This window comes from Actinoplanes lutulentus (assembly GCF_003259845.1).
Lineage (GTDB): Bacteria > Actinomycetota > Actinomycetes > Mycobacteriales > Micromonosporaceae > Actinoplanes > Actinoplanes lutulentus.
The window spans coordinates 1-229864 of the sequence record NZ_QLMJ01000019.1 but is presented as its reverse complement, the minus strand read 5'-3'; the positions used below and the strand labels follow the sequence as shown (position 1 = coordinate 229864).

The window sequence follows — 229864 nt, the reverse complement described above, 5'->3', positions numbered from 1 at the left end:
GGTCGACACTTCGGAGAAGTCACTTCCCGGACCCGCCGAAGACCAGCTTAGAGCACCGCTTCTCACCGCCTCTTGACACAGAGGGGTGCCAGTTGAGCGCGTTGGTCCTTCAGCATCGACCTTAAGAGATGATCTCCCGGTGGCACACCTATCCGAGGACGTCAGGTCCGCGATTCGCTTCTTCGCCTTTTATCTGGCGAACGGCACGCTCGTCATGGACCTGCTGGAGGATTTCGACTATCGCCCCATCTTGATGTCGCACGGGTCAGGCCTCGAGCAGGCGTTCGCCATCTTCGCCAACGTCCTCGATGTCGATGAAACAGGCGAGGTGACTAACTATGACGACGCGGAGTATCGCGCTGCCCAATGGATTCGACGAGTCTGTGACAACACGTACCGAGCGGAGCCACCTTTCGCCCCGTGGGAACTTGAGTTGCCACTATAGAACTAGTTGCAATACGAGCCGCCATTCACTGGACGCCCTTTCATCGGCAGTTCGGAACTCCTGCACAATTTCTCGAGCTTCGATCTTGAGCCGGAGATGGCGCAGCTCGACCACTGATCACGGCGACTGTTCAGTTGCGATGTCCAGATCTAGGCGAGGCAGCGTTGGCCAGCGCTCGCTCGCCCAGTGTTGCCAGTTCTCTGATCCTGACGGTGGTGCCGGAAGCGGTGTAAGAGCAAGCTCGTCCGCTGTTGGGGGCTGAAATTGAGCCAGAGATTGGTCATGATCGGAGTCGACCATCAAGAACGTTGACTCGGGACTCTCGCGCCAGCGGCGCTGCGCTCGCGTCCGACGTTCCGATTCGTCGACGGCAACGTATCGCAGCTCAAAACCAGCGCCCGTGGACTCTGCGATCGCCCGGATCGCGTACCGCTCGTCACTTGCCCAGCATCCGAAGTCCAGGATGACAGGGGCGCCGCTTTGCAGCACTTGGTGCGCGGTCCAGATCATCCGCCCTTCAAGGATGTCCCGCCGGCCGTCAGCTTCACCGTCCCCAAAGAGAGGGGCCATCCATTCGTCTGGGGTAAGTCGAAGCGCGCATCGCTCTTCTGCGAGCCGCCTCGCCAGCGTCGTCTTTCCAGCGCCGGGCAGACCAACCGTCAGGTACAGCGTGGGCTTCACGATCACGTATCTACCGTGCCATGCGCTTCGGATCGGGCAAACTGAGTTGGACGCCCTCTCATCGGCAGTTGAACGTTGTGCGTGGGCCGACGCGCTCCTTTTCTGGTGCGCTCGTGGCCTTGAAGCTCCTCGTCAGTGAGTCTGGGCATCGCAAGAGGATGTCACCGGCGTTCGTTGCACCTTGCGTCGCGGTTGAAGGCGTGTTGCTCGGCGTGGTGGGCGGCGATCGGGATGGACACCGGGCCACGTTGGGGGTCACCGGCCCGGATTAGAGTGCGATCATGACCGACGCATCCGTGCACCTCGCCGCCCAGCCTCGTTTTGACACGCTTGTGACGGAGTTCCGCTCCGACGCTCAGCGGCTGCGCACCGACTTCGCGGGGGTGGCGTGGATCGGTGACGTCCCCGACCCGGCATCCGGGATGATGGGGCCGAACTACCAGCGGCGCGTTGTCGACTCGCAGTTGTTTCTTCCTGACACGCACTGGTACACCGTCGGCGAGCTTGACGACGCCGAGATTCAGATTGCCGTCGGCCTGCTTCAGGTGGCGGGCACGAAGCAGGGCACACAAGGGCTGGTCGGCGCCATCGCGGACCCCAGTGCGGATTTCTTCGAGCACCCGGAGCACGAGGACCGGGTCGGCATCTGCCTCACGCTGCGGGGCCAGATCTGGTCCAACGTCGGCCTGTCGTATCGAATCACCGTACTGTGCCGGCCGGAGGCCTTCATCAGTAGCGCGCCCGTGTGATGCAGGATCAGTGCGCAGGCATGCCGCGCGATGACGTTCTGTAGATCTTGAGCGAGTGTCCACCTGGAAGGGTGGAGAGTCGCTCAAGATTGCCGGTAGCGGGCGAACTACTGCGAAACGTGGTTACACCCGTTGTGGATGTGACCACATCTGCAGTGGGTGTAGAGCCAAATTTTGCATGTGCTCTGGGCCGAGTGAGGCCCCGGGCCGCGCCGAACTGGCGGGACGACTGGCTCAGGCGTTGAGTACGGCGAGGGTGGTCAGGAGCAGCTCGTCCACGACGGCGGTGGCCTCGGACTCGGTGAAATCCGGGTCGTCGAGGCGTTGTTCGAGGTCGGCCAGCACGATCACGGTGTGCAGGTTGGTGGTGCGCAGGCGTTCCTCGGTGAGGTTCGGCAGGCGGCGTGCGAGCAGGCCGAACACCTCGATCATCGGGGCGAAGTAATCGCCGGAGAACGGCATCTCCTGATAGCTGCCGGAGAGTACGAACCGGCTGATGAACCGGACATACCAGCTGTGACCGCGACGGCTGACGACGTGGTCGGCGAGCGGGGTCAGCCAGACCCGCACGATGGACGGCAGATCGCCGCTCGATCCGGTGGCGTGCAGGTCGTCGAGCAGCGTGCGGCGGTGCGCGTTGAGCGGGACCATCCGGTACTCGTAGAGGGCCTTGACCAGCCCGGCCTTGTCGCCGAAGTGGTACTGCACGGCGGAGTGGTTGCGCTGGCCGGCGGCGGCGCCGATCTCGCGCAGCGACACCTCGAACCCCTGCCCCGCGAACATCCGCTCCGCCGCGAGAAGGATCTCCTCCTTCGTCCTGCCCATGTCAGACCGCGGCCAGTTTCTCCGGGTTCATCATCCACAGCACCTGATCGATGCCGTCGTCGGTGCCGCTGACCGTGAGGACCGCCTGCACGGCCCCGTCCTTCTCCAGAACGGCCGCGGTCCGGCCGTTCGTCTCGGCCCAGCGGATGGTGAGACCCTCCCAGTACCAGGACGAGATGGTGGTGAGAAAACGAGCGATCTTCGAAGCGCCGTCGACCGGGTACCGCGACACCTGGTGGGCGCCGTTGCCGTCGGAGAGGCTGGTCACGTCGACCGTGAACATCTTCTCCAGCGCCGCCATGTCACCGGACCGGGCCGCCGCCAGGAAGTTCGTCAGCAGTTCCCGCTGCGCCTCCGCGTTCACCGGTGCCTTGCGTTCACCGGTCACATGCTTCTTCGCCCGGCTCACCAGCTGCCGCACCGCCGGCTCGGTGGAGTGCAGGATGTCGGCGATCTGGGCGTACGGATAGTCGAACGCCTCCCGCAGCACATAGGCGGCGCGTTCGTTCGGCGTCAGCTTCTCCATCAGCAGCAGCGCGGCGAACTCCAGCGCCTCACCGCGCTCGGCACCCAGGTACGGGTCGGCGGACGTGTCCACCGGCTCCGGAAGCCACGGCCCGATGTAGGTCTCCCGCCGCGCCCGCGCCGACTGCAACGCGTTGATCGCGAGCCGGGTGGTGGTCGTCGCCAGAAATGCGCCCGGGTTCTCCACGACCGACCGGTCGTAGGCCTGCCACCGCAGCCACACGTCCTGGACCAGATCCTCGGCCTCCGAGGCAGAGCTCAACATTCGGTACGCGATACCGAACAGCCGCGGCCGCACACTCGTGAAAACCGCCGCAGCCTCGTCGAGATCCGTCATGTCCCTTATCGTGGGCCGCCGTCGCCGTGAAAACCAGCGGCCCAGCTCACAACACGCCGGTCAGCAGCGGTCGACGGTCGCGTTCGTCAGGGTGACGCCGGTCAGGGTGAAGCCGTCAGCGCACGGGGTCTCGCGGATGGTGTTGTTCTTCAGGGTGAAGCCGCGCAAAGTGATGTCCTTGTTGTTCGGGAACTCGGCGCGGGCGGCCAGCCGGACCTCGCCGCCGCCGGTGACGGTGCCGCCCTTGGTCCCGATCGTCATGTTGTAGCAGTTCTCGATCAGGATGGCGTTGTTGCCGGTGCCCGCGATGTCGACCCGGCCGATCGTGGCACCGCCGCTCTCCGAGACGCAGAAGATGCCCCGCGCACCGCCGCGGGCCTTGACCAGGCCGACAGTGATGTTGGACGGGTACGCGTCACCGACCCGGCCGTTGCGGTTCGCCATCCGGAAAGCGGCGTACCCGGTTCCGTTGCCGGCGTCGACCGCGTCCACCGTGCCGATCGTCGCGTTGATCGTCTTGTTGAGCAGCAGGCCGGACTCGCCGACATTACGGGCCGTCACCGTGCCGATCGTCAGGCCGTCCACGCCGAACGTCTCCACGGCGTGCGAGCCTGCTCCGGACACGTACACATCGTCGATCTTGACGTTCTTGGTGTAGTCGCCGGTGTTGCCGTTGTCGATGCGGACGCCCAGACCGCCGGAGAGCCGCATGGTGATCTGGCCGAGTTTCACGTTCGCCACGTCGCGCATGAAGATGCCGTACAAAGGTGCGCCGGTGACCGTGACGTGTTGCACCTCGATGTCGGTGACGCCGCGCGCGAAGATCGGGCCGCGGTCGGTGGCCGTCGCGCCGGTCGCGTTGATCGTGCCGCAGACGTCGAGCGTGGTGAAGCTGCGCATGGTGATCCGGCCGGCCGCCGGGATGTCGCCGGAGCCGCGGACGACGACGCGTTCCTTCGTGGTGCGGTTCGGGGTGAGGCTGTCGATGGCGGCTTGAACGGCGGTGTTCATGTCCGGTGTGGTGATGAGCGTGGATTCGCCGTTTCGTACGGTCCAGGTGGTGCCGTTCTTCACGGCTTCGGCCTGGAAGGCGCCGGTGCCGCAGTCGCTGGTTGTTGTCGTCGAGGGCGCCTTCGATGGATTCGCGGCGGCGGCGCTCGCGCTGACCGAGGCGCCGGGACTCTCGCTCGGGCCGGGGCTTGTCGAGGCCGAGGCGTCGGTGCTGTTGCTGGCTGTGGTGCTGACGTCAGGGCTGGCATTTGTGCCGGCTGCGGGGCTGCCGGCCTGGCTGATCGCGGCGGGCGGTGGCTCGGGCAGGGCCGTGGACACGCCCGTGGTTGCGGGGCGGGCCACCGCGATTCCCGTACCGATCAATGCGATGCCGGCGGCGGTCGCCGCCGCGCTGAGCCACAGCCGGGTTTTCACGTGCCGCACTCCCTGAGACATAGAGGTGCCGCGCTTTTTCGGCATTGCGGAAAGCGCGGCGTCGCGGCCGAGAATAGGTACGGTTTTAGCGCTCGGTCAATGCCGGTCATTTCCGGTGTATTCGCATATCACTTTTACGCGGTGGCGTGGAATCTGGTGAGGCAGCGGGCCACGGTGTTGCGGGCGGCCAGGCCGGTACGGGTGGCCGGGACCAGCAGGGCCGAGGTGCGGCGGAGGGTGCGCTGTTTCGGGGTGACCAGGGTGCGGTGCCGGGACTCGTATCGCTGGAACGCGGCCTGCGGCGGCAGCTCGGTGAGTGCCTCGGCGAGGGTGTGCGCGCCGGCCATCGCCAGGGTCGAGCCGTCGCCGAACAGGGAGACGCAGGACGCGGCGTCGCCGAGCAGGGTGATGCGGCCGTTGCTCCAGGACGGGAGGCGGACCCGGCTGACCGCGTCCGACCAGACGTCGTCGGACTCTTTCAGGCGTTCCAGCAGCTCGGGGACTCGCCAGCCGGCGCCCGCGTACGCGTCGATGACCAGCTGCTTCGAACTGTCCGCGCTGGTCGGCGTACGAAAGATGAAGGCGGCGATGGCTTCGCCACGGGCCGGGTGGATCGAGACCAGACGGCCCGGAGTGTTGTAGAGGAGCACCTCGTCGGGGTCCTCGGCCGGGCCGCCCAGGCGCATCGTCGCCACGTGCAGGCCCAGCTTCTCGACGAAGGCGAACTCCGGGCCGAAGGCGAGCCGGCGGGTTGTCGAGTGCAGGCCGTCGGCGCCGATCACCACGTCGAGACGACGGGGTTGGGCGTGCGCGAACGTCACGTCGACGCCGGCCGGGTCCTGGGTCAGCGTTGTGATCGTGTCGTCGAGGAGGAGTTCGACGTCGTCGCGGGTCGCGTCCAGGAGAACGGACGCAAGGTCGCTGCGACCGATTTCGACCTCCTGGCCCTTTGCTGCTGGCATCGGGATGCGGGCGATCCGGCGGCCGTTGCCGTCGATCACGCGCATGGCGGTGGCGTGGGTGGCCCGGTCGCGTAGGCGGGACGTCAAGCCCATCTTTGCTGCCACGGTGAAGGCCGGTCCGCGTACATCAACGGGGTTTCCGCTGGAACGCTCGGCCGCGGCGCGCTCGACCAGGGTGACCCGCCACCCGGCTCGCGCCAGCCAGAAGGCGAGGGTCGGACCGGCGACGCCGGCGCCGGAGATCAGTGCGGTGGGTGAAGTCATGGCCGAAGGCTAATCGCACTCAGTGCAATATTGCAACGAGTGCTGTTTTGCAGTGGGTGCTTATACTGCCGTGGTGTCCCTTCGTGATCGCAAGCGTGCGCGGACCCGGTCAGCGCTGGTCGCCGCCGCGGCCGAGTTGTTCGAACGGCAGGGTTATGAGGCGACGACGGTCGCTCAGATCGCCGCGGCGGCTGAGATCGGTACGCGGACGTTCTTCAGCTATTTCGCCGCCAAGGAAGACCTGCTGTTTCCCGAGAGTGACCTGCGCGTGCGGGCTGCCGCCGACGCGATCGCCGCGCGTGGGCCGGATGATCAGCCGCCGGCTGTGCTGCTGCGCGCGCTGCGGGCGGTGGGTGAGGACAGCGACGATCTGAGTGGGCGGCTTGCGGCGCTGCGACTGAAATTGATCCGTACGGTGCCGGTTGTGCGCGGTCGTGCCCTGCAGATCCAGATGGACGCGCAGAGGGAGATCGCCCGGCATCTGGCGGCGGCGTTCCCGGAGCTGGGGGAGATGGGGGCGGCGGCGTTGACGGGTGCTTTCGTGGGGGCGGTGACCGGGGCGCTGCAGGTGCTGCTGGAGGACTCGCCGGATGCGGATGATCCGGCGGCGGTCCAGCGGGCGGTGCAGGCGGCGACGGATGAGGCTTTGGCACCGTGGTTCCGGTGACCGAGCGGCTGACGGCTTCGGAAACCCGGTAGCCCGCGAAACTTGTGAGTTTGTGCCGCGCCGGCAGCCGCAAACTCACAAGATCGGCCCAGGGCGGCCGGCGAGCGGGCGGGGCGGCGAGCGGACGGACGGGCCGGCGGCCGGCGAGCGGACCGGGCGGGCGGTTGCGCGTACCCAAGAAGGGGTTAGACGGTGACCGGCTCGCGGTGGTCTTGGTGGGTGGGGGTTTTGGTGCGGAAGCTGATCACGGCAAGGACCAGGCCGGCGACCGTGAGGGCTACGCCCAGCCAGGCTGAGGAGAGGTATCCCCAGCCCGCTGCGATGGCCGCGCCGCCCAGGGCCGCGCCGATGCTGTTGGCGATGTTGAGGGAGGACTGGTTGACCGCGGCGCCCATCAGCTGAGCGTCGGGGGCGGCCGCGATGAGCAGGGCCTGCAGCGCCGGGACGATGAAGAGGCTGGCCGCGCCCGTGAGGAAAGCGCCGATGAAGAGGCCTGCCGGGTGGGCTGCGGTCAGTGCGAAAACGATCACCGAGATGAGCATCGCGACGAAGCCGATCAGGACGGTGGTGCGCAGGTTCCAGTCGGCGGCGATGCCACCGATCGCGATGCCGGCGGTCATGCCGAGGCCCATCACGGCCATCACCCACGGGACCATGCCGGAGGAGAGTCCGGTGATCTGGGTGGTGACCGGGGCTACGTAGCTGTTCACCGCGAAGAATCCGCTGGTGCCGACCGCGACCGTCGCCGCGACCAGCCAGACCTGCGGGGAGCGGAAAGCGCGCAGCTCGGCGGCGGGTGAGCCGCCCGGGGCGGCGGCGACCGCGGGTACGGTGACCGCCACCGCGACCAGGGTCAGCGCGAAGACGGCGGCGACCGCGAGGTAACCGGCGCGCCAGCCCTGCGCCTGGCCGAGGGCGGTGATCAGGGGTACGCCGAGCAGGTTCGCCGCGGTCAGGCCGCCGATCACCATGGCGACGCCTTTGCCCTGGTTGCCCGGGCCGAGAATGCTGGCGGCGAGGATGCCGGCGGCGCCGAAGTACGCGCCGTGGGCGAGAGCCGCCACGAAACGGCCGGCCAGCACCAGCTCGAACGTCGGCGCCAGCGCGGACGCCGCGGTGCCGACGACCATCAGCGCGAGCAGGCTGATCACCAGTCGGCGCCGGGCGATCCGGGCGGTGAGCGCGGCGATCGTGGGCGCGCCGATGACCACGCCGAGCGCGTAGATGGTGATCATCCAGCCGGCGGACGCCACCGCGGCCTCGTGCGAGCGGGCGTATTCGGCGGGAAGCAGGTCGCTCGCGATCTCCGGGAGCAGTCCCATGGCGACGAATTCGGTCAGGCCGAGTCCGAAACCGCCCAGGGCGAGGGCGAGCAGGGCGGCCCAGCGGCGGCCGGCTGTCAGGTTGTCCACGGGAGGAAACTCTAGAACGTTCTAGTGGGATGGCGGTATAGAACGTTCTAGTCGTCACAACGTACGATGGCGGCTATGCAGTCAGGGGAGCGGCGCACTACCCTTGCCGACGTCGCGGCCGAGGCGGGTGTTTCGGTGGCGCTCGCGTCGATCGTGATGCGGGGTGCATCCGGGGCCGGCGCCGCGACTCGGGCGCGTGTTCTCGAGGTCGCGCAGCGTCTGGGTTATCAGCCGGACAGTCGTGCGCGTCTGTTGCGTAGTGGGCGCAGCCGCCTGATCGGGGTCGTCTTCGACGTGCGGCATCCGTTTCACACCGATCTGCTGACCGGGCTCTATGACGCGGCGGGTGCGGTGGGTTATGAGCTGACGCTCAGCGCCGTGACACCCCGCCGGGACGAGCGGACGGCGATCGACGGGTTGTTGCAGGACCGGTGCGAGGCGCTGGTGTTGTTCAGTCCGCGTACCAAAGTTGCTGATCTTGGGGTGTTGGCCGCGAGGATGCCGGTCGTGGCGATGATGCGTCCGGTGCGGCAGCGCGATGTCGACGTGGTGCGCACTGATGACGCCCGCGGGTCGGAGCTGGCTGTCGATCATCTGGTTTCGCTGGGGCATCGCCGGATCGTGCATGTCGACGGCGGGACGATGCCGGGGTCTTCGGAGCGTCGTCAGGGGTATGTCACGGCGATGACCCGGCACGATTTAAACGAATATATTCGGATTTATCCGGGTGGTCCCGGTGAAGGCGACGGGGCACGCGCGGCTGAGGAAATGCGCAACGACCCGCCCAGCGCCGTCGCCATGTTCAACGACCTCAGCGCCACCGGCCTGCTCGACGTCCTGCGCGGGCACGGCCACCGGGTGCCTGGCGACATCAGCGTCGTCGGTTATGACGACAGCAGCTTCAGCCGGCTGGCGCATATTGATCTGACCACCGTCGCACAGGACGTGGACGCTCTGGCCGGGGGCGCGGTGCGTCGCGCGGTCGCGCGCATCGAGGGTACGGACGTCGAGCACCGCGAAGTCGTCATCGAACCGAGACTGGTGGTCCGGGGGACGAGCGCGTCACCAACCGGCGAGAGTGGTCCGGCCTAGATCGGCCAGCGCGCCGGTGTCGTGGATGTCGGAGGCGATCACCGCGGCGTGCCGGAAGGCGACCGTCGCACCGTCCATGCAGGTCAGCGGCGGGTGGTGCGGGTTGGCGTCGTCGTCGATCAGGATCACGCGGGCCGGGTGGTGCTGGTCCGGGCGTACCTCCGAGGGGCCGTCGCCGGTGAAGGAGAGGGCGCCTCGCCAGCGCAGGCCACCGCTCGCCGCACCCGCCGCGCCGAAGGTCAGAGCCGTGCCGGAGACGTTCGTCAGCGTGTTCTCGAAGAGGAGCACCCAGCTGTCGTCGCCGGTCAAATGGGCCGTGAGCGACCGCCACTCGGACAGCACCGGCGCGCCGTCGTGTCCGGTCCAGATCAGACGGTGGGCGGCCGCCGCGGTCACCCCGGTATCGGTCAGCTCGCTCAGCATGTCGTCGGAGGCGGGGCGCAGGCGCGGGTGCTCGTCGACGTGCGGCGGGAGCCAGGAGACCGCCGGGAGCTGGTCACCGGCGAGAGTGCGGATCGGGTGGAGGGCCGGCGCGGAGGTATAGGTGTAGGTCAGGAGCGTGACGTCGCCGGCGATGACGGTGACCGAGCGGCCCGGGATGTGGTCGACGCGAAGGTCCGCTGTGGTGGTCGTCCGCATGTCGTCCCCTCGGAAGCGATCCCAATCAAACACATCCAGACGGAATTCAACGCCGAGTGGGCGGCTGCGTCAACTTTCGGCGCACAGGAACGCACATGTGAACAAAGCAACCATCGTGATTGCTCGAATTAAGGTATGCCTATCCTTAGGCCATGCGCGCGCTGCTCAGCCTCGATGGGATCTCGGTCCGTCACGAGATCCACGACGTGGGCTGGGGGCCGGCCCGGCCGCGGCAGGTCACCGCGGCGCTGCACGCCGGTGAGGTGGTCCTGCTGCTCGGCCCGTCCGGCTGCGGCAAATCCACCCTGACGCTGACCGTCAACGGCCTGATTCCGCAGGTCATCGGCTCGCACATGGACGGAACGGTCACCGTCGGCGGCCACGACACCCGGACCACGCCGGTGCCGCGCCTGGCCGCCGAGGTCGCCATGGTCTTCCAGGACCCGGACGCGCAGATCGTCACCGGGACCGTCCTCGACGAAGTCTGCTTCGGCCCCGAGAACCTTTTGCGGCCCGCCAGCGACGTTATAAGCATGGCTGAGCAAGCACTGCGTCAGGTCGGTCTCTGGGACCGCCGCCACGACGCGCCCGAGCACCTCTCCGGCGGCGGCCGGCAGCGTCTCGCGATCGCCTGCGCCCTCGCCCTGCGCACCCCGGTGCTGGTCCTCGACGAGCCCACGGCAAACCTCGATCCGGCCGGCGTCGACGAGGTCTTCCGCACCCTGCGTGAGGTCACCGCCGGTCGCGACCGTGCGGTGCTGCTCGTCGAGCACAATCTGGACGCCGCGATCGACCTGGTCGACCGGGTGATCGTTCTCGACGCCGACGGCCGGGTCGTGCTCGACGGCCCGGCCCGCTCCACCCTCGCGGACAACGCTGACAAGCTCGTCGAGCTGGGCGTCTGGCTTCCGGCGGCCGCGCTCGCCGCGCTGCGTCTGCGCACCGCCGGCATCGTTCTCGACCCCCTGCCACTCACCCCGCGCGAGCTGGCTGCGGCTCTCGACGCGACCCCCGCGCTCCCCGCGCCCCTGCAGCGCGCCTCCCGCGCGCCGGTGTCACAGACCGCCATTTCGGTACGCGGATTGAGCGTGCTCCGAGGCCCGGCAAAGGTTCTCGACATCGCTGATCTCGACATCGGCGCCGGGGAGTTCGTGGCGGTCGTCGGCTCCAACGGCGCCGGCAAGACCACCCTGGCCCAGGCCCTGGCCGGCGTCATCACGGCGAGACGCGGCGCGGTCACCGTCGACGGCCTCGACCCGGCCACCGCCGACCCGCGGCTGCTCGCCGAGCGGGTCGGTTTCGTCTTCCAGAACCCGGAGCACCAGTTCATCACCAGCCGGGTGGACGACGAGCTGGCATACGGTCTGCGGGTCCGTGGCGTCCCGGCCGAGGAGATCGAGGCCCGGGTCGGTGAGCTGCTCGACCGCCTCGGTCTGCGCGAGCTGAGCGCCGTGCACCCGTTCCTGCTCTCCGGCGGCCAGAAACGGCGGCTCTCGGTCGGCACGGCGCTGGTCACCCGGCCCCGGGTGCTGGTGCTCGACGAGCCGACGTTCGGCCAGGACCGGGAGCGCGCCGCCGAGCTGCTCACCCTGCTCGACGCCCTGCACGCCGACGGCACCACTGTCGTCGTGGTCAGCCACGACATGACCCTGGTCGCCGAGCACGCCACCCGGGTCGTGGTCCTCGGCGGCGGCCGGGTGATCGCCGACGGGCCGCCGGAGGAGATCTACGCCGACGCGGAGCTGCTCGCCACCGCCGACCTGCGCCCGCCGCCGATCGCTCAGGCCGTCCGGGCGCTGACCCACCATCCCGGGTGGCACGGGCTGACCCGGCTGGCCGACCTGCCCGCCGTGGAGACGTCGTCGTGAGCCTGTTCTCGCTGCGGAGCTACAACCCGGTGGTCAAGGTGCTGGCGCCGGTGCCGGCTATGGTCGTGTCGATCGGCTCCCGCGACCTGCTGACCCCGGCGATTTTCGCCGCGGTCGCCCTGGTCATGCTGCTCGCGTTCGGGCGCTTGTCCGGCCGGCCGCTGCTCGGGGTGCTGCTCGGCCCGATCGCGCTGGTCGCCGTGATGACCGTGTCGTTCGGCGTGTGGACCGACCCGGCCAAGGTGGACGACACCAGCGCGCTGTTCACCCTCGGGCCGTTCACCCTCTGGTCCGGCGCGCTGGAGACCGGGCTCGCGACCGGGCTGCGGGTGACGTCGGTGATGCTGCTGGCACTGCTCGCCGGGCTCACCACGGACGGCCCCGACCTGGTCCGATCGATGATCACCCACCTGCGGATGCCGTACCGGATCGGGTACGCCGGGTTCGCCGCGATCCGCTTCGTGCCCCGGTTCCGCAGCGATCTCGAGGTGATCCGGCTGGCGCATCGGGTGCGTGGTGTCGACGGCGGGCGCGGGGTGGTTCCGGCCGGGCGGCGGTGGGCGGGTTATGCCGTACCCCTGCTGGCCGGTGCGATCCGGCACGGTGACCGGGTCTCGCTCGCGATGGAAGCGCGGGGTTTCGGGGCTCATCGCACCCGCACCGAGCGGCGGCAGGTGCCGCTGCGCGCTCGCGACGCGGTACTCGCCGCCTGGTTGATCTCCCTGTGTTACCTGGTTCCGTACCTTTCTGGAGTAATTCGATGAAGAGATTGACCACCCGGTTCCTGATGGCGTGCGCGGCGATCGGCGCGGCCACCGGCGTGCTGCTGCTGCCGGCCAACTTCGTCGCCGCGGCCATCTCCGCGGCGGTGCCGCTCGTCTACGCGGCGATGGTCGGCATCTGGCTGATCGGCCCGGTCGTGGCGCTCGCCGTGCTCCGGCGTCCCGGCGCGGCCCTGCTCACCATGCTGATCGCCGGCATCATCAACATCCCGACGCCGGCCGGCCCGTCCGCGATCATCACAAACCTGATGGTCGGCGTCGCGATGGAGCTCGGTTTCCTGCTGACGCTGTACCGGATCTGGAAGCCGTGGCTGTTCTACGTGACCGCCCTGGTCTTCGAGACCTTCTACGCGATCAGCGCCTACACCTTCTTCAACATCGACGACATGACCCCGGCCGTGCAGGGCGTGTTCTTCGTGCTGATGGGCGTGAGCGCGATCGTCTTCACCTGGCTCGGCCTGGTGATCGCGGGCCGGCTGGAGGCGACCGGCGTGGCACGGGGAATCACCCCCGGCCGCCGGCCGGTCGCTCCTCCCGCTCTCTAATCCCCGTTACCCACAGCGATCCGGATCGCCGCCGGCTTGCCGGCGGCATCAAGATCCAGCTGTACGGGGAAGACGCCGTCACCCACCGACGTCATCGCCATCATGACCTCGGCGTTGCCGACGGTGACCGCGGCGGCGTCGTGGGCGGACGCGCGGACGCCGGCCATCACCTGCCAGTGATGCGAGTGCGGCCGGAAATCGAACGCGAACTTCACCTCCGGCTCGGCGTGTTGCCGGTGCTGCAACCGGACCGCCTGCTGGTACGCCTTCTCGTCCGGCAGGTTCAGCCAGCCGAAGTTGTCGTCACCCGGCGTGCCGGTGCGCTTCGCGTGGAACTCCGCCGCCACCTGCTCCTCGTCGCGCCCCCAGAACACCAGGTCGGCCAGCCCGTCCAGGGTCTCCTCGTGCACCCACTGCCCGAGCGCGTCCACGTCGGCGAACACGAACCGCGCATGGTCCACGAAGATGCTGCCCAGTTGCCGGGTCTTCACCGGGGCGCCGCCGCCGAACAGGACCTGGATCTCGCGCCAGCTGTTCGCGCCGCGGATCGCGATCACCGGAAGCGGGCGGTCGGACGGCACCTTGCCGACCGGCACCACCGGAACCCCGGTGATCAGGAAGTCCGGGTCGCCGCCCTTGATCGCCCGCCGGAACCGGTCGCGGTGCGGCACCCGGCGCGGGAACAGTCGCAGCTGAGCCTGGAAGTTTCGCTCCCGGCAGTGCTCGGCGAACGACGCGTGGATCTTCGCGACGCCGTGCTGCGGGATGTCGTAGAGGTACAGCCCCGACTGCCGGGCGAACGAGCGGGCCGCCGCCGCGGCGTGCAGACCAGCGATCTCGAAGTCGGCGGCCGCCACGGTGCCTGGCTCGGCGGTGTCGTCCGGGGACCGGTCGCCGGACCACAGATCGAGATAGCCGCCATCCATCAGCACGAGCTCACCGGACGGGCAGGTGATCTCGCCGAGCAGCACACGTTCCTCCATGGGCGCGGAGTCTACGACGGAATCCGGGCAGGTAGGGAGGCCGGAGCCCCCTTGGGTCCCGACCTTCCGGTTTGCCGGATTCGTTAAGCGCCGGGGTGCCGCACCATCAGCCGGGTGCCGGTTGGCCCGGTGTTGAGCTCCATGTCCGGATAAAGGGTGTTGATGAGCCAGAGGCCGCGACCCTGTTCGAGGCTGTCGACCGGTGTTGGCAGGGCCACCCGATAATCGGCCGGCAGTCCGGCGCCCTGGTCGCTGATCTCGGCGTAGAAGGTGCCGGCGCGCAGCCAGAGCAACAGCTGCCCGGCGCCGCCGCCGTGCTCGACCGCGTTGGCGGCCGCCTCGTGCACGGCCAGCACGAATCCGGCCCGCTTCTCCCCGGCGAGACCGTGCCCGGCGACGACGGCGTCCACCTTGTGGCGCAGCCCGGCCAGGGAGGTGATGTCGAACCGGCGGACCACCAGGATCCTCGTCCGGTTCTCCAGCGGGCCGTAATCGGCCGTGGTGACGGCGGTGGCGATGTCACCGAGGCGGTCACCGGTGCGGGCCGCGTAGCGTCGCAGCTCGGTGAAGGCCGCTTCCATGTCCATGTCGAGGCGTTCGGCGAGGACGCCTTTCGCCTGCTCGATGGTGACCCTGCTGTTCATCGCGTGCTGCACCTGTTCAGCAAGGATCTGCCGGTATTCGACAGCGCGATGTTGCAGCAGCCCGAGTGCCGTGACGTTGGCGAGAGCCTTGGCGGCGTGCGTCACCGTGTCGTCGAGCGGGCCACGTGCTGTCGAGAAGAGGTTGAGAACCCCGATGGTTTCGCCCCGCAAACGGACCGGGACGGCATGAACCGCGCGGAAACCGTCGGCCCGGGCCCGCCCGGCGAACTCCCGCCAGCGGCTGTCGGGCTCGTCCAGATCGATATCCGCCACCGGCGTCCCGCGCCGGTAGCAGTCGACGCACGGCCCGGACGACGTCTCCACCTCGAAAAGCTCCAGCAGACGGGCCTTCTCCGAGGAGGAGGCCATCACCCGCAGCGCACCGCGCTGGTCGCCGATCATGATGCCGGCGGCCTGGACGGCGAGCAGCTCCACGCAGCGTCCGGCCAGCACGTGCAGGAAATCGACCACGTCGAAGTCCGCCACCAGGGTGTCGGACAGCTCGACGAAGGCCTGCGCGAAATCGTATTCGCGTGACGTGCTCACGGCCGCCTCCTGCTCCCGGTCGTCGTGTTCACTGTGATGCATCATTGCGTCCGGTAACGGTGAACCTCAGCCGCCGTGCCACCACGTCGGCTGCCACTTCGTCGAGGGGCAGCCCGCCGACGAAGGCGTGGGCACGCAGACGCAGGAACGCCTCCGCTATCGGTACGTCCAACTGGGCGCTGATCATGCCGGTGGCCTGATGGACCACGGTCCGGTTGGCTGCCGCCAGCTCGGTCCCGGGCAGCCGTCCGCCGGGCAGCGACTCGGCGAGCAACAGCTCGGTGGCCGCGTCGGCGAACGCCAGCGCCTCGGTGAGATCGTCACCGACCAGCGCGCCCGGGCTCCGCCGGTACAGGTCGATCACGCCGAGGCAGATCGCGCCGACCAGCAGCGGCAGCGCGAACACGGCGCGGGCGCCGGCGCTCACCGCGGCCGGGGCGAACATCGGCCACTGCCGGGTCCAGAAGGCGTCGTCAAGGTCGGAGACCAGCACCGGGCGCCGCGATGAATAGGCGTCCTTGCACGGGCCTTCGCCGAGCGTCAACTGCAGCTCCTCGACCCGGGCGCTCACCAGGTCACTGGTGAACCTGACCTGCTGCGCCGGAAGCGAGCTCATCAGGGCAAGCCCGGCGCCGCCCACACCCGGCAGCCCGGCCACGCAGGCCTCGCACAGCTGAGCGACATCAGGACCGTGACTTGCCACCATCTGCGCCACCCGCGTGCGATGGCCGGCACTAGGCAAAACGGCCACGGCCGGATGAATCATCTGCGAAGCCAGTCATGACGGTGCCCTCCGGCCTGTTGGCCGCACCGTGCCGGCAGCTTGACCACAGACTACGCCTCCCCGGGTGCAGGCCGTTGACATGACCCACGAAGGATGAGATTGAGCTGTTTCACCGGGTAGTAAGCTCAGTCGTGGGTGGAGCGCCCGCCCGAGCCCGTCATCGGCCAAGAGTCTCCGACTCAGCGCGTTCCTTGAATCACTGCGCTGATGAGGGACGTGATGGCATGTTCGAGCGGTTCACCGATCGGGCGCGGCGAGTCGTCGTGCTGGCGCAAGAAGAAGCGCGGTTGCTCAACCACAACTACATCGGCACCGAGCACCTGCTGCTCGGGCTGGTCCGCGAGGGCGAGGGCGTCGCCGCCCGCGCTCTGGAAAGTCTCGGCCTTTCCCTCGACCGGGTGCGGACGCAGGTCGAGGAGATCATCGGGCAGGGCCAGCAGGTGCCGAGCGGGCACATCCCGTTCACCCCGCGGGCCAAGAAGATCCTGGAGATGTCTCTGCGCGAGGCGCTCCAGCTCGGCCACAACTACATCGGTACGGAACACATCCTGCTCGGCCTCATCCGTGAGGGCGAGGGTGTCGCCGCGCAGGTGCTGCTCCGCCTGGACTCCGACCTCAACAAGATCCGGCAGCGGGTGATCCAGCTGCTCAGCGGTTACCCGGAGAAAGATCCCACCGGCACCGTGACCGGCACGGCGACGGCGCCGGTCCCGTCGGCCTCACCGGTGCTGGACCAGTTCGGCCGCAACCTGACGCAGGCCGCCCGGGAGGGCCGGCTCGACCCGGTCATCGGCCGGGAGAAAGAGATCGAGCGGGTCATGCAGGTGATGTCCCGCCGGTTGAAGAACAATCCGGTCCTGATCGGCGAGCCCGGTGTCGGCAAGACCGCCGTGGTCGAGGGCCTGTCCCAGGCGATCGTCAAGGGCGACGTGCCCGAGACGCTGAAAGACAAGCAGCTGTACACCTTGGACCTCGGCGCCCTGGTGGCCGGCTCGCGCTATCGCGGTGACTTCGAGGAGCGCCTGAAAAAGGTGCTCAAGGAGATCCGCACCCGCGGCGACATCATCCTGTTCATCGACGAGATCCACACCCTGGTCGGCGCAGGGGCGGCCGAGGGTGCGATCGACGCGTCGTCGATCCTCAAGCCGGTGCTGGCCCGCGGCGAGGTGCAGGCGATCGGCGCCACGACGGGGGATGAGTACCGCAAGAGCATCGAGAAGGACGGCGCTCTGGAACGCCGGTTCCAGCCGGTCCGGGTCGAGGAACCCACCGTCGTGATGACCATCGAAATTCTCAAAGGCTTGCGTACGCGTTACGAGGAGCACCACGGGATCACCATCAACGACGCGGCCCTCGTGGCGGCCGCGACGCTGGCGGATCGCTACATCTCGGCGAGGTTCCTGCCGGACAAGGCGATCGACCTGATCGACGAGGCCGGCGCACGGATGCGCATCCAGCGGATGACGAGTGCCGAGGTCGGCAGCGATGTCGGCGAGGAGCAGATCGCCGAGGTCCTGGGCAACTGGACCGGCATCCCGGTGCACAAGCTGACCGAGGAGGAGACCACCCGTCTGCTGCGGATGGAGGACGAGTTGCATCAGCGGGTCATCGGTCAGGACGATGCTGTGCAGTCGGTGGCGAAGGCGATTCGGCGTACCCGAGCGGGGTTGAAAGATCCGAAGCGGCCGTCCGGGTCGTTCATTTTCGCGGGCCCGTCCGGTGTCGGTAAGACCGAGTTGTCCAAAGCGCTGGCCGAGTTCCTCTTCGGGTCCGAGGACGCGTTGATCCAGCTGGACATGTCCGAGTTCCACGACCGGTCGACGGTGTCCCGGCTGGTCGGCGCGCCACCGGGCTACGTGGGTTACGACGAGGGCGGCCAGCTGACCGAAAAGGTTCGTCGCAAGCCGTTCTCGGTGGTCCTCTTCGACGAGATCGAGAAAGCGCATCCGGACGTCTTCAACACGCTGCTGCAGATCTTGGAGGAGGGCCGCCTGACCGACGGGCAGGGCCGGATCGTCGACTTCAAGAACACGGTCATCATCCTGACGACCAACCTCGGTACGCGTGACGCGACGAAAGCGGTGTCGATCGGTTTCCAGGCGTCCGAGGCGTCAGCGAGCTCCTACGAGCGGATGAAGCTGAAGGTCAACGACGAGCTGAAGCAGAACTTCCGCCCCGAGTTCCTGAACCGCATCGACGACACCATCGTCTTCCACCAGCTGACCGAGGACGAGATCCTGCGGATCGTGGACATCTTCATCGCCCGCATCGTGGGCCAGCTGAAGAACAAGGACATGGGTCTGGTCCTGACCGACGAGGCGAAAAAGTACCTGGCGGCGAAAGGCTTCGACCCGGTTTTCGGTGCTCGCCCGCTGCGGCGGACCATCCAGCGGGACCTGGAGGACACGCTGTCGGAGCAGATCCTTTTCAACGAGCTGCGCCCGGGGCAGACGGTGGTGGTCGACCGCGAGGACGACCACCTGACCTTCCGCGCCGCCACCGACAGCGTGCCGGTCAGCCTCTGACCGTTCCGCCTTTGTTCTCAGCCGGGCAGGGACTCCTGCCCGGCCAGGACGATCAGCTCGCCGGCGGCCATGCCGAGGGTCCCGGCCGAGCCGTCGAGCTGGATGCGGTACGCGATCGGCGGCCCCAGCACACCCCAGACCGCGCCGACGATCGTGGCCGGTCGGCCCGATTCTGGCCCGGCCAGGACCCGGACGCGAGTGCCGGGCGCGTGGCCGTCCTCGGCGACCATCAGCAGAGCGTCGAGGATCTGGCGGACACCGTCGTACGGAGGAGTTGTGACGAACGGCAGCGCGACGTCCGCACGCTCCCACGCGGGCTGGGTGGTCGTCAGGCGCTCCGCGACCAGGCGGAGGTGATGGTCTGAGCCGGAGGCCGCCGAGCTCAGAGCCGCCGCGAGCCGCGGCCACAGGGCGGTGCTGCTGTTCTCCAGCGGCGGGCGAGCGGCCCGGTCCAGCTCGGCGATGTTGTTCTCCAGTAGCGCGCGAGCGGCTCGGTCCAGCTCGGCGCACTCCAGGTCGAGGGCGGTGTCCTCGCCCAGCTCGGCGGCCCACGCCAGGCCGGCGGCGTCCGGCACGAGCGGCGGCGACTCGACCGCGACCGTCAAATAGAGCATCGTGAGCAGCTCGGCGCGGCCCTCACCGTGGTAGAGCTGGCAGACACCGCTGCCGGTCAGGCCGCGCCCCGGCGGGAACCGGTCGACCAGATGCTGGGCGCGCCCCGCGGGCAGCACCGCCGCCCGGCGGGTGTCGGCCTGCCGCTCGGCGAACGTGCGCCGCTCGCGCTGCTCGACGACGCTCTGCCGGAACGAGTCGCAGGGATAGATGGTGCGCCCGTGCGAAGCGATCGACTCACCGGGCTGCAGCCCGAGCTCAGCGATCGCGCGGGCGGCAACCGAGTAGGGAACGCCGGTCCGCGCGGCCTGCTCACGGATGGCTCGTTTGCGTGCGCGGCCGGGCCGTGGGTTACGGCGCCGGGGATGGGTGTCGTTCATGATCGCCTCCGTGGCAGCCCCACGCCCTGCACACCGACGGCAGCAAGGATCAGCACGCTGAGTCGGCGACTCTTGGCCCGAACGGGCAGCCAGACGTGGGCGGCCGACCAAAGGCTCCGGCGGGCGTACCGCCTGGAGTCGACTATAACGCTCGGCGTCGCCTTCGACGGATCGGTCAAGGGCTGGGATCGCGTACCCCGGGCCGGCGCTTGATCGCTTAATCTGCGGCCATGTTGTTCCGGGTGCGATGGTTCCGTTTCTGGCTGACCCACGTGTTGCTGCTGGCCGGTTCTCTGCTGATCGCGCTGAACGTGGCGCTGCTGCTCAGTGGTGGCCGGCCGGCGCTCCTGGTGCCGTTGCTCCTGGCGCTGAGCGTCAGCTCCGGATACGCCCTCCTGATCTAGCCGTCGCTCGCCTGGATTCGGGTGACCGAGGCCGGGATCGAGTTCAAAGGCACCTTCCGTACGCCCGGATCCCTGCCGTGGTCCGCGATCGAATCCGTCGACCGGCGCGGCGCCGGCCCGCTCACCAGGCTGAGCATCAAGCCGGTCGGGGCGAAGCCGTACCTCGTCGACATCGGCCTGATGACCCCGGGACCGTCAGCGCTGCTGGCCGAACTGCGGCGGCATCACCACGCGCCGGTCGGTTAGCAGGTCGGTGTTGTCGGCGTACTGGTCGATGGCGCCGGTCAGCGGCAGCGCCCGGATCGCCGGATCATCGATGGCGGCGATCAGCGCCTGCGTGTAACGCTCGGCGCCCAGCACCCGGAACGGCCGATCGTGGAAGAACCGCACCCGCGGATCCAGCCCCAGATCGTCGTGCAGCCCGGCCACCGCCTCATAAACGATCACCAGATGCCGCTCGCGCTCCCGCCAGTCGGTAGCCGCCAGCGCCGCGACCATCGGCCCGATGAGCTCAGCCGCGACCGGCAGCCGGGCGAATGCGCTGCCCAGCCATTTGCTGTACGGCGGATAGCGCCGATGGATCAGCAGACACAACCGCATCAGATCGCGTACCAGCCTCGCCGCCACGACAGCCGACCCCAATTCGTCGCCGACCTCACCGCAGCGCCCGACGAACGCCTCCTCCTGCCCGACGCGCTGCCACTGACAAGCAACGATATAGCGCGATATGTCGTCGGGATACCACGCCAGCGCCCGCCTGACCTCATGCACCTGCCCCAGCCCGTCGTGATGCACCGCGCCACCGGTCACCTCCGCCAGACGCTGAGTGGGCGTGGACAGCCAGTGGTGCGTACTCACCCCGGCCCGCGGATCGAAACCGAGGTGCTCGCCCAGCCACGCATCCAGCGACGTGACCTCAACCCCATGCTGAACAGGCCCACCGTCACCGGCCACCATGTGCCGCGTCCCGCGTTCCCCGACCGGCACCAGATTGGTCGGATAACCGGCGATCTCCCCAGGCAACCCCGCCGCCAGCAACTCCCGAACCCGCTCACCCGACGCCACCAGATCCGCCGGCGTCAGAAAGAGCTGAAGTCGCGGCCCCCAGTCGTGATCCGTGGACCGCGCCGTGTCAAACCCCAGAACCTCAGACCCACCCCCGATCAAACAGGCTGAGTGCACCACCGCCGGCATCTGCCGCGACAACAGCGGGCGTACGCCCTCCGCGTACAGCCGCCCCGACAACTCCGCCCCGCCCACAAACGTCGGCTCCACCCCCGAAGCCTGCCCCACAACCCAAAGCCAGTCACCCGAATACCCGCCCCGCCCGCCCCCCGCCCCGCCGCCTCGCCGGCCCGCGCTGGCCGCCCCGCCGCCTCGCCGGCCCGCGCTGGCCGCCCCGCCGGGATCTTGAGCGATTACTGCCCCCAGGGGGTGGGGGCGATCGTTGCGGGTGCGGTGTCACTCGGTGCCGAGGGGCGAGCCGTAGCTCAGCCATGTCATGAGGCCGCGATGACATGGCTGAGCTACGGCTTGCGGACCTCGGCCGTCGTTCAGGCACCTTATGAGGGCCCGATTCCATGTCTGAGCTACGGCTCGGCTCGCTCAGCGGCTCGGCTCGGCTCGCTCAGCGGCGCGGCTCGGCTCGCTCAGCGGCGCGGCTCGGCTCGCTCAGCGGCTCGGTCCGCTCAGCGGCGCGGCTCGGCTCGCTCGGCGGCTCGGCTCGCTCACGGGCTCGGCTTGCTCAGTGGTCGGGCCCGGTTCTCGGCCGGCGGAGGCGAAGTCGACAGGCCGCAAACGCTCCCGCCGGTGCGTGTCGACTTTGGGCGCGCAGCACACCTGAACTCGACACAGTCATCGTTGCCCCAGCTTTGGGTGGGGTGGGGGTCACTTGGGGTGGTGGGTTGGGTGGGGGATGGGGGTGGATGTGTTCTGCTACCTGCTCGGGCAGGGGTGGGAACGTGGCGGGGTTCGGGGATTATCTGCGGGCGGCTCGGGTGGGGGCTGGGCTGACCATGGAGCAGCTTGCTGAGCTGTCGGGGGTCAGTGCCCGGGCTATCAGTGACATGGAGCGGGGGCACAGCCGGGCGCCTCAGACGCGCACTCTTAACGCTCTTGCCGGTGGGCTCGGGGTTGACGCGGGAATGCTGCGGGAGGTCGCTCAGGGGCAGCGGAACAGTGGGGCGGGGCGGCCACGGACCTGCGAGCTTCCGAGGCTGGTGGGGGACTTCGTCGGGCGTACCCAGGAATTGGAATTTTTGCGGCAGATGGCCGGCGGCGAGCCGGATGGGCCTGCGCCCGTCGTGGTGGTGCATGGGCAGGCGGGGCTTGGCAAGACGTCGCTGGCCGTGCGGATCGCTGACGAGTTGGCGGGGGAGTTTCCGGACGGGCGCTTCTATCTCGATCTGCGCGGCACGGATCCGGAGCCGATGGCGGTGGGGGAGGCGCTGTTGCGGCTGCTCAAGGCCATGGAGGTCAGTCCTCGGCGGATCGCGGAGAGTGATGAGGAACGGTCCAGTCAGCTGCGGGCGGTGCTGCGGGATCGGCGGTGTCTGCTGGTGCTGGACAACGCGGGTAATGAGGCGCAGTTGCGGCCGATTCTGCCGGGGGACGGTTCCGGGTTCACGGTGATCACCAGCCGGCGGGTGCTCGGTGGGCTGGAAGGCGTGCAGCGGATCGCTCTGGAACCGCTGGCGCCGGGGGAGTCGGCTGCCTTGTTGCGTGGCATCGCCGAGCAGGCCGCGTTGCCTGAGGCCGGGCAGGCTGTTGATGCCGTCGCGCGGTTGTGCGGGCACCTTCCGCTGGCGTTGCGGATCGCCGGAACCCGGCTCGCCACCCGGCCGAACTGGTCGGCTGAGCATTTGAAGGAACGGCTTGCCGACGCTGATCGGCGCCTCGCTGTTCTGGAGGCCGGGGATCTCGGGGTGGCGGCGGCGTTCGCGTTGTCGCACGCTCAGCTGTCGAATGGCGCCCGGGCGTTGTTCCGGCGGCTCGCGCATGTGCCGGGGGTGGACTTCGCGCCGCCGATCGCAGCGGTGCTCACCGGAGAAAGCGACGTTGTCGACGGGCTGGATGAGCTTGTCGAGCTGGGGCTTCTGCAGACGGAAGGGTTCGACCGGTACCGTTTTCACGACCTCATCCGGCTCTTCGCCGAGCAGCGGCTGCGCACCGAGGAAGCGGCCGGGATCCGGGTGGCCACCGCGAAGAGCATGGTCGACTGGTTGCTGGAGACGGCGATCGTGGCGGGGCGGTGGTTCGAGCCGGCGTACGGAAGTCTGCCCGAAGGCTGGACCGGTCTGATCCCGCTCGCCACCCTGGACGAGGCCGGTGACTGGCTGCGCGACGAGACCGGCAACTGGATCGGCGCGCTGCGGATCGTCGCCGCTGACGGCCGGCACCAGCTGGTCGTCGACGTGGCCGAGGCGATGCACTGGTACTCCGACCGGACCGTGCGGCACGCGCACTGGTTCGAGGTGTACAGCCTGTCCCGGGCCGCCGCGGCGCACCTGCCGGACCGGCATCAGGAGGTCACCCACATCAACTATCTGTCCTGGGCGGCCACCCACTGCCTGCGCCGGCCCGACCTCGGCGGCGACATCGCGATGGAGGGCCACCGGATCGCCGGCGATCTCGGCGACGTGAAGGAGCAGGGCTGGGCTCTGCGGTACGCCGGGGACGCCTGGCGCAACGACGGTCAGTATCCCCGGGCTCTGGACGCGTACCGGGAGGCGTGCCGGCTTGCCGATTCGATCGACGACCATGATGCGTACGTTCAGCTGCGTCCCGGGATAGCGATGCTGCTCAGCGTGATGGGGCGGCACGACGAGGCGATCGCCGAGGCGGCGGCCGCGCTGCGCGAGATCGAGGCGCGGCCGGTCGCGCCACGGCCCGCTCTGAGTGCCCGGACCTGTGCGTACGCGATCGGCGCCCGCGCCCTGGCCGATGCCGGCCGCTGGGCGGAGGCGCTGCGCGAGGCCGAGCAGGCGCTGCCGATGGCCGCCGAGTTCGGGTACGCCGGGTACCTGGGTGAACTGCACCTCACGATGGGCCGGGCGCGGGCCGCACTCGGCCCGGCCGAGCTGGCCCGGCCGGACCTGACGCGGGCCGTCGAGCTGCTCGCCGCGGGGTCGTTCCGGAACAACGAGGAGCTGGCCCGGCGGACCTTGGCCGAGCTCGACGCGGCAGCCTAGGCCTGTATCGACCGGGCAGGACTACAGCAGCTTCGGCAGCTCGGCCATGCTGGTGAAGATGTGGGTGGCGCCGACGGCGATCAGCGCCTGCGGCTCGTGGTGGGCGAGGCTGTCGGGCGGGCAGTACCCGTACACGGTCGCGCCGGCGGCTACCCCGGCGCGGACGCCCGCGGGGGTGTCCTCGATGACGGCCGTGCGTGCCGGGTCGACGCCGAGGGCGGCCGCGGCAGCCAGGTAGACGTCGGGGGCCGGCTTGCTGCGCGGCATCTCCATGCCACTGAAGATCTTGCCGGCGAACGCGTCGGCCAGGCCCACCTTGGTCAGCTGAAGGTCGATCTTGGGGCGGTCGGCGCCGCTCGCGCAGGCCACCTTGCCGTCGAAGATCCGGCTGATCTCGTGGACGGCGGACACCGCACCGGGGATCGCCTCCAGGTCGAGGGCGAGGGCCTCGTTGCGGCGGCGGCGGAACTCGCCGATCCACTCGTCGGTCACGACGAACCCGGTGTTGGCGGCGATCACACCCGCTTCGTCGATGAGGGAGCGGCCGACGAAAAGCGTGAAGCCCTCCGCTTCGGTGAGCTCCCAGCCCAGGTCGCGGAGCATCGCGCGGAGCACACGGTTGGTGATCCGCTCGGAGTCGACGAGGACACCGTCACAGTCGAAGAGCACAGCTTGGAACATGACCATGACCCTCACACACCGTCCTGGTCCTGAGAGCGGCGGGTGCTCGCAGCGCCGGCGACGACGACGGCGAGGTCTTCGCCGGCTTGATGAGGTGAGGGGGCGGAAGGGGAGGTCTCCGGTGGGGGCCATTCTCCGTCGAACGGGCCTACCGCTGACGCCATGAGCTGCGAGTTCGGGATGTTCAGCGGCCCGTCGTCGGTGTCCAGCACGGTGTAGAGCAGCCCCGCCGAGACGATCACGCCGACGTGCGGGCCGTTCAGCGCGCCCGACATCACCCGGATCCGGCGGCCGGGCACATAGGGGCGGGCGAAGAGCAGGACCAGTCCGGCGAAGAGGTTGCCGAGCACCGGCTGGGCGGCCAGGCCGACGATGATGCCGGTGACCGCGCCGCCGACCAGCAGATGTTCCAGGCCGACACCGAGCATGTCGCAGACCGTGCTGATCACCAGGACGTATCCGGCCAGCTGCACCAGCAGTCGCAGCGGTGTGCCGGCCTCGTTGCCGGCCCGGGCCACCGCGATGCGGTGCACCTCACGGGCGGCCGAACGGGTCGCGAGCACCCCGAAAAGTGCCACCAGCAGCGCGCATCCGTATCGGATCGTCAGCGTGCCGGTCTGCGTACCGAAGATGAGCGCGACCAGCGCGCCCAGGCCGAATATCACCGCCCGGCGGAAATCGGGACGAATGTGCTCGTCGATCAGCCGCTTGCGCCACATCGTGCCGGCTCCTCCACAGCATTGGATCTTGCGGAAGAGAGAGTAACGAGCAGTCGACTGACGGACGACGGCGCGGTCGCGGCGGAGCAGGATCAGAAGCACAGGAACGATAAACCGGAGGAAAATCCCATGTCGACCACTCCCACCGTCGTGCTCGTGCACGGCGCGTTCGCCGACGCGTCCAGCTACGCGAAGCTCATCCCGGAACTGCTCGACAGCGGCGTCAAGGTCGTCGCCCCGGCCGTGCCGAACCGCAGCCTGACCGGTGACGCCGCCTACATCTCCTCGGTGGTCCGGCAGATCGACGGCCCGGTCCTGCTCGTCGGACACTCCTACGGCGGCGCGGTGATCACCGTGGCCGGTGCCGAGGAGAACGTGGCCGGCCTCGTCTACCTGTCCGGTTATGCCCTCGCCCAGGGTGAGAGCCTCGGTGAGCTGCAGGGCGGCTTCCCCGACTCGGACCTGGCGGCGGCGCTGGTCTACACGAAGTTCCCGGTACCGGGCGAGGAAGACGGCACTGACGTGTCGGTCGACATCGCGAAGTTCCCGTCCGTTTTCGCCCACGACGTCGACCCGGAGCTGGCCCGCGTGCTCGCGGTGTCGCAGCGTCCGCTCGCCGCGTTCGCCTTCGGTGAGCCGGCTCCGTTCGCGGCCTGGAAGACCAAGCCGTCCTGGGGCGTCGTGTCCAGTTCGGATCACACCATCAACCCGGACGTCGAGCGCTTCGGTTACCAGCGCGCCGGCGCGAAGGTCACCGAGATCGACTCCTCGCACCTGGTGATGCTCTCGCACCCGAAGGAGGTCGCGGACATCATCCGTGAGGCGCTTTCGGTCACGACAGGTTTCCGAGCTGGTGCCGACGACTGATTCCGGTCTTGCGGTAGACCCGGGACAGGTGGGTGCCGACGGTCCGCGCCGAGATGAACAGCTGCTCGGCGATCGCGCGGTTGCTCAACCCCTGCGCGGCCAGCGCGGCCACCTGCTTCTCCTGCGGCGTCAGCGCCGCCGGGCCGTCGTTCATCGAGGTCGCGCCCACCGCGATCTCCCGGGCGGCAAGCTCGGCGGCGCCTCTCGCGCCTAGTTCGGCAAAGACCTTTCCCGCGTACGCGAGAACGACCCGAGCCTCCCGCGGGCTTCGGTGCCGGCGGAGCCAGAAGCCGTAGTGCAGATGTGCGAGCGCGTGCTCGTAGGGATATTCGCTGTTGGCGGTGGCTTTTTTGAACAGTTCCTCACTGTCATTTTCGGACAGCACTGCTTCGCTGAGATCGAGCAGGATCGTCATCCGGGCGCTCGGCTCGGCGCCGGCCGCCTCACGGACCCGCGCCACCACCGTGCGGGCGTCGGCCTGCTGCCCGCAACGGACCGCGGTGACGGCCAGCTCGGCCACACCGCGCGACGACAGATACGGGTGCAGCGGCCGCCCGTCCACATCGAACATCGACCGCAGGTATCGGTAGCCGTTCTCCTGGTCGCCGCCGTCCGCCGAGGCCAATCCGGCGGCGCGCAGCAGCCGCACGTGCGAGGCCCGGTTGGCCTGGATGTCGAGCCGTTCCCAGGTCTCCCGGGCCATCGTCAGCGCCGCCTCACTGTCGCCGCGCAGAGCGTGCAGCAGAGCCCGCAGCGCGGCCAGGGTGACCCGCATGGCCGGCAGTCCGACGGCCTGGCGGGGTTCGGCGTACCAGTCGGCCGCCTCCCACTCGCCGGCGTCGATCATCGCGCTGATCAGCGACGGCAGCGTCCCGAAGCCCGGCGACGCGGCCGGATCGTCGGCGAACGAACTGCGCAGCAACCCGGCCGCCAGCGTGACCTGATCCTCCAGCACGGCGATCGCGCCGAGCAGAGCGAGCCGCTGCCGGTCGGCCGAGGTCAGCGTGGTGCCCGGCGCCGGCACGACGGCCGTGCCGAGCAGATCCCGCGCGGTGTGCCCGGCCGGGTCGATCACCTGCTGGGCGTACGCGGCGATGGCCCGATCCGGCTCGTCTCCGGCCACCGCCAGCAGCTGGACGAGGCCACGCCGATGCTCCTCGTCACAGGTGACCCACGCGATCTGAGCGGCGATCACGGCGAGACGCGCGACATCGGCCGGGTTCGCCGGCGGGCCCGCACGCAGCGCGGCCATGATGATTCCGTACGCCTCGTGTGGCCGGCCGGCCCAGTGCATCGCCATGGCAGCCGGCCGGGCCGCGGCGGCGAGCACGTCCGGATCGTCGGTGAGCCGCCAGACCTGGGCGTGCAGTTCGGCCGTCCATGCGGTGTCGCGCAGGTCGCGGGCGTCGGCGACGGCCTGGGTGAGGCGCCGGGCCGCGGCCTGTGGTGACGGGGAACGGTCGGCGGACTGCTGCATCGCGGCGGTGGCCTCGTAGCGCTGCCCGTGCCGGCGGAAGATCGCGGCGGCCTCTTCGAGGGCGGTGGCGACCTGTTCGTCCGGGCCGGAGCCGGTGGCGGCGAGCTGGATCGCCTGGTGTTCGGGGCGGTCGGTGAAGGCCGCGGCGAGATCGTGGTGGACGCGGCGTCGCAGGTGCGCGGAGGCGTAGCGGTAGGCGGCTTCGGCGGCCAGCGGGTGAGTGAAACGGATCAGCGTGCCGGAGCGGGTGATGAGACCGGCATGCTCGGCGGGTGCCCAGTCGGTCTGCGCGGCGTCACCGTCCCCGGCAGCGTGACTCGCGGGACTCGGCTGTGGCGAGGTGCTGTTCGCGGCTGCCCGGGCCAGACGGGGAGCGTCGGTGGGGAAGCCGGCCGCGGCGGCGTAGAGGAGCAGGGTGCGTACCGGGGTCGGTAGCCCGGCCAGGGCATCGGTGAACTCGGCGAGCAGGCCGCCCGCCGGGGACGCGGTGCTGCCGAACTCGATGAGCGCGGCCGGATTGCCGGCGGACCGGTGCAGGATCGTGGCCCGGTCGCGGGCCGAGGGGGAGCGGTCGCGTTCGTCGAGCAGCCGGGCCGCGTCCTCCGGGCCGAGTGGGGGCAGGGTGAGCAGCGGCAGCGCGGCCAGGGCGTCCGGCGGCGGGGTTCGGCCGGCGGCCAGGACGGCGACGTTCGAGCCTTCCGGCTGGGCGGCCAGGGCCGCGAGGGTGGCCAGGGCGTCCTCGCCGAGGTCGTGCACGTCGTCGGCGACGATCAGGATCGGCGTCTTCGCGGCTACCGCGGTCAACGCCGCGCGGACCACGGCCGGCAGATCGCCGGGGTCCGGTGGTGACAGGTCCTTTTCCAGGTCCGTGTTCGGGCCTGTTTCCAGGCCGAGGAAGGCGAGCGCCGGACCGCTCGTCCGGGCCGGCAGGCCGGCGAGGTCGTGGCGGATGCCGAGCAGCAGCTGCCGCAGCGGCCACGGACCGGGACCGCCGCGCAGCACGAGGACCCGCCGGCCGGCGTCACGCGCGGCGGCGGCCGCCGCGGCGAGCAGCGCGGACTTACCCGCACCGCGAGGGCCGGAGAGGAAGAGCGAGCCCGTGAGGTGGCTGATCCGGGACAGCTCGGCATCCCGGCCGATCAGCAGTGAGAACGGCATCCGTCAACTTTCGATCAGGGTGCGGAGCTGATGGCGGCTGCCGACGCCCAGTTCCGCGTAGATCCGGTACAGGTGGGAGCCGACCGTGCGGGGTGAGAGGAACAGCTTCTCGGCGATCTGCCGGTTGCTCATCCCGGCGGCGGCCATCCGGGCGATCATCTGCTTCTGTGCGGTGAGGGCGGCGAACGCGTCCGCCTCGGGTTCCGGCTCGCCGGCGGCGCGCAGGCCGACCGGCAGACCGCGGCGGGCCTGCTCGGCGTGGCCCTCGGCGCCGAGCCGCAGGAACGTGTCCCGGGCCGAGAGCAGATGCGGGCGGGCGTCGTGCAGGCGCCGCCGGCCGCGCAGCCAGAGACCGAGGTTGAGCTGGGCTTCGGCGTACTCAAGAGGCCATTGCAAGGCGCGCTGCGGGTCGGCGAGGGCGCGCTGGAAGTGGTCCTCGGCGCCGTCGGTCTCGTCGAGCAGGGCTTCGGCGTGGGCCAGGAGCATGGTCATCCGGCTGGTGGTGGTCCCCGCGGACGATTCGGCGAGCCGCAGGACTGTCACGGCGTCGGCGCGGTTGCCGGTGATCGCGGCGGTCAGGGCGAGCTGCGGCAGGCTGCGGGGGGCGAGGACGTAGTGCCGGGGCGTGCCGTCGGTGTCCCACAGGGCGCGGAAACGCTGGTAGGCCAGCGGGTAGTCGCCGGCGGACAGGGCGGTGAGTGCGGACGCCCGCTGCTGGATGTTGCCGAGCAGTGTGGTGTTCGGCGGATCGTTCGGGGCCTCGGTGGGCGTACCCACGTGGCGCAGTGAGTGAAGGACGGACCGGAGGGCCGGCAGGACCGAACCCAGGACCGGGACGCGGATCTCGGCGGACTGCTCGGCGTCGGTCATCAGGCGGTCGGCCTCGGCCCATTTTCCGGCGTCGATCAGCGCGATGATCAGCAGGGGGAACGAACCGAGGACGGCGCCGTGAGCGCCGTACTGCGTACCCATGTCCCAGAGTGAGCGGAGCTCGGCGGCCGCTTTCGCGGAGTCGTCGATCAGGAACGCGATCGTGCCGGTGAGCAGCGTGCGGGTGATCCCCGGTGTGGTGCTCCGATCGGTGATCGGGCGGGCCGTGAAGGTGGCCGGGTCGGCGATCGCGAGGATGGCGTCCCGGGTGAGCTGGTCCTCGGGCCTGGTGTCGGCCGGCAGCAGGCTCGGCAGCTGCTCGCGGTGAGCGGGATCGCCGGAGTGCAGAGCCGCCGCGGCCGCGGCCAGGGCGATCTGGTTCGTGCGGGCGCTGCCGCGGGCGGCCTGGGCGGCTATGTCGAAGGCCTGCCACGGCCGGCACAGGTGGACCAGCGCGAAACCGGCGCCGGTGGCGGCCATGCCGGTCACGTCCGGATCGGTGGTCAGGGCGACGGATTTCTCGTAGAGCCGGATCGTCCACTCCGGATCGCCGCTGCGGTGGGCGGCGAAGACGGCTCGGGCATATCGCCGGGCGGCCGCCTCGTCGTCGCCGCTGCGCTCGGCAGCGGACTGCAACGCCCCGGCGGCGGCCAGGTAATCGCTGCGGGCCAGGGAGCCGGCGGCGGCCGTTTCCAGGGCGGCGGCCACTTCCTCGTCGCGGCCCGGGTTGCCCTCGGCCAGGTGCCGGGCCCGGTGGTACGGGTCGTCGGTCGCGGCCGCCAGGTTGCGGTGCGCCCGTGCCACGTCGCCCGGGGTCTCGACGACGGTGCAGGCGGCCCGGTACAGCGGGTGCCGGAAGTGGGATTGCCCGTCGCGTACGGCGATCAGCCCGGCCTGCTCGGCCGGCGCCCAGTGACGCAGGTCCAGGGACATGCCGGCGGCCCGGGTCAGGGTGCCGATGTGCTCGGGGTCGCCGGCCAGAGCCGCGTGCAGCAACAGCCAGCGGGTGGCCGGAGGCAGTGCGCGGATCGCGTCCGGGAACTCCGGGGGCAGCTGTTCGCCGGTCAATATCCGGAGTGAGAGCGGGTTGCCCTCTGCCCTGCGCAGGATCTCGGCACGGTTCTGGCGCCCGGCTGGCCGCGTCAGGGTGTCGAGCAGGCGGGCCGCTGCTTCCTCGGGGAGCGGGCCGATGTCGTATCGCGGTATGCCCGGGATCGGCGGGGTGTTGTCGCGGGCCGCGAGCAGGATGGCGATCCGCTCGGTGGAGGTGTTGCTCAGCGCGGTGGCGAGGGCTCGGGTCGACGCCTCGTCGCAGCGGTGGATGTCGTCGGCCACGATCAAGGCTGGACCGTCCCTGGTCAGCAGGTCGAAGGTGAGAAGCAACGCGGTTACCAGCGCTGGTTCGTCGAGCTGTGACGGGTGCTGGCGTAGGTGAAACGGCAAGTCGGATTTATCGTCTTTTAGGATCTGGCACAGCAGTGCGTACGGCTGTGGTGCGGACGTCGTGACGTGCCGGACCAGGTAACCGCGGTGGCGCGCGTCGTCCGCTGCCGCCTCCAGCAGTGCGGTCTTTCCCACGCCGGCCGCGCCGCGGAGCAGCAACGACGCCGGCCCGTGCCCGGCGGCGCCGACGGCCGCGGTGAGGTCGGCCAGCTCCCGTGCCCGGCCGATCAGTTCCACGCCGCCCATTTTCTGCCTGCTCCCTGTGTGAAGGAACAGTCCACTACCCGAATGTGAGATACGCCAGGCAGAAAGCATGAAGTCTCAAGGTTCTGCGTGACGCCCGTCGCTGTTCGTACGTGAGCAGTCATTCGACGGATGGCATCACCCGGCCGGGCGGGCAGTTTGGTATTCGAGCGATGCGGGACGGCCGCAGCGACATCCGGCGAGGAGCCAGCCATGCCTTTCATCACCACTGACGACGGCACCGAGATCTTCTACAAGGACTGGGGCAACAAGGACGCCCAGCCGATCATCTTCAGCCACGGCTGGCCGCTGAGCAGTGACGCGTGGGACGTCGAGATGAAGCTCGCCGCCGACAACGGGTTCCGGGCCATCGCCCACGACCGCCGTGGACACGGCCGGTCGACGCAGACCTACTTCGGCAACGACATGGACACGTACGCCGCGGACCTGGACGCCCTGGTGCGTGCCCTGGACCTGCGCGACATCATCCTGGTCGGCCACTCGACCGGTGGTGGCGAGGTGGTCCGGTTCGCCGCGACGCACGGCGTCGGACGGGTTGTGAAGATCGCCACGGCCGGCGCGGTTCCGCCGATCATGGTGAAGTCGGAGAGCAACCCGGAAGGAACGCCGATCGAGGCGTTCGACGGGATCCGCGCCGGCGTCCTCGCCGACCGCTCGCAGTTCTTCAAGGACCTTTCCGAGCCCTTCTTCGGTACGAACCGGCCCGGCTCGACGATCTCCCAGGGTCAGCGTGACCAGTTCTGGCGGCTCGGCATGCAGGCCGGCTTCGCCGCGGTCTACGACTGCGTGAAGCAGTTCTCCGAGACCGACTTCACCGCCGACCTGCAGAAGCTCGACGTCCCGATCTTCATCGCGCAGGGCGACGACGACCAGATCGTGCCGCCGGCCGCCGCCTCGGAGAAAGCCATCAAGCTGGTCAAGAACGGCACCCTGAAGCTGTACCCGGGTGGCCCGCACGGCATCGCGGGCGCGTACCAGCAGGAGCTGGACAAGGACCTGCTCGAGTTCTGGAAGAGCTGAACCTCTTGTCAGGGGTAACGAGAGACGACGTCCCGTAGCCGTCGGCCGTCTTCGCGGACGAACAGACCGCGAATCTCGGTGAACGGGTTGCTACCCGGCGGGACGTCGTCCTCGTACCCCGCCTCGGGGTCCTCGGGGAGCTGGACGAACGGGGTCTTCGGCTGGTCCGGGTGGGTGGGCACGACCGGGTTGCGGTACCACGACGTGCCGCAGTTCCGGTTCTGCACCTCGCCGAGGTACCAGGCCGGGACGGTCACCACCGGCTCGTCCTCGGCGGCGAGCAACTCGTCCCAGCCGGCAAAGCGCTCCCGGAGCAGCTGTTCGAGGCGGTCCAGCGAGTCGACCGAGAAGTCCCACTGCTGCCCGGTCTCACTGGACCAGGCCGGGAAAGCAGCCTCCTGGCTCGCCAGCCAGGTGTTCAGCCTGGGGTTGTCTGCCCAGTTCATGTCGTGCCCCGGTTCTTCTCGGTAACGAAATGATATCCATAGAAGTCGATTGACCGTATCGGGCTGCGCCGATACGGTCCCGTTCCATATGGTGCCACAGGCGCCGGGAACCAGACGACTACAAACGGGGAGGCATCCGGCGTTTCGCTCGCCTTTCGAAGTCTTCTGGGCCTCCCTGGACGGGGATCCTCATGAGCAACCCCAGACCCGCGATGCGCGCGCGCCTGCTGATGCGCAGCCTGGCCGCCGCCGTCTGCGCGGCCGTGCTGGCGTTCGGCGCCGTGCCGGTCGCCGCAGCTCCCGCGCCTCTGCCGTTCACCGGGCAGCGATGCGACAAGAAATTCGACCTCTCCGGGCCGCCGTCGAAGCCGAACACGATTCCGGTCGGTGACGCGAGCCGGGTCAAGGCGGACTGGGACACGTACGACTACACGAACCAGCGGCAGGCGATGGACAACCTGCCCGCGCCCACGGCCAAGGACATCGCGGACGCCGGTGAAGACCCCGGCATCTGGCAAGAGGGCGACAAGCGCAAGGTCTACGCCAGCTACAACCGGCGGCAGAGCAGCACGAACCCGTACACCGGCACGTTCAAGGACTGGCTCAACGACGCCTACATCGAGAACGCCGCCCGCAACTCCCGCGGCGCCGCGTTCGGCGAGAAGGTCGCCCGCGACTTCAACATGGTCGGCGACCACTGGCTCTGCGAAGTCCAGATCAAAGACACCAACGGCAAGGTCATTCGTACGTACGACGCGGTGAACACGAAGACCAAGGAGTTCATCGAGTTCAAGTCCGGTGGGGCGCACTCGGGTGGACAGATCCCCGGTGACCGCACGGTGCTCAAGGACAGCCGGTTCGCCGAGTACAAGCTGCGGTACGTCTTCGGCCAGGAGCAGGAGAAGAAGACGACAACGGCGCTGCGGAACCTCGGCAAGGCCGTCGGCAACACTCCGGAAGGGCTGTCCCGGGTTACGGCGTACGAGCACCGGTCCACCCCGGTCGCACGGTTCACGCCCGGGCAGTACACCAAGTTCGACCCGCTCCTGAACCCGACCTCGTCGGCCGGCCAGGGCGCCCGCGGCGGCCTGAACGACATGCTCAACCAGTCGAAGCCGACGCCCGAGACGATGCGCCAGCAGATGGAGCGCATCCGGCAGGGTGACCCGACCGGCCAGCGGCTGCGCGGCCCCGGCGGCGTCGACTTCTCCACCCTGGAACTGCGGTTCGTCGGCGCGCCCGCCAAGGGCGAAGGCCTGAACTACTCGTTCTCCGCCAAGAAGATGCCCGACCCCGACGAGAACCCGGGTTACGGCGGCGAGGAGAAAGCTCAGCTGATCTCCGACTCGTTCTTCACCTGGCTCGCGCTCACCCCGGAGAAGTTCTGGGTGAACCTCAACCCGGACGAGCCCAACCGGATCATGGACACCAAGTTCGGCAAGACCGACGCCGGACGGGTGCTGCTCGAAGCCGACCTGAAGATGAAGCAGGACTTCGCGCAGGCGATGAACCCGGCGAAGCCGCTCGGCAAGAAGTTCTGGAACGCCACCCAGCTGACCGACGGGCTGCCCTGCCTGCACAGCATCCGCAACTGGATCGAGCCGGCGCCCGCGCAGGTCCGTGAGCAGGACGGCGGCATCTACATCCTGGACGCGCCGCTGAAGCTCAGCTCGGTGCCGCAGGAGTTCACCGTGCAGCCGCCCGGTGACGTCTGCAAGCCGACCGAGGCGCAGATCAAGAAGAACCAGGAAGTGGTCGAGGAACTCATCGTTCCCGAGGTCGAGCGCCTCATCAACAACGATCCGGCGTACGCCGACCTGCGCCGCGTCTACACGTCCCGGGTCGCGGCCGAGTGGATCCGCCTGCAGGACGCGAAGAAGGCCACCGACTACCGGTCGATCATCAACAGCGACAACGTGGCGAAGTGGCCGATCCGCGGCGAGAAGTGGGACTTCAACGAGACCTGGCAGCGGTACCTGAAGTCGTACAAGGAGGGTGACTACGAGTTCGAGTGGGAGGCCGGCGGCAAGGTCTACATCTACACGATGGGCGGCGTCGACTTCTCCAAGGCACCGAAGAAGAACGTCACCAAGCAGGTGTTCACGGCGAAGCACCAGTACCTGCCGCGCGGCACGGAGACGTCGGTGAAGACGATGACCGACGACGCCGAGAGCGACGAGATCCTGCTGCTCGGCGGCAACACGGACGCGAAGCCGACGGTCCCGCCGTCCTCCGCCCCCGGGTCCGGTTCCGGTGACGACGACGGTTCCGGTTCGGGTTCCGGTGACGGTGACGGCGACGACGATGGCGACGCGACCGCGACGCCGACTCCCGGCGGCGACAACAACGCCGGCGGCCTGCCGATCACCGGCTCCAGCGTGCCGGTGCCGGTGCTGATCTCGGTGGCGATCCTGCTGATCGCGATGGGCGCGGGCCTGCTCTTCTGGACCCGCCGCCGCAGGCGCACGTTCGTGAGCTGACCAGCACCAACGAGCGGCGGCACCAGCCCGGTGCCGCCGCTCACCCATTCGTGTGTGTCGCTACTCGGTGACGCTTCGCTAACCTGGGCCGCATGGACGAGGAAGCCCTCATCGAGCCGCATCCCGAAGTTGTGCGCCTGGCCGAGGCACTCGGTCTCCCCAAACCAGGCCCATGGACGAGGGAACAGGTGGCCGAGTTCCGTGAGAAGCAGGCCCGCGCCGCCCGAGACCTCGCGGAGATCATCGCTCACCGTTCGCAGCGATCCGCGTGACCGGACCACAGCCGCCGCATATTCTCGATGCGTCGGCCGTCGTCGAGTTCTTCGCCGGAGATCCAACGCTGACCATGTTGCTGGAGGTGGCGGCAGCCGGTGAGGTGATGCTGACCCTGCCGGCTCTCGCGGTCGCCGAGGCGCAGGCCGCATTGCGCCTTCCGCTCAGCACCTGGTATCACCTGTTCGGCTTCCCTGGTATCCACGAGCAGCAGTTGACCTGGAACGGGGCGGTCGAAGCCGGCGAGATCGCCGCACCACGCCTGGAACACCATCCGATGCAGCCCGCGCTGATCGGCCCACTGATGGTGGGCCAGATGGTCGCCGAGGCGACCGCCATGAGCGCCGTGATCGTTACTCGTATCCCCGAAGCTTATGGCGCCTACAGAGTGTCTCTCCTGGCACTCTAGGCGAGATGCCCTTCTCGCCACTCGTGCGTTGATCTGGTGAGGGGAAGGGGCTGCGTGTGCGGGTTGGGGTGGCGGACGGGCGGGTGGTGGGGTGGGATTCGGCGACCGGGGCTTGGGTGGTTGTCGGGAAGGATCTGCTGGGCTTTCTCGGGGGCGGGAGCGCGGCCGTCCGGGAGGCTGAGGGTGCCTTTGCTGACCCGTACCGAAGAGAGAGCGTGAGCGGACCCGCCGGGCTGCCGATGGAAGCAGCTTCGCTGCGGTGTTTTGGTCTTTGGGAATCGCACATGGTCAATGGGGCTCGGGGGCTGGTCGCCGCTTTCGGGTCGCCCGGGGTGCGACGGGTCGCCAAGGTCTTCGAATCGGTTACCGGCAATGTGCTGCCGGCCATGCGGCCGAAGGCGAACTATTACCGGGATCCGCAGTTCTACATGGGAAATCACCGGTCGGTGATCCCGGACGGCGCGACGCTGGAGTGGCCTTCGTTCGCGAGGGTTCTTGATTTCGAGCTGGAGCTCGGGATCGTCATCGCGAAGCCGGTCAAGGACTGCGACGCCGCGCAGGGGCGGGCGGCGATCGGTGGGTTCGTGGTTCTCAACGATTGGACCGCGCGGGATACGCAGTGGGACGACACGCGGCGCGGGACGTTCGGCGGGGTGGTCAAGGCGAAGACGTTCGCCAATGCGATGTCGGCCGTGGTGGTGACCGCGGACGAGGTGTTGCCGCGCTGGCGTGAACTCACCGGAAGGGTCGTCGTGAACGGCGAGACCTGGGGAGAAGGCACGACGAAAGGTCCGATGTTCGATCTGGGCGCGGTGGTCAAATACGCGGCCAGCGGTGAGCAGCTGTTGCCCGGTGATGTGCTCGGCAGCGGGACCATTCCGGGGCTCTGCGGTCTGGAGATGGGCCGTTTTCCGCGGCCGGGTGACGAGGTCCGGCTCGAACTCGATCTGGCCGCCGGCGCTCCGGTCACCCTCACCAATCGGATCGGCGGTGGCCCCGCTGGCGCGGCCTGTCCAGAATGAGGCCGTGGAAGGGATCCGGAAGACCGTCGCGGGCCTGCTGATCGCGGTGCTGGCGCTCGCCGCCAACCTCACGCTCTTCGTGGCGAGCCTCGTGTCGGTGCTGCTCATCCCGGTGCTCGGCATCGGGATTGTGGTGATGCCCCACGTTGTCGTCGCGGTGCGGTTCCGGGCCGATCTGGAGCGGCGGTTCAGTGCCCGGTTCGGTGTGCCGATCGCCGTGCCGTACCGATCAATTCCGGTCGACGCGCCGCTCGGTTCGTGGCGGCGGTTCCGGATGGTGATCGCCGATCCGGCGACCTGGCGGGACTTCTCGTGGCTGCTGCCCGGGGCGATCATCACGGGCGTCCTGGGGATCGTCGGGCTGGCCGCTGGGCCGTACCCGATAAGAATCGCCTTCCGTTTCTCGCGGCTGCTGCTCGGACCGACCGCCGCGGCCGCGTTGCGGCGGCGGGTGGAGACGCTGACCGTGAGTCGCGCCGACACCGTCGACGCGCAGGCTGCCGAGCTGCGCCGGATCGAACGCGACCTGCACGACGGCGCGCAGGCCCGGCTCGTCGCGCTCGGCATGAACATCGGCCTGGCCGAGGCGCTGATCCACCGTGATCCGGTCGCCGCGCATCGGCTGCTCGTGGAGGCCAGGGAGGCGAGCGGGCAGGCCCTCGGCGAGCTGCGCCAGGTGGTACGCGGCATCCTGCCGCCCGTGCTGTCCGAACGCGGCCTCGAAGGCGCGGTGTCGGCGCTGGCGCTGACCCTCCCGATGCCGGTCGACGTGGAGGCGGACCTGCCCTGCCGGATGCCCGCGCCGGTCGAGTCGGCCGCCTATTTCTCGGTCGCCGAGATGCTGGCCAACGTGGTCAAACACAGCGGCGCCCGGCATGTCGGCGTCGGGATGCGTTTTGAGAACGACCTGATCAGCATGGTCGTCCGCGACGACGGCGACGGCGGCGCCGACCCGGAAGGCGGCTCGGGGATGCGCGGCGTGCAACGAAGGCTGGCCGCCTTCGATGGAACAATGTCGGTCACCAGCCCGCCGGGCGGACCAACCGTCGTGAACATGGAGCTGCCGTGCGTGTTGTCCTCGCCGAAGACCTCGCGCTCCTCCGCGACGGACTGACCCGGCTGCTCACCGCGTTCGGCTGCGAGGTGGTGGCCGCGGTCGACAACGGGCCCGCGTTGCTCCCGGCTCTGCTCGCGAACCGCCCCGACGTCGCCATCGTCGACGTGCGGCTGCCGCCCACCTTCACCGACGAGGGCCTGCGCGCGGCGATCGCGGCCCGCGCCGAACTGCCCGGACTGCCGGTTCTGGTGCTCTCTCAATATGTCGAGCAGCTCTATGCCCGTGAACTGCTCGGCGATCGCAGCGGCGGCGTCGGATATCTGCTCAAGGACCGGATCGCGGACGTCGAGCAGTTCGTCGACGCGGTACGCCGAGTCGCCGCCGGCGGCACCGTGATGGACCCCGAGGTCGTGGCCCAGCTCCTGGCCCGGCAGCCACTCAATGGTTTGACGGCGCGGGAGCAGGAAGTGCTCGGACTGATGGCCGAGGGCCGGTCGAACGCGGCGATCGCGAGCCGCATCTTCATCACCGAGAAAGCGGTCAGCAAGCACATCAACAGCATTTTCACGAAGCTCGGAATGCCGCCGTCGGACGATGACAACCGGCGGGTCCTGGCGGTGCTGACATACCTCGGCTGATCGGTCAGTTTCGGAGAAGCGCCGGTCACGCTGGTTCTCATAGCGTGACCGGCATGAACAAATGGATTCGGCAGGCTCACCGCTGGCTCGCGATCGCCTTCACGGTGACGGTCGTCATCACTTCGGTCGCTCTGGCGCAGGAGGATCCGATCCTCTGGATCTCCTATGTGCCGTTGCTGCCGCTGGCCCTGCTCTTCTTCTCGGGGTTGTATCTGTTCGTGCTGCCTTACCGGCGTGCTACGCGTTCTTATAAGCACCCGCAATGATGTCCTCGACCAGCGTCGGCCCGGTCGGCTCCCAGCCGAACGCCGCCCGGGTGATCTCACTCGACGCGCTCATGTCCAGGGCGAAGAACCGCCCGAGGAACCCGAAGTGCTCCACCGCGTCGTCAGGCGCGACCGATTTCACCGGCAGATCCAGTGACCGCCCGATCGCCTCGGCGATCTGCCGGCTCGGCACCGCCTCCTCGGCGACCGCGTGCAGACGGGTGCCGGCCGGTGCCTGCTCCAGACCGATTCTGACCAGCCGCGCCGCGTCGTCGACGTGCACCGCGGACCACGCCGACGACCCGTCGCCGACGTAACCGGCGAACCCGGTGCGCTTGGCGGCGGCCACCAGAATGGCGATGAACCCGTGGTCGCCGGTGCCGTGCACGGTCGGCGCGAAGCGTGCCGCGATCGCGTGCACACCCAGCTCGAACGCCCGGTTCTCGGCACCGCCGCGCGGCGAGTCCAGCCCGCTGAACGGCGACGGGTCGTTCTCGGTGGACGGCCGTCCCTGAGCGAGCGCGGCCAGCCCGGACGCGAAAACGAACGGCTTGTCCGTGCCGGCGAGAGCTTCGGCGATGGCTTCGACCGAGGCACGCTCGGCCCGGTTCGACTCGGCCGGGTTGGCCCAGTCGTGCTTGTTGGCGAGGTTGACGACGGCGTCGGCCTCGGTGGCGCCGCGCCGCAGGGCGTCCAGATCGTCGAGGTCGCCGCGCAGCACGGCGGCGCCCTTGCCCCGCAGAGCCGCCGCGGCGGCATCCGACCGCGCCAGGCCGGTCACGTCGTGGCCTGCCCTCAGCAACTCGTCGACGGTGTGCGAGCCGATCCAACCGCTTGCTCCGGTGACGAACACGCGCATGGCGTGCCTCCCTTACCCATGATGTCAGTGACTGACATGACGCTACACCCTGATGTCAGCTTCTGACATCACTATGATGCGCATCATGGCGAGATGGCAGGGCGGCGCGGCGGAACGCCTCAAGGAGGCGGCACTCACCCTTTTTCAGAGCCATGGGTACGACGGAACGACGGTCGCTGAGATCGCGGCAGCGGCCGGGGTCACCGAGCGCACGTTCTTCCGCCACTTCGCGGACAAGCGTGAGGTGCTGTTCTTCGACCAGAACGCGTTCGAAGGGGTGTTCCTGGCCGCCCTGCCGGCGTCCGGCGCCCCGATGGAGCTGGTCACGGCGGTGCTCGCCGGTGCCGCGTCGCTCTTTCCCGACGAACGCCGCCCGTGGTCCCGCGCCCGGCAAGCGGTGATCGTCGGCAACGTGGCCCTGCAGGAGCGCGAGCTGCTCAAGATGTCGCTGCTCGCGGTGGCGCTGACCCGCGCGCTGACCGAACGCGGCATCGACCCCGTCGACGCGGCGCTGGCAGCCGAGGCGGGGGTGGCGGTGTTCCGTACGGCGTTCGCGGCCTGGATCGCCGACGGCGAGGAGCGCCCCTTCCCCGAGATCCAGACCGAGATCCTGAATCGCCTGCGCGCCCTGCTCTGAACAGGGGGCGACCTGGAAGCCGGGGGGTGATAGCGGTCGATGCTGGAAGCATGAGCAGAACGCACGATGCGCTGCGCCGGATGTACCGCAACGTCGACCGAGTTGGCCGTGTTGGCCGAGCCGTAGCACAGATAGGTCATCCGGCCCGATGACCTATCTGAGCTACGGCTCGGCCCGGGACAACGGGGTCTCGGCGACGGCGTGGGCCCTTACTCGACACGCGTGCCGGACGTCGTCCTTGCGTGTCGAATTGGGGTCCGATCCGCGCCCGAACTCGACACAGGCCGCTGGGCCCCGCCGGATCTTGAGCGACTTTCTACCCTCCGCGGTGGAGAATCGCTCAAGATCGCGGCCGGTGCGGCCGGGCGTGGGCGGTTCGGTTACTCGTAGCAGTTTTGGTTGTCGTGTTCTAGGAACAGCTCGGCGACCTTGCTGTCGGTGAAGTGGAAGCGGTAGTGGACCTTGTCGCCATCGTCCCCGGTGGCCCAGGCGCGGCCGTTGCCGCTGTCCAGTGTGTCGTCGACGCCGCCTGCGAGGAGGTCGTCGTAGGCGCTCTTCACCTGCTTCAGCGTGCTGCCGATGCGGATGCCCTCCGGGGTGGCGAGCCGGCCGTAGGCAGGGATCGAGATGACACCGAGGTCCGGCGAGTGCACGACGGAACCCGCGTCCGGCGAAGCCTTGAGCACCGACGCGCCGCAACCGGGCGATGATCCACCTTCGTAATTCGTGATCAGCCCGGTCGCCTTCGCCTGAGCGACCGTCATCCCGATCGTGAGCTTGCCCAGCCCGGCCGGCCCGAACACGAGCCGCGAAGACGAGGACGAAGACGAAGGAGACGGAGACGGAGACGAAGGAGACGGAGACGAAGACGAAGACGACGACGGGGACGGGGACGACGGCGCAGAAGTGGGGGAGGAGGCAGGGGAGGAACCACCCGCTCCGACCGGCGCGGCCTGGCCGTCCAGCCGCTCCGGGGAAGAGGTGCACCCGGACGCGAGGAGAACCGCCGCCGCCATACCGAAAACCGAGATCGTACGTCGCATCGCATTGCCTTTCGTTCACCGAGGGTCAGTCCTCAGTTGTGATGCGACGCGAGTGCTCTCGGTTCGCGGGAAAACGGCAGCTGGCACGAAACCGGTAGACGTGCGCCATCTGAACAAGGACAGCATGCCCTGGGCCCGCACGACCCTCCACAACAAGCCCGGGGCCGGTCGAGTGGCTACCTCGCGGTAACGATTCTCGGTACCGTGGCCGGAGACGAAGGGGTCAGGAGGGCACATCATGTCCACGACGCACGTCTCCGAGAAGCAGGCGCGGCAGACCGCTGAAGCCGCCCGCGAGTCCGAGTGGCGCCAGCCCAGTTTCGGCAAAGAGCTGTTTCTGGGCCGGTTGCGGCTCGACCTGATCGATCCCCGGCCGGATGCGCCACCCAGTCCGGAAGCCGAGGAGTTCCTGGCGAGACTTGGGGAGTTCGTGCGTACCCAAGTGGATGGACAACAAATAGAGCGCGACGCGCGCATCCCGGATGAGGTTTTTCACGGGCTCGCGCGTCTTGGTGCTTTCGGCATGAAAATCGACAAGGAGTACGGCGGGCTCGGGCTGTCGAATCTGCATTACTGCAAGGCGCTCACGCTGATCGGATCGGTCAACGCGTCGCTGGCCGCGCTGCTTTCCGCGCATCAGTCGATCGGTGTGCCGCAGCCGTTGAAGATGTTCGGCAGTGCCGAGCAGAAAAAGGCCTTCCTGCCGCGGCTCGCGGCCGGCGAGGTATCGGCGTTCCTGCTCACCGAGCCGGACGTGGGTTCCGACCCGGCGCGCCTCGGTACCGTTGCCGAGCCGGTCGACGGCGGTTTCCGCCTCAACGGCCTGAAACTGTGGGCGACAAACGGCACCCTCGCGACGCTTCTCGTGGTGATGGCCCGGGTGCCGGAGAAAGGCATCACCGCTTTCGTCGTCGAAGGTGACGCGCCGGGCATCACGGTCGAGCGCCGCAACGAATTCCTCGGCCTGCGCGGTCTGGAGAACAGCGTCACCCGGTTCCACGACGTCTTCGTCCCGTCGGAGAACGTGATCGGCGGGCCCGGAAAAGGTCTGAAAATCGCGCTCACCACGCTGAACACCGGTCGCCTGTCGCTGCCGGCGATATGCGTCGGCGCCGGGAAACGCGCGCTCACCATCGCCCGCGAATGGTCGGCGGAAAGGGTGCAATGGGGCCGGCCGGTCGGGCAGCACGAGGCGGTCGCCAAGAAGATCGCCTTCATCGCGGCGACGACATACGCCATGGAGTCCATGCTGGATCTCTCCTGCGTGATCGCCGATGACGCCCGCAACGACATCCGGATCGAGGCCGCGCTCGTCAAACTCTTCGCCAGCGAGATGGCCTGGCAGGTCGCCGACGAGCTGATCCAGATCCGCGGCGGCCGCGGTTACGAGACCAACGACTCCCTCGCGGCCCGCGGCGAACGCACCGCCGAAGCCGAACAGATCCTCCGTGACCTGCGCATCAACCGCATCTTCGAAGGCTCCACCGAGATCATGCACCTGCTGATCGCTCGCGAGGCCGTCGACGCGCATCTCGCCGTCGCGGGCGACATCATCGACGCCGAAGCCGGCCTCGGCCGCAAGGCCCGCGCCGGGGCGCGAGCAGGCGCGTTCTACGCACGCTGGTTGCCGACACTCACGGTCGGTCAGGGCCAGAACCCCCATGGGTACGCGCAATTCGGCCCTCTTGCGGCCCATCTTCGGTACGCGGAACGTGCCTCGCGCAAACTCGCCCGGTCCACCTTCTACGCGATGTCCCGGTGGCAGGGCAGGCTGGAGCGCAAGCAGGCGTTCCTCGGGCGGATCGTGGACATCGGCGCCGAGCTCTACGCGATGTCGGCGGTGTGTGCCCGCGCGCGTGCCGAGGGGCGCCCGGAGGGCCGTGAGCTGGCGGACCTGTTCTGCCGGCAGTCGCGGTTGCGGGCGGACGCGTTGTTCGCGGCGCTGTGGGACAACACGGATCGCCTTGATGCGGAGGCGGCTTCGCGGGTCATCGGCGGGCGGTACGCCTTCGTCGAGGAGGGTGTGGTCTCTCCGCCGTCGTCTGACGCGTGGGTGGCGGCGTGGCAGGCCGGCCCGGCCGAGGTTCCGGACGTCCGTCGCCGGATCCCGCCGGCGCCGTGACGTGTGCGGTTGTTGTCACGAACGAACGTTCGCTTTATATTTGGCGCATGCCCCGAGTCACCGAGGAGTACCTGGCCGGTCGCCGTGCCGAGATTCTGGCCGCCTCCGCGCGGCGGTTCGCTGCCGACGGCTTCCACGCCACCTCGATGGCCGGGATCATCAGTGAGTCCGGGCTGTCCGCCGGAGCGGTCTATCGGTACTTCCGCAGCAAGGAAGAGCTGATCTCGGCAGTTGCCGAGATCGCGTTGTCGAAGGCCAAGGAGGTCTTCGACGGCCTTCTTGTCGACGGGGCGTCGCCGTCGCCCGCCGAGGCGGTCAGTGCGATGGTGCGCGGGGTCGTCGCCCGAGCCGCCGACGACACGATCACGAAGACCGATCTGACCAGGCTGGCGGTTCAGGTCTGGGGTGAGGCGCTGAGTAATCCCGAGGTGCATCAGCGGGTCGGCGATGTCTATCGCAGCCTGCGGGGGCACTGTGCCGAGGTGGCCCGGCGCTGGCAGGCCGCCGGTCACCTGCCGCCCGACGTGTTGCCGGAGCAGGTGGGCACGGCGATGCTCGGCCTGGTGCAGGGTTTCGTGTTGCAGCGGCTCCTGCTTGAGGAGACGAGTGCCGATGCTTATCTCGCGGGCGCGACAGCCCTGCTGCCGGGCAGTGACTGAGCCGCGGCGGTATGGTGGCCGTTTGTTCAGGAAGGACTCGTCATGACGACCGAAGCGGTGCCGGCTGTTTCTGGTCCGCAGCGGCGTGGCCAGCGCCGGGACGCTGCGGAGAACCGGGACCGCATCCTGCTTGCGGCTCGGAACCTGCTGGTCACGAACCCGAACGCGAGCATGGACGACGTCGCGCACGCGGCAGGTGTCGTGCGCCGCACGGTCTACGCGCACTTCCCCAATCGGGACGAGCTGCTGACCGGCCTCGGCGATCGGGCAGCGACGGACATGCTGGACGCGTTGCGGCGTACCGATAGATCTGCTCTTGATCCTGCCGTCGCGATGGCGGATTTTTCGCTGACGATCTGGACCGCGGGCGACCAGTACCGCCTGCTGATCTCCCTCGCGGAGAGCGAGTTCGGCAGCGCCCGGCTGCGTGACCTGCTCGCGCCGATCCGCGAGCAGGGCCTCGAACTGCTGATCCGGGGCCGCGACGAGGGCCGGTTCGCCACCCATCTGCCGCTGCCGGTGCTCAGTGCCGCACTCCAGGCGGTCACGTTGTCGCTGCTCCAGGCGGTCAATGACGAACTCTGGACCGACGACGGCGACCGGGCCGCCCGAGCCGTGCTGATCGCCGCGGGCGTGCCGGCGACCGAGGCCGACGGTGTGATCCAGCAGGCACGCGCATTGTGATCGCTGTCCGTCACAGCTAACGTGCACGCAGCTGTGCAGGTTAGTGGTGATGGGGGTGGTCGCATGATGGTCACGTTCGCGGTACTCACGATGGGCGCGTTCGGCGTGTCCGGAACGGCCAAGGTCACCTCGGTACCCGACACCCGCAGCACCGCGGTCCGCCTGGGATTCTCGCCGGGGGAGTTCCGCGCCATCGGGGCGCTGGAGCTGCTCGGGGTGCTGGGCGTGCTGGCCGGGCTGTTCGTCACGGGAATCGGCGTGGCGTCGGCCATCGTGCTGCTGCTCCTGATGACCGGCGCGACTGCGATGCACCTGCTCTCCGGCGACGGCCTCCTCGGCACGATCCTGCCGGTGCTGGCGGCGGCTCTGCTCTCCGCCTACCTGATAACCCTCACCTGATCAGGCCCGCCCTCTCCAGGATCTACTCCAGTCGGGCGTGTCGCCAGGGCTGCCTCGGCGGTTCGCGACTTCACCGGCCACCGCCACAAGCGCGAGTCCTCCAGGCCGGCTGTACACCGTGGTGGCCATAAGCGACAGCCGGCAGCCGTGGGGTGCAGCCGGTGCCCGGCTGAACGCCACGGATTTTTCGGCTGGTGCTCGTGGTCGTGTTTGAGTCCTGTCAGCGACAGTAAGCGCTGGCCGGCCCCGCCCTGGCAACTCCAAGGTCCACGACCGCGCCACTCACCCATGTCAGCATTTTCCCGGCACACCGCGAACCGCCCGCCCGCCCGTTTCGATTTTGGTTCGGCACGCGTGCGGCTTGAGCCATGCCCGGCCGTTCTCCCTGTAATCAGCAGCCGTTTGGGTGACCTGGGGTGGGTCCACATTGCTCATAGACTCGGCACCCGGATTTCTGGCCGGCGCAAGGGGCTGTGGTGGCGGACAAATCAGCGAAGAAGTGGACGGCCGGGGCGATCGTGGTCCTGCTCGCGGGGGTCATCGGGTTCACCGCGGACGTCACCAGCCTGCACGCCTACGCGAACGAGCACGGCTGGTGGCCCAGCAGCCAGGACCCGTCGGCCGACCCCGATGACCGGGATGAAGCCGGAAATCAGGGAGAATCCGGAAACCAGGGCGAAGCCGACGAGCCCCGAGAAAACGCCGAACCGACGGCCACCTCGACGAAGAAGCCGCGTAAGAGCCCGACCCCGAAAGCGCCCGAGGAAACAGAGGCCGAGGACGAGCCTGCGGCCGCCCCGACCACCAAGAAGGCGACAAAAGCCACCCCGCGACCCGTCGCGCTCTCCGGCTCCAGCCGGGACACCGACATCGTCGCCAGCCCGGACGCCTGCTCGATGGGCCGCTGCACGTTCCTCGCCGAGAAGGTCGCGATCGGCGACAAGACGTTCACCACCGGCTGGAAGATCGAGTGCACGATCGGCTGCGCGGCCGACGAATGGGTCGGGGTGAACCTCGTGCTCAACGGTCAGTACTCCCGGCTCGACGCCACCCTCGGCATCGAGAACTCGACCAGCCCGGACCACCCGCTCACCCTTGAGCTGATCAACGTGGCGACCGACGAGACGCTGGTGGAGAAGGAGCTGGTGTTCGGTGAGGCGTACACGCTGAAGGATTTCGACATCTCCGGGATCGTGAAGCTGCAGATCCGCTTCACCGGGGCGCTTGGCCGAACCTGCGGCGCGGTCGGCAAGCCGGTCATCTGGAAATGATGGTTCAGGCCGTCGCCCTGCGCCGGCGATGTGCCTGTGCCAGCTTCCACGATGCCATGGGTACGCCCACCGCCCCGAAAATCGTCGCGCCCAGCGTGAACCAAGCGACCCGGTGGCGGTCAATCCACGGGGAATGTGACGGTGATGCTGAGGCCACCGTCCGGGCGGGGACGAGCGGTTGTCTTCGCTTCGTGGGCGGTGGCGATCGCGCGTACGATCGAAAGCCCTAAGCCCTGGTGGCCGTCGTCCGCGACCCGATGCAACCGGTGGAACGGCTCGAAGAGCCGGTCCACCTGCTCGGCCGGAACGGACGGGCCGGTGTTGGCGATGGCGAGCGAGCCGCGGCGGGTTTCGGCCTCGATCGCGCCGCCCGGCACGTTGTAATGGATGGCGTTGTCGCACAGGTTGGCGACCAGACGCTCGATCAGCGCGGGATCGCCGATGATCCAGGCCGGCGCGATCTTGGTGGTGACCCGCAATCCTGAGGTGTCGCGGTCGTTGAGAACCGTCGTGAGGACAGTGCCGAGATCGATCGGTGTGCCCGCGATCCGGCCGTTCTCGCTGCTCGCGAGCGTGAGCAGCGACTCCAGCAGGCGGGCACGCTGGTCGCTGATGGCGAGGAGCCGTTCGAAGTTCTCCCGGTAAGACTCCACTGTCGCATTGGCGTCGATCAGTGGCTCTTCCAGCAGGGCGTGCTCGACCGTGAGCGGGGTGCGCAGCTCGTGCGCGGCGTTGGCGACGAACCGTTTCTGTGAGTCGAAGGCCCGGTCCAGCCGGCCGAGCAGGCCGTCGACGGTGTCCGCGAGGTCCTTGAGTTCGTCGCGCGGGCCGGTGACCGAGAGGCGTTCGTGCACGTTGCGTTCGGAGATGTGCCGCAGCCGGTCGGTCATGGTCCGGACCGGGTGCAGCAGCCGCCCGGCGACGGCCCAGCCGAGGGCGAGCGTGATCACCGCGAGCAGCGCGAGAGCGACGGCGGGCAGGGTCAGATCGGGATCCGGGTCGCCGATCGGGACCGCCATCTCAGGATGGAATTCGCCCACGACCGTCGTCTGCCGGCCGATCGACGAGGTGCGGGGCAGCGCCCACATGAGGACCAGCAGAACCGTGCCGGAGAACACCGACATGAGGCAGAGCAGCAGGGCCAGGCGCAGGCGGAGCCGGTGCGAGACCACGTCAGATCCGGTATCCGGCGCGGGGGACCGTCTCGATCAGCGGGGGATCGCCGAGTTTCGCCCGGAGCCGGTTCACCGTCGCCTTCACCGTGGTGGTGAACGGGTCGGCAGCCTCGTCCCAGACCCGTTCCAGCAGCTCCTCGGCGGAGACGACCCGGCCGTGGCCGGCCAGCAGATGCTCCAGCACGGCGAACTCCTTGGGCGTCAGCGCGAGCCGCTCACCGGCCCGGGTGGCGATCCGCAGCGCCGGGTCGAGCCGCAGGTCACGGTGGATCAAAATCGGGGGAGTCGTCGGTCCCGCTCGGCGGGACACCGCGCGGATGCGGGCGACCAGTTCCGCGTACGCGAAAGGCTTGGGCAGGTAATCGTCGGCGCCGAGACCGAGGCCCTCGACCCGCTCGGCGATCGTGCCGGACGCGGTGAGCATCAGGATCCGTGCGGTCGCGTCCCCGGCGACCAGCGTGCGGCAGACGTCGTCACCGTGTGTCCCGGGCAGGTCCCGGTCGAGGACGATGACGTCGTAATCGGTGACCGTGGTGCGTTCCAGCGCTGACGTGCCGTCGTAGGCCACGTCGACCGCCATGCCTTCGCGGCGCAGCACCCGTGCCACCGAGTCGGCGAGTTCGCGTTGATCCTCGGCCACCAGCACCCTCATGCGTCCGACCGTATCGGCACAGCGGTCACACGGCGGTCACAGATTCGCGGACCGTGCCGTGACCGTCCGATCTCTAGAACTGCGGCATGACATCGGTAATCCACGCCGAGGGACTCGGCAAACGGTACGGGCGCCATCCGGCGCTGGAGGACTGCAGCATCGACATCCCGGCCGGCCGGGTCGCCGGGCTGGTCGGCCCGAACGGCGCCGGCAAGTCGACGTTGCTGGGCCTGACCTGCGGGTTGATCGCACCGACGAGCGGCAGCATCGAGGTACTGGGCAAGCGTCCGGGGTCGCAACTCCCGCGGGTTGGTTTCGTCGCCCAGGACGCGCCGGTCTACCGAACACTGTCCGTTGCGGATCATCTGCGTCTCGGTGCCCGGCTGAATCGGAGCTGGGACGCTCAGCTGGCGCAGAACCGGATCCGCAAACTCGGGCTCGACCCGGATCAGAAAGCCGGCCGGCTCTCCGGCGGCCAGCGGGCCCAGCTCGCGCTGACCATCGCGGCCGCCAAACGCGCCGAACTGATCATCCTGGACGAGCCGGTCGCCGCCCTGGATCCGCTGGCCCGGCACACGTTCCTGCTGGATCTGTCGGAGCTGGTCGCCGAGGTCGACGTCAGCGTGGTGCTCTCCTCGCACCTGCTCGGTGACCTGGAACAGGTCTGCGACCACCTGATCGTGCTGGTCGACGGGCGGGTACGACTGGCCGGCGACGTCGACGACCTGCTGGCCGCGCATCACGAGACCAGCCTGGAGAAGCTCGTCCTCGATTACCTGATGCGGGCGGAGGTGCGGTCGTGATCTGGCTGACCTGGCGGCAGTTCCGTGGCTCGGCTCTGACGGCGCTGATCGGGCTGACGGTGCTGGCGATCTACTTCGTGGTGCTCGGCCTGAGCATCCGCAGCTCCTACCAGAACGATCTCGTCGGCTGCCAGCCGGCCGTTTGTGATCAGGCGAGGCGGCTCTTCCTCAACACCTATGCCGAGCAGGTCGGGCTGTCCGGGGCGTTGCTGATCGCCGTGCCGGCGTTGGCCGGGGTGTTCTGGGGTGCGCCGCTGATCGCCCGTGAACTGGAGGAAAACACCCACCGGCTGGTCTGGAACCAGAGTGTCACCCGTACCCACTGGCTGGCGGTCAAGCTGGGCCTGGTCACCCTGTTCGCGGTGGTTGTCACGGGCCTGTTCAGCGTCCTGCTGACCTGGTCGGCGAGCCGGTTCGACCAGGTGAACGGCGACCGGTTCGGCGCGCTGCTGTTCGCCTCGCGCAACGTGGCGCCGCTCGGATACGCGCTGTTCGCCGTGCTGCTCGGCGCGGTCGTCGGGCTGCTGCTGAGGCGTACGGTCCTGGCGATGGCCGTCACCCTCGCTGTTTTCGCCGTGGTTCAGGTCCTGATGGGCACCGTGATCCGGTCGCACTTCATGCCGCCGGTCACCGCCACCGTGATCCTGGACCAGGAGGCGATGCGCAACATCCAGGGCATGGGGATGAACGACGTCCGGGGCCGGATCTTCGGATACACGATCCCCGGTTCCTGGTCGATGTCCGAGGAGAACGATCTGTACAAGCCGGACGGGTCACCGTTCACGGTTGCGGACGCGAAGACGTGCATGGGCGAGGACGACATGCGAGCCGAGCAGGACTGCCAGGCGAAGAAGAAGCTGTACTTCACCCACAGCTACCACCCGGCCGACCGGTACTGGTCGTTCCAGTGGATCGAGCTGGGCATTTTCGTCGGACTCAGCCTGCTGTTGGCCGCCCTCGCATTCCGCCGGATCCGTCAGTCGGCGGGGTAAGCCCGGGTCTCGGTGGCCTTCACGGCCACCCAGATCTGCATCCCCGGTTCGAGGTGCAGCTGGGCCGCGGCCGCCGGTGTGATGTCGGCGGCCACGGTGATCGGCCCGTCCAGGGTGACCCGCAGGCTGTCGCCGTGCCGCTGGATGTCGCTCAGCACGGCCTGCCACGTGTTGCGGGGGCTCCCGTCCGGCGCCGACAGGTGCAGGGCCACCGCGGACGGCGGGAACGCCACGAACGCGTCACCGTTGACGACATCCGTGGTGGACAGCGCGAACCCACCCCCGAGAACCACCGTGTGCCCGTCACCCCGCCCCTGATACAGGTTCAGTCCGACGAGCCGCGCCACGTAATCAGTCCGCGGCTGCGAGGTGATCGTGGCGGCGTCGCCCTCCTGCACGACCCGGCCGTTCTCGATCACGACAAGCCGGTCGGCGAGGACCAGCGCGTCCAGCGGATCGTGCGTGACCAGCAGCGTGGCACCGGGGTGTGCCGCCAGGTGTCGCCGCAGCTCACCCCGGGTCTCCAGGCGGGTCCGAGCATCCAGCGCGGCGAGCGGCTCGTCGAGCAGGAGCAGCAGCGGGTCGACGGCGAGCGCCCGCGCCAGGGCCACCCGCTGCGCCTGCCCGCCGGAGAGCTGCCGCGGTTTGCGCCGGGAGAAGGAGGCGAGTCCGACCCGGTCCAGCCAGCGGTCGGCGATCTCGTGCGCGGGCCGGCGATCAACACCATGCCGCCGCGGGCCGAAAGCCACGTTGTCCCGGGCGCTGAGGTGCGGAAACAGCAGGTAGTCCTGGAAGACGACGCCGATCGGCCGGTTCTCGGGTGGGGCGGAGGTCAGATCCCTGCCGTCCAGTCGCACAAACCCACCCGACAAATCGGATAAACCCGCCAGGGCGCGCAAAGTCGTGGTTTTTCCGGCGCCGTTCGGCCCCAGTAGCGCCACGGTCTCGCCGGCTGCAATCGTCAGCCGGATGTCGAGCTCGAACGAACCCCGCGAGGCCACCACATGGGCGTCGACAAGGCTCACGGCGCCGTCAGCCACTTGTCACGCAACGCCGCCAGGATCGTCACCGACACCGTGAGCAGGATCAGGCTCAGCACCACAGCTCCCTCCAGATCACCGCTCTCCATCGTCTGATAAACGGCGAGCGGCATCGTCTGCGTGATCCCCGGATAGTTCCCGGCGAACGTGATCGTCGCCCCGAACTCACCGAGCGCCCGCGCCCAGCAGAGCACCGCCCCCGCCGCGATCCCCGGCGCGACCAGCGGCAACGTCACATGCGTGAACCTCACCCAGGGCGTCGCGCCGAGCGTAGCGGCGGCTTCTTCATAGCGGGAGTCAGCTCCGCGCAGCGCGCCCTCCACCGAGATCACCAGGAACGGCAGCGCCACGAACGCCTCGGCGATCACCACCCCGGCCGTCGTGAACGGCAGCGTGATCCCGAACGTCTCATCCAGCCACGATCCGACCAGCCCGCGCCGCCCGAGAGCGAGCAGCAGCGCGATGCCACCGACCACCGGCGGCAGCACCAGCGGCACGGTGATCAGCGCGCGCACCACGCGCCGCCCGGGAAACTCGACGCGTGCCAGCAACCACGCGAGCGGCACGCCGAGCACGAGACACACCAGGGTCGCGACACTCGCGGTCAACAGCGAAAGGCGCAAGGCCATCAGCACTCCGGGCTCTGCGAGCCGTTCCACGAGCGACGACCATGGGGTACGCGCTAACAACCCCACCAGTGGCAGCACCAGGAAGACGAGTCCCAGTGCTGCCGGCAGGAGCAACGGCAGGGGTACGCCGAGACGCCGGTTTCTCACGATGATCAGGGTGCCTGGAAACCGGCTTCGGTGAGAACCTTCGTGCCCTCGGCGGACAACACGTAGTCGACGAACGCCTGCCCACCGGCCGCGTTCTCAGCGCTTTTCAGCACGGTGATCGGGTAGTCGTTGATCGCCTTGGCCGACTCCGGGAACTCGACCGCGTCGACGTCGGTGGCCGAGGCCTTCGCGTCGGTGCGGTAGACCAGCGCGGCGTCGACCTCACCGAGCTTCACCTTGGAGAGGGCCGCTTTCACGTCCTGCTCCAGGGTCACCGGGGTGACCTTCACGCCGGCCGCCTCGATGGCGGTCTTCGCAGCGGCGCCGCACGGAACCGTCTCGGCGCAGAGCGCCACCTTCAGGTCGGCCTTGGTCAGGTCGGCCAGCCCGGTGATGCCTTTCGTGTTGCCCTTGCTGACCGCGATGACCAGCTGGTTCTTCACGAACGTGGTGGGGGTGCCGGCGTCCGTGACGACCTGCATGTTCTTCGGCGAGGCCGAGGCGAAGACGTCGGCCGGCGCGCCCTCGTTGATCTGGGTGGCGAGCGCCGAGCTGCCGCCGAAGTTGAACGTCACCGTGCTGCCCGGGTTCGCCGACTCGAACTGCTTGCCGAGTGTGGTGAACGACTCGGTCAGTGAGGCGGCCGCGAAGACGATGACCGCCCCGCCTTTGGACGGCGTTGCCGCTGAGCCGGCCGAGTTGTCGGTCTTACCGCCGCAGGCGGCCAGGCTCGCGGTGAGAAGCACAGCGAGCCCGGCCACGGCGAAACGAAGCGTTTTCACGGCGATCACTGTAACGGCTCCGCAGATGCGGCCGTAAGTGCGTCACCGTGATCGCAGACACCAGTTCGGTGTCGGCTTCCGCTATTGCATCTGCATGCTGGCGGTCAATTGTTCGACCTGACCCCGGATCTCCGGAACGGCCGTGGCCTCCCACCGCCGGCCACGCCGCAGCGGCCCGACCAGCCACAAGCCCTGCTCGACCTCGCCGTCGGCGCCGATGGTCCGGCCGTCGTCATCGGTGTCGATGCCGAGGCCGTGCGGGCCGGGACGCAGCAGGCCGTCGCGCAGCAGTCCGGCGGCCAGCGGTCCGGCCGCGCCCGGCAGCGATCCCGGGCCGGTGCAGTTGACGACCGCGCCGTACCGTCGTGGCTCCTCGCCCTCGACCTGGACGGTCAGACCGCCGTCCGGGTGCGGGACGACCGAAGTGAGCCGGCCGGCGCGGGCCTGCAGGGTGCCCTCCTGGCGCAGCTCGGCGATGCGCGCCGCGACCGGCGGGGCCATGCGGTGCCGGTGGACCTCCCAGAACCGGTGACAATGGCGCAGGAACCGCTCCTGAGCGGCCGTGTCCAGGGCGGCCCAGAGCTCGTCAGCTTTCGTGCGTACGAAATCCATCACGGCGACCCAGTCGGAGCCGGCGGCGATCTCCTGGCGCACCCGGCGCAGCAGCGGCCGCAAGGTCGCTGAAGCCGGCAGATCAAAAGCGGTCGCCGTGGGCGGAAGCTCGGGGTGCTCGCGAGGCACCAGGCCGCGCCGGGACAGGGCCTCGACGGGGGTGCGGCGGCCGTTCGCGGTGAGCGTGAGGGCCACGTCGATCGCGGTCAGACCGGTTCCGATCAGCAGCACCGGCTGGTCGGCGGGCACCGCGTCGAGGGCGCCGAACGCCCAGGGGTCGTTGATGTACTCGAAGCTGCGGAACGCCTCGTCGCCGATGGCCGCGGGCCTGGTCAGCGTGGGGTTGCCGACCGCGAGGATCACCTGGTCGGCATAGGTGTGGCAGCCCGAGTCGTCGGAGACCAGGAAGCCGCCCTCGTGCCGCCGGATCGACGTGGCGGTGGCGAGGTGGTGCTGGAATCGGTCACCGGCTGCCTTCGTGGCCTCGACGAACTGGTCGGCGAGATAGTCGCCGAAGTCAGCCCGGGGCAGGAAGTCGGTGGGCTCGGCGGCCATGCCGCGCTCGTGTCGCCAGCGGACAAGGTGCAGCGGGTCGGCGGAGTCGACGCTCATCGCGGCGGCCCGGGAGTTGAGCACGTGCCACGGCTCGGCGGCGCCGTAGGCGACACCCCGGCCGGGCTGCGCCTCAGGCGCGACGAGGACTGCCCGCCATGTGGTATTTGTCAGGACGGAGCGGACGGCAAGCGCTCCACTCGCGCCGCCGCCGACGATCGCGACCACCTCCGTGCGGGTCCCGGGATGGGGCTCGGTCACCCTCCCGCGGACAACGGTGCTGGTCACCGTGCATCCACCCGGTTCGATGGCCGCTTGGTACAGACGCTTGGCATGTTGTCCTCCCATGGTCCGGCGCCACTCTGCGCTGCTCTCAGCAAACCATAAAGCCTATAGTTTTTGTAGGCTATGCGAGCATGAGACGAGAAGGTTAACAGAGCAGCATCCGCAGCTGACCGACCAGTTTTTCGCCGGGCGTGGCGTCCGTTTCCGGCCGGTTACCATGGCGAGTCGGCACAATCGGATGGTTCGCGGGGAGAGATCTTGGTCGCGTCCCCGCAGCACGGCCGGCACGAGCCCGACACGACCGCCCGGTCCACTGACCCGATGATGCCGTGGCCGCACGCACACGCCCTCGCTCGCGAGATCGCCCGCCCGCTGCCCGGCCGGAAAACCCCGGTGGTCCAGGCAGGCGGCCAGGTCCTGGCCTCGCCCATTGCTTGCGTACGCCCAGTGCCCGCCTTCGACAACGCAGCGATGGACGGGTTCGCGGTGTCCGGCGAGCCCCCGTGGTCGATCACCGGCCTGCTGCTGGCCGGGGGGTTTGACACCTTGCCGTCGCTCTCCCCGGGCGAGGCGATGGAGATCGCGACAGGCGCTCCGGTCCCGCCGGGCACAACAGCCGTCCTCCCTTACGAGGAGTCGGCGGTCGAGGGCCGGCCGATTTCTCGGTCTGATAGTTCGCAGGTAGACGGGCCGCTTTCTCGGTCTGATAGTTCGCAGCTAGGGCGGCCGCTCTCTCGGTCTGATCGTTTTCAGCCGGGCCGGACGGTTTCCGGGGTGGTCCGGGGGCGCACGCACATCCGGCGCACCGGGGAGACCCTGGCCGTCGGCGCTCTCGTGTCGCCTCCCGGCCGCATCGTCACCGCGACCCTGGCCGCGGCCGCCGTCCAGGCCGGCGTCGACGACGTGATCACCCACCGCCCGCCGACCGTCACCCTGCTGGTCACCGGCGACGAGGTCATCTCCGAGGGCACACCCGGACCGGGCCAGGTCCGCGACTCGTTCACCGGCCTGGTCACCGCGATCACCACCCGAGCCGGGGGAGTCCTGACCGCGAGCCACCACCAACCGGACGACCCGTCAACCCTGGCCGCCGCGCTGGACCGTACCGCCACCGACGTGATCGTGGTGAGCGGCTCTTCTTCAGCGGGCGCCGCCGACCACCTGCACACCCTGCTGACCGAACGCTCCGCGACCTGGCACGTGCGAGGCGTAGCCTGCCGCCCGGGCCACCCCCAGGCCCTGGCCGAATTACCGGACGGCCGCTGGGTGGTAAGCCTGCCCGGCAACCCGTTCGCCGGCCTGGTAGCAGCCCTGACCCTGCTAGAGCCGCTCCTGGAGACGCTGGCAGGCCGCCCCACCAAGCCGTCCCTGACAGCCCCGGTCACCGGAACCGCGAAGCTGACCCCAGAAACCGCCCGAATAGTCCCGGTGACCTGGGCCGGCGTGTCAGCCCACATCATCCAGGGCTCCACCCCGGCCGGCCTGCACGCCGCAGCCACCGCCGACGCCCTGGCAGTCCTCCCCGCCACCTGGACCCCCAACACCCCAGCCCACCTACTGCCCCTCCCGTAAGAAACCCCACCCCGGCTCGTCCTCGTGGCAGTCGCGGCGCCACAAATGCAGCCGCAAGCGCAAGCCGCGGACGCTAGGTCTTGATCGGTTCTCTGCTGGGGCTCTCCCGTGGCGATAGTGGTCCCCCAACCACACCCAGACGGGAACAGCGGCCCAAGATCGCACAGCCCAGGGCGGGTGTGTCGACTTCGGGTTCACTACGCCCCCAAACTCGACACGCACCCGGCGGTTCGCGTGTTCCGTGTCGATTTGGGGTTCGGTTTGCGCCGCAACTCGACACGCACCGGGCAGGGCGCTCGCGGCGTGATGCCGTTGGCTTCGCCGGGCGGACCGGCCCTGTTTGCTGGAGCGAGGCGGCCGCTGGAGTGAGCCGGCTGCTGAGGCGAGCCGTAACTCAGATAGGTCATCGGACTTCTATGAGGCTGGCCGAAGAGGTCACCGAGACGGCCGAGGTGAGCCGATCGGCACCGGGCGATCCGGTCAGCGGCCGCCGCCGGTTACTCGCTGGCCGCCGCACTCGTGGACGACCGCAGAACTCTCGGCCACCGTGATCGTCGACGTCGCCCTGATGATCCTCGGCGGCCGCAGCCGGCACAACGCGGCGCCGCGAGCATCCCGGCCCGGTGCGTGTCGAGTTGAGGCGCGTATCGAACCCAAAGCCGACACGGGCAGGCGGTTCGCAGGGTGCGTGTCGAGTTGGGGTGCGTATCGGGCCCGAAATCGACACGGAACACGCGAGCCGCCGCGTGCGTGTCGAGTTGGGGGGCGTAGTGAACCTGAAGTCGACACACTCGCCCCTGGGCTGCGTGTTCTTGGGTCGCTGTTCCTGGTGGGCTGTTGTTCGGGGGTGCGGCTTGTGCTGGTTGGGGCTGGCGATTTTGCCGATGTGTTTCGAGTTTGTTGCACTGACGATGCAGAGACCCCGAACTACCTGGAGGTTTCATGCGTCGTCTCGTCGTCCTCCTCACCGCCGTGCTGGCCGCGCTCGCGCTCAGCCCGGCCCTGCCCGCGACCGCCGCCCCCGGCACTCCGGTGGTCTTCGTGCACGGTTACACCGGTAGCGCCTCGAACTGGACCACCGCCATCTCGGTGTTCCGGGCCGGCGGGTACGCGAGCAGCGAGCTGTTCGCGTACGAGTACAACTCGTACGGCAACAACATCACCAACGCTCAGGGCCTGGCCACGTACGTCAGCCAGGTTCGGGCGCGCACCGGCGCGGCACAGGTCGACATCGTCAACCACTCGATGGGTGGCCTGGTCAGCCAGTGGTACCTCAAGCAGCTGGGCGGCAACCAGTACGTCCGGCACCTCGCGTCGATCGCCGGCGCCAACCACGGCACCACGGCTGCGGGCGCCTGCCTGATCTACGTCACGTGCCAGCAGATGTACCCCGGCTCGTCGTTCATCAACACGCTGAGCAGCGGCGACGAAACCCCGGGCAGCACCAGGTACGGAACCTGGTACTCACCGTGTGACGGCGTCATCGTTCCGTACACCAGCACCACGCTCAGCGGCGCCACGAACAATTACGTGGTCTGCCAGACGCACCTCGGGTTCCTGACCGACACCGGAACGCTCACCCAGATCAGGTCCTTCCTGGCGACCTGATCCACTTCGGTACGGCCGCGTGCCCGGCGGGCGCGCGGCCGTGCTGCCATGTGCCTGATCCACCCACTACAGTCCAGGAGGTCGCCCCCGGCCTCGCGTTGTGGAGATCCACATGAGCATCCTGCACAGCCTCGTCTCCGGAATCAGCGGCGGTTCGATCGAGGTCGTCGACCTCACCGCGCCGCTCTCGTCCGGTACGCCGATCCTTCAGTTGCCGCCGCCGTTCGCCAACACGATTCCGTTCCGGCTGGAGGAGATCAGCCGTTACGACGACCGGGGGCCCGGCTGGTACTGGAACGACATCCACACCGGCGAGCACACCGGCACCCACTTCGACGCGCCGGTGCACTGGGCGACCGGCCGCGACGGCGAGGACGTCTCGCAGGTTCCGGCGCAGCGGCTGATCGCTCCTGCCGCGGTGATCGACGTTTCACAAGAAGCCACGAAAAATCCGGATTTTTTGCTGGAAGTCGAGCATGTTCGGGCCTGGGAAGGGGAGCACGGTCCGCTTCCCGTCGGCGGCTGGCTGCTGCTGCGTACCGGCTGGGACGCGCGTTCAGGCGACCAGGAGGCGTTCCTCAACGCGAACGAGACCGGCCCGCACACCCCCGGCGTCTCGGTGGAGTGCGCGAAATGGCTGGCCGAGGAAGCCCCGATCATCGGCATCGGCGTGGAGACGGTCGGCACCGACGCCGGGGCCGCGCACTCGTTCGACCCGGCGTTCCCGTGTCATGCGTACCTTCTCGGCGCCGGTAAATACGGCCTCACCCAGCTGCGCAACCTCGACCGGCTGCCCCCGACCGGCGCCGTCGTGATCGCCCCGCCGCTGCCAATCGTCGGCGGCTCCGGCAGCCCGGTCCGAGTCCTGGCCCTCATCGAAAAATGACCACCAGCAACGTCGGAACAAGCGCCGGCGAGATCCCCGACAGCGCCGCCGGGATCAAAGGCGACACCGTTGCGGACGTCGTCGGTGCGACTCTTGCGGGGCTCGGCGCCGATCACGTCTTCGGGGTGGTCGGCAGCGGGAACTTCCACGTGACGAACGCCCTGGTGGCGAACGGTGCCCGCTTCGTCGCTACCCGGCATGAGGGCGGTGCCGCGACGGCCGCCGACGCGTACACCCGGCTCACCGGGCGCCCGGCGATCGTCTCGGTGCACCAGGGCTGCGGCCTCACCAATGCCATGACCGGGATCGCGGAGGCGGCGAAGAGCCGTACCCCGATGATCGTCCTCGCCGCCGAGCCGGCGGCGAGCGCACCGCTCTCGAATTTCCGCGTCGATCAGGACGCGCTCGCGCACGCGGTGGGCGCGGCGAGCGCGCGCGTGCACAGCCCGGCGACAGCGGTCGCCGACACGGTCCGCGCGTGGCACCTCGCCGTGACCGAACGCCGGACCGTGGTCCTCAACCTCCCCCTGGACGTCCAGGCCGCACCCGTTGCATCCATTACATTCGATATATCCGCGCCCGCGACCCTGCCGCCGCGGGCTTCCGATGAGGCGATCGCGGCCCTGGCGGACCTGCTCACCACCGCGCAACGACCGATTTTCATCGCCGGCAGGGGAGCGCTGCACGCCCGCGCCGCGATCGAGGATCTGGCCGAGCGGTGCGGTGCGCTGCTGGCTACGTCGGCGGTGGCGAAAGGGCTGTTCGCCGGCAACCCCTGGAACCTGGACGTATCCGGAGGTTTCGCCACACCCCTGGCCGCCGAACTGATCTCCTCCGCCGACGTGATCGTCGCCTGGGGCGCCACCCTGAACATGTGGACCACCCGCCACAACAAGCTGATCAGCGCCGCCACCACCGTCGCCCAGATCGACATCGACCCCTCCGCTCTGGGTGCCCATCGCCCTGTCGACCTGGGCATTGTCGGCGACGCGAGGCTCAGCGCCGTTGCGCTCACCGCCGCGCTCCCGCGCGCCACTTCCGGTTTCCGGACCCCTTCGGTACGCACGAAGCTCAGCGAAACCGGCCGATGGCGCGACGTACCGTTCACCGACGACGGCGATGAGACGCACATCGATCCGCGAACCCTCAGCATCGCCCTCGACGACCTGCTCCCCGCCGAGCGCGTGGTGGCCGTCGACTCGGGCAACTTCATGGGGTACCCGTCGATGTTCCTGTCCGTTCCGGATCACCGCGGGTTCTGCTTCACCCAAGCATTTCAGTCGATCGGTCTCGGCCTGGCGACGGCGCTGGGCGCGGCCCTGGCCCGCCCGGACCGGCTGCCCGTGGCGGCGTGCGGCGACGGCGGCTTCCTGATGGGCATCGCCGAACTCGACACGATCCGCCGGCTCGGCCTGGGCATGCTGATCGTGGTCTACAACGACGAGGCGTACGGCGCTGAGGTCCACCACTTCGGCCCGGGCGGCCACCCCCTCGACACGGTGGTCTTCCCGGAGACGGATCTGGCCGCGATCGCCCGGGGCCATGGGTGCCAGGCGGTCACCGTACACAAGGCCTCTGATCTTGATCTTGTTCGTGATTGGTTGTCCGGTCCCCGGGAGGTGCCCATGGTCGTGGACGCCAAGATCGCCGCCGGCCGCCCGTCCTGGTGGCTGGAGGAAGCCTTCCGAGGTCACTGACCCGGGTGTCCGCCGCGGGCTCCACGATCGCGCGGGTCGAGTCGTCCGGACGTTGGGCAGGCGCGCTGATGTGGGGCTGGGCTCGCGGATAGGGTTCTGGGTGTGGTGGAGCCTCTTGCACTGGGGACGTTTCCGACGCCGCTGGAGAGTGCGCCTCGTCTGGCTGACGCGCTCGGGCTCGGGCAGTTGTGGATCAAGCGGGACGATCTGATCGGGCTCGGCGGTGGTGGTAACAAGGCGCGCAAGCTGCGGTTCACCTGTGCGGAAGCGCTGGCGGCCGGTGCGACGGCGCTGGTCACCACGGGTGCGCCGCAGTCCAATCACGCGCGAGCCACCGCTGCTGCCGCCGCGCGTCTCGGGTTGCCGTGCGTGCTCGTCCTGGCGGGGTCGGCACCGGCTCGGACAGCCGGGAACCTTCTTCTCGACGAACTCGTCGGCGCGGAAGTCGTCTGGTCCGGTGACCGCACGCCCGGCGAGGTCGCCGCCGAGCAGGTCGCGGCGCGGCCGGGGGCGTTCCTGATTCCGTTCGGCGGCTCGTCGCGGACGGCGGTCCGGGCCTATGTCGAATGCGCCCGCGAACTCACCGAGCAGGCCTCCTTCGATCACGTGGTCGTCGCCGTCGGGTCCGGCGCGACGATGGCCGGGCTGGTCGCGGGACTCGGGGCGGCCCGGGTACGTGGTGTCGACGTGGGTGCGGTCGCGGATCCGGACGCCACCGTACGGGCGCTGCTGCCGGACGACACCGGCGAGCTGTTGATCGACCGTGGGCAGGTGGGCGCCGGGTACGCCACCGTCACTGATCAGGTGCGGGCCGCGCTGAGGCTGGCCGCCGCGAAGGAGGGGTTGTTCCTCGACCCGACCTACACCGGCCGGGCGATGGCCGGCCTGGCAGCTGCCGCCGAACCGGGAAGCCGCGTGGTCTTCCTGCACACCGGAGGCCTGCCCGGCCTGTTCGCGGCCGACCCGGCGGTGATCGTCGGATGACGGCGTCCGGGGATCTGCCGGTGGGGGCGATTTGACGTCAGGCCACGCCGGCCTCGCCAGGGCTGACTACGATGCTTGTCGATGAGATCGGACGCTGCTGAGCGGATGGGATGGGACACCAACGCGGTGTTCCGGTTACGCGCGGGCGAGTTGCTCGCGGACGCCGCCGACCTGGACCGCTTCTGTGCGGAAGCCGGCGTCACCGTGGCGGACGTGCGCCGCTGGGCCGACGGGCTCGACCTTCCGGACGCGAGTCGGCTTCCCAGCATTTTGCGGATCATGATTCGGGACGAGCAGCCCCCACCACCAGCGCCGGCGGCCCCGCTGCCGGTGCCGCCCTGGGCCCCGCCGTACCAAGCCCCGACGGGTGCCATCCCGCCGGAGACCGTGGAGTGGGTCGCTCTCACGCTGGCCTCGGGAATCGTCGGGAACGCCGGTTACGACGGGCTGAAACGTGTTCTGAGCTGGTTCCGGCAGCCGCCCCCGCGGCCGGTGACGCAGGACGTCGCCATGGATCTCGCCGTGCGGGCGGTCCAGGAGCGCTGCCGGCAGTCCGGAATGCCGGTGCCCGTGCCGGAGGCGCTGACCGGATACGCCGACCAGAGTTCCGACGGCCGCTGGATGTTGACGCTGCGTGAGGGCCAGGCGCGGAGCTTCTTCGTGCGAGTGCCGGCCCGCAAACCCGAGCTGAAGGATGTCGTCGTGGAGGTCTCGATCCGCCTAAGGTGAGCTTTTCGCGCGAGGGGGCGTTCCATGGAGGGTGCTGGGCGGCGGCGGCAGAACGCGATCTATCGGGCCGGTGTGCTCGGGCGGCGGCCGGCGGTTCCTACCGATTTCGCAGAGCTGGAGCGCCGGGCGAAAAAGGCCAGCAGCACCACCGGGTGGGCCTATGTCGCGGGCGGGGCCGGTGAGGGGCGCACGATGCGCGCCAACCGGGCGGCGTTCGACCGGTGGGCGATCGTGCCGCGGATGCTGCGCGACGTGGCGGAACGCGACCTGGGGCAGGACCTGCTCGGCACGCGTCTGACCGCTCCGGTGCTGCTCGCGCCGGTGGGTGCCGGGCAGCTCATCGCCGCGGACGCCGACCTGCACACGGCACGGGCCGCTGCCGCGGCCGGCGTGCCCTACATCTTCACCAACCAGGGCGGCACGGCCATGGAGGAGACCGCGGCCGCGATGGGCGCGGCGCCGCGGTGGGTCCAGCTTTACTGGAGTACGGACGAAGCGCTGGTGGACAGCCTGATCCACCGTGCCGAGGCGATCGACGCCGGTGCGTTGGTGGTCACGCTGGACACGACAGTGCTGGGGTGGCGGCCGCAGGATCTGAACCTGGGTTCGCTGCCGTTCGCGAAAGGTCTGGGGATCGCGCAGTACACGTCGGATCCGCGCTTCCAGGAGCTGGTCGCCTCCCGCAAGCCGAACAAATCCGGCAAAACTGAAGTGACGATAAAAGCTATCCAGGCACTGATCGAAATCACCCGGAACCACCCCGGCCGATTCTGGGCCAACCTCCGATCGCCGAAGCCCCGCGCGTCCGTCGAGACGTTCCTCGACATCTACTCCAACCCGCGGCTGAGCTGGGATCACATCGCCACGCTCCGGGAACGGACCCGCCTGCCGATCGTGCTGAAGGGCATTCTGCACCCCGACGACGCCAAGCGGGCCTTCGACGAGGGCATCGACGCGATCGTCGTCTCCAACCACGGCGGCCGCCAGGTCGACAACGCCATCGCCTCTCTGGACGCGCTGGTTCGGATTCGGGACGCGGTTGGTCCCGTACCCAAGATTTTGATGGACAGTGGGATTCGCACCGGCGCTGACGTGTTCGTGGCGGTCGCGCTCGGCGCGGACGCGGTGCTGCTGGGGAGGCCGTACATGTACGGGCTGGCGATCGCCGGTCAGCGAGGCATCGAGGAGGTCATCGCGAACGTCATCGCCGAGCTGGATCTGACGATGGCGCTGACGGGCGTAAAAAATCTGTCCGAGGTGAGCCGGGAGCTGCTGGTGCCGAATCCGGCGTGAGATGGTCCTGCAGCAGCGGGTGGACGAAGGTGTATCCATCGCCGGTGAATCTGAGCAGGTTGGCGGTCGCGCAGGCCTCCAGGAACGCTTCCAGGCGGAACGGGAGGGCCTGGCGCCGGGCCAGGAGCGCCCTGAGCAGGTAGTGCTGGACCACGGGATAGCCGACGAACATCGCGAGCAGCGGAACCATCGTGATGCTGAACAGCAGACCGCTCGCGGGACCCGACAGCAGGCCCATGCTGCCGCCGCCGAGGACCGCGACCAGCACCGACGTCGGGACGATCCGTCGCGCCGTCCTGATGATGCCCTCGTTGAACCGTGGCCGGTGGGCCAGGAGTGCCGGGGTCCGGCCGACGCCGTTGATCAACGTCAGAGCCGGAAGCGCCATCGCCGCGACCTGACGCCCGGCGGGCAGGTCGGCGAGGAGCACGAGGGGGACCTGTAAGGCGAAGAGGGAGCCGAACAGCGGCGCCCGAGCGCGAGCGGTGATCCATGACCATCGCCACGACTCGACCGGAAGGATCACCCAGTGCAGTCCGCGTCGCGGCGCGCTGTCCAGGATCCGGTGATAGGAGCGGCGGATGACCCGGTCATGCCGCATCAGCAGGCCCAGCAGCATCGTCCAGATCCCGGCCGAGGCGGCCAGGATCAGCCCGGTGCTGATCCAGTTTCCGCCGACAGCCACGCCGAGCGCGAGCACCGGGATGAACGGGACGAAACCGATGAGGAACCAGGTCACGGCCATGAGTGACGTCCAGAGCGCGGGAGCGCCGAGGATCGCGGGCTGCAGACGGTCGGCCTGGAAGACGGTGAGCGTGTTGTCCGTCATCCATCGCGCGATCGTGGACAACGACGCGAGGGTGTCCCGCCGTCCGCCGAGCCGGTTCAGTGCCTGAGCCAGGTACGCGTCGAAGAGAACCCGGCGCTGAGCCTCTTGCCCGGAGGCACCGAGAGCCTGTTCGACAGCACCGGGTCCCACCCGCAGCGAGAGCTGAAGCATCAACGGTGTGGCGAGCAGGGGCTCGTCGCGCCACACCGGCAGGAACCGGTTCACCTCCGGACGCTTCATGCCGGCGGCCCGGAGATAGGCGCGGACCTGAGGCTCATCCGGGCAGGCGATCTCCAGTTGCTCGGCGACCAGCAGCTGTTCGCGGCAGCGCCGGTAGTCCTCGATCCGGCTGGTCACCGCCAGCCGGGTGAAGCCGCTGACCAGGTATTCGTTGATGGCCCGGACCAACTCGCCCCGATGCCGGTCCGGCACGGTGTCCAGACCGTCGAGCAGGGGCAGCACCCGGGCTTCCTCGATCCACGCGGTGGCCATGGCGGTAGGCATCCGGTACGAGCGGGCCAGTTCGCCGGCGAGCCATTCCGGGAACGGCGGGCGTTTCGTGGCCCACGATGACAGCGAGAGCAGGACCGGCACCGGCTCCTCCCGATCACGTTCCGCGTCGCGGATGAGGTCGCGGGCCAGTTCCAGCAGGGCCACCGTCTTCCCGGCGCCGGCCGGTCCGAGGATCAGGACGGTACGCGCCTCCGCGAAGACCCGGGTGATCGTCCGAGAGTCGATCGAGCCGCCGGAGTGGACCGAGCTGCTGGAGTGGACCGAGACGGCCGGAGTGATCCGCGGGGAAGTCGCATAGATCGCGGCGAGATCCTGCTGAACGAGGCGGTACTTGACCTGGGCGAGGAACTCGCGGCGCTGCCGTTCCGGCGCGGCGCGCACCTGGACGTCGGCCGCCCGGCCGATCCGGACGGCGGTGGCGATCAGGACCGGGACCAGAACGATCAGAAACGGCCACAGCACCCACGGTCTGTCGAGTGGTGCGGGGATGTGGGTGCTTGCCGCGTTGGCGACGAGGCCGGCCACAGCGGTGACGACGACGTCGACGGCGACGAGCTTCGCTCGGCTCGACATGGGTGTCTGAATGTAGCGGCCTTCGCTCATGATCGGCGGGCCGCACACCCGGAAGAGGGAGCGAATGCCTCGCCTGGAGCGGCTCGGTGGGCGAGGCTGAGGGCATGACCAACCACGTGTACCGGCTCAGTGAAATCGTCGGCAGCAGCCCGGACAGTGTCGAGGACGCCATCCGTACCGCCATCTCGAAGGCGTCCCGCACGGTGCGCAACATCGAGTGGTTCGAGACGAAGGAGATCCGCGGCCAGGTCGTCGACGGGGACGTCGCCCACTTCCAGGTGCGCCTGAAGATCGGCTTCCGGGTAGAGGACTGACAGAGTCGACGGCTGAGAAATCAGCTCAGGACGGCCAGGAAGCGCTGAGCGAGCTCCGGCGCCGGCACCGGGCGGGCGAAGTGGTATCCCTGCGCGGTGTCGCAGCTCAGCTTGTTCAGCGCGTCCGCCGTGGCCGCGTCCTCGACGCCCTCGGCGACCACGGTCAGGCCCAGGTTGTGCGCCAGGTCGACGGCGGCCGCGACCAGGGCGTGACTGCTCGGGTCGGTGACCATGTCGGCCACGAACGAGCGGTCGATCTTCAGCTCGTCGACGGGGAGCAGCTTCAGGTACGTCATCGACGAGTACCCGGTGCCGAAGTCGTCGATCGAGGTCTTCACGCCGAGGGCGCGTACCTGGTTGAGCGCTTCGATGGTGGTGCTGGGGTCGGCCAGCACGGTGTGCTCGGTGATCTCGATGCAGAGCAGGTCGCCGGGCACGCCGGTGGCGTCGAGCAGCGTGGCCAGCCGGTCCGGGAAGGTCTCGTCGAGCAGGCTGCGGGTGGAGAGGTTCACCGCGACCGGCACCCGGTGGCCGCTGTTCAGCCAGCCCCGGGCCTGCTGCAGGGCGATGGTGAGCACCCGCTCAGTGAACGGGTGGATCAGGCTGGTGGTCTCCAGCACCGGGATGAACTGGCCGGGCGGGATCGGGCCCTTCGTGGGGTGCGACCAGCGGGCGAGGGCCTCGACGCCGACGAGTTCGCCGGTGTCGAGGCGGATCTTCGCCTGGTAGTGCAAGGTGAACTGCTCGGTGTCGGTGAGCGCGCGGCGCAGGTCACCGAGCAGGGTGAGCCGGTCGGCGCTCTCCATGGCGGTGTCCGGGCTGAACCGGCGGAACCCGTGGTGCTGCTGTTTCGCCTCGTGCATGGCGCTGTCGGCGTGCCCGAGCAGCGTGCTCACGTCGTCGTCGGCCGCCGCTGTCGCCGCGCCGATGCTGACCTCCAGGTCGACGGTCAGCTCGTCGAGCTGGAACGGCTGGTCGAATGCTTCGAGGAGCCGGACCGCCACGGCTTCGGCGTGGTCCGGACCGGTGTCGCGCAGCAGGATCGCGAACTCGTCGCCGCCGACCCGGGCGACCAGGTCGGTGTCGCGGACCACCCCGGACATCCGCCATCCGGCCTCGGCGAGCAGCCGGTCGCCGATGTGCGGGCCGAGCTGGTCGTTGACGTGCCGGAAGCCGTTGATGTTGACGGTCAGGATGGTGAGCGCCGGTGCGGTCCCGGTCAGGGCCTGCTGGGTGTGCGCGGTGAACGCGGCCCGGTTGGGCAGGCCGGTGAGCGTGTCGGTGGCGGCCAGCGACTCCACCTGTTTGCGGTGCGCCCGGGTGTTCAGCACGAAGAGCGCGAGGACGATGAAACTCATCCCGGCGCTGATCAGGCTGCCCCAGACCAGCCGGTCCGAGTCCTTCCGGGCCGCCGCCTCGTACTCGTCGTAGCGCTGCTGGTGGACGTCGCGCAGTTGCAGGAGACGGGTCATGTTGCGCCGGTACGCCGGCTCGATGATCGTCTCCAGGGTGCTCTTGGCCTTTGCCTCTTCGCCGCGGTCGAGTGTCGACAGGAACCAGATGATCTGCTGGCGCAGGTTCAGCTGGCGCTGCGCGATCGTGCCGGCCTCCTGGACGTCGTCGTCCTCGTGGTCGGTGTCCGCGATCGCGATGGTCGCCCTGTACGCCTGCTCGTCCACCGCCAGCAGCTGCTGACGTTCCGGCCCCTGCGGGTTGTTCATCGTGGCCTCGATCAGCGTCATCTCCCACGCCGACAGGTACGCCGCCTGCTGATAGATCGACACCTGGTCGCCGATGTCGATGATCTGTTCGACGATCTGGGCGTGCCGGCGGCTGTCCAGCAGCGAGTACCCGGCGAGCAGGGCCAGCAGCAGGACCAGCAGCGCGATGGTCCAGCGCCGGGCCCGTGATGTCGCCGCGCCGAGGTTCATCCGCTCACGACCCGGTTGCGGCCGCCGCGCTTCGCCTCGTAGAGCGCCTCGTCGGCGAGTTTCGTGAGCTGCTCCGCGTCACCGGCGGTCGACGGCGAGCCGGATGTGACGCCGACGCTGATCGTGACGATGCCGTTGTCGGCGAGCGCGTGCGGCTGACGCAACCTGCTCACCGCCTTGCAGGCCCGGTCGGCGACGAGCAGCGCGTGCTCCGCGCTGGTGCCCGGCATCACGACGCAGAACTCCTCGCCGCCGTACCGGGCGACGAGGTCGGTGACGCGTACGCTGTCCCGGATCGCGGCGGCGACCAGCCGCAGGCATTCGTCGCCGCCCTGGTGGCCGTAGTGGTCGTTGTACTTCTTGAAGTTGTCGATGTCGATCATCGCGACGCCGATCGGCACGTCGGTGCGCTGCGAGCGCAGCCACTCGTCGTCGAGGAACGTGGTGAGCTTGCGCCGGTTCGGCAGCCCGGTCAGCGGGTCGGTGACGGTGAGCAGCTCCAGGCGCAGGTTCGCCTCGGCCAGCTCTTCGGTGCGCTCGGCGACCTTGCGTTCCAGGGACGCGTAGATCTGGGCGTTCTCCAGGGAGACGGCGAGCTGCCCGGCGATCAGCTGCACGGCGTCGAGCCGGCCGATCGAGAACGCGCGCCGGTTCAGCCGGTTCTCCAGCACCAGCATGGCCCGCGGCTGACCCTGGCTGAGCACCGGGACCACCAGCAGCGAGCAGTGGTCCAGCCCGGTCAGGTACGGGTCCCGGCCCACCCGGCCGTCCAGGGTCACGTCGTCGACGAGCATCGGCTCGCGGGTGCGTTCGGCGTACCGGATCGCGGTGAGCGGCAGCAGGCCCTGGCCGCCGGCTTCGGCGAGGCTGAGCATCGGCCGGTCGCCGTCGGCGGGCAGGAACCAGCCGGGTGTGTGCAGCAGCGGGAGCGAGTCCCAGAGCAGCACGTGCACGGCGGTGGCGCCGGTCATGGCGCGCAGCACGTCCTGCACCCGGATGCGCAGCCGTTCCAACTCGGTCTCCGAGCTGAGCACCCGGGCCGCTTCGAGGACCGCCATCAGGTCGATGACCTCGGTGGAGAGGTTGATGCTGTGTGTGCTGCTGAGCGTGGTGGCCCGGGGTACGGCGCCGCCGGCGAGCGCTGATCCGAGCGACGGGTAGGCCCGCTTCAGCTCGTGCACCTTGCCGGGGGCGCCCCAGCGGGCGTACGCCTGGACCGACTCGGCGAGCAGCCGCTCACCGACGTGGTCGAGGCCGTTGTCGAGATAGAACAGGGCGGCCCGCTCGGTGATCACGGCGGAGTGCCAGGACCGGCCGGCGGTCGCGGCGTCGGTCATCGCGGCGTCGAACGCGGCAGCGGCCTCGCGGAATGCACCGAGCGCGGCGGCGCGGACCGCTTCGACGAACCGCTGCAGGTGCCGGAAGTTGCCGGGCTGGTCGGCGGCGCGAGCGGTCAGGAAGGCGAGGCTGGTATCAAGATCGCCGAGAGCGTCGTCATGCCCGCGACGAAGCCGGACGGCCGCGCCCAGGGCGTGGAAGATGTGCGACGGGATGTGGATGTAGGTGCCGGGGATCGACGGGAGAAGCGCCACCGCGACCTTGCTGTGCCGGATCAGGGCGTCGTCGTCGCGGAAGACCATGGCGGTGAGCGACCGGCACGCCGTGTAGAAGGCCAGCGCCGCGTCGTTGCCGGCCAGGCTTTCCAGATAGGTGTCCTCGTCGAAGCCGAGCGCCCCCGGCGGCGACGTCTCGCCGCGCATCGCCCGGACCAGTCCGCCGGCCACCACGAACATGGCGATGTCCGCGCCGGCGCCGATCCGCTCGCCGAACTCCCACGCGTCCTGCGCCTCCCGGCTGAACGTGTCCAGGTTGGCGGCGCTGCCGAGCATCTGCGGCACCGACGTGTAATAGGTGTAGAGCGCGTTGCGCAGGTCACCGCCCCGCAGCAGGCCGTCGCGGGCCTCATGGGCCATCCGCACGCCGTTCTCCAGCGGCTCGAACCACGGCAGCGTCGCCAGGGCGTGCAGGAACTTGGCCTGTGAGGTCTCCGGCTCGTACCCATGGTGTTCGCCGGTCGCCAGGATGTGCAGCAGTGCCTGGTACGCGGCCCGGTGCTCGCCGCCGCCGGCGATGGTGACCACGCCGATGTTGCCGAGCACGCCGGTGAGCGACGCGCACGGCCCGTGCCCGGCCCACAGCTGGCCGGCCTCGGCGACCAGCCACGCCATCGTGTGCTGGTCGGCGAAGAACGCCGCCGGGACCAGCTTGTTGATCAGATGGGAGACGGCGAGCAAGCGCGGATCGGTCATCTCCGGCCGGCTGCCGGGGTCACCGGCGGTGGGCAGCCAGCCGTAGAAGGCGGCCATCCCGGCGCCGATCCGCTGACCCAGCTGCTCCGGTCCCGGCACGTCCACGCCGAGGTCGGCGAGCAGGCCCAGCCCCAGCGGCAGCGCGTCGCCGAGCATGCGGCGGTTGGTCAGCGCGCCGAGCTGCTCGGCCACCGGACCGGTCATCCACACCGGATCGCGGCCCATCGCGGCGAGCTCGGCGAAGACCTGGTCCGCCTCGTCGAACCGGGCCAGGCCGCACAGCGCGGAGTGCCACTCGGCGCGCACATCGGCGTACCCAAGATCGGTTTTGTCCAACAGGCGCAGCGCGGCCGCGAGATAAACCTCGCGCGCCGCGTGGTTGGCGACCATTTTGGCCGCTGAGGCGGCCTTGACCAGCTGCGCCGCCGCCGCCGGCTTCTCACCGGGCAGGGCCATCTTGGGTACGAGAAGAGCGTCGACCCCGGCGAGGTACAGCGGAGCCGCCGCTGGTGCGCCGAGCGGGTCGTCCGTGAGCCGGCGAGCGAGGGTCAGGCTCAGCCGCCCGCGGCCGGCGGGGTCGAGCTTGCCGAACGCGGCCTGCTGGACCCGGTCGTGGCGGAAGCGAACGGCTGTCTCGTCGATCACCACGAGGCCGTCCTGCGCGGCCGGGCGCAGCTCGCCGACGATGTGCCCGGCGGTGTGCCCGGACGCGAGGCTCAGCATCTCCAGGCCCACCTCGCCGCCGAGGCAGGCCATCACCTCGATCAGCCCGCGGGTCGGTTCGGGCAGGGCCTCGATCCGGCTGCCGAGCAGGTCGACGACGTCACCGTGGCCGACGAAACGGCGGACCGTGTCCTCGTCCCACCGCCAGCCGTCACCGTCCGGGACCAGCACACCCTCCCGGCGCAGCGCGTTGAGCAGCTCGACCGTGTCGAACGGGTTCCCGCCGGTGCGTTCGGCCAGCACCACGGCCAGCGGCGCGGCGGCGGCCTCGGGCAGCCGCAGCATCTCGGCGATCATCACGACCAGGTCGTGCGGCGCCAGGTTCTCCAGGCGTACCTCGGCGGCGTCCTCGCGTTCGCGCCGCAGCCGGGACCGGACCGCGGCCAGGGGGTGGGTCTCGTCGACCTCCTCCTCCCGGTACGCGCCCAGCACCAGCAGTCCCGGCAGGTCCTGCTGGTCCAGCACGTCGTCGAGGAACCGGAACGCCGCGCCCGCCGCCCACTGCAGGTCGTCGAGGAAGAACACCACCGGGTTCGTCCCGCTCGCCACGGTCCGCAGCACGGCGAGGACCGCTGCCCGCAGCCGGGCGAACAGCTGCCTCGGGTCGGCGTCGCCGGGTTCCTCCGGTTCGACGCCGAGCAGTGTCCGGAACGGCGGCATCATCATCGAGGCCAGGCCGCTGTTCGAGCCGAGTGCCTCACGCAGGCGTACCCGCAGCTCGGCCACCACCTCGTCGGGTTCGGTCAGCAGCTGGCTGCCGAGCACGTCGAACGCCTCCCGGACCGCGTCGCCGCCGAGGTCGTGCCGGTACTGGTCGAACTTCCCGGCGACGAACCTGCCCCCGGCCGCCGCGATCGCCGGTCGCAGGGCGGCGACCAGCGCGGTCTTGCCCACCCCTGGCGGCCCGGTGATCAGGGTGAACGTGCTGTGCCCGGCCACCGTCTCGTCGAGCAGGCTCCGCAGCGCGGCCAGCTGGCTTTCGCGGCCGATCAACCGGCTCGGCGGGGCCAGCCGCATCGGGAAGTCCCGGGCGCCGAGCTCGATCTCGGCGGGCAGCCCGGCCGCGAACTTCGCCCGCAGCAGCGCCAGGTCGTAAGCGAGGCCCTCACCGCTCTGATAGCGCAGGTCAGGCTCCTTGCGCAGCAGCCGAAGGATGATGCCGGACAGCGCCGCCGGCACCTCCGGATTGACCTCGGCCGGCGGCACCGGCAGACCGGCCAGGTGGTCGTGGATCAGCTTCAGCGGTTCCCGGTCACGGCCGAACGGCGGCGCGCCGGTCGCCAGTTCGTACAGCGTGGCGCCGAGCGCGTACAGATCACTGCGATGATCGACCGGCCGTCCGGTGCGCCCGGTCTGCTCCGGCGCGAGATAGGGCAGCGTCCCCGCCAGCCCGTCCTCCGGCACCGGATTCAGATCCTGCGCCGCGAGCGTCGACAGCTCATAGTCGATCAGCGTCGGCGTCTGACCCGGAGTGTGGGAGATCAGGATGTTCGCTGGGCTCACGTCACGGTGGATCACACCGTGCCGGTGCACGTCGGCGAGGAGCAACGCGAGGCCGTGCGCGAGATCGATCAGCGCGGCGGACGCCCAGGGGGCGTCCATCTCCGAGAGGGTACGCGCATTCGCGTCCAGCAACGTCAAGGACCCGTTCACCTGCTCGTTCGCAAGCTGAGGCGTCCCCTCGACGCCGCCGAGACGGCGGAGCACCTCGAGTTCGTTGCTCAGGCGCTCCGCGGCACCGGGGCCGAGCGGCTGCTTGCGCACCAGCCGCGTTCCGTCCGCCGTGCTTATCCGGACGACCCGGGTGCGGTCGCTGTCATACAGCAGTTCCTCGGCACGGTCAGACCTCACGTCGTGCCTTTCGGCACATTTCCGGTCAGCACTGAGCATCTGTGCGGCGCTCATCTTCCGGGGATGAGGCGCCCGTGTCCGCCCATCGGCACCCTCGTCGTATGCCCATCGATACTTTTCTGGTCTACGTGGGGGTCTATCCCACGGTGGCCGCCGCGAAGGCCGACTACGACCTGGTCAAGGACCTGTACCGGAACGCGAACCTGATCGACGCCTACGACGCGGCCGTGCTGGAACGCCGGCCCCACGGCAAGACGGAGATCGTCAAGAAGCACGAGACACCGACCCGGGCCGGCGCCCTCGCCGGTGGCGGCCTCGGTCTGGCGGCCGGTGTGGTGGTCGCCCTGTTCCCGTTCGCGGCGCTCGGTGGCGGACTGCTGGCGGCCACCACCGGCGGCGGAGCAGCCCTCGGCGCTCTCGCCGGCCACGCCGCGGCCGGGCTGAGCCGCCACGACCTCAAGGAACTCGGCGAGTACCTCGACGAGGGCCAGGCCGGCCTGGTGGTCGTGGCGGTGTCGGACATCGGTGCGAAGGTGGAGAAGGCGATGGCCCGGGCCGAGAAGACCGCCGTCCGCGAACTGAACGCCGACCCGGCCGAGGTGGAGAAGGACGTCGCCGCCGTGGCGACCGCCTGAGGTCGTGCGGCCTCTCCCCGGCTGGCGGCAGCTGCGCGTGGAGGTACAGGGACGGCCGGTCTTCGTCCGTCGCGGCCCGGCGGTACCCGGCGCGACGCCGATCGTCCACGTGCACGGCTTCGCGGTCTCCGGCAGTTACCTGCTGCCGACCGCACGGGCACTGGCCCACCGCGCCACGACATACGTCCCGGACCTGCCCGGATATGGTCGCAGCCCGGACTGGGGTCATCCGCTGGGCATCTCGTCGCTGGCCTGGGCGCTGCTCGGCGTCCTGGACGGGCTCGGCATCGATCGCGCGGTGCTGGTCGGCAACTCGATGGGCGGACCGGTGTGCCTGGAGGTGGCGCACAGCGAGCCGCAGCGGGTGGCCGGCATCGTGCTCGCCTCCCCGGCCGGCGGGGTGCACAACCAGCCGCTGCTGCGCGCTGTCACCCAGCTGGCCCGGGACGTGCCCCGGGAGAGCCCGCGGCTGGCCCGGACCGTGCTGCCTGACTATCTGCGCTTCGGCCCGCTCAAGGCGGTGCAGCTGTTCAGCGAGCTGACCCGTTTCCCGTCGCTGGAACGCATGCTGCGCACACCGGTGCCGACCCTCGCGGTGCTGGGCGGCCGCGACCCGCTGATGCCGCCACCATGGCGCCGCGAGGAGGTCGCCCGCCTCGCGCCACCGCACCTGGAGGTGGCCGTGATCGAGAGCGCGGCGCACGCCATGAACTTCAGCCACCCCGGTGAGCTGGCAGCCTTGATCGGTGCCTGGCTCGACCGGGTTGTCACGACCTGACGCGGTGCTCGGCGGCGACGGGCACGGTGTGGTTGCACTCCGCCCGCCGGGCCTGGACGGCCGCGCGCAGCGCCGGCAGCAGGCGTAGCCGGCGGGAGCTGTCGGCGGCGGCGAGGAGGCGGGCGAGCCCGTCCCGCTCGTGCGGCGGGACCATGGTGATGATGACGATCACGGGGAGAGCGGCCGCGATCAGTTCGGTGATGACGATGGCCGCCAGCACTACCACGGCGACGATCACGAGATAGCCGGTCATGAGAGTCCTTCCCGTCTTGTGGTTTCAGTGCGCTGTCGTGACCGCTGCGAGAACGAGCATCGCGAGGGCGATGACGGCGGTGAAGGCGACGACGGCCGCTGCTGCGACGGCCTGGATCAGGGCGCCGATCGGGGCGAGAGCCTGCTTCAAAAAGCGCAGAGCGATCAGCAGGCAGATCGCGGCGACGGCGAGGTAGACGAGCGGCTCATGCATCCAGCGAGCATCGAGAGCGTCCACGGTCGCGGGGGAAGTGGTGGGGAAGAGGAAGGTCATGATGCCTCCGATCCGCCGGTTGCGCGGGATCGCCGCGCATATGCGCCGGTAAGGGTCGCGACCACAGTGTCTGGAGCAAAACCTCACCATCGGTGACCCGAGCGATGGGTTTCGTTGCGTCTCCGTAACCCTCACCTAAGAATATGCACTGCTATGCGCCGCAGGGCAATCCTCATTCTCATGAATGAATCCCAGAGTTCACGGTGGTCACGGAAGGTATAAGTCTGACCGTTGATTCTGTGCCGTTGAGTCACTTCTGGCCGTCCGTGGGGCTTGTGCGCCACGCCAACTGTGGTTAGGTGATGCGGGATGCCGAATATTCGGTGTAGGTTGGTCCCTCGTGAACCACGACAATATGGGCGTCGCAGATGCCGCCCACGGCGCTGGCGCCCCCCGGCTGACTCTCCTCACCTCGCTCTGCGGCACTGGAAGTTGCCCGACGGTCTATCGGACCGACCGCGGCACGGTGGTCGTTCAGGGATACTCGATCGCTCCCGAGAGTGCGGGGATCAACGTTCCGGCGGGTGAGCAACTGGTGGAGATCCCGGCCGATCTCCTTGCGGCGGCTATGCGGGCGGCCGAATAGACTGGACCTCAGGCGGACGGAAGGGGGGCGGGAAGTCGTTGACGAACTCGCCCGACCCTGACGACGGTTCAATGGAGCCGGTGGGCGCGATCCTGTTCCGCTGGCGCAAGCGCCAGAAACTGACCGGGTTGCAGCTGGGCAAGCGCGTCGGGATGAGCCAAGCCAAGATCTCCCGCCTGGAGACCGGCGCGGTGGCGGCCGAGCCTGGCGACGTCAGGCTGCTGGCCGAGGCTCTCGGGGTCCCGCCCGGTGAAGCGGAGTTGGCCATCGAGTTGGCCGAGCACGCTGGTGAGCGGCTCATCGAGTGGGTCCCGGCTGGCCGCGACCAGGCCGAACGCCAGCGCGAGATCGGGCGGGCGGAAGCCGCCGCGAAAGAGATCCGGATCCTGCAACCTGCGGTGGTTCCCGGTCTGCTCCAGACGAGCGAGTACGCCCGCGCCGTTCTGTCCGCTCATGAAGGCCGGGCCGCCACCGGGAGCAACGATGCAGCGGTCACCGAGGCGGTCATCGCCCGGCAGGAGCGGAATCGGATCCTGCACAGCCCGGCGCGCGAGTTCCACTTTCTGATCACCGAGCAGGTTCTCCGTGTCGGGGTGGGCGGGCCGGCCGTGATGATCTCGCAGATCGATCGGATGCGTGAGGTAGCCGGTTTTCCGAACGTCCGCCTCAGCGTGATCACCGACGAAGCCGAGCTGCCGATCCCGATCTATCACGGGTTCTTCGTCGCCGACGATCGCTGGGTCAGCGTCGACCTGTTCACCGCCCTGCTCCGGGCGACCGGCCGAACGATCGTGCGCGATTACCGTGAATTATTCGATCAACTTGAATCAGCCGCCCGGTCCGATATCGATGATCTTCTTGATCATTATCAGGCGAGGTATGTGGGGGCGCTGCAGCCGAAGTCGGTCGCGCGGTAATACCTCGTACACTTGTCGGAAGTCGTCAATGTTTCCTACCTTGGGGTAATGACGACGAACCAGGACGCCGCATCGCACGGACCACCGGTCACCCCGGAGTCCGTCCCGCGCGTGGTCGCCTCGCTGTGCGGGTCGGGCACCTGCCCCACGGTCTACCGTACCGACGACGACACCGACCACGTGCTGGTACAGGGCTACGCTGCCACCGGCGTCGCCGTTCCCAAAGGTGAGCTGCTCGTGAAGATCCCACGCGAACTGCTGCTCGAGGCGGCCCGCCGGATCCAGGAGCAGGACGCCTGACTCACTGTCCTCGTTAGTTCACTTCCGCTCGACGACGTGCGCCTACCCACTGTGGCACCGCACCCCGCGACGTGCCGCCAGTCCGGCGCGTGCCCGCGCCCTGGTCCGCGATCGATCCGATCGCGTACCTCGTCCGGTCACGATGGCCCTTCCCGGCCGTGCCATCCGGGCAGCGATGCAGTAGGGCGAATAAGCCGGTTATCTTCGGACGAGGGAGGTCGATCTCAGATGACCAGTCTCCCGCTTGGAGAACGGCGCGGTCGCCGCCGAGCCTGTCGATGTGCGGGCGATCGCGGAGGCGCTCGACCTGCGCTTCGGCGGTGTCCGAGGCGGTCAATGCGCGGATGCAACGGAACCAGATCCTGCACGAGCCGGGCCGCGAGTTCCATTTCCTGATCACCGAGCAGGTGTTGCGCAACCAGGTCTGCCGGCCGGCCGAGATGATTTCGCAGATCAGCCGGATGCGCGAGGTGGCGACCCAGCCGAACGTCCGGCTGAGGATTGTCGCCGACGACGTCATGCTGCCCATCGCGCCTTACCACGGCTTCGTTGTGGCCGACGATCGCTGGGTCAGCGTCGACCTCTTCAGCGCCAGCCTCCGGTCGGGTGGTCGCCAGGGGGTCCGCACCTACCGTCGTGTCTTCGAGGCCTTGGAGCAGGTTGCACGGGCCGATGTCGGCGACCTACTCGATCGCTATCAGGAGCGGTACGTGAAAATGTTGCTGCCCAACTCCGCTGCGGGCTGAACCAACCGGTGAGCGGCTTGCTCGTCAGTCCGGCTGGGTGAAGCGGTCCCCGTGTGGGCCGAAGAGGTGCAGGATCTCGGCGGGGCGGTCGTTGGCGGGGCCGAACCAGTGGGGCTCGCCCGCGTCGAAGTCGGCGGTGTCGCCCGGCTGCAGCAGGCGCTCGGTGTCGCCCAGCAGCAGGCGGACCCGGCCGGCCAGCACGTAGAACCAGGCGTGGCCGTGGTGGGTGACCAGCACCGGCGGCTCGGACGTCGGGCCGAGGATCTGCTTGAAGACCTGCAGGCGGCCGGGATAGGTGGTCAGCGGGACCACGACCGCGTCCAATCGGGTACGCGTATCCGCCCGGTGCGGTGTCAGATGTGCCCGTGGATCGCCGGTCGGTGGGGCTCCGATCAGGTGGTCCAGCGCGAGACGATAAACGCCGGCCAGGGGGAGCAGCAGGTCCAGGGTGGGCCGGCGCTTGCCGGACTCCAGGCGGGACAGTGTGCTGACCGACAGGCCGGTCGCCTCCGCCACGTCCTCCAGGCGCAGCCGGCGGTCCTGGCGGATCCGGCGCAGCCGCGGGCCGATGCCGTCGAGCAACTCCTGAAGTGTCGGATCCACGCGATCAGTTTGCGGTCTTCGCAAATCTCCTGGTCCGGCGGGGCGCGAGCGCGTGACGATCCCGGCCATGGAGAGAACACGTCCCTGGCTGGTGCTCGCGATCTGCTGCACCAGCATCTTCCTGGTCGGGATGGACACGACCGTCGTCAACATCGCACTGCCGTCGATCGGGCACGACCTGGGCCTCGCCACGAGCGGACTGCAGTGGGTCGTTGACGCGTACACACTGGTCCTCGCGAGCTTGCTGATCACTTCGGGTGCGCTGGCCGACAAGGTCGGCCGGCGCAGGGTTTTCCGGATCGGGCTGGTGCTGTTCGCGATCGGCTCGGCCGCGTGCGCGCTGGCGCCGACCGCCGGTGCGCTGGTGGCCGCGAGGGTGGTGCAGGGTGCCGGCGGATCGATGCTGAGCCCGGTCGCGCTTGCCATCGTGGTCAGCGCGATCACCGATCCGCGGCGGCGGGCGCAGGCGATCGGGGTGTGGGCGTCGGTCTTTGGGCTGAGCATGGCGGCCGGGCCGGTGGTCGGCGGGCTGCTGACCGGTGGGCCGGGGTGGCGGACGGTGTTCTGGGTGAACCTGCCGATCATCGCGGTGGTGCTGGTGCTGACGGTGTTCTTCGTGCCGGAGTCGCGGTCGCCGGCGCCGCGTGGGCTGGACCTTTTCGGTCAGCTGCTGTTGATCGTGATGGTGGGGTCGGCGGTGGCGGCGTTGATCGAGCATCCGGTGTTCGGGGTTGGCACGGTGGTGTCCGTGGCGGTTTTCGTGCGCTATTCGTTGATGGCTGCGGATCCATTGATGGATTTGTCGCTGTTCCGGCGGCCGGCGTTTGTCGCCGCTATCGGTAGTGCGGTGCTGGTATTTGTCGCTTTCAGTGTGACGTTGCTGGTCAGTAGTCTGTATTTGCAGCAGGAGCGGGGTCTCAGCCCTCTGGACGCGGGGCTGGTGACGCTGCCGATGGCGGTGGGCGCGACGATCTGCCCGACTATTTCCGGATTTATCACTGGACGTATCGGTCCGCGAATGCCCCTGCGGATCGCCGGGCTGTGCACCGCCGCCGGTGGCATCCTGATGATCGTTTCCGGTAACTGGTTCGCCTATCTGCTGCTGGGCGCGGGCCTCGGCTTCGCGAACGCGCCGATCACCAACACCGCGGTCAGCGGTCTGCCGCCCGCGCGTTCCGGGATGGCCGGTGGGCTCGCGTCGACAGCCCGGCAGATCGGTACGGCACTCGGCATCGCCCTCGCCGGTGGCATCGCCGGCAGCGGCGATCCGGTGGCGGGATGGGTGCTGGTCGCGGGGTGCGGTGTCGTGGTGGCAGGGGTTGCCGGAGTGGTGGGCTCTAGCGGCCGGACGCGTCGAGAAATCGCAGCCCGCGCTTGAGGAACGTCCGCGGGTTGGTGTCGAGATATGTCGCCCATGCCGGGCTGCGCTCGCCGCGCATCCAGGCGTAGCGGGCCAGGGCGTACCCGAACATCGGCTCGGTCATATATCCCAGCCGCGACGTGCGATAACTGGTCGTGTCCCGGGAGAAGTCGAACGCCGAGTTCGCCGCGAAGACACCCATCCCGAAGAAGACGGTGAGCAGGTCGGTCAGCGGCTCATGATCCGCACGGTCCGCCGTGATCCGGCCGTCGGCGAGCAACAGGACGTGACCCAGCTCGTGCGCGACCGTCGCGACCAGGGCCATCGGCGCCGCGGCCTGCTCATCCTTGATCCCGATGACCGACCGGCCGTCGCGGATCCGGTGGTGGCCGGCCGCGCCGGACGACTGCCAGTTCAGCGGGATGAGCGCGGCGAGCCCGGGATCGTGGTCGTCGCCGAAGTGCTCCAGCTCGATCCGCGCCGGGTCGACACCCATGTGGGCGCAGAGGCGCATGGTGGTGGTGCGGATGTCGTCGCGGGTGCCGTGGTAGTCACCGGGGAAGAACTCGTCGGTCGGCAGCCAGACGGGTTTTGTCAGGGTGGCGTGGCCGAACTGGGCGAGCAGCCAGGTCAGTGAGGTGTCGATCCAGTTTTGCTCGGCCGGGCGTACCGGGCACTGTGGAGGTCCCCAGAGTCGCATGGTTCCGATTGTGGGATGGGGGTTCAAGGAGTCTGGGTGGGGTGGGGGAGTGCGGGCTGCTGTTAGGGCTGATCCTGAGGTAGCCGCATACCCGGGGGATGCGTGACGTCTGACTGTGGTCGGGCGTGTTCTGTTTGCCGTAGGCCTCGTTATCACGGGGCGAGCCGTAGCTCAGATAGGTCATGTAGTCCGATGACCTATCTGAGCTACGGCTCGTCTCGGTTGTCGGCGCGTCCTGGTTGTCGGCTCGTCGCCGGCGGCCCGGGCCGGATTTCCGCTCGGCGGGGCCGAAGGCAACGTGCCGCGAGTGCCCCCCCCGCGCCCGGTGTGTGTCGAGTTGAGGTGCGTGGCGAACCCGAAATCGACACACCCGCTCTGGCCTGCGCGATCTTGGGCCGCCGTTCCCGTTGGGGGGCTGTGGTTCGGGGACCAAGAGTGCCGCGGGAGGACCGGGGCGGAAAGGCGATCAAGACTTGGGGTCCGCTGCTTGCGGGATTTCGATTAACCAGCGGGGTCAGTGTTGTTTCGGGGCCGGCGTGACAACGCTGAGCGCTGGCTGGACCAGCTGGTGCCCAGCGCAGGGCTCCCGCTGACCGCCCACGAGCGAGATCTTGTGAGTTTGTGGCCCGGCATGGCGGGGCGAATTCACGGGTTTCGGTGAGCGGCTGTGGCCCGCCTTCGCAGATCTCGGGTGCTTGCGGTCGCTGGCGTGGCGGGCAGGGCCGCCTCCGCGAGCCTTTGCGTGTGTACGCCGCCCGGAGTTGGCCGATCGAGGTGCCGGGTTCTGGAAGTCGGGCACCGTCAACGGGAACGAAGTCACACGCAAGCACCGATCAGCGTGGATGAAGGCGCACCTAACGGGCGGCTGGCGTGGATGAGGCCGCACGCAATGACACGGTGCGATTTCATCCACGCCAGGGCCGAGACAGGAGCTCACACAGGTACTCGGTGCGGCCTGATCACTGCTGCTGGCCTCTTACGTGTGCTCGCATCTCGGCCGGCCCGAGCCGGTAGCCCGCGCCGCCGACCGGGGCCGGTAGCCCGCACCGGTAGCCCACCGGATTCGGCGGGACTTTGTTGAGGGCGCGCCAGCGATGATGAAAGCACACGGTGGGCGCTGGAAATCGTGGCGATCACCCCGGCCGGCAGCACACTGTGGGCCCCCGTCCGGGCTGGCGAGCGTCGTGAACCACCTAGTCGGAAGCACACGGTGGGCTCGTGGCAACGACGAGCAGCGAGCAGAGTGGCGAGCGGCGGGCAGAGCATGGAGCGGCGAGAAGGGAACGGTGACCTGTGACCATCTCCTGCGCGCTGAATGTGCGCCGTCCCCTCGCGCGGAACGATGCTCCCTCTCGGGGCGACAATCCTGGCGATCCTGCCGCCTGGGACTCGGCGGATACCTACAGTGGGGCGGTGCTGACCCGTCGTCTGATCGTCCCGCTTGTGGCCGCCGCGTTTCTGGGTGGCACCGCTGGCCCGGCGGCGGCCGTTCCCGGACCGCCGCCGTTGCTGCAGGGCTGGATCGTCACTGAGCGTAACCCGGCCCGCTGCCTGACCGGCGGCCCGGTCGGTACGGTGCTCACCACCGCAGCGTGCAAGTCCGGCAATGACGCGCAGGAGTTCTACCAGACCAGCGAAGGCCACTTCACCAACGACGGCAACTGCGTGCAGCCGGAGAGTGACGAGTCCGGCGCGCGGGTCCGGGTGGCGGCCTGCACCTACACCGCGGACCAGGAGTGGTGGTTCACCGGCACCCTGCGGGCCGGGGAGAACGGGCGCTGTGCCACCGAGATCGCCATCGACCGGACCGGCGTCGGTACGGTACGCCTGCGCAACTGCAGTGAGAAAGCGAACCGCAAGTGGCGCAACCACACCCCGTGGTGATCAGACCCGCCGTCCGGTGACCATGAACTGCATCTGCACCTCGTGGCCGGGGGACACTCCGTACCGGTTGTCCAGTTCGAAGATCGTGGTCAGCGGGGTGACGGAGACGTCCTCCAGCCCGCCGTTCGCGAGCGCCAGCGCGGTCTCGTCGATCGACTTGGCGGCGGCCAGCGGCAGCAGCGACTGGACCTCGGCGTCGTAGAAACCGGCGGCGTCCAGCCCGTCCGCGAACCAGGTGCTGTCGACCATGGCGACCAGCCCGCCCGGTCGCAGCAGACGGATCCAGTTGGCGACGGCTTCCCCGGGCGTCCGCAGCGTCCATGCCACATAACGGCCGACGATCGCGTCGAAGCTACCGTCCGGGAACTCCGGAGCCACAGCATCACCCAGGCGAAAGACCGGGCCGGATGAAAGCTCAGCCCCGTGCCTCCGGGCCTCGGTGAGCATCCCCTCGGACAGGTCGATACCGGTCACCCGGTGACCGAGCCCGGCCAGCGTCAGCGCGACATATCCACTCCCGGTGCCGACGTCGAGAACGTCCAGTGGCGCGGGCGGCAGCGCCTTCTCCCAGATTTCCGACCAGGCCGCACGATCGGCGTCGAGCCGTTCGGGGCGCTGCTGGTACGCGTCATAGGCGGGGGCACGGCCGGTCCAGTACTCGTTGATGCGGTCCTGCGCGGTCACGCCGGGTTCTCCTCCGATAGTGGTTCGAACAACAGGTGTAAGGAATCCTCTATATCCAGACGGCGGATTCCAATGCCATATATCGGTTGGAGGATCTGCGGATCGAGCACTTCCGGGGTCTCACCGGCGGCCACTACCCCGCCGGAACCGAGCAGCACCAGATCGTCGCAGTACCGGGCGGCCAGGTTCAGATCGTGCAGCACCACCACCGAGCAGGTGCTCAACGACCGGACCAGGCGCAGGATCTCATGCTGATACCGGATGTCCAGGTGGTTGGTCGGCTCGTCGAGCAGCAGGTGGGTGGCTTCCTGGGCGAGGGCCCGGGCGATCAGCACCCGCTGCCGTTCACCGCCGGAGAGCCCGGCGAACGACCGCGCGGCCAGATGGGTCGCGCCGACCCTTGCCAGGCAGCGGGCCGCGACCTCATGATCGGATGCTCCGGCCCGCTGGAACGTCGACAGGTGCGGGCCACGGCCGAGCAGCACCATCTCGGCCACGGTCAGCGCGGTCTCACCGCCGGACTCCTGCACCACGACGGCCATCCGCCGGGCGGCGTCGCGCGGGCTCAGCGAGGACAGCCGGTCACCGTCCACACGCACGCTTCCCGCGCTGCTGCGCAGCGCTCCGTACAGAAGACGCAAGAGGGTGGTCTTTCCACTGCCATTGGGACCGATCAGCCCGAGTACGCGTCCCGGCCGCGCCGTCACGGCGACACCATCGATGACCGGGGTGCCGCCGTACCGCCACGAGACGCCGGACGCCTCGATCACGAGAAGCGCTGCACGATCTTCTCGAGGCCGTCGATGGAGAGCGGCGACGGCGGCTCGGTGAAGTTGAACAGCTGCGGCAGCACGTCGCCGTTTGCCACGGCCTTGAGCTTCTCCGCCCCGGGCAGACTGGTGACGGCCTGCTCGACGGCCTTCGGGTCGCCGTCGCCGTAGAGCAGGATCAGCACGTCCGGGTTGCGGCCGAGCAGCTCCTCCAAGGTTACCTCGAAGACGCGCTCCTTGTTGTCACCGAAGACGTTGGTGAACCCGGCCGCCTCCAGCTGCGGATGCGCCATGCTGGCCGACCCGTACGCATAGGTGACCCCGCCTCCGACGGTCGGGTACAGGACCGCTGCGGTGCGCTTTTCTGTCGGCGCCGGGATCTTTGCCATCCGCTCCTTGAGTGAGGTGACGGCGGCGAGGGCCTCGGGTCGTTGGTCGAAGACCTCGCCGTAGGCGTCCATCTGCCGGTAGATGTCGTCGAAGGACGGCACAGCCGTGGCGCCCTGGCACAGAGCCGGCTCCTCCAGCAGCGGGATGTCCACCGCGGACAGCGTGTCCCGGGACAGGTTGTCCACCTCGCCGAGCACCAGGTCCGGCTGCTGGCTGATCACGACCTCCTTGGAGATCTGCAGGTGGCCGCTCGTGTCGGTCTTATCGGTGAGCAGCGGGATCTTGGCGATCTCGGCCTGGGTGGCGGCGTCGTAGTACTCCTTCGGGTACTGGCCGGCGCGTGCCGTGACCCGGTCCATCACGCCGAGCGCATGCAGGTACGGCACGGCTGCGCTCTTGAGCAGCACGACCCGTTCGGGCGCCTGGTCGAAGGTGACCTCGGCGCCGCAGTTGGTGAGCGTCACCGGATAGTTGCCGTGGCCCGCCGCTGAGTTGCTGGTGTCTGCTTCGGGAGCGCCGCAGCCGGCGACGAGGAGCAGCGAGGCGGTCGCGATTCTCATTTTCACTGGGACACTCCGTGCAGGCGTTTGATCAGGACCAGGAGGAACGGGGTGCCGACGAGGGCCGTGATGATGCCGATCGGAATCTCCTGCGGCGCCAGCAGCACCCGTGCGATCACATCGGCGCCGACCAGCAGGATCGCGCCGAGCAGCGCGGCCACCGGGACCACCCGGACGTGCGGGGCGCCGACGATGCGGCGCGCCAGATGGGGTACGACCAATCCGACGAACCCGATGCTCCCGGACGCGGAGACCAGCACGCCGACGCAGAGCGAGACCACTACGAGCAGCCGCAGTCGCAGCCGGTCCGGTGCGATGCCCAGCGTGTGCGCGGTCTCGTCACCGACGGCGAGGGCGTCCAGGCTGCGGCCGATGACCGTGAGGTACGCGATCGTGCCGCCGATGACGACAGCGGCGACCGCGAGCAGGGCGTCCCAGCGGGCCAGGCCGAGCGAGCCGAGCAGCCAGAACATCACCGACCGGGCGCCTTCGGCAGATCCGGACGCGAAGATCAGGAAGCTCGTCGTGGCGTACAGCGCGTAACCGACCGCGACGCCGGCCAGCAGCAGCCGGATCGACGTGACGCGGCCGCCGGAGCGGGCGATCAGGAAGACCAGCAACGATGCGGCGAGCGCGCCGAGGAACGCGCTGGTGGAGAGGGCGTACTGCCCGAACCCGGCGCCCGCTCCGAACAGGATCGCCGCCGCCGCGCCACTGGACGCGCCCGAGTTGATCCCGAGCAGGTAGGGGTCGGCCAGCACGTTGCGGACCATCGCCTGCAGCGCCACGCCGCAGACCGCGAGGCCGGCGCCGACCAGGATGCCGAGCAGGACGCGGGGCAGGCGTACCTGCCAGACGATCGCCTCTTCGGGCGGCGTCCAGGTGACGTCGCCGATGTGCAGCAGCTGGTGACCGATGATCCGGGCGACGGTGACCGGACTGATGCCGACCGCCCCCGTGCCGACGGCGATCAGCCCGGTCACGACCAGCGCGGCGGTCAGCACCACCAGCCAGGTCGTGGTCCGGCGCCGCTGCACGCCGAGCACCTCGGTGACCACCAATGCCCCCATCCTGGCTATTGCAAAAGATGGGCAACAACCTAACATCAAGATCGCGAATGAATGAAGGGGGTCATCTTGCGCATCGAAAGATCCAATTCGGTACGCACAGCGGCCACGATCTGGGCCGCCGCCACGGCCCGTAGAGACGGGGCGCCTGCGGGTGGTGCCGGTGCTACGGGTTCTGCGAGTGCTGCGGCTTTTGCGGCTTCTGTGGAGGCGCGGCTTCCCGGCGTGCAGCGTCGGATGGACCAGGGCGGTGTCCTGCACATCGCTTACCGCGGTTCGGAGGCGGTCGGTTTCACCGTCGTGGTCGGCGCCGAACTGGTCTATCTCGCCGTCGACCCTCATTCGTGGGGAAGCGGCGTGGGCAGCGCGTTGCTGGCGCATGTGGACGCCGAGGCTCGCGTCGCCGGGTTCAGCGAGCTGGAGCTATGGGTGATCGCCGGCAACGAGCGGGCGATAGCGGTCTACGAACGAGCCGGCTGGACCCGCACGTCAAACGTAAAAAACGGCGAACGCCGCCTCGTCAGACAACTCACCGACGATTAGCCCGTCGTTGGCCCGCTCTCCCGGGCCGAGCCGTAGCTCAGACGGGTATCGGCACATCCATGAGGTGTCTGGGCTACGGCTCAGGGACGCGAGCCGTCGGTCAGACATGGAATCGGGCCCGCATTCCACGTCTGGACTACGGCTCCGCTGCGACCCTGCTCCCGGAGCGCGGCTCAGCGGGGGACCCCGGCCCAAGACCGCGCAACCAGGGGCGTGCGTGTCGAGTTCGGGTCCGCTCCGCGCCCAAACTCGACACGCACGTGGGGGGTCGCTCGTGTGTGTCGAGTTCGGGTTTGCTTTGCGCCCAAAGTCGGCACGGGCCGGGTTGGTGGGGTTACGCGTACCCGATGAAGGTTGCTGTGCGGGAGGCCAGCGCCATGATGGAGATCATCGGGTTGGTGCCTGAGGGGGTGGGGAAGGCGGAGGCGTCGCCGATCCAGACGCCGGGGGTGTCGTGGAGTTCGCCGTGCGGGTTGGCGACGCTGGTGGCGGGGTCGGTGCCCATGCGGCAGCTGCCCATCTGGTGGGCGGAGAAGATCGTTGCGCCGCCGGCTCCCAGGTGCAGTTGCTGGGCCTGGGCGATGTAGGCGTCCAGGTTGTCGCCTGCCTGCCACGCCGGCAGGCCCTGGGCCAGGACCTGGATGCGGCCGGCTCCGGCGGCGTGGTGCAGGCGGATCTCGGCTTCCAGGGCGCGCTGGGTGTTGCGGACGTCCAGTTCGTCGGTCAGTTCGTAGGAAGCCACGCTATTTCCGGCGGGATCCAGACTTATCCGGCCGTGACCTCGATCTCGGATCAGGCCGATGAACGAGCCGGTGTTGCGGAAATCGGCCATCGTCTGCTTGTGCTCGGCCGGCGTCGTGAACGGCACCGCGGAAGCGCCGAGCGCGGGTGCGTACTGAATGCTCTCCATGAGGAAGCCGTGACCGTTTTCGATCGTGGCGAACTCGTCGATCAGCGCGGCCTGCGGTGCGCCCCACCAGCCGCGCATGTCGGTGCCGTAATCACCCATCGTGACCGTGCACGGGTGCAGGCGCAGGTATTGCCCGACGGCCGGGCCGCCGATGCCGGAGCGCAGGAGCACGCCGGGGGATTCGAGGGCACCGGCCGCGAGCACCACGATCGGCGCGCGGACGTTGACGCGATATTCACCGACTTTTCCGGTCACTCCTGCCGCCCGGCCGCCGGCGACCAGGATCTTCTCCACCTGGCAGCCGTCCACGACCCGGGCGTTGTGGTCCAGGACCGCCGGCTCCAGGTAGACCTTGAGCGAGGACTGCTTCGCCCCGGAGACGTCGCCGAAGCCCAGGTGGCCGGCGATTGCGGCGTCGTGGCGTTTCTCGTCCCAGTTCCGGTTCACGGTCTTGAAGGACCAGCCGAGCGTCTCCGATCCGCGCCGCATCGCCTCGTGGATGCGGTTGAACTCGGAGCAGCGGTCGTTCACCGAGAGTTCCCGCCAGACCGCGTCCAGGTGCCGATCGAATTCGGGCGTCGCCACGTCGGTAAGGCCGTGTTCGGCCCACTGCCGGCGTACGTCGTCGCGGGTGCGGATGCAGTTCGTCCAGTTGATCACGGTGCCGCCGCCGAGGCCCGCGCCCGCCATCAGCGTGATGTTGCCGTCGACGGTCGGCGTCGGGCCGCCACGCCAGTAGGAGCCCTGGTAGGCGGCGATTTCGTGCTGATCGAAGTCGGACTCGGTGCGGTACCGGCCGGCCTCCAGCACGATCACGTCGGCGCCACCGGCGGCGAGCCGGCCGGCGATCAGGCCGCCGCCCGCGCCGGATCCGATGACCACGACGTCGGCTTCCAGGTCGAGGTCGCCGGTGACGGGCAGCGGTGTGATCTTCCGGTCGTCGGCGGGCGGCTCGGTGGCGACCGGGCCCGGATATCCGAATCTCGTCCAGAACGGATTGTGACCGCTCTCGTCGGTGATCCCGTAGGTCACCAGCAGGGTCAGGCTGGTGAGTGCGCCGATGCCGGCGGCGGCTTCCGGGGAAGCCTGCCGCACGGCGGCGAGCACCGCCTCGGGCGCGTCGTGGAACCCGTTGGCGGCGAGCGCGTCGAGCAGCGAACCGAGACCGGCCTGCTGCTCGGCCGGCATCGCCGTGATCATGGCGAGCACAGCGTGGTCGGTGCCGACGTCGGAGGCGCGGCGCGCCCAGAATCCGTCGGTGTCATCGGGGCGGTCGAGGGACGGTACGACGGTGTCGCAGAGTAGGTGAAGTGTCCGAATCTGTTCAGGGGTCACGATGCTGGCCTCCTGCTTCGGCGAAGAAAGCTCGAAGGGCCAATATAAAATATATTCATCGGTACGTGTGACCGCCGTCACGATCAACATCCAGGGTTCAGGAAGTCAGCACCGGGAGTGCGGCCGGGTACGGCTTGGCGATCACCGCGTCCACCGCGTCGTTGAACCGGTCCATCGGCGCCGGCGTGGTCGGCCCGAGCAGGTAATGCCGCAGTCGCTCCCGGCGCTCGGCCATCGGATCGTCCGGCACCGGCTGCCGCAACGCCCGCACCAGATCGGCCAGCCCGGCGGCGCCGGACCCGAGCAGGTACGCCCCACCGGCCACCGTCTGCGCGGCCCGGAACTCGTCCTCGTCCTGATCCCGCACGTTCGTGACGACGTACGGCTTTCCGCTGGCCACGAAGTCGGAGACGACCGCGGAGATGTCGGCGATCATCAGGTCCGCCTGGTTGAAACAGGAGTAGAGGTCGGGCCGAGGCCCGGTGACCGTCCGATGTGCCGTTCCCTCCCAGCTGAGGCGCTGCCACTCCCGCTCGGCCTCGACCAGCCGGGCGTGCCGCTCCGGAGAGGGTGTGCCGTGGTCCCGGGTCGCCTGGGCGTCGTCGGGGGACTCCGGCCCGGCCAGCTCGGCGATGAGCCGGTCCAGCTCGGCGAGTCGCTCCGAAGTATGGCCGGCGTCGCCCAACAGATCGATGATCTTCTGGTTGATCCGTTTGGTGACCGGGTCCTGATAGCCGGTCAGCGGGTGCGGCTTGTAGATGATCCGGATGTCCGGCGAGAGCGCCAGCAGCGTCTTCACGATGGCCAGCCCCATGATCGGCACCGAGCTGACCGCCAGATCCGTGCTCCAGCCCTCCCACGTCGGCGCGTAGAGCACGGTGAACACCCGCCGATCCGTGCGCGCCGGCTCCACCGCCGCGAGCTGCGGCCGGCCGACCTCCACGATCGACGAGTCGGCCACCGCCGAGCCGGCCCGGCGATACCGGTCGCGGCCCGCCCTCCCGGCCACCCACACCTCGTCGTAGACCCGGCTGAAGGGGTTCGTGCTGGCCACCTTGTCACTGTCGCCATGGCCGACGAAGACGTGCCGGACCCCGTTCGTACGCAGCATCTGGATGTTGTTGCCGGTGTTGCCGACGTACAGAACGGCTTTGAGATCGGGCAGGTCGAGGTCCATGACGTCGGGGCCGCGCGGCACGCAGATGATCGGCAGTGTGGTCGGGGCGATCCGGGTGAGGTGCTTGCGCTCGCGGACCAGGATCGCCGCCCGGTGCCGCAGCCCGGCGAGGACCTCCAACCAGGAGTCCACCTGGTACGTCGTACCGCTGGCCTCGCTGAGGCTGAAGTAGAGCAGCACCTCCGGCCGGTACTCGCGCAGTTGTGTGAGTGCCGCGGCCTGCAGTGCCTCCTTGTCGGCGAGCACCAGGTTCCGGTGATGGTGGATCGCCGCGGCCCCGAGCACGGTGAGCACACACACCGCCGAGACGACGAGCCCGGCGGTGGCAGCGGAGTCGCTGATCGCCGCGCCCACGGCGACCGGCAGGGCCAGGTGCAGCAGCCAAGCCGGCGCCCGGGCGGTCAGCCAGGTCGGCGGCGCGTCCGGGATGCCCAGCCCGGAGAGGTCCAGGTTGCGCGTCGGGTGGGGGAGTTGGCGCAGCTCGGTCACCCGGCGTAGTTCCACGTTGATGAGGGCGCGTAGGGCGTACAAAAGAATGAGAGCGAGAGCGAGGGAGCTGTGCGCGACCATCGTCAGGATCGCGCCGTCGCGCAGGAGCGACCGTGTCACGCCGCTGAGCTGGGCGCGGCGCATCAGGCTGGCGAGGGCGGTGCGTTTGACGCCCCAGCGTTCGACGACCACGACGGCGGCCAGGGCGATCAGAAAGAGCGCGGTGTGGGGGAGGAGCGCGCCCGCGTAAAGGGCGAGCAGTGACAGTGCGTAAAGGGCGAGGATCACGAGGCCCGCCGGACGTCGACGATGTGACCGGTCCAGTCGGAGATAATCACATCGACCGAGGTGCCGGCCACCTCTTCGGCGGTCAGCATCGACGCGGCGGGCTCGTCGCCGAACGCCTGCCGCCGCATCGGGGTGCCGGTGCGTTCCGGGTTGATGCAGTTGACCCGGATGCCGCGTTCCGACCACTCGTCGGCGAGGGCTTGGGTCAGGTTGACGGTGGCCGCCTTGGTCGAGGAGTAGAGGCTGTAACCGGCGCGGCCCCGGGTGTACGAGCTGGAGGTGTAGAGCAGCAGTGCGCCGCGGGTCTCGGCGAGGTAGTCGGCGGCGGCCCGGGCGATGTAGACCGGCGCGAGGTAGTTGACCCGCAGAGCCTCTTCGATGTCGGTGTCCTCTGCGTCGGCCAGTTTGCCGACCCGCAGCACGCCGGCGGTGTTGACGACGTAGTCGATCCGGCCGGTCCGGGCGTATGCCTGCCGGAGCGCGTCGGCGACCTGTTCCGGGTTCTCCACATGGGTGCCGGTGGTGGAGCGGCTGAACGGCAGCACGGTGGCGCCGGCCGCGGCGGCCAGGTCGCCGGTGGCCTTGCCGATGCCGTAACTGCCGCCGAAGACGACGACCGTCTTGCCGGTGAGCAGCCTGGTCCGGTCCGCGGCCGAGGTCTCCAGCACCCGCGGGTTGGAGTTGAGCTGGAACAGCTTGTCGGCGAGGTGGATGTCGATCGGGTGCGTGATCTTCAGGTTGTTCTCGTCGCCGGGGACCACGTAGATCGGCACGTCGGGCAGGTAACGCCGGACCACACCGCAGTCGTCGGTGGCGGTGAACTCGGGGTCGGCCGCGGCCAGTTCGTACGCCTTGCGCAGGATCGACAGGTGGAAGCCCTGTGGCGTCTGCCCGCGGCGTAACCGGCTGCGCTGCGGGATGTCGGTGATGATCTCCTCGCCGTCGACCTCGTCCACCGCGATGATCGTGTCGGCCGACGGGGTCGCCACGTCGATCGCTTCGTACCGGTCGAGGGCGTGCACGCTGTCCGCGATGATCCGCTGCGATACGAGCGGGCGTACCGCGTCGTGAATGATCATCTTGCATTCGGTTCCGTGCATCGCCGCGATGGCCCGCTGGGTCGTCTCGCTGCGGGTCCGGCCGCCGGCGATCACGCCGAGCACCTTGGTGAACCCGCCGCGCGCGACGATCGCCTCGACCTCGGCCACGTGGTCCGGAGTCATCAGGACCAGCACGCTGTCGATGACGGGGGACTGCTCGAAGGTGGCCAGGGTGTGCTCGATGACCGGCCGGCCGGCGATCTTGACGAGTTGTTTGGGCATCTGGAGCCCGAGTCGCTCACCGACACCGCCGGCGAGAACGATGGCGACGGCCGGCAACACACTCGATTTATTGTTCATCCGGGCCTTCTGCAGAGAGCGGGATACCGTTGATGCCGGGCGACGTTAACAGCAGGGAAAGGGGAATTCAACAATTTGATATCTCTGTCAGACGCCTGGGCGGAGGCTATGTTTTTGAATTGCCTGTCAGGTGGCAATGAATGTCCTGTGAAGCGAAAACAATGATTTCCCGTTAATGTGTCGCCGATGAAGGTCAGCGTGGTCATTCCGGTCTACAACCCGGGCCCTTATGTCGAGGACTGCATCAATTCGCTCGTTCATCAGAGCCTGCCGGCCGACGAGTACGAGATCTGCTTCGTCGACGACGGCTCGACCGACGAGACGCCGGCGCGGCTCGACAAGCTGGCCGGCGAGCACGCCAACGTGCGGGTGATCCACCAGGAGCCGTCCGGCTGGTCCGGCCGGCCGCGCAACGTCGGCATCGAGGCCACCACCGGCGAATACATCATGTTCGTCGACAACGACGACTACCTCGGGCCGGAGGCCCTGGAGCGGATGTACGAGTACGGCGTCGCCCACCACGCCGACGTGATCGTCGGCAAGATGGCGGGCAAGGGCCGGCCGGTCCCGCTGGAGCTCTTCCGGGAGAACCGCCCGTACGCCTCGGTGCGCAACGCGCCGCTCATCGACAGTCTCACCCCGCACAAAATGGTGCGACGCGAGTTCCTGGACCGGATCGGCCTGCGTTTCCGCGAAGGCCGGCGCCGGCTGGAGGACCACGTCTTCGTCGCTGAGGCGTACCTGCGTGCCGAGAACGTCGCGGTGCTCAGCGATTACGTCTGCTACTACCACGTGAAACGCGATGACGCCTCGAATGCCGGTTTCCGGCCGATCGAACCGGCCGGCTATTTCGGCAATCTTCGCGAAGCCCTCGACGTGGTCGAGAAATACACCGAACCCGGCCCGCTACGCGACGGCCTTTTCCGTCGCTGGCTGCGCAACGAGATCGTCGAGCGGCTGCGCGGGCGCCGGCTGCTGGCGATGGACCCGGAGTACCGGCAGGAGATGTTCCGCGAGATGCGCGCGGTCACCGAGCGGTTCGGCCCCGGTGTCGCCGCCGGCCTCGCGCCGCTGCAGCGGGTCGTCGCCGGGCTGCTGAGCGAGGGCCGGCTCACCGACCTGGAGACGCTGGCCGCCTGGGAGGTCACCGTCACGCCCAGCGGTGACCTGCGCAAACTCGCCTGGAGGGACGGCGTCCTGCAGGTGACCTTCACCGTCGAGTACCGCGGTGTCACGGCCCTCGACGACGGCACTCTGCGACTGCCGATCCCGGAGAGTGTCCCGGCTCGCTTCGAGGCGTCCAAGGTCGACCTCGTCATCCGCGAGCGCGCCACCGCCGCGGAGTTCTACCAGCCGATCACCTTCGAGCGTGAGCGTGTGCCGGCCACCGACCCCGCGATGGTCCGGCTTCGGCTCCGGGCCACGGCGTTGATCACCCCGGGTCCGGCCGTCGGCGACGGCATCTGGGATGTCTACATCCGGTACGCGCTGGCCGGCTGGAACAAGGAGACCCGCCTCGGTGCGCTCCGTGGACCCGACGCCGACGCCGGCCGCCGTCTCGGGGTCATCGGCGGGCGATCCGTGCTGCCGTACTGGACCGACCCGCACCAGAACCTGTCGCTCGACGTGCGGGAGAGCACCAACCGGCTGCGGTACGACCTGCTTCCGGTACGCCCCGAGCAGGTGTCCGTCTCGGGCGACCGGATCGCCGTGTCGCTGCCGGTCCACGTGGACGCCGTCACGACCGGGCGGATCCGGCTGACCAGGGCGAAGACCCACGAGGTCGAGGTCGACGCGGTGCTCACGCCCGTGCCCGGTGGCTGCGTCCTGGAGGCCGCGCTCACGAGGCTGCCGGCGGGCCGGTACCGGATCGCTGTCGGCCTGGGCAGGAGCGACCGGGCTCCCACCGACCTGCGGCTCACGCTGATCGTCGGCGAGCGCGGCGCCCGGGAGGTGCGCGCCGCCGAGGACACATCCCCGGCGGCTCGCCCTGTGCCCTGGGCACTCAGGAAATACCTGATCAGGCTGCTGCGGCCAGCGCGTCGGCCTTGATGTCGGCGGCCTTGCGCAGATCCGCCGAGTCCACCGACGCGAGCGAACCGAACAGCGAAACGGCCTGGTAGTACGTCCACGCCAGGCTGGTGCAGGCCGGCCGGACCACCGAGTTGTACGTGGCGCACTTGCGCTTCAAGTCCTCGTAGAACGCCGAGTCCACCCGGCTCTTGTTCGCCGGGAACGTGCCGATCGCCTTGTGGTTGCGGTACCCGAAGTCGTGCCGGTGACAGGCGAGCTTGAAGTCGAATCCGAGGGGGTTGTCCGGGCTGGACGAGCAGTAATCGGTGCTCCAGTCGAATCCGTACGCGGACCAGGAACCCTGGTTCTGCCGTGCGGAATTCCAGCTGTTGTAGCTGCTCGCGCTGGTCTGGGTGAACGAGGCGAGTACTGCGGCCTTCTGGGCGGCGGTCACGGCGTACGCCGGGGCGGCCAGACCGAACACGGTGAGTATCGCGGCGAGGGAGGTGGCGAGGAGGATGCGGACCGATGAGCTCATGCGGGGCTCCTGTCGGACGGCCCGCCGGTGGCGACGGGCGCGAACGGTGAACGCCGAGGTGACCGGCAAGTTACTTGCCGGTCACCTGAACGAGCCCTCAGTCTCGGTGGTCCTCCTGGCCGACAGAACATCGGCGCATGACGATTTGTTGATCGGCGCGGAAACGGGCGGCCCTAACCGGTACGCCCGATGATCGTCGAGCCGTACGTGTTGGTGCCGGAACCGAAATGTGGCTGGTACGTCGGCACGAGGGTCTTCATGAAGTATCCGTAGATGCAGCCGCTCGCGACGTCGCAGAGGATCTTGACGAGGGCGTCGAGCAGGTTGCCGCTGAGGATGCTGCTCACCCCGCCGAGCAGACCGCCGAGCAGCCCGGAGAAGCCGGTGATCTGGAACGGCGCGAACCCGACGATGTGGTACTGCGGGGCAATGCTGAGCAGCTGTTGCTTGATCGTGTCGTAGATCGGCACGAGAACCGGTTGCTTCGACGCGACCAGCGCTTGGATCCGAGCCGCGCAGCGGTTGGTGCTGCCGACGGTGAGCCCACCGAGCAGGAACGACCGGGGGTAGTCGCCGATCTTCAGCTCCATCTCGCAGTTGGCGTCCGGCATGATCGGGTTCCAGATGTCCTCGCCCTGCAGCCAGGTGTATCCGCGCGGAGACCCGTCGACCAACGTGCAGGTCGGAATCGGGATGCCGAGGAGCTGGACCGGCAGCACGGCGGCGATCGCGCCGTCCTGGCCGGGCTTCGGAGGGTCGAGGCCGAGCATCGGGAGCAGGCCGAGCGCGCCGACCAGGTTGTCCAGCGGGCCGTAGAACGTCGAGCCGTTGCCGGTCATCCGCTTCCAGTCGCAGAGCGAGATGCCCAGCGCCAGGACCTTCTTCACCACCGGCGGACCCCACGCCACCCGGGCGCACGCACCCACCGACTTGCCGGTGTACTGGCCGCCGGTCGCTGCCTTGGCGAACGCCGGGGGCAGGAACGTCGTGCCGGAGGCGGTGACGGTGGTGGTGCGTACCTCGACCCAGGTGCCCACGGTCTCGCCGGCCGCTGGTGTCGGCACCGGTGGGCAGCTCTTCGCGGTCTTCCACGCCGGGCAACTCGCCTCGAAGCTGAAGCAGATCTGGGCGTCGGCCGCGTTGTCCTTCGCGTTCTTCTTGGCGTAGGTGACCGCCACCGGTGCCTGCAGCGTGCGGGTGCATTTGGTCGGGTCGGCCACGCAGTTCAGGGCGATCTTCATCGAGGCCGCGTCGGCGCCGCTGATCAGCTGCTCGCGCTCCTGCCAGGCGAGCCCGACGTCGATCACGATGGCGGCCATCCCGATGATCACCGCGTTGCTGAGGAACAGCGCAACGATGATCATGATGGCGCCGTGCTCCGAGTCGCGCGCCTGCCGCTTACGACGCCAGCGTTTTAACCGCCCGAACACTGTCGAACCCCCCGTTTACCTGACCAAGAGTCAGATTAGCGAGAGATATTCGCAAATCAGGCGTCTTCCCGGAACTCCCGATCGCGGGGACCGGCCTCCTCGCGGGCCCGCAGCTCCACCCGGCGGATCTTGCCGGAGATGGTCTTCGGCAGCTCGGTGAACTCGATGCGCCGGATCCGCTTGTACGGCGCCAGATTCTCCCGGCAGTGCGCCAGGATCGCCCGGGCCGTCTCCGCCGTCGGCGCCCAGCCCTCGGCGAGCACCACGTACGCCTTCGGCACGGCCAGCCGCACCGGGTCGGGCGCCGGGACCACAGCGGCCTCGGCCACCGCCTCGTGCTCGATCAGCACACTCTCCAGCTCGAACGGCGAGATCCGGTAATCGGAGGCCTTGAACACGTCGTCGGTCCGGCCCACATAGGTGATGTAGCCGTCCGCGTCCCGGGATCCGATGTCGCCGGTGTGGTAGTAACCGCCGGCCATCGCCTCGGCGTTGCGCTCCGCGTCGCCGTGATAGCCGACCATCAACCCGAGCGGCCGTTCCGAGAGGTCCAGGCAGATCTCCCCATCGCCGTTGACCGGGTCCAGCAGAACCACCGTGTAACCCGGCGTCGGCCGCCCCATCGAACCCGGCTTCACGTGCTGACCGGGTGTGTTGGCGATCTGCACGGTCGTCTCGGTCTGGCCGAACCCGTCCCGGATCGTCACACCCCAGGCGCGCTGCACCTGCTCGATGACCTCCGGGTTCAGCGGCTCGCCGGCGCCGACCACGATCTCCGGCGGGTTCTTCAGCTGGGTCAGGTCGGCCTGCACCAGCATCCGCCACACCGTCGGCGGCGCGCAGAAACTGGTGACACCGCACCGGTCCATCTGCGCCAGCAGGGCGGACGCGTCGAAGCGCCGGTAGTTGTAGATGAACACGCAGGCCAGAGCGTTCCACGGCGCGAAGACGTTGCTCCACGCGTGTTTCGCCCAGCCCGGGGACGAGATGTTGAGGTGCACGTCGCCGGGGCGCAGCCCGATCCAGTACATGGTCGACAGGTGCCCGACCGGGTACGACGCGTGGGTGTGCTCGACCAGTTTCGGCAACGCGGTGGTGCCCGAGGTGAAGTAGAGAAGGAGAGAGTCGCTCGCCCGGGTCACGCCGTCGGGTTCAAAACCGGCGTCCGCGGCATAGGCCTCGCTGAACACGTGCCAGTCGTCCACCGGCCGGCCCACCGCGATCCGGGTGTAATCGCCGTCGATCGCCGCGAACTTGCCGGTGTCGTTCGAGCCGATGATGACGTGCGCCGCGTTGCCCCGGTCCAGGCGATCGCGCAGGTCAGCCGGGCCCAGCAGCGGCGTCGCCGGGATCACCACGGCGCCCAGCTTCATCGTGGCGAGCAGGCACTCCCAGAGCTCGACCTGGTTGCCGAGCATCAGGATCACCCGGTCGCCGCGGCCGACCCCGCGCTGCCGCAGCCAGTTCGCCACCCGGCTGGATCGCTCGGACAGCTCGGCGAACGTGAACCGCTGCTCCGAGCCGTCCTCCTCGACGATCCAGAGCGCGGTCCGCGGTCCGGCCTCACCGGCCGCCTCGGCGTCGAACCAGTCGATCGCCCAGTTGAACGTGTCCAGGTCAGGCCATCGGAAGTCCCGGTAGGCGGTGTCGTAGTCGTCGCGGTGCGCGAGGAGGAACTCACGGGCCTGCCGGAACGTGCTCATGACCTCACCTTATTCCGCGGGCCTTATTCGCCGGTGAAGACCGGCGTGCGGCGCTCCAGACTGGCTCGGATCCCCTCGGCGCTGTCCTTGGTCGCCCAGTGCACCTTCTGCTCGGCCAGCTCGTGGTCCAGCGCTTCTCGCACCCGGGCCGCCAGGCCGGCACGCAGCGTCGACCGGATCGAGCGCACCGCCAGCGGCGCGGCTCCGGCGATCTGCAGGGCGAGCTCCATGGCGGTTTCGCGTACCCGTCCCGGCTCGGCCAGGCGATCGGCGAGCCGCAGGCGAACCGCTTCCTCGCCCCCGATCCGGCGTCCGGTCAGCAGCATGTCGGTGGCGGCCTGCTTCCCGACGATCTCCGGCAGCGTCACGCTGATCCCGAACCCCTGGTGAAACCCGAGCCGGGCGAAGTTCGCCACGAACCGGCTGGACGCCTCCGCGACCCGAAAATCAGCGGCGCACGCCAGCCCCAAACCTCCACCCACCGCCGTGCCCTGCACGGCCGCGATCAGTGGGGTACGGAGATCGAACAGCTCAGCGGCCCGCCGATAGAGCCGTTCAGCCGCCGCCACGTGGTCCGCGGCGAAGTCACCACTGCCGAAGTCCGCGCCACCGCAGAAGTGCTTGCCCTGCGACGCCAGGATGATCGCCCGGATGTCGCGATCATTGTCGAACTCCCGGGCGGCCTCCACGACCTGGCCGATCAGCGCTTCGTCGAAGTGGTTGGCGGGCGGGCGGCGGATTTCCAGGACGGCTACCGCGTCACCGGCGGTGACGGAAAGATCAGAGCTCACGCTTGATCCTAACGGTCGTTCAGCGGCGTGGTTCCCAGCGGAACATCCGCATGGCCAGGGCCACCGCGACCACCACCCAGCTCAGCGTCGGCGCCAGCAACAGCAGCGACTCGGACACCGCGACGCCGCCGTTCCAGGCGTTCAGGACCAGCTCGGTCGCTGAGCCGCCGGGGAGCAGGCGCTTCAGCAGGGTGAGTTCCTCGGTGCCGCTCAGCCCCACCCAGCTCGTCACCGCGATCACGCCGAGGCTGATCGGCAGGGTGGTGACCTGAGCGTGTTCCGGTGAGTTCGTCATGCCGGCGGTGGCCAAGCCGAGGCCGACCATCATGGCGACCGTCGCGAGGACCGCCACGACCAGCAGGAACACGTTCGACGGGCCGCCGGCCACTGTCGCCAGGGCGGTGAGCACGACGGTCAGCTGGACGACGGCCAGCAGGGTGACCGGCAGCAGCAGGCCGGCGAGGATGCCGCGGTCCGAGACGGCCGTGGAACGCAGGCGTTTCAGGAAGAGGTTCTGCCGCCGGGCCGCGAGGGTGGTCACCGCCGTGGTGTACAGCCCGAACGCGCCGATGGTGAACATCACGACGGCGGCGATGTAACCGAGGCTGCCGAGCGTCGCGAACGCGTCGTGCCGGTAGATGAAGAACCCGCTGACCACGGCCGGCATGATCAGGCTGGTGACGAGCAGGAGCCGGTTGCGGAAGAGCTGGATCAGCTCGGTGTAAGCGATGGCGAACATGGTCAGCCTCCGTTGAAGGTGCGGTCGATGGCGCGGAACACGTCGTCGAGCCGGGTCGGACCGGCCGACAGGTCGCTGAGCTCGACACCGTGGTCGTGCGCCCAGCCGAGCAGCTGGAACATGTCCTTCTGCAGGTCGAAGGTCTCGATGTGCAGCGCCCCGTCGTGATTGATGACGGTCAGCGGCACCGCCGGCGCGTCCGGTGGCAGCGAGAACCGGATCACCGCCGGCAGCGTCCGGGTCAGCTCGGCGACAGTGCCCTCCCGATGGAAGACGCCCTGGTGCATCAGGCCGATCCGGTCGGCGCGCTCCTGCGCCTCCTCCAGGTAGTGGGTGGTCAGCACGACCGTCGAGCCGTTCTCCCGGAGCCGGTCCACCGACTCCCACAGGGCGTCGCGGGACTGGATGTCCAGGCCGGTCGTCGGCTCGTCCAGGAAGATCAGTTCCGGGGTGCCGTAGACGGCCGTGGCGAAGTCCAGCCGCCGCTTCTCGCCACCGGAGAGCTGGCCGACGAGGGTGCCGGCCTTGCGGGTCAGCCCGACCACGTCCAGCACCCGGTCTGCGTCGTCGGTACGCCGGGTCAGGCCCCCGATCAGACGTACCGACTCACGGACGGTCAGGTCGGGGGAGAAGCCGCTCTCCTGCAGCATGATGCCCATCCGGGGCCGGACGGCTTGGCGATCCCCGGGACTGGTGCCGAATACGCGTACCCTCCCTGAAGTGGCCTGGCGGTGGCCCTCGATGGTCTCCAAAGTCGAGGTTTTCCCTGCTCCGTTCGTGCCCAGCAGGGCGTAGAGCTCGCCGCGCCGGACCTGGAACGACAGGTCCTTGACCGCGTGGAAGTCGCCGTATCGGACATTCAAGTTTTCGACTTCGATGACTGGCGTGGTGGTCATGCCACTTACTGAACCGTGCTCGGCGGTTAACGATCAGTGCTGCCGTGTCACCGGCATCTTGTGACGTGGTGTCACTGCCGGGTGTGGCCGCCGCGTCGAATACTGGGTGGATGACCGCGAGATCGCTGCGCATCACCGCCACCACACAGGGGAGGCTGCGCCGGCTCAACCTGCTGACGGCGACGCCGCCGCTGGTCGTCACGGCGGCGCTCCTGTCGGTCAAGGACACCGACGGCTGGTGGCAGATCGCCATCCTCGCCTCCGGCATGGTCGCGGCGTTGGTGGCCTTCGAGCGCTGGACCGCCAACGACCTCGGCCGCGTCTTCTGGCCCTGCCTGGCCGTCGCGATCATCGTGTGGCCGCTTTCGGTCATGCTTACCGACAGCGGGAACGGTTACTGGGGCATCTGCGTCGTCGGATCACTCGGCATCCCCCGGCTGCGGCGGCACACGCGCACGGTGATCGCCGGGCTGCTCGTCTACATCGCGGCAGTGGGTCTGCTCGGCGACGGCCTGGTCAAATACCTCCTGATCCCGGTCGGGATCACCGCGATCGCCATCGGCTCCTCGTTCCTCGGCGAACGGTTCTACGCCGTCGTCGAAGAACTCGAACAATCCAAGGCCCGCGAGGCCGAACTCGCCGTCATCCGCGAGCGCGTCCGCTTCGCCGGCGACCTGCACGACATCCAGGGCCACACGCTGCACGTCGTGAAACTGAAAACCACCCTCGCGCGCAAGCTCGTGCGCAGCGACCCGGCCCGCGCCGAGGAAGAGCTCCGCGAGATCCACGCTCTGGTCAGCGACACCATCACACAGACCAAAGAGCTTGCGTACGCCCAGCGCAGGCTGAATCTCAACGCCGAACTGGAGAACGCGAAGAACCTGTTCGAAGCGGCCGGCATCCGGGTCCGGATCAGCCGCGACGGTGATCCCGGTCGTGGGGAGTTGTTCGGTCAGGTCCTGCGCGAGACGACCACGAACATCCTGCGCCACGCCCAAGCCAGTCAGGTACGGATAACCCTGAGCGCCCAGGGCATCACCATCGTCAACGACGGCGCGACCGGCGACACCGTGCCTGAGCTGCGCGGCCTCTCCGCGCTGCGGCAGAAGGTAGCGGGCGACGGGGGAGAGCTGCTGGTGTCGGTCTCGAACGGTGAGTTCACGACGGCGGCGAGGTTCGGCGTCTTTTCAGCAGCGGCGGAGTCCGGCCGATGACCAGCGTGGTGCTTGCCGACGACGAGGCACTGCTCCGCAAAGCCCTCGCGGCGCTGCTGCCGCTGGAGGGCGACATCACCGTGCTGGCCGAAGCCTCCGACGGCGCCACGGCGATCGACGCGACGCTGCGCCACAGGCCGGACGTCCTGGTCATCGACCTGGAGATGCCCGGCGTCGACGGCCTCGGCGCGGTCGCCGAGATCCGCCGCACGCTGCCCGGCCAGGTGATCCTCATGCTGACCCGGCACGCGCGGCCCGGTGTGCTGCGCAAGGCGCTGAAGCTCGGCGTCCAGGGCTTCGTCACCAAGTCCGCCGAACCCTCACACATCGCCGACGTCGTCGCGAAACTGCACGAGGGCCGCCGCTGGATCGACCCGGACGTCTCCGCCCTCGCCGTCATCGACGACTGCCCACTCACCGACCGCGAACTCGACGTGCTGCGCGTGGCCAGCGACGGCTATTCCGTAGCGGACATCGCCGCACGACTGCACCTCGCACAGGGAACCGTCCGCAACTACCTCTCCAACGCCATGCAGAAAACACAGACCCAGACCAGGCACGACGCCGCCCGATACGCCCGCGAACACGATTGGCTGTGACCATGCTGCTCGTCGAAGACCTGCTACTGCTCCTGCTGGACGACGAAACCGGGATTCCGGCAGGTGCCGGCACTCTGTACTACCCGCTGGGCGGCGCCGTCCTGGTGGAGCTGGCGCTGCTAGGCCGGGTCGAACACGCGGACGGCAAAGTCATCGCCGTGGGTGAGGGTGCTTTGCCGGACCCGATCCTCCAGGAGGCCTGGGACAAAGCGGCCGCGAAACCCCGCCGAGCGCAGACCCTGATCATCGAGGTCGGCACCCGTCTCTGGGATCCACTGATCGAGCGCCTGATCGAAAAGGGTCAGATCCGCAGGGAGACGAAGCGGCTGCTGCGCGTCTTCAAGACGACCCGCCTCCCGTCCGCGGACCCGGCCTATGAGCAGGGTTTGCGCGACAAGGTGCGTGCCGTGCTGGTGGACGGCGCCGAGCCGGACCCCCGCACCGCCGCCGTGATCGCCCTGCTGTCCGCGAGCGGCTCCCTGCCGGCCGTGCGTCCGCCGATCGCCTGGTCCTCCGAGGTCATCAAACGCGCGAAGCGCCTGGAAGAAGGCCACTGGGGCGCCGCCGAGGTGAACACAGCGGTGATCACCGCGGCCGCAGCGATAGCCGTCGCCAGCGCCACAACAGCCGCGACGGTAGCCATCACCACGTCGAACTAGCCGGAGTTCCGCGCCGCCGGGTTCCGCGCCGGCTGCTCCTGTCGTGGCTGGTCAGCCGCTCTGCCCGCTGCCCACGTCTGCCGCGCCCGGCGTTTCCGCGACCCGGTCGACCAGCACGATCGCCAAGGCGCCCGCGGCGACGATTGCCGCCACCGCGGCGATCACCATGAGCACAAACGCCAAACCCCGGCCTTTCCCTTGCGCTGGTTGCCGGGTCAGGCTCATTGAGGGGTACGCCTCAAGCATGCCCGCCGCCGACCGCAGAAGCTCAGCCCTGTCGTCCGTGGCGGGGCCTGCTTTTCGGGGAGGTGTGCCGAGGCCGTCCATGCCCGAGTTCCAGGCGGGCTGGATCGGGGCTTGCCGGCCGATGGAACCAAGTCCCGACGGGGGAGGGCCGTGCACTCGCCGACCCGGACCTGGTGCCGGCTGTGGTTCCTCGGGTGATCGGGGGGCTTTCACGCGTACCGAAGGAAGGTTTTGATCTTGCGCCAGATAAGCCCGCGCGCGGGCGACTGCCTGGTGCTGCGCGCCGAGAGCCGCCGGGCCATGGAGGGTGAGCTGGGCGAACGCCTTGCGGGCCTCGTGGCGGTTGCCCAGCTCCTCGGCGACCTGGCCCAGGTCGTAGCAGATCCGCAAGATCAGCAGACTCGCGTCACCGTGACGGCGCTGGCCGGCGGCGTAGGCTTGCTCAAGCACCCGGCGAGCCGCGCCCGGATCATCGACGCGGCGGCAGATCGCGGCCAGGTGAAGCTGCGTGGTGAGCACCTCAGGATGATCGTCACCAAGCCTGACCCGCCCCAGCTCACTGGCACGCTCCAGCAGCAGGCGCGCCGCACCCAGATCGCCGGCGGCGACGAGGAGACGGGCCCGCTCCACAGCGTGCGACAGCGGGGGCACGACCTCCATGCTGCCCGGTTCGTGGCGCGGCGGCCACCCCTGATTTGGGCGGGTGCCGGGACCGTGTAAAGTTCTGACCTGTGCCGCTGCGGGGGAAACCCCGGGGCGGAGATGCATTACACCTGGTCCGGGTGGCGGAATGGCAGACGCGCTAGCTTGAGGTGCTAGTGTCCTTTATCGGACGTGGGGGTTCAAGTCCCCCCTCGGACACGTAAACCCCCACAGGGATTATTAATCGTTTAGTGAATGAGCCTCGCCGTTATTCGGCGAGGCTTTCTTTTTGCCTCGAGAAATGCACGTCGCCTTTGCGGAACGTTTTTGCTTGTTCTTGGATGACTTCACCGAAACTGTCATAGCCGATCCCGGGAATGGCTAGAGTCAGCTGCTTCGAAATCTCCCCCAGTAGCTGGACGCGCTCGCGAGTACAGCGCAGCGTGAAGTTCTGTGAACGGAGATGTTCCGCCACGAGCGCGGGGCTCCACAGCGTCTGCCCGCCGCCGGTTCGTGCGTGCAACTCGTTAGCGGCCGCAGCCAGCAGCGTGTCTTCCCGGGCGTAGAACGGTAACGCCGATTCGGCGGGCCGCTTCCGGGGTTGCCCGTGCCGGCACCGGTAGGCGGCCCGGCCGTGCACCCATTCCGATTCCGGGCGACGTTCACAGATGCCGCAGATCACCAGCCCGCGTAGCAGATAGCTGCGTGGCTGCCCATCCGCTGGTCGCGCAAGTGACGATATCTGCTGCACGGCCACGAACGTCGCTTCGCTGATCAACGGCGGATGCGCGAGGGTATTGGAGACAACCCACTGGTCACGGGCAACCGCGCGCCGTGTGGCGGGTCGACCGGTGGTCGGAGCATCAGCGCTGGTCTCGTCGTGCACGCTGCTGCTCCGGCCGTAGACCTGGCGGCCGGTGTAACGCGGATTACTCAAGATCGCGTCGACAGCCCTGGTGCTCCAGGCGATGCCACGACGGTGCCGATTGCGGTCGGGATTGGCTGCGGACGGGCACGGGATACTTCGCTGGGTCAGCATGTCGGCGATGGTGGCTGCGCTGAGGCCAGCGAGACGCTGGGCGAAGATCCAGCGGGCGTGACCGGCGGTGGCCGGGTCCAGATCGAGGCGGTTGAGACGCCGGCCCCACTGACCGTGCACCGGGTTGGGGTGTGGGCCAGCGTCGACGAGTCGGTAGCCATAGGGCGGCCGGCCGCCGAGGAGCCTGCCCTCACGGGCGAGCACGCGCATGGCGGTGAGGGTGCGGTGCCGGGCGCGCAGGACCTCGCGGCGGGCGTCATGGCCGAGCATGAGGACGAGGGCCTGGTGGATGGTGTTGTGCGGGTTGAGAGGTCCCTCGAGTTCAGGGAGCCAGAGGGCGACGCCGTGGTGTTGCAGGGTGGGCAGGATCTGCTGAAGTTGGGTGCCGCTGAAGGCGCGGTCGGACTCGCCGACGATGATCGCGTCGAAGTCGCGATTCGGGTCGGTGAGGGCATGCAGGAGCGCACGGGCCTGAGGCCGGTCAGCCCAGGGGACGTTGCGGGAGCAGCCGATGTCAAAGAAGTCGCGAACAATGTTGCCGGTGGCGGCAGCGGTTTGCGTGGCGACTTCGCGTTGCCACTGCCGGGAGGCGGCGGGGTCTTGGCGGTCGGCGGTGGAGACACGGCCGTAGAAGGCGAACCGGAGGGTCCTGCGCGACGGCGCGGGTGGTGTGAAGCCACGGCGGCGCGGCTGTGGCCGGTCCTGCAGCCATCGGGTGAATCCGCCGTCGCCATCCACTACGACCACGATGTATTTGTTGCCTTCCGTCCGTACTGGTGCGCAAGACACCGTATCGCCCTATTGGCGTTGGCCGATGGGCAGGGTTGCCCGCGCCCCCGACGTCTCTTCCGGCAGCGTGCTGCATTCGTGGCGTTGCGTCAGACGGGCGGTCAGTGTCCGCGCTGGTATGCCGTTATGGGGGGTGCTGATCGCGGTGACGGTTGGGTTCGTCGGCCATGACCGCCTTGGGGCGGGGGAGGCCGAGAGGAGGTGCCTATCCTGTCAGCGGTGCCGGGCGGTGGTGCCCCAGTCGTGAGGTTCTCTCCAAGCGATGGCCACCGCCGGCACCTCGTGCGGCCTACACCCGGCCCGCGGAGACCGACGTTTGTCATACGGCCCGCAGACGAACAGCAGTCTTGTCGCAGACCGCCATCAGACCGGAGCGGCGCAGGGCCGCTGCGACGCCCACATCACCGTCGTCAGCGAGCCCGGGCTCCAGAAGAGCACGAGCGATCTGTGACAGCAGTAGATCTTCGCGAAGGTAGAGGGTTGCCGGCCGGTCCGCCGTTGGTGCGGTAGCACCGGCCCGACCGTGGCGGCACCGGTAGCTGGGACGGTCGTGCGCCCAATGGGACTCCAGGCGGCGATCGCAGCACTCACAGCGCACGACGCCAACCAGCTGGTAGTGGCGACGGTTGCCGGCCGCGGGGCGGGGAACAGCGCTGATGCTCTGGGCCGCGACGAAGCGGGGTTCGCTGACCAGCGCCGGGTGTGCGGGCCGGTCGGAGATGACCCAGTCGTTGCGGGACGCGCGGCGGCGTTGCAGGGCGGTGGCTCCGGCCTCGGTGTGGTCACGGTAGTGACGGGGCTGGCGGTTCCATACCTGCCGACCGGTGTAACGGGGGTTGGCGAGGATCGCCGCGACGGTGGTGACATGCCACGTCGAGCCAGGCCGGTGGGCGTTGCGGGCACGGTCGTGCGCAGACGGCGACGGGACAGCACGGTCATTGAGGGCGCGGGCGATGCTGGTCATGGAGCGGCCGGCGAGCCGCTGCGTGAAAATCCACTGCACGTGTGGCGCGGTTACCGGGTCCGGTTCCAAGCATTGTCGCTGCCGGCCCCAGCGGGCGTGGTCGGGGTTCGGGTGAGGGCCGGCGTCAGCTAGCCGGTAGCCGTACGGCGGCCGCCCGCCGAGGTAGCGGCCCTGGTGCTGGGCTTGGGCGCGCATCGCTTCCAGGGCGCGGTGCCGGTCGCGGGCGACCTCGCGTACCAGGACCGGCGGCGGTTACACCGACATCGAGATACTCGTTGACGATGACGCCGTGGCCGTCGATCACGCCGGTAGCGCAGTTCCGTTGCCAGCGGTGTGACGTCTCGAGGTGCTGATGGCGCAGGGTGGAGAAGCGGCCGTAGAACGCGAACCTCAGCAGCCCTGACGGCTCTCGTTCGCGATGGCCACGCTGCCGGGGCAGCACGAGGGTGTCGCACCACTGTTGCAGCGTGTTCGGCGTCTGCACCTCGTCACCCACCGTCCACCTCGCACCATCCGGTTCCTGCTTCCAGGCAACTACGGCTCGAAGGGCGCTGCCCACCGTCAGCGCGGACATTCACTGTGAAGGTGAGGCGAGTTCCTCCCGGCGGGTGTCCCCTGGCCACCGAAACCGCCCGGTAGCACCGAGCCGCGGACGACGAGCAGTTCCTCGCGCGGATCCGAGCGCTTCACGCCGATCATCGCGGCTACGGATTACCGCGGTGACGTTTCAACCTCAAGTACGCCGAGGAGGATATCGACGAAGTGCTCCGGTGGCTGGCGCCGCTCGCGCAGCTCGAACCGCAGTTATGTCCTCTGACAACTACCGGGGATCTCCCTTGTCCTAGGACGCTTTTGGGGATGTGTCGTCACCCGCCGTCAAGTTCGCAACTGCTGGGCGATTCCGCAATTCACAACCGCCAGCGATAGGGCGTGTTCGGTCTTGCCGCTGATGACCCGAGGGGTTCAGCCGGACCGGCGATACGAGGCGACCGATCCGGGTGTGCAGACGTCGCTGGGGACAACTGCGAACAGTCGCCGAGCTCCGACTCGGATCCGTGCTCTCCGGCGGCGGATCCGTGCCCATTGCCGGACACCGCCCGCGGAACGTTCCGGGATCTCTGACTAAGGTCAAGGCATGCTTCGCTGCAAGGAGGCTCTCGATGCCCGCGCCGATCGACCGTGATGTCCGCGTCCGGGAGATTCGGGATGCCGCCTTCCGGTTGCTCAGCGAGCGGGGCCCAGCCGCCTTGACCATCCGAGGCCTGGCCACCGAGCTCGGCGGGTCCAGCACTCTGGTCACCCACTTCTTCGCCAACCGCGCGGAGCTACTCAAGGGGATCACCGAGAGCGCGATCGAGGACTACGACGAGGAGATCGCCCAGCTCGAGCAGGGCGCGGACGCCCGGCAGCGGCTGCGGATCCTGCTGGAGTGGATGCTGCCGCTCGACGAGGAACAGGTACGCGCCGAGCGCGGCCGGGTGATGCTGATCGGCCACGCCGAATCCGATCTCAACGTCGGTGAGTTCTTCGTGGCGATGGACCGCAAGATGCGGGAGCTGCTGCGTTCGCATCTGACCGGGCTGGTCGACGAGGAGGACGTCGACGAGACGGTCGAGTTCCTGCGGGTGTTCACCAACGGGGTCGTCCTGTCCGTGGCGGAGCATCCGACGCTGTGGGATACGAAACGGCAGCAGAAGCTGTTGCAGCACACTTTGGAGCTTCTCGGCGTCGCGTGAGCCGGGACGCGAAGAGTCATCAGCTGATCCCGAGCCTGCGTAACAGCTGATCGACGACCCGCTGCTGACGGTCGGCGCTCCATGATGAGGGGCGTTCCGCAGCGGACAGGACCACACCGTTGGTGAACACGCGGACGTACTCCACCGTGTCCTCGACCTCGCCGTCGTTCACCAGCTCACGAAGGTGCGTACGCAGTAGCTGGCGCATCTTGTGCTCCATGCGCAGCGAGAAATCGGTGACGCCGAGGTGTCGGTCCGAGTGGCCGACCAGCATGATCCGTCCCCGTTCGGCCCGTGCCTGCTCCTCGTCGAGCGGCAGCATCCACTCCAGCAGGATCCGTAGCCGCTGCCGGGCGTCCGCGCCCTGCTCGAGCTGGGCGATCTCCTCGTCGTAATCCTCGATCGCGCTCTCGGTGATCCCGCGCAGCAGCGCTGATCTGGTGCCGAAGATGTGCGTCACGAGGGTGCTCGATCCGCCGAGTTCTTCGGCGAGGCGCCGCAACGTGAGCGCCTTCGGGCCGTGCGCACTCAAGATCCGGAAACTGGCGTCACGGATCTCGCGGATCCGGACGCTTCGGTCGATCGGTGCGGGAATCACGGCCTCCGTCCTGGTCAGCAGGGCCGCGATCCGGGGTCGAGCGCCCGCTGGCAACCGGCCGCTCTCCGTAAATGATCTGTTACGACTCTTGCTTTGCGGTGAACGAGGCCACTATACAAAGGGCTGTGTACATCACGTGTTGTACATAGCTCGTCTTGTACCGCCGCGCTCAAGGGAGTCCCGTGCTGACCATCAACGATCGACGCCTCCGGGGAGTGGAGGCGATCCTGCGACCGCGCCGCGTCGCGGTCCTGGGCGCCTCCGCCGTCGGCGGCAAGAGCGGCAACTTCGCGCTCGGCAACCTGCGCAGCGGATCCCGCAGCGACGACGTGGTGGTGGTGCATCCCCGAGCGGACGTGGTCGAGGGTCTCACCGCCGTCAGCGAACCGCCCGCGGATCTTGACGTAGCGCTGCTGTCGCTGCCCGCCGCGGCCGTCCTGCCCATCCTGCACACGTTGCAGAGCCGAGGCTGCAAAGCCGCGATGATCCCCTCCGCCGGGTTCACCGAGACTCAACTCGCCGAGTTGTACGCCTTCGCCGCCACCGCTGACATGGTCATCCACGGCCCCAACTGCATGGGAACGATCAACGTCACCGACGACGTGGCGCTGTGGTTCTACGAGGACACCCTGGTGAGCCAGGAACGTGGCGGCGTGGCGCTGGTGTCCCAGTCCGGATCGGCGACGTTTCTCACCCGCGCCACCGAGGCGGTCGGCTTCTCCAAGATCGTGTCTACCGGCAACGAGATCGACCTGACCTGCGCCGACTATCTGCACTGGCTCGCCTTCGACGACGCGACGACCGCCGTTGGCCTGGTCCTCGAGTCGATCCGTGACCTGCCCGCCTTCGTCAGCGCCGCCCGCGCGCTGCGGCAGGCCGGAAAGCCGCTCGTCGCGTTGAAGGTGGGCCGTACCGCGCTCGGATCGACCGCGGCCAAGGCACACACCGGAGCGCTCGCCGGCCAGGACGCCGCCTACCGCGCCCTGTTCACGCGGCTGGACGTGCCGCTCGTCGACGACTACGACGAACTCGCCTCCGCGCTGGCGTGCCTGTCCACCCCCGACCTTCCTCGCCCGGCCTCGCGGCAGGTCGCCGTGGTCACCGACTCCGGTGGGGAGGCCGGCCTGGCCGCCGATCTGAGCACCCGGCACGGCGTGACCCTGCCGTCGTTCAGCCCCGACGTGCAGGTCGTTCTCGGAGAGGCGCTTCCGGGGGCAGCGATCAACAATCCCCTCGACGCCGGTGCCAGTCCATTGGCCGACGACGACGCCTATGAGGTGGCGTTGCGGGCTCTCGGCCGCGATCCCGAGGTCGGCTCCGTCATGCTGATTATGGAAGCGCATCAGGGACTCACCAAAGGCGAGGCCGACTACTTCGACGATGTCTGCGAACTGCTGCGCAACCTCGCCGATGAGGGTTACGGCAAGCCGCTGGTCGCGGTCTCCAGTTCCTCGTACGCGACCCACCCGGTCGTTCGCGAGCGGCTCGGCTCCCAGGTGCCGCTGCTTCGGGGCATCGGCAACGGGTTCGCGGCCCTGAGCGCCCTGGCCGGCAACAGCCGGCCGGTTCCTGACGCGCCCTCGCGACCGTCATACCTGCCCTCCGCGGAGGAGATCGCCGCGCTGCGCTCCCGGGTGAACGGCCCGCTGCCGGTGGACCTGGTTCGCGCCCTGCTGGACGCCTACGGGTTGCCTGTCGTCGACGCCACGATCGCCCCGGATGCCGACGCCGCCGCGCAGTGGGCCTGCCAGCGGTACCCGGTCGTCGTGAAGGTGGCGTCGCCGGATGTCGCCCACCGATCCGATATCGGCGCCGTGGAACTGGACATCCGCGACGAGCAGTCGCTGCGTACGTCGATCACCCGGATCGAGAACGCGGTCCGCCAGACACACCCCGACGCGGTCATCGATGGCTTCGAGATCCAGCAGCAGGTCGAGGCAGGCGTCGAAGTGGTCGTCGGATTCGCCACCGACCCGGTGTTCGGCCCGACCGTGCTGGTCGGCCGCGGCGGCACCCTCGTCGAACTCGAACCCGACGTCGCCATCGGACTGGCACCCCTGCTCGCCGGCGAAGCGGCAGCACTGCTCGCCGAGACCCAGCTGGGCAAGCTGCTGGCCGGCTACCGCAACCTGCTTCCGGCCACCGACGTACAACCGCTGCTCGACGTCGTCGACCGCCTCGCCTGGCTGGCGAACGACTTCGCAGGAGTCCTCGCCGAAGGCGACCTCAACCCGGTGATAGTGCATCCCGGCACGGGACTTCCGGTGCTCGTTGACGCCCTGTTCATCACCTGCGAACCCGAGGAGTCGAAGTGACCAGCTCCCTCGCCGTCCCCTTCGATGAGGCCGTCAGCCTCGCCGGGCGCCACTTCGAAGGCGACTGGTTCACCCTCGACCCCGCCGTACTCGACGAATTCGACCACGCCACCTACACCGACCAGAACACGCATCAGTTCGCTGACGTCTATCCCGACGGCCTGGTGGAGGGCTTCCACCTGCTGGCCCTGCTGGATCACCTGTCCAACCCCCTGATTCGCCTCACTGGCGCCTCGGTGGGCGGATGGAACTACGGCTTCGACCGGATCAGGTTCGTCAGCCCGGTACGTGTCACCGAAGCGATCCGCCTGGTCGGCACCGTCGCGCAGGTCGTCCCACGTCCGGGTGGCGCATACCGCCTGCTGCTCGACTGCGCCATCGAAATCCAGGGCCGCGACAAGCCCGCAATGGTAGCCCAGTGGTGGGTTCACTGGGATATCACGGAGGAATCATGACCGACCTGCACTGGCTCACCGCGACCGAAGTACGTGAGCTGTACGCCCGGAAGGAATTGTCCCCGGTCGAACTCATGGACGCCGTCCTGGACCGTCTGGAAGCTACCGAACCGGCGCTCAACGCCTTCGTCACCATCACCGCGGAGCAGGCTCGCGACCAGGCCGTGCAAGCCGAGCGCCGGATGGCCAATACCCCCTTCGACGAACTTCCGCCGCTGACCGGGCTGCCGATCACGGTCAAGGACTTGATCGACACCGCCGGCGTCCGGACCACGTACGGCACCGTCACCTTCAGCGACCACGTGCCCGGCCACGACTCCGCCGACTGGGCACGCTTAAAAGCTGCCGGCGCGATCCTGGTCGGGAAGACCACCACCCCCGAATTCGGGATGCTCGGTGTCACCGACAGTCGGCTCACCGGCGTCACCAACAACCCGTGGAACCTCGCGAAGACCGCCGGGGGCTCGAGCGGCGGCGCCGCGGCCAGCGTCGCCGCCGGTGTCGCACCGCTGGCCTGGGGAAATGACGGCGGCGGGTCGATCCGCGTTCCGGCGTCCTGCTGCGGCACGGTCGGCCTCAAACCGTCCGCCGGGCGAATCCCCTCGAGCGAGGCCGCCTACGACGGTGTGAGCTCCAGCGGACCATTGACCCGCTCGGTCGCTGACGCGGCGCTGCTGCTGTCGGTCACGGCCGGCCCGCACCCGGGCGATCCACTCAGCCTGCCGGCTGCGGATCCCCGGCTCTTCCTCGACGCGGTCGGGCACCCGGACCTCACCGGGGCACGGATCGCCGCAGCCACCCACTTCGGCCTCGGGCCGATCGCCGCCGACGTCGAACGCACCTTCCGCGAGGCGCTGGATCGACTACGCGACCTCGGGGCCGTCGTCACCGAGGTCGAGATGCAGCTGCCGGATCCGATCGACTACTTCCTGGCGTTCTGGAGCCCCAGCGCGGCGGACTTCGTCGACCAGCTTCGCGCCCAGGCCGGCTGGGACGACGGTCTCCTGCACCCGATCATGCTGGAGATCGCCGACCATGCCCGTGGCATGTCGGCGATCGACTACTGGCGGACCGCGACCGAGACCCGAAGCAAGATCGCTGCCGGATTCAACGCGGCTCTGAACGGCCGCGACCTGCTGGTGACCCCGACCATGCCGCTTGTCGCCTTCGACCACCCCGGCGCGCTCGCTGGCAACGCGGACGTCGACGGTCAACCGGTGCGCCGCCCCGCCCTGGACTTCCACCGGCTCACCGAACCTCCCAGCCACGCCGGGCTGCCAGCGCTGACACTGCCCTGCGGGTTCAGCTCCGGTCTGCCGGTCGGGCTGCAGTTCATCGGAGCGGCGCACGCCGACGCTCAGGTTCTGCGCATGGCCGCCGCCTACGAGGCGGCAACCCCCTGGCACACCCGGCACCCCCACATTTGACTTCATACGGGATGGACCCCACATGACCAGTTCAGGTTTCCGGCCCGGCCGGTTGATGACCGCCGGTCTCGCTGCCGTGCTCACTCTCGCCGCCTGCAGTTCCGCCTCCTCCGGCACCGCGACGCCGGCCGCCCTGCCCTCGGCAGTCAGCACCTTCGGCACCGCGAACGGCGACGTCGACTCCATCACCTGGGGACTGCCGTACGGCGAGCCGACCACCATCGACCCGCCCAACACCGCCAACTACAGCAGCTCCCTGGTCGCGATGAACCTCTGCGAACCGCTGGTCCGGATGGAAGCGGATTACTCGATCAGCCCCAATCTCGCCACCGCCAGCCAGCCCGACCCGTTGACACTGGTCTACGACCTCAAGCCCGGCATCACCTTCTGGGACGGTGCACCGCTGACCGCCGCCGACGTGGTCTGGAGCCTGGAGCACGCCGCGGCACCTACCAGCGTTGTCAGCAGCACGCTCGCCGGCATCGCGTCGATCACCGCGACCACGCCGCAGCGCGTCACGGTCAAGCTTTCCGCGCCCGACGCGCTTCTGCCGGTCGAGCTGGCGACCTTCGCCGGTGCGATCCAGCAGAAGGCGTTCTCGGAGAAGGCCGGAACCGGTCTTGGCAACGCTGCCGAGGGCGTGATGTGCACCGGACCGTACCGGGTGCGGTCCTGGGAGTCCGGCCAGTCGATCACCCTGGCCGCGAACCCGACGTATTGGGACAGCACCCGCAAACCCAAGGTTCAGACGGTACGGCTGCGTTTCATTACCGACTCGACCAGCCTCGCACAGGCACTGGCGACCGGAGAGCTGGACGGCGCCTACGAGGTTCCCGCCGCGATGATCCCGACGCTGCAGAAGACCACGAGCGGCAATCTGGTGTTCGGCACACCGAGTCAGCTGTATCTGGCGCTGTCCGCAGCACGGTCCGCCGGTCCGCTCGCCGACCGCGACGTCCGCAGAGCGCTCTACATGAGCCTGGACGTCAAAACCATCACCCAGGTCGGGTACGCCGGCAGTGCCACCCCGAACTACACCGCCCTCAACAAAGACGTATGGGACAACGGCGCGGTCTCCCCGCGGGCCCGCCAATTGTGGCGCGACGCCTACGCCGGCTTCGAGGCGGAACGCGGATCCTACGGCTCGGCACAGGCGGTCACCGAGGCCCAGCAGCTGGCCCGCTCGGCCGGATACGCCGGGCAACCGATCGTGCTCGCGGTTCTCGCCGGCGATGCCACGCTGTCGCGTACCGCGCAGCTGATCCAGGCGCAAGCCGGGGCAGCGGGTTTCGACATCGAGATCAACGCGCTCCAGCCGATGGAGTTCGAGCAGGCCGCCGTCGACCCGGCCAAACGCGATGGCATCGATCTCATCCTGGGCGGAGGCTTCAACGCCGCCCCCGCGCCGCTGGAACTCATGTCGTTCCTCGCACTGCCCGGTAGCTTCTACAACTACACCGGTTACGACAACGCCGAGGTGACCAGCGCGATCACCAAGGCCCGGGCCACCACCGACCCGGTCGAGCAGGCCAGACTGCTCATCGCGGCCCAAACGATCCTGGAACAGGACTACAGCACGGTGGCGCTGGCCCAGCTCGGCGAGATCGCGTTCGTCAACAAGCGCCTCGGCGGCGCCGTCACCTCGTTCGCGTACCTGAACATGCCGTCCTTCGCGTCACTCGGCTCAGCCGGATGACAGGGCTCGAGACAGGGGCACCAGTCCGGACCCGGCGCCGTACCCTCACCAGCATCTGGCGGATGAGCCGATGGCTGACCTCGCCGTTGATCACTGTGCTCGTCGCCAGTTTCGTCGTGTACGCGGCCCTGCTGCTGGCCCCGGGAGACCCGGCGGTGCAGATTCTGGGTCCCCGCGCCACGGCGGAACAGTACGCGGCGCTGCGTCACTCCCTCGGGCTCGACCGCCCGATGCCGGTGCAATACGGCGACTGGCTGTGGAACGCGCTGCACGGTGACTTCGGCTCGTCGCTGACCTACAAGCAGCCGGTGTCCGCGCTCCTCGGGTCTCGCCTCGCGGTGACCCTGGAGCTCGCGGCCTACGCCGGCGTCCTGATCATCGTGGTGGGTATCGCCGTGGGCACGCTCGGCGGCACCGCTCGGTGGGCTCGGCTGCCCGTCACCGCCCTGACCGCCGCCGGTATCGCCGTGCCGTCGTTCGTCGCGGCGCAGACGCTGGTGGCGGTCCTCGCCGTACGCCTCGGCTGGTTCCCGGTCCTGGCCGGCGACGGCGGATCGTTCACCGCCACGATCCGCCAGCTCACTCTCCCGGCTGTCGCGCTGGCCATCGGGTGGTCGGCGTACGTGGCGCAGGTGACCCGCGCGTCGGTCGCGGCGGAGAGCCGCAGCCCGCACGTGGAAGCAGCGCGCGGCCGCGGTCTGTCGGCCGGTGCCGTCCTACGCCGGCACATCCTGCGTAACGCCGCGATCCCGATCACCACCGTGTCCGCACTGGCCGTCGCGGGCCTGTTCGCCTCAGCCGTAGTGGTCGAGTCCGCGTTCGGGCTTGGCGGCCTCGGATCTCTGCTGGTCCAGAGTGTCGCCGCGAAGGATCAGAACGCCGTGCTGGCAGTGAGCCTGATCCTGCTGGTGGTCTTCGTCGTCACCACCACGACGGTCGACGTTCTGCAAGCAGCGCTCGACCCTCGCCTTCGCACGAGAAAGCAGGTCTGATGACATCACTGGACCTCGCGGAGCCGGTGCCGGGCGCAACGGTCCGCCGCCGCGCCCGCGGCCTGCACCCGGTTCTGATCGGCGCGCTCACCGTGATCTTTGTGATCGTGCTGGCCGCACTGTTCGCTCCGTTGCTCGCGCCGTATCCACCCGGGCAGACCGATGTGCTGGCGATCGGCCAAGGACCGAGTGCCGCGCACCTTCTCGGCACCGACGATCTCGGCCGCGACATCGTGTCCCGGCTACTGTACGGCGCACGCCTGAGCCTTTTCGGACCGGCGATAGTGACCCTCGGCGCCACCGTGCTCGGCTCCGGCCTGGCAGTCCTCGCCGCTTGGAAAAGCGGCCTCTGGGATCAAGTGATCACCCGGGCTTTGGACATCCTTTTCGCCTTCCCATCGGTGCTCATCGCGATCCTCGCCGTAGCCGTCACCGGCGCCGGGCTCACCGGGCCGATCATCGCCTTGTCGATCGCCTACATCCCGTTCGTCGCCCGCGTCGTGCGGGCCGAGGCGGTGCGCCAGCGGCATCTGCCGTACATCGAGGCCGGGCAGTTGCTCGGCTTCTCACCCTGGCGTATCGCTGTCCGGCACCTTGGCTGCAACATTCTTCCCCTGGTCGCCGCCCAGGCCATCCTGACGTTCGCCACGGCGCTGGTGGACCTGGCCGCCATCTCCTTCCTTGGCCTGGGTGTCCAGGCTCCGGACGCGGAATGGGGCCTGATGGTCTCGGCCGGCAACGCCGCACTCATCAACGGCAACGGCTGGCAGTCACTGTCGGCCGGAGCGCTGATTGTGCTGACCGTCCTGGCGTTCAACGTCGTCGGCGAGCGCCTCGACAGCCGCAAGGAGCTGACATGAGTCTGTTGGAACTCAACGACCTCCAGGTCGACCTGCCGGTCAGTGGCCAATACCGGCGAATTCTTCAGGGGGTCACGTTCTCGCTGGCGCCGGGCGCCGCCCTGGGGCTGGTCGGCGAGTCCGGCTCCGGCAAATCGGTGACCCTGAAGTCGATCATGCGGCTGCTTCCGGTGCAGGCGCGTGTCCGCGGCGAGATCGTCTATCAGGCACAGTCCGTTCTGACGTTGCGGAAACGAGCCCTGCGCACGTTGCGCGCCGAGCACGTCGCCATGGTTCACCAGGATCCGCGTACCGCGATCAACCCGGTCCGGACGATCGGCGACTTCATGACCGAAGGCATCGGCCGCGGCTCCGACGCGTGGGACCGTGCCGCGTCCGCGCTGGCCGAGGTCGGTATCCGCGACGCCCGCCGGCGTTTCGCCCAGTACCCGCACCAGCTCTCCGGTGGTCTGCTACAACGCGTCATGATCGCCGGATCGCTGATCCATCACCCGAAACTGGTCCTCGCCGACGAACCGACCACCGCCCTGGACATGACCTCGCAGGCCGATGTCGTCGCGGTGCTCGCCCGCCTGCAGGCCGAACGGCACCTGGGCCTCGTCTTCGTCACCCACGACCTCGACCTGGCCGCCGCCGTCACCGACACCCTCGCCGTCATGTACGCCGGCGTCATCGTCGAATACGGCCCCACCGCGCGGATCCAGGACAGACCGCTGCACCCGTACACTGCGGCGCTGCTCGCCTCCCGGCCCAGGCTCGACCGCCGTACCCGTCTGCAGACCATCCCCGGCCGGCCGGTCGCCGCCTACGAGACCGGTACCGGCTGCGTGTTCGCCACCCGATGCCCGCTGGCCACCGATCGATGCCGCACCGAACGGCCCGCCCTGGCCGACCACGGCGGCCGGCTCGCCGCCTGCCACCGCGTCGGGGACAGCGAATTCGACGACGCGGTCGTCCGAGCCCGGAAGGCGGCCACACCATGAGCGACGCCCTGCAGGTGCGTGACCTGCGTAAAGTCTTCTCCGGCAGCGGCGGGGACTTCGTCGCCGTCGAAGGTATCTCGTTCGACCTGCCCTCTGGTGGATCGCTGGCACTGGTCGGCGAGTCCGGCTCCGGCAAGACCACGACCGCTCGGATGATCGCCGGACTTGAGCAACCCACCGCCGGGTCCGTACTCGTGCACGGGGTGAACCGTCCCCGCCTGCCCTGGCCCCGTCGCCAGCGACGGGTCCTGGCCCGTCAGGTCCAGATGGTTTTCCAGGACCCCAACTCCTCGCTCGATCCGGCGCAGACCGTCGCGGCGAGTCTCGACGAGGTTCTGCGAATCCACTTCGACCGTGACGCCGCCTGGCGCGCCGACCGGATCCGTGACCTGCTCGCGCACGTCGGCCTACAGGAACGCCACGTGAGCGTGCATCCCCGCCGGCTGTCCGGCGGAGAACGCCAGCGGGTGGCGATCGCCCGGGCGCTCGCCGTCGAACCGACCGTTCTGGTCCTCGACGAAGCCGTCTCCGCGCTGGACGTTAGCGTCCAGGCCCACGTCCTCAACCTGCTCACCGACTTGCGTGAGGAACTCGGGCTCACCTACCTGTTCGTCTCCCACGACCTCGCCGTTGTCCGGCAGATCGCCGACGAATGTGTCGTGATGTGCGACGGCCACGTCGAGGAGACCGGACCGATCGAGGCCATCCTTGAGGACCCTCGCAGCGATTACACGCGGCAGTTGCTCGCCGCGATCCCGCGGCCCGGGTGGACGCCCACCGCCCGCGTCGCATCGAAGCCGGGGCCTGCGGCGCCGCTCACGACCAGCGAATCCTGAAAGGCTCGCCCCACCCCGCCTTCCCCATCCTGTACGCCGTCGTCCGCGATCGCGTGACATTGACAGTTGACTTTCTCGTCTCGGGCTCGTTACATGAATCTCGTATATCCGTCCGGTTGTTCGTATATACGAAAGGTCGTCATGATGCCCAGACGCTTGGCGCTGATTCGCGTGGTTCGGGCCGCGGTGGCCGCCGTCGTTATCGTTGCGCTGCACGTCGCACCTACAACGCCGGCGGCGGCCGCGGCGGATGTCCCGGTCACGACGACCAACGGACTGCTCCCTGACGGCATGGACTGGCGGATCACCATGCCGGACCGGGGGTGGAACGGCACGCTGCTTCTGGACCTGGACTTCGTCACCGGGGGCGTCAACGCCGCCTACACCACCCTGCACGGCCGCGGCTACGCGGCGGCCGGCGTCCGGCGCATCCCGTTCGACCAGGGCGGCCGCGACGCGCGGGTGTCGGCGGCGCAGCTCATCCAGGTCATCGACGTCTTCACGGAACGCTACGGCGAGCCGCGGTACGTGATCACCAACGGCGGATCGAGCGGCGGCGTGGTAGCCGGGTACACGATGGAGCGGTACCCCGACCGGATCGACGGCGCCGTGGCGAACTGCACCGTGCCCGGGTACATCCCGTACCTCATGCCCCGGTTGAGTTCCCTGTTCGCGGCGAAGGTCTTCCTCGGCATCGACCTGCCGATCGTTCAGCATCCCGGGACGAACTTCGCGCTCGACGCCGACAGCTGGCGGGCCGCGATCGACGCGGCGCAAGCCACCCCCGCGGGCAGGGCGCGTATCGCGTTGGCGCTGACCCTGGGTCAGATGAACACCTGGACCAACGCAGCCCTGCCGCCGCCGGACGTCACCGATCTCGACCAGGTACAGGCATACATGTACGACACGCTGCGCAACCTCTACGCCTTCGATGTCAACACGCGTCGCAACCAGGAGCAGCAGGTCGGCGGCCAATCCTTCACCTGGACCACCGGATTCGACTACCGGAAGATCTTCTTCACGATGACCCTGCCCGAACAGCAGGCGGCGGTCCGCAAGTTCTACCGTGCGGCCGGACTGGATCTGGCAGCCGACCTGAAGACGATCAACAAGGCCTCCCGGATCGAGGCCGATCCGGCCGCGGTCAACGAGATCCACCTGCACGGCGACTACACGACAAGGCCGCAGCGGCCCTTCCTGATGAACAACCTGATCGGTGACCCGCTGGTGCAGCCGGCCGCGAACTTCGGATATCTCCAGGAGGCGCGAAAGCACGGCAAAGGGCGCTTCGTGCGGCTGATCCACGTCAACGGCGCCGGCCACTGCTCGTTCCGGGCCAACGAGTCGGTGGCGGCCATCGAGATCATGAACGAGCGGGTACGCACCGGCGTCTGGCCGAGCACAGCGCCCGCTGACCTGAACTCCCGCGCCACCCGCATCGACCCGGCACTCGTGCCGCGCTTCATCAACTACCGCAACCCTGAGTTCGCGGGCGGTTTCTGGGCCGGCGACACGTACAAGGCGGAGAAATAGCCACGGCCCGCCCGCCCTTCGTGCTGCTGCACGGGGGACGGCACGGAGGCTGGTGCTGGCGCCGTGTGGCGCGACGGCTCCGCGCGGCCGGCCACGCGGTGCACACCCCGACGCTGACGGGGCTGGGGGAGCGGTCGCACCTGCTGCGACCGGACATCGGTCTCGACGTCCACGTCCAGGATCTCGTCGGCGTCTTCGCATGCGAGGACACCGAGCAGGCGGTGCTGGTCGCCCACAGCTACGGAGGGGCCGTCGCCTGCGCCGCGATGGAGTGCATCGGCCCTCGCGTGCGCGGCCTCGTCCACCTCGATGCGCACATGCCGAGAACCGGGGAGTCGGTGTTCGACCTGATCGGTTCCGAGCGTGCCACCCAGATGGTGGCCCTCGCCGACGCGCACGGCGAGGGCTGGTTCCTGCCGCCGTCCGACGCCTCGGCATACGGCGTATCCGATCCGGCGGACATCGCCTGGGTGAACAGCAGGACGACCGCCCAACCGTTGAAGACGTACCGGGATCCCACCGGGTGCACCGACCGGGCATGGGCGGCGCCGGGCATGTACATCGAGTGCGTGCGGTCGCCGACGTGGCCGAAGCTGCTGGAGCGCGCCCGCGAGCGCAGTGTCCGTGACGACCGCTTCCACTACCGCCGGCTCGACGCGGTCCACGACGCCATGGTGACCGCGCCCGATGCCCTGACGAGGCTGCTTCTGGAATGCGTGGACGTCGTCGGGGTCCCGGCGAGTTCACGCCCATGAGAACGGACACCCCGGGAGCGGCCGGGCCTCGTTCCCGTACCTTCGCCTCGTTCCGCTACGGGTCCTACCGCCTGTGGTTCGCCGGTCAGTCGATCTCACAGACCGGCTTCTGGTTCTACGTCGTCACGCAGTCGCTGCTGGTGCTCGAGCTGACGGACAGCGGGACCATGGTCGGGATCGTCACCGCCGTACAGAACATTCCGCTGTTCCTGGTGGCGCCGTACGCCGGAGCGCTGACCGACCGCGTCGACACACGGCGGCTCATCCTCGCCACCCAGGCGGTGACCACGGTCAGTTCGCTGCTGCTCGGCCTGCTGGTGCTCGCCCACCTGGCCTCCGTGGTGTGGGTGCTGGTGTTCGCCACCGTCACGGGCGTGGCCTGGGCATTCGACCAGCCGGCCCGGCGGACGTTCGCCGCTGAGCTGGTGCCCGAAGAGGCGGTGACCAACGCGCTGAGCCTCAACGGGGTCCTGCTGCAACTCGCCAGGATGGTCGGACCGGCGCTCGCCGCCGTCGTGATCAGCTCCTTCGGCTTCGGCTGGGGCTTCGTCGCCACCGGCGTCTGCACGTCGCTGTCCCTGCTCGCGTTGGTGATCATCGGCCGGGCCGGGGAGGTCTTCCGCAGTCCCGCCGGGCCGGTTCGGGGAACGCTTCGGGAAGGGCTTCGGCTGGCTTGGAGTGATCGATATCTGCGCGTCGTCCTGCTTCTGCTCTTCGGGACGTCGACGCTCGCCTTCAATTGGAACGTCCTCTTTCCGCTGTTCGCGGTCCGTGACCTGCGAGGGACCAGCGTGACGTTCGCTTTGCTGATGGCCGCGATGGCTGTCGGTTCGATCGTGGGCGCCTTCTGGCTGGCGCGTCGCACCAACGTGGGCGGGCAGCTGCTGGCCGGCGGCTCCTGCGTGTACGGGGCGGCCCAGCTATGTCTGGCGGCGTCCCCGTCGGTGGGGCTGGCAGCGGCGACGGCGGTGCTGCTCGGGCTGGGCACCACGGTGCTCGTCAACGGCGGAGCAGCCGGCCTTCAACTGCGCGTGGACAAGGGCATGCGCGGACGCATGATGGGCCTGTTCACCGTGGCTGTGCTGGGCGGTGTCGGTCTCGGAGCTCCGCTGAGCGGTTTCGTCGCGGAGACGTTCGGGACTCGGCTCGCGCTCGTCCTCGGGGGAGTCTGCGCCCTGATCGGCGGGCTTGTCGTGCTGTGGCTGCTGCGTCCCGCCGGTGGGCGGCGATGACGTGAGAAAGCGACGGCGGCTTGAGTACGCGAAACCTGTTCCCGTGACGCTGTCGAGAAGGAGTACCTCATGATCACCGTGGTCCGAGCACAGAAGTCGGTGCCGTCGAACCGGGCGCAGGGCACGTTCACCGGGGAGGTGTGGGTCGACAGCGCGCTGCCGCGTCGTGACGGGATCGGCGTCGCCGACGTGTTCTTCATGCCCGGTGCACGTACGCACTGGCACGTCCACGAAGGCGGGCAACTCCTCATCATCCTGTCGGGAGAAGGGCTGGTCGGCTCCGACGACGGCGTCGTGACCGTGTCGGCCGGCGACAAGATCTGGACACCGCCCGGCGTCCGGCACTGGCACGGTGCTTCGGCCGGCCGGTACATGGTGCACACCGGCATCTCGCTGGCCGGTGTCGACTGGGCGGACGCGGTGACCGACGACGAATACCTGGCCGCACGCATCGACGAGATGCGCGACTAACCGGCGCCCGGCGGGTCCTGGGCCTCGAGCAGGAGTGCCACCAGGGCCTCCGGCGCGTCGACCATGACGTCGTGCGAGCCCTCGACCACGCGGTACCGCCGCGTGGCCGAGTCCTGGCAACGGGACCGTTGCCAGGCACGTTCGTCTGCCGGCAGCCGGGACCGCGAGCACTCGATGAAGGTGTACGCGGACGCCCGGGCACGCTCGGTCGAGGGCGCCGGGTCCTCGTACGTCTTCATCGGCTGGGCAGTGATCTTGGTGTTGACCCAGGCGATGTCGCCGGGATCGGTCAGGCCCCACCACGAGGCGTCGGACACCGGGACGAACCAGCCCTCGCCCTGCTCCTTCACCCGCTGGCGCAACGCCGCGGCTCGCTCGGGCCCGACCAGATCCAGGACCGACTGTCCCGACTCCGGCATGTGCGCGTCGACGAGAACGAGACTGCGAACCCGGTCGGCCACCTGCTCCATCGCACCGCAGGCGACGGCCCCGCCGTAGCTGTGCGCGACGAGCACCACATCCGCGAGGTCCTCGTACTCGAAGACCGCGACGAGGTCGGCGATGTGGGTGTCGAGGCCGATCGCGGGGCCGAGCAGATGCGCCCGTTCGCCCAGGCCGGTCAGCGTGGGGGTGTGGACGTCGTGCCCGGCCCGGCGCAGCGGTGTGGCGACCCGGCGCCAGGCCCATCCGCCGTGCCGGCCACCGTGGACGAGGACGAACGGGGGTTTGCCGGTCACCGGCACTCCTTTCCTGCGGCCGGCATCGGTCGTGCACAGCCTGGTGCTCGAGGGGGTCCCCGATGCGGCCGACCACGGTTGCCGCGACTCGCACAGTTCGTAAAGACGAACTTTGTTTCGTATATGTAATCAGACTAGGTCACTCGGCGGCGGGGTGTCCACATTTGGATCTTCATTGGAGCAGCCTCCGCCCGGGTGCGGCCACACCCGGCGCGGGTCCGTGCTCACTCGGGATGTGTGAGCCCGTTGACACGAGTGAAATGCCGTCTTACCTTTCCTGCAATTCGTTAGTTCGATCACACGGTCGTATATACGAACTTTAGATGAGCCTTAGAGGTGTCCCGTAGCTGGGTTGCTCGTCAGAACGGCACGTGGACGCGCATCGCGGTGCCCGTACGGCATCCACGTTCAGACAGGCGCCGAGGGTGGCCGCAGACCGGCGGCTCGTGGCGGCGCATCGCACACGAAGGGAGAGTCCGAATGCTGACCTGGCGAACAAAGCGCATCGCGACACGACGTGCACGCAGGGCATGGCTCGCCGGCCTGGCCGCGGCCACGCTCGTGGTTGCCGGATGTGGCGGCGGCGAGGACAACGGGAGCGACGGGTCGTCGGGGGACGGCATCGCCGTCACCATCAGGTCGACGGGGCCGACCTTCACCGACCTGATCACGCTGGTCATCATCGCGCAGGACTACTTCACCGAGGTGGGCCTGGACGCCGACTTCGAGTTCATCCTCGCCAGCAATGCCGCGACCGCCACGCAGGGCCTGATCGCCGGTGAGATGGACGTCGCCTCGGGCGGGGCGGGATCGCTCTACAACGCGTACGCCGAGGGCCGGACCGAGCTCGTCAGTCTGGGAACGGCCAATCCCGCCGTGACGTTCGGGCTGGCGATCAACAACGAGACGGCGGCGCAGTTCGCGGCGAAGGGCGTCACGCCGGACTCGCCCGTCGATCAGCGCGTGAAGGCGCTGGCCGGCACGTCGCTCGCATCCTCTCCCGAGGGCTCGACCGGGCAGAAGTACCTGCGGATCATGCTCACCGAGCACGGGGTCGACCCGGACCGCGACGTCACGCTGGTGCCGAACGCGGACAACGCCGCGCAGCTGGCGGCGGCGCGCGAGAAGCGGGTGAACGGCTTCGCGAACTCCTTCCCCAATGTCAACCTTCCGGGCGCCGACGGCTGGGGCGTCCTCTGGCTCAACTGGGCTGTGGATCTGCCGTCCATCCTGCCGCTGGCATCCCATGAGTACTACACGACGCGTTCGTGGCTGGAGAAGAACCCCGAAGCCGCGAAGCGGCTTATGAAGGCTCTCTGGCTCGCCTACGCGGACCTGCAGAACCCGACTGACGAGTTGCGCGACAAGATCAAGGCTCTGGAGGGCTTCCAGGGGCTCAATCCGGAGGGCTTCGACGCCGGCTGGGAGCTGTCGCTCGGGGCGTACAAGGACGGGACGCCGCTCACGACGCAGGAGATGTTCGACAATCAGAAGGATCTCGTGAACTACGGCCGGGAGAAGCCGATCACCTTCGGATTCGGGGACCTCTACGACCTCGCTCCGGTCACGGCGGCCCAACCATGACGGGGCCCTCGACAGTGCAGGCCAGCGAGCCGGACGTGGTCCCGGAGTTCGCCTACCGGCGTGTCACCCGCCGGTTCCGGTCCGAGGCCGACCAGGAGTTCGTCGCGCTCAATGACGTCGACCTCGAGATCGAGAGCGGGTCGTTCGTCTGCTTCATCGGGCCGAGTGGCTGCGGGAAGACCACGCTGCTGAACATGTCCGCCGGTCTGCTGCCGGCCAGCGGCGGGTCGATCCACTTCCGGGGCGAGAAACTGAAGAAGGTCAACACCAGCGTCGGGTTCATCACCCAGCACGACAACCTGCTGCCGTGGCGAACCGTCGAGAAGAACATCGGTATCGCACTGGAGATCCAGAAGGTACCCCGAAAGGAACGTCGCCGGCGCGTCGCCGAAGTGATCGACCTGGTGGGGCTGACCGGTTTCGCCCAGCGGTTCCCGTCGCAGCTGTCGGGCGGCATGCAGAAACGCGCGTCACTCGCCCGCGGCCTGGTCTACGAGCCCTCGACCCTGCTCATGGACGAGCCGTTCGGTGCGCTCGATGCCCAGCTGCGTCTCAACATGCAGAACGAGCTTCTACGGATCTGGGAGCGGGACCGTAAGACGATCATTTTCGTCACTCACGACCTCGACGAGGCGATCCTGCTCGCGGACCGGATCGTCGTGTTCGGCACCCGTCCCGGCCGGGTTGTCCACGTCGAGGACGTCCCGCTCGCCCGGCCTCGAGATCTCGCGGAGCTTCGCCTCGACCCGGCGTACGGCGAGATCTGGGAACGGCTCTGGAAACTGCTGGACCACTCGTCGCCGGCCGAGGAGAAGTCATGACCAGCATCCACAAGGTGAGCCCTGGCCCCGCCGTGGCGGATGTCGCGGCACCACCACAGAGATCCGCTCCGGTGACCGTGGAGGATCACGATGACCACCGGGGCAGGGACGTCAAGCGGATCGTCGTCAACGTCCTGCGGATCCTGCTGCCCATCGCGGTGCTGGTGCTCTGGGAGTTCGCCTCCGGCGACCCCGACGACGGGGCGTTGATCGACGACTTCTACGTCAGCACGCCGTCGCAGATCTGGTCGGCGCTGCAGGGCTGGGCGCAGGAGGGTGTCCTGATCGAGGCGATCTGGTCCACCCTCCAGGCGACGATCGTCGGATTCGCCGTCGGCGCTGTTCTCGGCATCGTGGTGGGCATCGTCCTGGGCAGCAGTCCGGTGCTGAGCGGCATCTTCCGCCCGTTCCTCGTCTCGCTGAACTCCATTCCCCGCCTGGCGCTCGTGCCGCTGTTCATCCTGTGGTTCGGGTTCGGGCTCCAGATGAAGGTCGCTCTCGTGGCCCTCATCGTCTTCTTCCTGGTCTTCTACGCGACCTACGAGGGAGTGCGCGACGTCGAGCAGCGGCTGCTGGACGTCCTCAAGGTGATGGACGCGTCCCGACTCACCCTGCAGATGAAGGTGCGGATCCCGTCCGCCATGGCCTGGATCATCCAGGGCCTGCAGGTCTCGATCCCGTACGCGCTGGTGGCCGCCGTGACCGCCGAGATCATCGGCTCGAACACCGGGATCGGGTACCTGATCCAGCGGTCGGCCGGGACCTTCAACACCGCGGGGGTCTTCGCCGGGATCGTGGTGCTCGTCCTGGTGTCGGTCGTCATCAACGCGCTGGTGACGGTGCTCGAGAAGCGACTGCTGCGCTGGAAGCCCCGCAATCTGAAGTCGGCCCGCTGAGAGGTATCACATCCGTGGCAAGCACGAAGGCGGCGGCCGCGTTGAGCCGGTACGCGGTCGCCACCATGTACTCCGCACTGCCGGAGGGCGTGGCCGAGCGTACGAAGATGTTGATCTACGACCAGCTGGCCTGTGGTTTTGTCGGTGGTGATCTGCCGGCCGGCAAGGTCATCGCACGCTTTGCCGACGCTCATCGAGGGGTGAGGGAGGCCGCGGTCTTCGGCCTAGCGGGCTGCCGCGCGCCCGCTGCGCTCGCGGCCCTGGCGAACGGCACCTGTGGTCATGCGGACGAGTTCGACAGCGTCCACTCGACGCCGGACTTCATCGCCACGGGCCATCCGGCCCCGGTGATCGTCCCCGCCGCCGTCGCCGTGGCCGAGCGGCAGTCCGCCACCGGCGCCGAACTGGTGAACGCGGTGGCACTCGGCTACGACACCGGGGCGCGAGTCGTTTCGGCGACCGGTGGTTCCGCACCGATGCAGGCGAATTACGGGCTGTACGCCGGATCGCTGTACTGCGTCGGTGCGGCGTTCGCCGCATCCCGGCTGCTCGGTCTCGACCAGCGCCATACCCTGTACGCGGCCGCCCTGGCCCTGAATCAGGGGATGAGCGGGTACTCCTTCTTCGCCGAACGGCGCCACATGAGCAAGGCGCTGTTCACCGCCGGTCAGGCCGCGGCCGCGGGGGTGAGTGGCGCGATGCTCGCGTCGCTGGGATTCGAGGGCACCGACGACGTTTTCGAGGGCCGCGGCGGCATCCTCCCCTCTTGGGGGCAGCCCGGGCGGGAGGGCGAACTCGTGCGCGACCTCGGCCGCGAGTTCGCCGTCATGGGGGCCAACTTCAAGTTCTACTCGGCCGGATATCCCATCCATGCCGCCGTCGAGGCCGCGCTCATGCTCAAGGAACGTTACGGCATCGACCTCGCGGCCATCGCCGGCATCCACGCCCGGCTACCGGAGCATCCGGCCGGCGTGGTCGACGACCGCGGCATGCCGACCATCAGCCTGCAGCACATGCTCGGGGTGGCGCTCGTCGCCGGCCGACTCGGCTTCGACGAGGCCCACTCGGCGGCCCTGCAGTCCGATCCCGAGGTCCTGCGCCTCAAGTCACTGGTGACACTCACCGGCGACCCGGACTTCGAGGTCAGTCAGCCCCGAGGCGCTGTCATCACCATCCACCTCACGGACGGCACCACGGTCGAGCAACGGGTCGAGCACCCCAAGGGCCACCGCTTCCGGGATCCCCAGCCGGGGTGGGGCGATCTGCAGCAGAAGTGGAACGAGCTGCTCATCTCGCGCATCGGCGCACAGCGCACCGACGAGTTCTACCGGGCCTGCCGGACGTTGGAGACGATCGACGACACCGGCGACCTCGTCGCGATCCTGGTACGGATCTGATGGGGTCCCTGGCAGGGTCTCCCACGGCGACCCCTATATTTATTAACGTCGATGAAACACCGGCGATCAGCAGGCCGGATTTCTACGACGAGAGGTATAGCCATGCCGTTGTCATCCTCGGCTGCCGCACCGCCTGGCACTCGTGTCACGCCGAGACTCCGGTCCGGCGCCGCGGCGGTGCTGTCACTCGCAGTGGCAGTGACGCTCGGCGCTTACACGGCAGCCCGCGCCAGCAGTGACGTGGCCTTCGCCGCCGCACCGTCGGCGGCGGAACCCGGCACCCTGTCGCCGGTGGCGCTGACGGCGGCGGGCGGTGTCGACCCCGGCGCCGCGGCCGGCCGATCGCTGAACCTGCGCGCGGGCTGGTCCGCCGAGGTCTGGGCGAACATTCCACGAGCGCGTCGCGTGGCGTGGACGCCGGACGGCCGGCTGCTGGTCTCCACCGGCAGCGCCGGAACGGTCGTGCTGCTCACCCCGGCGTCCGGCGGCCAGGGGCCGACGGTGACAACCCTGCTCGACGGCTTGGACAACCCGCAAGGGCTCGCCTTCGCCAAGCAGCGTGGCCGCCACGTCCTCGTGGTCGGCGAGCAGACCCGGATCGCCGCATGGGACTACACCGGCGGTGCCGTGGCGAACGAACGGGTGATCATCGACGGGCTCCCCGGCGGAGGTCATGGCAGCAAGACCGTGGTGGTCCGCGGTGACCAGGTCTTCTACAACGTCGGATCACTGACCAACAGCGACCCGATCGACCGCACCTCCACGCCGCAGCGGGCCACCATCGCCCAGGTCAGGATCGACGGCACCGGCAACCGGACCATCGCCACCGGGGTCCGCAACGGCTCAGGGCTGTCCTTCGCCCCGGACGGCACCCTGTTCACCGCGGTCAACCAGGCCGACAACCAGCCCTATCCGTTCCGCGACGAGACCGGGCAGTACGGCCAGCGGGTCCCGTCGTACATCAACGAGAACCCGGTCGATCAGGTCGCCAGGATCACCCCCGGTACGGAGCTGGGGTGGCCGTACTGCCTGCCGGACACCACCGGGCATCCGGACCTCACCGATCTGGGCTATGTCAACCAGCCGGTGACCAACCCGGACGGCGCGGCGCTCGACTGTTCCACCGTGCGGCGGACGGCGCTCGGCCTGCCCGCGCACAGCGCTCCGCTGGGTTTCGCCTTCACCCAGGGCTCGGCGCTGCCCAAGTCCCTGGCTCGGGGCGCGTTGATCACCGCGCACGGATCGTGGAACCGGCAGCCGCCGCGCGAGCCCTCCGTCGTCTACAGCGCCTGGGACCACCGCAAGCGCACCCTCACCCCGCCCCAGGTGCTCGTCACCGGGTTCCAGAACGCGGACGGCACGCGATGGGGCCGCAGCGTCGATGCGATACCGGGACCGGACGGCGCGATCTACGTGACCGACGATGCGGCCGGCCTGGTCTACCGCCTGACCCCCGCACGCTGATTAGCACGGCCCGGGCGAGGCGCCAGCTGTGGTCGCCCGGGCCGCGCGGGAAACCTCAGTCGAGGTGTCCCTGCTCGCGCAGAACACCCTCGGCGACGCGGAAGGCCTCGCCCGCCGCGGGCAGGCCGCAGTAGACCGCGGCCTGCAGCAGGATCTCCTGGATCTCGGTGACGGTGCACCCGTTGGTGAGCGCGCCTTCGACGTGGTGCGCCAGCTGGGCCGGCCGGTTCAGAGCGGTCAGCATGGCGATGTTGATGATGCTGCGTTGTTTGCGGTCGAGGCCGTCGCGTGCCCAGATCCGGCCGAAGCAGACCTCTTCGGAGTAGTCCTGCAGGACCGCGTTGAAGTCGTTGCGTGCCTGGTCCTTCTTGACGAGATAGTCCTCGCCCATCAGCTCACCGAGAATCCGGCGGCCGACGTTCTCGCTGGTGGGGGCAATGCTGTCACTCACGGGATCTCCTTGTCGTCTGCCGGGTCAGCCCCGGTCGAGAACGGTCTGGACCTCGGCGGCGGAGAGCGTGACCGTCACGCCGGCCCGCTCGTTCTGCAGCGCCATCGGTGACTGCGAGTCACGGCTGCCCCAGCCCCGGTCCAGAGCTTCCTGAAAGTCGGAGGACACGACCTCGGCGCAACGCATCGGTACCTCGAACTGCTCGGCGAGCTCCAGCGCGAGCCGTAGATCCTTGTTGGCCAGGGCGAGCGCGAACGACGGCGGATCGAAGCGGCCCTGCAGGTAGCGATCACCGATGCGGTCGAAGGTGCGAGCGCGCCCGATCGCGCCCTGCCGCATGGCGTGCCAGAGCGCCGTGGGCTCGACGCCGGCTTTGACACCGAGGGTGAAGACCTCGGCGATGGCCGCGCGGATCGTGATGCTCGCGCAGTTGTGCACCAGCTTGGCGGTGTTGCCCGCGCCGATGTCGCCGACGAGCAGCACCTGGTCGCCGATGGCGGCGAGCAGCGTCTCGTACCGCGCGAACACCTCCGGATCGCCGCCGACGTAGATGGCGAGCTTGCCCGAGGCCGCACCTTTCGGCCCGCCGCTGACCGGTGCGTCGAACAGCTCCACGCCGGCTTCGCGGCAGTCGGCGTGAACGTCGCGCACGACCGTCGGTGAATTGGTCGTCAGGTCGAACCAGGCGGTGCCCCGGCGCATGGTGCCGAGCAGATCATGGCCGGCCGCGCGCATCTCGGTCGGCCCGGGAAGCGAGGTGAAGACGACCTCGGCCGTCGCTCCTACCTCGGCGATTCCGTCGGCCCAGACGGATCCGGCCTGCTCGTGCGGCTCGGCGCGGGCCCGGTCGAGGTCATGGACGACCAGGTCATGGCCGGCTTTTCGCAGATTCAGCGCCATGCCGGTGCCCATGGTGCCGAGGCCGATGAATCCCACCTTCATGTCCGGTGCCCTTCGCTCGCGTTCATATTTACGAACTGAAGACTCTATATGCGAAACGTCTGTGAAACGAGAACGTAGGGTCTGCGGGCGCCGGGTGTCAACGGGGGTTCGGGTTCCTCGGTTCGTAGCTACGAACTCAGGGCCGTCATGCGGTATGGTCTGCCCGTGAGCGAGCAAGCCGACGCCGAGGCCGCGAAGAGCCACCGCACCATCGACCGTGTCACGCAGATCCTCGAGGAGGTCGTCTACAAACCGGGCATGGGCTTCGCCGAGCTCGCCCGGGCGCTCGACGCTCCGAAGAGCTCGGTACACGGCTTCATCCGCGGCCTGCTGGCCAAGGGCTGGCTCTACGAGGCCGACAAGCGCTTCTACCTCGGACCGGCCGTCTACGCGCTGACACTGGCCAGCGGCAACATCCGGGCCGGGCAGGTCACCCAGGCCGACCTCGACGCCCTGCACAAGGAAACGAAGATGACCGTGTTCCTCGGCGTACGAGCCGGCGACCACCTCATCTACATCGGCGAGTCCGGCACCGACGCGATGACCGGCTTCGCCGCCCGCAGCAACATCCGCCGGATCCTCATCGACACCGCCGGCGGCAAAGCGCTGCTCGCGGCCGAGGCAGAGGGCACGCGGGAGGCCTACCTGCGGCGACAGGACGACGAACTGGTCTCGACGTTCCTGGCGCAGTTCCCCGGCATCGTCAAGACCGGCGTCGCCAAGAACTTCCGGCACCACGGTGCCCAGCTGGCACTCGCCAGCGTCGTGCGCGACCGCGGCGGCAAGGCGGTGGCCGTCGCCGTTCTGGTCGGGCCGACGGCCGAGGCCGAGCCGCGGGAGACGCGGCTGCGCAGACTGTTGCTCAAGCACGTGACGTCGTGGTCCCAGCACGACGTGGCGCCGCGCGAAGCCCTCTGACCGCACGAAACAGGCGAAGGGGTCCCTGCTGGTACCCCTTTCAGCAGTGGCTCCTTTCCCCGGCCGCGGCGGTGTTTCCTGGAAACATGCCAGCACAGAACGCGTACGTCACGCTCAACAACGGTGTCCGCATGCCGATCCTCGGGTTCGGTGTCTTCCAGGTTCCTGACGAGCAGACCGAGCAGGTCGTCACCGATGCGCTCGCCGCCGGTTACCGGGCGATCGACACGGCGGCCTCGTACGGTAACGAGGAGGCCGTCGGTCGGGCGATCGCCAAGAGCGGCATCCCGCGCGAGGAACTCTTCATCACCACCAAGATGTGGATTCAGCACACCGGTGAGGCCACCGCGCGGCGGGAGTTCGACAAGTCGCTGCGGAAGCTCGGCCTGGACTACCTCGACCTGTACCTGATCCACCAGCCGCTGGGCGACTACTACAGCTCCTGGCACGCGATGGAGAAGCTGTACGGCGAGGGCCTGGCCAAGGCGATCGGCGTCTCCAACTTCTACCCGGACCGTCTCGTCGACCTGATCCAGCACAACGACATCACCCCGGCGGTCAACCAGATCGAGGCCCACCCGTTCTTCCAGCGTGCCGACTATCAGCCGCTGCTGCGCGAGCACGGTGTGCAGATCGAGTCGTGGGGTCCGTTCGCCGAAGGCAAGAACGAGCTGTTCACCAACCCGACGCTCACCAAGATCGGTGAAGGCTACGGCAAGTCGGTGGCTCAGGTGGTGCTGCGGTGGCTGATCCAGCGCGACATCGTGGTGATCCCCAAGTCGGTACGCCCGGAGCGGATGGCTCAGAACCTCGACGTCTTCGACTTCGAGCTCGCCGGTGACGACATGACCGCGATCGCAGCCCTGGACACCGGCGCGTCGGCGTTCTTCGACCACCGGGACCCCGCGATGGTGACCTGGCTCGGCGGGCGTCGTGTCGACTGACGACCACATGCCGGTGCGTCGCCGATCCCTGCTGCTGGGTCTGGCCGGCCTGGCGGCAGGGGGCGCCGCAGCATGCGACTCACCGTCGTCCGAGACCCAGGGAGCCCCAGCCGTGACCACCTCGCCGCCGTCGGGCCGGGCGTCATCCGAGCCGGGCGGGCGGGTGCTGCTGGCGTACTTCTCCCGGGCGGGGGAGAACTACTACAACGGCGGGCGCCGCACCCTCGAGGTCGGTAACACCGAGGTCGTCGCCGGCATGATTCGTGATGCGATCGGCTGCGACGTCTACGAGATCAACGCCGCCGACGCCTATTCCGACAGTTACCGTGACACCGTGGCTCGCAACGTGCGTGAGCAGGACGACGACGAGCGGCCACGCATCGCTGATCCGCTGCCTGACCTCGCCGGATACGACGTCGTGCTGATCGGCAGCCCGATCTGGAACGTGCGCCCACCGATGATCATGAACACGTTCACCGAGGCGTTCGACTTCAGCGGCACGACGGTCTTTCCCTTCGTCACGTACGCGGTGAGCCAGCTCGGCCGCACCGAGGGGGTCTACCAGCAGACGTGCCGCAACGCCCGCTTCGGTGAGGCTCTGGCGATCCGGGGCGAGGAAGCCGTGGACAGCTCTCCCGCCGTCCGCGACTGGCTGTCGCGTATCGGTCTGGCCTGAGCATCGAGGCCGCGATGCTCGACGCGCTGACGACGTGGGCTGTCAGGCGGCCGCCGGAAGCGTGGTGGACACCTCCACGCGGTTCCGGCCAGCTTCCTTGGCCCCGTACAGCGCCTCGTCCGCTCGTGAGATCAGAGCCTCTGGGCTCTCCTGGCCGCCCCACACCGCCAACCCCGCGGAGAAGGACTGACCCGACGGCGTTGCTCGACGCATCCGGTCCAGGACGGCGATCGCCTCGTCCAGGTGGCACCCGGTGAACAGCACAGCGAACTCCTCGCCCCCGTACCGGGCCAGCAGGCCACCCGCGCCCAGGTGCGCGCGCCAGGCTGCCGCGCCGTCGCGCAGCAGCTGATCCCCGGCAGGGTGGCCGAACGCGTCGTTGTACCGCTTGAAGTGGTCGATGTCGAGCAGCGCCACCGTCAACGAGTCGCCGCTGCGCCGGGCGGACGCCATGCGGTTGCTCAGCTCCAGGTCCCAGGCACGCCGGTTCGGGATCCCGGTCAGCGCATCGTTGTGAGCCATCGTGCGTAGCTGTGCCGCCTGCGTCTGCAGCTGGGTGACCAGTCCCGACATCCGCCACACGACCAGCAGGAAGAGCACGACCGAGGAGATGGTGATGGCGGGCCAATCGACGACCACGCCGCCGCCGGACATACCCTGCGCGGCCAGAACGGCGGGCGCCAGCAAGGTAGCGACCGCGAGCAGCACCAGACGCCGCGGGGAGTGCCCTTCGACCCGGGTCTGCGCGGGCGCGGCGGGAACGTTCATCGAGCGGTGAAGAGCAGCCGCCGCCCACAGTGTGTAGGTGGGGATGCCGGCAACGTCGACCACGGCGTCGATGTTGACGTCTAGGTTGCTGGTGGCGGTGTACCAGAGGTCGTAGAACGACTGGGCGAGGATGGCGCCGATCAGGAGCCGGTGGCTGGTGGTGCGTTCCTCGGATGCGGTGAGCAGGCGAACGGTCATGATGAACAGCAGGACGTCACCGGCGGGATAAGCGAGCTCCAGCAGCCGTTGTGCCGTCGTCAACGTACTGTCGTCCATGATCGGGCGTATCACGAAGGCCCAGGTCAGCAGGGTGAAACCGGTGGAGACGATCGCGGCGTCGAGGGTTTCCGCACGTCCGCGACTCGCGGAACGAGTTCGCAGCAGGCTCTGGGCACCGAATATGAAAGCGGGATACGACAGCAGATATGGCACGTCGGCCGCCTGCGTCAGCGGCCAGCCGGGAGAACTCGGCTGCCACGCGTAGCACAGGTCACCGGTCGCCCACAGCGTGAGAGCGGCAGCGAACGAGTACCACGGTGCCTTATTCCGCGGGGCATGCAGCCGGACCCCGATAACGATCATCATGGCGGCAGCGAAGCCGTAGCCCGTCGCGAGCATGCCGCGCCACGGTCCCATTGGCAGGGCCAGCAGGACGGGAACGATCAGGCACCCAGCGGCTACCCACGACAGCCATGCGGCTGGACGGTGCAGACGATCCACGCCCATTCTCTTCGGCGGACACCGGGCCGGGATGAGTATGACCGGCCCGTGGCGCGAGCGGCGCCGGTCAGCGGTCGAGGCCGGCCCGGTCGAGGCGGACGATCGCGTCGTGGTCGGGTGTGCCCGGTTCGGCGTAGTAGGTGACGAGGCAGTGGCCCGGTGTGCCATCGATCTGCATCACCTGGAAGCTGAGGGTGAAGGTGCCGACCGCCGGGTGGTTCATCGTCTTGGTCGTCCGGGTGTAGGGCCGCACGTCGTACCGCTCCCACAACCGGGCGAAGTCCTTGCTGCTCGCCAGGAGCTCCTCGACGAGTGCGGTCAGGTCGGGGGCGTCCGGCTCGGTGCCGGCCAGGGCGCGCAGGCGGGCGACACAGCCGCTGACGACGGCATCGTGGTCGGGGAACAGGTCCCGGCCGGCCGGGTGCAGAAAGAGGTAACGGGCGATGTTGTGCCGCTCGGCGGGCCAGTCCTCGATGCCGGGCAGTGTCCGGATCCCGCCGGGATTGCAGGCAAGCAGGTCCATGGTGCGGCTGAGCAGCCGGGCGGGGTACGGACGCAAGCGCTCCAGCAGCATCTCGGTGCCGGACGAGGGCTTCTGGTCCAGCGCGGAACGCCGTGGCGGCGTCAGGCTGGCCGCCCGGGCGGCCAGGCCGATGAGGTGGTCGTGCTCAGCGTCGTCGAGGTCCAGAGCCGCCGCCAGCGCATCGACGACGGCAGGGCTCGGCCGGTGCTCGCGACCGCGCTCGAGCCGGGTGTAGTAGTCCACACTCACGCCGGCGCGGGCGGCCAGTTCCTCCCGGCGCAGCCCCGGCGTGCGGCGCATGCCAGGGCCGACGGTGATGCCGGCGTCCTGCGGGTTAACCTGCACCCGACGAGCCCGCAGGAACAGACCAAGCTCGATACTGCTGGCGCTGCCCATATCGGACAGTGTGCCAGCAAAACCGGCACCCTGCCCTCGGAGCGACGCTCAGAGAAGGTCCTCCGGGGCGATCGGAAGGTGCCGTACCCGGCGTCCGGTGGCGTGGAAGACGGCGTTCGCGACGGCCGGGGCCACGCCGACCAGAACCACCTCGCCGAGTCCCTTGACGCCGATCGGGTCGGCCTGGTCGTCACGGCCGTTGAGATAGATAGCCTTCAGCGCCGGGACGTCCGCGTTGACCGGCACCAGGTACTCGGCGAGGTTGGCGTTGACGATGCGCCCGTCGCGATGGTCGGTGACCGTGTGTTCCATCAGGGCCGCGCCGATGCCGCCCACCATCCCGCCGATGGCCTGGCTGTCGGCGAGCTTGGGGCTGATGATGCGGCCTGCGTCGTAGACACCGAGCATCCGGCGTACCCGCACCATGCCGAGCCGGGCGTCGACGGCGACCTCGGCGAACACCGCCCCGTAGGCGTGCATCGACGCCCGGGACTGTGCCGGGGTGTAGGAGCCGGTCGCTTCCAGATGGGTCCGGTCGTTGCGGGTGAGCAGCTGCCGGTAGGTCTCGCCGCGCGCGGGGTCGCCCTTGACATGCAGCCGCCCGTCGTAGACGACCACGGCGGCCGGGTCGGCTCCGTACAGCGGCGAGCGCTCATCGCCGACGGCGAGGGCGATCGCTTGCTGGCGTACCCGGTCGCAGCCGTCCTGGACGGTGGAGCCGATGCTGGCCATCGTGAGCGAGCCGCCATGTACCGGTGCCTGCGGCAGGGTGGTGTCACCGAGCCGGAACGTCACCTGGGGCACGTCGATGCCCAGGGCGTCCGCGGCGACCTGAGACATCGAGGTGTACGTGCCCGGGCCCATGTCACTGGTCGCGGACTCGACGACAGCGGTGCCCCTCGCGTCCAGCCGGACGTGCGCCTGTGCCGGCGCGCGCAGGGTGTCGTAGACGGCGGTGGCGACACCCATCCCGATCAGCCAGTCGCCGTCGCGGGTCGTGCGCGGTTTCGGGTTGCGCCGGTTCCAGCCGAACTCACGGGCGCCGACGGTGTAGCACTCGCGCAACCGCCGGGTGGAGAACGGCAGGCCGCTCGCCTGGTCGTTCTCCGGCTCGTTGCGCCGCCGCAGCTCGATCGGGTCGATGCCGAGTTCATGGGCGAGCTCGTCGACGGCGCTCTCGATCGGGAACGCGGCTGTCGAATATCCCGGCCCGCGCATCGGGGTAGGTGTGTTCACGTCGAGGGGCACGGTGCGGTGCGACTGCGTGACGTTCGGGGTAGTGTAGAGCATCCGGCCGGGCACCAGAACGCCGCGTTCGGCGAAGGTCTCATAGCGGGAGGTCTCCGAGCGCAGGTCGTGGACCGATGCGGTCAGCCGTCCCTGCAGGTCGCTGCCGATGCTCAGCCGATATTCGTACGCGGGCCGGTAACCCACCCCGAAGTAGAGCTGCCGGCGGGTCAGGACGAGTTTGACCGGCCGGCCGGCCTCCCGTGCCGCCAGCGCCGCAATCGTGGCATGCGGCCAGCACCGCGCCGCGTTGCCGAACGCGCCGCCGACGTACGGCGAGATGACGCGTACCGAAGCGGGGTTTATGCCGAAGACGGCGGCGAGTTCGTCGCGGGTGCTTTGCACCCACTGGGTCTTGTCCCAGACGGTGAGCTCGGCACCGTCCCAGCGGGTGACGATGGCGTGCGGTTCCATCGGGTTGTGGTGCATGCGGGACAGACGATAGGTCAGATCCAGGCGCACGGCCGCCGAGGCCAGCGCGGCGGCCGCGTCACCACGCGCGTACGTCGTGGGCTCGTCCGCCGGGGCGCTGGTCAGGTCGGTGGCAGACGGCTCGGCGGTGTACTGCACGTGCACCAGGCTCGCGGCGTGCTGAGCCGCCTCCAGCGTGGTGGCGACGACCACGGCGACCGGCTGACCGTGGAAGAGGACCCGGTCGTCCTGGAAGACGTGCAGCCGCTCACCCGGCAGGTTGAGCGAGCCCCGGTTCGGCAGGTAGGGCAGGGTGGGCGCGTTGCGATGGCTGATCACCCGCAGGACGCCGGGGCAGGCTTCGGCGGCGGCGGTGTCGAGGCCGGTTATCCGGCCCCGGGCGATGGAGCTGTCGACGACGGCGGCGTGCGCTGTGCCGGACGCGGTCTGGTCGGCGGCGTACTTCGCCTGGCCGGTCACCTTCAACCGGCCCTCGACCCGGGACACTGGCCGGCCGACGGCAGCCTGTGGCTGCGGGCTCATGCGGTACCTCCCACGATGCGCAGCTCGCGCTCGACGGTGCGCTGGAGTAATTCGATTTTGAATCGGTTGTGGGTCAGCGGCTTTGCGCCCTCGGCGGCGAGTTCGGCGGCGGAGGACCAGAGCCGGGTCGAGGGGCGCCTGCCGATCAGGTGGCGTTCGACCGCGGACAGGCGCCAGGGAACCGTGCCCACACCTCCGGCGGCCACCTTCGCCGTACGGATGACGCCGCCGCTGGAATGCAGTGCCACCGCCGCGGCGGCGAGGGCGAACTCGTACGACTGCCGGTCCCGGACCTTGAGGTAGCCCGAACGCAACGGGCGCGGATGTGCCGGGATGTCCACGGCCGTGATCAGCTCGCCGGGTCGCAGGGCCTGTTCCCGGTCCGGCGTGGCACCGGGTAACAGCAGGAAGTCGGCGATCGCCACGCTGCGGGTTCCGGACGAGCCGGCCAGGCGAACCTTGGCGTCCAGCGCGGTGAGGGCGACGGCGAGGTCGGAGGGGTGGGTTGCCACACACGCGTCGGAGGTGCCGAGGATGGCGTGGGTGCGGTTGAAGCCGCCGATGGCGGCGCAGCCCGAGCCGGGATCACGTTTGTTGCAGGCGGCCGTGACGTCCCGGAAGTATGTGCAGCGGGTCCGCTGCATGATGTTGCCGCCGATCGTGGCCATGTTGCGCAACTGGGCGGACGCGCTGAGCTCCAGGGCCGCGGAGACCACCGGGTAGAGCCGGCGGATCGCGGGATGCGCGGCGGCGTCGGTCATGGTCACCAGGGCGCCGATCCGTACGCCTCCGCGGGCGGTGACCGTGACGAAGCGCAGCGGCAGCGGGCTGATGTCGACGAGGGTGCCGGGACGCTCGACGGTCTCGCGCATCAGGTCGACGAGGGTCGTGCCGCCCGCGATGTACCGGCCGCCGTTCCGGCCGGCCTCGAGCGCTGCCCGGGTGTCGCGTGCCGTGGTGAACGTGAAGGGGTACATGGTCAGGCCCTCATTTCCGGCCTGCGGCCTGCTCGACCGCTCGCACGATCTTCGGATAGCAGCCGCAGCGGCAGATGTTGCCGCTCATCCACTCGCGGATCTCCTCCCGCGAGCCGGTGTGGCCCTCCCGGATGCATCCGACGCCGCTGACGATCTGACCGGGGGTGCAGAACCCGCACTGCAACGCGTCCTGGTCGATGAAGGCCTGCTGCAACGGATGCAGCAGATCACCGTCGGCCAGGCCCTCGACCGTGGTGACGTCGGCGCCGTTCAAGCGAACCGCGAGCGTCAGGCACGAGACCACCCGCCGCCCGTCGACGAGCACCGTGCAGGCTCCACAGGCGCCGGCGTTGCAGCCCTTCTTGGAACCGGTCAGGCCGAGATGCTCGCGCAGCAGGTCCAACAGGGAGGTCCGGTTGTCGACAGTGGTCGCGTGCCGCGCCCCGTTGACGGTGAGTGAGACGCGGCCGTTCTCGGCCGCCTCTGCGGCCTCAGCCGGTTCCGCGAGCAGGCCGCTCGCGGTGGCGCCGCCAGCGGCGGCGGTCGCCGCGATGAACGTACGCCGGGACAGGCCCGCCGGGTACTCTTCGCCGGCGGCCGGCACTGGAGACTCGATGGGCATGCTCCCACTCTCTCGGTTCACAGGCGGACGGGACGGAGCAACGGCGAACTTTGGGTGCAAGCCGCGCCAATCGCCCAGTCAGCCTTGCCGCGTGGCAGCGTTCCCGGCAGACCGTGGTGTGCCAGGGAACCGCGTTAGGGGGCATGGCAGGGCCCCTCAAAACGTCATCGGTTCTGCTAAACCCAGAATAGCGATACGTTCGGGTACCGATTCCCTGGATACTTGCTGGATTAGCGGAGCATCCCTTATCAGGTCGCGCTGAAAACCAAGCGAAATTCGTCGAAATCATGGGGTTGCTGCTTTTACCCCTTTCCGCAGGGACTCCCTGATCGCCGCCATCGCGTGTTGCATGGGCACCGCATTCGTCCCGTCGCGACAACGAGAAGGTGCTCAATGTCAGACAACAGCAGCCGGCGCCGGTTCCTGGCAGGGGCGGCCGCCGTAGCGGCGGCTCCTGCGGTGGCGTCCCTGGCCGGCCCCGCCGCAGCCGCGCAGGCATCCGGCCGGCCCGCCGGCAACGGTGCTCCGGCGCGCACCGCCACCACGCTGACCAGCCGCCGCCGGCTGGGCAACCTCAAGGTTTCCAGCATCGGGCTGGGCTGCCAGACCATGCCGGGCGCGTTGTATGGGCCGGTCAGCAGCCGCGCCGACATGGTCAAGATCATTCGGACCGCTGTCGACCAGGGCGTCACGTTCTTCGACACCGCCGAGGCGTACGGGCCGTTCGAGTCCGAGCGCATTGTCGGTGACGCGCTGCGCAAGGTCCGCGACGACGTGGTGATCGCGTCGAAGTTCGGCTGGAACATCGACCCGGACACCGGCGAGCAGCTGCCCGGCCTCAACAGCCGGCCCGCGCACATCAAGCGGGCCGTCGACGGGATGCTGAAGCGGCTGCGCACCGACCACATCGACCTGCTGTATCAGCACCGCGTCGACCCGGCCGTGCCGATCGAGTACGTCGCCGGCGCGATCAAAGACCTGATCAGGGCCGGCAAGGTCCGGCACTGGGGATTGTCCGAGCCGGGCCCGCAGACGGTACGCCGCGCTCACGCCGTGCAGCCGCTGACCGCGATCCAGAACGAGTACAACCTGCTGTGGCGCGGCCCTGAGCAGCAGATCCTGTCGCTCTGCGAGGAGCTCGGCATCGGGTTCGTCTGCTGGGCGCCGCTGTCGTACGGCTTCACCACCGGCACGATCAACCCGTACACCCGCTTCACCGAGGGTGACTTCCGGGCGTGGGTGCCGCGGCACTCGGCGGAGAACATGGCCGCCAACATGGCGGTGGTGCAGCTGCTCTCACAATGGGCCGTGCGCAAGGGCGCGACGCCCGGACAGCTGTCGCTGGCCTGGCTGCAGGCCCAGAAGCCGTGGATCGTGCCGATCCCGAGCGCGACCCGGACCGCGCACCTGCTGGAGAACATCGGCACCGAGGAGTTCGCCTTCACCGCCGACGAGCTGCGCGAGTTCACCACCGCGCTGGACGCGATCCCGATCCGGGGCGAGCGGCTGCCGGCGCCGGTTCTCGCCCTGTCCGGCGTCGAAGCCCCACTGCCCTGACCTCTCATAGGAGATCCGCTCCACATGATCGTCCTCTTCCTGGTGATCGCGGTCGTCTTCCTGGCCGCATTCGCGGCCCTGCATTGGTACGCGTGGCGGCGGCTGATCCGCGACACGACCACGCGCCGTTCCGTGCCACGCCGCATCGGCACCGCCGTGTTCGTGGCCGGGCCGGTTCTAGGGCTGGCCGCGGTCCGCGACGACATGCCGGGTATTCCGTTCGCCTGGGAAGGGGCGGTCGACTGGCCCGGGTTCATGTGGCTGGCGCTGTTCCTGTACCTGTTGTTCGCCCTGGCCGTGGGCGAGCTGGTCCGGCCGCTGCTGTCGCGCTGGCTGGCCCGGCGCGACACCCCTGCCGACGCCCCGGCGGCGCCGGAACCCCGTACCGAATCGCCTGTGATCGTGTCTCGAAGGGTTTTCGTCTCCCGGGTGGTGGGCGGCGCCGCCGCAGTGGCCGCCGCCGGCACCGTCGGGTACGGCACCTATGGCGTCATGCGCGGACCGCAGATCAAGCGGCTGACCATCCCGCTGGCCAAGCTGCCGCGCAGCGCACACGGCTTCCGGATCGCGGTGGTCAGCGACATCCACCTCGGCCCGCTGCTCGGCCGCCGCTTCTCCCAGCGGGTCGTCGACACCATCAACAGCACCCAGCCGGACCTGATCGCGGTCGTCGGTGACCTGGTCGACGGCAGCGTCGCCGACCTCAGTGATGCGGTCGAGCCGCTGCGTGGTCTGCGTGCCCGTAACGGCAGCTTCTTCGTCACCGGCAACCACGAGTACTTCAACGACCCTGCCGAGTGGATCACCAAGGTTCGTGAGCTCGGTCTGGTTCCGCTGGAGAACACGCGTACTGAAATGCCGGGTTTTGATCTTGCCGGTGTGAACGACGTGCTGGGTGAGCAGAGCGGCCAGGGCCCCGATTTCGGCAGGGCACTCGGCGATCGTGACCGCAGCCGCGCGGCGGTGCTGCTCGCTCATCAGCCCGTCGTCATCGACGAGGCCGTGGCACACGGCGTCGACCTGCAGTTGTCCGGGCACACCCACGGCGGCCAGCTCTGGCCAGGGCCGCTGCTTGCCGGTCTGGCCAACCCCACCGTGGCCGGCCTGGAGCGATACGACGACACCCAGCTCTACGTCAGCCGCGGCGCCGGTGTCTGGGGGCCGCCGGTGCGCGTCGGCGCGCCCTCGGACATCACCGTCGTGGAGCTCGCCTCGCTGCAGAGCTGAACCCCCTTTTCCACAGATCGACAGCAGGAGACCTTGATGGCAGCTATCACCCGCAGAGATCTTCTTGCCCTCACCACACTCGCGGCGGCCGGCGCCGGCCTCGCCGGTTGCTCCCGGATTCCCGGACTGGGCGGCGACGCGGCCGGGTCTGGGGAGGCGCTCGGCCGGCCGCTGGACGGTGCGCGCACCCTGGTCGCGTACTTCTCGTTGCCGCTGACCGACAACCCGGACGGGATGAACTCCGACGAGGAGAACAGCACGCACGTCGTCGATGGCAAGGTTCTCGGCAACACGCAGTACGTCGCGCAGCTCATCGGGGCCCGTACCGGTGCCGAGCTGTTCCGGATCGAGACGGCGCAGCCCCTTCCGCTCGACTTCGGTGTCCTGGAGAAGCAGGCGCTGCAGGAGCAGGAATCCGGCACCCGGCCCGAGCTCAAGGCCCTGATCCCGAATCTCGGCGACTACGACACGGTGTTCGTCGGCTACCCGATCTACTGGTACGACCTGCCGATGCCGCTCTACACGTTCCTGGAAGGACACGACTTCAACGGGAAGACGATCATCCCGTTCACCACGCACGGCGGCAGCCGGCTGTCCGGGACGGTCGAGAGAATCGCCGAGAAGCTCGCCAAGTCGACGGTCTCCGGCAACGCGTTCACGATCTCGCGCGACGACATGGACAGTGCCCCGGACGAGGTCGGCACCTGGCTCGACAGCCTCGGCGCCGCATGACCGCCAGGGTGAAAGCGATCGTGCTGGTCACCGTCGCGGTGGCGGTGCTGGCGGCACTGGCCTACGTCAACCTGCAGCATGCGATTCAGAGAGCGATGTAGAGGTGCTGCGCAAACTGCTGTTCTGGTCGGTGGCGTTCATGTTCCCGCTGCCGCTGGTGTTGACCTATGACGCGCTGGCGCGCGAACCCGAGCAACTGCGGTTCTACATCACCCTGGGATTCACCGCTTATGCCTGGTGGCTGCTGGCGATCCTGCTCAGCGTCCGGCCGCCGTGGCTGGAGCGTCTGGTCGGGCTGCCGTCGATCTACGGGTTGCACGGCATGCTCGGAATCTTCGCGATCGTGCTGGCCTACGTGCACCGGGACAACTCGTACTCGGGCAGCCGGCTGGCGATCCTGCTGGGCGACTGGAGTTTCTACGCCGCCGTCGGCGTGTTCTGTTTCTCGGTGTTCTTCCTCAGCGGCTGGCTGGTCGACCGGGTACGGCTGCTGCTGACCGCCAAACGGCTGCTGGAGAGGGTGTTCCGCCACCAGCTGTCGGTATGGGTGCACCGGCTGAACCTGGTGATCGTCGCGATGATCTGGCTCCACGCGCACCTGTTGGTGCGGGTGAACCAGTACTTCGCGTTCATGATGCTGCTCGACCTGTACACGGTCGCGGTCCTGAGCATCTACGCGTGGAAGAAGTGGATCGCCCCGGACACCTACCTGACGGCGACGGTGGTCAGCAACGAGGCACGCGGCGCATCGACGCGTCGACTGTCGATGGATCTCGATCACCCCAGCGTCGGCATCCGGCCCGGCGACTTCTTCTTCCTGCGCTTCGAGGGCACGCCCGCCGTACGCCGGGAATGGCATCCGTTCTCGGTGACCGACGACGATCAGAAGACCTTGAGCTTCACGATCCGGCAGCACGGCGATTTCACCGGCAGCCTCACCGGCGTCGCCCCGGGGACCCGGGTACGGCTGGAAGGGCCGTTCGGCCGCTTCGAATCGATTGTCCGGAAACAGGACGCGAACGCACCCCTGGTGTTCCTCGGGATGGGCGCGGGTGTCGCACCGCTGCTGAGCTTGGCGGCCGCCCACCACACGACCCGCGAGATCCACGTGCTCTGGGCGGTGCGCGACCAGCAGGACGCGTACTACCGCGACGTCCTCGCCCGGTACCAGGAGTCCTCGGGTGGCCGCATGCGGGTGACCACCCAGGTAGGACGGTTCCGGCGCGGTGACCTCACCGACCTGCTCCCGGCAGCGGCGGTCAGCAACGGGGCCTTCTTCATCGTCGGCCCCAATCCCGCCGTTCTGGCGAACCAGCGGCTGCTCCGGCGAATCGGTGTCTCATCGCGACGCATTCATCAGGAAAGACTGACGATGTGATTTCTAAACCTGCTGAAGGGTCACTGCTCTTACTCCTTTCAGCAGTGACTCCCTGACGGCCCGGAAAACGGATTGGATTAAAAGATGGCGCATTCAATGTCGAACAACAACAGTCGTCGCCGTTTCCTGCTGGGTAGTGCCGGACTCGCCGCGACCCCGCTGATCGCCGGGATGGCAGGCTGCTCCTCCGACGAACAGGCGTCAGCGGCCGACCGCAGTGCCTCGCCCGCAGCAGGCGGCGCGGGCGGGGGCACCGCCACCGCGGCGGTCACGCTGTCGAGCCGTCGCCGGCTCGGCGAGCTGGAGGTGTCCAGCCTCGGCCTCGGCTGCCAGACCATGCCGGGAGCCCTCTACGGGCCGGTCAGCAGCCGCGCTGACATGATCACGATCATCCGCACCGCCGTCGACCAGGGCGTCACCCTCTTCGACACCGCCGAGGTCTACGGGCCGCTGGAATCCGAACGCATCGTCGGGGAGGCGCTGGAGGCCGTCCGCGACCAGGTCGTGATCGCCACGAAATTCGGCTTCGAGGTCAACCCGGACACCGGCGAGCGCGGCGGCATCAACAGCCGGCCCGAGCACATCAAGCAGTCCGTCGACGGCATGCTGCAGCGCCTGCGCACCGACCACATCGACCTGCTCTACCAGCACCGCGTCGACCCGTCGGTGCCGATCGAGGACGTCGCCGGAGCGGTCAAGGAACTGATCACCGCGGGGAAGGTCCGGCACTGGGGTCTGTCCGAGCCGGGCCTGCAGACGATCCGCCGGGCCCACGCGGTGCAGCCACTGACCGCGATCCAGAACCAGTACAACCTCCTCGCCCGTGACCCGGAGAAGCAGGTCCTGCCGTTGTGCGAGGAACTCGGGATCGGATTCGTGCCGTGGGCGCCGTTGTCGTACGGGTTCACCACCGGCGCCATCAACCCCTACACCCGGTTCACCCAGGGCGATTTCCGGACCGGTGTGCCGCAGTTCTCCCGCGAGAACATGACGTCCAACATGGCCGTGGTGCAGCTGCTGCAGGACTGGGGTGTGCGCAAGGGCGTCACCCCGGCACAGCTGTCGCTGGCCTGGCTGCAGGCGCAGAAGCCGTGGATCGTGCCGATCCCGAGCGCCACCCGGACCCTGCACCTGTTGGAGAACATCGGTGCCGAAGAGGTCACCTTCGCCGGTGACGAGCTGCAGGAGTTCACCACTGCCCTGAACGCCATCACCATCGCGGGGGAGCGGCTTCCGGCTCAGGTTCTGGCCGGCACCGGCGTCGAGGCGCCGATGCCCTGATCGTCAGCAGGCGGGAGGGGGGTAATGACAGGGGCCCCCTCCTGCCTCGCCGGCTCCCTAGCCTGGGATTCGTGGACAATCGCAGCGAGATCCGGGATTTCATGGTCTCCCGCCGGGCGCGGATCACCCCGCAGGCGGTGGACCTGCCGGCGGACGGTATCCGCCGGGTTCCCGGGCTGCGGCGCTCCGAGGTGGCCAGGCTTGCCGGCGTCAGCATCGAGTACTACACCCGCTTGGAACGCGGCAACCTCACCGGAGTCTCCGACAGCGTTCTCAACGCTGTCGCCCGGGCGTTGCGCCTCGACGACGTCGAACGCGCCCACCTGGCCGAACTCGCTCGCAACAACGGCCCGGCGGCCCGCCACCGGCGTCCGAAAAACCACCATGGGGTACGCCCGAACCTGCAGCGCATGCTCGACGCGCTCCACGGCGCACCCGGATTCGTGCTCAACGGACGCTCGGACCTGGTGGCTGCCAACACCCTCGGCCGGGCCTTGTTCGCCCCGCTGTACGAGCGTGCCGAGACCCCCAACCATGCTCGCTTCGTGTTCCTCGATCCCCGATCCGGGCAGTTCTGGACCGACTGGGAGCGGGTCGCCGACGACAGTGTGGCCCTGCTGCACGTGCAGGCCGCCCGGCATCCGTATGACAAGGCCTTGACCGCGTTGGTGGGGGAGTTGAGCACGCGCAGCGGCCCGTTTCGCACCCGCTGGGCGCGGCACGACGTGCGCGCACACACCACCGGCACCAAACGCGTGAACCACCCCGTGGCAGGCCCGCTCGAGCTGACCTTCGAGGTGCTGACGCCGGCCGCCGACGACGACCAGGCACTGGTCGTCTACGGCGCCGAGCCGGGCAGCGCCTCAGCCGACGGCCTGCGGCTGCTCGCCGGCTGGGCAGCGGCCCAGGGCGAGCAGCCCACTGAACTCGACCATGCTGACGGCTAGGAACCCGCGCTGCCTTCCGCCTCAGCTGAACCCCTGCGGGCGCGCGGCCTGAATCCCGTTGGGCGCCCGGGTGGCCGGGTCGTTTCGCTGTTCGGCGACGGACGCCCGGCTCACCGCGCCGAGGATGAGCAGCGCGCCGGCCGCGATCGCTGCGCAGGTGAGAAAGACGCCGCTGTATCCGAGGCTGGTGGCGGAGCCGGCACTGATGATCGCTCCGGCGACGATCGCGCCGATCCGGCGAGTGTTGACGTACAGGCCGGAGGCAAGGCCCGGGCGGGCGACGATGTCCTGGAACAGGGTCAAGCCGACGCCCGCTATCGCGGCGAAGAACCAGGCGTTGAGTACCTGCAGCCCGAGCAGCGTCACCGGGCCCTGGGCGTACGCCATGGCGAGGTAATAGACGATGCCGGCCAGACAGCCGGACGCGATGAGCCGCAACGCCGGAATCCGGCTGCTCAGCCGTCCGATGATCAGCAGCGCGGGGATCTCCAGAGCCGCGGCGGCGCCCAGCGCGATGCCGGCCCACGCCACGTCGAGCCGCATCCGGTCGGTGACGAACAACGTCATGATCGAGACGACCGCGCCGTTGGTGGCCTGCAGAGCGACGAAGACGACCATGATCGTGGCAACCCGGCCGCGGGAGACCTGCGTCCGATCGTCCCCGCCGACCTCGGGTGCCGGCGGCGGCCCGTCGGTGCGGAGCATCGCTGTCGTCGCGGCGATGGTGAGAACGGCGACCGCCGCGAGCAGCACCAGGACCGCCCGGGGCCCGGATCCGGTGAGGACAAAGGCGGCCAGCGGTGGCCCGGCCACCCAGGCGACCGAGACGACGGCCCGGGTACGCACCACCTCGCCGGCGGCGGCCCCGCTGTGCTTGAGGTGCGCGAACAGCAACGAGGTGCCGACGCCTGCGGGCCCGCCGAGCACCACTAGAGCACATACCGCGACCGGCAACGACGTGGTCAGCGCCAGCGCACCGGCCAGCGCCAGGGTGAGGATCGCGCAGGCGAGCATCGGACGCACGTACTCCTGCCGCCGGTCGGCGTACCCGGGAAGCAGGAGCGAAGCGGCGAAGCCGCTGGCGTTGTAGACCGCGAGCGCGCCGCCGACCTGAGCCGCGGTGGCGTCGAAGACGCCGACGAGCAGCACCGCCAGCACCGGGTTGAGCAGGGCGAACTGGAGGCCCCACAGCAGCGCGGCGGACGGGACGAGCAGCCGGCGCAGGTGTGCGCTCAGGTCGCCGGGATCGTGACGCCGGCCTGGGTTGCCGCCCACGTGGCCAGCAGTTCCAGGCCGTCGCCGGACGGGGTGCCCGCCTCGGCGGAATAGGTCAGGAGGGTCAGTTCCTCGTCGCCGGCCATCGCGAACCCCTCGTAGGTCAGCTCCAGTTCACCGATGGCCGGGTGCCGGAACCGCTTCGTGCCGTGCCGGTGCACGTAGACGTCCTGTGAGGCCCACCAGCCGCGGAACGGCACGCTGCGCATCGACAGCTCACCGATCAGGTTGATCAGCTGCTGATCGTCGGGGTTCTGCGCGGCGGCGATGCGCAGCGCGGCGACGGCCGACTGGGCGACCTGAGCCCAGTCCGGATAGAACGCCTGGGCGTGCGGGTTCAGGAAACTGAACCGCATCGAGTTCACCGGCCCTGCCGTGCCGGCGGTGAACATCGGCGCGTACAGCGCCAGACCCAGCGGGTTCGCGGCCAGGATGTCGAACCGGTGGTTGCGCAGGAACGCGGGCACCCCGGTCATCGAGTCGAGCACCCGGCGCACGGCCGGGCGGATCCCGGGCACCTTGTCGCGGCGGACCCGGGCGCGGGCCGGCGTAGGCCCGGATGCGCGGGCGAGGTGGTGCAGGTGCGTGGTCTCGGTGTCGTCGAGCCGCAGCGCACGGGCGATGGCTTCCAGGACGCTGTCGGAGGCTCCGGCGAGGTTGCCGCGTTCCATCCGGGTGTAGTACTCGACGCTGACCCCGGCGAGGGCGGCGACCTCACCGCGGCGCAGCCCGGAGACACGGCGGCTGCCGTACGCGGGGATCCCGGCCTGCTCCGGGCTGACCTTCGCCCGGCGGGAGGTGAGGAACGCCCGTACCTCTTCGCGGTTGTCCATGAACCCAGGTTAGGCATTCCATCCGGCAGGAGGGGGTCCCTGCCGGTACCCCTTAGAACCGTGCCTCCCTACCAGCCGTCGCTGAGGGTTTGCTGAAACCATGTTCGACACGCTCACCAGCCCCGCCGCCGCGGGCACAGCACCGGCACAGCGGCCCCGCGCATCACTGGCGGTGGCGATGCTCGGCTTCGCCGTCGTCACCCTCGACACGCAGGTCGTCAACGTCGCGCTGCCCGACATCAGCGCCGACCTCGGTGGCGCCCTGTCCGGGCTGCAGTGGGTCGTCACCGGGTACACGCTGATGTTCTCCGCGCTGCTGCTGTTCGCCGGGACGTTCTCCGACCGGATCGGGGCGCGTCGTGCGTACGGAATCGGCATGATGGTTTTCGTGGTGGCCTCCGTGGTCTGCGGATTCGCGCCGAGCCTGGGCTGGCTGGTGGCGGCGCGCGTGGTGCAGGGCATCGGCGCCGCGCTGGTCACACCGACATCGCTGGCCCTGATCCGGGCCGCTTATCAGGAACCCGCCGCCCGGGCCCGCGCGATCGCCTACTGGGCCATGGGCGGATCGATCGCGGCGGCTGCCGGTCCGGTGCTCGGTGGAGCGCTCGCCGAGCTCGACTGGCGGCTGATCTTCTTCCTCAACCTGCCGGTCGGTGTGGCCGCGGTGCTGGTGCTACGCCGCGCCGCGGACTCACCCCGTACCGTCGTGCCGTTTGATGTGACCGGGCAGATCGCTGCGGTGCTCGCGCTCGGCGGGTTGACCTTCGCGGTCATCGAGGGCGGCGAACTCGGGTACGCCAGCCCTGCGATCATCGCCGGGTTCGTGGTCGCCCTCGGCGCCGCCGCGGTGTTCCTGATCGCCCAGGCCCGCGGCCGGCACCCGATGGTGCCGCTGGACCTGTTCCGCTCCCGGACCGTCAGCGTCGCTCTCGCGGTCGGATTCATCAACATGGTCGGCTTCTACGGCGTCGTGTTCTTGCAAAGCCTCTACTTCCAGCAGCAACGGGGTGCGTCACCGCTGCTCACCGGCCTGTTGTTCCTGCCGATGACCGGCCTGGTCGCGCTCTTCAACCCCCTTGCGGCCCGCACCGCCCACCGGTTCGGCGCCGCCGCGACGATCATCGGCGGTCAGCTGGTGATGGTCACCGGGCTGCTCGGCCTGGTGCTCCTGCCCGTCGACGCCCCGATCTGGCTGGTCGCCACCGTCATGGTGCCGGTCGGAGTCGGTGGTTCGTTCACCGTGCCGCCGACGACCGCGCTGATCCTCGACAGCGTCCCGTCACACCGTGCCGGAACCGCCAGTGGCGTCTTCAACACGTTCCGCCAGATGGGCGGCTCGCTCGGCGTCGCTGCCTTCGGCGCCGTCGTGGCCGGACAGGCCACCTTCCGGTCCGGCCTGCACATCAGCCTCACCGTCACCGCCGTCCTCATCGCACTCACCGCTGCGGCGAGCACGCTCCTGACTCGGAAGGAAAGCTAATGCGCGCCACCCTCTACGGCGGCCCCGGCGACATCACCGTCGGCGAACGCCCCGACCCACGGCTGCGGACACCCGGCGACGCGATCGTGCGCGTCACCCTCGGCTGTGTCTGCGGCTCCGACCTCTGGTACTACCGCGGCGTCAACCCGCATGCGCTGGGCCCGATCGGCCACGAGTTCATCGGCGTGATCGAGCAGGCCGGCGCCGACGTCACCGGCTTGAAACCCGGAGACCTGGTCGTCGCGCCGTTCACCTTCTGCGACGGCACCTGTGCCAACTGCGCCGCCGGATGGACCGGGAACTGCCTGAACGGCGGCTCGTTCGGCAACCACGGCGTCGACGGTGGCCAGGGCGAGTACGTCCGCGTGCCGTTCGCCGACGCGACTCTGGTCAAGGTGCCCGGCAGCGGCCACTCCGACGCGGTGATGAAATCCCTGGTGGCACTCTCCGACGTGATGTGCACCGGCCACCACGCCGCTGTCAGTGCCGGAGTCAAGCCTGGTGACACCGTCGCGGTCGTCGGGGACGGCGCGGTCGGGCTGTGCGGGGTGATCGCCGCCAAGCGACTCGGTGCCGAGCGGATCATCTCGTTGAGCCGCAACCCGGTCCGGCAGGCCCTCGCGCGTGAGTTCGGGGCGACCGACGTGCTCACCGAACGCGGCGACGACGCCATCAAACTGATCATGGAGATGACCGGGGGCATCGGCGTCGACGCCGCCCTGGAGTGCGTGGGCACCGGCGAGTCCATGGCGACTGCGTTCGGCGTGGCCCGGGTCGGCGCTGTCGTCGGCGCGGTCGGTGTGCCGCACGATTCGCTGGTTCCGTTGCAGACCGTCATCTTCCGCAACGTCGGCCTGCGCGGCGGGATCGCCCCGGCCCGTCGTTACATCCCCGAACTGCTCGACGACGTCCTGGCCGGGCGGATCAATCCCGGCCTGGTCCTGGACTACGAGACCGATCTGGACGGCATCGGCGACGCGTACGCCGCGATGCTGGAACGGCGCGCCACCAAGTCGCTCGTCCGGGTCGGCGCCGGTGTGCAGGGCGCGATGTGAGCATCAGCACCGACCACACCGGGCCTGACGCCGCGCCCCGACGTTTGCCGGCATGTGACCGGGTAGTCGAAGGCAAAGACCGAAGCCGGAGAGGGCTCCGTCGTGGGGCATGAAGCGCACAAGGTCACCATCTGATTGCTCCCCCGACCGTGATTTCTCCACAGCGAGAGGAAAAGCCGTGCACACCCTGACTCTGAACAATGGCCTCCCGATCCCGGCCATCGGCCTCGGGGTCTTCCAGACCCCGCCCGACGAGACCCGAGACGCCGTCCTGGCCGCCCTGTCGACCGGGTACCGGCACATCGACACCGCCGCCGCTTACGGCAACGAGCGGGAAGTGGGCGAGGCGATCGCCAAGTCCGGCATCGACCGCTCCGAGATCTTCATCGAGACCAAGATCTGGATCAGCGACTACGGATACGACGAGACGCTGCACGGCTTCGAGAAGAGCACCGCGAAGCTCGGCGTCGACCAGCTCGACCTGCTGATCCTGCACCAGGCCCTGCCGTCGGACTTCGACAAGACCCTGCAGGCGTACCGGGCCCTGGAGACGCTCCTCAAAGACGGCAAGGTCCGGGCCATCGGGGTCAGCAACTTCATGGTGGAGCACCTCACCGCCCTGCTCAACACGGCCACCGTGGTGCCGGCGGTCAACCAGATCGAGGTGCACCCGTACTTCGCCCAGCGTGAGGTGCAGGAACTCGGTGCCAAGCACAACATCCTCACCCAGGCGTGGTCGCCGATCGGCGGCATCACCTTCTACCGCGACAGCGAGCACACCAGCACCCTGCAGGACCCGGTGATCGGCGAGATCGCCACCGCGCACGGCAAGAGCCCGGCGCAGGTGATGCTGCGCTGGCACCTGCAGCAGGGCCGCCAGGTCATCCCGAAGTCGACCAAGCCGGCACGCATCGCCGAGAACTTCGACGTCTTCGACTTCGACCTGACCATCGAGCAGCTCGCCGCAATCGACAGCCTGGACACCGGCAAGCGCGGCGGCCCCGAGCCCGAGGCCATCACCCTGGAGACGTTCGGCCGGGCGATCCCCGAAGCCTGATCCGTCTCCCACGCGAAAACCACCAAACCGGAGGACCAATCATGCGTACGGCCACACTCGGCGACCTCGAGGTTTCCCGCATCGGACTCGGCGCGATGGGGATGTCCCACGGATACACCGGCTCCGGCAGTGATGACGCCGAGTCGATCCGCACCATCCACCGTGCCCTCGAACTCGGGGTCACCCTGATCGACACCGCGGAGATCTACGGCCCCTACATCAACGAGGAGCTCGTCGGCAAAGCGTTACAGGGCCGCCGCGACCAGGTCGTCCTGGCCACCAAGTTCGGCCTCGTCTCCCATGCCGGCGACGGCCCGTGGAACGTCGACAGCAGCCCGGACAACATCCGCACCGCCGTCGAAGGGTCACTGAAACGTCTCGGTACCGACCACATCGACCTGTACTACCAGCACCGCGTCGACCCGGGCACCCCGATCGAGGACACCATGGGCGCCCTCGCCGACCTGGTGAAACAGGGCAAGATCCGGTACATCGGGCTCTCCGAGGCCTGGATCGACACCGTCCGCCGCGCGCACGCCGTGCACCCGGTCACCGCGCTGCAGTCGGAGTACTCACTGTGGACCCGCGACCAGGAGGAGATCCTGCCGGTACTGCGCGAGCTCGGCATCGGCCTGGTGGCGTACTCGCCGCTCGGCAAAGGCTTCCTCACCGGCGCGCTGCGCACCCCGGCCGACATCGAAGCCCTCGACGACAGCGACTTCCGCAAGACCAGCCCGCGCTTCATCGGCGAGAACTTCCAGCGCAACGTACGCATCGCCGACGAGGTGAAGGCCGTCGCCGACGAAGCCGGCGCCACCCCCGCCCAGGTGGGCCTGGCCTGGCTGCTGACCAAGGGCGACGACATCGTGCCCATTCCCGGCACCAAGCGGGTGAGCCGCGTGGAGGAAAACTCCGGGGCGGACGCGGTCACTCTCACACCTGCGCAGATCGCCACCCTCGACGCGCTGCCGGTGGCCGAGGGCGGCCACCACACCGACGAACAGATGCAGATGATCGAACGCTGAACCCACGCGGGCGGACGGTCCTGGTGGACCGGCCGCCCGCAGGCTCCTCAGATCTAAAAGAACAATGGGATCGAGCGGAAGAACTGCCGGTACACCGACTCCAGATCGTGGCCGCCGTCGGGATCTTCGGTGTAGCGCAGGTTGCCGTCGTCGAAGCTGTCCGGCAGCTCTCTCATCTCGCGGATCTGCGGCTCCATCTGATATTTCGTGCCATCGTTCGATCCGACGGACGCCGCGATCAGATAGTCGTCGCGCTGATAGCCGGAGCCGCGGGCGACCTTGTCGAGGTGGGCGGCGGTCTCCTCCGGAGCGGAGGCCCCGCCAGAGTCCTGGATCACCCAGCTGTCGCCGGCCATCGGCATGAAGTACTTGACGTAGTCGAGGCTGTCGATGAAGGCGTACCAGGTCGTCACGGCGCCCATCGAGAACCCGCCGAAGGCACGATGCTCCCGCGAGGCGGTGAAGCCCGCGGCGTCGGTCGTCGGCGCGTATGTGCGATAACGGCCCTCGACAGCCGGCATCAGGTCGTTCTCCAGTTCGACGGGGAACGCCCGGTCCAGTTCCCCGGCATAGTGCAGGTCGAGGCTGGCGTTGCCGTCCGGGTAGAACGTCGGGGTCACGACGATCGTGGGCCGCATCTGCCGCTCCTCGATCATGTGGTCGAGGATGTTCTTCAACGCTGACGACTCACCGGCGCCGCCGAAGAAGCTCTCGGCGCCCATGCCCGCGCCGTGCATCAGGTACAGGATGTCGTACCGGGTGGCCTGGTCCTGCTCGTCGTACCCGGCCGGCAGATAGACGAGAGCGCGTTTGTCGATCGTCGCGTTGTCGTACCGCGTCTTGTAATCGACGCGGACCACTTCCCCCTGCTCCTGTGCCGACGTGCTCTGGAAACGGCTGAGCACGTCGGCTTCCGGAGCGCTGACGGGTTTCTCATCGCCGTCACGGGCCAGTGGAATGGCGACCAGCAGGCCCGCCACGACGACGACGCCCAGTGTCAGCAACGTCCGCGGTCTCATCACAGGTTCTCCCTACCGAGGTCGTGTTCCGGTTCAGGAAACCCGAAATCGGCGCGGCGAGGGAGTTGAGGCTGAAAGGGGTAATGGCAGGGCACCCCAAGAAAAGCGATCAGTAACCCACGGTGAAACGGGCCCGGTGGTGTGCCGGCTTCTCGATCTCGTCGGCGAACGCGATGGCGTAGTCCGCCCCGGAGATGTCGGACTTGCCGGCGGCGTCGGTGACCAGGACGTCGCCGCCGAGCCGGTAGGTGCCGGTGCGCTCGCCCGGGTTGTAGGAGCCGAAGGCGCCGGCCGGGCTGACGTAGAACCAGTCGACCGCGGTACCTGAACTCTTCAGCGCGTCGAGGACCCGGGCGTGGGCCTCGGCCTCGGGCCGGTACTCGTCCGGGAAGCCGGCGTCGAGCACACGCGGGCCGCCCTCGGCGACGAGCAGGCTGCCCGCGCCGCCGACCACACCGAGACGGGCGCCCGCTGCCGCCGCCGCGTCCAGCAGCGCGGGTACGGCCGACTCGAGGTCCGGCTCGTCGGCGTTGCGGGCGTGGATGGCGACCACGATGACGTCCGCGCCCTGCACCGTCTCGGTGAGGAACGCCGGGTCGTAGAGGGAGCCGCCGCGCACGTCGAGGCGTTCCCGCGGGGTGACCTTGCTGGTGTCGCGGGCGACACCGACAACGGTGTGGCCACGGTCGAGCAGCTCGCTGGTGATGTTGCCGCCGGCGTAACCGGTGACGCCGAGGACGACGATGGTGGACATGGTTGCTTCTTTCTCCGGGGATCGGTCTTACCAGGTCAAAGCTATGGTCTTCGACGGCGCCGGCCCGGGTATCCTGACGACCGATGATGGTCAAAAACCGACAGGATGCCGGGGCCGGCATTCCGCAGGTCGGTTTCGCCGCTCCGGCCGGCACACCACCGGGACTTGAAGTGATCCCCATGGGCAGCCTGCGCGAGCGGGCCCGGATCCGGATGGGCGACGGCGCGTTCACCCGGCCGCACCGCCCGACCTTCCATCACCTGATGACCCTCACCCAGGGCACTCTGCGGCACACCGTCGACTTCACCGAATACGCGCTCGAGCCCGGCGCGTGGCTCTGGGTGCGGCCGGGCCAGGTGCACCAGTGGGGCGACCTCACCGGGGTGGAGGGCACCCTCCTGCTGTTCGAGCAGGGTTTCCTGGACCCGGCGACCGCTGCCGCCGCCCGCGTCGACGACCCGCACGCCGGGGTCGTCCAGATCCCGGCCGGTGCGGATCGCGAGGCGTTGGACACGGCTGCCGCGCAGGTGGAGCGGCATTTCCTGTCTCTCGGCCGGCTGCCGCTGGACGCTCACCTCGCGGTCCTGCGTCACCTGCTCGCCGTCGTCGTGCTCAACCTCGCGCATCTGACGAATGCGGCCGGCAACCCCGTGCCCGAGCCCGGTGAGGCGTTCGTGCGGTTCCGTGCAGCCGTGGAGCGGAACTTCGCCCGCACCCGCCGGCTCGACGACTACGCGAAGATGCTCGGGTACTCGGCGCGTACCCTCTCGCGAGCTTGTCTCGCTGACGCGGGCATCGGTGCCAAGGAGTTCATCGACGGCCGGGTGCTCCTGGAGGCCAAGCGGATGCTCGCGCACGGCGAGCAGCCCGCGTCCAGGATCGCGGCGAATCTCGGCTTCTCCAGCGCCACCAATTTCAGCAAATTCTTTCACCAGCGCACCGCAACGTCGCCGATCGTCTTCCGCGCCGCTGTTCGCGGGCATACCGGTACAAGGCACTGAAAACAGCTTCGGCCGCGACCGTGTGATCAACACCAGTTCGAAAGCGCAATGCCCGTGGGGGTTCCTGACAGTGCCTCCCTTCTCTCATGCGCATTCGCATAGGCTGCGTAGGGACCTTTCTGAATTGCATTCGTGGCATTTCTGGGATTGTTTTTAGACCCGAATTCGAAATGGTCGTGAAACAAAACGACTTTACGTTTCCGGTGCGATCGATGTGGCTCGCCGCCCCCATCAGACGCCCGGCGACGAGCCCGTTTCCGATGGCTCGCCGCCCGGCATTCGTACCGAGGAATCCCTCTTGACGCAAAAGCTTCGAAAAGTAGTACCCGTCGCCGTCGCTGCCTCACTTGTCGCGGTCGGCCTCTCCACAGCACCGGCCTCCGCGTACAGCAGCGTCAGCACCGGTCAGAGCGACCAGTGGAACGTCAACGACGCCGCCATCCCGGGCCTGGACACCGGCAGCGTGCGCAGCACCACCGCCAACGCCCTGCTCGGTTACGGCGGTATCAGACTGCGAGTCGCCGGCGGGTCCGGCCTTCTCAACGGCGCTCTGCTGCGTGGGTTCGGGCTGACGTACGACGGCGCCGAGACCTTCTCCAGCAAGCATGCGGTCGTCATCAACGGCGTGGCAGTCCAGCGTGAACTCACCATCGACCGTGCCGACAGTTACGGCCGGTTCTTCGACACGTTCACCAATACCACCCGCAAGCCCATCAGCGTGAGCGTGGCTTTCGGCGGGCAGCTCGGATACAACACCGGCACCAACCAGAGCGCCATCGCCACGACATCCTCGGGCGACACGCGCATCAACCGCGTGGACGGCTGGGCGAGCTGGTACACGCCGTCGGCCGGCGCCGGATCGGCCAGCACCAACGGGCCGTCCGCGACCACCATCGGCACGCCGGGTTACGCCGGCAGCTTGGAGCGGACGGGCAACTTCCTGCGGGATCCGTTCGCCAACCCGCTGCCCACCTCCGGTGACGAGGCCAACCACCCCGCCCTGCTCAACCGGATGGTTCTGCAGCCGGGGCAGAGCCGGTCCGTGGCGCACTTCGTCGTCACCGGCCTGTCCGAGACGCGCAACGTCCCCGGGGGTACCAGCGCACCCGCCGCGGGTTCTCAGGTCGCCGCGGTGCAGGCCACGGCCGCGGCGCTCACCGCGAAACCGGACTTCGGCGGCCTGTCGGCCGCGGAGATCTGCTCACTGGAGAACTACGACCCGTCGGCGCTGGCGAAGGCCGCCGGAGTCCGCGGAAACGTCTGTGCCGCCTCCCGTGCGAAGCGCCTGCCCGGTGCCGTGACAGCCCCGGTGACCCAGCCGACAGTGAAGACCACGTCCTCGTACGATGTGGTCGGTAAGACGATCGTCCAGCTCAAGGCCGACATGGCCGCCGGCCGGACCACCACGCAGCAGGTCGTGCGGGCCTATCTGGACCGCATCGCCGCTTACGACCAGGGACCGCTCGGGCTGCACTCGGTGCTGGCCGTCGCCCCGGACGCGATGGCGCAGGCCAAGGCCGCCGACCGGGCCCGCAAGACCGGTGACAAGCGTCCGCTGCTCGGTATCCCGATCATGGTGAAGGACATCATCGACACCAAGGACATGCCGACCACCGGCGGTTCTCTGGTCTTCGACGGTTACCGTCCCACCAAGGACGCCTGGCAGGTCGCCAAGCTGCGCGAAGCCGGTGCGATCATCCTCGGCAAGGCGAACCTGTCCGAGTTCGCCAACAGCGGCTACTTCAGTGAGAGTGCGTACGGGCAGGTCTGGAACGCCTTCGACCCGTCGCGCAGCCCGATCGGTTCCAGCGGCGGATCCGCTGTGGCGGTCGCGTCGAGTTTCGCGGCGGCGTCGCTCGGCAGCCAGACCGGTGACTCGCTGTGGGGTCCCTCGGGTGCGGCCAGCCTCGTCTCGCTGCGCGGCACCGACGGCATGCAGAGCAGCGACGGCGCCATGCCGCTGACCGTGGTCCAGGACTACGTGGGCGTCATCTCGCAGTCCCCGGCCGACCAGGCGTTGCTGCTCAACGCGGTCGCCGTCGGCAACCCCGAAGACGCGCTCGACGACGTGGCCGACGGTCAGCGCCCCCGCGACTGGACGCGCTATCTGGACGGCAAGGCGCTCAAGGGCGTGGTGATCGGTGTCCCGGCGGATGCGTTCACCGACCCGTTCGGCACCACCGAGACCAGTGCCGCGCTGCGCGCCAAGTTCGCCGCCTTCCGCAAGGCAGGCGCGACGATCAAGGAGATCACCGCGGCCCCGGCCGCTCCGGCGCGGACCTACACCGGTGACACCGGATATGAGGGGTGGCGGCAGTGGGTCGCCGCGCACCCGGACAACCCGTACCCGACGGCCGAGCAGATCATCACCAGTCCGCTGCGGCTGCCGTACAACGTCCGCAGCAGCTACACCGGTACCGGCGCGATGACGCCGGAGAATCTCGCGGCGATGCAGACGTGGCGGGCCTCGTACCGTCAGGTCCTCGCGGACTGGATGGACGAGCAGGGCGTCGACACGGTGCTCTACCCGACCGAGCTCAGCGACATCCACCTCAACGACTCGAGCGGCAACAGCTTCGGCCGCCGTGACCCGCAGTCGTCGGCTTCCGGCGTACCGACGGTGATCTTCCCGGCCGGGGTCAACGCCCACGGCCAGCCGGTCGGCTTCCAGCTGCAGGGCAAACAGTTCCAAGACCCCGAACTTCTTGGGTACGCCTACGCGTTCGAGAAGATCGCCAAGGGCCGGGTTCTGCCCGCCATCACGCCGGCGCTGCGTGCCCACCGGTAAGCACGGGTGACGCGGAAGGTCAGCGCGCAGCGCTGACCGGCCCGGACGCCGCGACCGACGCGGCGTCCGGGCTGCTGAGTCAACTCGGGCGGGGCAGGCCGCCCGCTGCCTCGGAGACGTCCATCCGTGCCTTGCGGGGATCGGGCCCGGCAATGACCGACCCGTCCGGCCGGAAGTCCGTGATCGAGTCACGGCCGATGACCTGGCGCGGCCAGAACGGCACCGTGCTGCCGTTCGGGTCACCGGTGCGCGCGAAGTTGGCCCAGTAGGTGTTGGTGACCCGTGCGACAGCGCTGTCCTGCTCCGACGGCTGCGTGCCGCGGGCGGCGAGCGTGTCGAAGACGAAGGGGATCTCCGCGGCGTGCGGTACCCCGTCCACCCACTGTGCGCGACGCGCCGTGGGGACGTACGAGAAGCGATACAGATAGGTGGGAACCCCGGCACGCGCGAAGGCTCGGGCGGTGAATCGGGCCGGCTCGGCCTGCGCGCGATCGACACCGACCTTTGTCAGCACCTGCTGCAGGGTGGCGGTGCCGTCCGGGTCGTAGACCGCACGGGCCCACTCCGCGTGCCTGCCGAACTGGGCGAACAGCGCGTCCTTGCTGTCGGCGGAGACGAAGCCGATGAAGTCGTTGCTGTTCGTGCCGATCAGCAGCGGCGCGCGTTTCTGGTGGCCGGCACGGTAGGCGCTCTCCGGGGTCTCGACAACGAGCCGGCCGTCGAGGATCGGCCCCGGATACGTCGTCGGGCCACCCGGCCCCGCGGTCTCCTGACCGCCGTCGACCACCTGCGCGGTGTCGAGCGCGCGCAGCTGGGCGACCGCCGCGGCGCCGGTGCCCTCGATGGCGTAACGCCGTGCGAAGTTGACGCCGACTGTCTCGGCCGAGACCGGATAGAACGGATCGGCCCCTTCGGCACTCAGCGGCCGGCCGGTGAGCACGCCGTCGCGCCCGCCACCGGACTCGATGATGGCCTTGTCGAAGACGCGGCGCGACAGCGGTGAAGTCAGGTGCGTGTGCACCGACACGCCGCCCGCCGACTCCCCGAAGATCGTGACGTTGCCGGCGTTGCCGCCGAACGCGGCGATGTTGCGCCGGACCCACTGCAGCGCGGCGATCTGGTCGAGATAGCCGTAGTTGCCCTTGACCTCGCCGGGTTGCTCGGCGGTCAGGCCCGGGAAGGCGAAGAAACCGAATCTGCCCAGCCGATAGTTGATGGTGACCAGCACGACGCCCTGGCGCGCGAACTGCTCACCGGAGTAGTCCGGTTGCGCGCCGCTGCCGGCGACGAAGCCTCCGCCGTGGATCCACACCATCACCGGCAGCTTGGCGCGCGCGGAGACCCCTTCCGGGCGCCAGACGTTGACGAATAGGCAGTCCTCCGATCTGCCCTGCGGCGGCGCCGCACCGAAACCCGCCTGCGCGCAGTCCGCGCCGAACTGGCCGGCGTCGCGCTCGCCGCTCCACGGCGTGGCCGGCCGAGGCGGTCGCCAGCGGTAGGCGCCGACCGGCGGCGCGGCATAGGGGATGCCCTTGAAGCTCTGCACTCCCGCGCTCGTCACCCCGCGCACGGCACCGGCAGCGGTGCGCACCACGTCCGGGCCGGCGTGCTGAGCGAGCCCGGCGGGTGGCACACCGTGAGCCGGTGGGGAACCGCAGCCTGCGAGCAGGCCGACGGCGGCGCTCATGCAGAGCAAGGCGCGGATGGGTGCTCCCGGCATCCTCTCCTCCTTCATTGAGTTCATATATACGAACTTCATTGCGTATATGTGACGTTACGCCGAGGGATAGGGATTGGTAAATCCCCCTCGGCCAACGAATCGCTGTCCATCGGAAGGCCGCATGGCCGGCGCTGGCAGACTGATGCGTATGGCGCGAGAGCAGCAGGACGGCAACGGCGGCACCGAGCTGGGGCGGTTCCTGCGGGCGCGCCGTGCCCAGGTCACTCCCGAGCGCGTGGGCATCAGCACCGGCCCGGGATGGCGCCGCATCCCCGGCCTGCGCCGGGAGGAGCTCGCCGCGCTGGCGGGGGTGAGTGTGGACTACTACACCCGGCTGGAGCGGGGCCGGGAGCACCGGCCGAGCGCCGCCGTCGTCGGCGCCCTGGCCGCGGCCCTGCGGCTGGGCCCGGCCGAGCACGGGCATCTGCTCGACCTCGCCACCAGGGCGGCCACCATGCCGCCCGCGCCGAGGACGGCGCGGCATGGTTCGGCGCCGTCGGCGGATCTCGCGCTGATGCTGGAGAACCTGCGGCCCTATCCCGCCCGGGTGCTGAGCCGCACCATGGACCTGCTGGCCGGCAACCGCGGCGGGCTGCGTACCCTGCCCGGCATCGAGGACTGGCCGGCCGGGCAGCGCAACCTAGCGCGATACGTGTTCCTGCACCCGGACGCCCGCAAGCTGTTCGCCGACTGGGACGATGTCATGAGCGGCTGCGTCGCCCGCCTGCGCGCCCTGTCCGGCCTCGAGCCGCACGCCCCGGACCTGGCCGCACTCGTCGCCGAGCTGACGGCGCAGAGCGCGGACTTCGCGCGCCTCTGGGAGCGCTACGAAGTGCGCCCGTTCGCCCTGCCGTCCAAGACCCTGCACCACCCGGAGGTCGGCACCATCACCTTGCGGGTGCAGGCCATGCAGATCGAGGGCGGCGCGGGGAGCCGGCTGGTGACGTACTTCGCCGACCCGGGCACGCCCGACCACGAGGCGCTGGTCCTGCTCGACCGCTGACAGGCCGGATGGGGGGTGTGAAATACCCCGGAAACATATTCCCGGCCAATCGGCGTCCTCCCTGGTGATCGAGCCTTCGCCTAGCGTCGTGCCTTAACCCCGGTAAAGCAGGCCTGAAACCTGCGTATCCCCGGCACGAAATTCGACAGCCCGTCCCGCGACCCCTGCCGGTCGGCGCGTCGATACCGACCCCAGCGACAGCGCGCCCACGAGCGTGCTGCCTGACCTTCGGACGCCCCGGTGACCGGATCATCTGCGGCAACTTTCTCGCCGCTGTCGAAACGGAGACAGTGATGAAACGTCGTGACTTGCTTGGCTTGAGCGTCGGCGCGGGCGCGGCGGCAGCCCTCGCGGCATGCGGCAGCTCGGGCCCGTCCAACGGCGGCGGTGGCAACACCGCCGGCGCCGCCACCTACTGGGGGCTGAGCGGGCCGCCCAGCGAGCCGCTGCGGCGCGCAGCCATCGACCGGTTCAACGCGGCCAACCCGGACACCCGGATTGACGCGCTCTACTTCCAGAACGACGCCTACAAGCAGAAGATCAAGACCTCGCTGGGTGCTGGCGAAGGCCCGTCGATGGTCTTCAACTGGGGCGGCGGGGGACTCAAGACATACGTCGAAGCCGGGCAGGTCGACGATCTGACCGACTGGTTCGCCCAGAACGCAGCGGTCAAAGACAAGATCATCCCGGCGTCGTTCGGCGCCGCGACGGTGAACGGCAAGATCTACGCGCGGCCGGTCGAGAGCATGTCGCCGATCGTCCTGTTCTACAACAAGAAGCTCTTCGACCAGATCGGCGCGCAGCCTCCGCAGACGTACGGCGAGATCCTCGATCTGGTGCCGAAGTTCAACGCCAAGGGCATCGCGCCGTTCTCGCTCGCCGGCCAGTCCCGCTGGACCAACATGATGTGGGTCGAGTTCCTGCTCGACCGCACGGCCGGCTCGGAGGTGTTCGACCGGGTCTTCGCGGGTGAGGCGAACGCGTGGTCCGACCCGGCGGTGCTGAACACCCTCACGAAGATCCAGGACCTGGTACGGGCCGACGGGTTCATTAAGGGCTTCTCCTCGATCACCGCCGACTCCAACGCCGACCAGGCTCTGCTCTACACCGGCAAGGCCGCCATGCTGCTGCACGGCTCCTGGTCGTACGGCATCCAGAAGGCCACCGGCGGCGACTTCGTCCCGAGCGGCGCCCTCGGCTACATGAACTTCCCGCCGGTCGACGGCGGCAAGGGCGACTCGAGCAACGTGGTCGGCAACCCCGGCCTGTACCTGTCGATCTCGTCGAAGGCCACCGACGCGCAGAAAGACGTCGCCAAGAAGTTCTTTTCCACCACACTGGCCGAGGACGCCGAGTTCGCGAGCTGGGTCGGCGCGGGATACGTACCGGTGCTCAAGGGAACCGACGCCCAGTTCGCCGCCGCACCGAACGCCGACTTCATCAAGTTCGTCTCCGGCACGGTGTCGCAGGCAAAGGTCTTCGCGCAGTCGTGGGACCAGGCGCTGAGCCCGACCGCGGCCGAGAACCTGCTGGACAACATCGCCAAGCTGTTCCAGCTGCAGGTCAGCCCGCAGCAGTGGGTCGACAGCATGAACGGGGTCATCGGCAAATGACGATGCTCGCTCCGCCCGCGGCACGCGTCACCGCGTTGCCGGCCGCCAGTCGCGAGCGGGGCCGCTCCATCGTCTGGATGGCACTGCCCGCGTTGGTGATGTTCCTGGCATTCGGGCTCGTCCCGCTGCTCGGCGCGCTCGCCCTCAGCTTCACCACCTGGGACAACATCAGTCCCATTCGCTACACCGGGCTGACCAGCTGGAAAGCGGCGCTCAGCGACCCCGGCCTGCCGCACGCGCTCGGGGTCACCTTCGAGATCATGATCCTCTCGTGGCTGGCACAGACCCCGATCTCCATCCTGATCGGCGTCTTCCTCGCCGCGCGTAAACGCTATCGGGGCGTGCTCGCGGTCTTCTACTTCGTTCCGTTGCTGTTGAGCTCGGCGGCCATCTCGATCACCTTCAAAGCGCTGCTCGACCCCAACTTCGGCATCGGCTCCGGCCTCGGGATCAGCGCGCTCAACCAGGACTGGCTGGGCGATTCCACCCTCGCCATCGGCGTTCTGATCTTCGTGGTGTCCTGGCAGTTCGTCCCGTTCCACTCGTTGATCTATCAGAACGCCGTCCGGCAGATCCCGGACGCGCTCTACGAGGCATCGCAGATCGACGGCGCCGGCCGGGTACGCCAGTTCTTCTCGATCACGTTGCCGCAGATCAAGTACACGATCATCACGTCCTCGACGCTGATGGTCGTCGGCTCCCTGACCTTCTTCGACCTGATCTTCGTGCTCACCGCGGGGGGACCGGGCGACGCCACCCGGACCCTGGCGCTGGAGATGTACCAGAAGGGCTTCATGGCCAACCTCATGGGCCCGGCCAGCTGTATCGCCGTGATTCTCGTCCTGGTCGGAGTGGTCCTGGCCCAGCTGCTGCGGCGACTCGGCGGCCGCGGCGACGAGAGCCAGATGGAAGGAGCGTGACGTGACGGCCCTCGACGCCGGCGTACCGAAGCGGATCGGACCGGCCGCCCGGATCCTGCGATGGAACTGGGTGGGCGGTGCCTCCGGCTGGGTCTGGCTGTTCATCGTGATGCTGCCGATCTACTGGATCGTCATCACGAGCTTCAAGACCCAGGCGAACTACTTCGTCACCAACACGTTCGCCCCACCGTCCGAGCCGACTCTGGAGAACTACCGGACGGCGATCGAGAACGACTTCGTCCGATACTTCGCCAACAGCGTGGTGGTCTCGGTCGGCGCGGTGGTCCCGGCCGTCGTCATCTCGTTCATGGCGGCGTACGCGATCGTCCGCGGCGCCCGCAACCGCTGGCTCCGGGCGATCAACTCGCTGTTCCTGACCGGCCTGGCCATCCCGCTGCAAGCGGTCATCATCCCGGTCTACCTGATCATCATCCGCCTGCAGATGTACGACACGCTGATGGCGATCATCCTGCCGTCCATCGCGTTCGCCATCCCGCTGTCCGTCCTGGTGCTGTCCAACTTCATCCGTGACGTGCCGCGTGAGCTCTTCGAGTCGATGCGGATGGACGGCGCGACCGAATGGCTCACGATGTGGCGGCTCGCGTTCCCACTCACCCGTCCCGCACTGGTCACCGTGACCATCTACAACGCGCTGGCGATCTGGAACGGCTTCCTGCTGCCGCTCGTGCTCACCCAGAGCCCCGACCAGCGCACCATGCCGCTCGCACTGTGGACCTTCCAGGGGCAGTTCGGCGTCAACGTCCCGGCCATCGCCGCGTCGGTCACCCTCACCACCATCCCCATCATTCTTCTGTACGCCGTAGGCCGGCGGCAGTTGCTCAGCGGCCTGACCGCCGGCTTCGGCAAGTAGCGGACAGCAGAATGCCGGGACGCGACCGCAGCCGGGTGGCTGTCGGTCCGTCCCGGCATCCGGGGCGTGCGATCTCAGTCCAGCTGGGAGACGACGGATTTGGTCTCGAGGTAGTTCTCCAGTGCCTCCGGTCCGCTCTCGCGGCCCCAGCCGGACTGCCGGTACCCACCGGCGGGCATGTGAGCGCCGCCGGCGCGGTGCACGTTGATGCCCACCCGCCCGGCACGCAGCCGTCGGGCGACCGAGTGCGCCAGGGCGCCGTCCCGGGTCCAGACACTGGAGGCCAGACCGTACGAGCTGTCGTTGGCCAGCGCGACGGCCTGGTCGGTGTCGGCGAAGGGCATGACGCCCAGCACCGGCCCGAAGACCTCCTCCCGCATCACCGTCATGGACTGGTCGACGTCCACCAGGACGGTGGGCTCGAAGAAGTAGCCCTGCTCGCCGGTGCGGGCGCCGCCGCTGACCACCCGGGCGCCGTCGCGCACGCCTTGACCGACGTATCCCGACACCCGGTCGAGCTGTTTCTGCGAGATCAGCGGGCCGAGCTCGGCGTCGGGATCCGAGCCGGGGCCGAGCCGCATCGCCCGGCCGGCTTCCGCCACACCGGTAACGACCTGCTCGTACACGGATTCGTGCACGAACAACCGGGTTCCGGCCGCGCACACCTGGCCGGAGTTCCAGAAGACCGCCGAGGCGGCGCCGGGGATCGCGGCCGTCAGGTCGGCGTCGGCGAACACGATGACCGGGGACTTGCCGCCGAGCTCCAGCGTCAGCTTCTTCATGTTGCCGGTGGCGGCGTGCACGATGGCCCGCCCCACCTCGGTCGACCCGGTGAACGAGATGAGGTCGACGCCGGGGTGTTCGGCCAGCGCGGCCCCTGCGCGCTCACCGATGCCGGTGACGACGTTGACCACGCCGGCCGGAACCCCGGCCTCGTGCAGGATCTGTCCCAGCCACAGCGAGGTCAGCGGAGTCTCCTCGGCGGGTTTGAGCACGCACGAGCACCCGGTGGCCAGGGCCGGGGCCAGCTTCTTGGCGGCCATGCTCAGCGGGGCGTTCCACGGGGTGATCAGCCCGGCGACGCCGATCGGCTCCCGCAACGTGTATCCCTGGATCCGGCGGTCGGCGGGGCCGAGGTCGATCGTGCGCCCGTGGATCTTGTCGGCCCATCCGGCGTAGTACCGGAACTGTGCGGCGGCCTCCAGGACCATGCTCCTGGCCTGTGCGACCGGCAGGCCGAGGTTGAGGCTCTCCAGTCGGGCCAGGCCGTCGGCACGCTCGCGCATGAGCTCACCGGCGCGCCAGAGAATCGCACCGCGATCGGTGCCGGACAAGGATCGCCAGCGCCCCTGGTCGAAGGACTGCCGGGCCGCGGTGACCGCCGCGTCGACGGATTTCGCGTCGCCGTCGGCCACCGAGGCGATGACGGATCCCGTGCTGGGGTCGAACACCGGGATGGCAGACGCCGGTGTCGTCCAGTCTCCGTCGATGAGCATGCCGATGGGATCGCCACCCGGGCTGAACGGTGGGAGCGGGGCACTCGTGCGCGAGGACATCAGAGTCGACCACACCTTCCGTCAAGTTCTTTATTACGAACTAGTGATCGCTATATCGACATGCTTACACCCGGAAAACACCGTGTCAACGACCCGCCGGTCGGGGTGGGTGGCGCCCCGGCCGGCGGGCGTTGACAGTCCTGGCGGCGTCAACCTAGGGTCGTGGTTGTAAATGCGTACTGTGGTTCGTATTTACGAACGGTCAAAAGGGTTGCGCGACTACGGAGGCTGAGATGACCGCCCTTGAAGGTGTGAAGGTGATCTGCCTCGGCCAGTTCTACTTCGCGCCGTACTGCAGCATGCTGATGGCGCGTCTCGGCGCCGACGTCATCAAGATCGAGTCGCCGGAGGGTGACCCGTACCGGCGGCTGCCCACCCTCGCCGCCGACGGAGAGCCACTGCAGTTCCGGTTCCTCAACTCCGGTAAGCGCACCATGCGCCTCAACCTCAAAGCCCTCGAGGGCCAGGAGGTACTGCGCAAGCTGGTCAGCACGGCGGATGTGCTGGTCCAGAACCTCTCGCCGGGCGCGATGGAGCGGTTCGGACTGGGCTACGACCAGCTCAGTGCGATCAATCCGGGGTTGGTGATGGCGTCGGGCACGGGGTTCGGGTCGTTCGGTCCGTACGCTGGTGAGCCGGCGATGGATCTGACGATCCAGGCCCGGACGGCGATCATGAGCACGACAGGTTTCGAGGACGGCGCGCCGGTGCGTACCGGCCCGTCGGTGGTTGATTTCATGGGTGGCACGCATCTGATCGCCGGCGTGCTGGCGGCGTTGTTCCAGCGCACCCGCACCGGCCGCGGCCAGCACGTCGAGGTGTCGTTGCAGGATGCGATGCTGCCGTCGCTGACGTCCAACATCGCCGGGTTGCTCAGTCCGGGTGTGGTGAGCCGGGAGCGCACCGGCAACCGGCACGGTGGCATGTCGGTGGCGCCGTACAACGCGTACCCGGCGGCTGATGGCTGGGTCACGATCCTCTGTCCGACCGACGCTCATTGGCGGCGGCTGTGCGGCCTGATCGGTGATCCGGAAACCGCGGATCCGCGGTTCGCGGACATGGCCGGACGCTGCGAACACATGGATGCCGTCGACACCCTGGTCGGTGCGTGGACCTCGGGGCTGAGCAAGGCGGAGATCGAGGCGGTGCTGAAGGCCGCGAGGATTCCGTACGCGCCGGTCGTGACCCTCTCCGAGCTGCTGGACGATCCGCACGTGCGGGCCCGCGGCGTGCTGCACGAGGTCAGCGACGAGCGGGGCACGTTCACCACGCTGGGCAGCCCGCTGGTGCTGTCCGGCTCGCCGATGGTCGAACCGGTGCGCGCCGGGCGGCTCGGTGAACACACCGACCAGGTGCTGCGCGACGAACTCGGCCTGAGCACCGACGAGATCGCCAAGCTGCACGAGACCGGCGTCGTCTGAGCCCGAGCACAAGGAGCCGAACCATGACAGTGCACGCCCGGATCGCCGTCCTCCCGCCGCACGGGCACACCCTCGAACTGCACGACGTGGACCTGGCCGCCGGCCCGTACGAGGTCGTCGTCGAGCAGCGGGCCTTCGGTGTCTGCCACAGCCAGCTCGACCGGATCTTCGACCCCGGCCGGAGCGCGGCCATGGTCCTCGGGCACGAGTCGATCGGCACGGTCGCCGCGGTGGGTGACGAGGTCACCTACGTACAGCCGGGCGACGAGGTGGTGACCACCTGGATTCCGCGGACGCCGCTGCTGGGCCGGGCACCGGCGCCCACCGCGGTGATCCTCGCCGACGGTACGAAGGCGACCACCCACAACACCTTCACCTGGGGAACCCATGCGCTGGTCGACGAGCAGTACGTGGTGAAGGCGGCCGGTCTGTCGCGAGACCTCGGCGCGATCATCGGCTGCGCGCTGATGACCGGCGCCGGCGCGGTGATGAACACCGCCGCTGTCGAACCCGGCCAGAGCGTGGCAGTCTGGGGCGCCGGCGGCGTCGGGCTCTGCGCCCTGGCTGCCGCGTCGATCCTCGGCGCGAACCCGGTCATCGCCGTCGACATCGACGACGACAAACTGAAACTGGCCCGCAGCTTCGGTGCCACCGACGTCATCAACGCGGTGACCGGTGATCCGGTCGAGACGATCCGCGCACTGACCGCCCACCCGGACGGCACCCGCGGCGTCGACGTCGCCCTGGACTGCACCGGCCGCGGCGCGAACATCCCGATCAGCCTCGCCGCGGTCCGGCCGGGTATTCGCGGTACCGGCATCCGCGGCGGTGCCGACATCCTCGTCGGCATCCCGCGTACACCGTTCCTCCTGGACAGCTTCGACCTGCTCAACGGGGAGAAGAGCCTGATCGGCTGCGTCGGCGGCAGCTGCGACCCGGTCCGGGACTTCGCGACCTTCGCCGGCTGGGCGGCCGGCGGCCGCTTCGACGCGGCCGCGCTGGTCACCGACCGCTACGCCCTCGATGAGCTGAACACGGCCGTGGCCGACCTGCACGCCGGCCGGGTCGGCGGCCGCGCGGTCGTGGAGCTCTGACCGGCGTGGACGCCGACCTCGACCTGCGCCACGTGACCCCCGCGTTCCGTACCTTCTGCGGAGCCGGCGCGCTGCGGGCACTGCCCCGCGAGCTGGACCGGGTCGGCGCGCGCCGCGCGGTCATCGTCTGCGGGCCCTCGCTGTCGCGGCAGGCCGGCACCGTGCAGCGGCTCACCGACGTGCTGGGCGACCGGCTGGCCGCGCTCTTCGCCGAGGTACGGGCACACAGTCCGCTGCCGTCCGTGCTGGCAGCCCGCGACGCGCTGGCCACCCACGACGCCGACGCGATCGTCGCCGTCGGCGGCGGCTCCGCGGTGGTGACCGCCCGAGCCGCCGCCGTCCTGCTGGCCGAGCAGGCCGGCGTCCACGACCTGTGCACGCGGCGCGCCGCGGACGGCAGGCTGATCAGCCCCCGGCTGTCGGCGCCGAAACTGCCGCAATGGGTGGTGGCTACCACCCCGACAACCGCCTACGCCAAAGCCGGCGCCGCGGTCCGCGACCCGGTCACGGGGGAGCGGCTGGCGCTCTACGACCCGAAGGCCCGCGCTCAGGGTGTGATCCTGGACCCGGCGATGGCGCTGACCGCCCCCGCGGAGCTGACCTGGTCGGCGGCGCTCAACGTGTTCGCGATGGCCGTAGAAGGGCTGACCTCACGGACCGCCGACCCGCTCGCCGACGCGCTGCTCTCCCATGCTCTGCGCACCGTGGTGACCTGGCTGCCCGGTACCCGCACGCAACCCGGCCAGGCTCAGCCGCGCCTGCACCTGATGCTCGCGGCCCTGATGGCCGGGCAGGGCAGCGACGCCACCGGAGGCGGCCTGGCCCAGGCGCTGTCGCACGCGATCGGCCCGCGGTCATCGGCGGCCAACGGAGTGGTCGAGGCGCTGCTGCTGCCGCACGCGCTGCGCTTCGCCGCGGACGCGATCGACGACCGGCTGACCGCGATGGCCGGCTACCTCGGCCTCGCCGACCACAAGCCGGACGCAGTGATCGCCGAGATCGAACGGCTGCTCATCGCCTTCGAGGTGCCGCAACGGCTGCGTGAGGTCGACGTCTCCGCCCCGGACCTGCACGCCGCCGCCACGCACGCCATGGACGACTGGGCGCTGTCCGCCGCGCCGCGCGTGCCCGGCGCCGAGGACGTGCACGCCCTCCTGAACGCCGCCTGGTGACACCGATTCCACGGGGAAGGACTCCCATGACGACCACCGACACGAATTTCGGCAAGGAACTGGCCACCGGCAAGTTCACCGACCAGATGCTCACCGACATGCGTAACCTGATCGGCACCGAGCTGCGTACCGACGCCTGCGTCAACAACGAGTACGCGACCCGGCTCGCCATTCTCCGATTCGCGGAGGGCATCGGCGACGACAATCCGCTCTGGACCGACGAGGCGTACGCCGCCGCGGGCCCGTACGCAACGATCGTCGCTCCACCGAGCTTCATCTTCGCCTGCCTCGGCTCGGTCCAGGTGGGCTGGCGAGGGCTGGGCGGATTCCATGCCGAGACCGACATAACCTTCCACGCGCCGATCCGGGTCGGCGACAAGATCACCGCGCGGGTCTGGTTCGACGGCTTCGACGATCCGGTCGAGAGCGCCTTCGGCGGACGCCGGATCAAGGACTACCTGCGCCAGGAGTACTGGAACGGCGACGGGCAGCTCGTCGCGCGCTTCATCTGCTCCCGGATGCGCTTCGAGCGCGGCGAGATGCAGAAACGCCGCGGCTCCCGGGCGATCGAGTTGCCCCACCCGTGGACCGAGGAGCAGCTCGCCGCCGTCGAGGAGGACATCCTCGCCGAGTCGCCGCGCGGTGCCCAGCCCCGGTACTGGGAGGACGTGCGGATCGGCGACGAACTGGACACCATCACCAAAGGCCCGATCGGGCTCACCGACGAGATCGCCTACGTCGCCTCGGGCGCTGCGCCGATCCCGCGGCTGTCCGCGCACGGGGTGGCGCTGCGCCGGTACCGCAAGCACCCGAAGTGGGCGTTCCGCGACCCGAACACCCATGCCCTCGAACCGGTGTACTCGGTGCACTACAACGACTACGCCGCCCGGCTTCAAGGAGCGCAGGTCGCGTACGACGTGGGCATCCAGCGCACCTGCTGGCAGATCCACTCGCTGACCCACTGGATCGGCGATGCCGGCCGGGTCAAGGCCGTCCACGGGCAGTACCGCGCGCACGTCTACCTCTCCGACGTCGTCCGGCTGGGCGGCGCCGTGGTGGGCAAGGAGATCGACGCCGACGGCGACGCGGTGATCCACCTGGAGACGCGGGCGATCAATCAGCGCGATCAGAACTGCATGCCCGGTACCGCCACCGTCGTCCTGCCGCGACGGGAGGTACAGCCGTGAGCCACGGTGTGGTCTGGGGCGACGCGATCGGCGTCGAGCTGGTGCACGGCGTGCCGATGCGCACCTACACCGACAGGCCACGTGACGTGGCCGGCCTGCTCGATCTGGCCGGTCGATGGGGAGAGCGCCCGCACGTCGTGCAGGGCGACACCGTGCTGAGCTTCGAGCAGCTGCGCCACGCGGCGCTGGCCAAGGCGGCCGAGCTCGCCGGCCACGGCGCCGGCCGCGGCGACCGGATCGTGCTCCTCGGATTCAACAGCCCCGAGTGGATCATCAACTTCTGGGCGGTGGTGAGCCTCGGGGCGGTGCCGGTGCTCGGCAACGCCTGGTGGAGCCGCCACGAGCTGGCGGACTGCCTGACCACGGTCGGTCCCGCTCTCGTGCTCGCCGATGCCCGCGCGTCGCGGAATCTGCCCGCGGACGCTGCGGTCGTGCCCTGGCGCTGCGTGATCTCCAGCGAGTCGATGCCGGCAGAGGCCATCGACCACGACGAGGACGAGCCCGCCGTGCTCGTGTTCACCTCCGGGACCGCGGGCCGCCCGAAAGCGGTGGTGCTGTCGCACCGCTCGCTGCTCTCCGGGCTGCACATGCTGCTGCATGTCACGAAGCGGCTGCCCCAGCTGGTGGACGACGCGACCGGTGACGCGGGGCTGCACACCGGGCCGATGTTCCACATCGGTGGCATCCAGACCCTGCTGCGCGCCATCGTGGTCGGCGACACCCTGGTCATGCCGGCCGGGAAGTTCGAGCCGGGCGAGGCGCTGGCCCTCATCGAGCGGTGGCGGATCGCCCGGTGGAGCGCCGTGCCCACGATGGTCTCGCGGGTGCTCGAACACCCCGACCGGCTCCGTCGCGACCTGAGCTCACTGCGGTCGGTCACGGTCGGCGGGGCGCCGGTGCACCAGGAGTTCCTCGCCCAGCTCCGCGGCGGGCTGCCCGGTGTCGATCCGCGGGTGGCGACGGGGTGGGGCCTGACCGAGAACGGCGGGCAGGCCACCGCGGCATCCGGGCGTGACACCCGTGAGCGTCCGGGCTCTTGCGGCCGCCCGCTGCCCCTGGTGGAGCTGGAGATCGCCGGAGAGGACGGCGAGATCCTGGTCCGCAGTCCCACGCAGATGATCGGGTACTTCGGGCACGACGGGTCCCCGATCGACGCACAGGGCCGGCTGCACACCGGCGACCTGGGCCACCTGGACGCCGACGGGTACCTCTGGGTCACCGGACGGGCCAAGGACATGATCATCCGAGGTGGGGAGAACATCGCGCCCGCCGCCGTCGAGCAGGCGCTCGCCGCATTGCCCGGCGTGATCGAGTCGGCCGTTTTCGGCGTGCCGTCCGCGGAGTTCGGCGAGGAGGTCATGGCCGTTGTCGTCGTCGAACCGGGCCGTACCGCCGAGGAGCTGGGAGAGGGGCTGCGTACCCGGGTCGCCTCGTTCGCGGTGCCCAGCCGATGGTGGTTACGCCACGAGCCGCTGCCCACCACCCACTCCGGGAAGATCGACAAGAACCAGGTCGCCGTGCAGGCCCGCGCGGAGCTGCCGGCCGGCGGAGGCCGCTCATGAGCCGCCTGGTCGGTATCTCCGGGATCGGCCGGGTGGCGTTGCTGGAACTGCGCCGCCCGCCGAACAACTTCTTCGACGAGGAGTTGCTCACCGAGCTCGGTGACGCGCTGCAGGACCTCGACCACGACGCCGCGGTGTCATGCGTGGTGCTCTGCTCGCAGGGCAAGCACTTCTGCGCGGGCGCCGATCTGCGCGGCATGGGGGAGGCCGGGATCCGCCGGATCTACCGTCAGGCGTTCCGGGTGTTCTCCGGCCGCAAACCGATCGTGGCCGCGGTGCAGGGCGCCGCCGTCGGTGGTGGCCTCGGCCTGGCGATGGCGGCCGACTTCCGGGTCGCCGCGCCGAAGGCACGGCTCACCGCGAACTTCGCGCGCCTCGGATTCCATCAGGGGTTCGCGTTGTCGGTGACGCTGCCACGGGTGGTCGGCGAGCAGCGCGCCGCCGAGCTGCTCTACACCGGCCGGTCGGTGAGCGGGGAGGAAGCGGCGGTGATCGGGCTCTGTGACGAGGTCGCGGAGGATCCCCGAGCCGGTGCTCTCGCCCTGGCCGAACGGATCGCGTCGTCCGCACCGCTGTCGCTGGTCGCGATCCGGGCGACGCTACGGCGGCGTCTGGTTCCGGAGGTCTCGGCGGCGCTGGACGTCGAAGCCACCGCGCAGGCGGCGTTGCTGGGCACCGCGGACTTCACCGAGGGCGTGGCGGCCGCGGGGGAGAGGCGCCCACCGCAGTTCGTGGGTTCGTAGCGCCGGCCTCCGTTGACGGGGATCAGGTGGGCGCTCTAGCGTGAGAATAAATCGTCAATACGATCAGCTATTCGTATATGCGACATCAAGGAGGTGTTTGATGATCGAGCGCGACAAGATCTTCATCAACGGGACGTGGGTCGCGTCCACCGGTGCCGATCGCCTGACCGTGATCAACCCGGTGACCGAGGAACCGGTCGCCTCCATCCCGGCCGGCTCGGCCGAGGACGTCGACGCGGCCGCTCGGGCCGCCGCGGCGGCGTTCCCGGCCTGGTCGCGGACCACCGTCGAGGAGCGGCTGGCGCTGCTCGACAAGCTCACGAAGCTCACCGCCGAGCGGTCCGACGAGATCGCCCGCGCGATCGTCGCTGAGATCGGCCAGCCCTACAGCATCGCCCAGGAGTCCCAGGCGGCCGCCGCCGTGGGGGACCTGCGCAGCCTCGCGGAGAGCCTGACGCAGGTGGTCTGGGAGGAGAGGGTCGGCAACACCGTCGTCGCCCGCGAGGCGGCCGGTGTCGTCGGCGCGATCACCCCGTGGAACGGGCCGATGCGCATGGTCTGCATGAAGGCCGGTGCAGCCCTCGCCGCCGGGTGCACCGTCGTACTCAAGGGCACCGAGGTCGCACCGCTGAGCTCGTTCATCTTCGCCGAGATGGTCGCCGAGGCCGGCCTGCCGGAGGGGGTCTTCAACCTCGTGTCCGGCACCGGACCGGACATCGGCGAGGCGATCGTGACTCATCCCCTGGTCGACATGGTCTCGCTGACCGGTTCGGTCCGGGCCGGGCGCCGGGTGATGGAACTGGCCGCCCAGGGGATCAAGAAGGTCGCGTTGGAGCTCGGCGGCAAGTCCGCCAACGTGATCCTCCCGGACGCCGACCTCGAGCGGGCCGTCGAGGTGGGCATCGAGGACGCCTTCCGCAACTCCGGCCAGGTCTGCGGCGGCCTGTCCCGCGTGCTGGTCCCGCGGGCCCGGCTCGCCGAGGCCGAGCAGATCGCCGTCCGCAAGGCGGAGAGTTACGTGCTCGGCGACCCCTTCGACCCGGCCACCACGCTCGGCCCGGTGGCCAACGCCATCCAGCGGCAGCGCATCCGCGACTACATCCACGCTGGTCTGGAGGACGGCGCCCGCCTGCTGACCGGCGGCGTCGAGGCGCCCGACGGCCTCGACCGCGGCTTCTTCGTACGCCCGACGGTGTTCTCCGGCGACAACAACTCCCGCATCGCCCGCGAGGAGATCTTCGGCCCGGTCGTCGTGATCATTGGATACGACGACGAGGACGACGCCTTCCGGATCGCCAACGACACCCAGTATGGTCTGGCCGGCGCTATCTGGGCCGGCGACGAGGCCCGTGCCCGTGAGCTGGCGAAGAGGCTGCGGGCGGGGCGCATCCGCATCAACGGCTCACCGGTCAACGCGCGGGCCCCGCACGGCGGATTCAAGCTCTCCGGCATCGGCCGGGAGTTCGGGCGCTACGGCATCGAGGAATTCCTCGAGTACAAGTCGATCGGCTGACCAGATGATCGTCGTCAACGCCCGGTCCAGCGCCGGACCGGCCGAACGGTTCCGGGCCACCCGCATCGACCGCCGCGATCCCGGCCCGGCCGACGTGCTCATCGACATCGCGTACTCCGGGATCTGTCACACCGACGTGAGCCGGACCCGCGGCGAGTTCGGCACCACGATGTACCCGATCGTGCCCGGCCACGAGATCGCCGGGATCATCGTGGCGACCGGCCCGGAGGTGACCCGGTTCGCAGTCGGCGACCGGGTCGGCGTCGGCTGCCTGGTCGACTCGTGCCGGCAGTGCGACTACTGCCGCGCAGGGCTCGAGCCGTACTGCCGGCGCGACCACATCCGCACCTACAACTCGATCGGGCGCGACGGCCAGAAGACGCTCGGCGGCTACAGCGAGAAGATCGTCGTGGACGAGGCCTACGTCGTGCGCATCCCCGATGCGATCCCGCTGGCGAACGCGGCCCCCCTGTTGTGTGCCGGCATCACGCTCTACTCGCCGCTGCGGCACTGGCAGGCCGGGCCAGGCAAGAAGGTCGCGATCCTCGGTTTCGGCGGTCTCGGGCATGTCGGCGTATCCATCTCGGCGGCCCTCGGCGCGCACACCACTGTGTTCGAGCTGACGATGGACAAGCAGGCCGACGCGCTCAAACGCGGCGCTGAGGACTATCGGCTGAGCACCGATCCGGCGATCTTCACCGAGTTCGCCGGCGCCTTCGACCTGATCGTCTCGACCGTGCCGGCCCCGATCGACTACGACGCCTTCCTGGGCCTGCTCGCCCTCGACGGCACGATGGTGATGCTGGGGGTGCCGAAGAAGCCGATCACCCTCGACGTCTTCTCCCTGCTCTACAACCGCCGCTCGCTGGCCGGAACGCTGGTCGGCGGCATCGCCGAGACCCAGGCGATGCTCGACTTCTGCGCCGAGCGCGGCATCCACGCCGACGTCGAGATCATCAGCGCCGACGAGATCGACGACGCCTACGACCGCGTCGCCGCCGGTGACGTCCGATACCGGTTCGTCATCGACGTCCGCACCATGGCGAACGGCTGACACGAGGAAGGTGCGAGCCCGTGGAAATGACCCTGCAGGAGAAGGCCGCTCTGTGCCTGGGCTCCACCTTCTGGCACACCGCGCCGGTCGAGAGACTCGGCGTCCCGGCGATCGTGCTCTCGGACGGCCCACACGGGCTGCGCCGCCAGCCGGACGGCAATCAGGCCGGCATCTCCGGCGGCCTGCCCGCCACCTGCTTTCCCACCGCGTCCGCGCTCGGCTCCTCCTGGGATCCCGATCTCGTCCGGCAGGTCGGCGCGGCGATCGGCGCGGAGGCTCGTGCCCAAGGAGTCGCCGTGCTGCTCGGCCCCGGCGTCAACATCAAACGCTCGCCGCTGGGCGGCCGGAATTTCGAGTACTTCTCCGAGGACCCCCTGCTGTCCGGAGTCCTCGGAGAAGCCCACGTCACCGGCGTGCAGAGCCAGGGTGTCGGCGCCTGCGTCAAACACTTCGCCGCCAACAACCAGGAGACCGATCGGCTGCGGGTCAGCGCCGACGTCGACGAGCGCACGCTGCGCGAGATCTACCTGCCCCACTTCGAACGCATCGTCACCCGGGCGAAGCCGTGGATGGTGATGTGCGCCTACAACCGGATCAACGGCGTCCACGCCAGCCAGCACAGGTGGCTGCTCACCGACGTGCTGCGCGACGAGTGGGGCTTCGACGGGGTCGTCGTCTCCGACTGGGGCGCCGTCGGTGACCGGGTCGCCGCGCTCGCCGCCGGCCTCGATCTGGAGATGCCACCGAAGCTCGGGGTCAGCGACGTGGCGCTCGTGGAGGCCGTCCGAGACGGCAGCCTCGACGAGAAACTACTCGATCTCGCGGTGTCGCGGATCCTGCGGCTGATCGAACGAGCCGGGCCGCGACCAGCACCGGCCGATGTCGACACCGGCGCCCACCACGCACTCGCGCGCACCGCCGCCGCCGACTGCGCCGTCCTGCTCAAGAACGACCTCGGTCTGCTGCCGCTGCGGCCTGTTGCTGGCGACACGATCGTGGTCATCGGGGAACCTTTGCGTTACCAGGGGGCAGGTAGCTCTCAAGTCAATCCGACCCGGATCGACGACCTTGTGATGGAACTGCGCGCGGCGTTGCCTCCGGGCGTACCCCTCAGATCTGCCGAAGGCGGCGAAACGGCCGTGACCCTGGCCGCTGAGGCCTCCGCCGTCGTGGTCTTGATGGGATTGCCCGCCAGCGACGAGTCCGAGGGCGCCGACCGTCAGCACATGGATCTGCCCACCAACCAGATCACGCTGCTGAAACGCCTCGCTGAGGTCAACCCGAACCTGGTGGTGGTGCTGAGTAACGGATCCGCGGTACATCTGCGGCCCTGGGACCGGTACGCCGGCGCGATCCTGGAGACCTGGCTGTCCGGTCAAGCTGCCGGCGGTGCCGTCGCCGACCTGCTCCTCGGCGTCGTCAATCCGTCCGGGCGGCTCGCCGAGACCCTGCCGGTACGACTGGAGGACAACCCGTCGTACCTCAACTTCCCCGGCGAACACGGACACGTCCGCTACGGTGAAGGCGTCTTCGTCGGCTACCGCGGCTACGACGCCACCGGCCGGGACGTCGCCTACCCGTTCGGGCACGGCTTGTCGTACACCAGCTTCGGCTACCACGACCTCACCGCCGCCGTCATCGGGAGCGCCGACAGCGATGACCTCGACCTGACCGTCACATGCCGGATAACCAACACCGGTGACCGGTTCGGTAAGGAAGTCGTCCAGCTCTACGTCGGCGCCCCACCGTCATCTGTCGCGCGGCCGGTACGTGAACTCAGAGCATTCACCAAGGTCACCCTGGAACCTGGCGCCGGCGTGACGGTGACGTTTCACCTTCAAGCCCGTGACCTGTCGTACTGGTCGACCCGGGATCGGCGGTGGCTGCTGGAAGGCGGCACCTTCCCGATCAGCGTCGGCTCGTCATCGCGGGACCTGCGCCTCACGGTCGACGTCCACATTCCGGCCGCACCCGCCACGGTGCCGCTGACCGCCGGGGCGACACTGCGGGAGTGGCTCGCCGATCCGGCCGCGGCGGCAGCGCTGCGAAGCGCCATCGGAGCCGACGCCGCCGGCAACCCGAGGGGCGTGCTCGGCGATCCAGAGCTGATGACTATCATCGGCGACTTTCCGCTGTCCACCTTGACCGCGTTCCCCCGCTTGGGTATCACCCCCGAGGTGCTCACCACTGTGAGCGCGTCCTTGAGAACAGAAGACACCGGCAGCGGGCCGTAAGCGCAGAGCTGGCCGGGTGGCCGGGCAGGCCCGCCCGGCCACCCGGCCAGCGTTCACGCGGCTGCCGTCCTGCCGTTCACGCGGGGGCCTGCGTCCACGGCGACGATCTGACGTGTCGATCATCGGCAGCCCGGTAATCGTGGACGGCCGCCGGGCAAACAGGGAGGCCCTGCGCAAAGGGGTACCGACAGTAACCCTCTCCGGCGTCCCGGCGGCGCCAGCCGGAGACCGGCGGTCCGGCCTGCTCGACGCTACGTCCGCAGCAGCCGGACCTGCGGGTTCTGTCACTACCCTGATGTCGCCGGGGCGGGGAACCGCAGGATCCGGTCGTCGCCGCCACGGACGTCGCCGCGGCCGTCAGTGTTCGACGTGGTCACCCAGAGCGCACCGTCCGGGGCGACCTCCACCGTGCGCAGCCGCCCATAGGTCCCGGTGAGCTGGGCGACGGGCTCGCCGATGGTGTCGCCGTTGAGTGGCAGGGTCCAGAGACGCTCGCCGCGCAGACCGGCCACGTAGGCGGTGTTGCCGGCAATGGCCATGCCGGAAGGGGATGCGTCGCGGACCGGCCAGGTGACCAGCGGATTGGTGTAGCGCCCACCGGCCGTGTCACCTTCGCCTTCGACATCGGGCCAGCCGTAATTGCTGCCGGGCCGGATGAGGTTGACCTCGTCGAGTTCGTTCTGGCCGAACTCGGTCGCGAACAGCCGGTCGTCGGCGTCCCAGGCCAGGCCCTGGACGTTGCGGTGCCCGAGGCTGTAAACCGGGGAGCCGGCGGTGGGGTTGCCGGGCGCAGGACCACCGTCCGGGGTCAGGCGCAGGATCTTGCCGTTGGGGCTGTCCGGGTTCTGGGAGCGGGTGGTGTCGCCGGCGTCGCCGGTGCCGGCGTAGAGCATGCCGTCGGGCCCGAAGGCGATGCGCCCGCCGTTGTGGTAACTGGCGTTGGCTATGCCGTCGAAAACGACCTCGGGGCTGTCGCCGCCGCCGTCGAGCCGGAACCGGATGATGCGGTTGTCGTCGTCGGCGGTCAGGTACGCGTAGACCAGGTTGTCGTTGGCGAACTCGGGAGAGACGGCGATGCCGAGCAGGCCACCCTCGCCGACCGCGGCGACGCCGGGCACCTCAGCGACCGGGCGGGGATCACTACCAGGTGTCAGGCGCAGGATCCGGCCGCCGTCCCGCTCGGCGATCAGCGCATCGCCGCCGGGAAGAAAAGCCAGCCCCCAGGGCACGTCGATGCCGCCCGCCACTTCTTCGGCGGTGCCCAGGTCGGGCGTTGCGGACGGCGAGCTGGCCGCGGTACTGGTCACTACGGCGCCGGCCCGGGAATCGTCGCCGTTACCGCACGCCGCGGTGGTCGCGGCCACCAACGCGATGATCGCCGTGCCGGTCCACAGATTCGTGCGCATCCGTCTCCTTCTCGGTGGTTGAGGGGTTACGGCGAGCGCCCCGAGGCCAGCTCATCAGGGCGGTCCGAAAAATGGTGTAAAGGATCAGCGGCTGCTCTCAGCCAGCTGCAAGAATCGCATCGGCTGACTCAGGCGCCAACTGCTCGACGAATCGGACCCACTCATCACCTCGAATCTGATGAAAGTTGGGCGTTCGCGGAACGGTAATACCGTGCTGCAAGGCGGGGTCGACCCCGCCTTGCAGCACCCGTGACGAGGACATCTTGACAGACGTTCCTCTTCCGCCACGGGCTTCAGGCGTGAGGTCAGCCGCGCAGCGGCGTCCCCGTTCGGGCGACGGGCGGCGAGGTGCCGGCTGCGGAGGGCGAATAGGCCGGGTGGCGGCGGGGAGGCTCTCTATCGGCCCGCGATTGTAGGCACTTTGCTGGTGCGCTGGGAGGCACTGACAGGGTCCCCCAGAAAACAACCCGGTTATCGGTTGCCATTCTTCCCTTCGCCTTCTCATCTGTGCAGCCAGGATGCATCGAACTGTGTCTGAGCGTCTATTGTTCTAGTTTGTTCAGACACAAGAAACTCACAGCCGCCGACTTGAATTGCTGTTCGTATTCGGCAAATCTATGCAGGTCCAATAAGGACGATCATCGATGGGAGCCCGCTATGCGCCTGTCTCTTCGCCCTCTAGTTCCTGCCATTGTTGCCGGCCTGTTGGCCGGCCTGTTTCTCAGCGCCCCGGCCGAGGCGGCACCGCCCGGCATCCCCAGCAGAGCAACCGCGCAAACCTACCTGAACTCGCTGACCGTGGCCGCCGAGGCGAACGCCGGTACCTACGATCGTGACCTGTTTCCGCACTGGATCACCATCAGCGGTGCTTGCAACACGCGGGAGACCGTGCTCAGACGCGACGGCACCAACGTCGTCACCAACTCATCCTGCGCGGCAACATCGGGCACATGGTTCTCCCCTTATGACGGTGCCACCTGGACCGCGGCATCCGATGTCGACATCGACCACGTGGTCCCGCTCGCCGAAGCATGGCGATCGGGCGCCAGCACATGGACCACCAGCCGCCGGCAGTCCTTCGCCAACGATCTGACCCGCCCGCAGCTCATCGCCGTCACCGACAACGTCAACCAGGCCAAGGGCGATCAGGACCCGTCCACCTGGCGGCCGTCGGTCGTCTCGTACCGGTGCACCTACGCTCGGATGTGGATCGCGGTGAAGTACTACTGGGGGCTGACGCTGCAGTCCTCGGAGAGGACCGCGTTGCAGACACTGCTCAACACCTGCAGCTGAGCCGCCGCGCCAGGTTGATCGATTGCAATCCCGGCGATCGATCAACCTGGCGCACGGTCGGCGCCGGGGCGAGCGGCACCCGGCAAGATGGACCTACCCCGGCACCTCGGCGGGCGACCCGGGGCGAATGCGAGCCCGGTGGTGGTGCTGGCCAACGGCACCGCGGTGCGCCTGCAGCCCTGGGACCGGCATGCCGGAGCGATTCTGGGAGACCTGGCTGTCCGGGCAGGCGGCCGGCGGTGCCGTCGCCGACCTGCTGCTCCAGCAGTGCGGGCAGTTGCAGGCCACGCGCTCACACGTCATCACATTCCGAAGCGCGTTCGACCGTGGCGGGTCACGGCAATGGGTTGACGTCAGGCACCGGTTCCCCGCCTGTCCGGCCGGGGGTGGGCAGCCACATGACGAAGGTGCTGCCCACGCCGAGGACGGAGAACGCTTTCACCTGGCCGCCGTGTGATTCCACGATCTGCCGGACGATGGCGAGGCCGAGCCCGGTGCGCCGCTGGCGGGCCGAGCCGTTGCCGTCGGCGCCGCGCCAGAACCGGTCGAACACCCGGGGCAGGTCGTCGGCGGCGATGCCGGGTCCTTGGTCGGTGACGGCTAGCCATAGCCAGGAGCCGGTACGGCCGGTGCCGAGGGTGACGGTGGAGCCGGTCGGCGCCAGCCGTACGGCGTTGGACAGCAGGTTGCCGGCGGCGCGGCGCAATCCGTCGGCGTCGCCGGTCATCGGCAGCCCGCCGGCGGTCCGGTAGCGCAGGTGCAGTGGGCGCTCGGGCAGGAACGACTCCTCGCCGGCCTCGTGGGCGACAGTGGTGAGGTCGAGTTCGGTGTCGTTGTGGGCGTCGGCGTTGCGCCGGGCGGTGGCGAGTAGGTCTTCTACCAGGCTCGACATGCGGATGGTGGCCCGGTCGACGACGGCGACGGCCCGGGTGCGTTCGTCGTCGGTCGCGTCAGCGGCGGTCAGGGTGGCGTCCAGGTGGGTGCGGATGATCGCGAGTGGGCTGCGAAGTTCGTGGGAGGCGTCGTCGATGAGTTGCCGTTGCGCCTGAAAGGCATGGTCGAGGCGGTCCAGCATGGAGTCGATGGTGTCGGCGAGGTCGCGCAATTCGTCGCGGGGACCGTGCAACCGGATGCGCCGGTTCAGGTCGGTGGCCTGGATCTCCCGGGCGGTGCGGGCGATCGCGCCGACCGGCCGCAGCACCCGCCCGGACAGCACCCAGCCGATCCCCAGGCTGGCCACGAACAGGCCACCGAGGGCCAGGAGCGAGTAGGTGCGCAGGTTCTGCAGGGTGTTGTAGTTGACCGCAGCTTCGATCTGGCTGACCTCGGCGACGGTCATCGTGCCCAGGTATTGCCGGTTGTCGTTGAAGACCTTCGCGGTGCGTTCGGTGACCGGCTGCGGTGATGTCGACTGAGCAACCGCCAGATAGATGACCGCGAGGGTGAGCGCGGCCAGGGCGAACAGCAGCGTCGAGTAGACGACGGTCAGCCGGAACCGGATCGAGCGCAGGATCTCCGGGCGTTTCACGCCGCCGCCTCGGACAGCCGGTAACCCTGCCCGACCAGGGTGGTGATCCAGCCTTCGCCGAGTTTGCGGCGCAGGGTGCCGACGGTGACCCGGACGGTCTGTGTGAATGGGTCGGCGTGGGCGTCCCACACGTGCTCCAGCAGCTCTTCGCTGGAGATCACCCGGCCGGGCCGGTGCATCAGGTACTCGAGGACGCCGAACTCCTTGGGCGCCAGCGCCAGTGGTTCCCCCTGCAGCGTCGCCGTGCGGCCGCCGGTGTCGAGTGAGAGGGCGCCGACGGTGAGCACGGCGGTGCTGCCGTTGGTGTCGCGGCGCAGCAACGCCCGGATCCGGGCCAGCAGTTCGGTGAGATGGAATGGTTTGACCAGGTAGTCGTCGGCGCCGCCGTCGAGGCCGCGGATCCGGTCGTCGAGGTTGCCCCGGGCGGTCAGCATCAGCACCCGCAGGTCGGTGTCGCCCGGTGTCACGACCTCGCCGTCGCGCACCGCCCGGCACAGGGTGAACCCGTCGCCGTCGGGCAGGTTGATATCGAGCAGCATCAGGTCGTACTCGTTGACGGTCAGATGCTCGTACGCCTGGGCGGTGTCGCCGGCGACGTCCACGGCGTACCCGCTGCGGGTCAAACCCACCCGCAGCCCTTCGGCCAGGTCTTCCTCGTCTTCCACCACCAGTAGCCGCATGGTTCGACTATCCACGGCTGATCAGGTCGGCGGCCACCTGGCGAGCGCGTTCGATCGGCACGGCGAAGCCGATGCCGATGCTGCCGCCGCCTTCGAGGGTGGCGATGGCGGTGTTCACCCCGACCACCTCGCCGCGGGCGTTGACCAGCGGTCCGCCGGAGTTGCCCGGGTTGATCGACGCGTCGGTCTGCACCGCGGTCTGCCGGGTGGCACCACCGAGACGGACCTGCCGGTCGAGGGCGCTGACGATCCCGGCGGTGACGGTGCCCGACAAGCCGAGCGGCGAGCCGACGGCCAGCACCGGCTGGCCGACCTGCACGGTCCGCGGATCGGCGAGATCCAGTCGTTGCAGACCGCTGACGCCGGTGACCCGCAGCACGGCGATGTCGTTGCTCGCGTCGGTGCCGACGATCTCTGCGGTGTGCCGGCGACCGCCGGCCCCGACGATGCTGACCGTGCCGCCGCGGCCGCCCGCGACGACGTGCGCGTTCGTGACGATGTGGCCCCGGTCGTCGAAGACGAAACCGGACCCGGAGGCGGCGCCGGAACCGGTACGGACCTGCACGGACACTACGCCGGGCAGAGCACGGGCGGCCGCGGCGACCAAGTCGGCGGGCACGCCCGCCGGGGCCGGCACCGGTGCCGCATACGCGGGCGCCTCGGCGTCGTTGCTGCTGGCGCCGCCGCTCACGTAACCTGCCGCGCCCCCGGCGCCGGCCGCCACAGCGACGACGAGGCCTCCGACAACGAGCAGCGGCCATCGCCGCGCGGCCGGGCCGCCGGCGGGCGACGGCGTATCCGGATCCAGGCCGGCAGCGGGGGTGACATGGTGTCGGTCAGCGGCGGGGGAGACAAATGCGGGGCCGCGCGGTGTCGCGCCCAGTCCGGTCACAGACATGATCAACCCTTCTCGAAGAAGCGAAATCAGGGCAGGCGGGCGAACCAGAACAGTGAGGCGAGCGCGGCCAGGACCGCGAGGACCAGGCCTATTCCGATGAAGCGGGCCGAAACGTCCTGGACCTCGGTCTGGTAACCGACCGAGCTGCCGATGTCGGCGTAGGCCGCGCGCAGTTCGTCGGCGCTGCCGGCCTCGAAGTAGTTGCCGCCGGTCGTCTCGGCGACAGCTTGCAGGGTCTGCCCGTCGACCGGCACGGCTTGCCCGCCCTCGATGACACCGGTCGCGGTGCCGAAGGAGATCGTGTCGACCGGCACACCCAGTTCGCCGGCGAGCCGGGCGGCCTCGTTCGGGTCCTGTCCGGCAGTGTTGGCGCCGTCGGAGAGCACGACCACCCGGGCCGGGGGAACGTCCTCGCCGGCCTCCGTGTCCAGGGTGCGGATAGCGTCCAGGGACGTGGTGATGGCGTCGCCGATCGCCGTCCCGGACTGCCCGGCCGCGCCTTCGGCGAGCCGGTCGATGCCGGCGTTCACCGTGAAGCGGTCGGGCACCGGCGGCACGAACACCGACGCCGACCCGGCGAACCCGACCAGACCAACGTTGAACTGCTCCGGCAGGTCGGCGACGAACTGGCGGGCGGCGTCCTTGGCGGCGCTGAGCCGATTGGGCGCGACATCGCCGGCCAGCATCGACCGGGACACGTCCACGGCGACCAGCACGGTCGCCCGTTCCCTCGGCACCTGCACTTCCGCCTGCGGCCGGGCGAAGCCCACCACGAGCAGTGCCAGCATCGCCAGGAACAGGCTGGCCGGCACGTGCCGGCGCCAGCCGGGACGCTTCGGCGCCACCCGGTCGAGCAGTCTGAGGTTGGTGAACCGGACGGCGTAGCGGCTGCTGCGGCGCTGCGTGATCACGTATGCGACGGCCAGTGCGGCGACCGCGGCCAGCAGCCACAGCCGCTCGGGCGAGAGCCAACTCATGCGGTGACACCTCCGGAGCTCATGGGCCGGTGGGCGCCGCGAGCCAGGCGGCGCTGGGCGTGCACGTGACGGACGATGTCGGCGACCCAGTCCCGGTCGGTGCGCAACGCCAGATGCGCGGCCCCAGCCCGGCGGATCGCCGCGGACACGTACTCCTGCTGCTGGGCGGCCGCCTGCGCGTACCGTTGCCGCAGTTTGCGGCTGGCGGTGTGCACTTCCCGCCGTCTGCCGGTCTCCGGGTCGACGAGTGCCAGCAGGCCGACGTCCGGCAGTTCCTGTTCCCGCAGGTCTCCGACCCGCACCGCGAGCACTTGGTGGCGAGCGGCGAGGCGCCGCAGCGGCAGCTCCCAGGCTGGTGCGCCCGGCCCGAGACCATCGTCGTCCAGGCCCTCCAGGAAGTCCGACACCACCACCACCAGCCCTCGGCGTGGCGCCGCCCGGTGCAGGCCGTCGATCGCGGCGGCCAGCGCGATCTGGTCGGTGGCAGGGGCACTGCGGGGCGCCGCCAGCAGGGTGCGCAGCATTCCCAGCAGATGTGTACGCCCACCGCGCGCCGGGAAGCGCCGGATCCCGTCCGGTGTCATCAGGTGGGCGCCCAGCCGGTTCCCGGCGCCCGCGGTGAGGAACCCGACCGTCGCGACGGAGGCGACCGCCAGTTCCCGTTTTTCGAAGTCTGCGGTGCCGAAGTCCATGCTGGCGCTGGCGTCGACCAGAACCCAGGTCGACAGCTCCCGGTCGGCATCGACGGTGCGCACGTGCGGTGTCGTGGTCCGGGCGGTGACCGCCCAGTCCATCCGGCGCACCTCGTCCTCGCCGGGCCGGTACTCGCGGCTACCGGCCGGCTCACTGCCCGCGCCGGGCAGCAACCCGAGATAGGAGCCGTGCAGCAGGCCGTCCAGACGCCGGGTGACGGCCAGCTCCAGACGGCGCAGCCGCCGTTCCGGGGTCAGTTCGTTGATCGAGGCGCCCTCGTTCATGCGGCCACGCCCAGGCCTTCGGCGGGCTGCTGCTGCGCCGGTGCGATGACCGGCGGTGTCACGGCGTCGAGGATCCGGTGCACGATCGTCTCCGGCTGCACGCCGTCGGCGACCGCGTCGAACGCGAGCACGAGCCGGTGGGCGAGCACGTCAGGGGCGATGTCGACCAGATCGCCGGGGAGCACGTAGTCGCGTCCGCGCAGCAGGGCCAGGGCGCGGGCGGCGGCGACCAGCCCGAGTGTCGCGCGAGGGCTGGCCCCGTACGCCAGCTGCCCGGCCACGTCCGGCAGACCGAATCGTGCCGGGTCACGGGTCGCCGCGACCAGCCGGACCACGTACTCGGCCAACGCGTGGTGCACGAACACGTCACGAGCCCGCTGCTGCAACACCAGCAGCCGGTCGGTGCTCAGCACCGGATGGGCTACCGGGCGCCGGTTGCCCATCCGGTAGAGGATGCCGAGTTCGTCCTCGTCGCTCGGGTAGCCGACGATCACCCGCATCAGGAACCGGTCGCGCTGCGCCTCGGGCAGCTGGTAGACGCCTTCGCTCTCGATCGGGTTCTGCGTGGCAAGGACGAGAAAAGGCTGGGGTACGGGGTACGTGCGCCCGCCGAGCGACACGTGTCCCTCGGCCATCACCTCCAGCATCGCCGACTGCACCTTCGCCGGCGCCCTGTTGATCTCGTCGGCCAGCACCAGATTCGCCATGATCGGGCCGAGCTCGACGTCGAAGTTCTCCTGGCTGGGCCGGTAGATGCGGGTGCCGAGAATGTCCGAAGGGACGAGATCCGGGGTGAACTGGATACGGTGGAAAGTGCCGCCGACCGCGACAGCGAGTGTCTCGGCGGCCAGCGTCTTGGCCACCCCGGGCACACCCTCGAGCAGGCAGTGCCCGCCGGCGAGCAGCGCGGTCAGCAGCCGTTCGATGAGCCGGTCCTGGCCCACGATGACCTTCTTGACCTCGAACAGGGTTTGCTCGAGCAACCGCACGTCCGCGTCGGGTGCGATGTCAGTCATGAATCTCCCTCGATGCCCTGGTGCCGTCGTCATGGCTGGGCGGGCGCCCGGGACGTCGGGGGAACCACCGAGCACCCGCCCAGGAAACCCATGACATCAACCGGCACCGAAAGACGGCCGAAGGTTGATCTTTCGCGCGTCTTTCGGCCCGTTCTGAAAGATCAGTACTGGCGTGAGGGGTATCAGCAGGGACTCCCTCATCTCGGACGCGCTGGCTAACGTGCAGCTGACTGACGACCGTAAGTCCGTTGGTCGAGGGAAAGGACACCTGGGAATTGCTGCGATTGAGTACGGCTCTCGGCGCCTCGTTGGTCTTCGTCGCGGCCGCGGTGGCTGTCTTCGTCGCCGGGCCGGCCACGCCACCAGCAACCGACAATGCGGAGGCGTTGACCTATGTCGTGATCGACCACCACGCGGCGCCCGATCAAGCCTGGGACTGCCCGTACCTGCCCACGAAGTCAGGTGCGCCGGACCTCTGACCGGCGCACCTGACTACGAAGATCCCCCGCTGTTGCGTGAGCACGGGGCCCAGATCGAACCGTGGACCCCGTCCAGAATCAAGGCCTACTCGTCGGTGGGACTGTGCCCGGCCCGGCAGCGGTACTGCTGGCAAGCCGGTCAGGCCACCTGCAGGACGAGTTTGCCGGCGACGTGGTCGGTCTCTCCGAGCCGGTGTGCCTCGGCCGCGTCCTCGAGCGGGAACACTTTCTCCACGAGTACGGAGAGGTTTCCGCTGTCGGCGAGGGCGCCGAGGCGTCGCAGGCCTGGCCCGTCGGCGTCGACGAGGATCGCCGGGGTTACCCGGATCTCGCGGTCCGCGGCCAGCCGCGGCAGCTCGGGTGACACGCGCGGTGCGACTTGGATGAACGTGCCGCCGGGGCGTAGCACGGCGAGTGAGCGGGTGCTGGTCTGGTCGACGGCGTCGCCGACCAGGTCCACCACGACGTCGACGTCGGTGACCACCTGTTCGAATCGCTGGGTGGAGTAGTCGATCACTTCGTCGGCGCCGAGCCGGCGTAGCAGGTCGTGGCGGTGGGCGCGGGCGGTGCCGATCACGTGGGCGCCGAGGTGTTTGGCGATCTGGACTGCGAGGTGTCCGACGCCGCCCGCGGCGGCGTGGATCAGTACCCGGTCGCCGGCCTGGACGTTGCCGGCGTCGGTGAGCGCGTGCAGGGCGGTGAGTCCTGCTAGGGGGATCGCGGCGGCGTGCACGTGGTCGAGGCTGGACGGCTTGGGGGCGAACTGGCGGGCGGGGGCGATGACGTATTCGGCGTAGGCGCCGGCCGGGCGCGGGAACCACGGCAGGCCGTACACCTCGTCGCCGGGGGCGAACAGATGCACGCCGGGCCCGACCTGCTCGACCACGCCGGAGACGTCCCAGCCCAGGATGTGCGGTGCCGGGCCCAGTGCGGCGGCGGCCGGGGTGGGCGCTCCGGCCCGGGTCTTCCAGTCGACGGGGTTGACGCCGGCGGCGTGGACCCGCACGAGGATGTCGCCGGGCAGTGGCTGGGGCCGCGGCACGGTCACCGGCTGCAAAACCTCGGGGCCGCCGAACGCGGTGATGCCGATGGCCCGCATGGTGGCGGTGTCCTGGTCGTGGGGTGGCTGCTGCATCGGGCACCTTCCGGGTGGGGAGGATCATGGGTGGGGCAAGCCGGGGAGACCGCCGCGTACCCTGAAGATAGTCCGGCAATGGTTCACTGCTTAACAATCTGGAGGTCGGGTGTTCCCGGTCACGCCGTCCGATGAGATCACCGCTGTGTGGCGGGCGGCTCGCCCCGACCTGGAGCTGGAAGGCATGGAAGTCTTCGGCCGTCTACGCCGTTTGCAGGCTCTCTACGACCTGGAGATGGATTCGCTGCACGGTGGCGCGCCGCTGAGCTCGGCGGAGCTGGACGTGCTGGTGATCATGCGGCATGCCGGGGAGCCGATGATCGCCCGCGGCCTGGCGGTGCTGCGTGGCTGCTCGCGGGCGGCGATGAGTGGCATCCTCGGCAAGCTGGAGAAACGCGGGTTGATCACCCGGGATCCGAATCCCGCGGACCGCCGCGCCAGCCTGGTGCGGCTGTCGGACACCGGGTCGAAGCTGGTGGACGAGGTCTTCCCACGCCGGCTCGCCGTCGAGAACCGGCTGCTGTCGTCGCTGACCCCCGACGATCGGGCCGCCGTTACCGCCGCCCTGGACCTGCTGATCAAAGCGATGCTGCGGCAGTCGCCGCTGAGCGGCGACGTCGACAGCTGAGCGCGGCGCGGAGCCCTGTCGGCCCGGCTGCGCCAACCGATCCGGTGGCGGTTCGGTGTGACGAGCCGGGCACGGCGACGATCAGGACGCCGCAGGATCGCCGGAGAACTCGTGGTAGATGTCGGCGAGAAACGTCGACAGGTGGGTGAACTCGATCTGGTCGTGCAGCACGAGTTCGTACGCGAACGCCAGGGCCTGCTCGCGGGCGCCTGCCGGGACGTCGCCGGTGGGCTTCTCACCGCGGTCGAAGATGTAGCGACTGCGCAGCTCGAAGCCATCAGGCGTCTCGCGCACCAGGTGCAGCATCAAACCGTCCCTGATGTATCCGCAGGCGTGGGCCCGATATCCGGCCTGCGCGAACCGGCTGGTGTCCATGCCGAACGCGGACGGATCGACGAATTCGATGACCAGTTCGGCGCGCATCGGGCCGAGGTATTCGACGATGTCGTGGGTGTTGCCGATGTAGCGCTGTTCGTCGGTCAGACCCGGCTGGGTCAGCACGTCCTGGTTGCGGGGGATCGCCTGCAGATGGTTGTGGGGGTACCAGAGGGAATAGCGCTCGGGCTCGACCGAGTGCCACCAGAACCACCAGGTGAACATCTCCGGCGTGCAGCCGGGAAACCGCGTCAGGCTCGCCACGTACGGGGTGCCCTGCTCGGAGACGCCGAAGCCGGTCTCGAACTCGTGGTAGCCGGGGTCCAGGAGCCGGTTGATGTCCTCCGGCCGCGAGGACAACGCGGCTGACGGCGGCAGGGCATGCCGGATCGCCGGCATGACGTCGTCATGCAGCCACAGGTCGCCATTGAAATACTTGGCGTACGGCTTGTCCTTGATCCGCTGAGCGTTGTGCTCGAACAGGTCTTGGGTCGGTACCGGGTAGTACGTGACGGGCAGATGCATCTCTTCACCCTCCGAGACGGGACTGGGTTGCTACAGCGACCAGGACATAGGTGATCAGGTGGCGCTCTGGTGAGCGGCGGGCGCGGGTTTGCGGCGCCAGCGGCGCAACAGGACCCCGCCTGCGGCTTCACCGCCGAGAATCCCGAGCAGTCCGCAAAGGCTCACCCACGGCGGCGCCGGCGAGGGCACGTCCATCAGCCAGTACAGCGCTCCGCCGACGGCTCCCGCGCCCAGCGAGGCCGCATAGGCGATGACGACGGGGTTCATGCGAGCGCGTCCAGGACACCGAAACCGACGAGCATCCCGGCCAGGCCGACCAGGGCGATCAGCGGGGGCGCCGGAGACTTGACCCGCAGCGCCGCGTACATCACGCCCACCACCGCGCCCGCGCCGAGTGCTTGCAGATATTCCACGACTCGCTCCTGGAGAGATCGTCGGCCGCGCGGCGGATGCCCAGCGAAGGCCGAGCCCGAGCGCGGTCAAATGAATGGTATTTGTCGTAACATTTCGGCGTCTGGCGATCGAGCGATATGACCGGCGCAGCCGGCGGTCAGTCCGGAAGGCGATTCGTCAGCGCGGCGCGCATCACGTGAACGACGGCCGCTTCGAGGTCCGGTCGCGGTGCGTCCCGGAACTCGTGGCAGGCGGCAGCGATTCCGGCGACGACGATCACCGCGACGATCTGCGCCTGCGGACGCGGATCCCGGTGCACCAGCGCGGCGAGAATGTGATCGGAAGCCTCTTTGGCGCCGGCGAACTGGCCGGAGGCCAACAGCTCAGGGATCTCGCCGTAGAACACCGCCAGATCGGACCGGTGCTCGAGCGCGATCGCGGTCATCCGCTCCATCGCCACTCGCTGCGCCGCGTCGCCCTCCAGGGCCTCCAACTCTTGCGCCAGCCGCCCGAACTCGCTCCAGAGGCCGGCGACGAGGTCGGCGAGGATCGCCTCCTTGGACGCGAAGTGGTACAGGATCGAGGCCTTCGACGTGCCCTGCTCGGCGGCGATGTCGGCGATCGAGGTGCCTCGGTAGCCGTCCAGGGCGAACCGTCGCCGGGCCGCTTCGAGGATCTCCTGGCGAGCCGCGGCCTTCGTTCTGCGCGTCATGCCCCCAACTGTACTGACCGATCGGTCAGTTAGGCTAGGTGTCGGTCGTCACGGGCATTTGGCCCCGGCGCCCGAGTTGCCTGAACAACCGCCCGCCCTCTGGGCGATCCATATCCTCGAAAGCAGTCATGAAGCCCACCGACCTGCGCAATCTCCTGGCAGCAGCCGGCCCGACGGCAGTGCGGGTAGGAGTAAGCGTTGCCGTTCCCCTCTTGGTCGTCCTGGCGCTCGGGCATCCCCGATGGTCGGTGTACGCGGCGTTCGGAGCGTTCACGTCGCTGTACGGACGTAACCACGTCCACCTGTCGCGGCTGGTGATGCAGGCCAGCGCCGGCGCCGCACTGGTCAGCTGCGTCGTGCTCGGCGTCCTGGTCGGCGCACACCCCCAGCGGGCCTGGCTGGCAGTCGTGGTCGCGGCCTTGGTCGCCGGTGCCGGAAACCTGATCGCGAGCGCCGAGGACTGGCACCCGCCAGGCCCGCTCTTCCTGCTCTTCGCCTTCGGCGCTGTCTCTTCTGCTCCGCACCGGATCGCCGACCTGCCGGCGGCGGCCGGCGTGGCAGCAGCCAGCGCCGGGTTCGCACTGCTGCTCGGCAACGCCACCGCCAAAATGCGCAAACCCCGCGACCCGCGACGCGCCCGCCTGCGGCCGGACCTGGGCAGCTCCGCCCGGTACGGCATTGCGGCGCTGCTCGCCGGCGCCGCGGCGACAGCGTTCGGTATCGGCCACTCCTACTGGGCCACGCTGGCGGCGGTCGCCCCACTCAGCGTGCCCGGAACGAACGCCCAACTCGTACGCGTCTGGCACCGGATAGCCGGCACCCTGGCCGGACTCGTGGTCGCCGCCGCGGTCCTGGCGCCGGGCTTCGGACCATACCCGTCCGTGCTGATCCTGGTGCTGCTCCAAGTGATCACCGAACTGGTGATCGGACGCCACTACGGGCTGGCCATGGTCGCGATCACGCCAATGGCGCTGCTGATGAGCCAGGTCGCGGCGCCTCGCCCCGTGGGCCCACTGCTGTGGGACCGCGGGATCGAGACCGCGGTCGGCGCGGCTGTCGCCAGCGTCGTCATTCTCGTGAGCTGGTGGTGGCCCCGCCAAGGCAACTAGGCCTTCGCCGCTAGAACGGCTGTTCACGCAGACGGCGGACGATCGCGAATGAGGCTGTGGAGCCGGTCGCGAACCTGTGCCTTCTCGGTCGCGAGCACGCTAACGATGCGGGCGAGCGCATCGTTGCCGTAATCAAGAGTTTCGATGCGCTCGGTGGCTTCGATCAGTCGGCGTCTGGTCATGTCCAGCTCATCTCGAAGCCGGCGCTCGCTGTCCGGGATTTGGCCCTGCGCGTGTACTTGAGCGTTATAAGGCTCCCGACGTCACAGCCGGCGGTCGTGTGGGCCACCGTGACAGCCAACCTGGCGGGGTAAGGACCCGAGGTCACGACGACGATGATCCTGCAGCGATCGCCGACACCAGCGCGACCGGGTTCTGAACTTAACCGGCGAGCAGGTCTCGGCGGTTGATGCCGGCCAGCCCGCATGCGGTCGCGGTGACGGCGATGAGCAGCAGAACGGCCGGCCCGGTCCACTCGGCGGTCGCCGCGACAGGGTCGCTGACCTGCTGGAAGGGGCCGAGATCGCGGATCCGCTGCGGAATGTTCAGCAGCGGGCCGAGCAGGGCCAGGGTGCCGGCGGCCACGAGGGGAAGCCAGGCCAGCCCGGCCGCGCGCGGCCAGATCCCGGCCAGTAGCGCTGCGCCAGCGGCCATCACCGCGGTCGCCGGCCATTGCCCGGTGACGAAGGTGAACATCCGCACGGCGGGACTGTCGCCGCCGATCGTCACCGATGCGATCGCCGCACCCGCGGCGCCGGCAGCGGCCAGGATGACCGCGCTGCCGGCCACGGCGGTGGCGACCTGCGCCAGCAGGGGTGCCCAGCGGCGTACGCCACCGGCCACGATCAGGGCGGTCCGGCCGGCCGTCTCGTCCTCCCGATGACGAAGGACCTGAAGGATCGAGTACGCGGACACCACCATCGCGAGCAGCGTCGCGGTGTAGGCGCAGTACGCCGCCACCGGGTCGGTGCCGCCCAACTGGGTGCCGAGGAACCCGCCGACGTCACCGTCACGGCTCTGCTCGACCACCCCGGAGCCCATCGCGGTGAACAGGGCGCCGAGCCCAGCCACCCCTGCTGCCCAGATCAGCGTGGACCGCCGGGCGAGCCGCATGCGCAGTCCGAGAGCAGAACGGACCGGTAACCGTACGTCGCGGATCTCGGACCGGGTGATCAGGCCGGCGCCGTACTCCCGGCGTTCGTACAGCAGCCCGGCCACCCACGCCAAGGTGACCGCGGCGGCCAGGTAGATCCCGAGGACCCACCAGCGATTCGCGGTGAACGGCTGGACGGTGGCCCGCAGGCCCAGCGGGCTCAGCCAGTTGAGGGCACCGATGTCGCGGACGTCGGCGACCGCTCGCAACCCGAACCCGGCGGCCACGGCGGTGAGGCCGAGCAGCCGCGCCGTCGGCGCGGTCGAGGTGAGCTGCGCCAGTACCACGGTCAGCACGCCGACCAGCAGGAACGTCAGCCCAAGCGCCGCACCGAACGCGGCCACGCCCAGCCCGGTGATCCCGTCGACGTCGCCCACCCAGGTTCCCGTGACGGCAGCCGTGCCGACGGCCAAGGCCGTCGCGACGCAGGCGATCACCGCGATGGCAGCGCGCAGCGGATTGCGCCGGTCTACGCCGCAGCTACGGATCAGCTCGAGAGTTCCGTCGTCCTCGGCTGCCCGGGTGAGTGCCACGCCGAGCAAGACCGCGAACACGGACACCAGGATGGTGGTGATGCCGCCGATCTCCCAGGCGTACATCTGTGCCGGGGTGCCGGGTAGCGGCAGTTCGCCGTAGAGCAGGGTGGTGGCGGTGTCCGCGCGGGCCAGCTCGACCGCCGCGTCCCGCTGGCCTGCCGTGGGATACGTGTCCTGGTACGCCCAGACCGTGCCGCCGAGCAGCGTCAGCAGCAGGAGCAGCCACGAGCCGATCATCATGCGGTGGCGGTGCAGCAGCAGGCGTGCGGTGGTCATCGCGCGGCGACCCGGTAATGCCGCAGGAACAGTTCTTCCAGACTGGCCGGGGTGCAGGTGATGTCACCGGCGTCGGCCCGCGCCAGCAGCGCCAGCACCGGCAGCACCTGGGTGCGCGGCACGCTCAAGACCAGGTCGGTGCCCGCGCCGTCGCCGTTGACCAGGCCGAGGTCGCGCAGCCCATTGGTCACCGTCGTCGACTGTGGGCCGGTCAGCTGTGCGGTGATGCGTGAGGCGGCGAGGTGCCGCAGGTCGGTGAGGCGGCCCGACTCGACCAGCCGTCCGTCCTTGACGATCGTCACGGCATCACAGAGCTGTTCGACCTCGCCGAGGATGTGGCTGGAGAGCAGCACCGTACGGCCGGCGGCGACCGCGTCTCGCACGCACCGCCGGAACACCTCCTCCATGAGCGGGTCGAGGCCGGTGGTCGGCTCGTCGAGGATCAGCAGGTCGGTGGGGGCTGCGAACGCGGCCACCAGGATCACTTTCTGCCGGTTGCCCTTCGAGTAGGCACGGACGGACTTGCGGACGTCGAGGGCGAAGTCCTCGGTGAGCCGTCGTTCCGCTGACTCGTCACGGGCGCCGCGGAGCCCGGCCAGCGCGTCGAGGCATTGGTGTCCGGTCAGGTTCGGCCAGAGATGCACGTCGCCGGGCACGTACGAGATCCGCCGGTTGATCGCGGCCGACTGGCGGGCGGGGTCCATGCCGAGCACCCGGGCACTCCCTGCCGCCGCACGGTAAAGCCCGAGCAACACCCGGATGGTGGTGGTCTTGCCGGCTCCGTTCGGGCCGAGAAACCCGTGCACGGCACCGGGCGCAACGGTGAGGTTGAGCCCGTCGACGGCGGTGAAGCGGCCGAATCGCTTGACCAGCCCGCGTACGTCGATGACTGCCGGCGTCGTTGTCATCGGTCGCCGACCTTGCCGAGCCGGAAAGGGACTCCCTGCTCGTACAGCTTGACGACCTTCAGAGCGAGGGCGGCCACGGCGAGGAGCAACAGGATGATGATGGCGATCCACAGGTACCACATGGTGGAGTTCCTGACTTCGGCCGCAGCCGGATACTTCGTACTCGAGAACAGTCCGGGCGAGAAACGCACCTGATCGCTGCGGAGACGAAGAAACGCCGAAAGGTCCGCGGCAGCCAACTACCGGCCACCGAGGTCCGAGGCGACACCTCGACCCTACGCCTGCCAACACCACCCGGCAGAGCGTCGACGGCGAGTTCGGCAGGCCCGGCGAATTGCGCGTACGGTCGAAGAGTCGCCCAAGCCCCCGGTGGCCGCCCTGAGCCGGCGGTATCGCTATCCGATCGATCCGCTGACGCGCTGGACGCGCCGCGGAACATGCGTCACGAAAAACGTGAAGGAATCTGAGTGCGATGGTCGACATCGCCAACGAATCCTCCCGCTCGACCACCACAGACCTGCCCGAACGAACCGCCAGACACCAGGCCGTCGTGCCGGACACTACGTTCACGCTGACCGGCCCTACAGATCAGACGGTTAGGGTTTGAGTCCCTTCGAGCACACAAGATTTAGACGGGTCGGACTGCGGAGACGCGGGTCAGGCCCCAATCTCTTTCTGGCCACATTGGACGGTCAGTGCCAACTCGATGCCAGATGGCGTCGTCAATTCCGTGACGGATCGGGTGGCGACGGGCGCGTGACCTGCGGCGCCGCTTCTTGGTGGCGGGTCGTTTCAGCGGCCGAGTTGTCTTGGCCCTCGATAGTGAAAGTGGGCTTGTTGAAGGTGACGTCAATGTTTTCGAAGCCTTTGCTGCGTTGTGAGACAGCTTGGTCGGTGTAGGCGCGGGTGTCGCCGCTGGTGAGTTCGACGTTGTCGGTGAACGGGGTGAGCAGCGCGCGGGGAAAGAGCTGCTCGACGCGGACGACGTTGATTTCGGCGCACAGGACTACGGCGACCGCGGTGATGTAGAAGAAGGCGAGCAGGCCGAGTACCAGCGCGAACACGCCGTTGGTGGCGCTGGCGCCCTTGACCACATGCTCGACGTAGGCCACTCCGAAGGTCTGCAGCAATTGCCAGACCACCGCGGCGCCGATCGCGCCGGGTGCAACGTCCTTCACCGAAAGGTGCCGTGCGGTCGCGACACGGAAGGCGAAAACGAAAATCATCGCGTTGATCAGAACTGCCGCTCCGAGTAGGAAGATCTTCAGTACGCCGCCGAGCGATCCAGCGCTGCCGCTGCCGAAGGCGGAAAGCGTGGTCGTCCCGATGGCGGCCAGCCCGGCCGTACCGAGCAGGAGAAGGCTGCGACCGCGGGCTTTGATCGGGTTAGGGCGATTGTTGCGCGGGATCCGCCAGGTCGTGTTCATCGCGTATTGCACCGCCTGAGCCACCCCGAGGCCGCCGTAGAGAGCTCCGAGAACGCCGATCACCAGACCGGTCGCACCGCCGCCGATCCGGGACGGCTCTTGCAACTGGTTGCCTACGATCGGGAACTCGCTCAACGCCGAGGTGAGGATGCGGTGCTGCAGGTCCGGATTGCCTGACAGGGCGTAACCCAGGATCGTCGTGGAGAGCAGCAGCAAGGGGAACATCGAGACGAACGCGTAGTAGGCGATCAAAGCGGCGAGGTAGTTGCCCTGGTCGTCGAAGAATTTGTACAACACCGCCAGAGGAAAGCTTGCCCAGGCATGTTGACGCTGGAATCTGTCGACACGACCGGGCTCGCTCATCATGTGTACCTCTTACAACTGATCGCGGATCGGTCATGAGCTCGTATTCGCACGGGTGACGATGACGGTGTTGCTCGACCAGCACGAGGACGCCGCACCGCGCCGAATCGGTTCAGGCCCAGGGGATCGTCAAGGGGCAGGCGGGGTGCCATCGGCGAGGCGATCGACGCGATGAGGGCGTACTCGATCGTCCATCGCCGCCGCGTCGAAGGAGCCACTCGTGAGAACGTCCCGTTCACTTCGGCGTCAAATGGTGGCCGGCGTCGGCCGCACGACGGCCACGGAGCAGTGGGCGTGGTGGAGCACGGTTTGGGTGACGGATCCAAGGAGTAGTCCGGCGAAGCCGCCGCGCCCTCGGTCGCCGGTGACCAGTAGCTGAGCGTGCTGTGATTGTTCGATGAGAACCGTTGCGGCCCGGCCGCGCACGATTTCCTGCTGGACGGTGACCTCGGGGTATCGCTGCGCCCAGCCGGCGAGCGATTCGCTCAGGACGCGGTGCTCCTCAGCCTCGAGGTCGCCAGGCTCCGACACGAGCGGCATGGTGTCCTTCTGGCCCCAGACGTCGAAGGCATCCCAGGCTCGAACAGCGGTCAGGCCGGTCTTTCGCCGGGCCGCTTGCTCGATGGCGAATCCGATGGCGGCTTCGGATCCGGTTGAGCCGTCGACACCGACGATGATGGGCCCGGTGGCGTGTTCCCGGCCGCGGATCACGAGGACGGGGCAGGCGGCGTAGGTCGTGAGATGTAGTGCGACGGAGCCCAGCAGCAGGCTGCGGAATCCGTCCAGCCCCCGGTCACCGATAACCAGGAGCACGGCGTTGCGGGACTCGCTGAGCAGCACTGGTGCCGGGTTCCCGTCCACGACGGCTGTGGTCGCGTGGACACCCGGTGCGGCCTTTTCAGCTTCGACGAGAGCCGCGGCAAGGATGCGTTCGGCGTCGGCTCGCATGCGTGTGTCATGCGGTCCGTAGACGGTGCCGCCGTCAGGACCGGTGAGCTCGGCCCAGATGAAGGCGTGCACGATACGCAGCGGTCGTCCCCGTTCGACGGCGTCAGTTGCGGCCGCCCGGATGGCGGCGAGGCTGCTTGCGGATCCGTCCGCGCCGACGACTACCGCGGCTCCAGCTTCAGTGATCATCGCTCACCTTTCGGGTGGTTAGGGCTCGACTGCGGTGGTCAGGGTTCAGCAGGCCGCACCGGCCGGCGCCTGCTGACATTCGGCCTGGTGCCTCGCGGCGTGCCGCGCATGTGGCTGCGATCCTGCTCGATTCGGTTACGGGACGACGATGACGGGGCAGGGTGCGTGTTGTACGCATCGTTGGCTGACCGAACCGAGCATGATGCCGGCGAAGGTGCCGTGTCCGCGGCTGCCGACCACGAGTAGGTCTGCGTCTGCGGCGGCGTGCAGCAAGGCCTGGGCGGGGTGGCCTTCGACGACGTGGGTGAGCACCGTGACGGGGTGCGTCATCTGGGCGGTGACCTCGGCGATGGTGTCGTCGAGGACCTTGGCCATCGTGGTGGCGAAGGTGTCACCTTCGAACGTGGTGGACGTCCACCCGTAGGCCGTTCCTAACTGGGCGGGGTCCTGCCAGGTGGTGATGGCTTCGATGGTGGCGCCGGTCAGGTGGGCCTGGTTCATGGCCCATGTCAACGCGGTCTTTGAACCCTGTGATCCGTCGACTCCGACGACGATGCGGTGGGTGCGGTCGGCGTTTTCGTCTGTCATGTCCAGCTCCTGATCGGTGTGGTGACGCGGTCGGTGGTCTATGAGGCCGGTTGCTGCTGCTTTGCGGCGGCATCCGGCGTCGCGGGTCGGCAAGCGGTTGTCCGTGGCGGCGTCGTGGGATGGAGGGTCATCGGACGATGACGACGGGGCAGGCGGTGTGGTGCAGGACGGTGTGAGTGACCGAGCCGAGGCGCCGGCCGGGCAGCTGCGCGTGTCCGCGGGCACCGAGGACGACGAGTTGGGCGTTCCGGCTGGCGTCGACGATGGCGTCGGCGGGGCGGCCGGTAGTGAGTTCCCGGTGCATCGTGACGTCGGGGTACTTGCGGGCCCAGTCCTGCACGGCGTCGGTCAGCAGCTGGGCGTGTGCGGCGCTCTCCGGACCGGTGTCGTACTGAAGCAGCAACCCAGGGCTGCTCAGATGGGGCCGGTCCCACGCGTGCAGTGCTCGCAGGTTGGCGCCGCGCAGGGCTGCCTCGTGAAAGGCGAAGGCGAGTGGGGCGTCGTCGGAGGCGGAGCCGTCCACACCGACGAGAACGTCGCCGTTATCCGGTGCAGGGCCTCGGGTGATCGTGACGGGACAGGCGGCGTGCGCGGAGACCTTGATCGCCACGGAGCCCAGCAGCAGTTCGGCGAACCCTCCCCGGCCGCGGTGTCCGATCACGAGCAGGTCGGTGTGGGCGGATTCGCGGATGAGGACCGTGGCCGGGTCACCGGTCAGGATCTCCCCGGTTACCGGGACCTGCGCGGCGGCAGCACGGTCGGTGGCGTCCCGGATGGCCTGTTGCGGTTCGGACAGCAGCCCGGCGGCGAGATCAGCGTCCGGGTCGTTGCCGGCCCAGGCGGGGTGGTCGGCCCAGATGTCGCCGAACACGAGCCGGACTGCCCGGTCGCGGAGGGCTGCTTCGCGGATGGCCAGGTCGACTGCGGTGAGGCTGGGGGCGGATCCGTCGACGCCGACGAGGATCGGTGGGCCGGCCATGGTTGTCTCCTGCGCTCTGTTCAAAGGGACACGACCGGGTCGGCCGTGCGTGTCGAGGTCATGGTGTGGGTGGCGGGCGTTCGGTGGTGTGCACGCGCCGGTCGAGGCGGATCGCGGCGTAGCCGAGGCTCGCGAGGGCGGTGACGATGAGCAGGTCGGTGATCGCCAGCGGCTGGGTGCCCAGCAGGGACTGCAGGGGCGGCAGGTAGATGCCAGCGAGTTGCAGGGCGAGCGCGGCGGCGACGGCGGCGAGCAGCATCGGGTTGGCGCGGGTGCCGGGCCGGGCCCGGGAGCCGAGGGCGACGGCGAGCTGGGTGACGCCGAGGGCCAGGAAGGTCAGGGTCTGCCACGGCCGGTCGGTGGCGTGCGCCCAGACGCCGACGCCGATGGTGACCGCGGAGATGACCGTGCCGACGCGCAGGATGCGTTGCCAGAGTCCGGCGCCGAGGATCGTCTCGGACGGCGGCCGCGGCGGCTTGTCCATGACATCTCGGTCGACGGGTTCGCTGCCCAGGGCGAGGCCCGGCAGGCCGTGGGTGATCAGGTTGATCCAGAGGATCTGCGCGGGCAGCAGCGGCAGCGCCAGGCCGACGAACGGTCCGGCCAGCATGACGGCGATCTCGGCGGCGCCGCCGGACAGGGCGTAGAGCAGGAAGCGGCGGATGTTGGCGTAGACGCGGCGGCCTTCTTCGGCGGCGGCGACGACGGTGGCGAGTTCGTCGTCGGCCAGGACCAGGTCGGCGGCTTGGCGGGCGACTTCGGTGCCGCGTTTGCCCATGGCGACGCCGATGTCGGCGCGGTGCAGGGCGGGGCCGTCGTTGACGCCGTCGCCGGTCATCGCGACGACCTGCCCGGTGGCGCGCAGGGCGTCGATGATGGCGACCTTCTGCTGCGGGGTCGCCCGGGCGAAGACCCGCGCGCCTTGTCCGGCGCATGCGCCGGGCTCGGCGGTACGGCAGTCGACCACGTCGTCGCCGGCGCCGATGATGCCGAGCTCGACGGCGATCGCGCCGGCGGTGGCCGGGTGGTCACCGGTGATCAGGACGGGGGTGATGCCCGCACGTTGACACGCGGCGATGGTCGCGGCGGCCGACGCTCGGGGCGGGTCGAGGATCGCGACGAGGCCGAGCAGGGTCAGGCCTCGTTCCGGGGCGCCCGGAGCGTCGGATGGTGCGTGGTCGGCCTGGGCCACCGCGAGGACCCGGTAACCGTCGCCGGCGAGCGCGTCCGCGCGAGCCGCCGCGAGGTCGATCAGCTCCGTGGGGTCGGCGAGGACTGCCTTTTGCAGGATTGCTTCGGGTGCGCCTTTGCAGACGATCCGGGTCGCGCCGTCAGGGAGCTGGTGGGTGGTGGACATGCGTTTGCGGACGCTGTCGAACGGTTCCTCACCGATGCGGGGCAGCTGGGCGTGCAGGGTTTCGCGGTCGATGCCGAGTTTCGCGGCGGCGGTGAGCAGGGCGACCTCGGTGGGGTCGCCGACCGGCAACCAGTCCGGGTCGTCGCCGTCCGGCGCGTGCAGGGAGCCGTCGTTGCACAGCACCGCGGCTCGCAGCAGCTGCGACAGGTCGGGGACGTCATCGCCGGCCACGACCGTGCCGTTGCGGCGGATGTCGCCGTGTGGCGCGTAGCCGGACCCGTCGACCTGGGCTTCTCCAGCGGGGGTCCACAGCCGGCGCAGGACCATCTGACCTTCGGTGAGGGTGCCGGTCTTGTCGGTGGCCAGGACGGTGACCGAGCCGAGGGTCTCGACGGCGGGCAGTCGCCGGATGACGGCGTTGCGGGCGGTCATCCGGCGGGCGCCGAGCGCGAGGCTGAGCGTGACGACGGCCGGAAGCGATTCGGGGACGGCTGCGACGACCAGGGTGATCGCGGTGACGATCATCAACTGGAGCGGCTGTCCGCGGAACACGCCGAAGGCCAGGACGACGGCGCACAGGACCAGGGCTCCGGCTGCGAGGAGCCGGCCGACTCCGGCGAGGCGGCGTTGCAGGGGGGTCATGGCGGGGGCGGCGGTCATCATGGCGGCGATGCGTCCCATGGCGCTGGCTGCGCCGGTCGCGGTGATGAGGGCCTGTCCGCGCCCGCGGACGACCACGGTTCCCGCGGATACGTCCGCCGCCGGGCCGTCCGGGCCGGCGGTCTTGTCGACGGGCGCGGATTCGCCGGTGAGCGCTGCTTCGTCGATCAGCAGGGCGCTGGCCTCGACGACGTGGGCGTCGGCGGGCACGATGTCGCCTTCAGCGAGGACGAGAAGGTCACCGACAACCAGGTCCGCGGCGGGCACCTCACGTTGTTCGCCGTCGCGTATCACCCGGGCGGCGGGTGCGGTCAGCGCGGACAGCGCGGAGATCGCCCGCTCGGCTTTGACCTCCTGGATCACCCCGACCGTGGTGTTCACGACGATCACGAACAGGATCACCGACGCGTCGGTGAAGTCGGCGGTAGCCAGCGTGAACCCGGCGGCGGCGAGCAGGACCAGCACGAGAGGGTCACGCAGTTGCGACACGACGCGGCGCCACAGCGGCGGCGGGCGGCGGGCCGGCAGCACGTTGCCGCCGTCGCGTACCAGCCGGTCCGCCGCCTGAGCCGAGGAGAGCCCGCCGGGTGTTTCCGCTGGTCGTGGCAGTGCGTCGACGCTGGTGGCGCCGCTCGCCGGGGCGTGGCGTTCAGGGTCGATGGTATGTCTCATTCTGATCGTCCGTTCCTGCGAGCGGGCGGGTCCGCCGCCTCGCCGTAACGGTGGGCGGGCCGAGCCGGTCCTTGCCGTGTCACCGGTGTTCGATGGTCTTGTCCGTCGGCAGGCGTGGCGTGTGTGCCGGGCCGGCGGTGTCGGCGTCGAGGACCGCGAACCGGAGGATGAGGTACGGGTGGCCGAGGCCGGACAGCAGTTGCCGGACGGTTTCGCGGGTGGTGGCGACCTCGATGGTGGCGCTCGACGGCAGCACCGAGACACCGAGTTCGATGGCCTTGAGCCACGCCGCGGACAGGGCCTCGCCGGCGCGTAGCCAGTCGAGGTCATCGTCTCCGGGGCCGTAGAGGATCGCGAAGACTGCTGTCCGGTCATGGGTGTCTGCGATGTCCATGTCGCCGGGGTGGCCGAAGTCGCGGCCGGGCACCGTCGTCTGCGATGCCTTGTCCGGGATGGCCGTGGCGGGGATGCCGGTGCCCAGAGGTCGGGTACCACCGGTCCAGAAATGCAGTTCTTCCTGCCAGGCCTCGTCGTCGGACTCGATGCGCTGGGCGTGGTCCGAGGCGGCGGCGAGGTCGAGGACCTGGCGTGGGCGCAGCACGTGCAGCAGCGTCTGCTGCGACGCGGCTGCGGCGACGATTGTCCGCAGGTTGTCCGCGTCGACCGCCACACTGCTCACCGTCCGGCGGTCGGTGTGGCGCAGGGCGACGGTTTGCAGGCTCCGGATCGCCGCCGGCTCGACCGGGACCTGGGCGTCGACTCTTATGGTCGCGAGGTGCCCGGGTCTGGCAGTGTCGGGCAGCCGGGTCAGGGTGGTGTGCTGGCCGTCCGCGGCCAGGCTGATCAGGGCGTGATGCAGGGCGGCGCCGCAGCTCAGGATCGCCAGACGGCGGTCCGGGTCGGTGACCGGCAAGGCGCGGCTGTCGTCGAGGAACAGGTCGAGGTGATCGCTGTGTGCCCGCCACCGCCACGGTTGGGTGTTGTGGATCGACGGGGCGTGGCTCGCCGTGGTGGCTGCGTTTGTCAGCGCCCTGGCCACCGCCCCGGCGTCGACGGTCGGTGTGGAAGTCATCGTTGTCTCCTTGTGCTGTGCTGAGCTGAGCGGCGACTGGGCGTGCTGCGGCTATCCCGCGGGCCAGGTCCAGTCGCGGATTTCGGGTAGGTCTTCGCCGGTGCGGCGGACGTATGCGCGGTGTTCGGCGCGTTTGTCGACCATCTGCTGGCGCAGGACTGCAGCTTTGCGGGCGAGGCCGGGGACCCGGTCGATGACGTCCATGACGAGGTGGAAGCGGTCCATGTCGTTGACGACGAGCATGTCGAACGGCGTGGTCGTGGTGCCTTCCTCCTTGTAGCCGCGCACGTGCAGGTTGTGGTGGTTGGTGCGCCGGTAGGTCAGGCGGTGGATCAGCCATGGGTAGCCGTGGTAGGCCATGATGACCGGCCGGTCGGTGGTGAAGATGGCGTCGAACTCGGGGTCCGGCAGGCCGTGCGGGTGTTCGGAGACCGGTTGCAGGCGCATCAGGTCGACGACGTTGACCACCCGGACCTTCAGGTCGGGCAGATGCCGCCTCAGCAGGTCGGTCGCGGCGAGGACCTCCATGGTCGGTACGTCGCCGGCGGCGGCCAGCACGACGTCGGGGTCGCCGTCGTCGTTGCTCGCCCAGTCCCAGATGCCGAGGCCGCGGGCGCAGTGCAGGGTGGCGTTGTCCATGTCGAGCCAGGTCGGTGCGGGTTGTTTGCCGGCGACGATGACGTTGATGTAGTCGCGGCTGCGCAAGCAGTGGTCGGCCACCGAGAGCAGGGTGTTGGCGTCCGGCGGCAGGTAGACCCGGACGACCTCGGCCTTCTTGTTGACGACGTGGTCGATAAAGCCGGGGTCCTGGTGGGAGGTGCCGTTATGGTCTTGGCGCCACACGTGTGAGGTGAGCAGGTAGTTCAGCGACGGGATGGGGTGGCGCCAGCCGAGCTGCCGGGTCGTTCGCAGCCATTTGGCGTGTTGGTTGAACATCGAGTCGACGATGTGGACGAACGCCTCGTAGCAGGAGAACAGGCCGTGCCGGCCGGTCAGCAGATAGCCCTCCAGCCAGCCCTGACAGGTGGTCTCGGACAGGATCTCCATCACCCGGCCGTGCCGGTCCAGATGCAGGTCGACCTCGTCGACCCGCGCCTGCCAGGCTTTACCGGTGGTGTCGAGGACCGCGCCGAGCCGGTTCGACTCGGTCTCGTCGGGCCCGACCAGCCGGAAATTGCGGTGTACGGCGTTGGCGGTCATCACGTCGCGCAGCCAGCCGCCCAGCACTCGGGTCGCCTCGGCGGTCTCGCCGGCCTTGACCGCGTAGTCACGGAACGCGGGTAACTCCAGATCCCGGGGGAACCGGCCGCCGTTGGCGTGCGGATTCGCCGACATACGCAGGTCACCGCTCGGCAGCCAGTCGACGACCCAGGACTGCGGGGCGCCGCCGGTGTCGAACAGTTCCTCGGGCCGGTAGGAGGTCATCCAGGTGTGCAGGGCGTCGAGGTGCGCGGCATCGTCGCGGGCCGCGGTCAGCGGCACCTGGTGGGCACGCCAGGTCCCCTCCACCTGCAGGCCGTCAACGACCTTAGGGCCGGTCCAGCCCTTCGGGGTACGCAGCACGATCATCGGCCAGCGCGGCCGGTCGGTGACACCGTCCTCGCGGGCGGCCCGCTGAATCTCGGTGATCTCGTCGAACACCGTGTCGAGGGTGGCGGCGAGCAGCTGGTGGACGGTATTCGGGTCGTCGCCGGCGACCAGGTAGGGCTTGTGACCGTACCCCTCGAGAAGAGCCTTGAGCTCGGTGTCGCCGATGCGCGCGAGGACCGTCGGGTTGGCGATCTTGTAGCCGTTGAGGTGCAGGATCGGCAGGACCGCACCGTCGCCGACCGGGTCGAGGAACTTGTTCGAATGCCACGACGCGGCCAGGGGCCCGGTCTCGGCCTCACCGTCGCCGATCACACAGGCGACGACCAGGTCCGGGTTGTCCAGGGCGGCGCCGTAGGCGTGCGACAGCGAGTAGCCGAGTTCGCCGCCCTCGTGGATCGAGCCAGGGGTCTCGGGTGCGACGTGCGAGGGGATGCCGCCGGGGAACGAGAACTGGGTGAACAGCCGCTGCATGCCGATGAGGTCCTGGGAGATCCGCGGGTAGATCTCGGAGTAGGTGCCTTCCAGCCAGGTGTTCGCGACCAGACCGGGGCCGCCGTGGCCGGGCCCGGTCACGTAGATGACCTCCCGGCCGCGGGCCGCGATGATCCGTGACAGGTGAGCGTAGAGCAGGTTCAAACCGGGGGTGGTGCCCCAGTGCCCGAGCAGCCGCGGTTTGACCTGGGCCGGTTGCAGCGGCTCGCGCAGCAGCGGGTTGCCCATCAGATAGATCTGCCCGACGGACAGATAGTTCGCGGCCCGCCAGTACCCGTCGATCCGCCGGAGCTCATCAGCACTCAACGGCTTACCCACCGCAGTGGAGAAGGATCGGGTGTCGTCCGAGAGTGTGGTGCCGGTCGTGGTCATCGGGAAACCGATGCCTTCCTGCTCGTATCGGCGTGGAGCGGGCACGGCCGGGGTCGTGTGCGGGGTACTCAAGAGGTTGCCGTCGCACGCGGGGTGCCGTTGATGAGTGGCGTGACGTCGTGGCCGGACGCGGGCGGTGCGACAGCGGCCGCCGCGTTGTTCTCGCGGGCCAGGAAGGTGCCGAGTTCGCCGATCGTGCTCATCAGCGGGGCCGGGAACACGACGGTGCTGTTCTTGTCGACGCCGAGCTCGACGAGGGTTTGCAGGTTGCGCAGCTGCAACGCGAGCGGGTGGGCCATCATGATGTCCGCGGCCGATCCCAGCGCGTCGGCGGCCAGGGCCTCACCTTCGGCGGCGATGATCTTCGCGCGTTTCTCCCGTTCGGCTTCGGCCTGCCGGGCCATGGCTCGTTTCATGCTGTCGGGCAGCTGGATGTCCTTGAGCTCGACCAGGGTGACCTGTACGCCCCAGTCCTCGGTGGCGACGTCCAGGATCGTCTTGATGTCTATGTTGATCCGGTCAGTCTCGGACAGCGTCTCGTCGAGGGTGTGCTGGCCGACGACCTTGCGCAGGGTGGTCTGGGCGATCTGGTTGATCGCCGCGCCGACGTTCTCGATCGCGACGACCGACTTCTCGGCGTCGACGATCCGGTAGTAGGCGACGGCCGATACGTCGACGCTGACGTTGTCGCGGGTGATGATGCCCTGCGACTGGATCGGCATGGTGACGATCCGCAGGCTCACCCGGTTCAGCACGTCCACGAACGGGATGATCACCGTGAGGCCAGCCTTGCGGACGGCGATGACCTTGCCGAGCCGGAACAGGACTCCCTGCTCGTACTGCTTGACGACCTTCACCGCGAGGGCGGCCAAGGCGAGGAGCAGGAGGATGACGAGGGCTAACCACAGGTACCACACGGTGGAGATCCTGACTTCGGCCGCAGCCGGATATTTGTGCCCGAGAACAGTCCGCGTGAGAAACGCACCTGATCGCTGCGGGGGCGAAGAAACGCCGGGACACCTGCAGCGGCCAAATACCAGTCCACCAGGGTCCAGGGCGACACTCTGAGCCTACGCCTGTTCCCCCCCCCGGCAGGCAGCGGACGCCGGTCGGCCGAGCAGTCCCGGCGTGATGCGCGTACGGTCGAAGTGTCGCCCGAGCCCCCGGTGGCTGTATGAGCCCGCCGCCGTCGTCGACATCTCCTCGATCGTGGATTCTGCCGCTGTTGACGTGGTCTCGAACGGCTCGAAGTCCCACAGGAGCACGGCTGCCGCCCTGAGTCGGTGGTGCCGCTATCCGATCGATCCGTGGACGCGCTCGACGCGCCGCGGAACCTGCGCCATGAACACTCCGAAGGAATGTGAGTGCGATGGTCAACATCGCCAACGATCACGAATCCTCACCGATCATGACCACTGAACAGCCAGAACGCGGTGCCAGAAACTATTCCGGCACCGCCACCGTCCCGCAGAGCGCACCATCGGCTACCGGGACACGCACCGCCGTGACGCGGTATCTGCTGGCCGGCATCCGGGTCGCGCTGGGCTGGGTGTTCCTGTGGGCGTTCCTCGACAAGCTGTTCGGCCTCGGCCGCAGCACCCCCGCCGCGAACGCATGGCTCGACGGCGGCAGCCCCACCGCCGGATTCCTCGGCAAAGCCGCCACCGGCCCCTTCGCCGGCATCTACCACGCGATGGCCGGCAACGCCGTCGTCGACGCGCTGTTCATGATCGCCCTGCTCGGCATCGGCACCGCGCTGATCCTCGGCATTGGCATGCGCATCGCCGCAGCCGCGGGCGCCCTGTTGATGATCTTGATGTGGACGGCGGTGCTCCCGCCGGAAACCAACCCGTTCATGGACGACCACCTCATCTACGCCGCCGTCCTCATCCTGCTCGCGCTACTCGGCGCCGGCACCACCTGGGGACTCGGCCGCCGATGGGCGGCAACCTCACTCGTGCGCCGCAACACCTGGCTCACGTGACCACCCCGCGTGCGCTTCCGGGATCCCCGGAGGCGCACGACGCCACGTGTGCCAGCCCGCCGCGATGATTCGCAGCGATCCACCGGCGTAAGGAGGCCGTCATGAAAGCCCTCGTCACGTACGAATCGATATTCGGCAACACCGCGGTGATCGCCCGCGCCATCGCCGACGGCTTGCGGGCTGACTTCGACGTCACCGTCGCCGACGTACGCACCATGCCCGTAATCGGCGACATCGATCTGCTCGTGGTCGGCGCTCCGACCCATGCGTTCAGCCCGAGCCGACCCCGGACCCGCGCCCATGCGACCCGCAAGGAAGCGACCGAGGCCCGCACTGCGGGGGTCGGAGTTCACGCCTATCTCAACTACGCGCCCTGGCTGCCGGGGGTGCACGCGGCGGCGTTCGACACCTCTATGAAAATGCCATCGCTTCCCGGGTCCGCCGCCCGCATGGCCGACCGGCGGCTACGTGTGCTCGGCTGCCACATGGCCGGCGCTCCCGAGTCCTTTCATGTGGCGGCCATGAGCGGTCCACTCGTCGACGGCGAGCCGGAGCGGGCGTACCGATGGGCGCGCACGCTCGCCGAGGCCGTGCTCACCGCCCGCCGACCGACGCTGCTGGGGCTGGCCACCGTCGGTAGCCCTGGCGGGCCGTCACCGCACGAGGCCGCCAGGGCATAAGGCCGCTGGAACCAGGCCCATCGCGCCCGCCCTTTTCGAGCGGGGATCCTCACGTCAGGAGTTCGGCATGGTCGATCAGGAATCAGTACAGGATCATCGCATCGTCGTCGGCGTCGACAACTCTGCCGGCTCAGTGGAAGCGCTGCGCTGGGCGCTGGCGTACGCCCGGCTGACCGGCGGGTCCGTCGAGGCTGTCGCCGCCTGGCAGGTGCCGCCCATGTACGTCTACGCCGCCGGATGGCGGCCTACCGGCATCGACGATGCCGGCATCATCAGGTACGCCGAGAAATCCCTGGCCGAGACGGTGGCCCAGGTGCAGGGCGAGTTCGGCAACCCAGTGGTCGTCACTACCCGCGTCCTGGGAGGCCCGGCAGCGCAGGTCCTGCTGGATGCCGGCAAGGGAGCGGAACTGATGGTCCTCGGCAGCCGCGGCCACGGCGCCTTCGCCGGCATGCTGCTCGGCTCGGTCAGTCAGCACTGCGTCCAGCACGCCACCTGCCCCACCGTCGTCATTCCCGTACCAGACCGATACCCGAATGGCGCATCAGAGCACGCCAGCGTTGTCGGCAACGGCAGGTGAAGAGGCCTCAACCATGACCGCATCAACGACCGTGCCGGGGCGCACCATTAACCCGGACCTGGCCGATATAGAGGTGAACGCCCGGGAACCGGTCGCCGTGCTGCTGCGTGACCTGCGCACCTCGCCACAGGGGCTGGCCGGCCGCGAAGCCGCCCGGCGCACCGTCGTGCATGGACCCAACGAACTGGTCCGGCGCACCGGCCGGCGCTGGCCCGGCGAGTTGCTGTCGCAGTTCACCCAGCCCCTTGCCATCCTGCTGGCGGTCGCCGCCGGACTCGCCTGGGCCGGAGGCACCCCGGCACTCGCCGTTGCCGTGGTGGCGGTGATCCTGCTCAACGCGGGCTTCGCGTTCGTCCAGGAGATGCAGGCCGAACACGCCGTCGACGCCCTCGCCGCATTCCTGCCCGCCACTGTCCGGGTGATCCGCGACGGCGCCCGCACCGAGATTCCCGCTCGGGAGCTGGTGCCCGGCGACGTTCTGATCATCGCCGAAGGCGACCGGGTCAGCGCCGACGCCCGCATCATCGACGGCGCGATCACTGTCGACCTGTCCGCGTTGACCGGCGAGTCAGTTCCTGCCGACCGCAGTGCCGAGTCCACCGAAATCGCCGGCTCACTGCTCGACGCCCACGACCTGGTCTTCAGCGGCACCACCTGCACCGGCGGCGAAGCCACCACCGTCGTGACCCGCACCGGCATGCACACCGAACTCGGCCGCATCGCCGCGCTGTCGCAACGAGGTTCCGCGCAGCCCAGCCCGCTGGAGACCCAGGTACGACGGGCGACGTGGATCATCGCCGTCGTGGCGGTCGCCGTCGGGGTGGCGTTCCTGCCCATCGGCGTCGGGGCCGGTCTCGGCTGGAGCGCCGCGATCAGCTTCTCCATCGGCCTGATCGTCGCAAACGTCGGTCCTCACCGACGACAACTTCGCCACCATCGTCACCGCCGTCAGCGCCGGCCGGCGGGTCTTCGCCAACGTCCGCAAGTTCGTGCTCTACATCTTCGCCCACGCCGTACCCGAGGTCGTGCCGTTCCTGGTCTTCGCGCTGTCCGGCGGCGCGGTCCCGCTGCCGCTGACGGTATTGCAGATCCTCGCGATCGACCTCGGCACCGAAACCCTGCCCGCCCTGGCACTGGGACGCGAACCCGCCGAACCTGGCCTGATGGACCGCCCACCCCGGCCACGCCACACCGGGGTCATCGACCACAGACTGCTGCTGCGCGCCTGGCTGCTGCTCGGCGGAGTGTCCGCGCTGCTGGTTATGGGCGGCTACCTCTACACCCTCACCCGTGCCGGCTGGCATCTCGGCGACCCGACCGGCCCCGGCACCGCCCTGCACCAGGCCTACCTGCAAGCCACCACGATCACGTTCGCCGGGATCGTGGCCTGCCAGATCGGCACCGCGTTCGCTGCCCGCACCGACCGGGCGTCGCTGTTCACCGTCGGACTGTTCAGCAACCCCCTGCTGCTCTGGGGCATCCTCTTCGAACTGGTCTTCACCGCCGCCGTCATCTACACACCGTGGCTGCAGGACATCTTCGGCACCGCGGCACTCAGCGCCTCCCAACTCGCGATCATCGCCCCGTTCCCGTTCATCGTCTGGGGTGTCGACGAAGCGGCACGCTGGGTCGCCCGGCGCCGATCCGTGCCGGTCGCACAGAATCGAGAAACCCCGTGACAGCGATCCGTGTTCAGTTCACCCGGTGGCTGTACCAGCACGGCCGCCCCAACCGGCTGGCCCGCATCCTGAACCAGATATCCGCCCTCCAATTCAGCAACGGGAAGCTGGCGCCGCACAACTGGGTGACGCTGGAGGTTCCCGGACGCCGTAGCGGCAAGCGCGTGACGTTCCCCCTCGTCATCGCCGACCATGAGGGGGAGCGGTATCTCGTCTCCATGCTGGGGGCCACCTCGAACTGGGTGGCCAACGTGCGAGCCGCCGGCGGGCATGCCGTCATCCATCACGGGAAACCTGAGAACGTCCTGCTCACGGATGTCGACCCCGGCGTGCGCGCCCCGATTCTGCGCCGCTATCTCGCTCTCGCTCCCGGAGCCCGGCCGCACATGGACATCGACCCGCAGGCGTCACTGCCCGACTTCGACCGCGTGGCCGCGCAGTATCCGGTCTTCCACGTCACGCACGATCCTTCGCCGCCGACGCGCCATCCGGCGGTGGTCCGAACGGGAAGCCGCCTGCTCGGCGCGGGACTGATCCTTCTCGGTACGGCAGTGGCGACCGTGGCGGTACTGGGACCACTGGTCTCGGGCGTCCTGCGCTACCGGACCTCTCCCACGAGCCTGAACCAGATCATCGGCGGCGATGCGGCCGCGCTCGCCGTCGTCGCCCCGGCCACGATCGCCGTCGGCGTCCTGGCACTGCGCGGGCACCGGGCCGCGCCCGTGCTCGCCCTGGCCCCGTCGATTTTCGTGGTCTACACCTACACCCAGCTGATCCTCGGCAACGAGTTCCTCCGCTGGCCCGGCAACATAGAACGATTCTTCCCACTGATGCTCGCGGTATTCGTCCTCGCCGCAGCGCTCGCGATCCGGGCCTGGCAAAGCACCCCGACGCAAGGACTGCCGGCGACCTCCGCCCGCGCCGACCGCACGGCCGGGACCGTGCTGCTGGCCATCGCCGCGTTCGTCGTCATAGGCCTGCACCTGCCGAACTTCGTCGACGCGATGCGCGACCAGCCGACCAGCATGCAGTACCTGTCCAGCCCAACCGCGTTCTGGCTGGTCAAGTTCATGGACCTGGGCATCATCGTCCCGGCAGCGATCGCCGTCGGCATCGGCGCGCTGCGACACCAGCAGTGGGCCCGCAAACCGATGTACACACTGGTCGGCGCCTACACCCTGATCGGCGCCTCGGTGACCGGGATGGCGATCACCATGACCGCCCGCAACGACCCGGACGCCTCCGCCACCGTCGTCGCCGGGTCGGCGCTGATGACGGCGCTGCTGGCAGCGGTCACCTGCTACCTCTACCGGCCACTGTTCCGGCGACGCCCGACAGGCCTCGGCACACCAGATCAGGACACCCTCCCGCCCGCCAACCTGGAGAGAGGCACCGCATGACGTACCTGACGGGCTCTGCGAACCCTCCCGACGCCGGCCTTCGAGCCGAGCCCGCGGTTGCCGACCACGTCAGCATCGTGCCGATACGCCACGGCCGGCGAACCGTCGGCGCGTACGTGATGACACCAGAAGGGATGCGCTTCCAGCCGGCCACCGACGTCACCCGCATCGTGGTGACCGCTCTGACCGCGGCGGCGCTCACCGTGACTACGATCGCCATCGCGGTAGCAGTGCGACGGCCTCCCGCGATCCGGTCGGTCACGATGGGCCCCGGCGGCTGGGTCAGCCTCAGAGGAACGACCATGCCGCCGACGCGCAGCGGCACCACAACCTCCCGGCCGTGGTGGTCTCGGGCACTGGGGGCACGCCGACTCGTCGTCGAGCGCCGATGACGTCGCCGCCGGCACCTATGGAGAACACACCGGATGTCGCGGCAGGCACGGCACCGCGGCCTGCCGACGTGACGCTCTACTGGCTGCCGCTCGGCGCCGGCGGCCACTGCATCCGCCTCAACGGGCGCATCTTCGAACACCTCCAAGCACGTCACGAGCATCGACCGGTCCGCGACCTCTACCACTCCGTACTTCAGGTACGCCTGGATGCGCAACGTTTCGTCATCGAGATGACCCCGGTACTCGGTGGCGGCACTGCCGACCGCGGCGTCGTACGCGAAGGCCCCGTCGGTTCGCGGCTGCTCCGACGTTCCCCGCTGTTCCGGTACGAGATCCGGTGCTGGCGCGACGGCACCATCTCCGACGTGGCCGAGGTGGTAGCCGGCCCGCGTACCGTCAGCTCGGACGCCGTCCGGGCACGCGAGGTGTTACGCCTGGCACCGCTGGCCCCTGCACTGGTCTGGGGCCGCGACGAAGCCCGTGCCGGCGAGATGTGGAACTCCAACTCACTGACCGCCTGGCTCCTGGCCGGCAGCGGCCACCAGATGGAAACCATCGGCCCACCGGTCCACGGCCGTGCTCCGGGATGGGATGCCGGCTTGACCGTGGCCGCCCGGCGACGCGGTCAGCTCGCATCGCAGGACGCGGCCGTGGAATTTCCCGGTCTACGGAGATCGTGAGGGGCGTCCGTGCTGCATTTTCGACCGGCAACCGGCGGACTGTCGCCCTGATCGCTGCGTTTTGCCCAACCAGCACAGCTGCGCAACGCAGCCGAGGAGGGACTTTCACGTGTATGTACGACGGGTATAGGCGTGAGATATCGGCTTTGTCCAAGCTGCGATGGGCGTGGGCAGCCCTGGGGTCATGTGGGAATGACGCCGCCCAGGGCGAAAGAAGTCATTGATGTGCCACTACTGCGGATGCCGCGAAACGCCGCTGATCCGGGACTACATCGCGGAACACGAGCGGGCGATCAACTTGGGGGGCGACGCGGTCCGCGCGATCGACGACGGCGAGCTGCGCCAGGCCGCTGAACTGCTCGGCGCCATGGCCGTGGAGTCAGGCGTGATGAAAGCAGGGGAGCGAAGGGCCTTCAATCTAGCCTCCTAGGATACTTTAGGGGTTGTGGCACTCCTTTCGGAGCGGTGTTCGTCTGAGCTGCCATAACGGCGATGACACCACCGGCTGCCTACGAGGCATCTCCGGAGAACTCAAGACAACTAGTCACTAATGCCCGATGTCAGGTGTTCTGTACTCAGGAGTCGAACCACTGCCGGACCTCGCACGCATACCTCGACCGGGCGAACCGTGAATGGGGGGCTATGACAACGCGTCACCTCGCCACGCAGCGACACTGCGCGACGGGCGGCACCGGTCGGCTCAGCAGCCGGGGCGTGTGGCCGATGGTCTCCCGGGAGGTCGAAGACGTTGATCAGGATCAGGGCCGGGCGCTGGTTTGCGCTCACCGCGACGCTGGCGGCTAGGTTCTGTCCCGCGGATCATGCCCATCGGGGACTGCGCGCAGCCAGTCGAGTAGTTCGACCAGGTCGAGGGTGGCGCGATAGTTGACGCCGAGTTTGTCGAACCGGGTTGCTAGACCGCGTTCGACGTCCGCGTTGGCGACCATCTCCGTGAACGTGCCGCGTTCCGGCCAGAGGATCCGGATCTTGCCGGTTACATCGTGTTCGACTTCGGTGCGTTCGACTGGACAGAGGAGGACGAGCCGGTGTTCTCGCATCCTCGGGATCCGTTCTCCCGGGTGACGCTCGCCGCTCGGCTGTCGGCCACGATTCGGCCCCCGAGCCGAGCCCGAACCCACTTGCCCGTCGGCTCATGCCGCAGCACACCGAGCAGCCGCATCATCTCGTCACCGATCCGCACACTCATATTGCCGAGTCTCGCCGCTGCGCACGCGCCCGGAAGCCTTCCATCAGATTCTCGACTTCCGCGGCCTCGCCGAGCACCCGGCCAGAAAAGCGTTGGTCATTCTCGCCCGCATGGACCACCATGCGCTCGTGATCGCCTACCTGGACACCGAACGCCTGACCTTGCGTCATTTCACCCTTGACGACGCGGACCTACTGACCGAACTGGACAGCGACCCGGCGGTCATGCGCTATCTGACCGGCGGCGAGCCGACCGCACCGGAGTATTACCGCGAGCGCGGCCTGCCGAGAATCCTCTCCGGCTACGAGCGGTGGAACGGCAACTTCGGGCTGTTCGCGGCGCACGACAAGGCCAGCGGCGCCTTCGTCGGATGGTTCCACCTGCGCCCCGAGGTGGACGGCCCGCTGGACGAGGTCGAACTCGGCTACCGGCTGCGCCAGGCAGAGTGGGGCAAGGGGTACGCCACCGAGGGCTCAAGGGCACTGCTGGCCAAGGGGTTCACCGAGCTTGACGTGAACCTGGTCTGGGCCGCGACGATGGCGCTGAACGACGGCTCCCGCAAGGTGATGGAGAAGGCCGGTATGACGCTGGCGGGAACCCTCGACACCCCGCCCGACATGCAGATGGTCGAGGGCTCCGAACGTGGCGGCGTCCGATACGAGATCACCAAGGAGCAGTGGGAGCAGCGTTGACTCCGTGAACACCAGGCATGACCCGACAGTCGAGTACCCGGCCGTCCATGGTGCCGATCGGTTCGCCCCTATCCGGGCCAGGGAAAGCGGAACTACTCGATGGCCGTTCACCCGCAACTGCTGGCGCACCTGCACAGTTCCGTTGTGGCCCGCAGGATGACCAGTTCCCCCGAGTTGAACGCGACGTAGACGAAATCGCCGTCCACGTCGAGTGCGGTGGCCTGGTGGTCTGCTGTGAAGACCCATTGCGGCTCGCCCGTCGGATACGCTCGTCCAGCTCTGGTTTGAGCACGAGCTTGATCGAACGCGTCGCGCTGGTGGCGTGGTCGAGGCCGCCGCCGACCGTGACGACACTCCACAGACTGGCCCCGCCCTGTGCGAGGGTATCCACAGCGTCCATAGAGGCGCTTCCTACCGCAGCGGATGCCGGGAACGGCAGCAGTCGTTAGGCCACTCAGTACCAGATCTGGAGCCGGAGGGCGGAGGGTGAGCGCTCGGCGTCGGCGGACACTCGCAGGCGCGCGGCTCCGGCGTTGTCGGTGATCACCTTCATGGCGATCCACTCGTCCGGGTCGTGGAGGGTGAACTCGCCGTACTCGGAGGAGATGGTGCCGTCGAACAGGACGGCGCCGTCGAGGGTCAGGTCGTCGGACTCGTCCTCGAAGACCTCGACAGACACCGGGCCGTCCACGTAGGTGCGGACCTTCAGGTAGATCGAGTCGGGTCGGGCGTGCACCGGGACCTTGCCGTCGAAGCCGTCGTGGGTGTCCGCGGACCGCACGTCTCGGAAGATCAGCAGGCCGTGCTGGGCGAAAACGCGGAAGGATCCGACGAAGCCGGAGTACTCAGCTGCCACAGTCAATACCCTACAATCCGGGCGCGTGGCCCGCCTGCCAGGCAGACGGGCCACGCGCTGTTCGTCGCGTAGTTAATCGAGGTTGATCAGATTCAGGTGCCTGGCGTCCAGGAGTGGCCGGATCGGCGGGAAGTCGTAGTTCCCCTGGGAGAGCTGACTCATCATCCCGCCCTGTTGCGCCCGGCATCCGTCGCAGTGCGGGTACCCGGTTCCCCGGTAGGGCCCGCTGACGGCGGAGATCGGCGGCTGGTGGTCGAAGATCCATTCGCCGTTGGCGGTGCCCGGTAGGCGAGCGCCGCACGTGTGGCATCCGTGTGCGATGCCGTTGATCTGGTTGTCCCAGTACTCCGGGTGGGTGCGGCCGACCCGTCGGCGGGTGGTGGCGACGCCCTCGCGGGCGAAGGGGCCGGGGCCCAGCGTCTGCTTGCAGAGTTCCAGCTCGTCGACGTTGTGCACGAGCACCGGACTGCTGTCGGCCAGCACGTAGTAGGTGTGCAGGTCGTTCACTGTCAGGTCATACGTGCGGTGCTTCTCACCGTACCCTCGAAGGCTCTTGATCTTGATTTTCTCGCCCTCGTCGGTGCGGAGTTGCTCGCCGGCCTTGAGCTCGCCGGCCTCGACCCACGCCTTCCTGGTCACCGACCAGAACGGGTGTGTCGCGGTGGTGGTGAGCTCGCCGCCGCCGACGACCGTGACATCGACGAACTCCTTGTCGGTGTCGGTGCGGATGGTGCGTTCGACCTGGCGTGCGCCGGTCTCGCCGGTCACTGGATCGGTCGCCGTGACGGTGTCGCCCGGCTTGAGGTCGGCGATCGTCTCGGACGAGCCGTCGGCGAGCAGCACCCGGGTCTCACCGGTGAAGCTGTGCTTGGGCAGCATGGAGTCCTTGCAGCCCTTCGGGCCGGACTTGGCGTCGCCCGCGCCCTTCCTCGTCTTCGCCTTCAGCTTTGCGGCCTGTGCCTTGGCCCGGGCCTGTGCCTGGGCGGCTGCCTTCTTGGCGGCTGCCTCGGCCGCGGCTTTCGCCTTGGCCGCCTTCTCCGCCGCTGCCTTGGCCGCTGCTGCCGCTGCCGCCTTGGCCGCCTCGGCCGCCTTCTCGGCTCCGGCCAGGATCGCCTTCGCCCACTTGATCTCCTGGAAGAAGGTGATGACGGCCTTGCCGGCCTTGTAGATCGCCTCGGCGATCTTCTTGGCCTTGAAGATCTTGCCCCACGGCAGAGCGCCGACGATCATCATGGCGCAGCCGCCGAGGTCACCCTTGAGACAGTTCAGCAGGTCGGTGATCCCCAGGAACTCCATCAGGACCTGGCCGCCGGCCTCGAGGATGACGTCGAGGGTGCTCTTCGACTGCAGCTGGTTGGCCTTGGCGATGTCCTCCGGCGACGGCCCGGTCTCGACCGTGGTGCCCTCGTCCGCGCTGGTGGTGGCGCCGGTGGTTCCGGCGTCGGTGACCAGACCGGTCGGGTCGGAGAACGCGAGCGGATTGTTGGAGGCGTACGTGTACGCCGAGGTCGCTTCCTGAGTCACCGGCATCGGGTCGCGGGTGGCGAACCGGCCGGTGCCCGGGTCGTAGTTGCGGGCACGCAGGAAGTAGTTGCCCTCACCGGTGCTGGAGTCCTGGTAGGCGCCGTGGAACCGCATCGGGTTCTCCGGGCTCGCACCCTCCGGGATCTCCTGCCCGGCCAGCGACTCGCCCACCCGCGGATTGCCGAACGGGTCGTAGTCGTAGCCGGCCTCGACCGCCCCGGTCGGCGACAGCATGTTCGCGATGCCGCCGAGCCAGTCGTGGGTGTACGAGTGAACGGCTCCACCCTGATCGATGAGTCCGAGCGGCTCGTCGTCCGGGCCGTAGGTGAACGCGCGCTTCTCCACGACCGCGCCGCCCTGCTCGACGGTGTCGATCCCGATCTGCGGCAGCGTGCCCGCCATGTCCCAGGAGAAGCGCTGCGCCGACGTGTCGGTGGTGGCGGCCAGCCGCATCCCGTCGGCGCCGTACGCGTACGCGGTCTTGACGCCGCTGACCTCGGCCGTGGCGATGCTGTTGTCTAGGTTGTAGGTGAGTTTGTCGCCGCCCGCCTTCACCTGGTTGCCACGCTCGTCGTAGTCGTACGTCGTGGTGCGCAGGTTCGCGCGCCCGACGAGGTGCTCGGACTGCAACTGGTCGGCGGAGTCGTACTTGTAGGTGGTCACGTCCTCGCCGGCGGTGCCGGTCCGCTTCTGCGACGTGCGGTTGCCGACCAGGTCGTACGTGTAGTCGATCCGGCCGACCGGTTTCACGTCCTTGCCGGAGCAGCTCGCCACGGCGTAGCAGGCCGAGGTGACCCGGTCGTTCTCGTCGTAGGCGTACGCCACCGACTCGGCCACGCCGCCGCGCGTGGTGATCACGCGGGTCGGGTTGCCGACCGGGTCGAGGCTGATGTCGTACCGCGACACCGGGTCCTGCACACCGGGCACCGGGTCACCGACGCGCTCGGTGCCGATCGCGGTGAGCCGGCCCGCCTGGTCGTAGGAGCGGTTCTCCACGAGTCCGACGCCCGAGGGCAGCGTGGTGCTGGTGCGCTGCCCGGCGACGTCGTATCCGAACGACCAGCTCGTGTCGCCCGTGGTCAGCCCGGTCACCTGGCTGTCCGCGTCGTAGCCGTACCCGGCGACGGTGCCGTCCGGGTACTGCCGGGACGTGACGTTGCCCCGCACGTCGTAGCCGTACGTGTACGTCTCGTCCGAGCGGCCCGCCTCCTTGCGGGTCACGCTCGTGATCTGGTCCTCGTCGTCGTACGCCACATCGCGCACACCGAGCGGGTCACCGTAGGAGGTGGTCCGGTCCTCGGCGTCGTAACCCCAGCGGTAGACGGTGCCGCTGGTGCCGAGCGTGCGGGAGATGCGGCGGCCGACGATGTCGTACTCGTCGACCGTGGTCCGCTTGGCCTTCTCCTTGTCGCTGATCAGCCACGGGAATTCCAGGGTGTTCAGCGACAGCAGGCCGACGACGTTGCTCTCCGCGTCGTAGGTGACGTTCGTCGAGCGGCCCAGCGGGTCGAGGCTGCGGACCGGGCGACCCGCCTCGTCGTACTCGATGCGGCTGCGGTTGCCCCGCGGGTCGATCACCGACTGGACCACGCCGTCCTTGCCGTAGTCGTAGACCGTGGCGGAGCCGAACACCGAGTCCGGCTCGGTGATGCTCCGGGTCTGGTCGTCGGCGGTGTACGTGTACCGCGTCGTGTTGCTGTTCGCGTCGGTCGTCGCGATGAGGCGGTTCGCGTCGTCGTACTTGTACTTGGTCACGTGGTCGAGCGCGTCGATCACCTTGACCTGGTTACCGGCGGCGTCGTATTCGTAGTGGGTGGTGAACTGCTCCTTGTCGGCGCCCTCGACGTTGCCGCGCGGCTCGGTCGTGGCGATCAGGAGGCCGTCGCCGTCGTACTCGAAGGTGGTGACACCGCCGACCGGCGAGGTCACCTTGATCTTGTTGCCGGCGGCGTCGTACTCGGTCTTGGTCTGGCTGCCGCCGGAGTCGGTGATCGAGGTCTGCTGCCCGCTCTTGTCGTAGCCCAGCGACGTCTTGCGGCCCAGCGAGTCGGTCGTCGACGTCACCTCGCCGGCGTTCGACCGCTCGAAGGTCGACGTCTTGCCGAGCCCGTTCGTCGTCGAGGTGGTCCGGTCCAGGTCGTCGACAGCGATGTCCTTCACCACGACCTTGCCACCCGGGTACGGGCGGCGGATCTGGATCGGGTTGTCGTCACGGTCGTAGACGTACGTGGTGGTGTAGTCGGCCTTCGTCGCTCCGGGCACGTTGCCGCGCGGCGAGGTGACCGTCTCGACCAGGCCCTTCGGGTTGTACGTCCAGCTGGTCACCAGGTCCGGCTCGTCCTTCATGTCGACGGCCGAGGTGAGTCGCCGCCCGGCCGGCGTGTAGGTCAGCCGGGTCGTGGTCAGCTCGCTGGTGACCGTCTTGAGCAGACCGGTCAGGAAGTACGCGTGCGTGGTGGTCACGCCCGCTGCGGTCACCGTCTTCACCAGGCGGCCGGTCGCGTCGTACACCGACACCGACGGGGTGAGGCGTTCCGGCTTCAGGGTCGCGATCACGCGGTCCTGGTCGTCGTAGGTGAACTTGGTCGCGTTGTTCCTCGGGTCGAACGACACGGCGACACGGCCGGACTTGTCGTACACCGAGGACGAACGCCTGCCTTCCGGGGTGGTCACCGACTCGACCAGACCGGAGTTGCGCTCGCCGGCCGGGATCGTCTGGTACGTGGTGACCTTGCCCCGCTGGTCGGTCTCGCTGATCGGCAGGCCGCGGGAGTCGTACGCGTACGTGACGACGTGGCCTTCCGGGTCGGTGCTCTTGACCAGCTCGTCGAACTCGTTGTACTCGTCGATCCACTTCTGGCCGTTGGCGTCGACGTGGCTGGTCGGGTTGTTGCGGGCGTCGTACGAGACCTTCTCGCTGAACCGGCGCTGCGGGGCGAACCGCTCGATCGGGTTGCCGGCGGCGTCGTACGTGGTCTCGTGCTGGTTGGCGTTGCCGTTGACGACCAGGCTGCGGTTGAGCGTGCCGTCGTAGCGGTGGTGGTTGGTATCGCCGTTGCCGCGCTGCGTGTAGAGCAGCACGTTGCCCTTGTAGCCGTCCCAGACGACCACATCGTCGGCGTCGGTCGTCTTGGACTCCTGCTTGGTGGCGTCCCAGCCGAACGTGGTGGCCGCGCCGAGCGCGTCGAGCTGCCGGGTGACCCGGCCGTTCTCCGCGTACTCGTTGACGACGGTGGAGACATGGAACGGGTCGATCACCCGGTTGAGCCGGGCGGCGGTGTCGTACTTGTACTGCCAGATCTCGCCGCGCGCGTCCCGGACCTTCGTCAGCAGCCCGTCGGTGTAGGAGTACTGGACCTTGCGGCCGTCCTCCAGGCCGATCGACTGGATCAGGCCGGCCTCCAGCTTGACCTGCGCCTTGTGCCCGGATGCGTCGGTGACCGTGATGCTGTCGACGCCGTGGGTGAACCGCAGGCCCTGCTGCCTCGGGTTGAGGATCGACGTGAGCAGGCCCTGCGCGTCGAACGCGTACACGATGTTGTTGCGGGTGACCAGCTCCCAGCCGTCACCCGCGCGGCGCAGCGTGGAGCGCACGCCCGGCGGGCGGGTGAAACCGTCGCCGTTCGCGGCGAACAGGGTGTCGGAGCCGTCCTCGGCGCGTACCACCACGCCGCCTTCGGCCGCTGTCACCTTCAGGTCGTACGCCCACGCCCATCCCGGGCCGAACGCCGACGGGCCGGTGTTGAGCGACGAGTACGTCCGGGTGGAGGCGAAGCCGACCGCGAACGAGGCGAGCGCCAGGTCCTGCTCGGCGCGGGTGAACGCGCCGGTTCCGGTGCTCACGCCGTTGGCGCGGATGGCCTGGCTCGCGTCGGTCATCCCGAGTGCCACGCTGCAGCCGCAGCCGGCCGCCTGACGGTCCGGCACGGCCGGAGGGTCGACGGTGGCTCGCGGCGCGGCCTGGTCGGAGGCCGCCGACGGGACCTCACCGTCCGGGTAGATGCCGGTGAGCGTGACGAAGTACTGCTTCTGCGGGTCGAGCTGCCAGCCCTCGGCCGCGCCGAGCGACTTGCAGTACTTGCGCGGCTGCTCGCACTTGCTGTCCTCGAGCACGTCCTTGCCGAGCGTGATCGACTCCTGCTTGGTGTTCGACTCGACGTCGAACAGGTCGACCCGCCAGGTCTCGAAGCCCTCGTCGGCGGTGTTGAAATAGACGACGAGCGACGTGTCCCCGACGACGAATCCGGGACGCAGCAGCAGATCACGGAAGGCTTCACCGGGAGCCAGCTGCTGCGCCGCGCGCAACTGTGCCCCGGCCTTCTCCGGCTCTCCGCCGGCTTCAACCAGAGGGGGTACGACGGGAGGGCGCGAGCTCTCATCGACGGTGGCCGTCGAAGCGGCGTTGGGTGGCAGGCCGCGCTGTTGCGGATCGGTACCCTCGGTGACCTGGGGAACCGCTCCGGGTTCCGCTCGTGCGGGGATGGAGACGGGTGGCGCCAGGGTGAAGACGAGTAGGCTCGCGCAGAACGCCGCCATGTGGCGGGCGCGCGGGAAACGGTGGCTGGACATCGATCTACATACCTCCCCCGTAGGAGTTCGACCCGCCGAGGGAATCATGTTCGTCGATGGATATGCGTTCAGAAAAAGATAGACATCAGTCTATTGCCATCGTGGTCGCCTCCCGGGTATGTGCTTCACAGTGTCTTCACAGCCTGTGGCGTTCGATGTCTCCGCAGCGGCTTGTTCCCGGCCTCCCGACGGGGGAGGACCCATGATCAGATTCCGGTGGCCTGCGATGGCAGGTGTCTTCGTGCTGGGGCTCAGCGATGTGGGTGTCGCGGAGGTCTCTTGCTGCGCTGGTTCGGTTTTCTGGTTCTCGACGTGCTTGGCCTCCGTAGTGGGCGCATCGTGCGACGTGAGCATGTCTGGGGTCTCTGGCTCGGCGAAGAGTTAACGGAGCAGTCGAGCGCAACACTGCAGAGCGACGTGCTCCCGCCGGCCGTGTCGCCTGATGGGGGTGCCAGGCGGCCGCACGCCATTGGCGGCTTCGGGCCGGTAAACCACGAAATCAGCTGGACAGGCGTTAGAAGCGAGGGCTACCCGCGAAAGCTACAGCCGTTGTAAGGCGATGCCGTGGTGCGATCGCAGGATCGTCAGCACGGCATCAGCCCTTCAGTCGTGTTCTTCCTCTGGTGGGGGACTGTAGACACGGCCGCCGCTCCTATCCCGGTTCAGGCCGACCGGGTAGGTGTCGATCCCGGCCTGGGCCTGCCCCGTCGTGCCGGTGGGTGACGTCCCGCTGCGCCGGTCGCGACTGTCAGGTCAGTTGTGCGGCAAGCTCCGCGACCGCGGTCGCGTCGTACGTTTGGAGCAGTGAACGTACCCCGGAGCATGCCTTCTGGTGGGCAGCGGAAGTCAGTCCGAGGCCGTTGATTGCCCGTCCCCAGTCCAGTTCGCTGCCGGTGGATCGGGCCAGTAGGACAAGGCCGTGTTCGCCCTTGACGCGGCTTAACAGGCGCCGCTGCGACGCGGGCCAGCGAACGAGAATCTCGGAGAGAATGATGAGATGCCGGGCTCGCTGGACCGACCCGGCGCCGGTCATTGGTGCGAGCAGCTCGACTAGGTGCACATAGAACTGCCACGTGGTCAGCAACCGTTTGGCCTCGCGGACGGACAGATTCGGCTGGGCCGTCAGTCGTTCCACCAGCAGCGCTCGGACCTCGCGGTCAAGTTCCAGGGTGCGGACGACGGCCGGCATGATCGTCTCGGTGGCCGAGGTACCGCCCTCGGCCGGTTGCCCGGAGGCGGGCTCCGCTACGGAAACGACGAGGCCGACGTCTACGGACGAGGGGGTAGAAACCGCTGAGTCGTCGTCGGCTGAGCTCCGTGTCTGGGCGAGAATCGTCCGAGCCTGATCGTACTCACCTTTCGTGGTCAGCAGCCCGGCCAGGATCTCCGGCACCAGGTCGTCCGGGATGCCCGGTACCGGAATCTGCAACTGGATCAGCTTGCGAAGATAACTCCACCCCACAGTGGGGTCCGCGTCGGTGCGAATCTGTTTCTGGTTGGCCAGCGCGCTGTAAGTGTCATCGAGGTGCGCGACCACCGCAGCGGCGTCCAGGCCGATCACGAACCGCGTCGTCGGGAAGTGCCGGGTCAGGAACATGTTGATCGCCTCGAACACGTCCGCGGTGGTCTTGGCGCCACAGCGGTCGAGATCGTCGATGAAGACGATCAGCTCATGGTCGATGTCGCCAAGGACGTGGAACACATCATGCTGCAGCAGGTACAGGTAGCCGGCATGCGCCCGGTAGTAAGGGTCTCGCATCGCAGGGTCCGCCTTGGCGGTGGTCGCTGGGCTGAGCGCCGTGCTGAGCACCGGCTTGTGGAACAGCTCGGTAGGCAACATGGTGGCGACCGGACGAAACCATCGGACAGCGGTGTGCAGCAGCGCGCCCGCCAACAGCAGGGTCGGTACCAGGAGAGCGACGTTGACCCCGGCGAACACCCAATCGCCGAGCGTGTAGTCGGTGTCTGTGGCCCGAGCCAATTGGGACACGATCGGGACTATCAGGGCGAAGACGCCGACTTTGAAGAGGGGGGACACCACTCGGCGACGCAGCGACTGCCGTAGCTGTTGCGCGTCGAGCCGTTTGGAGTTGCGCTGGAACCAATAACGTTCCCTGGCGTGGTCGTGCCAGCCGATGGTCATCTCCGCCGATTCGAGCAACGTAGCGGCGAGACCAGCCCATACCTGTTCACCGGTCTGGTAGGTCCACGGCTCGAATCGGGCGGTCAGCGGGGTGTCGCCGCCTGGCATCCGCCGCATGCTCTTCTCCCAGACCTGGCGCCATCTCGGCCAACTGCTCAGTGCCAAGTCAGCACGCCACGCCCGCAACCGGGACGGCGCCTGCGGAGATTCTGACTGTCCGGCATCGCGCTGCTTCCCGAGCTTTTGCTCGATCAGATCCATGAGCGTCGTCTTGCCGGTGCCCCAGGCGCCTTCTAGCGCCACGACGGTCGGACCGCGTCGCTCGGGGTCGGAGTCAGCGGGGCCGCCCTCGCACAACATCGCCGTGACGACCTCGACGACCTTGTCCCGCCGAAGGGCATCCCGCTGGGCGGGCCGATCGCGGAACCCCCATATGCCAATGCCTGCGATATCGGCCGCATCGTCGAGTGCGGTCGGCTGGTCGACCGAATCTGATGTGCCGGCCGATGTCAACACGGTCGGATTGAACGCTTGCGCGCTGGCGCTTGCGACCGAAGCGGTCGCTGTCACCGTTGCAGGTGCGGGTACGTCACCTCCTGACGAGCCGCCCCTCAGCGTGGCGACGATTCGTGCGACGACCGAGGCGAACTCCGCTTCGTCTGTGGGTTCGGCAAGATCGAGCCCCAGATACGGCATGAGCGCCGGCGGTAGCTTGGCACCTCCTACCCGTACCGGGATGATGAGTGACGGTGCCGAGGATGCCTTCTGTGCCATCGAGATTTCCCGGAGCACCCAGGAGTCCGGAGCGAACTCGGCACTGACAATAACGACCAGGGATTTCGACTGGCGAACACCTTCGGCCAGCTCCTCGTCGAGGTTGGTCCCCTCTTCGACGAGGCGTTCGGCGAAATATACGTTCAGCCCGGCCCGCGACAGCTGAGAATCCATCCGGGATGCCAGCGGGATGTCCCGGTTGGCGTAGGAGAGAAAAACGTCGAAGGTAATCGGATCTTTTTGATCCTGGACGGCAGAAACATTCAGGATCTCCAGATGAGGCGGTCGTCCCGTAGCGCCGGTGACCAGGTCGAGGAAAGCCTGATTGTGGGCGAATGCGGCGACTGGGACAGCCGCGAGCCGCTCGCCCTCAGGAGTTATTTGCGCCCGCGAGGTGACCCCGATCAAATAATCCCCGGACCATACCGGACCTCCGAAAAATCCCTGCCAAGGCGATTCGCCGGCTTGGGCGGAATCATCGGACGGCTGGATGGCGATGGTCAGCAGGCCCGGCTGAGAGCCGGTTAGGGGGATGGCGGTGCCAATCATCCGTCGCAGGGCTCGCTGTGGTGAGGAGATTCCCGCCACTTCGCATTCGACGGCCATCGTGCCTTCGGATAGGATTCCCCACCGGACCGGGGTATCCCCGAGTCGTGGCAGAGGTGAATCCAGCTGAATCAGGGCGGCATTCATCTGGCCGGCGGCGATCCAGGCAATCCGGCCGCTGAGCGATTCGGTGGCCGCCGAGAGCACTTCGACCGGGTGTCCCACCTCATCCCCGGCATTTGGGACTGTCAAGATCAACCCGCCACCGAGGTGGTAACCGGAGTGAGATGAGCGGGAATCATCCGCGTAGACAACCTCGACGAGATTCTGGGCATCTCCCACGTGAATTCCCTCCCAGGGCTTGAATCACCGGCCGATGTACTAGTCCTGATTAACCATTTTGAAGAACCGAAGTCGGTCACCGAGCCGAGGGATCGGCGTCATCTGGTAGGTGCATTTGCGGCTTTTGCTGCATTGTGCAGGAAGGTCGACTATAGTTCATGAATGGTATAGCGATATCTGAGCATCTACCCCACTGGGTCCGGTAATCGGTGTTGCGCGGGCAGAGAGCGGACCGGATGCGGTGACCTGCCGGAGAAGAAGCCATGCCCGACGATCAGAATTAGCCTGAGGTATGGGTTCCGGTGACGCCCTGCGTGGCCGCATACTCGTCTGATTCGACGGTTGCGCCCATCCGTGCGAGTAGTTGGATCTGCTCGCGGATGAGCCACCAGCCCAGCGCGTTGCTGTCTGGATCATCGAACCAGCGGACCAGCATCAGGCCCGCCTCGACGTCGCCGCCGTCGACGAGGGCTCGCACCCGATCGGCGCGGGCGCGATACGAGCGAGAACGGCGCACATTTGTTCATCGATCGGTCCGTGCGTCTGATAGTAGATCTCCCACCGATGATTGGCGGGGACCACCCGTGGCAACGTCCGACGGCTTCCCATGACTGCGGTTAGGTTCGAGTCCGACATGGTCCGTAATCTGTTCGGCTGTGATGGCTTTACTGGCGAGCCAGAAGTAGCAGTACTGCCGAGCCTTCCACAGCGCCTTCTATACATGGGGCTTCAAGGATGTACTCAATTCGGCCCGACCAGCCGAGCCGCGTGCCGACCGCCACCGTGCCTGTCGAGCGGTTCACGGTTGAAAGAGCGCACCTGACCGCGTTGATCCGCATTCCCGGCGCTCCCGATGTTGCAGCTACGGCGGCCCAAGCGTCATCCGGCGACGGCCTGCGAACGAGATCGCGGCGGAGACATAGAGCCGATCAGCGCAGTAGTTGCTCGCCGTACTTCATCAAGGCGTCTTGGATGTTGACGGGCTACTTATCGATCGGATCGTCCAGAAGGCAGCCATCAGATGGGGGCGCAGTCGGGGACTCACCGTGGCAGTCGCGAGAGCGCGCAGCGCCTCGGACACCAACCCGGGATTGGAGGGCTCCGCTGGTGACTCCAGGATGTCGAGAAACGGCTGCATTACCCGTTCGTCACTGCGGGTGAACAGCCCATGTACGGCCTCGAGTCGGGTATCGACGATACGTATCCGGAAGACGTCGTCGACGTGCTTGAGCATACGTACGGGCAAGATGAGCAGCACGTATTTGGCTGCGGGAGCGGCGGAGCCGAGGAAGGCGCGCATGAGGGTTCGATTCACTCCAGGGTCCGTTCTGCTGGTACCGGCCGGCGCACATCGCGCTCTCGCCGTCATGACCGCGAGAGAACCTTTCATAGCGTTCTACGGATGCGAGCGTGACCCGGAGCAGGCCGAGCTACCCATCCTGTGTTCCGGCCGGCCGCTGTTCGTCATCGGCGTCGACCGCGCCGCCTACTCCACCGGACGTTGGGGGACCGTGCTGTTGCGACTTCCGGAACAGAACCTGCCTGCCATCCCGACGGTATTCCACCAAGACATCTTCAACGGCACATGCTCGATCATCGAGCCAGGCGTATCCACACGCCTGTCCGTGCCGCGCGAAGAGTGCATCGGTCTGGAACGCCAGGCCAGTTGGCCGAAGGAACACGTCGAATCGCGGCTGACAGACCATTACGAAGGCCGACCGAACGTCTGGGTCGAAGCCATGCGAGTAAAGCTCTCGATACCATCCACGCCACGCCTTGACAGCGGTTGAGCGCACGGCACGCGGAAGTGCTTCCGATTTGTTGATCTGATTCCATCGCGGCAACCGAGGATCTCTGGTCGCAATGGCAAAAGTTTACGCGTCGATCTCGTACCGGTACCAACGGCGGCGGTCTCCATCCACCTGTAACCAAAGCATTTCGTCGCGGCCGACCTTGCCACGTGCCCAGCCTGATGGTTGCCGGCCGTCCGGCAACACCAGGTGCTCGCGGTCATACTCGATGATGATCGCCCCGTCTCGGCGGCCTCGACGAATATCCCACCGGAATCCGTCACCGTCTTTGTACTGGTCAAGGAAAGCAAACTCCGTGCTCGTGACGGCGAGCCCATTGCATCGGGTGATGGTGTTATCGATGACGGCCCGGACACCATTCGAATCGAGCTCAACCACGGCGAAGTCGGGATACGGACAAGCATGGATCTGCTCACAGCCGATATTCAGTGCGTAGCAGTCGCACCAAGGCACGTCCGGGGTATCGGATGACACCATCCACGGTTCGCCGCCATTGTGGTCCCACCGTGCCAAGCCGATCATGAAGCCGTACGAGCGGGTGCCGTCCGGGTTGCGAGACCAGTAGCTCGACTCATCGAAGTAGCTAGTCCAAATGTGACCGCGAGCATCAGTCATGAGTTTTTCAACGCCGTCGCCTGCGTAGAAGGCCGCTTGTGTCTGACCGCGGCTATCGACCACCCGCACGTTCGTAGTGAGGGTCAGCTCCTCTTCCGGCACCGGTTCACCGTAACGTTCGTAGGAGACCCCGGGCGAGGCACAGCGGGCAGCAGACAACACGACGCCGTCGCCGAGAGAGTCGATGCCGTTGAACCAGAGGTCGAGACCCTTCAGCGGGATCTCACGAACCTCGGCCCCATGACATATGAGAGCCGTTGCGTCGTAACGCGGTGGTGGGCGCAGCTTAGTGAAGTACGGGACAGCAACGAATTCCTGCGCTGGATTGGCGACCAGAGAGACGAGCCGACCGCCATGATCGATAGTCGAGGCCATGACCTCGAGATGAGAGTAATGATCCGGAAGCGCCGCGTGGAGCGCGAGCCGGCGGTTAGCGGCCATTGGCCTTTCTGATCGTCATGGCCTGATGATCGCATAGGCGCGACCGCGCATTAACCCGGCCCGCACCATTGGTGGCTGGTTCTCCACTCGTTCGTGAACGCCAGGGATATCACGGTCGCCGAGCCGATGCCCTTCTACTCGGCACGAGCGTGAACCGGTCGGTGCTGATGGCCGTCACGATCCGTGACGCGACTTGCGGCAGTTCAGTGTGTTTGTCACCGGTTCGCTGTCAGGTTGGAGTGATGAGCGCATGTCGAGTTCGCTGACGGTAGCCCTGTTTATGGCGGTAACAGCAGCTGTCACCATCGCGGGATGCACGAACGGCCCGGCCCCGGGATCGAAGCCGTCCACGTCGCCTCAGAATGAGAACCGACCGTCCCAGATGCCCTCAGCTGCTACCAGCACCACACCGCTGGCGCGGCTGAACCCGCCTCCCGCCGTCCTCGGTGAGCTGTCTCGAAGAGTGCTCACGCAGAAGGACGGACACCCTGCCGGCGAGACCACCGTGCGCCGCACTGCACGTGCCGGACAGCAGTACGGGGTGCAGGCTGCCTGCACATCGGCGACCTCGGGTAGGACGCTGACAGTCGAGGTACGCAGCGGCAGGGCCGGCGCTTCTGATGATCCGATTGCCACCGCTGAGATCCCCTGCGACGGAACGGTGACGGTGAACGTCGTGGGCACGCTGCCCGGCGAGCAGATCGTTGTCTACTTGCAAGGGGACCAGTCCGACGTCCCTTCGGCCTACGCCATCATCGCGCCGACGTCATCATTGCCGGCTGGGAAGTAGGCGCCCGCAGGGCACAAGATGGCAGCAAAGTTGGGCGGCTCGATTTGATCAATGTCGGTGAGGTCGAGCGCCACTCTCGCGCGAGCCGGCCGCCTGTCCGGGGTGATCTGTCGGGTTCGGCTGAGGTCTCGAGGCGTTGGCGGGTGAGTACGAGCATGTCGATCAGCCATCCAGGTCCGCCGGTGATGTGCCTTTGCTTGCAGCAGGTCGTCGACCTCGTGGTGGACAGCGGGTCCAGCGGCGGCGAAGAAGTCTTCGCAGACAAGGTCAGCGCCCTGCGCTGTGCTCTACACCTGAGATGATCTTCCGGTGCAGCCGTTGCCTCAATCCGATGACCTGACCTCGCTAGTCCTTCGCACGAACTTCGATGACGATCGTCGCTGGGAAGCTTTCATGGAGAATCTGAGCAGGATCGGTGACTACCGGATGGCCACCTTCGTCAGCGACACCGTTTATGCCGGCGCGACGGTCCAACAACTCGTTGACGCAGACGCCACCGCCGACATCGACTACAAGGTGTTCTACCTGTTTGTCGTCGACACGAAGACTCTGGCTGATGACGAGCACCCGCTTCTCGCAGTTGATCTGGACACCGAACCAGGCCGCAGCTTCCGCGTTCCGGTGCAGTTCTACGCCGACGTCTCGGCGAACCTTTCGATCGCCAACATGGATTTCGCCGACTTCGCTGACGCTGTGGACGCGACCGGAACCTACCGAGGCTTCGACTAACACACGGGCCTCGCCGAGGCTCTCGCGCCGTCGGGGACCAGGCTCATCTGAATGTGAAATGACGGTGGCGCCGAAACTCACCGACACGAGTTCGCGGCGAAAGTTAGTGGCGCTCAAGAACGGATAGATCTGGCGCTGACACTGGGTTCTGTCCCTTCTTGCGTGATTGATCTTGTCAAAATATTCCGATCACATCGGCGCGCGCTCGGCAGATTTTGGCGAGACTTGGTCATCTGTG

206 protein-coding genes, 1 tRNA gene and 4 pseudogenes are annotated in these 229864 nt (G+C 68.8%); 112 read left to right on the top strand and 99 right to left on the bottom strand.

What is annotated here, in order from left to right; genetic code table 11:
- Window positions 1–139: 139 nt before the first annotated feature.
- On the top strand, window positions 140–445 hold the full coding sequence (locus tag B0I29_RS34450) for a DUF7677 family protein (protein WP_111653305.1): 306 nt from the start codon (window positions 140–142) through the stop codon (window positions 443–445).
- Window positions 446–562: 117 nt separating this feature from the next.
- On the opposite strand, the gene B0I29_RS34445 is transcribed toward B0I29_RS34450, so the two are convergent.
- The gene (locus tag B0I29_RS34445; protein WP_220091504.1) at window positions 563–1132 is read right to left on the bottom strand and encodes a P-loop nucleotide/nucleoside kinase family protein; all 570 of its coding nucleotides are present in this window, start codon (window positions 1130–1132) and stop codon (window positions 563–565) included.
- Window positions 1133–1407: 275 nt separating this feature from the next.
- On the opposite strand from B0I29_RS34445, the gene B0I29_RS34440 reads away from it, so the two are divergent.
- Window positions 1408–1875, top strand: coding sequence for a hypothetical protein (locus tag B0I29_RS34440; protein ID WP_146616975.1), 468 nt, complete (start codon window positions 1408–1410; stop codon window positions 1873–1875).
- 234 nt (window positions 1876–2109) lie between these two features.
- Here the strand turns inward: B0I29_RS34440 and B0I29_RS34435 are convergent, their stop codons facing one another.
- The 3 genes from B0I29_RS34435 to B0I29_RS34425 are packed head-to-tail and all read right to left on the bottom strand — an operon-like array spanning window position 2110 to window position 4573.
- Window positions 2110–2700: a TetR/AcrR family transcriptional regulator gene (locus B0I29_RS34435; protein ID WP_111653303.1), complete on the bottom strand. Its 591-nt coding sequence runs from the start codon at window positions 2698–2700 to the stop codon at window positions 2110–2112.
- 1 nt (window position 2701) lies between these two features.
- Window positions 2702–3562, bottom strand: a complete 861-nt coding sequence (locus tag B0I29_RS34430) for an RNA polymerase sigma-70 factor (RefSeq protein WP_111653302.1) — start codon at window positions 3560–3562, stop codon at window positions 2702–2704.
- A gap of 60 nt (window positions 3563–3622) precedes the next feature.
- Window positions 3623–4573: a hypothetical protein gene (locus B0I29_RS34425; RefSeq protein WP_181558113.1), complete on the bottom strand. Its 951-nt coding sequence runs from the start codon at window positions 4571–4573 to the stop codon at window positions 3623–3625.
- Between B0I29_RS34425 and B0I29_RS46065 the strand changes: the two genes are divergently transcribed.
- Window positions 4572–5003: a hypothetical protein gene (locus B0I29_RS46065; protein WP_181558112.1), complete on the top strand. Its 432-nt coding sequence runs from the start codon at window positions 4572–4574 to the stop codon at window positions 5001–5003. The genes B0I29_RS34425 and B0I29_RS46065 overlap by 2 nt on opposite strands.
- A 118-nt stretch (window positions 5004–5121) precedes the next feature.
- Here B0I29_RS46065 and B0I29_RS34420 read toward each other — a convergent pair whose 3' ends face one another.
- Window positions 5122–6213: an FAD-dependent monooxygenase gene (locus B0I29_RS34420; protein ID WP_111653301.1), complete on the bottom strand. Its 1092-nt coding sequence runs from the start codon at window positions 6211–6213 to the stop codon at window positions 5122–5124.
- Window positions 6214–6286: 73 nt separating this feature from the next.
- On the opposite strand from B0I29_RS34420, the gene B0I29_RS34415 reads away from it, so the two are divergent.
- Window positions 6287–6880, top strand: a complete 594-nt coding sequence (locus B0I29_RS34415) for a TetR/AcrR family transcriptional regulator (protein ID WP_245972972.1) — start codon at window positions 6287–6289, stop codon at window positions 6878–6880.
- A gap of 185 nt (window positions 6881–7065) precedes the next feature.
- Here B0I29_RS34415 and B0I29_RS34410 read toward each other — a convergent pair whose 3' ends face one another.
- Window positions 7066–8292, bottom strand: a complete 1227-nt coding sequence (locus B0I29_RS34410) for an MFS transporter (RefSeq protein ID WP_111653299.1) — start codon at window positions 8290–8292, stop codon at window positions 7066–7068.
- A gap of 75 nt (window positions 8293–8367) precedes the next feature.
- Here B0I29_RS34410 and B0I29_RS34405 point away from each other — a divergent pair, with 75 nt between their 5' ends.
- Window positions 8368–9384: a LacI family DNA-binding transcriptional regulator gene (locus tag B0I29_RS34405; RefSeq protein ID WP_111653332.1), complete on the top strand. Its 1017-nt coding sequence runs from the start codon at window positions 8368–8370 to the stop codon at window positions 9382–9384.
- Here the strand turns inward: B0I29_RS34405 and B0I29_RS34400 are convergent.
- A complete protein-coding gene (locus B0I29_RS34400) occupies window positions 9355–10023 on the bottom strand; it encodes a DUF6807 family protein (RefSeq protein WP_111653298.1) in 669 nt (222 codons plus the stop codon). The two genes, B0I29_RS34405 and B0I29_RS34400, sit on opposite strands and share 30 nt — an antisense overlap.
- A gap of 152 nt (window positions 10024–10175) precedes the next feature.
- On the opposite strand from B0I29_RS34400, the gene B0I29_RS34395 reads away from it, so the two are divergent.
- Genes B0I29_RS34395 through B0I29_RS34385 form a run of 3 tightly spaced genes read left to right on the top strand, consistent with a single transcriptional unit; the run spans window position 10176 to window position 13218 of the window.
- Window positions 10176–11891, top strand: coding sequence for an ABC transporter ATP-binding protein (locus tag B0I29_RS34395; protein ID WP_111653297.1), 1716 nt, complete (start codon window positions 10176–10178; stop codon window positions 11889–11891).
- The gene (locus tag B0I29_RS34390) at window positions 11888–12655 is read left to right on the top strand and encodes an energy-coupling factor transporter transmembrane component T family protein (RefSeq protein WP_181558111.1); all 768 of its coding nucleotides are present in this window, start codon (window positions 11888–11890) and stop codon (window positions 12653–12655) included. Before B0I29_RS34395 ends, B0I29_RS34390 begins: the two co-directional genes overlap by 4 nt.
- Window positions 12652–13218, top strand: a complete 567-nt coding sequence (locus B0I29_RS34385) for an ECF transporter S component (protein WP_111653295.1) — start codon at window positions 12652–12654, stop codon at window positions 13216–13218. Before B0I29_RS34390 ends, B0I29_RS34385 begins: the two co-directional genes overlap by 4 nt.
- Here the strand turns inward: B0I29_RS34385 and B0I29_RS34380 are convergent.
- From B0I29_RS34380 to B0I29_RS34370, 3 genes are all read right to left on the bottom strand, one after another.
- Window positions 13215–14201 carry a hypothetical protein gene (locus B0I29_RS34380; protein WP_111653294.1) on the bottom strand — a complete coding sequence of 329 codons (987 nt, stop codon included), beginning with the start codon at window positions 14199–14201 and terminating at the stop codon, window positions 13215–13217. The two genes, B0I29_RS34385 and B0I29_RS34380, sit on opposite strands and share 4 nt — an antisense overlap.
- An 83-nt stretch (window positions 14202–14284) precedes the next feature.
- Entirely contained in the window at window positions 14285–15391 is a 1107-nt protein-coding gene (locus tag B0I29_RS46060) for an ANTAR domain-containing protein (protein ID WP_220091503.1), read from the bottom strand.
- A 28-nt stretch (window positions 15392–15419) separates the two neighbouring features.
- On the bottom strand, window positions 15420–16097 hold the full coding sequence (locus B0I29_RS34370; RefSeq protein WP_111653331.1) for a GAF and ANTAR domain-containing protein: 678 nt from the start codon (window positions 16095–16097) through the stop codon (window positions 15420–15422).
- A gap of 302 nt (window positions 16098–16399) precedes the next feature.
- On the opposite strand from B0I29_RS34370, the pseudogene B0I29_RS34365 reads away from it, so the two are divergent.
- Window positions 16400–18652 (top strand): annotated as a pseudogene (locus tag B0I29_RS34365) (ATP-dependent Clp protease ATP-binding subunit); the annotation flags it as partial.
- Between the two features lie 65 nt (window positions 18653–18717).
- Here B0I29_RS34365 and B0I29_RS34360 read toward each other — a convergent pair.
- Window positions 18718–19692, bottom strand: coding sequence for a hypothetical protein (locus tag B0I29_RS34360; protein ID WP_111653292.1), 975 nt, complete (start codon window positions 19690–19692; stop codon window positions 18718–18720).
- A 230-nt stretch (window positions 19693–19922) separates the two neighbouring features.
- Here B0I29_RS34360 and B0I29_RS46055 point away from each other — a divergent pair, with 230 nt between their 5' ends.
- Both B0I29_RS46055 and B0I29_RS34355 read left to right on the top strand, forming a co-directional pair.
- Window positions 19923–20096, top strand: a complete 174-nt coding sequence (locus B0I29_RS46055; RefSeq protein ID WP_181558109.1) for a hypothetical protein — start codon at window positions 19923–19925, stop codon at window positions 20094–20096.
- Between the two features lie 21 nt (window positions 20097–20117).
- A complete protein-coding gene (locus tag B0I29_RS34355) occupies window positions 20118–20342 on the top strand; it encodes a hypothetical protein (RefSeq protein ID WP_181558108.1) in 225 nt (74 codons plus the stop codon).
- Here B0I29_RS34355 and B0I29_RS34350 read toward each other — a convergent pair.
- Window positions 20292–21371 (bottom strand): DUF4037 domain-containing protein, encoded by a 1080-nt coding sequence (locus tag B0I29_RS34350; protein ID WP_245972970.1) that lies wholly within the window; start codon window positions 21369–21371, stop codon window positions 20292–20294. The genes B0I29_RS34355 and B0I29_RS34350 overlap by 51 nt on opposite strands.
- 650 nt (window positions 21372–22021) lie before the next feature.
- Here B0I29_RS34350 and B0I29_RS34345 point away from each other — a divergent pair.
- On the top strand, window positions 22022–24286 hold the full coding sequence (locus tag B0I29_RS34345; protein WP_221401686.1) for a helix-turn-helix domain-containing protein: 2265 nt from the start codon (window positions 22022–22024) through the stop codon (window positions 24284–24286).
- 21 nt (window positions 24287–24307) lie between these two features.
- On the opposite strand, the gene B0I29_RS34340 is transcribed toward B0I29_RS34345, so the two are convergent.
- A complete protein-coding gene (locus tag B0I29_RS34340; RefSeq protein ID WP_111653330.1) occupies window positions 24308–24967 on the bottom strand; it encodes an HAD family hydrolase in 660 nt (219 codons plus the stop codon).
- Window positions 24968–24978: 11 nt separating this feature from the next.
- Complete coding sequence (locus B0I29_RS34335) at window positions 24979–25686, bottom strand: mechanosensitive ion channel domain-containing protein (protein ID WP_111653329.1); 708 nt, start codon at window positions 25684–25686, stop codon at window positions 24979–24981.
- Between the two features lie 129 nt (window positions 25687–25815).
- On the opposite strand from B0I29_RS34335, the gene B0I29_RS34330 reads away from it, so the two are divergent.
- The gene (locus B0I29_RS34330; RefSeq protein WP_111653288.1) at window positions 25816–26553 is read left to right on the top strand and encodes an alpha/beta fold hydrolase; all 738 of its coding nucleotides are present in this window, start codon (window positions 25816–25818) and stop codon (window positions 26551–26553) included.
- Here the strand turns inward: B0I29_RS34330 and B0I29_RS34325 are convergent.
- Both B0I29_RS34325 and B0I29_RS34320 read right to left on the bottom strand, forming a co-directional pair.
- On the bottom strand, window positions 26519–29188 hold the full coding sequence (locus B0I29_RS34325) for a helix-turn-helix transcriptional regulator (RefSeq protein WP_111653287.1): 2670 nt from the start codon (window positions 29186–29188) through the stop codon (window positions 26519–26521). The two genes, B0I29_RS34330 and B0I29_RS34325, sit on opposite strands and share 35 nt — an antisense overlap.
- A 3-nt stretch (window positions 29189–29191) precedes the next feature.
- The gene (locus B0I29_RS34320) at window positions 29192–31747 is read right to left on the bottom strand and encodes a helix-turn-helix transcriptional regulator (protein ID WP_111653286.1); all 2556 of its coding nucleotides are present in this window, start codon (window positions 31745–31747) and stop codon (window positions 29192–29194) included.
- A 210-nt stretch (window positions 31748–31957) separates the two neighbouring features.
- On the opposite strand from B0I29_RS34320, the gene B0I29_RS34315 reads away from it, so the two are divergent.
- Window positions 31958–32785, top strand: coding sequence for an alpha/beta fold hydrolase (locus B0I29_RS34315; protein WP_111653285.1), 828 nt, complete (start codon window positions 31958–31960; stop codon window positions 32783–32785).
- An 8-nt stretch (window positions 32786–32793) separates the two neighbouring features.
- Here B0I29_RS34315 and B0I29_RS34310 read toward each other — a convergent pair whose 3' ends face one another.
- Complete coding sequence (locus B0I29_RS34310; RefSeq protein WP_111653284.1) at window positions 32794–33231, bottom strand: hypothetical protein; 438 nt, start codon at window positions 33229–33231, stop codon at window positions 32794–32796.
- A 191-nt stretch (window positions 33232–33422) separates the two neighbouring features.
- Here B0I29_RS34310 and B0I29_RS34305 point away from each other — a divergent pair, with 191 nt between their 5' ends.
- The 7 genes from B0I29_RS34305 (at window position 33423) to B0I29_RS34280 (ending at window position 39376) form a co-directional block, all read left to right on the top strand.
- A complete protein-coding gene (locus tag B0I29_RS34305) occupies window positions 33423–35711 on the top strand; it encodes a hypothetical protein (RefSeq protein ID WP_146616974.1) in 2289 nt (762 codons plus the stop codon).
- A gap of 92 nt (window positions 35712–35803) precedes the next feature.
- The gene (locus B0I29_RS45360) at window positions 35804–35983 is read left to right on the top strand and encodes a hypothetical protein (RefSeq protein WP_146616973.1); all 180 of its coding nucleotides are present in this window, start codon (window positions 35804–35806) and stop codon (window positions 35981–35983) included.
- Entirely contained in the window at window positions 35980–36393 is a 414-nt protein-coding gene (locus B0I29_RS34300; protein ID WP_111653282.1) for a hypothetical protein, read from the top strand. The genes B0I29_RS45360 and B0I29_RS34300 overlap by 4 nt, the downstream gene beginning before the upstream one ends.
- Before the next feature lie 284 nt (window positions 36394–36677).
- Window positions 36678–37415 carry a fumarylacetoacetate hydrolase family protein gene (locus tag B0I29_RS47085; protein WP_245972969.1) on the top strand — a complete coding sequence of 246 codons (738 nt, stop codon included), beginning with the start codon at window positions 36678–36680 and terminating at the stop codon, window positions 37413–37415.
- A 4-nt stretch (window positions 37416–37419) separates the two neighbouring features.
- Window positions 37420–38529, top strand: coding sequence for a sensor histidine kinase (locus B0I29_RS34290; RefSeq protein ID WP_245972968.1), 1110 nt, complete (start codon window positions 37420–37422; stop codon window positions 38527–38529).
- Entirely contained in the window at window positions 38481–39110 is a 630-nt protein-coding gene (locus B0I29_RS34285) for a response regulator transcription factor (RefSeq protein WP_111653279.1), read from the top strand. The genes B0I29_RS34290 and B0I29_RS34285 overlap by 49 nt, the downstream gene beginning before the upstream one ends.
- A 53-nt stretch (window positions 39111–39163) precedes the next feature.
- On the top strand, window positions 39164–39376 hold the full coding sequence (locus B0I29_RS34280) for a hypothetical protein (protein ID WP_111653328.1): 213 nt from the start codon (window positions 39164–39166) through the stop codon (window positions 39374–39376).
- Here B0I29_RS34280 and B0I29_RS34275 read toward each other — a convergent pair.
- On the bottom strand, window positions 39348–40235 hold the full coding sequence (locus tag B0I29_RS34275) for an SDR family oxidoreductase (RefSeq protein WP_111653278.1): 888 nt from the start codon (window positions 40233–40235) through the stop codon (window positions 39348–39350). The genes B0I29_RS34280 and B0I29_RS34275 overlap by 29 nt on opposite strands.
- Before the next feature lie 85 nt (window positions 40236–40320).
- On the opposite strand from B0I29_RS34275, the gene B0I29_RS34270 reads away from it, so the two are divergent.
- On the top strand, window positions 40321–40872 hold the full coding sequence (locus tag B0I29_RS34270; protein ID WP_111653327.1) for a TetR/AcrR family transcriptional regulator: 552 nt from the start codon (window positions 40321–40323) through the stop codon (window positions 40870–40872).
- A gap of 380 nt (window positions 40873–41252) precedes the next feature.
- On the opposite strand, the gene B0I29_RS34265 is transcribed toward B0I29_RS34270, so the two are convergent.
- A complete protein-coding gene (locus tag B0I29_RS34265; RefSeq protein ID WP_111653277.1) occupies window positions 41253–41675 on the bottom strand; it encodes a hypothetical protein in 423 nt (140 codons plus the stop codon).
- 478 nt (window positions 41676–42153) lie between these two features.
- Here B0I29_RS34265 and B0I29_RS34255 point away from each other — a divergent pair, with 478 nt between their 5' ends.
- The 5 genes from B0I29_RS34255 (at window position 42154) to B0I29_RS34235 (ending at window position 47050) form a co-directional block, all read left to right on the top strand.
- Window positions 42154–44037, top strand: a complete 1884-nt coding sequence (locus B0I29_RS34255) for an acyl-CoA dehydrogenase family protein (RefSeq protein WP_111653276.1) — start codon at window positions 42154–42156, stop codon at window positions 44035–44037.
- 47 nt (window positions 44038–44084) lie between these two features.
- Complete coding sequence (locus B0I29_RS34250; RefSeq protein WP_111653275.1) at window positions 44085–44696, top strand: TetR/AcrR family transcriptional regulator; 612 nt, start codon at window positions 44085–44087, stop codon at window positions 44694–44696.
- 42 nt (window positions 44697–44738) lie between these two features.
- A complete protein-coding gene (locus tag B0I29_RS34245) occupies window positions 44739–45380 on the top strand; it encodes a TetR/AcrR family transcriptional regulator (RefSeq protein ID WP_111653274.1) in 642 nt (213 codons plus the stop codon).
- A 63-nt stretch (window positions 45381–45443) separates the two neighbouring features.
- Complete coding sequence (locus tag B0I29_RS34240; RefSeq protein WP_111653273.1) at window positions 45444–45779, top strand: DoxX family protein; 336 nt, start codon at window positions 45444–45446, stop codon at window positions 45777–45779.
- A 476-nt stretch (window positions 45780–46255) separates the two neighbouring features.
- Window positions 46256–47050, top strand: coding sequence for a hypothetical protein (locus B0I29_RS34235; RefSeq protein WP_146616972.1), 795 nt, complete (start codon window positions 46256–46258; stop codon window positions 47048–47050).
- 119 nt (window positions 47051–47169) lie between these two features.
- Here B0I29_RS34235 and B0I29_RS34230 read toward each other — a convergent pair whose 3' ends face one another.
- Entirely contained in the window at window positions 47170–48222 is a 1053-nt protein-coding gene (locus tag B0I29_RS34230) for a sensor histidine kinase (protein WP_245972965.1), read from the bottom strand.
- Window position 48223: 1 nt separating this feature from the next.
- Entirely contained in the window at window positions 48224–48877 is a 654-nt protein-coding gene (locus B0I29_RS34225; RefSeq protein ID WP_111653271.1) for a response regulator transcription factor, read from the bottom strand.
- 86 nt (window positions 48878–48963) lie between these two features.
- Between B0I29_RS34225 and B0I29_RS34220 the strand changes: the two genes are divergently transcribed.
- Both B0I29_RS34220 and B0I29_RS34215 read left to right on the top strand, forming a co-directional pair.
- Window positions 48964–49680, top strand: coding sequence for an ABC transporter ATP-binding protein (locus B0I29_RS34220; protein WP_111653270.1), 717 nt, complete (start codon window positions 48964–48966; stop codon window positions 49678–49680).
- The gene (locus B0I29_RS34215) at window positions 49677–50672 is read left to right on the top strand and encodes an ABC transporter permease subunit (RefSeq protein WP_111653269.1); all 996 of its coding nucleotides are present in this window, start codon (window positions 49677–49679) and stop codon (window positions 50670–50672) included. The genes B0I29_RS34220 and B0I29_RS34215 overlap by 4 nt, the downstream gene beginning before the upstream one ends.
- Here the strand turns inward: B0I29_RS34215 and B0I29_RS34210 are convergent.
- The 4 genes from B0I29_RS34210 to B0I29_RS34195 form a co-directional block, all read right to left on the bottom strand.
- Window positions 50657–51697, bottom strand: coding sequence for an ABC transporter ATP-binding protein (locus B0I29_RS34210; RefSeq protein ID WP_111653325.1), 1041 nt, complete (start codon window positions 51695–51697; stop codon window positions 50657–50659). The genes B0I29_RS34215 and B0I29_RS34210 overlap by 16 nt on opposite strands.
- Window positions 51694–52488: an ABC transporter permease gene (locus B0I29_RS34205; protein WP_111653268.1), complete on the bottom strand. Its 795-nt coding sequence runs from the start codon at window positions 52486–52488 to the stop codon at window positions 51694–51696. Before B0I29_RS34205 ends, B0I29_RS34210 begins: the two co-directional genes overlap by 4 nt.
- Window positions 52489–52493: 5 nt before the next feature.
- A complete protein-coding gene (modA, locus tag B0I29_RS34200; RefSeq protein WP_375790578.1) occupies window positions 52494–53270 on the bottom strand; it encodes a molybdate ABC transporter substrate-binding protein in 777 nt (258 codons plus the stop codon).
- Between the two features lie 81 nt (window positions 53271–53351).
- Window positions 53352–54722, bottom strand: a complete 1371-nt coding sequence (locus tag B0I29_RS34195; RefSeq protein ID WP_111653266.1) for an FAD/NAD(P)-binding protein — start codon at window positions 54720–54722, stop codon at window positions 53352–53354.
- Between the two features lie 318 nt (window positions 54723–55040).
- Between B0I29_RS34195 and B0I29_RS34190 the strand changes: the two genes are divergently transcribed.
- The 7 genes from B0I29_RS34190 to B0I29_RS34160 all read left to right on the top strand — a co-directional run bounded on the left by B0I29_RS34190 (window position 55041) and on the right by B0I29_RS34160 (window position 63488).
- Window positions 55041–56291 (top strand): molybdopterin-binding protein, encoded by a 1251-nt coding sequence (locus B0I29_RS34190; RefSeq protein ID WP_342768394.1) that lies wholly within the window; start codon window positions 55041–55043, stop codon window positions 56289–56291.
- Between the two features lie 942 nt (window positions 56292–57233).
- On the top strand, window positions 57234–57899 hold the full coding sequence (locus B0I29_RS34185) for an esterase/lipase family protein (protein WP_111653264.1): 666 nt from the start codon (window positions 57234–57236) through the stop codon (window positions 57897–57899).
- A gap of 112 nt (window positions 57900–58011) precedes the next feature.
- On the top strand, window positions 58012–58785 hold the full coding sequence (locus B0I29_RS34180; protein WP_111653324.1) for a cyclase family protein: 774 nt from the start codon (window positions 58012–58014) through the stop codon (window positions 58783–58785).
- Window positions 58782–60482 carry a thiamine pyrophosphate-binding protein gene (locus B0I29_RS34175; protein WP_111653263.1) on the top strand — a complete coding sequence of 567 codons (1701 nt, stop codon included), beginning with the start codon at window positions 58782–58784 and terminating at the stop codon, window positions 60480–60482. The genes B0I29_RS34180 and B0I29_RS34175 overlap by 4 nt, the downstream gene beginning before the upstream one ends.
- Window positions 60483–60584: 102 nt before the next feature.
- A complete protein-coding gene (locus B0I29_RS34170; protein WP_111653262.1) occupies window positions 60585–61466 on the top strand; it encodes a pyridoxal-phosphate dependent enzyme in 882 nt (293 codons plus the stop codon).
- Window positions 61467–61547: 81 nt separating this feature from the next.
- Window positions 61548–62195, top strand: a complete 648-nt coding sequence (locus tag B0I29_RS34165; RefSeq protein WP_146616971.1) for a hypothetical protein — start codon at window positions 61548–61550, stop codon at window positions 62193–62195.
- A gap of 24 nt (window positions 62196–62219) precedes the next feature.
- Window positions 62220–63488: an alpha-hydroxy-acid oxidizing protein gene (locus B0I29_RS34160; RefSeq protein ID WP_111653260.1), complete on the top strand. Its 1269-nt coding sequence runs from the start codon at window positions 62220–62222 to the stop codon at window positions 63486–63488.
- On the opposite strand, the gene B0I29_RS34155 is transcribed toward B0I29_RS34160, so the two are convergent.
- Entirely contained in the window at window positions 63397–65403 is a 2007-nt protein-coding gene (locus B0I29_RS34155) for an NACHT domain-containing protein (protein ID WP_181558107.1), read from the bottom strand. The genes B0I29_RS34160 and B0I29_RS34155 overlap by 92 nt on opposite strands.
- Before the next feature lie 104 nt (window positions 65404–65507).
- Here B0I29_RS34155 and B0I29_RS34150 point away from each other — a divergent pair, with 104 nt between their 5' ends.
- Window positions 65508–65717: a dodecin gene (locus tag B0I29_RS34150; RefSeq protein ID WP_111653323.1), complete on the top strand. Its 210-nt coding sequence runs from the start codon at window positions 65508–65510 to the stop codon at window positions 65715–65717.
- 20 nt (window positions 65718–65737) lie between these two features.
- On the opposite strand, the gene B0I29_RS34145 is transcribed toward B0I29_RS34150, so the two are convergent.
- Together B0I29_RS34145 and B0I29_RS34140 are read right to left on the bottom strand one after the other, a co-directional pair.
- Window positions 65738–67648 carry a putative bifunctional diguanylate cyclase/phosphodiesterase gene (locus B0I29_RS34145; protein WP_111653258.1) on the bottom strand — a complete coding sequence of 637 codons (1911 nt, stop codon included), beginning with the start codon at window positions 67646–67648 and terminating at the stop codon, window positions 65738–65740.
- Window positions 67645–72531 (bottom strand): diguanylate cyclase, encoded by a 4887-nt coding sequence (locus B0I29_RS34140; protein ID WP_181558106.1) that lies wholly within the window; start codon window positions 72529–72531, stop codon window positions 67645–67647. The genes B0I29_RS34145 and B0I29_RS34140 overlap by 4 nt, the downstream gene beginning before the upstream one ends.
- A 101-nt stretch (window positions 72532–72632) precedes the next feature.
- Between B0I29_RS34140 and B0I29_RS34135 the strand changes: the two genes are divergently transcribed.
- Both B0I29_RS34135 and B0I29_RS34130 read left to right on the top strand, forming a co-directional pair.
- Complete coding sequence (locus B0I29_RS34135) at window positions 72633–73166, top strand: DUF1269 domain-containing protein (protein WP_111653256.1); 534 nt, start codon at window positions 72633–72635, stop codon at window positions 73164–73166.
- A gap of 4 nt (window positions 73167–73170) precedes the next feature.
- The gene (locus B0I29_RS34130) at window positions 73171–73944 is read left to right on the top strand and encodes an alpha/beta fold hydrolase (protein WP_111653255.1); all 774 of its coding nucleotides are present in this window, start codon (window positions 73171–73173) and stop codon (window positions 73942–73944) included.
- Here B0I29_RS34130 and B0I29_RS34125 read toward each other — a convergent pair.
- Window positions 73934–74197: a hypothetical protein gene (locus B0I29_RS34125; RefSeq protein WP_111653254.1), complete on the bottom strand. Its 264-nt coding sequence runs from the start codon at window positions 74195–74197 to the stop codon at window positions 73934–73936. The two genes, B0I29_RS34130 and B0I29_RS34125, sit on opposite strands and share 11 nt — an antisense overlap.
- Window positions 74198–74221: 24 nt before the next feature.
- On the bottom strand, window positions 74222–74470 hold the full coding sequence (locus tag B0I29_RS34120) for a hypothetical protein (protein WP_111653253.1): 249 nt from the start codon (window positions 74468–74470) through the stop codon (window positions 74222–74224).
- 666 nt (window positions 74471–75136) lie between these two features.
- On the opposite strand from B0I29_RS34120, the gene B0I29_RS34110 reads away from it, so the two are divergent.
- The 3 genes from B0I29_RS34110 to B0I29_RS34100 all read left to right on the top strand — a co-directional run bounded on the left by B0I29_RS34110 (window position 75137) and on the right by B0I29_RS34100 (window position 77019).
- Entirely contained in the window at window positions 75137–75973 is an 837-nt protein-coding gene (locus B0I29_RS34110; protein ID WP_181558105.1) for a helix-turn-helix domain-containing protein, read from the top strand.
- Window positions 75974–76021: 48 nt separating this feature from the next.
- A complete protein-coding gene (locus tag B0I29_RS34105; RefSeq protein WP_220091502.1) occupies window positions 76022–76273 on the top strand; it encodes a hypothetical protein in 252 nt (83 codons plus the stop codon).
- Between the two features lie 320 nt (window positions 76274–76593).
- Window positions 76594–77019: a Scr1 family TA system antitoxin-like transcriptional regulator gene (locus B0I29_RS34100; protein ID WP_111653251.1), complete on the top strand. Its 426-nt coding sequence runs from the start codon at window positions 76594–76596 to the stop codon at window positions 77017–77019.
- A gap of 24 nt (window positions 77020–77043) precedes the next feature.
- Here the strand turns inward: B0I29_RS34100 and B0I29_RS34095 are convergent, their stop codons facing one another.
- Window positions 77044–77622 (bottom strand): helix-turn-helix domain-containing protein, encoded by a 579-nt coding sequence (locus tag B0I29_RS34095; RefSeq protein ID WP_111653250.1) that lies wholly within the window; start codon window positions 77620–77622, stop codon window positions 77044–77046.
- Window positions 77623–77689: 67 nt separating this feature from the next.
- On the opposite strand from B0I29_RS34095, the gene B0I29_RS34090 reads away from it, so the two are divergent.
- Window positions 77690–79000, top strand: coding sequence for an MFS transporter (locus B0I29_RS34090; protein ID WP_111653249.1), 1311 nt, complete (start codon window positions 77690–77692; stop codon window positions 78998–79000).
- Here B0I29_RS34090 and B0I29_RS34085 read toward each other — a convergent pair.
- A complete protein-coding gene (locus B0I29_RS34085; protein ID WP_111653248.1) occupies window positions 78960–79682 on the bottom strand; it encodes a hypothetical protein in 723 nt (240 codons plus the stop codon). The genes B0I29_RS34090 and B0I29_RS34085 overlap by 41 nt on opposite strands.
- 1413 nt (window positions 79683–81095) lie before the next feature.
- Here B0I29_RS34085 and B0I29_RS34080 point away from each other — a divergent pair.
- Entirely contained in the window at window positions 81096–81566 is a 471-nt protein-coding gene (locus tag B0I29_RS34080) for an RICIN domain-containing protein (RefSeq protein ID WP_181558104.1), read from the top strand.
- Here the strand turns inward: B0I29_RS34080 and B0I29_RS34075 are convergent, their stop codons facing one another.
- Genes B0I29_RS34075 through B0I29_RS34060 form a run of 4 tightly spaced genes read right to left on the bottom strand, consistent with a single transcriptional unit; the run spans window position 81567 to window position 85040 of the window.
- Window positions 81567–82250, bottom strand: coding sequence for a class I SAM-dependent methyltransferase (locus tag B0I29_RS34075; RefSeq protein WP_111653246.1), 684 nt, complete (start codon window positions 82248–82250; stop codon window positions 81567–81569).
- Window positions 82247–83020: an ABC transporter ATP-binding protein gene (locus tag B0I29_RS34070; RefSeq protein WP_111653245.1), complete on the bottom strand. Its 774-nt coding sequence runs from the start codon at window positions 83018–83020 to the stop codon at window positions 82247–82249. The genes B0I29_RS34075 and B0I29_RS34070 overlap by 4 nt, the downstream gene beginning before the upstream one ends.
- The gene (locus tag B0I29_RS34065; RefSeq protein WP_111653244.1) at window positions 83017–83970 is read right to left on the bottom strand and encodes an ABC transporter substrate-binding protein; all 954 of its coding nucleotides are present in this window, start codon (window positions 83968–83970) and stop codon (window positions 83017–83019) included. Before B0I29_RS34065 ends, B0I29_RS34070 begins: the two co-directional genes overlap by 4 nt.
- Window positions 83971–83972: 2 nt before the next feature.
- Entirely contained in the window at window positions 83973–85040 is a 1068-nt protein-coding gene (locus B0I29_RS34060) for a FecCD family ABC transporter permease (protein WP_111653243.1), read from the bottom strand.
- A gap of 222 nt (window positions 85041–85262) precedes the next feature.
- Here B0I29_RS34060 and B0I29_RS46050 point away from each other — a divergent pair, with 222 nt between their 5' ends.
- Window positions 85263–85580: a GNAT family N-acetyltransferase gene (locus tag B0I29_RS46050; protein WP_245972963.1), complete on the top strand. Its 318-nt coding sequence runs from the start codon at window positions 85263–85265 to the stop codon at window positions 85578–85580.
- A 334-nt stretch (window positions 85581–85914) separates the two neighbouring features.
- Here the strand turns inward: B0I29_RS46050 and B0I29_RS34050 are convergent, their stop codons facing one another.
- The 3 genes from B0I29_RS34050 to B0I29_RS34040 form a co-directional block, all read right to left on the bottom strand.
- A complete protein-coding gene (locus tag B0I29_RS34050) occupies window positions 85915–87825 on the bottom strand; it encodes a GMC family oxidoreductase N-terminal domain-containing protein (RefSeq protein ID WP_220091501.1) in 1911 nt (636 codons plus the stop codon).
- A gap of 97 nt (window positions 87826–87922) precedes the next feature.
- Window positions 87923–89779, bottom strand: coding sequence for a glycerophosphotransferase (locus B0I29_RS34045; RefSeq protein ID WP_111653240.1), 1857 nt, complete (start codon window positions 89777–89779; stop codon window positions 87923–87925).
- Complete coding sequence (locus tag B0I29_RS34040) at window positions 89776–91179, bottom strand: bifunctional cytidylyltransferase/SDR family oxidoreductase (RefSeq protein WP_111653239.1); 1404 nt, start codon at window positions 91177–91179, stop codon at window positions 89776–89778. Before B0I29_RS34040 ends, B0I29_RS34045 begins: the two co-directional genes overlap by 4 nt.
- A gap of 186 nt (window positions 91180–91365) precedes the next feature.
- Here B0I29_RS34040 and B0I29_RS34035 point away from each other — a divergent pair, with 186 nt between their 5' ends.
- The gene (locus B0I29_RS34035; protein ID WP_111653238.1) at window positions 91366–93231 is read left to right on the top strand and encodes a glycosyltransferase family 2 protein; all 1866 of its coding nucleotides are present in this window, start codon (window positions 91366–91368) and stop codon (window positions 93229–93231) included.
- Here the strand turns inward: B0I29_RS34035 and B0I29_RS34030 are convergent.
- From B0I29_RS34030 to B0I29_RS34005, 6 genes are all read right to left on the bottom strand, one after another.
- A complete protein-coding gene (locus B0I29_RS34030) occupies window positions 93200–93730 on the bottom strand; it encodes a phospholipase (protein WP_111653237.1) in 531 nt (176 codons plus the stop codon). The two genes, B0I29_RS34035 and B0I29_RS34030, sit on opposite strands and share 32 nt — an antisense overlap.
- A 173-nt stretch (window positions 93731–93903) precedes the next feature.
- Complete coding sequence (locus B0I29_RS34025; RefSeq protein ID WP_111653236.1) at window positions 93904–95094, bottom strand: hypothetical protein; 1191 nt, start codon at window positions 95092–95094, stop codon at window positions 93904–93906.
- 122 nt (window positions 95095–95216) lie between these two features.
- Entirely contained in the window at window positions 95217–96863 is a 1647-nt protein-coding gene (locus B0I29_RS34020) for an AMP-binding protein (RefSeq protein WP_111653235.1), read from the bottom strand.
- Between the two features lie 23 nt (window positions 96864–96886).
- Entirely contained in the window at window positions 96887–97654 is a 768-nt protein-coding gene (locus B0I29_RS34015; RefSeq protein ID WP_111653234.1) for an enoyl-CoA hydratase/isomerase family protein, read from the bottom strand.
- 19 nt (window positions 97655–97673) lie between these two features.
- Window positions 97674–98393, bottom strand: coding sequence for an ABC transporter permease (locus tag B0I29_RS34010; RefSeq protein WP_111653233.1), 720 nt, complete (start codon window positions 98391–98393; stop codon window positions 97674–97676).
- Between the two features lie 2 nt (window positions 98394–98395).
- Window positions 98396–99289, bottom strand: coding sequence for an ABC transporter ATP-binding protein (locus B0I29_RS34005; RefSeq protein ID WP_111653232.1), 894 nt, complete (start codon window positions 99287–99289; stop codon window positions 98396–98398).
- A 110-nt stretch (window positions 99290–99399) separates the two neighbouring features.
- On the opposite strand from B0I29_RS34005, the gene B0I29_RS34000 reads away from it, so the two are divergent.
- Genes B0I29_RS34000 through B0I29_RS33990 form a run of 3 tightly spaced genes read left to right on the top strand, consistent with a single transcriptional unit; the run spans window position 99400 to window position 101761 of the window.
- Complete coding sequence (locus B0I29_RS34000; RefSeq protein WP_111653320.1) at window positions 99400–100503, top strand: sensor histidine kinase; 1104 nt, start codon at window positions 99400–99402, stop codon at window positions 100501–100503.
- Window positions 100500–101102, top strand: a complete 603-nt coding sequence (locus tag B0I29_RS33995) for a response regulator transcription factor (protein ID WP_111653231.1) — start codon at window positions 100500–100502, stop codon at window positions 101100–101102. The genes B0I29_RS34000 and B0I29_RS33995 overlap by 4 nt, the downstream gene beginning before the upstream one ends.
- 2 nt (window positions 101103–101104) lie before the next feature.
- Window positions 101105–101761 (top strand): GOLPH3/VPS74 family protein, encoded by a 657-nt coding sequence (locus tag B0I29_RS33990; RefSeq protein WP_220091500.1) that lies wholly within the window; start codon window positions 101105–101107, stop codon window positions 101759–101761.
- A 51-nt stretch (window positions 101762–101812) separates the two neighbouring features.
- On the opposite strand, the gene B0I29_RS47600 is transcribed toward B0I29_RS33990, so the two are convergent.
- Window positions 101813–101944 (bottom strand): hypothetical protein, encoded by a 132-nt coding sequence (locus B0I29_RS47600; RefSeq protein WP_281270933.1) that lies wholly within the window; start codon window positions 101942–101944, stop codon window positions 101813–101815.
- A 549-nt stretch (window positions 101945–102493) separates the two neighbouring features.
- A pseudogene (locus tag B0I29_RS47955) lies at window positions 102494–102667 on the bottom strand (hypothetical protein); the annotation flags it as partial.
- A gap of 116 nt (window positions 102668–102783) precedes the next feature.
- Here B0I29_RS47955 and B0I29_RS33980 point away from each other — a divergent pair.
- Window positions 102784–102868: transfer RNA gene (locus B0I29_RS33980), tRNA-Leu, on the top strand.
- Between the two features lie 49 nt (window positions 102869–102917).
- Here the strand turns inward: B0I29_RS33980 and B0I29_RS33975 are convergent.
- Complete coding sequence (locus B0I29_RS33975) at window positions 102918–104435, bottom strand: recombinase family protein (RefSeq protein WP_220091498.1); 1518 nt, start codon at window positions 104433–104435, stop codon at window positions 102918–102920.
- A 361-nt stretch (window positions 104436–104796) separates the two neighbouring features.
- A complete protein-coding gene (locus B0I29_RS33970; RefSeq protein ID WP_181558100.1) occupies window positions 104797–105480 on the bottom strand; it encodes a recombinase family protein in 684 nt (227 codons plus the stop codon).
- A gap of 1121 nt (window positions 105481–106601) precedes the next feature.
- Here B0I29_RS33970 and B0I29_RS33965 point away from each other — a divergent pair.
- Window positions 106602–107177 (top strand): TetR/AcrR family transcriptional regulator, encoded by a 576-nt coding sequence (locus B0I29_RS33965; RefSeq protein ID WP_111653226.1) that lies wholly within the window; start codon window positions 106602–106604, stop codon window positions 107175–107177.
- Window positions 107178–107196: 19 nt separating this feature from the next.
- Here the strand turns inward: B0I29_RS33965 and B0I29_RS33960 are convergent, their stop codons facing one another.
- Window positions 107197–107775: a TetR/AcrR family transcriptional regulator gene (locus B0I29_RS33960; RefSeq protein ID WP_181558099.1), complete on the bottom strand. Its 579-nt coding sequence runs from the start codon at window positions 107773–107775 to the stop codon at window positions 107197–107199.
- Between the two features lie 182 nt (window positions 107776–107957).
- On the opposite strand from B0I29_RS33960, the gene B0I29_RS33955 reads away from it, so the two are divergent.
- From B0I29_RS33955 to B0I29_RS33900, 12 genes are all read left to right on the top strand, one after another.
- Entirely contained in the window at window positions 107958–110090 is a 2133-nt protein-coding gene (locus B0I29_RS33955; protein ID WP_181558098.1) for an acetate--CoA ligase family protein, read from the top strand.
- Entirely contained in the window at window positions 110087–110545 is a 459-nt protein-coding gene (locus B0I29_RS33950; protein WP_111653223.1) for a hotdog family protein, read from the top strand. Before B0I29_RS33955 ends, B0I29_RS33950 begins: the two co-directional genes overlap by 4 nt.
- A complete protein-coding gene (locus B0I29_RS33945; RefSeq protein WP_111653222.1) occupies window positions 110542–111972 on the top strand; it encodes an amidase in 1431 nt (476 codons plus the stop codon). The genes B0I29_RS33950 and B0I29_RS33945 overlap by 4 nt, the downstream gene beginning before the upstream one ends.
- A 22-nt stretch (window positions 111973–111994) precedes the next feature.
- The gene (locus tag B0I29_RS33940; RefSeq protein ID WP_111653221.1) at window positions 111995–113668 is read left to right on the top strand and encodes an ABC transporter substrate-binding protein; all 1674 of its coding nucleotides are present in this window, start codon (window positions 111995–111997) and stop codon (window positions 113666–113668) included.
- Between the two features lie 62 nt (window positions 113669–113730).
- Window positions 113731–114660, top strand: coding sequence for an ABC transporter permease (locus B0I29_RS33935; protein ID WP_221402878.1), 930 nt, complete (start codon window positions 113731–113733; stop codon window positions 114658–114660).
- The gene (locus tag B0I29_RS33930) at window positions 114660–115520 is read left to right on the top strand and encodes an ABC transporter permease (protein ID WP_111653220.1); all 861 of its coding nucleotides are present in this window, start codon (window positions 114660–114662) and stop codon (window positions 115518–115520) included. Before B0I29_RS33935 ends, B0I29_RS33930 begins: the two co-directional genes overlap by 1 nt.
- Window positions 115517–116503: an ABC transporter ATP-binding protein gene (locus B0I29_RS33925; RefSeq protein WP_111653219.1), complete on the top strand. Its 987-nt coding sequence runs from the start codon at window positions 115517–115519 to the stop codon at window positions 116501–116503. Before B0I29_RS33930 ends, B0I29_RS33925 begins: the two co-directional genes overlap by 4 nt.
- Complete coding sequence (locus B0I29_RS33920) at window positions 116500–117339, top strand: ABC transporter ATP-binding protein (protein WP_111653218.1); 840 nt, start codon at window positions 116500–116502, stop codon at window positions 117337–117339. Before B0I29_RS33925 ends, B0I29_RS33920 begins: the two co-directional genes overlap by 4 nt.
- Before the next feature lie 144 nt (window positions 117340–117483).
- Window positions 117484–118872: a DUF6351 family protein gene (locus tag B0I29_RS33915; RefSeq protein ID WP_146616969.1), complete on the top strand. Its 1389-nt coding sequence runs from the start codon at window positions 117484–117486 to the stop codon at window positions 118870–118872.
- Between the two features lie 20 nt (window positions 118873–118892).
- Window positions 118893–119627 (top strand): alpha/beta hydrolase, encoded by a 735-nt coding sequence (locus B0I29_RS33910; protein ID WP_220091497.1) that lies wholly within the window; start codon window positions 118893–118895, stop codon window positions 119625–119627.
- Window positions 119624–120859, top strand: coding sequence for an MFS transporter (locus tag B0I29_RS33905; protein ID WP_181558097.1), 1236 nt, complete (start codon window positions 119624–119626; stop codon window positions 120857–120859). The genes B0I29_RS33910 and B0I29_RS33905 overlap by 4 nt, the downstream gene beginning before the upstream one ends.
- A gap of 69 nt (window positions 120860–120928) precedes the next feature.
- A complete protein-coding gene (locus tag B0I29_RS33900; RefSeq protein WP_111653214.1) occupies window positions 120929–121330 on the top strand; it encodes a cupin domain-containing protein in 402 nt (133 codons plus the stop codon).
- Here the strand turns inward: B0I29_RS33900 and B0I29_RS33895 are convergent.
- Complete coding sequence (locus B0I29_RS33895; RefSeq protein WP_220091496.1) at window positions 121327–122067, bottom strand: alpha/beta fold hydrolase; 741 nt, start codon at window positions 122065–122067, stop codon at window positions 121327–121329. The genes B0I29_RS33900 and B0I29_RS33895 overlap by 4 nt on opposite strands.
- Before the next feature lie 480 nt (window positions 122068–122547).
- On the opposite strand from B0I29_RS33895, the gene B0I29_RS33890 reads away from it, so the two are divergent.
- The 5 genes from B0I29_RS33890 to B0I29_RS33870 all read left to right on the top strand — a co-directional run bounded on the left by B0I29_RS33890 (window position 122548) and on the right by B0I29_RS33870 (window position 128229).
- Window positions 122548–123651: an ABC transporter substrate-binding protein gene (locus B0I29_RS33890; protein ID WP_111653212.1), complete on the top strand. Its 1104-nt coding sequence runs from the start codon at window positions 122548–122550 to the stop codon at window positions 123649–123651.
- Window positions 123648–124472, top strand: a complete 825-nt coding sequence (locus tag B0I29_RS33885) for an ABC transporter ATP-binding protein (RefSeq protein ID WP_111653211.1) — start codon at window positions 123648–123650, stop codon at window positions 124470–124472. Before B0I29_RS33890 ends, B0I29_RS33885 begins: the two co-directional genes overlap by 4 nt.
- Window positions 124469–125368 carry an ABC transporter permease gene (locus tag B0I29_RS33880; protein WP_111653210.1) on the top strand — a complete coding sequence of 300 codons (900 nt, stop codon included), beginning with the start codon at window positions 124469–124471 and terminating at the stop codon, window positions 125366–125368. The genes B0I29_RS33885 and B0I29_RS33880 overlap by 4 nt, the downstream gene beginning before the upstream one ends.
- Before the next feature lie 14 nt (window positions 125369–125382).
- Window positions 125383–126765: an MmgE/PrpD family protein gene (locus B0I29_RS33875; protein WP_111653209.1), complete on the top strand. Its 1383-nt coding sequence runs from the start codon at window positions 125383–125385 to the stop codon at window positions 126763–126765.
- A gap of 102 nt (window positions 126766–126867) precedes the next feature.
- Window positions 126868–128229, top strand: coding sequence for a PQQ-dependent sugar dehydrogenase (locus B0I29_RS33870; protein WP_146616968.1), 1362 nt, complete (start codon window positions 126868–126870; stop codon window positions 128227–128229).
- A 55-nt stretch (window positions 128230–128284) separates the two neighbouring features.
- Here the strand turns inward: B0I29_RS33870 and B0I29_RS33865 are convergent, their stop codons facing one another.
- A complete protein-coding gene (locus tag B0I29_RS33865; protein ID WP_245972959.1) occupies window positions 128285–128680 on the bottom strand; it encodes a carboxymuconolactone decarboxylase family protein in 396 nt (131 codons plus the stop codon).
- A gap of 24 nt (window positions 128681–128704) precedes the next feature.
- Window positions 128705–129622, bottom strand: a complete 918-nt coding sequence (locus B0I29_RS33860; RefSeq protein WP_111653207.1) for an NAD(P)-dependent oxidoreductase — start codon at window positions 129620–129622, stop codon at window positions 128705–128707.
- Window positions 129623–129787: 165 nt separating this feature from the next.
- Here B0I29_RS33860 and B0I29_RS33855 point away from each other — a divergent pair, with 165 nt between their 5' ends.
- From B0I29_RS33855 to B0I29_RS33845, 3 genes are all read left to right on the top strand, one after another.
- The gene (locus B0I29_RS33855) at window positions 129788–130540 is read left to right on the top strand and encodes an IclR family transcriptional regulator (RefSeq protein ID WP_220091495.1); all 753 of its coding nucleotides are present in this window, start codon (window positions 129788–129790) and stop codon (window positions 130538–130540) included.
- Window positions 130541–130626: 86 nt separating this feature from the next.
- On the top strand, window positions 130627–131484 hold the full coding sequence (locus tag B0I29_RS33850; RefSeq protein WP_111653205.1) for an aldo/keto reductase: 858 nt from the start codon (window positions 130627–130629) through the stop codon (window positions 131482–131484).
- Window positions 131474–132160, top strand: a complete 687-nt coding sequence (locus B0I29_RS33845) for a flavodoxin (RefSeq protein WP_220091494.1) — start codon at window positions 131474–131476, stop codon at window positions 132158–132160. The genes B0I29_RS33850 and B0I29_RS33845 overlap by 11 nt, the downstream gene beginning before the upstream one ends.
- Before the next feature lie 42 nt (window positions 132161–132202).
- Here B0I29_RS33845 and B0I29_RS33840 read toward each other — a convergent pair whose 3' ends face one another.
- The 6 genes and pseudogenes from B0I29_RS33840 to B0I29_RS47070 form a co-directional block, all read right to left on the bottom strand.
- Window positions 132203–133546, bottom strand: coding sequence for a GGDEF domain-containing protein (locus tag B0I29_RS33840; RefSeq protein WP_181558096.1), 1344 nt, complete (start codon window positions 133544–133546; stop codon window positions 132203–132205).
- 169 nt (window positions 133547–133715) lie between these two features.
- A complete protein-coding gene (locus B0I29_RS33835) occupies window positions 133716–134567 on the bottom strand; it encodes a helix-turn-helix domain-containing protein (RefSeq protein ID WP_111653203.1) in 852 nt (283 codons plus the stop codon).
- A gap of 48 nt (window positions 134568–134615) precedes the next feature.
- Window positions 134616–136808 carry a xanthine dehydrogenase family protein molybdopterin-binding subunit gene (locus B0I29_RS33830; protein WP_111653202.1) on the bottom strand — a complete coding sequence of 731 codons (2193 nt, stop codon included), beginning with the start codon at window positions 136806–136808 and terminating at the stop codon, window positions 134616–134618.
- Window positions 136805–137785 carry an FAD binding domain-containing protein gene (locus tag B0I29_RS33825; RefSeq protein ID WP_111653201.1) on the bottom strand — a complete coding sequence of 327 codons (981 nt, stop codon included), beginning with the start codon at window positions 137783–137785 and terminating at the stop codon, window positions 136805–136807. Before B0I29_RS33825 ends, B0I29_RS33830 begins: the two co-directional genes overlap by 4 nt.
- Window positions 137786–137795: 10 nt before the next feature.
- Window positions 137796–138296 carry a (2Fe-2S)-binding protein gene (locus B0I29_RS47075; RefSeq protein WP_260329865.1) on the bottom strand — a complete coding sequence of 167 codons (501 nt, stop codon included), beginning with the start codon at window positions 138294–138296 and terminating at the stop codon, window positions 137796–137798.
- Window positions 138285–138407: pseudogene (locus B0I29_RS47070) on the bottom strand (twin-arginine translocation signal domain-containing protein); the annotation flags it as partial. The pseudogene B0I29_RS47070 and the gene B0I29_RS47075, both read right to left, overlap by 12 nt.
- 393 nt (window positions 138408–138800) lie before the next feature.
- On the opposite strand from B0I29_RS47070, the gene B0I29_RS33815 reads away from it, so the two are divergent.
- The 6 genes from B0I29_RS33815 to B0I29_RS33790 all read left to right on the top strand — a co-directional run bounded on the left by B0I29_RS33815 (window position 138801) and on the right by B0I29_RS33790 (window position 145529).
- On the top strand, window positions 138801–139964 hold the full coding sequence (locus tag B0I29_RS33815; protein WP_111653199.1) for an aldo/keto reductase: 1164 nt from the start codon (window positions 138801–138803) through the stop codon (window positions 139962–139964).
- Between the two features lie 24 nt (window positions 139965–139988).
- Window positions 139989–141191 (top strand): metallophosphoesterase, encoded by a 1203-nt coding sequence (locus B0I29_RS33810; RefSeq protein WP_111653198.1) that lies wholly within the window; start codon window positions 139989–139991, stop codon window positions 141189–141191.
- Window positions 141192–141227: 36 nt separating this feature from the next.
- A complete protein-coding gene (locus tag B0I29_RS33805; RefSeq protein ID WP_111653197.1) occupies window positions 141228–141923 on the top strand; it encodes a flavodoxin in 696 nt (231 codons plus the stop codon).
- Between the two features lie 103 nt (window positions 141924–142026).
- On the top strand, window positions 142027–143301 hold the full coding sequence (locus B0I29_RS33800; RefSeq protein ID WP_220091493.1) for an FAD-binding oxidoreductase: 1275 nt from the start codon (window positions 142027–142029) through the stop codon (window positions 143299–143301).
- A gap of 84 nt (window positions 143302–143385) precedes the next feature.
- A complete protein-coding gene (locus B0I29_RS33795) occupies window positions 143386–144582 on the top strand; it encodes an aldo/keto reductase (RefSeq protein WP_111653196.1) in 1197 nt (398 codons plus the stop codon).
- Between the two features lie 71 nt (window positions 144583–144653).
- Window positions 144654–145529: a helix-turn-helix transcriptional regulator gene (locus B0I29_RS33790; RefSeq protein WP_111653195.1), complete on the top strand. Its 876-nt coding sequence runs from the start codon at window positions 144654–144656 to the stop codon at window positions 145527–145529.
- A 21-nt stretch (window positions 145530–145550) separates the two neighbouring features.
- Here B0I29_RS33790 and B0I29_RS33785 read toward each other — a convergent pair whose 3' ends face one another.
- On the bottom strand, window positions 145551–146804 hold the full coding sequence (locus B0I29_RS33785; protein ID WP_220091492.1) for an MFS transporter: 1254 nt from the start codon (window positions 146802–146804) through the stop codon (window positions 145551–145553).
- Window positions 146762–147637 (bottom strand): helix-turn-helix transcriptional regulator, encoded by an 876-nt coding sequence (locus tag B0I29_RS33780; protein WP_111653194.1) that lies wholly within the window; start codon window positions 147635–147637, stop codon window positions 146762–146764. The genes B0I29_RS33785 and B0I29_RS33780 overlap by 43 nt, the downstream gene beginning before the upstream one ends.
- 100 nt (window positions 147638–147737) lie before the next feature.
- On the opposite strand from B0I29_RS33780, the gene B0I29_RS33775 reads away from it, so the two are divergent.
- From B0I29_RS33775 to B0I29_RS33760, 4 genes are all read left to right on the top strand, one after another.
- Window positions 147738–149117, top strand: a complete 1380-nt coding sequence (locus tag B0I29_RS33775) for a DHA2 family efflux MFS transporter permease subunit (RefSeq protein WP_111653193.1) — start codon at window positions 147738–147740, stop codon at window positions 149115–149117.
- The gene (locus B0I29_RS33770; protein ID WP_111653192.1) at window positions 149117–150172 is read left to right on the top strand and encodes a zinc-binding dehydrogenase; all 1056 of its coding nucleotides are present in this window, start codon (window positions 149117–149119) and stop codon (window positions 150170–150172) included. The genes B0I29_RS33775 and B0I29_RS33770 overlap by 1 nt, the downstream gene beginning before the upstream one ends.
- Window positions 150173–150350: 178 nt before the next feature.
- The gene (locus B0I29_RS33765) at window positions 150351–151229 is read left to right on the top strand and encodes an aldo/keto reductase (protein ID WP_245972957.1); all 879 of its coding nucleotides are present in this window, start codon (window positions 150351–150353) and stop codon (window positions 151227–151229) included.
- A 41-nt stretch (window positions 151230–151270) separates the two neighbouring features.
- Entirely contained in the window at window positions 151271–152254 is a 984-nt protein-coding gene (locus B0I29_RS33760; protein WP_111653190.1) for an aldo/keto reductase, read from the top strand.
- A 53-nt stretch (window positions 152255–152307) separates the two neighbouring features.
- Here B0I29_RS33760 and B0I29_RS33755 read toward each other — a convergent pair whose 3' ends face one another.
- Together B0I29_RS33755 and B0I29_RS33750 are read right to left on the bottom strand one after the other, a co-directional pair.
- Window positions 152308–153273 (bottom strand): alpha/beta hydrolase, encoded by a 966-nt coding sequence (locus tag B0I29_RS33755; RefSeq protein ID WP_111653189.1) that lies wholly within the window; start codon window positions 153271–153273, stop codon window positions 152308–152310.
- Between the two features lie 109 nt (window positions 153274–153382).
- A complete protein-coding gene (locus B0I29_RS33750) occupies window positions 153383–154027 on the bottom strand; it encodes an NAD(P)-dependent oxidoreductase (RefSeq protein ID WP_111653188.1) in 645 nt (214 codons plus the stop codon).
- Between the two features lie 83 nt (window positions 154028–154110).
- On the opposite strand from B0I29_RS33750, the gene B0I29_RS33745 reads away from it, so the two are divergent.
- Both B0I29_RS33745 and B0I29_RS33740 read left to right on the top strand, forming a co-directional pair.
- Window positions 154111–155028 (top strand): helix-turn-helix domain-containing protein, encoded by a 918-nt coding sequence (locus tag B0I29_RS33745; protein ID WP_245972954.1) that lies wholly within the window; start codon window positions 154111–154113, stop codon window positions 155026–155028.
- 298 nt (window positions 155029–155326) lie between these two features.
- Window positions 155327–157816, top strand: a complete 2490-nt coding sequence (locus B0I29_RS33740) for an amidase (RefSeq protein WP_111653187.1) — start codon at window positions 155327–155329, stop codon at window positions 157814–157816.
- A gap of 79 nt (window positions 157817–157895) precedes the next feature.
- On the opposite strand, the gene B0I29_RS33735 is transcribed toward B0I29_RS33740, so the two are convergent.
- Entirely contained in the window at window positions 157896–159536 is a 1641-nt protein-coding gene (locus B0I29_RS33735) for a carboxylesterase/lipase family protein (protein ID WP_220091491.1), read from the bottom strand.
- Between the two features lie 148 nt (window positions 159537–159684).
- On the opposite strand from B0I29_RS33735, the gene B0I29_RS33730 reads away from it, so the two are divergent.
- The 4 genes from B0I29_RS33730 (at window position 159685) to B0I29_RS33715 (ending at window position 163943) form a co-directional block, all read left to right on the top strand.
- Complete coding sequence (locus tag B0I29_RS33730) at window positions 159685–160539, top strand: helix-turn-helix transcriptional regulator (protein WP_111653185.1); 855 nt, start codon at window positions 159685–159687, stop codon at window positions 160537–160539.
- 293 nt (window positions 160540–160832) lie between these two features.
- On the top strand, window positions 160833–162152 hold the full coding sequence (locus B0I29_RS33725; RefSeq protein ID WP_111653184.1) for an extracellular solute-binding protein: 1320 nt from the start codon (window positions 160833–160835) through the stop codon (window positions 162150–162152).
- Complete coding sequence (locus B0I29_RS33720) at window positions 162149–163072, top strand: carbohydrate ABC transporter permease (protein ID WP_111653183.1); 924 nt, start codon at window positions 162149–162151, stop codon at window positions 163070–163072. Before B0I29_RS33725 ends, B0I29_RS33720 begins: the two co-directional genes overlap by 4 nt.
- Window position 163073: 1 nt before the next feature.
- Entirely contained in the window at window positions 163074–163943 is an 870-nt protein-coding gene (locus tag B0I29_RS33715) for a carbohydrate ABC transporter permease (protein ID WP_111653182.1), read from the top strand.
- A gap of 74 nt (window positions 163944–164017) precedes the next feature.
- Here B0I29_RS33715 and B0I29_RS33710 read toward each other — a convergent pair whose 3' ends face one another.
- On the bottom strand, window positions 164018–165439 hold the full coding sequence (locus tag B0I29_RS33710) for an aldehyde dehydrogenase family protein (protein ID WP_220091490.1): 1422 nt from the start codon (window positions 165437–165439) through the stop codon (window positions 164018–164020).
- 293 nt (window positions 165440–165732) lie between these two features.
- On the opposite strand from B0I29_RS33710, the gene B0I29_RS33705 reads away from it, so the two are divergent.
- The 9 genes from B0I29_RS33705 to B0I29_RS33665 all read left to right on the top strand — a co-directional run bounded on the left by B0I29_RS33705 (window position 165733) and on the right by B0I29_RS33665 (window position 177479).
- Window positions 165733–166920 carry a CaiB/BaiF CoA transferase family protein gene (locus B0I29_RS33705; RefSeq protein WP_111653181.1) on the top strand — a complete coding sequence of 396 codons (1188 nt, stop codon included), beginning with the start codon at window positions 165733–165735 and terminating at the stop codon, window positions 166918–166920.
- A 23-nt stretch (window positions 166921–166943) separates the two neighbouring features.
- Complete coding sequence (locus B0I29_RS33700) at window positions 166944–168014, top strand: zinc-binding dehydrogenase (protein WP_111653180.1); 1071 nt, start codon at window positions 166944–166946, stop codon at window positions 168012–168014.
- A gap of 5 nt (window positions 168015–168019) precedes the next feature.
- Window positions 168020–169186: an iron-containing alcohol dehydrogenase family protein gene (locus tag B0I29_RS33695; protein WP_220091489.1), complete on the top strand. Its 1167-nt coding sequence runs from the start codon at window positions 168020–168022 to the stop codon at window positions 169184–169186.
- Between the two features lie 26 nt (window positions 169187–169212).
- Window positions 169213–170373 (top strand): FAS1-like dehydratase domain-containing protein, encoded by a 1161-nt coding sequence (locus B0I29_RS33690; protein WP_111653179.1) that lies wholly within the window; start codon window positions 169213–169215, stop codon window positions 170371–170373.
- Entirely contained in the window at window positions 170370–171935 is a 1566-nt protein-coding gene (locus B0I29_RS33685; protein WP_220091488.1) for a class I adenylate-forming enzyme family protein, read from the top strand. The genes B0I29_RS33690 and B0I29_RS33685 overlap by 4 nt, the downstream gene beginning before the upstream one ends.
- Window positions 171932–172678 carry an enoyl-CoA hydratase/isomerase family protein gene (locus tag B0I29_RS33680; RefSeq protein WP_111653178.1) on the top strand — a complete coding sequence of 249 codons (747 nt, stop codon included), beginning with the start codon at window positions 171932–171934 and terminating at the stop codon, window positions 172676–172678. Before B0I29_RS33685 ends, B0I29_RS33680 begins: the two co-directional genes overlap by 4 nt.
- 100 nt (window positions 172679–172778) lie before the next feature.
- The gene (locus tag B0I29_RS33675) at window positions 172779–174191 is read left to right on the top strand and encodes an aldehyde dehydrogenase family protein (RefSeq protein WP_111653177.1); all 1413 of its coding nucleotides are present in this window, start codon (window positions 172779–172781) and stop codon (window positions 174189–174191) included.
- A gap of 4 nt (window positions 174192–174195) precedes the next feature.
- Window positions 174196–175245 carry an NAD(P)-dependent alcohol dehydrogenase gene (locus B0I29_RS33670; RefSeq protein WP_111653176.1) on the top strand — a complete coding sequence of 350 codons (1050 nt, stop codon included), beginning with the start codon at window positions 174196–174198 and terminating at the stop codon, window positions 175243–175245.
- A 26-nt stretch (window positions 175246–175271) separates the two neighbouring features.
- Complete coding sequence (locus B0I29_RS33665) at window positions 175272–177479, top strand: glycoside hydrolase family 3 C-terminal domain-containing protein (protein WP_111653175.1); 2208 nt, start codon at window positions 175272–175274, stop codon at window positions 177477–177479.
- A 287-nt stretch (window positions 177480–177766) separates the two neighbouring features.
- Here the strand turns inward: B0I29_RS33665 and B0I29_RS33660 are convergent, their stop codons facing one another.
- A complete protein-coding gene (locus B0I29_RS33660; RefSeq protein ID WP_111653174.1) occupies window positions 177767–178885 on the bottom strand; it encodes a PQQ-dependent sugar dehydrogenase in 1119 nt (372 codons plus the stop codon).
- Between the two features lie 657 nt (window positions 178886–179542).
- Between B0I29_RS33660 and B0I29_RS33655 the strand changes: the two genes are divergently transcribed.
- Window positions 179543–180178 carry an HNH endonuclease family protein gene (locus tag B0I29_RS33655; RefSeq protein ID WP_111653173.1) on the top strand — a complete coding sequence of 212 codons (636 nt, stop codon included), beginning with the start codon at window positions 179543–179545 and terminating at the stop codon, window positions 180176–180178.
- A 334-nt stretch (window positions 180179–180512) separates the two neighbouring features.
- Here B0I29_RS33655 and B0I29_RS33650 read toward each other — a convergent pair whose 3' ends face one another.
- The 6 genes from B0I29_RS33650 to B0I29_RS33625 are packed head-to-tail and all read right to left on the bottom strand — an operon-like array spanning window position 180513 to window position 186287.
- Window positions 180513–181706 carry a sensor histidine kinase gene (locus B0I29_RS33650; RefSeq protein WP_111653172.1) on the bottom strand — a complete coding sequence of 398 codons (1194 nt, stop codon included), beginning with the start codon at window positions 181704–181706 and terminating at the stop codon, window positions 180513–180515.
- On the bottom strand, window positions 181703–182386 hold the full coding sequence (locus B0I29_RS33645) for a response regulator transcription factor (protein ID WP_111653171.1): 684 nt from the start codon (window positions 182384–182386) through the stop codon (window positions 181703–181705). Before B0I29_RS33645 ends, B0I29_RS33650 begins: the two co-directional genes overlap by 4 nt.
- Before the next feature lie 7 nt (window positions 182387–182393).
- A complete protein-coding gene (locus tag B0I29_RS33640; RefSeq protein WP_111653170.1) occupies window positions 182394–183284 on the bottom strand; it encodes a S1C family serine protease in 891 nt (296 codons plus the stop codon).
- Window positions 183285–183310: 26 nt separating this feature from the next.
- Window positions 183311–184261: a VWA domain-containing protein gene (locus B0I29_RS33635; protein WP_111653169.1), complete on the bottom strand. Its 951-nt coding sequence runs from the start codon at window positions 184259–184261 to the stop codon at window positions 183311–183313.
- Window positions 184258–185238, bottom strand: a complete 981-nt coding sequence (locus tag B0I29_RS33630) for a DUF58 domain-containing protein (RefSeq protein WP_111653168.1) — start codon at window positions 185236–185238, stop codon at window positions 184258–184260. The genes B0I29_RS33635 and B0I29_RS33630 overlap by 4 nt, the downstream gene beginning before the upstream one ends.
- A complete protein-coding gene (locus tag B0I29_RS33625) occupies window positions 185235–186287 on the bottom strand; it encodes an AAA family ATPase (RefSeq protein WP_181558095.1) in 1053 nt (350 codons plus the stop codon). Before B0I29_RS33625 ends, B0I29_RS33630 begins: the two co-directional genes overlap by 4 nt.
- Before the next feature lie 215 nt (window positions 186288–186502).
- Between B0I29_RS33625 and B0I29_RS33620 the strand changes: the two genes are divergently transcribed.
- Window positions 186503–186733: a hypothetical protein gene (locus B0I29_RS33620; protein WP_111653166.1), complete on the top strand. Its 231-nt coding sequence runs from the start codon at window positions 186503–186505 to the stop codon at window positions 186731–186733.
- Between the two features lie 139 nt (window positions 186734–186872).
- Here the strand turns inward: B0I29_RS33620 and B0I29_RS33615 are convergent, their stop codons facing one another.
- Window positions 186873–187868 (bottom strand): NADP-dependent oxidoreductase, encoded by a 996-nt coding sequence (locus tag B0I29_RS33615; protein ID WP_245972952.1) that lies wholly within the window; start codon window positions 187866–187868, stop codon window positions 186873–186875.
- A 109-nt stretch (window positions 187869–187977) separates the two neighbouring features.
- Here B0I29_RS33615 and B0I29_RS33610 point away from each other — a divergent pair, with 109 nt between their 5' ends.
- Window positions 187978–188496, top strand: a complete 519-nt coding sequence (locus tag B0I29_RS33610; RefSeq protein ID WP_220091487.1) for a MarR family winged helix-turn-helix transcriptional regulator — start codon at window positions 187978–187980, stop codon at window positions 188494–188496.
- Window positions 188497–188577: 81 nt separating this feature from the next.
- Here B0I29_RS33610 and B0I29_RS33605 read toward each other — a convergent pair whose 3' ends face one another.
- From B0I29_RS33605 to B0I29_RS33590, 4 genes are all read right to left on the bottom strand, one after another.
- Window positions 188578–189396, bottom strand: a complete 819-nt coding sequence (locus B0I29_RS33605) for a DAPG hydrolase family protein (RefSeq protein WP_111653165.1) — start codon at window positions 189394–189396, stop codon at window positions 188578–188580.
- A 54-nt stretch (window positions 189397–189450) separates the two neighbouring features.
- Window positions 189451–189663 (bottom strand): DUF1427 family protein, encoded by a 213-nt coding sequence (locus tag B0I29_RS33600; protein WP_111653164.1) that lies wholly within the window; start codon window positions 189661–189663, stop codon window positions 189451–189453.
- Window positions 189660–189809, bottom strand: coding sequence for a DUF1427 family protein (locus tag B0I29_RS33595; protein WP_111653163.1), 150 nt, complete (start codon window positions 189807–189809; stop codon window positions 189660–189662). The genes B0I29_RS33600 and B0I29_RS33595 overlap by 4 nt, the downstream gene beginning before the upstream one ends.
- Before the next feature lie 137 nt (window positions 189810–189946).
- On the bottom strand, window positions 189947–190501 hold the full coding sequence (locus B0I29_RS33590) for a TetR/AcrR family transcriptional regulator (RefSeq protein ID WP_111653162.1): 555 nt from the start codon (window positions 190499–190501) through the stop codon (window positions 189947–189949).
- 128 nt (window positions 190502–190629) lie between these two features.
- On the opposite strand from B0I29_RS33590, the gene B0I29_RS46045 reads away from it, so the two are divergent.
- Entirely contained in the window at window positions 190630–191610 is a 981-nt protein-coding gene (locus B0I29_RS46045; RefSeq protein WP_181558094.1) for an FUSC family protein, read from the top strand.
- Window positions 191611–191633: 23 nt separating this feature from the next.
- Here B0I29_RS46045 and B0I29_RS46040 read toward each other — a convergent pair whose 3' ends face one another.
- The 12 genes from B0I29_RS46040 to B0I29_RS33520 all read right to left on the bottom strand — a co-directional run bounded on the left by B0I29_RS46040 (window position 191634) and on the right by B0I29_RS33520 (window position 206109).
- The gene (locus tag B0I29_RS46040) at window positions 191634–191792 is read right to left on the bottom strand and encodes a hypothetical protein (RefSeq protein ID WP_181558093.1); all 159 of its coding nucleotides are present in this window, start codon (window positions 191790–191792) and stop codon (window positions 191634–191636) included.
- Between the two features lie 199 nt (window positions 191793–191991).
- On the bottom strand, window positions 191992–193575 hold the full coding sequence (locus tag B0I29_RS33570) for a hypothetical protein (protein ID WP_111653159.1): 1584 nt from the start codon (window positions 193573–193575) through the stop codon (window positions 191992–191994).
- Window positions 193572–194483: an ABC transporter ATP-binding protein gene (locus B0I29_RS33565; RefSeq protein ID WP_111653158.1), complete on the bottom strand. Its 912-nt coding sequence runs from the start codon at window positions 194481–194483 to the stop codon at window positions 193572–193574. Before B0I29_RS33565 ends, B0I29_RS33570 begins: the two co-directional genes overlap by 4 nt.
- Entirely contained in the window at window positions 194480–194605 is a 126-nt protein-coding gene (locus tag B0I29_RS47595; protein ID WP_260329854.1) for a hypothetical protein, read from the bottom strand. Before B0I29_RS47595 ends, B0I29_RS33565 begins: the two co-directional genes overlap by 4 nt.
- Before the next feature lie 600 nt (window positions 194606–195205).
- The gene (locus B0I29_RS33555; protein ID WP_220091486.1) at window positions 195206–196276 is read right to left on the bottom strand and encodes a YihY/virulence factor BrkB family protein; all 1071 of its coding nucleotides are present in this window, start codon (window positions 196274–196276) and stop codon (window positions 195206–195208) included.
- A gap of 243 nt (window positions 196277–196519) precedes the next feature.
- Window positions 196520–197410, bottom strand: a complete 891-nt coding sequence (locus B0I29_RS33550) for a universal stress protein (protein ID WP_111653156.1) — start codon at window positions 197408–197410, stop codon at window positions 196520–196522.
- Between the two features lie 135 nt (window positions 197411–197545).
- Window positions 197546–198091 (bottom strand): universal stress protein, encoded by a 546-nt coding sequence (locus B0I29_RS33545; RefSeq protein WP_245972949.1) that lies wholly within the window; start codon window positions 198089–198091, stop codon window positions 197546–197548.
- 34 nt (window positions 198092–198125) lie between these two features.
- Entirely contained in the window at window positions 198126–198977 is an 852-nt protein-coding gene (locus B0I29_RS33540) for a universal stress protein (RefSeq protein WP_111653154.1), read from the bottom strand.
- Window positions 198978–199035: 58 nt separating this feature from the next.
- The gene (locus B0I29_RS33535) at window positions 199036–201666 is read right to left on the bottom strand and encodes a cation-translocating P-type ATPase (RefSeq protein ID WP_111653153.1); all 2631 of its coding nucleotides are present in this window, start codon (window positions 201664–201666) and stop codon (window positions 199036–199038) included.
- A 79-nt stretch (window positions 201667–201745) separates the two neighbouring features.
- Entirely contained in the window at window positions 201746–202738 is a 993-nt protein-coding gene (locus B0I29_RS33530) for an Acg family FMN-binding oxidoreductase (protein ID WP_111653152.1), read from the bottom strand.
- Between the two features lie 51 nt (window positions 202739–202789).
- Complete coding sequence (locus B0I29_RS33525) at window positions 202790–205192, bottom strand: phosphoketolase family protein (protein ID WP_111653307.1); 2403 nt, start codon at window positions 205190–205192, stop codon at window positions 202790–202792.
- Window positions 205193–205260: 68 nt separating this feature from the next.
- Window positions 205261–206109 carry a slipin family protein gene (locus B0I29_RS33520; protein ID WP_111653151.1) on the bottom strand — a complete coding sequence of 283 codons (849 nt, stop codon included), beginning with the start codon at window positions 206107–206109 and terminating at the stop codon, window positions 205261–205263.
- A gap of 491 nt (window positions 206110–206600) precedes the next feature.
- Here B0I29_RS33520 and B0I29_RS33510 point away from each other — a divergent pair, with 491 nt between their 5' ends.
- The 4 genes and pseudogenes from B0I29_RS33510 to B0I29_RS46405 all read left to right on the top strand — a co-directional run.
- A complete protein-coding gene (locus tag B0I29_RS33510; RefSeq protein WP_220091485.1) occupies window positions 206601–207176 on the top strand; it encodes a hypothetical protein in 576 nt (191 codons plus the stop codon).
- Between the two features lie 101 nt (window positions 207177–207277).
- Window positions 207278–207856, top strand: coding sequence for a flavodoxin family protein (locus B0I29_RS33505; RefSeq protein ID WP_181558092.1), 579 nt, complete (start codon window positions 207278–207280; stop codon window positions 207854–207856).
- 67 nt (window positions 207857–207923) lie between these two features.
- Window positions 207924–208436: a universal stress protein gene (locus B0I29_RS33500; protein WP_111653148.1), complete on the top strand. Its 513-nt coding sequence runs from the start codon at window positions 207924–207926 to the stop codon at window positions 208434–208436.
- Window positions 208393–209109: pseudogene (locus tag B0I29_RS46405) on the top strand (P-type ATPase actuator domain-containing protein); the annotation flags it as partial. The gene B0I29_RS33500 and the pseudogene B0I29_RS46405, both read left to right, overlap by 44 nt.
- Here B0I29_RS46405 and B0I29_RS47950 read toward each other — a convergent pair.
- Window positions 209050–209412, bottom strand: a complete 363-nt coding sequence (locus tag B0I29_RS47950) for a hypothetical protein (RefSeq protein ID WP_483887904.1) — start codon at window positions 209410–209412, stop codon at window positions 209050–209052. The pseudogene B0I29_RS46405 and the gene B0I29_RS47950 sit on opposite strands and share 60 nt — an antisense overlap.
- 13 nt (window positions 209413–209425) lie before the next feature.
- On the opposite strand from B0I29_RS47950, the gene B0I29_RS46400 reads away from it, so the two are divergent.
- Window positions 209426–210115, top strand: coding sequence for a cation transporting ATPase C-terminal domain-containing protein (locus B0I29_RS46400; RefSeq protein WP_220091484.1), 690 nt, complete (start codon window positions 209426–209428; stop codon window positions 210113–210115).
- Between the two features lie 407 nt (window positions 210116–210522).
- Here B0I29_RS46400 and B0I29_RS47590 read toward each other — a convergent pair whose 3' ends face one another.
- Together B0I29_RS47590 and B0I29_RS47585 are read right to left on the bottom strand one after the other, a co-directional pair.
- Window positions 210523–211245 carry a hypothetical protein gene (locus B0I29_RS47590; RefSeq protein WP_220091483.1) on the bottom strand — a complete coding sequence of 241 codons (723 nt, stop codon included), beginning with the start codon at window positions 211243–211245 and terminating at the stop codon, window positions 210523–210525.
- Between the two features lie 41 nt (window positions 211246–211286).
- A complete protein-coding gene (locus B0I29_RS47585; RefSeq protein WP_260329855.1) occupies window positions 211287–211412 on the bottom strand; it encodes a hypothetical protein in 126 nt (41 codons plus the stop codon).
- 99 nt (window positions 211413–211511) lie between these two features.
- Here B0I29_RS47585 and B0I29_RS33485 point away from each other — a divergent pair, with 99 nt between their 5' ends.
- The 3 genes from B0I29_RS33485 (at window position 211512) to B0I29_RS46390 (ending at window position 213017) form a co-directional block, all read left to right on the top strand.
- Window positions 211512–211907: a hypothetical protein gene (locus B0I29_RS33485; RefSeq protein WP_111653147.1), complete on the top strand. Its 396-nt coding sequence runs from the start codon at window positions 211512–211514 to the stop codon at window positions 211905–211907.
- Between the two features lie 68 nt (window positions 211908–211975).
- A complete protein-coding gene (locus tag B0I29_RS33480) occupies window positions 211976–212587 on the top strand; it encodes a hypothetical protein (RefSeq protein WP_181558091.1) in 612 nt (203 codons plus the stop codon).
- A 223-nt stretch (window positions 212588–212810) separates the two neighbouring features.
- Entirely contained in the window at window positions 212811–213017 is a 207-nt protein-coding gene (locus tag B0I29_RS46390; RefSeq protein ID WP_220091482.1) for a hypothetical protein, read from the top strand.
- Between the two features lie 370 nt (window positions 213018–213387).
- On the opposite strand, the gene B0I29_RS46035 is transcribed toward B0I29_RS46390, so the two are convergent.
- Complete coding sequence (locus B0I29_RS46035) at window positions 213388–213645, bottom strand: hypothetical protein (protein ID WP_181558090.1); 258 nt, start codon at window positions 213643–213645, stop codon at window positions 213388–213390.
- Window positions 213646–213904: 259 nt separating this feature from the next.
- Here B0I29_RS46035 and B0I29_RS33465 point away from each other — a divergent pair, with 259 nt between their 5' ends.
- Window positions 213905–214486, top strand: coding sequence for a GNAT family N-acetyltransferase (locus B0I29_RS33465; RefSeq protein WP_221402879.1), 582 nt, complete (start codon window positions 213905–213907; stop codon window positions 214484–214486).
- A gap of 454 nt (window positions 214487–214940) precedes the next feature.
- Here B0I29_RS33465 and B0I29_RS33460 read toward each other — a convergent pair whose 3' ends face one another.
- From B0I29_RS33460 to B0I29_RS33440, 5 genes are all read right to left on the bottom strand, one after another.
- Window positions 214941–215342: a hypothetical protein gene (locus tag B0I29_RS33460; protein ID WP_111653145.1), complete on the bottom strand. Its 402-nt coding sequence runs from the start codon at window positions 215340–215342 to the stop codon at window positions 214941–214943.
- A 72-nt stretch (window positions 215343–215414) separates the two neighbouring features.
- Window positions 215415–221435 (bottom strand): polymorphic toxin-type HINT domain-containing protein, encoded by a 6021-nt coding sequence (locus B0I29_RS33455; RefSeq protein ID WP_245972948.1) that lies wholly within the window; start codon window positions 221433–221435, stop codon window positions 215415–215417.
- 748 nt (window positions 221436–222183) lie between these two features.
- Complete coding sequence (locus B0I29_RS33450; protein ID WP_146616967.1) at window positions 222184–225240, bottom strand: P-loop NTPase fold protein; 3057 nt, start codon at window positions 225238–225240, stop codon at window positions 222184–222186.
- Window positions 225241–225520: 280 nt separating this feature from the next.
- A complete protein-coding gene (locus B0I29_RS33445; protein ID WP_146616966.1) occupies window positions 225521–225757 on the bottom strand; it encodes a hypothetical protein in 237 nt (78 codons plus the stop codon).
- Between the two features lie 441 nt (window positions 225758–226198).
- Window positions 226199–226540 carry a hypothetical protein gene (locus tag B0I29_RS33440; RefSeq protein WP_111653142.1) on the bottom strand — a complete coding sequence of 114 codons (342 nt, stop codon included), beginning with the start codon at window positions 226538–226540 and terminating at the stop codon, window positions 226199–226201.
- 67 nt (window positions 226541–226607) lie between these two features.
- Here B0I29_RS33440 and B0I29_RS33435 point away from each other — a divergent pair, with 67 nt between their 5' ends.
- Window positions 226608–227030, top strand: a complete 423-nt coding sequence (locus tag B0I29_RS33435) for a hypothetical protein (protein WP_111653141.1) — start codon at window positions 226608–226610, stop codon at window positions 227028–227030.
- A gap of 84 nt (window positions 227031–227114) precedes the next feature.
- Here B0I29_RS33435 and B0I29_RS33430 read toward each other — a convergent pair whose 3' ends face one another.
- Window positions 227115–228107, bottom strand: coding sequence for a hypothetical protein (locus B0I29_RS33430; RefSeq protein ID WP_111653140.1), 993 nt, complete (start codon window positions 228105–228107; stop codon window positions 227115–227117).
- Between the two features lie 463 nt (window positions 228108–228570).
- Here B0I29_RS33430 and B0I29_RS33425 point away from each other — a divergent pair, with 463 nt between their 5' ends.
- The gene (locus B0I29_RS33425; RefSeq protein WP_111653139.1) at window positions 228571–228897 is read left to right on the top strand and encodes a hypothetical protein; all 327 of its coding nucleotides are present in this window, start codon (window positions 228571–228573) and stop codon (window positions 228895–228897) included.
- A gap of 309 nt (window positions 228898–229206) precedes the next feature.
- Complete coding sequence (locus tag B0I29_RS33420) at window positions 229207–229626, top strand: DUF6924 domain-containing protein (RefSeq protein WP_375790642.1); 420 nt, start codon at window positions 229207–229209, stop codon at window positions 229624–229626.
- Window positions 229627–229864: the final 238 nt, after the last annotated feature.

Coding starts and splice junctions, on each gene's coding strand:
- B0I29_RS34440 (WP_146616975.1), top strand. CDS start 1,408: ATGACCGACGCATCCGTGCACCTCGCCGCCCAGCCTCGTTTTGACACG.
- B0I29_RS34435 (WP_111653303.1), bottom strand. CDS start 2,700: ATGGGCAGGACGAAGGAGGAGATCCTTCTCGCGGCGGAGCGGATGTTC.
- B0I29_RS34430 (WP_111653302.1), bottom strand. CDS start 3,562: ATGACGGATCTCGACGAGGCTGCGGCGGTTTTCACGAGTGTGCGGCCG.
- B0I29_RS46065 (WP_181558112.1), top strand. CDS start 4,572: ATGTCCGGTGTGGTGATGAGCGTGGATTCGCCGTTTCGTACGGTCCAG.
- B0I29_RS34425 (WP_181558113.1), bottom strand. CDS start 4,573: ATGAACACCGCCGTTCAAGCCGCCATCGACAGCCTCACCCCGAACCGC.
- B0I29_RS34420 (WP_111653301.1), bottom strand. CDS start 6,213: ATGACTTCACCCACCGCACTGATCTCCGGCGCCGGCGTCGCCGGTCCG.
- B0I29_RS34405 (WP_111653332.1), top strand. CDS start 8,368: ATGCAGTCAGGGGAGCGGCGCACTACCCTTGCCGACGTCGCGGCCGAG.
- B0I29_RS34400 (WP_111653298.1), bottom strand. CDS start 10,023: ATGCGGACGACCACCACAGCGGACCTTCGCGTCGACCACATCCCGGGC.
- B0I29_RS34395 (WP_111653297.1), top strand. CDS start 10,176: ATGCGCGCGCTGCTCAGCCTCGATGGGATCTCGGTCCGTCACGAGATC.
- B0I29_RS34385 (WP_111653295.1), top strand. CDS start 12,652: ATGAAGAGATTGACCACCCGGTTCCTGATGGCGTGCGCGGCGATCGGC.
- B0I29_RS34380 (WP_111653294.1), bottom strand. CDS start 14,201: ATGGAGGAACGTGTGCTGCTCGGCGAGATCACCTGCCCGTCCGGTGAG.
- B0I29_RS34370 (WP_111653331.1), bottom strand. CDS start 16,097: ATGGTGGCAAGTCACGGTCCTGATGTCGCTCAGCTGTGCGAGGCCTGC.
- B0I29_RS34360 (WP_111653292.1), bottom strand. CDS start 19,692: ATGAACGACACCCATCCCCGGCGCCGTAACCCACGGCCCGGCCGCGCA.
- B0I29_RS46055 (WP_181558109.1), top strand. CDS start 19,923: ATGTTGTTCCGGGTGCGATGGTTCCGTTTCTGGCTGACCCACGTGTTG.
- B0I29_RS34345 (WP_221401686.1), top strand. CDS start 22,022: ATGTGTTCTGCTACCTGCTCGGGCAGGGGTGGGAACGTGGCGGGGTTC.
- B0I29_RS34340 (WP_111653330.1), bottom strand. CDS start 24,967: ATGTTCCAAGCTGTGCTCTTCGACTGTGACGGTGTCCTCGTCGACTCC.
- B0I29_RS34335 (WP_111653329.1), bottom strand. CDS start 25,686: ATGTGGCGCAAGCGGCTGATCGACGAGCACATTCGTCCCGATTTCCGC.
- B0I29_RS34330 (WP_111653288.1), top strand. CDS start 25,816: ATGTCGACCACTCCCACCGTCGTGCTCGTGCACGGCGCGTTCGCCGAC.
- B0I29_RS34325 (WP_111653287.1), bottom strand. CDS start 29,188: ATGCCGTTCTCACTGCTGATCGGCCGGGATGCCGAGCTGTCCCGGATC.
- B0I29_RS34320 (WP_111653286.1), bottom strand. CDS start 31,747: ATGGGCGGCGTGGAACTGATCGGCCGGGCACGGGAGCTGGCCGACCTC.
- B0I29_RS34315 (WP_111653285.1), top strand. CDS start 31,958: ATGCCTTTCATCACCACTGACGACGGCACCGAGATCTTCTACAAGGAC.
- B0I29_RS34310 (WP_111653284.1), bottom strand. CDS start 33,231: ATGAACTGGGCAGACAACCCCAGGCTGAACACCTGGCTGGCGAGCCAG.
- B0I29_RS34305 (WP_146616974.1), top strand. CDS start 33,423: ATGAGCAACCCCAGACCCGCGATGCGCGCGCGCCTGCTGATGCGCAGC.
- B0I29_RS45360 (WP_146616973.1), top strand. CDS start 35,804: ATGGACGAGGAAGCCCTCATCGAGCCGCATCCCGAAGTTGTGCGCCTG.
- B0I29_RS47085 (WP_245972969.1), top strand. CDS start 36,678: ATGGTCAATGGGGCTCGGGGGCTGGTCGCCGCTTTCGGGTCGCCCGGG.
- B0I29_RS34280 (WP_111653328.1), top strand. CDS start 39,164: ATGAACAAATGGATTCGGCAGGCTCACCGCTGGCTCGCGATCGCCTTC.
- B0I29_RS34275 (WP_111653278.1), bottom strand. CDS start 40,235: ATGCGCGTGTTCGTCACCGGAGCAAGCGGTTGGATCGGCTCGCACACC.
- B0I29_RS34270 (WP_111653327.1), top strand. CDS start 40,321: ATGGCGAGATGGCAGGGCGGCGCGGCGGAACGCCTCAAGGAGGCGGCA.
- B0I29_RS34255 (WP_111653276.1), top strand. CDS start 42,154: ATGTCCACGACGCACGTCTCCGAGAAGCAGGCGCGGCAGACCGCTGAA.
- B0I29_RS34250 (WP_111653275.1), top strand. CDS start 44,085: ATGCCCCGAGTCACCGAGGAGTACCTGGCCGGTCGCCGTGCCGAGATT.
- B0I29_RS34245 (WP_111653274.1), top strand. CDS start 44,739: ATGACGACCGAAGCGGTGCCGGCTGTTTCTGGTCCGCAGCGGCGTGGC.
- B0I29_RS34240 (WP_111653273.1), top strand. CDS start 45,444: ATGATGGTCACGTTCGCGGTACTCACGATGGGCGCGTTCGGCGTGTCC.
- B0I29_RS34225 (WP_111653271.1), bottom strand. CDS start 48,877: ATGAGGGTGCTGGTGGCCGAGGATCAACGCGAACTCGCCGACTCGGTG.
- B0I29_RS34220 (WP_111653270.1), top strand. CDS start 48,964: ATGACATCGGTAATCCACGCCGAGGGACTCGGCAAACGGTACGGGCGC.
- B0I29_RS34190 (WP_342768394.1), top strand. CDS start 55,041: ATGATGCCGTGGCCGCACGCACACGCCCTCGCTCGCGAGATCGCCCGC.
- B0I29_RS34185 (WP_111653264.1), top strand. CDS start 57,234: ATGCGTCGTCTCGTCGTCCTCCTCACCGCCGTGCTGGCCGCGCTCGCG.
- B0I29_RS34180 (WP_111653324.1), top strand. CDS start 58,012: ATGAGCATCCTGCACAGCCTCGTCTCCGGAATCAGCGGCGGTTCGATC.
- B0I29_RS34175 (WP_111653263.1), top strand. CDS start 58,782: ATGACCACCAGCAACGTCGGAACAAGCGCCGGCGAGATCCCCGACAGC.
- B0I29_RS34165 (WP_146616971.1), top strand. CDS start 61,548: ATGAGATCGGACGCTGCTGAGCGGATGGGATGGGACACCAACGCGGTG.
- B0I29_RS34160 (WP_111653260.1), top strand. CDS start 62,220: ATGGAGGGTGCTGGGCGGCGGCGGCAGAACGCGATCTATCGGGCCGGT.
- B0I29_RS34155 (WP_181558107.1), bottom strand. CDS start 65,403: ATGTCGAGCCGAGCGAAGCTCGTCGCCGTCGACGTCGTCGTCACCGCT.
- B0I29_RS34150 (WP_111653323.1), top strand. CDS start 65,508: ATGACCAACCACGTGTACCGGCTCAGTGAAATCGTCGGCAGCAGCCCG.
- B0I29_RS34145 (WP_111653258.1), bottom strand. CDS start 67,648: ATGAACCTCGGCGCGGCGACATCACGGGCCCGGCGCTGGACCATCGCG.
- B0I29_RS34135 (WP_111653256.1), top strand. CDS start 72,633: ATGCCCATCGATACTTTTCTGGTCTACGTGGGGGTCTATCCCACGGTG.
- B0I29_RS34125 (WP_111653254.1), bottom strand. CDS start 74,197: ATGACCGGCTATCTCGTGATCGTCGCCGTGGTAGTGCTGGCGGCCATC.
- B0I29_RS34120 (WP_111653253.1), bottom strand. CDS start 74,470: ATGACCTTCCTCTTCCCCACCACTTCCCCCGCGACCGTGGACGCTCTC.
- B0I29_RS34105 (WP_220091502.1), top strand. CDS start 76,022: ATGACGACGAACCAGGACGCCGCATCGCACGGACCACCGGTCACCCCG.
- B0I29_RS34090 (WP_111653249.1), top strand. CDS start 77,690: ATGGAGAGAACACGTCCCTGGCTGGTGCTCGCGATCTGCTGCACCAGC.
- B0I29_RS34085 (WP_111653248.1), bottom strand. CDS start 79,682: ATGCGACTCTGGGGACCTCCACAGTGCCCGGTACGCCCGGCCGAGCAA.
- B0I29_RS34065 (WP_111653244.1), bottom strand. CDS start 83,970: ATGAGAATCGCGACCGCCTCGCTGCTCCTCGTCGCCGGCTGCGGCGCT.
- B0I29_RS34060 (WP_111653243.1), bottom strand. CDS start 85,040: ATGGGGGCATTGGTGGTCACCGAGGTGCTCGGCGTGCAGCGGCGCCGG.
- B0I29_RS34040 (WP_111653239.1), bottom strand. CDS start 91,179: ATGAACAATAAATCGAGTGTGTTGCCGGCCGTCGCCATCGTTCTCGCC.
- B0I29_RS34035 (WP_111653238.1), top strand. CDS start 91,366: ATGAAGGTCAGCGTGGTCATTCCGGTCTACAACCCGGGCCCTTATGTC.
- B0I29_RS34030 (WP_111653237.1), bottom strand. CDS start 93,730: ATGAGCTCATCGGTCCGCATCCTCCTCGCCACCTCCCTCGCCGCGATA.
- B0I29_RS34025 (WP_111653236.1), bottom strand. CDS start 95,094: ATGATCATCGTTGCGCTGTTCCTCAGCAACGCGGTGATCATCGGGATG.
- B0I29_RS34020 (WP_111653235.1), bottom strand. CDS start 96,863: ATGAGCACGTTCCGGCAGGCCCGTGAGTTCCTCCTCGCGCACCGCGAC.
- B0I29_RS34010 (WP_111653233.1), bottom strand. CDS start 98,393: ATGTTCGCCATCGCTTACACCGAGCTGATCCAGCTCTTCCGCAACCGG.
- B0I29_RS34005 (WP_111653232.1), bottom strand. CDS start 99,289: ATGACCACCACGCCAGTCATCGAAGTCGAAAACTTGAATGTCCGATAC.
- B0I29_RS34000 (WP_111653320.1), top strand. CDS start 99,400: ATGACCGCGAGATCGCTGCGCATCACCGCCACCACACAGGGGAGGCTG.
- B0I29_RS33995 (WP_111653231.1), top strand. CDS start 100,500: ATGACCAGCGTGGTGCTTGCCGACGACGAGGCACTGCTCCGCAAAGCC.
- B0I29_RS33990 (WP_220091500.1), top strand. CDS start 101,105: ATGCTGCTCGTCGAAGACCTGCTACTGCTCCTGCTGGACGACGAAACC.
- B0I29_RS33965 (WP_111653226.1), top strand. CDS start 106,602: ATGCCCGCGCCGATCGACCGTGATGTCCGCGTCCGGGAGATTCGGGAT.
- B0I29_RS33945 (WP_111653222.1), top strand. CDS start 110,542: ATGACCGACCTGCACTGGCTCACCGCGACCGAAGTACGTGAGCTGTAC.
- B0I29_RS33940 (WP_111653221.1), top strand. CDS start 111,995: ATGACCAGTTCAGGTTTCCGGCCCGGCCGGTTGATGACCGCCGGTCTC.
- B0I29_RS33935 (WP_221402878.1), top strand. CDS start 113,731: ATGAGCCGATGGCTGACCTCGCCGTTGATCACTGTGCTCGTCGCCAGT.
- B0I29_RS33930 (WP_111653220.1), top strand. CDS start 114,660: ATGACATCACTGGACCTCGCGGAGCCGGTGCCGGGCGCAACGGTCCGC.
- B0I29_RS33925 (WP_111653219.1), top strand. CDS start 115,517: ATGAGTCTGTTGGAACTCAACGACCTCCAGGTCGACCTGCCGGTCAGT.
- B0I29_RS33920 (WP_111653218.1), top strand. CDS start 116,500: ATGAGCGACGCCCTGCAGGTGCGTGACCTGCGTAAAGTCTTCTCCGGC.
- B0I29_RS33915 (WP_146616969.1), top strand. CDS start 117,484: ATGCCCAGACGCTTGGCGCTGATTCGCGTGGTTCGGGCCGCGGTGGCC.
- B0I29_RS33905 (WP_181558097.1), top strand. CDS start 119,624: ATGAGAACGGACACCCCGGGAGCGGCCGGGCCTCGTTCCCGTACCTTC.
- B0I29_RS33900 (WP_111653214.1), top strand. CDS start 120,929: ATGATCACCGTGGTCCGAGCACAGAAGTCGGTGCCGTCGAACCGGGCG.
- B0I29_RS33890 (WP_111653212.1), top strand. CDS start 122,548: ATGCTGACCTGGCGAACAAAGCGCATCGCGACACGACGTGCACGCAGG.
- B0I29_RS33885 (WP_111653211.1), top strand. CDS start 123,648: ATGACGGGGCCCTCGACAGTGCAGGCCAGCGAGCCGGACGTGGTCCCG.
- B0I29_RS33880 (WP_111653210.1), top strand. CDS start 124,469: ATGACCAGCATCCACAAGGTGAGCCCTGGCCCCGCCGTGGCGGATGTC.
- B0I29_RS33870 (WP_146616968.1), top strand. CDS start 126,868: ATGCCGTTGTCATCCTCGGCTGCCGCACCGCCTGGCACTCGTGTCACG.
- B0I29_RS33860 (WP_111653207.1), bottom strand. CDS start 129,622: ATGAAGGTGGGATTCATCGGCCTCGGCACCATGGGCACCGGCATGGCG.
- B0I29_RS33850 (WP_111653205.1), top strand. CDS start 130,627: ATGCCAGCACAGAACGCGTACGTCACGCTCAACAACGGTGTCCGCATG.
- B0I29_RS33840 (WP_181558096.1), bottom strand. CDS start 133,546: ATGCTCGCGACGGGCTACGGCTTCGCTGCCGCCATGATGATCGTTATC.
- B0I29_RS33835 (WP_111653203.1), bottom strand. CDS start 134,567: ATGGGCAGCGCCAGCAGTATCGAGCTTGGTCTGTTCCTGCGGGCTCGT.
- B0I29_RS33830 (WP_111653202.1), bottom strand. CDS start 136,808: ATGAGCCCGCAGCCACAGGCTGCCGTCGGCCGGCCAGTGTCCCGGGTC.
- B0I29_RS33825 (WP_111653201.1), bottom strand. CDS start 137,785: ATGTACCCCTTCACGTTCACCACGGCACGCGACACCCGGGCAGCGCTC.
- B0I29_RS33815 (WP_111653199.1), top strand. CDS start 138,801: ATGTCAGACAACAGCAGCCGGCGCCGGTTCCTGGCAGGGGCGGCCGCC.
- B0I29_RS33810 (WP_111653198.1), top strand. CDS start 139,989: ATGATCGTCCTCTTCCTGGTGATCGCGGTCGTCTTCCTGGCCGCATTC.
- B0I29_RS33805 (WP_111653197.1), top strand. CDS start 141,228: ATGGCAGCTATCACCCGCAGAGATCTTCTTGCCCTCACCACACTCGCG.
- B0I29_RS33795 (WP_111653196.1), top strand. CDS start 143,386: ATGGCGCATTCAATGTCGAACAACAACAGTCGTCGCCGTTTCCTGCTG.
- B0I29_RS33780 (WP_111653194.1), bottom strand. CDS start 147,637: ATGGACAACCGCGAAGAGGTACGGGCGTTCCTCACCTCCCGCCGGGCG.
- B0I29_RS33775 (WP_111653193.1), top strand. CDS start 147,738: ATGTTCGACACGCTCACCAGCCCCGCCGCCGCGGGCACAGCACCGGCA.
- B0I29_RS33770 (WP_111653192.1), top strand. CDS start 149,117: ATGCGCGCCACCCTCTACGGCGGCCCCGGCGACATCACCGTCGGCGAA.
- B0I29_RS33760 (WP_111653190.1), top strand. CDS start 151,271: ATGCGTACGGCCACACTCGGCGACCTCGAGGTTTCCCGCATCGGACTC.
- B0I29_RS33755 (WP_111653189.1), bottom strand. CDS start 153,273: ATGAGACCGCGGACGTTGCTGACACTGGGCGTCGTCGTCGTGGCGGGC.
- B0I29_RS33750 (WP_111653188.1), bottom strand. CDS start 154,027: ATGTCCACCATCGTCGTCCTCGGCGTCACCGGTTACGCCGGCGGCAAC.
- B0I29_RS33745 (WP_245972954.1), top strand. CDS start 154,111: ATGATGGTCAAAAACCGACAGGATGCCGGGGCCGGCATTCCGCAGGTC.
- B0I29_RS33735 (WP_220091491.1), bottom strand. CDS start 159,536: ATGCCGGGAGCACCCATCCGCGCCTTGCTCTGCATGAGCGCCGCCGTC.
- B0I29_RS33730 (WP_111653185.1), top strand. CDS start 159,685: ATGGCGCGAGAGCAGCAGGACGGCAACGGCGGCACCGAGCTGGGGCGG.
- B0I29_RS33725 (WP_111653184.1), top strand. CDS start 160,833: ATGAAACGTCGTGACTTGCTTGGCTTGAGCGTCGGCGCGGGCGCGGCG.
- B0I29_RS33720 (WP_111653183.1), top strand. CDS start 162,149: ATGACGATGCTCGCTCCGCCCGCGGCACGCGTCACCGCGTTGCCGGCC.
- B0I29_RS33710 (WP_220091490.1), bottom strand. CDS start 165,439: ATGCTCATCGACGGAGACTGGACGACACCGGCGTCTGCCATCCCGGTG.
- B0I29_RS33705 (WP_111653181.1), top strand. CDS start 165,733: ATGACCGCCCTTGAAGGTGTGAAGGTGATCTGCCTCGGCCAGTTCTAC.
- B0I29_RS33700 (WP_111653180.1), top strand. CDS start 166,944: ATGACAGTGCACGCCCGGATCGCCGTCCTCCCGCCGCACGGGCACACC.
- B0I29_RS33690 (WP_111653179.1), top strand. CDS start 169,213: ATGACGACCACCGACACGAATTTCGGCAAGGAACTGGCCACCGGCAAG.
- B0I29_RS33680 (WP_111653178.1), top strand. CDS start 171,932: ATGAGCCGCCTGGTCGGTATCTCCGGGATCGGCCGGGTGGCGTTGCTG.
- B0I29_RS33675 (WP_111653177.1), top strand. CDS start 172,779: ATGATCGAGCGCGACAAGATCTTCATCAACGGGACGTGGGTCGCGTCC.
- B0I29_RS33670 (WP_111653176.1), top strand. CDS start 174,196: ATGATCGTCGTCAACGCCCGGTCCAGCGCCGGACCGGCCGAACGGTTC.
- B0I29_RS33665 (WP_111653175.1), top strand. CDS start 175,272: ATGACCCTGCAGGAGAAGGCCGCTCTGTGCCTGGGCTCCACCTTCTGG.
- B0I29_RS33660 (WP_111653174.1), bottom strand. CDS start 178,885: ATGCGCACGAATCTGTGGACCGGCACGGCGATCATCGCGTTGGTGGCC.
- B0I29_RS33655 (WP_111653173.1), top strand. CDS start 179,543: ATGCGCCTGTCTCTTCGCCCTCTAGTTCCTGCCATTGTTGCCGGCCTG.
- B0I29_RS33645 (WP_111653171.1), bottom strand. CDS start 182,386: ATGCGGCTACTGGTGGTGGAAGACGAGGAAGACCTGGCCGAAGGGCTG.
- B0I29_RS33640 (WP_111653170.1), bottom strand. CDS start 183,284: ATGTCTGTGACCGGACTGGGCGCGACACCGCGCGGCCCCGCATTTGTC.
- B0I29_RS33635 (WP_111653169.1), bottom strand. CDS start 184,261: ATGAGTTGGCTCTCGCCCGAGCGGCTGTGGCTGCTGGCCGCGGTCGCC.
- B0I29_RS33630 (WP_111653168.1), bottom strand. CDS start 185,238: ATGAACGAGGGCGCCTCGATCAACGAACTGACCCCGGAACGGCGGCTG.
- B0I29_RS33625 (WP_181558095.1), bottom strand. CDS start 186,287: ATGACGACGGCACCAGGGCATCGAGGGAGATTCATGACTGACATCGCA.
- B0I29_RS33615 (WP_245972952.1), bottom strand. CDS start 187,868: ATGCAGCAGCCACCCCACGACCAGGACACCGCCACCATGCGGGCCATC.
- B0I29_RS33605 (WP_111653165.1), bottom strand. CDS start 189,396: ATGCATCTGCCCGTCACGTACTACCCGGTACCGACCCAAGACCTGTTC.
- B0I29_RS33600 (WP_111653164.1), bottom strand. CDS start 189,663: ATGAACCCCGTCGTCATCGCCTATGCGGCCTCGCTGGGCGCGGGAGCC.
- B0I29_RS33590 (WP_111653162.1), bottom strand. CDS start 190,501: ATGACGCGCAGAACGAAGGCCGCGGCTCGCCAGGAGATCCTCGAAGCG.
- B0I29_RS46045 (WP_181558094.1), top strand. CDS start 190,630: ATGAAGCCCACCGACCTGCGCAATCTCCTGGCAGCAGCCGGCCCGACG.
- B0I29_RS46040 (WP_181558093.1), bottom strand. CDS start 191,792: ATGACCAGACGCCGACTGATCGAAGCCACCGAGCGCATCGAAACTCTT.
- B0I29_RS33570 (WP_111653159.1), bottom strand. CDS start 193,575: ATGACCACCGCACGCCTGCTGCTGCACCGCCACCGCATGATGATCGGC.
- B0I29_RS33565 (WP_111653158.1), bottom strand. CDS start 194,483: ATGACAACGACGCCGGCAGTCATCGACGTACGCGGGCTGGTCAAGCGA.
- B0I29_RS47595 (WP_260329854.1), bottom strand. CDS start 194,605: ATGTGGTACCTGTGGATCGCCATCATCATCCTGTTGCTCCTCGCCGTG.
- B0I29_RS33555 (WP_220091486.1), bottom strand. CDS start 196,276: ATGATGAGCGAGCCCGGTCGTGTCGACAGATTCCAGCGTCAACATGCC.
- B0I29_RS33550 (WP_111653156.1), bottom strand. CDS start 197,410: ATGATCACTGAAGCTGGAGCCGCGGTAGTCGTCGGCGCGGACGGATCC.
- B0I29_RS33540 (WP_111653154.1), bottom strand. CDS start 198,977: ATGGCCGGCCCACCGATCCTCGTCGGCGTCGACGGATCCGCCCCCAGC.
- B0I29_RS33535 (WP_111653153.1), bottom strand. CDS start 201,666: ATGAGACATACCATCGACCCTGAACGCCACGCCCCGGCGAGCGGCGCC.
- B0I29_RS33530 (WP_111653152.1), bottom strand. CDS start 202,738: ATGACTTCCACACCGACCGTCGACGCCGGGGCGGTGGCCAGGGCGCTG.
- B0I29_RS33525 (WP_111653307.1), bottom strand. CDS start 205,192: ATGACCACGACCGGCACCACACTCTCGGACGACACCCGATCCTTCTCC.
- B0I29_RS33510 (WP_220091485.1), top strand. CDS start 206,601: ATGACCACTGAACAGCCAGAACGCGGTGCCAGAAACTATTCCGGCACC.
- B0I29_RS33505 (WP_181558092.1), top strand. CDS start 207,278: ATGAAAGCCCTCGTCACGTACGAATCGATATTCGGCAACACCGCGGTG.
- B0I29_RS33500 (WP_111653148.1), top strand. CDS start 207,924: ATGGTCGATCAGGAATCAGTACAGGATCATCGCATCGTCGTCGGCGTC.
- B0I29_RS33485 (WP_111653147.1), top strand. CDS start 211,512: ATGACGTACCTGACGGGCTCTGCGAACCCTCCCGACGCCGGCCTTCGA.
- B0I29_RS46390 (WP_220091482.1), top strand. CDS start 212,811: ATGTGCCACTACTGCGGATGCCGCGAAACGCCGCTGATCCGGGACTAC.
- B0I29_RS46035 (WP_181558090.1), bottom strand. CDS start 213,645: ATGCGAGAACACCGGCTCGTCCTCCTCTGTCCAGTCGAACGCACCGAA.
- B0I29_RS33465 (WP_221402879.1), top strand. CDS start 213,905: ATGGACCACCATGCGCTCGTGATCGCCTACCTGGACACCGAACGCCTG.
- B0I29_RS33455 (WP_245972948.1), bottom strand. CDS start 221,435: ATGTCCAGCCACCGTTTCCCGCGCGCCCGCCACATGGCGGCGTTCTGC.
- B0I29_RS33440 (WP_111653142.1), bottom strand. CDS start 226,540: ATGCGCGCCTTCCTCGGCTCCGCCGCTCCCGCAGCCAAATACGTGCTG.
- B0I29_RS33435 (WP_111653141.1), top strand. CDS start 226,608: ATGACCGCGAGAGAACCTTTCATAGCGTTCTACGGATGCGAGCGTGAC.
- B0I29_RS33430 (WP_111653140.1), bottom strand. CDS start 228,107: ATGGCCGCTAACCGCCGGCTCGCGCTCCACGCGGCGCTTCCGGATCAT.